The 230,686-nt window shown below is 59.9% G+C and carries 165 protein-coding genes, 52 pseudogenes and 1 riboswitch (1 of these 218 cut by a window edge); of the genes and pseudogenes, 70 read left to right on the top strand and 147 right to left on the bottom strand.

The features are described from left to right. From trbE to hemN, 8 genes are all read right to left on the bottom strand, one after another. Nucleotides 1-1,624, bottom strand: partial view of a conjugal transfer protein TrbE gene (gene trbE / locus CK224_RS05420; protein WP_095781056.1) — the 5' portion only. 827 nt of this gene lie to the left of the window's left edge; 1,624 of the gene's 2,451 nt are visible here — the first part of the coding sequence; the start codon lies at nt 1,622-1,624; its stop codon lies beyond the left edge, outside the window. Continuing rightward, nucleotides 1,618-1,890 (bottom strand): VirB3 family type IV secretion system protein, encoded by a 273-nt coding sequence (locus CK224_RS05415; protein WP_095781055.1) that lies wholly within the window; start codon nt 1,888-1,890, stop codon nt 1,618-1,620. The genes trbE and CK224_RS05415 overlap by 7 nt, the downstream gene beginning before the upstream one ends. After that, nucleotides 1,890-2,198 (bottom strand): TrbC/VirB2 family protein, encoded by a 309-nt coding sequence (locus tag CK224_RS05410; protein WP_095781054.1) that lies wholly within the window; start codon nt 2,196-2,198, stop codon nt 1,890-1,892. Before CK224_RS05410 ends, CK224_RS05415 begins: the two co-directional genes overlap by 1 nt. An 11-nt stretch (nt 2,199-2,209) precedes the next feature. After that, nucleotides 2,210-3,178: a P-type conjugative transfer ATPase TrbB gene (gene trbB / locus CK224_RS05405; RefSeq protein ID WP_095781053.1), complete on the bottom strand. Its 969-nt coding sequence runs from the start codon at nt 3,176-3,178 to the stop codon at nt 2,210-2,212. Then, complete coding sequence (locus CK224_RS05400) at nt 3,175-3,588, bottom strand: CopG family transcriptional regulator (protein ID WP_095781052.1); 414 nt, start codon at nt 3,586-3,588, stop codon at nt 3,175-3,177. The genes trbB and CK224_RS05400 overlap by 4 nt, the downstream gene beginning before the upstream one ends. Before the next feature lie 116 nt (nt 3,589-3,704). Then, nucleotides 3,705-5,735, bottom strand: coding sequence for a conjugal transfer protein TraG (locus tag CK224_RS05395; RefSeq protein WP_095781051.1), 2,031 nt, complete (start codon nt 5,733-5,735; stop codon nt 3,705-3,707). A gap of 575 nt (nt 5,736-6,310) precedes the next feature. Next, a complete protein-coding gene (locus CK224_RS05385; RefSeq protein WP_095781050.1) occupies nt 6,311-6,700 on the bottom strand; it encodes a hypothetical protein in 390 nt (129 codons plus the stop codon). A gap of 419 nt (nt 6,701-7,119) precedes the next feature. Next, nucleotides 7,120-8,445 carry an oxygen-independent coproporphyrinogen III oxidase gene (hemN, locus tag CK224_RS05380; RefSeq protein WP_095781049.1) on the bottom strand — a complete coding sequence of 442 codons (1,326 nt, stop codon included), beginning with the start codon at nt 8,443-8,445 and terminating at the stop codon, nt 7,120-7,122. Between the two features lie 571 nt (nt 8,446-9,016). On the opposite strand from hemN, the pseudogene CK224_RS31865 reads away from it, so the two are divergent. Next, nucleotides 9,017-9,290 (top strand): annotated as a pseudogene (locus CK224_RS31865) (coproporphyrinogen III oxidase); the annotation flags it as partial. A 199-nt stretch (nt 9,291-9,489) separates the two neighbouring features. On the opposite strand, the gene glmS reads toward CK224_RS31865, so the two are convergent. After that, nucleotides 9,490-11,313 (bottom strand): glutamine--fructose-6-phosphate transaminase (isomerizing), encoded by a 1,824-nt coding sequence (gene glmS / locus CK224_RS05365; RefSeq protein ID WP_095781048.1) that lies wholly within the window; start codon nt 11,311-11,313, stop codon nt 9,490-9,492. A gap of 737 nt (nt 11,314-12,050) precedes the next feature. On the opposite strand from glmS, the gene CK224_RS05360 reads away from it, so the two are divergent. Together CK224_RS05360 and CK224_RS05355 are read left to right on the top strand one after the other, a co-directional pair. Beyond that, nucleotides 12,051-12,689 (top strand): LysE family translocator, encoded by a 639-nt coding sequence (locus CK224_RS05360; protein WP_095781047.1) that lies wholly within the window; start codon nt 12,051-12,053, stop codon nt 12,687-12,689. A gap of 18 nt (nt 12,690-12,707) precedes the next feature. Beyond that, nucleotides 12,708-13,628: a dihydrodipicolinate synthase family protein gene (locus tag CK224_RS05355; RefSeq protein ID WP_095781444.1), complete on the top strand. Its 921-nt coding sequence runs from the start codon at nt 12,708-12,710 to the stop codon at nt 13,626-13,628. A gap of 113 nt (nt 13,629-13,741) precedes the next feature. Here CK224_RS05355 and fni read toward each other — a convergent pair whose 3' ends face one another. From fni to CK224_RS31860, 14 genes and pseudogenes are all read right to left on the bottom strand, one after another. After that, entirely contained in the window at nt 13,742-14,791 is a 1,050-nt protein-coding gene (gene fni / locus CK224_RS05350; protein WP_095781046.1) for a type 2 isopentenyl-diphosphate Delta-isomerase, read from the bottom strand. A gap of 88 nt (nt 14,792-14,879) precedes the next feature. Beyond that, nucleotides 14,880-15,778, bottom strand: a pseudogene (locus CK224_RS05345) (hypothetical protein); the annotation flags it as partial. Beyond that, nucleotides 15,775-17,325 carry a hypothetical protein gene (locus CK224_RS05340; RefSeq protein WP_095781045.1) on the bottom strand — a complete coding sequence of 517 codons (1,551 nt, stop codon included), beginning with the start codon at nt 17,323-17,325 and terminating at the stop codon, nt 15,775-15,777. The gene CK224_RS05340 and the pseudogene CK224_RS05345, both read right to left, overlap by 4 nt. Continuing rightward, nucleotides 17,322-17,564 carry a hypothetical protein gene (locus tag CK224_RS31185; protein ID WP_176477860.1) on the bottom strand — a complete coding sequence of 81 codons (243 nt, stop codon included), beginning with the start codon at nt 17,562-17,564 and terminating at the stop codon, nt 17,322-17,324. The genes CK224_RS05340 and CK224_RS31185 overlap by 4 nt, the downstream gene beginning before the upstream one ends. A gap of 69 nt (nt 17,565-17,633) precedes the next feature. After that, nucleotides 17,634-18,641: a polyprenyl synthetase family protein gene (locus CK224_RS05330; RefSeq protein WP_176477859.1), complete on the bottom strand. Its 1,008-nt coding sequence runs from the start codon at nt 18,639-18,641 to the stop codon at nt 17,634-17,636. A 136-nt stretch (nt 18,642-18,777) separates the two neighbouring features. After that, nucleotides 18,778-20,121 carry a cytochrome P450 gene (locus tag CK224_RS05325; protein ID WP_095781043.1) on the bottom strand — a complete coding sequence of 448 codons (1,344 nt, stop codon included), beginning with the start codon at nt 20,119-20,121 and terminating at the stop codon, nt 18,778-18,780. Next, the gene (locus CK224_RS05320) at nt 20,121-20,966 is read right to left on the bottom strand and encodes an SDR family oxidoreductase (protein WP_095781042.1); all 846 of its coding nucleotides are present in this window, start codon (nt 20,964-20,966) and stop codon (nt 20,121-20,123) included. Before CK224_RS05320 ends, CK224_RS05325 begins: the two co-directional genes overlap by 1 nt. Beyond that, entirely contained in the window at nt 20,953-21,261 is a 309-nt protein-coding gene (locus CK224_RS05315) for a ferredoxin (RefSeq protein ID WP_095781041.1), read from the bottom strand. Before CK224_RS05315 ends, CK224_RS05320 begins: the two co-directional genes overlap by 14 nt. A gap of 1 nt (nt 21,262) precedes the next feature. Then, on the bottom strand, nt 21,263-22,552 hold the full coding sequence (locus CK224_RS05310) for a cytochrome P450 (RefSeq protein ID WP_095781040.1): 1,290 nt from the start codon (nt 22,550-22,552) through the stop codon (nt 21,263-21,265). Between the two features lie 93 nt (nt 22,553-22,645). Beyond that, a complete protein-coding gene (locus CK224_RS05305) occupies nt 22,646-23,848 on the bottom strand; it encodes a cytochrome P450 (RefSeq protein ID WP_095781039.1) in 1,203 nt (400 codons plus the stop codon). Nucleotides 23,849-25,015: 1,167 nt separating this feature from the next. Then, nucleotides 25,016-27,118: a class I tRNA ligase family protein gene (locus tag CK224_RS05300; protein ID WP_141245782.1), complete on the bottom strand. Its 2,103-nt coding sequence runs from the start codon at nt 27,116-27,118 to the stop codon at nt 25,016-25,018. Nucleotides 27,119-27,288: 170 nt separating this feature from the next. Next, entirely contained in the window at nt 27,289-28,308 is a 1,020-nt protein-coding gene (locus CK224_RS05295) for a saccharopine dehydrogenase C-terminal domain-containing protein (RefSeq protein WP_280952255.1), read from the bottom strand. A gap of 227 nt (nt 28,309-28,535) precedes the next feature. Then, the gene (locus CK224_RS05290) at nt 28,536-29,774 is read right to left on the bottom strand and encodes an MFS transporter (protein WP_095781036.1); all 1,239 of its coding nucleotides are present in this window, start codon (nt 29,772-29,774) and stop codon (nt 28,536-28,538) included. A 413-nt stretch (nt 29,775-30,187) separates the two neighbouring features. Beyond that, a pseudogene (locus CK224_RS31860) lies at nt 30,188-30,456 on the bottom strand (transposase); the annotation flags it as partial. 59 nt (nt 30,457-30,515) lie between these two features. Between CK224_RS31860 and CK224_RS05280 the strand changes: the two are divergent. The 4 genes and pseudogenes from CK224_RS05280 to CK224_RS31855 form a co-directional block, all read left to right on the top strand. Next, nucleotides 30,516-30,749, top strand: a pseudogene (locus tag CK224_RS05280) (IS3 family transposase); the annotation flags it as partial. 849 nt (nt 30,750-31,598) lie between these two features. Continuing rightward, nucleotides 31,599-31,943, top strand: coding sequence for a cytochrome c family protein (locus CK224_RS05270; RefSeq protein ID WP_245425801.1), 345 nt, complete (start codon nt 31,599-31,601; stop codon nt 31,941-31,943). A gap of 47 nt (nt 31,944-31,990) precedes the next feature. Continuing rightward, nucleotides 31,991-33,268, top strand: coding sequence for a gephyrin-like molybdotransferase Glp (glp, locus tag CK224_RS05265; RefSeq protein WP_095781034.1), 1,278 nt, complete (start codon nt 31,991-31,993; stop codon nt 33,266-33,268). 703 nt (nt 33,269-33,971) lie between these two features. Beyond that, nucleotides 33,972-34,154 (top strand): annotated as a pseudogene (locus CK224_RS31855) (Tn3 family transposase); the annotation flags it as partial. On the opposite strand, the gene CK224_RS31850 reads toward CK224_RS31855, so the two are convergent. From CK224_RS31850 to trxA, 3 genes are all read right to left on the bottom strand, one after another. Then, nucleotides 34,148-34,534: a hypothetical protein gene (locus CK224_RS31850; RefSeq protein ID WP_245425746.1), complete on the bottom strand. Its 387-nt coding sequence runs from the start codon at nt 34,532-34,534 to the stop codon at nt 34,148-34,150. The pseudogene CK224_RS31855 and the gene CK224_RS31850 sit on opposite strands and share 7 nt — an antisense overlap. A gap of 320 nt (nt 34,535-34,854) precedes the next feature. Continuing rightward, nucleotides 34,855-39,900 (bottom strand): shikimate kinase, encoded by a 5,046-nt coding sequence (locus tag CK224_RS05255; protein ID WP_095781033.1) that lies wholly within the window; start codon nt 39,898-39,900, stop codon nt 34,855-34,857. Nucleotides 39,901-40,200: 300 nt separating this feature from the next. Then, nucleotides 40,201-40,521: a thioredoxin gene (gene trxA, locus CK224_RS05250; protein ID WP_095781032.1), complete on the bottom strand. Its 321-nt coding sequence runs from the start codon at nt 40,519-40,521 to the stop codon at nt 40,201-40,203. Nucleotides 40,522-40,786: 265 nt separating this feature from the next. Here trxA and CK224_RS05245 point away from each other — a divergent pair. The 3 genes and pseudogenes from CK224_RS05245 to CK224_RS05235 form a co-directional block, all read left to right on the top strand. Further along, nucleotides 40,787-40,972, top strand: a pseudogene (locus CK224_RS05245) (transposase); the annotation flags it as partial. Between the two features lie 348 nt (nt 40,973-41,320). After that, a pseudogene (locus tag CK224_RS05240) lies at nt 41,321-42,119 on the top strand (YggS family pyridoxal phosphate-dependent enzyme). Between the two features lie 524 nt (nt 42,120-42,643). After that, nucleotides 42,644-43,429, top strand: a complete 786-nt coding sequence (locus CK224_RS05235) for an amino acid racemase (RefSeq protein WP_095781031.1) — start codon at nt 42,644-42,646, stop codon at nt 43,427-43,429. Nucleotides 43,430-43,964: 535 nt separating this feature from the next. On the opposite strand, the pseudogene CK224_RS31840 reads toward CK224_RS05235, so the two are convergent. Beyond that, a pseudogene (locus tag CK224_RS31840) lies at nt 43,965-44,165 on the bottom strand (DUF2285 domain-containing protein); the annotation flags it as partial. 2,612 nt (nt 44,166-46,777) lie between these two features. Between CK224_RS31840 and CK224_RS31180 the strand changes: the two are divergent. The 3 genes from CK224_RS31180 to CK224_RS05215 all read left to right on the top strand — a co-directional run bounded on the left by CK224_RS31180 (nt 46,778) and on the right by CK224_RS05215 (nt 50,734). Continuing rightward, nucleotides 46,778-46,942, top strand: coding sequence for a hypothetical protein (locus tag CK224_RS31180; RefSeq protein ID WP_176477856.1), 165 nt, complete (start codon nt 46,778-46,780; stop codon nt 46,940-46,942). 518 nt (nt 46,943-47,460) lie between these two features. Further along, nucleotides 47,461-48,546, top strand: coding sequence for an HlyD family efflux transporter periplasmic adaptor subunit (locus tag CK224_RS05220; RefSeq protein ID WP_095781030.1), 1,086 nt, complete (start codon nt 47,461-47,463; stop codon nt 48,544-48,546). Nucleotides 48,547-48,577: 31 nt separating this feature from the next. Next, nucleotides 48,578-50,734 (top strand): peptidase domain-containing ABC transporter, encoded by a 2,157-nt coding sequence (locus CK224_RS05215; RefSeq protein WP_095781029.1) that lies wholly within the window; start codon nt 48,578-48,580, stop codon nt 50,732-50,734. A 725-nt stretch (nt 50,735-51,459) separates the two neighbouring features. Here the strand turns inward: CK224_RS05215 and CK224_RS05205 are convergent. The 8 genes and pseudogenes from CK224_RS05205 to CK224_RS31835 form a co-directional block, all read right to left on the bottom strand. Further along, nucleotides 51,460-52,221: an ATP-binding protein gene (locus CK224_RS05205; protein ID WP_141245781.1), complete on the bottom strand. Its 762-nt coding sequence runs from the start codon at nt 52,219-52,221 to the stop codon at nt 51,460-51,462. A gap of 284 nt (nt 52,222-52,505) precedes the next feature. Further along, nucleotides 52,506-55,976: an AAA family ATPase gene (locus tag CK224_RS05200; RefSeq protein WP_095781027.1), complete on the bottom strand. Its 3,471-nt coding sequence runs from the start codon at nt 55,974-55,976 to the stop codon at nt 52,506-52,508. Next, nucleotides 55,973-57,232: a DNA repair exonuclease gene (locus CK224_RS05195; RefSeq protein WP_095781441.1), complete on the bottom strand. Its 1,260-nt coding sequence runs from the start codon at nt 57,230-57,232 to the stop codon at nt 55,973-55,975. Before CK224_RS05195 ends, CK224_RS05200 begins: the two co-directional genes overlap by 4 nt. 300 nt (nt 57,233-57,532) lie before the next feature. Next, nucleotides 57,533-60,529 (bottom strand): TrlF family AAA-like ATPase, encoded by a 2,997-nt coding sequence (locus CK224_RS05190; RefSeq protein WP_141245780.1) that lies wholly within the window; start codon nt 60,527-60,529, stop codon nt 57,533-57,535. A 432-nt stretch (nt 60,530-60,961) separates the two neighbouring features. Further along, nucleotides 60,962-61,300 (bottom strand): annotated as a pseudogene (locus CK224_RS05185) (nucleotidyltransferase); the annotation flags it as partial. A 108-nt stretch (nt 61,301-61,408) separates the two neighbouring features. Next, complete coding sequence (locus CK224_RS05180; protein ID WP_095781440.1) at nt 61,409-63,667, bottom strand: DEAD/DEAH box helicase; 2,259 nt, start codon at nt 63,665-63,667, stop codon at nt 61,409-61,411. Next, a complete protein-coding gene (locus CK224_RS05175; protein WP_095781025.1) occupies nt 63,648-64,970 on the bottom strand; it encodes an ATP-binding protein in 1,323 nt (440 codons plus the stop codon). Before CK224_RS05175 ends, CK224_RS05180 begins: the two co-directional genes overlap by 20 nt. Continuing rightward, nucleotides 64,967-67,186, bottom strand: a complete 2,220-nt coding sequence (locus CK224_RS31835; RefSeq protein WP_245425743.1) for a TerB N-terminal domain-containing protein — start codon at nt 67,184-67,186, stop codon at nt 64,967-64,969. Before CK224_RS31835 ends, CK224_RS05175 begins: the two co-directional genes overlap by 4 nt. A 1,835-nt stretch (nt 67,187-69,021) precedes the next feature. On the opposite strand from CK224_RS31835, the pseudogene CK224_RS32480 reads away from it, so the two are divergent. The 8 genes and pseudogenes from CK224_RS32480 (at nt 69,022) to CK224_RS05130 (ending at nt 79,636) form a co-directional block, all read left to right on the top strand. Continuing rightward, a pseudogene (locus tag CK224_RS32480) lies at nt 69,022-69,647 on the top strand (CHAD domain-containing protein). 457 nt (nt 69,648-70,104) lie between these two features. Next, nucleotides 70,105-72,006, top strand: a complete 1,902-nt coding sequence (locus CK224_RS05160) for a hypothetical protein (RefSeq protein WP_141245779.1) — start codon at nt 70,105-70,107, stop codon at nt 72,004-72,006. A gap of 10 nt (nt 72,007-72,016) precedes the next feature. Beyond that, nucleotides 72,017-73,600: a hypothetical protein gene (locus CK224_RS05155; protein ID WP_141245778.1), complete on the top strand. Its 1,584-nt coding sequence runs from the start codon at nt 72,017-72,019 to the stop codon at nt 73,598-73,600. Nucleotides 73,601-73,687: 87 nt separating this feature from the next. Then, nucleotides 73,688-74,734 (top strand): DUF2278 family protein, encoded by a 1,047-nt coding sequence (locus tag CK224_RS05150; protein WP_095781021.1) that lies wholly within the window; start codon nt 73,688-73,690, stop codon nt 74,732-74,734. 8 nt (nt 74,735-74,742) lie between these two features. Continuing rightward, nucleotides 74,743-75,711, top strand: a complete 969-nt coding sequence (locus tag CK224_RS05145) for a DUF3616 domain-containing protein (protein WP_095781020.1) — start codon at nt 74,743-74,745, stop codon at nt 75,709-75,711. A 108-nt stretch (nt 75,712-75,819) separates the two neighbouring features. Then, nucleotides 75,820-76,476 (top strand): hypothetical protein, encoded by a 657-nt coding sequence (locus tag CK224_RS05140; protein ID WP_095781019.1) that lies wholly within the window; start codon nt 75,820-75,822, stop codon nt 76,474-76,476. Between the two features lie 14 nt (nt 76,477-76,490). Further along, nucleotides 76,491-77,210: a hypothetical protein gene (locus tag CK224_RS05135; RefSeq protein WP_095781018.1), complete on the top strand. Its 720-nt coding sequence runs from the start codon at nt 76,491-76,493 to the stop codon at nt 77,208-77,210. 17 nt (nt 77,211-77,227) lie between these two features. Beyond that, nucleotides 77,228-79,636, top strand: coding sequence for a pentapeptide repeat-containing protein (locus CK224_RS05130; RefSeq protein WP_095781017.1), 2,409 nt, complete (start codon nt 77,228-77,230; stop codon nt 79,634-79,636). 84 nt (nt 79,637-79,720) lie between these two features. On the opposite strand, the gene CK224_RS05125 is transcribed toward CK224_RS05130, so the two are convergent. Genes CK224_RS05125 through CK224_RS05115 form a run of 3 tightly spaced genes read right to left on the bottom strand, consistent with a single transcriptional unit; the run spans nt 79,721 to nt 83,327 of the window. Further along, entirely contained in the window at nt 79,721-81,055 is a 1,335-nt protein-coding gene (locus tag CK224_RS05125) for a hypothetical protein (protein WP_095781016.1), read from the bottom strand. Next, entirely contained in the window at nt 81,052-82,197 is a 1,146-nt protein-coding gene (locus CK224_RS05120) for a caspase family protein (RefSeq protein ID WP_176477854.1), read from the bottom strand. The genes CK224_RS05125 and CK224_RS05120 overlap by 4 nt, the downstream gene beginning before the upstream one ends. Beyond that, the gene (locus CK224_RS05115) at nt 82,194-83,327 is read right to left on the bottom strand and encodes a hypothetical protein (RefSeq protein WP_095781014.1); all 1,134 of its coding nucleotides are present in this window, start codon (nt 83,325-83,327) and stop codon (nt 82,194-82,196) included. The genes CK224_RS05120 and CK224_RS05115 overlap by 4 nt, the downstream gene beginning before the upstream one ends. Nucleotides 83,328-83,459: 132 nt before the next feature. Here CK224_RS05115 and CK224_RS05110 point away from each other — a divergent pair, with 132 nt between their 5' ends. After that, nucleotides 83,460-84,608 carry a nucleoside triphosphate pyrophosphohydrolase family protein gene (locus CK224_RS05110; protein WP_095781013.1) on the top strand — a complete coding sequence of 383 codons (1,149 nt, stop codon included), beginning with the start codon at nt 83,460-83,462 and terminating at the stop codon, nt 84,606-84,608. Then, nucleotides 84,605-85,273, top strand: coding sequence for a uracil-DNA glycosylase (locus CK224_RS05105; protein WP_095781012.1), 669 nt, complete (start codon nt 84,605-84,607; stop codon nt 85,271-85,273). The genes CK224_RS05110 and CK224_RS05105 overlap by 4 nt, the downstream gene beginning before the upstream one ends. Here the strand turns inward: CK224_RS05105 and CK224_RS05100 are convergent, their stop codons facing one another. From CK224_RS05100 to CK224_RS32465, 11 genes and pseudogenes are all read right to left on the bottom strand, one after another. Beyond that, nucleotides 85,274-86,050 (bottom strand): hypothetical protein, encoded by a 777-nt coding sequence (locus CK224_RS05100; RefSeq protein ID WP_095781011.1) that lies wholly within the window; start codon nt 86,048-86,050, stop codon nt 85,274-85,276. Then, nucleotides 86,022-86,699, bottom strand: coding sequence for a C1 family peptidase (locus CK224_RS05095; RefSeq protein ID WP_095781010.1), 678 nt, complete (start codon nt 86,697-86,699; stop codon nt 86,022-86,024). Before CK224_RS05095 ends, CK224_RS05100 begins: the two co-directional genes overlap by 29 nt. Beyond that, nucleotides 86,699-87,718, bottom strand: a complete 1,020-nt coding sequence (locus tag CK224_RS05090) for a protease inhibitor I42 family protein (RefSeq protein WP_095781009.1) — start codon at nt 87,716-87,718, stop codon at nt 86,699-86,701. Before CK224_RS05090 ends, CK224_RS05095 begins: the two co-directional genes overlap by 1 nt. A 1-nt stretch (nt 87,719) precedes the next feature. Then, nucleotides 87,720-88,091, bottom strand: coding sequence for a helix-turn-helix transcriptional regulator (locus tag CK224_RS05085; protein ID WP_027056351.1), 372 nt, complete (start codon nt 88,089-88,091; stop codon nt 87,720-87,722). Further along, nucleotides 88,088-88,444, bottom strand: coding sequence for a hypothetical protein (locus tag CK224_RS05080; protein WP_051355514.1), 357 nt, complete (start codon nt 88,442-88,444; stop codon nt 88,088-88,090). The genes CK224_RS05085 and CK224_RS05080 overlap by 4 nt, the downstream gene beginning before the upstream one ends. A gap of 65 nt (nt 88,445-88,509) precedes the next feature. Then, nucleotides 88,510-89,121 carry a hypothetical protein gene (locus CK224_RS05075; protein WP_095781007.1) on the bottom strand — a complete coding sequence of 204 codons (612 nt, stop codon included), beginning with the start codon at nt 89,119-89,121 and terminating at the stop codon, nt 88,510-88,512. Nucleotides 89,122-89,380: 259 nt separating this feature from the next. Next, nucleotides 89,381-89,863, bottom strand: coding sequence for a hypothetical protein (locus CK224_RS30620; RefSeq protein WP_141245777.1), 483 nt, complete (start codon nt 89,861-89,863; stop codon nt 89,381-89,383). A 314-nt stretch (nt 89,864-90,177) separates the two neighbouring features. After that, nucleotides 90,178-90,870 carry an SMC-Scp complex subunit ScpB gene (locus tag CK224_RS05065; protein WP_095781439.1) on the bottom strand — a complete coding sequence of 231 codons (693 nt, stop codon included), beginning with the start codon at nt 90,868-90,870 and terminating at the stop codon, nt 90,178-90,180. Nucleotides 90,871-90,875: 5 nt separating this feature from the next. Further along, nucleotides 90,876-91,195: pseudogene (locus CK224_RS32475) on the bottom strand (DUF1403 family protein). Further along, on the bottom strand, nt 91,174-91,665 hold the full coding sequence (locus tag CK224_RS32470) for a DUF1403 family protein (RefSeq protein WP_348628379.1): 492 nt from the start codon (nt 91,663-91,665) through the stop codon (nt 91,174-91,176). The pseudogene CK224_RS32475 and the gene CK224_RS32470 overlap by 22 nt, the downstream one beginning before the upstream one ends. Before the next feature lie 21 nt (nt 91,666-91,686). Next, nucleotides 91,687-91,824, bottom strand: coding sequence for a hypothetical protein (locus CK224_RS32465; RefSeq protein WP_348628374.1), 138 nt, complete (start codon nt 91,822-91,824; stop codon nt 91,687-91,689). 783 nt (nt 91,825-92,607) lie between these two features. Here CK224_RS32465 and CK224_RS05055 point away from each other — a divergent pair. The 4 genes from CK224_RS05055 to CK224_RS05040 all read left to right on the top strand — a co-directional run bounded on the left by CK224_RS05055 (nt 92,608) and on the right by CK224_RS05040 (nt 95,553). Beyond that, nucleotides 92,608-92,904 carry a DUF2604 domain-containing protein gene (locus CK224_RS05055; RefSeq protein ID WP_095781005.1) on the top strand — a complete coding sequence of 99 codons (297 nt, stop codon included), beginning with the start codon at nt 92,608-92,610 and terminating at the stop codon, nt 92,902-92,904. Next, complete coding sequence (locus CK224_RS05050) at nt 92,897-93,505, top strand: putative metal-binding protein (protein WP_095781004.1); 609 nt, start codon at nt 92,897-92,899, stop codon at nt 93,503-93,505. The genes CK224_RS05055 and CK224_RS05050 overlap by 8 nt, the downstream gene beginning before the upstream one ends. 98 nt (nt 93,506-93,603) lie before the next feature. After that, nucleotides 93,604-93,990 carry a Mov34/MPN/PAD-1 family protein gene (locus CK224_RS05045; RefSeq protein ID WP_245425740.1) on the top strand — a complete coding sequence of 129 codons (387 nt, stop codon included), beginning with the start codon at nt 93,604-93,606 and terminating at the stop codon, nt 93,988-93,990. Nucleotides 93,991-93,993: 3 nt separating this feature from the next. Then, nucleotides 93,994-95,553, top strand: coding sequence for an E2 ligase fold family C protein (locus CK224_RS05040; RefSeq protein WP_095781002.1), 1,560 nt, complete (start codon nt 93,994-93,996; stop codon nt 95,551-95,553). Between the two features lie 62 nt (nt 95,554-95,615). On the opposite strand, the gene rlxS is transcribed toward CK224_RS05040, so the two are convergent. The 9 genes from rlxS to CK224_RS05000 all read right to left on the bottom strand — a co-directional run bounded on the left by rlxS (nt 95,616) and on the right by CK224_RS05000 (nt 103,574). Then, nucleotides 95,616-97,586 (bottom strand): relaxase/mobilization nuclease RlxS, encoded by a 1,971-nt coding sequence (rlxS, locus tag CK224_RS05035; RefSeq protein WP_095781001.1) that lies wholly within the window; start codon nt 97,584-97,586, stop codon nt 95,616-95,618. A gap of 179 nt (nt 97,587-97,765) precedes the next feature. Next, nucleotides 97,766-98,449 carry a lytic transglycosylase domain-containing protein gene (locus tag CK224_RS05030; RefSeq protein WP_095781000.1) on the bottom strand — a complete coding sequence of 228 codons (684 nt, stop codon included), beginning with the start codon at nt 98,447-98,449 and terminating at the stop codon, nt 97,766-97,768. Then, the gene (locus CK224_RS05025) at nt 98,437-98,985 is read right to left on the bottom strand and encodes a S26 family signal peptidase (RefSeq protein WP_095780999.1); all 549 of its coding nucleotides are present in this window, start codon (nt 98,983-98,985) and stop codon (nt 98,437-98,439) included. The genes CK224_RS05030 and CK224_RS05025 overlap by 13 nt, the downstream gene beginning before the upstream one ends. Continuing rightward, nucleotides 98,982-99,242 carry a helix-turn-helix domain-containing protein gene (locus CK224_RS05020; RefSeq protein ID WP_066995517.1) on the bottom strand — a complete coding sequence of 87 codons (261 nt, stop codon included), beginning with the start codon at nt 99,240-99,242 and terminating at the stop codon, nt 98,982-98,984. The genes CK224_RS05025 and CK224_RS05020 overlap by 4 nt, the downstream gene beginning before the upstream one ends. A gap of 150 nt (nt 99,243-99,392) precedes the next feature. Further along, nucleotides 99,393-99,716 carry a DUF736 domain-containing protein gene (locus CK224_RS05015; protein ID WP_095780998.1) on the bottom strand — a complete coding sequence of 108 codons (324 nt, stop codon included), beginning with the start codon at nt 99,714-99,716 and terminating at the stop codon, nt 99,393-99,395. A gap of 529 nt (nt 99,717-100,245) precedes the next feature. Then, nucleotides 100,246-101,976 carry a ParB/RepB/Spo0J family partition protein gene (locus tag CK224_RS05010; protein ID WP_095780997.1) on the bottom strand — a complete coding sequence of 577 codons (1,731 nt, stop codon included), beginning with the start codon at nt 101,974-101,976 and terminating at the stop codon, nt 100,246-100,248. A 78-nt stretch (nt 101,977-102,054) separates the two neighbouring features. Next, a complete protein-coding gene (locus tag CK224_RS05005; RefSeq protein ID WP_095780996.1) occupies nt 102,055-102,474 on the bottom strand; it encodes a DUF2958 domain-containing protein in 420 nt (139 codons plus the stop codon). Between the two features lie 12 nt (nt 102,475-102,486). Then, the gene (locus tag CK224_RS32295; protein ID WP_280952246.1) at nt 102,487-102,615 is read right to left on the bottom strand and encodes a hypothetical protein; all 129 of its coding nucleotides are present in this window, start codon (nt 102,613-102,615) and stop codon (nt 102,487-102,489) included. Further along, the gene (locus CK224_RS05000) at nt 102,612-103,574 is read right to left on the bottom strand and encodes a zincin-like metallopeptidase domain-containing protein (RefSeq protein ID WP_095780995.1); all 963 of its coding nucleotides are present in this window, start codon (nt 103,572-103,574) and stop codon (nt 102,612-102,614) included. The genes CK224_RS32295 and CK224_RS05000 overlap by 4 nt, the downstream gene beginning before the upstream one ends. Before the next feature lie 807 nt (nt 103,575-104,381). Here CK224_RS05000 and CK224_RS04995 point away from each other — a divergent pair. From CK224_RS04995 to CK224_RS04980, 4 genes and pseudogenes are all read left to right on the top strand, one after another. Next, a pseudogene (locus tag CK224_RS04995) lies at nt 104,382-104,555 on the top strand (IS110 family transposase); the annotation flags it as partial. Nucleotides 104,556-105,204: 649 nt separating this feature from the next. After that, the gene (gene nodU / locus CK224_RS04990; protein ID WP_095780994.1) at nt 105,205-106,872 is read left to right on the top strand and encodes a nodulation protein NodU; all 1,668 of its coding nucleotides are present in this window, start codon (nt 105,205-105,207) and stop codon (nt 106,870-106,872) included. Between the two features lie 1,068 nt (nt 106,873-107,940). Continuing rightward, a complete protein-coding gene (locus CK224_RS04985; protein WP_095780993.1) occupies nt 107,941-108,417 on the top strand; it encodes a hypothetical protein in 477 nt (158 codons plus the stop codon). Continuing rightward, nucleotides 108,374-109,591: an MFS transporter gene (locus CK224_RS04980; protein WP_095780992.1), complete on the top strand. Its 1,218-nt coding sequence runs from the start codon at nt 108,374-108,376 to the stop codon at nt 109,589-109,591. Before CK224_RS04985 ends, CK224_RS04980 begins: the two co-directional genes overlap by 44 nt. Nucleotides 109,592-109,883: 292 nt before the next feature. Here the strand turns inward: CK224_RS04980 and CK224_RS04975 are convergent, their stop codons facing one another. After that, entirely contained in the window at nt 109,884-110,789 is a 906-nt protein-coding gene (locus tag CK224_RS04975) for a LysR family transcriptional regulator (protein ID WP_095780991.1), read from the bottom strand. 84 nt (nt 110,790-110,873) lie between these two features. On the opposite strand from CK224_RS04975, the pseudogene CK224_RS31830 reads away from it, so the two are divergent. After that, a pseudogene (locus CK224_RS31830) lies at nt 110,874-110,987 on the top strand (acyltransferase); the annotation flags it as partial. Between the two features lie 18 nt (nt 110,988-111,005). Here CK224_RS31830 and nolL read toward each other — a convergent pair. Genes nolL through CK224_RS32285 form a run of 3 tightly spaced genes read right to left on the bottom strand, consistent with a single transcriptional unit; the run spans nt 111,006 to nt 112,606 of the window. After that, nucleotides 111,006-112,127: a nodulation factor fucose acetyltransferase NolL gene (gene nolL, locus CK224_RS04965; protein WP_095780990.1), complete on the bottom strand. Its 1,122-nt coding sequence runs from the start codon at nt 112,125-112,127 to the stop codon at nt 111,006-111,008. Beyond that, nucleotides 112,120-112,446: a hypothetical protein gene (locus CK224_RS32290; RefSeq protein WP_280952254.1), complete on the bottom strand. Its 327-nt coding sequence runs from the start codon at nt 112,444-112,446 to the stop codon at nt 112,120-112,122. Before CK224_RS32290 ends, nolL begins: the two co-directional genes overlap by 8 nt. Before the next feature lie 31 nt (nt 112,447-112,477). Continuing rightward, nucleotides 112,478-112,606 (bottom strand): hypothetical protein, encoded by a 129-nt coding sequence (locus tag CK224_RS32285; RefSeq protein ID WP_280952253.1) that lies wholly within the window; start codon nt 112,604-112,606, stop codon nt 112,478-112,480. Nucleotides 112,607-112,697: 91 nt separating this feature from the next. Between CK224_RS32285 and CK224_RS04955 the strand changes: the two genes are divergently transcribed. Beyond that, nucleotides 112,698-113,681 (top strand): LysR family transcriptional regulator, encoded by a 984-nt coding sequence (locus CK224_RS04955; protein WP_095780989.1) that lies wholly within the window; start codon nt 112,698-112,700, stop codon nt 113,679-113,681. Here CK224_RS04955 and CK224_RS04950 read toward each other — a convergent pair. The 3 genes from CK224_RS04950 to nodB all read right to left on the bottom strand — a co-directional run bounded on the left by CK224_RS04950 (nt 113,658) and on the right by nodB (nt 116,561). Continuing rightward, the gene (locus tag CK224_RS04950) at nt 113,658-114,470 is read right to left on the bottom strand and encodes a TIM barrel protein (protein ID WP_245425737.1); all 813 of its coding nucleotides are present in this window, start codon (nt 114,468-114,470) and stop codon (nt 113,658-113,660) included. The genes CK224_RS04955 and CK224_RS04950 overlap by 24 nt on opposite strands. Before the next feature lie 197 nt (nt 114,471-114,667). After that, nucleotides 114,668-115,318, bottom strand: a complete 651-nt coding sequence (locus CK224_RS04945; RefSeq protein WP_095781437.1) for a LysE family translocator — start codon at nt 115,316-115,318, stop codon at nt 114,668-114,670. A gap of 583 nt (nt 115,319-115,901) precedes the next feature. Next, nucleotides 115,902-116,561 (bottom strand): chitooligosaccharide deacetylase NodB, encoded by a 660-nt coding sequence (gene nodB / locus CK224_RS04940; protein WP_095780987.1) that lies wholly within the window; start codon nt 116,559-116,561, stop codon nt 115,902-115,904. Between the two features lie 855 nt (nt 116,562-117,416). On the opposite strand from nodB, the pseudogene CK224_RS31820 reads away from it, so the two are divergent. Beyond that, nucleotides 117,417-117,594, top strand: a pseudogene (locus CK224_RS31820) (LysR family transcriptional regulator); the annotation flags it as partial. Between the two features lie 6 nt (nt 117,595-117,600). Here the strand turns inward: CK224_RS31820 and CK224_RS04935 are convergent. The 6 genes from CK224_RS04935 to CK224_RS04910 all read right to left on the bottom strand — a co-directional run bounded on the left by CK224_RS04935 (nt 117,601) and on the right by CK224_RS04910 (nt 126,250). Further along, entirely contained in the window at nt 117,601-119,070 is a 1,470-nt protein-coding gene (locus CK224_RS04935; RefSeq protein ID WP_095780986.1) for a PLP-dependent aminotransferase family protein, read from the bottom strand. A 1,016-nt stretch (nt 119,071-120,086) separates the two neighbouring features. Beyond that, a complete protein-coding gene (locus CK224_RS04930) occupies nt 120,087-122,102 on the bottom strand; it encodes a carbamoyltransferase (RefSeq protein WP_095781436.1) in 2,016 nt (671 codons plus the stop codon). A gap of 294 nt (nt 122,103-122,396) precedes the next feature. After that, on the bottom strand, nt 122,397-123,185 hold the full coding sequence (locus tag CK224_RS04925) for an ABC transporter permease (RefSeq protein WP_095780985.1): 789 nt from the start codon (nt 123,183-123,185) through the stop codon (nt 122,397-122,399). A gap of 3 nt (nt 123,186-123,188) precedes the next feature. Beyond that, nucleotides 123,189-124,211, bottom strand: a complete 1,023-nt coding sequence (nodI, locus tag CK224_RS04920) for a nodulation factor ABC transporter ATP-binding protein NodI (RefSeq protein ID WP_095781435.1) — start codon at nt 124,209-124,211, stop codon at nt 123,189-123,191. A gap of 43 nt (nt 124,212-124,254) precedes the next feature. Continuing rightward, nucleotides 124,255-125,529 (bottom strand): chitooligosaccharide synthase NodC, encoded by a 1,275-nt coding sequence (gene nodC / locus CK224_RS04915; protein ID WP_095780984.1) that lies wholly within the window; start codon nt 125,527-125,529, stop codon nt 124,255-124,257. A 127-nt stretch (nt 125,530-125,656) separates the two neighbouring features. Then, on the bottom strand, nt 125,657-126,250 hold the full coding sequence (locus tag CK224_RS04910) for a NodA family N-acyltransferase (RefSeq protein ID WP_095780983.1): 594 nt from the start codon (nt 126,248-126,250) through the stop codon (nt 125,657-125,659). Nucleotides 126,251-126,617: 367 nt separating this feature from the next. Between CK224_RS04910 and CK224_RS04905 the strand changes: the two are divergent. Both CK224_RS04905 and CK224_RS32460 read left to right on the top strand, forming a co-directional pair. Then, nucleotides 126,618-127,042, top strand: a pseudogene (locus CK224_RS04905) (transposase); the annotation flags it as partial. A 135-nt stretch (nt 127,043-127,177) separates the two neighbouring features. Further along, nucleotides 127,178-127,366 (top strand): annotated as a pseudogene (locus CK224_RS32460) (FAD-dependent hydroxylase); the annotation flags it as partial. Here CK224_RS32460 and CK224_RS30605 read toward each other — a convergent pair. From CK224_RS30605 to CK224_RS04885, 4 genes and pseudogenes are all read right to left on the bottom strand, one after another. After that, a pseudogene (locus CK224_RS30605) lies at nt 127,362-127,457 on the bottom strand (transposase); the annotation flags it as partial. The pseudogenes CK224_RS32460 and CK224_RS30605 overlap by 5 nt on opposite strands. A gap of 84 nt (nt 127,458-127,541) precedes the next feature. Continuing rightward, nucleotides 127,542-128,714 carry an MFS transporter gene (locus CK224_RS04895; RefSeq protein ID WP_095780982.1) on the bottom strand — a complete coding sequence of 391 codons (1,173 nt, stop codon included), beginning with the start codon at nt 128,712-128,714 and terminating at the stop codon, nt 127,542-127,544. Nucleotides 128,715-129,010: 296 nt separating this feature from the next. Then, nucleotides 129,011-129,127 carry a transposase gene (locus tag CK224_RS31815; protein WP_245425796.1) on the bottom strand — a complete coding sequence of 39 codons (117 nt, stop codon included), beginning with the start codon at nt 129,125-129,127 and terminating at the stop codon, nt 129,011-129,013. Between the two features lie 549 nt (nt 129,128-129,676). Next, nucleotides 129,677-130,459: a sulfotransferase gene (locus CK224_RS04885; RefSeq protein WP_095780981.1), complete on the bottom strand. Its 783-nt coding sequence runs from the start codon at nt 130,457-130,459 to the stop codon at nt 129,677-129,679. A 567-nt stretch (nt 130,460-131,026) separates the two neighbouring features. Here CK224_RS04885 and CK224_RS31810 point away from each other — a divergent pair. Then, nucleotides 131,027-131,305 (top strand): annotated as a pseudogene (locus tag CK224_RS31810) (LysR family transcriptional regulator); the annotation flags it as partial. A 367-nt stretch (nt 131,306-131,672) separates the two neighbouring features. On the opposite strand, the pseudogene CK224_RS04875 reads toward CK224_RS31810, so the two are convergent. From CK224_RS04875 to CK224_RS04840, 8 genes and pseudogenes are all read right to left on the bottom strand, one after another. Then, nucleotides 131,673-131,816 (bottom strand): annotated as a pseudogene (locus tag CK224_RS04875) (helix-turn-helix domain-containing protein); the annotation flags it as partial. A gap of 328 nt (nt 131,817-132,144) precedes the next feature. Further along, nucleotides 132,145-133,326, bottom strand: coding sequence for a 5-demethoxyubiquinol-8 5-hydroxylase UbiM (gene ubiM, locus CK224_RS04870; protein WP_095780979.1), 1,182 nt, complete (start codon nt 133,324-133,326; stop codon nt 132,145-132,147). A 417-nt stretch (nt 133,327-133,743) separates the two neighbouring features. After that, nucleotides 133,744-134,718: a hypothetical protein gene (locus tag CK224_RS04865; RefSeq protein ID WP_095780978.1), complete on the bottom strand. Its 975-nt coding sequence runs from the start codon at nt 134,716-134,718 to the stop codon at nt 133,744-133,746. 768 nt (nt 134,719-135,486) lie between these two features. Further along, nucleotides 135,487-136,896: pseudogene (locus tag CK224_RS04860) on the bottom strand (mannose-1-phosphate guanylyltransferase/mannose-6-phosphate isomerase). Then, the gene (locus CK224_RS04855) at nt 136,896-138,326 is read right to left on the bottom strand and encodes a phosphomannomutase (protein ID WP_095780977.1); all 1,431 of its coding nucleotides are present in this window, start codon (nt 138,324-138,326) and stop codon (nt 136,896-136,898) included. Before CK224_RS04855 ends, CK224_RS04860 begins: the two are co-directional and overlap by 1 nt. 691 nt (nt 138,327-139,017) lie before the next feature. Then, nucleotides 139,018-139,419, bottom strand: coding sequence for a DUF6527 family protein (locus CK224_RS04850; protein WP_245425734.1), 402 nt, complete (start codon nt 139,417-139,419; stop codon nt 139,018-139,020). Continuing rightward, nucleotides 139,419-140,606, bottom strand: a complete 1,188-nt coding sequence (locus CK224_RS04845; protein ID WP_095780975.1) for a ThiF family adenylyltransferase — start codon at nt 140,604-140,606, stop codon at nt 139,419-139,421. The genes CK224_RS04850 and CK224_RS04845 overlap by 1 nt, the downstream gene beginning before the upstream one ends. Then, the gene (locus CK224_RS04840) at nt 140,581-141,237 is read right to left on the bottom strand and encodes a multiubiquitin domain-containing protein (RefSeq protein ID WP_245425732.1); all 657 of its coding nucleotides are present in this window, start codon (nt 141,235-141,237) and stop codon (nt 140,581-140,583) included. The genes CK224_RS04845 and CK224_RS04840 overlap by 26 nt, the downstream gene beginning before the upstream one ends. A gap of 148 nt (nt 141,238-141,385) precedes the next feature. Between CK224_RS04840 and CK224_RS04835 the strand changes: the two genes are divergently transcribed. From CK224_RS04835 to metE, 9 genes are all read left to right on the top strand, one after another. Then, a complete protein-coding gene (locus CK224_RS04835; protein ID WP_010913797.1) occupies nt 141,386-141,592 on the top strand; it encodes a ribbon-helix-helix protein, CopG family in 207 nt (68 codons plus the stop codon). After that, nucleotides 141,589-142,236 (top strand): hypothetical protein, encoded by a 648-nt coding sequence (locus CK224_RS04830; protein WP_095776616.1) that lies wholly within the window; start codon nt 141,589-141,591, stop codon nt 142,234-142,236. The genes CK224_RS04835 and CK224_RS04830 overlap by 4 nt, the downstream gene beginning before the upstream one ends. 15 nt (nt 142,237-142,251) lie before the next feature. Continuing rightward, a complete protein-coding gene (locus CK224_RS04825; protein ID WP_095780973.1) occupies nt 142,252-142,779 on the top strand; it encodes a helix-turn-helix transcriptional regulator in 528 nt (175 codons plus the stop codon). Further along, nucleotides 142,776-143,732: an ImmA/IrrE family metallo-endopeptidase gene (locus CK224_RS04820; protein ID WP_095780972.1), complete on the top strand. Its 957-nt coding sequence runs from the start codon at nt 142,776-142,778 to the stop codon at nt 143,730-143,732. Before CK224_RS04825 ends, CK224_RS04820 begins: the two co-directional genes overlap by 4 nt. A gap of 1,392 nt (nt 143,733-145,124) precedes the next feature. Then, nucleotides 145,125-145,817, top strand: coding sequence for an OmpW family protein (locus tag CK224_RS04810; protein ID WP_095780970.1), 693 nt, complete (start codon nt 145,125-145,127; stop codon nt 145,815-145,817). 95 nt (nt 145,818-145,912) lie between these two features. Next, on the top strand, nt 145,913-147,145 hold the full coding sequence (locus CK224_RS04805; RefSeq protein WP_095780969.1) for a cytochrome P450: 1,233 nt from the start codon (nt 145,913-145,915) through the stop codon (nt 147,143-147,145). Between the two features lie 323 nt (nt 147,146-147,468). After that, nucleotides 147,469-148,926, top strand: a complete 1,458-nt coding sequence (locus CK224_RS04800) for an NAD-dependent succinate-semialdehyde dehydrogenase (protein ID WP_245425793.1) — start codon at nt 147,469-147,471, stop codon at nt 148,924-148,926. A gap of 503 nt (nt 148,927-149,429) precedes the next feature. Continuing rightward, a complete protein-coding gene (locus CK224_RS04795) occupies nt 149,430-150,203 on the top strand; it encodes an HAD-IIA family hydrolase (RefSeq protein ID WP_095780967.1) in 774 nt (257 codons plus the stop codon). Nucleotides 150,204-150,999: 796 nt separating this feature from the next. Then, a riboswitch (cobalamin riboswitch) is annotated at nt 151,000-151,200 on the top strand. 89 nt (nt 151,201-151,289) lie between these two features. Beyond that, a complete protein-coding gene (gene metE, locus CK224_RS04790; RefSeq protein ID WP_095780966.1) occupies nt 151,290-153,644 on the top strand; it encodes a 5-methyltetrahydropteroyltriglutamate--homocysteine S-methyltransferase in 2,355 nt (784 codons plus the stop codon). Between the two features lie 701 nt (nt 153,645-154,345). Here metE and CK224_RS04785 read toward each other — a convergent pair. Both CK224_RS04785 and CK224_RS04775 read right to left on the bottom strand, forming a co-directional pair. After that, nucleotides 154,346-154,594: a DUF982 domain-containing protein gene (locus CK224_RS04785; RefSeq protein WP_095780965.1), complete on the bottom strand. Its 249-nt coding sequence runs from the start codon at nt 154,592-154,594 to the stop codon at nt 154,346-154,348. Between the two features lie 271 nt (nt 154,595-154,865). Further along, on the bottom strand, nt 154,866-155,168 hold the full coding sequence (locus CK224_RS04775) for a DUF982 domain-containing protein (protein WP_095780963.1): 303 nt from the start codon (nt 155,166-155,168) through the stop codon (nt 154,866-154,868). A gap of 246 nt (nt 155,169-155,414) precedes the next feature. Between CK224_RS04775 and CK224_RS04770 the strand changes: the two genes are divergently transcribed. Beyond that, nucleotides 155,415-155,879: a MucR family transcriptional regulator gene (locus tag CK224_RS04770; protein WP_095780962.1), complete on the top strand. Its 465-nt coding sequence runs from the start codon at nt 155,415-155,417 to the stop codon at nt 155,877-155,879. 1,215 nt (nt 155,880-157,094) lie between these two features. On the opposite strand, the gene CK224_RS04760 is transcribed toward CK224_RS04770, so the two are convergent. From CK224_RS04760 to CK224_RS32270, 5 genes are all read right to left on the bottom strand, one after another. Then, complete coding sequence (locus CK224_RS04760) at nt 157,095-158,087, bottom strand: adenosine kinase (RefSeq protein WP_095780961.1); 993 nt, start codon at nt 158,085-158,087, stop codon at nt 157,095-157,097. Nucleotides 158,088-158,184: 97 nt separating this feature from the next. Then, nucleotides 158,185-159,360 (bottom strand): methionine adenosyltransferase, encoded by a 1,176-nt coding sequence (gene metK / locus CK224_RS04755; protein WP_095780960.1) that lies wholly within the window; start codon nt 159,358-159,360, stop codon nt 158,185-158,187. A gap of 53 nt (nt 159,361-159,413) precedes the next feature. Further along, the gene (gene glyA, locus CK224_RS04750; protein ID WP_095780959.1) at nt 159,414-160,751 is read right to left on the bottom strand and encodes a serine hydroxymethyltransferase; all 1,338 of its coding nucleotides are present in this window, start codon (nt 160,749-160,751) and stop codon (nt 159,414-159,416) included. Between the two features lie 1,461 nt (nt 160,752-162,212). Continuing rightward, a complete protein-coding gene (locus CK224_RS32275) occupies nt 162,213-162,914 on the bottom strand; it encodes an aminotransferase class III-fold pyridoxal phosphate-dependent enzyme (protein ID WP_280952252.1) in 702 nt (233 codons plus the stop codon). After that, entirely contained in the window at nt 162,869-163,567 is a 699-nt protein-coding gene (locus tag CK224_RS32270; protein WP_095780955.1) for an aminotransferase class III-fold pyridoxal phosphate-dependent enzyme, read from the bottom strand. The genes CK224_RS32275 and CK224_RS32270 overlap by 46 nt, the downstream gene beginning before the upstream one ends. A 769-nt stretch (nt 163,568-164,336) precedes the next feature. Between CK224_RS32270 and CK224_RS31800 the strand changes: the two are divergent. After that, nucleotides 164,337-164,632, top strand: a pseudogene (locus tag CK224_RS31800) (aldehyde dehydrogenase family protein); the annotation flags it as partial. Between the two features lie 106 nt (nt 164,633-164,738). On the opposite strand, the gene CK224_RS04720 reads toward CK224_RS31800, so the two are convergent. The 3 genes from CK224_RS04720 to CK224_RS04715 all read right to left on the bottom strand — a co-directional run bounded on the left by CK224_RS04720 (nt 164,739) and on the right by CK224_RS04715 (nt 167,425). Then, nucleotides 164,739-165,257 carry a DUF2285 domain-containing protein gene (locus tag CK224_RS04720; protein ID WP_176477853.1) on the bottom strand — a complete coding sequence of 173 codons (519 nt, stop codon included), beginning with the start codon at nt 165,255-165,257 and terminating at the stop codon, nt 164,739-164,741. Between the two features lie 52 nt (nt 165,258-165,309). Then, a complete protein-coding gene (locus CK224_RS30580; RefSeq protein WP_141245775.1) occupies nt 165,310-165,549 on the bottom strand; it encodes a DUF6499 domain-containing protein in 240 nt (79 codons plus the stop codon). A gap of 1,642 nt (nt 165,550-167,191) precedes the next feature. Continuing rightward, nucleotides 167,192-167,425: a helix-turn-helix transcriptional regulator gene (locus CK224_RS04715; RefSeq protein ID WP_095780952.1), complete on the bottom strand. Its 234-nt coding sequence runs from the start codon at nt 167,423-167,425 to the stop codon at nt 167,192-167,194. A 116-nt stretch (nt 167,426-167,541) separates the two neighbouring features. Between CK224_RS04715 and CK224_RS04710 the strand changes: the two genes are divergently transcribed. Next, the gene (locus CK224_RS04710; protein ID WP_095780951.1) at nt 167,542-167,823 is read left to right on the top strand and encodes a DUF2285 domain-containing protein; all 282 of its coding nucleotides are present in this window, start codon (nt 167,542-167,544) and stop codon (nt 167,821-167,823) included. A 302-nt stretch (nt 167,824-168,125) separates the two neighbouring features. Here the strand turns inward: CK224_RS04710 and CK224_RS04705 are convergent, their stop codons facing one another. From CK224_RS04705 to CK224_RS04690, 4 genes and pseudogenes are all read right to left on the bottom strand, one after another. Beyond that, nucleotides 168,126-168,854, bottom strand: a complete 729-nt coding sequence (locus CK224_RS04705; RefSeq protein WP_095780950.1) for a LuxR family transcriptional regulator — start codon at nt 168,852-168,854, stop codon at nt 168,126-168,128. A 1,060-nt stretch (nt 168,855-169,914) separates the two neighbouring features. Then, nucleotides 169,915-170,160: a hypothetical protein gene (locus CK224_RS32455; RefSeq protein ID WP_348628373.1), complete on the bottom strand. Its 246-nt coding sequence runs from the start codon at nt 170,158-170,160 to the stop codon at nt 169,915-169,917. Between the two features lie 308 nt (nt 170,161-170,468). Then, a pseudogene (locus tag CK224_RS04695) lies at nt 170,469-170,696 on the bottom strand (transposase); the annotation flags it as partial. Between the two features lie 188 nt (nt 170,697-170,884). After that, nucleotides 170,885-171,316, bottom strand: coding sequence for an SET domain-containing protein-lysine N-methyltransferase (locus tag CK224_RS04690; protein ID WP_095780949.1), 432 nt, complete (start codon nt 171,314-171,316; stop codon nt 170,885-170,887). Between the two features lie 576 nt (nt 171,317-171,892). Between CK224_RS04690 and CK224_RS04680 the strand changes: the two are divergent. Beyond that, a pseudogene (locus CK224_RS04680) lies at nt 171,893-172,129 on the top strand (transposase); the annotation flags it as partial. Nucleotides 172,130-172,282: 153 nt separating this feature from the next. On the opposite strand, the gene CK224_RS32265 reads toward CK224_RS04680, so the two are convergent. The 3 genes and pseudogenes from CK224_RS32265 to CK224_RS04670 all read right to left on the bottom strand — a co-directional run bounded on the left by CK224_RS32265 (nt 172,283) and on the right by CK224_RS04670 (nt 174,435). After that, complete coding sequence (locus CK224_RS32265; protein WP_280952258.1) at nt 172,283-172,414, bottom strand: hypothetical protein; 132 nt, start codon at nt 172,412-172,414, stop codon at nt 172,283-172,285. Then, nucleotides 172,409-173,118: pseudogene (locus tag CK224_RS04675) on the bottom strand (IS21 family transposase); the annotation flags it as partial. The pseudogene CK224_RS04675 and the gene CK224_RS32265, both read right to left, overlap by 6 nt. Before the next feature lie 147 nt (nt 173,119-173,265). Then, nucleotides 173,266-174,435, bottom strand: a complete 1,170-nt coding sequence (locus tag CK224_RS04670) for a Xaa-Pro peptidase family protein (RefSeq protein ID WP_095781434.1) — start codon at nt 174,433-174,435, stop codon at nt 173,266-173,268. Nucleotides 174,436-175,296: 861 nt separating this feature from the next. On the opposite strand from CK224_RS04670, the gene CK224_RS04665 reads away from it, so the two are divergent. Next, nucleotides 175,297-176,007, top strand: a complete 711-nt coding sequence (locus tag CK224_RS04665) for a hypothetical protein (RefSeq protein WP_095780947.1) — start codon at nt 175,297-175,299, stop codon at nt 176,005-176,007. A gap of 199 nt (nt 176,008-176,206) precedes the next feature. Here the strand turns inward: CK224_RS04665 and CK224_RS04660 are convergent. Beyond that, a protein-coding gene (locus tag CK224_RS04660) for an IS3 family transposase (protein WP_095780946.1) occupies nt 176,207-177,387 on the bottom strand; the annotation gives its coding sequence in 2 pieces (ribosomal slippage) (nt 176,207-177,138 and nt 177,138-177,387; 1,182 coding nt in all). 15 nt (nt 177,388-177,402) lie between these two features. Here CK224_RS04660 and CK224_RS04655 point away from each other — a divergent pair. Next, nucleotides 177,403-177,645, top strand: coding sequence for a hypothetical protein (locus tag CK224_RS04655; RefSeq protein WP_095780945.1), 243 nt, complete (start codon nt 177,403-177,405; stop codon nt 177,643-177,645). A gap of 96 nt (nt 177,646-177,741) precedes the next feature. Here CK224_RS04655 and CK224_RS04650 read toward each other — a convergent pair whose 3' ends face one another. Beyond that, on the bottom strand, nt 177,742-178,770 hold the full coding sequence (locus CK224_RS04650) for an IS110 family transposase (protein WP_095781433.1): 1,029 nt from the start codon (nt 178,768-178,770) through the stop codon (nt 177,742-177,744). Between the two features lie 97 nt (nt 178,771-178,867). Between CK224_RS04650 and CK224_RS04645 the strand changes: the two are divergent. Beyond that, nucleotides 178,868-179,586 (top strand): annotated as a pseudogene (locus CK224_RS04645) (IS5 family transposase); the annotation flags it as partial. Between the two features lie 130 nt (nt 179,587-179,716). Here CK224_RS04645 and CK224_RS04640 read toward each other — a convergent pair. The 5 genes and pseudogenes from CK224_RS04640 to CK224_RS04620 form a co-directional block, all read right to left on the bottom strand. After that, nucleotides 179,717-179,980, bottom strand: a complete 264-nt coding sequence (locus tag CK224_RS04640) for a DUF3892 domain-containing protein (RefSeq protein ID WP_095780944.1) — start codon at nt 179,978-179,980, stop codon at nt 179,717-179,719. A 551-nt stretch (nt 179,981-180,531) separates the two neighbouring features. Continuing rightward, nucleotides 180,532-180,875: pseudogene (locus tag CK224_RS04630) on the bottom strand (IS5 family transposase); the annotation flags it as partial. 28 nt (nt 180,876-180,903) lie between these two features. Then, nucleotides 180,904-181,096: pseudogene (locus CK224_RS31790) on the bottom strand (IS21 family transposase); the annotation flags it as partial. A gap of 42 nt (nt 181,097-181,138) precedes the next feature. Continuing rightward, a pseudogene (locus tag CK224_RS04625) lies at nt 181,139-181,279 on the bottom strand (transposase); the annotation flags it as partial. A 288-nt stretch (nt 181,280-181,567) separates the two neighbouring features. Continuing rightward, a pseudogene (locus CK224_RS04620) lies at nt 181,568-182,061 on the bottom strand (IS21 family transposase); the annotation flags it as partial. Here CK224_RS04620 and CK224_RS04615 point away from each other — a divergent pair. The 3 genes and pseudogenes from CK224_RS04615 to CK224_RS31785 all read left to right on the top strand — a co-directional run. Then, a pseudogene (locus CK224_RS04615) lies at nt 182,060-182,657 on the top strand (IS21 family transposase); the annotation flags it as partial. The pseudogenes CK224_RS04620 and CK224_RS04615 sit on opposite strands and share 2 nt — an antisense overlap. Further along, nucleotides 182,657-183,166 carry an ATP-binding protein gene (locus CK224_RS04610; protein ID WP_245425788.1) on the top strand — a complete coding sequence of 170 codons (510 nt, stop codon included), beginning with the start codon at nt 182,657-182,659 and terminating at the stop codon, nt 183,164-183,166. The pseudogene CK224_RS04615 and the gene CK224_RS04610, both read left to right, overlap by 1 nt. Then, complete coding sequence (locus CK224_RS31785) at nt 183,133-183,420, top strand: ATP-binding protein (protein ID WP_245425730.1); 288 nt, start codon at nt 183,133-183,135, stop codon at nt 183,418-183,420. Before CK224_RS04610 ends, CK224_RS31785 begins: the two co-directional genes overlap by 34 nt. On the opposite strand, the pseudogene CK224_RS04605 reads toward CK224_RS31785, so the two are convergent. The 8 genes and pseudogenes from CK224_RS04605 to CK224_RS31765 all read right to left on the bottom strand — a co-directional run. Continuing rightward, nucleotides 183,377-183,517: pseudogene (locus CK224_RS04605) on the bottom strand (IS5/IS1182 family transposase); the annotation flags it as partial. The gene CK224_RS31785 and the pseudogene CK224_RS04605 overlap by 44 nt on opposite strands. A 414-nt stretch (nt 183,518-183,931) precedes the next feature. Further along, a pseudogene (locus tag CK224_RS04600) lies at nt 183,932-184,946 on the bottom strand (IS91 family transposase); the annotation flags it as partial. 12 nt (nt 184,947-184,958) lie between these two features. Then, nucleotides 184,959-185,535: pseudogene (locus CK224_RS31780) on the bottom strand (tyrosine-type recombinase/integrase); the annotation flags it as partial. A gap of 516 nt (nt 185,536-186,051) precedes the next feature. Beyond that, a complete protein-coding gene (locus tag CK224_RS04580; RefSeq protein ID WP_095780941.1) occupies nt 186,052-187,215 on the bottom strand; it encodes a porin in 1,164 nt (387 codons plus the stop codon). 926 nt (nt 187,216-188,141) lie between these two features. Further along, a pseudogene (locus tag CK224_RS31775) lies at nt 188,142-188,590 on the bottom strand (transposase zinc-binding domain-containing protein); the annotation flags it as partial. Further along, nucleotides 188,541-188,750, bottom strand: a pseudogene (locus CK224_RS04565) (tyrosine-type recombinase/integrase); the annotation flags it as partial. The pseudogenes CK224_RS04565 and CK224_RS31775, both read right to left, overlap by 50 nt. Before the next feature lie 152 nt (nt 188,751-188,902). Further along, complete coding sequence (locus CK224_RS31770; RefSeq protein ID WP_280952244.1) at nt 188,903-189,163, bottom strand: tyrosine-type recombinase/integrase; 261 nt, start codon at nt 189,161-189,163, stop codon at nt 188,903-188,905. A gap of 114 nt (nt 189,164-189,277) precedes the next feature. Next, nucleotides 189,278-190,189, bottom strand: a complete 912-nt coding sequence (locus CK224_RS31765; protein ID WP_245425726.1) for a site-specific integrase — start codon at nt 190,187-190,189, stop codon at nt 189,278-189,280. Nucleotides 190,190-190,539: 350 nt separating this feature from the next. Here CK224_RS31765 and CK224_RS04550 point away from each other — a divergent pair. Beyond that, nucleotides 190,540-190,794, top strand: a pseudogene (locus CK224_RS04550) (hypothetical protein); the annotation flags it as partial. A gap of 688 nt (nt 190,795-191,482) precedes the next feature. Beyond that, the gene (locus CK224_RS04545; protein ID WP_095780939.1) at nt 191,483-191,704 is read left to right on the top strand and encodes a hypothetical protein; all 222 of its coding nucleotides are present in this window, start codon (nt 191,483-191,485) and stop codon (nt 191,702-191,704) included. Between the two features lie 321 nt (nt 191,705-192,025). Here the strand turns inward: CK224_RS04545 and CK224_RS04540 are convergent. Beyond that, a pseudogene (locus CK224_RS04540) lies at nt 192,026-192,776 on the bottom strand (IS5 family transposase); the annotation flags it as partial. 1,360 nt (nt 192,777-194,136) lie between these two features. On the opposite strand from CK224_RS04540, the gene CK224_RS04535 reads away from it, so the two are divergent. Then, entirely contained in the window at nt 194,137-194,925 is a 789-nt protein-coding gene (locus tag CK224_RS04535; RefSeq protein ID WP_095780938.1) for a hypothetical protein, read from the top strand. A gap of 66 nt (nt 194,926-194,991) precedes the next feature. On the opposite strand, the pseudogene CK224_RS04530 reads toward CK224_RS04535, so the two are convergent. After that, a pseudogene (locus tag CK224_RS04530) lies at nt 194,992-195,839 on the bottom strand (transposase); the annotation flags it as partial. Nucleotides 195,840-196,405: 566 nt separating this feature from the next. Between CK224_RS04530 and CK224_RS04520 the strand changes: the two are divergent. Next, nucleotides 196,406-197,617 carry an acetyl-CoA carboxylase biotin carboxylase subunit family protein gene (locus tag CK224_RS04520; RefSeq protein WP_095780936.1) on the top strand — a complete coding sequence of 404 codons (1,212 nt, stop codon included), beginning with the start codon at nt 196,406-196,408 and terminating at the stop codon, nt 197,615-197,617. Between the two features lie 239 nt (nt 197,618-197,856). Here the strand turns inward: CK224_RS04520 and CK224_RS04515 are convergent, their stop codons facing one another. The 3 genes from CK224_RS04515 to CK224_RS04505 all read right to left on the bottom strand — a co-directional run bounded on the left by CK224_RS04515 (nt 197,857) and on the right by CK224_RS04505 (nt 200,301). Then, entirely contained in the window at nt 197,857-199,476 is a 1,620-nt protein-coding gene (locus tag CK224_RS04515) for an IS66 family transposase (RefSeq protein ID WP_095780935.1), read from the bottom strand. A gap of 76 nt (nt 199,477-199,552) precedes the next feature. After that, nucleotides 199,553-199,897: an IS66 family insertion sequence element accessory protein TnpB gene (gene tnpB, locus CK224_RS04510; RefSeq protein ID WP_095780934.1), complete on the bottom strand. Its 345-nt coding sequence runs from the start codon at nt 199,895-199,897 to the stop codon at nt 199,553-199,555. Then, entirely contained in the window at nt 199,894-200,301 is a 408-nt protein-coding gene (locus tag CK224_RS04505) for a transposase (RefSeq protein ID WP_245425725.1), read from the bottom strand. Before CK224_RS04505 ends, tnpB begins: the two co-directional genes overlap by 4 nt. 156 nt (nt 200,302-200,457) lie before the next feature. On the opposite strand from CK224_RS04505, the pseudogene CK224_RS30575 reads away from it, so the two are divergent. After that, nucleotides 200,458-200,715 (top strand): annotated as a pseudogene (locus CK224_RS30575) (transposase); the annotation flags it as partial. 158 nt (nt 200,716-200,873) lie between these two features. Here CK224_RS30575 and CK224_RS04495 read toward each other — a convergent pair. After that, nucleotides 200,874-201,035: pseudogene (locus CK224_RS04495) on the bottom strand (ATP-binding protein); the annotation flags it as partial. A gap of 176 nt (nt 201,036-201,211) precedes the next feature. Here CK224_RS04495 and proB point away from each other — a divergent pair. Further along, nucleotides 201,212-202,075: a glutamate 5-kinase gene (gene proB, locus CK224_RS04490; protein WP_245425723.1), complete on the top strand. Its 864-nt coding sequence runs from the start codon at nt 201,212-201,214 to the stop codon at nt 202,073-202,075. Nucleotides 202,076-202,235: 160 nt separating this feature from the next. Here the strand turns inward: proB and CK224_RS04485 are convergent. Continuing rightward, a pseudogene (locus CK224_RS04485) lies at nt 202,236-202,639 on the bottom strand (helix-turn-helix domain-containing protein); the annotation flags it as partial. A 436-nt stretch (nt 202,640-203,075) separates the two neighbouring features. Here CK224_RS04485 and CK224_RS04480 point away from each other — a divergent pair. After that, nucleotides 203,076-204,224 carry a DUF418 domain-containing protein gene (locus tag CK224_RS04480; RefSeq protein WP_095780931.1) on the top strand — a complete coding sequence of 383 codons (1,149 nt, stop codon included), beginning with the start codon at nt 203,076-203,078 and terminating at the stop codon, nt 204,222-204,224. Nucleotides 204,225-204,668: 444 nt separating this feature from the next. Here CK224_RS04480 and CK224_RS04475 read toward each other — a convergent pair. The 6 genes and pseudogenes from CK224_RS04475 to CK224_RS04445 all read right to left on the bottom strand — a co-directional run. Further along, a pseudogene (locus CK224_RS04475) lies at nt 204,669-204,911 on the bottom strand (ArdC-like ssDNA-binding domain-containing protein); the annotation flags it as partial. An 18-nt stretch (nt 204,912-204,929) separates the two neighbouring features. Beyond that, the gene (locus tag CK224_RS04470; RefSeq protein ID WP_176477852.1) at nt 204,930-205,394 is read right to left on the bottom strand and encodes a transposase; all 465 of its coding nucleotides are present in this window, start codon (nt 205,392-205,394) and stop codon (nt 204,930-204,932) included. Beyond that, nucleotides 205,363-205,680: a transposase gene (locus tag CK224_RS04465; protein ID WP_141245773.1), complete on the bottom strand. Its 318-nt coding sequence runs from the start codon at nt 205,678-205,680 to the stop codon at nt 205,363-205,365. The genes CK224_RS04470 and CK224_RS04465 overlap by 32 nt, the downstream gene beginning before the upstream one ends. An 82-nt stretch (nt 205,681-205,762) precedes the next feature. Beyond that, a pseudogene (locus tag CK224_RS04460) lies at nt 205,763-206,097 on the bottom strand (porin); the annotation flags it as partial. A gap of 357 nt (nt 206,098-206,454) precedes the next feature. Beyond that, on the bottom strand, nt 206,455-207,111 hold the full coding sequence (locus CK224_RS04455; protein WP_245425721.1) for a hypothetical protein: 657 nt from the start codon (nt 207,109-207,111) through the stop codon (nt 206,455-206,457). A 1,416-nt stretch (nt 207,112-208,527) separates the two neighbouring features. Beyond that, nucleotides 208,528-208,791, bottom strand: a complete 264-nt coding sequence (locus tag CK224_RS04445; protein WP_095780928.1) for a helix-turn-helix transcriptional regulator — start codon at nt 208,789-208,791, stop codon at nt 208,528-208,530. Nucleotides 208,792-208,950: 159 nt separating this feature from the next. On the opposite strand from CK224_RS04445, the gene CK224_RS04440 reads away from it, so the two are divergent. Beyond that, nucleotides 208,951-209,217 (top strand): hypothetical protein, encoded by a 267-nt coding sequence (locus tag CK224_RS04440; RefSeq protein WP_348628372.1) that lies wholly within the window; start codon nt 208,951-208,953, stop codon nt 209,215-209,217. On the opposite strand, the gene CK224_RS31760 is transcribed toward CK224_RS04440, so the two are convergent. Together CK224_RS31760 and CK224_RS04430 are read right to left on the bottom strand one after the other, a co-directional pair. Beyond that, a complete protein-coding gene (locus CK224_RS31760) occupies nt 209,214-209,411 on the bottom strand; it encodes a DUF2285 domain-containing protein (protein ID WP_245425718.1) in 198 nt (65 codons plus the stop codon). The genes CK224_RS04440 and CK224_RS31760 overlap by 4 nt on opposite strands. Before the next feature lie 176 nt (nt 209,412-209,587). Continuing rightward, nucleotides 209,588-209,920, bottom strand: coding sequence for a hypothetical protein (locus CK224_RS04430; RefSeq protein WP_095780927.1), 333 nt, complete (start codon nt 209,918-209,920; stop codon nt 209,588-209,590). Between the two features lie 330 nt (nt 209,921-210,250). Between CK224_RS04430 and CK224_RS04425 the strand changes: the two are divergent. Both CK224_RS04425 and CK224_RS04420 read left to right on the top strand, forming a co-directional pair. Further along, nucleotides 210,251-210,485, top strand: a pseudogene (locus tag CK224_RS04425) (IS6 family transposase); the annotation flags it as partial. A gap of 2 nt (nt 210,486-210,487) precedes the next feature. Then, nucleotides 210,488-211,038, top strand: a pseudogene (locus CK224_RS04420) (ATP-binding protein); the annotation flags it as partial. Between the two features lie 52 nt (nt 211,039-211,090). Here CK224_RS04420 and CK224_RS04415 read toward each other — a convergent pair. After that, nucleotides 211,091-211,273 carry an ATP-binding protein gene (locus CK224_RS04415; protein ID WP_245425786.1) on the bottom strand — a complete coding sequence of 61 codons (183 nt, stop codon included), beginning with the start codon at nt 211,271-211,273 and terminating at the stop codon, nt 211,091-211,093. A gap of 32 nt (nt 211,274-211,305) precedes the next feature. Between CK224_RS04415 and CK224_RS04410 the strand changes: the two are divergent. Next, nucleotides 211,306-211,488 (top strand): annotated as a pseudogene (locus tag CK224_RS04410) (DDE-type integrase/transposase/recombinase); the annotation flags it as partial. A gap of 62 nt (nt 211,489-211,550) precedes the next feature. Here CK224_RS04410 and CK224_RS04405 read toward each other — a convergent pair. From CK224_RS04405 to CK224_RS31165, 12 genes and pseudogenes are all read right to left on the bottom strand, one after another. Beyond that, nucleotides 211,551-213,218, bottom strand: a complete 1,668-nt coding sequence (locus CK224_RS04405) for an ABC transporter ATP-binding protein (RefSeq protein ID WP_095781430.1) — start codon at nt 213,216-213,218, stop codon at nt 211,551-211,553. Next, nucleotides 213,218-214,042 carry an ABC transporter permease gene (locus tag CK224_RS04400; RefSeq protein ID WP_095780926.1) on the bottom strand — a complete coding sequence of 275 codons (825 nt, stop codon included), beginning with the start codon at nt 214,040-214,042 and terminating at the stop codon, nt 213,218-213,220. The genes CK224_RS04405 and CK224_RS04400 overlap by 1 nt, the downstream gene beginning before the upstream one ends. A 7-nt stretch (nt 214,043-214,049) precedes the next feature. After that, entirely contained in the window at nt 214,050-215,009 is a 960-nt protein-coding gene (locus CK224_RS04395; RefSeq protein ID WP_095780925.1) for an ABC transporter permease, read from the bottom strand. A gap of 11 nt (nt 215,010-215,020) precedes the next feature. After that, entirely contained in the window at nt 215,021-216,601 is a 1,581-nt protein-coding gene (locus CK224_RS04390) for an ABC transporter substrate-binding protein (protein ID WP_095780924.1), read from the bottom strand. 890 nt (nt 216,602-217,491) lie between these two features. Next, nucleotides 217,492-218,520: pseudogene (locus CK224_RS04385) on the bottom strand (IS110 family transposase). A gap of 115 nt (nt 218,521-218,635) precedes the next feature. Beyond that, nucleotides 218,636-218,795 (bottom strand): annotated as a pseudogene (locus CK224_RS04380) (transposase); the annotation flags it as partial. Nucleotides 218,796-218,880: 85 nt separating this feature from the next. Next, nucleotides 218,881-219,782, bottom strand: a pseudogene (locus tag CK224_RS04375) (helix-turn-helix domain-containing protein); the annotation flags it as partial. A 122-nt stretch (nt 219,783-219,904) separates the two neighbouring features. Then, nucleotides 219,905-220,336, bottom strand: a pseudogene (locus CK224_RS32450) (IS3 family transposase); the annotation flags it as partial. Then, complete coding sequence (locus tag CK224_RS04365; protein ID WP_095780922.1) at nt 220,336-220,686, bottom strand: transposase; 351 nt, start codon at nt 220,684-220,686, stop codon at nt 220,336-220,338. The gene CK224_RS04365 and the pseudogene CK224_RS32450, both read right to left, overlap by 1 nt. 59 nt (nt 220,687-220,745) lie before the next feature. After that, on the bottom strand, nt 220,746-221,366 hold the full coding sequence (locus CK224_RS04360; RefSeq protein WP_348628378.1) for a tyrosine-type recombinase/integrase: 621 nt from the start codon (nt 221,364-221,366) through the stop codon (nt 220,746-220,748). 5 nt (nt 221,367-221,371) lie between these two features. Continuing rightward, nucleotides 221,372-223,495 carry a recombinase family protein gene (locus CK224_RS04355; protein WP_095780920.1) on the bottom strand — a complete coding sequence of 708 codons (2,124 nt, stop codon included), beginning with the start codon at nt 223,493-223,495 and terminating at the stop codon, nt 221,372-221,374. After that, nucleotides 223,476-223,652 carry a hypothetical protein gene (locus tag CK224_RS31165; RefSeq protein ID WP_176477851.1) on the bottom strand — a complete coding sequence of 59 codons (177 nt, stop codon included), beginning with the start codon at nt 223,650-223,652 and terminating at the stop codon, nt 223,476-223,478. The genes CK224_RS04355 and CK224_RS31165 overlap by 20 nt, the downstream gene beginning before the upstream one ends. 306 nt (nt 223,653-223,958) lie before the next feature. Here CK224_RS31165 and CK224_RS04350 point away from each other — a divergent pair. Next, nucleotides 223,959-224,149 (top strand): annotated as a pseudogene (locus tag CK224_RS04350) (transposase domain-containing protein); the annotation flags it as partial. A 289-nt stretch (nt 224,150-224,438) separates the two neighbouring features. Here the strand turns inward: CK224_RS04350 and CK224_RS04345 are convergent. Continuing rightward, entirely contained in the window at nt 224,439-225,554 is a 1,116-nt protein-coding gene (locus CK224_RS04345) for an IS110 family transposase (protein ID WP_095780919.1), read from the bottom strand. Continuing rightward, nucleotides 225,506-225,787 (bottom strand): hypothetical protein, encoded by a 282-nt coding sequence (locus CK224_RS31750; protein WP_245425784.1) that lies wholly within the window; start codon nt 225,785-225,787, stop codon nt 225,506-225,508. The genes CK224_RS04345 and CK224_RS31750 overlap by 49 nt, the downstream gene beginning before the upstream one ends. On the opposite strand from CK224_RS31750, the gene CK224_RS32255 reads away from it, so the two are divergent. After that, a complete protein-coding gene (locus CK224_RS32255; protein WP_280952257.1) occupies nt 225,731-225,856 on the top strand; it encodes a hypothetical protein in 126 nt (41 codons plus the stop codon). The two genes, CK224_RS31750 and CK224_RS32255, sit on opposite strands and share 57 nt — an antisense overlap. Nucleotides 225,857-226,279: 423 nt before the next feature. Here the strand turns inward: CK224_RS32255 and CK224_RS04335 are convergent, their stop codons facing one another. Both CK224_RS04335 and ehuB read right to left on the bottom strand, forming a co-directional pair. Continuing rightward, nucleotides 226,280-228,085 (bottom strand): gamma-glutamyltransferase family protein, encoded by a 1,806-nt coding sequence (locus tag CK224_RS04335; protein ID WP_095780918.1) that lies wholly within the window; start codon nt 228,083-228,085, stop codon nt 226,280-226,282. Between the two features lie 446 nt (nt 228,086-228,531). Further along, complete coding sequence (gene ehuB / locus CK224_RS04330; RefSeq protein WP_095780917.1) at nt 228,532-229,389, bottom strand: ectoine/hydroxyectoine ABC transporter substrate-binding protein EhuB; 858 nt, start codon at nt 229,387-229,389, stop codon at nt 228,532-228,534. 400 nt (nt 229,390-229,789) lie between these two features. On the opposite strand from ehuB, the pseudogene CK224_RS04325 reads away from it, so the two are divergent. Continuing rightward, nucleotides 229,790-230,472: pseudogene (locus CK224_RS04325) on the top strand (IS5 family transposase). Nucleotides 230,473-230,686: the final 214 nt, after the last annotated feature.

Here is a 230,686-nt window from a genome sequence, read left to right as displayed (position 1 = left end):
TGAGAGTTACGTTCTCATGAGCAATGAGGCCGGCGATCCATTCGGCGGCCCAGCTGCGCGTGGCCTGGTCGCCGATATTGCGAAGCGGCTGGAAGGCAAGAGAACCGTCCGCCCCCAATGCGTGGTGTTCTCCACCCATGGCGAGCGTTGCGGCACGAGCGGAATTGCCTTTGTCGAAGACATAGACCTGCGCGCCGGCATAGCGTCGGAACTGCAGAGCTACCAGCGCAAGCAGCACCGACTTGCCGGCGCCGGTCGGACCAACGATCAGCATGTGACCGACATCGTCGACATGGGTGGAAAGCCGGAATGGAGTTGACCCGCTCGTCTCGGCGAAGAGAAGCGGCGGGGCGTCGGTCTGGGTGACTTTCGCGACATGCTCGTTCGTCGCCGGGCCGGCCCACACCGACGACAGCGGCATGAGGTGGGCAAGGTTCAGGGTGTGAACGAGCGGCTGGCGAATATTGGCGTAGACATGACCGGGCAACGAGCCGAGCCAGGCCTCGACCGCATTGACGCTTTCGCGGATGGTGGTGAAGCCGAGTCCGTTGACGACGCGCTCGACCGCGCGGAGTTTCTCCGCGGCGGCTTGGCGGTCCTCGTCCCACACCGTCACGGTAGTGGTCAGATAGCCGAAGCCGACGTGGTCCCCACCCAACGCCTGAAGGGCTTCGTCGGCGTCGAGCGCCTTGTTGTCGGCATCGCTGTCGACCAGCGGGACCGGCTCGTTGGTCACAACCTCGCGCAAGATGGCCGAGATTGACTTGCGCTTGGCAAACCACTGCCGCCGCAATCGTGTCAGCGTCTTCGTGGCGGCAGTCTTGTCGAGCGGAATGAACCGCGTCACCCAGCGATAGGCAAAATCCTGATTATTGAGGGCGTCGAGGATCCCGGGCCGGGTGAGGTTCGGGAAGCCGAGGACGGTGAGGGTACGCAGATGCTGATCGCCCAGCATCGGTTCCAGGCCGCCGGTAAGCGGCACATCGACCAGGAAGCCGTCTAGATACATCGGCGTTTCCGGCACTGCGACCGGATGGCGGCGGGTCGCGATTGTGCCGTGCAGGTAGGTTAGCGTCTCGGCATCCTCGAGCGCGCGCACTTCGGGCATGAAGCCGGACAGAAGGTCCAGCACACGCGCGGTTTCATCACGGAACCGCGCCATCTCCTGGCGCCAGTCTCGTTCGCCTTCGGAATGATGCGAGTCGACGAGCGCGCTTTCCGCCCGCGCCTGGCTGTCTGGCGATGGCATGAACAGCAAGGTCAGGTGATAGCGGCTTTCGAAATGCGCCACCTTGCCCTCAAAGGCCGCGCGGCGTTCTTCGTCGACCAGCCACGACGCCGCGTCGGGAAAACGCGATTGCGGATAGCCCAGCGCTTCGACGCGTTCGGCCTCGAAGAACAATGCCCAGCCGGAACCAAGTCGCCTCAGCGCATTGTTTGCCCGCGCGCAAATGCCAACGAGTTCGGCTTCCGTCGCGCTTTCGAGATCGGGGCCGCGGAACCGCAGCGTCCGCTGAAAGCTGCCGTCCTTGTTGAGCACGATGCCCGGCGCGACGAGTGCGACCCAGGGCAGATGGTCGGCAAGCCGGTCGGCCTTCCCGCGATATTCCGAAAGGTTCAGCATGCCAGCCACCCCCTCAGCCGAAGGTGGCAGACAAGCACGCTGGCAAAGTCCGGATCGCGGCGGGCGGCAAAGACCGCCAGCGTGTGGCCGGCAATCCAGAGCACCAGCCCGGCTATCCATTGCTGAAGGCCGAGCCCGATGGCTGCGGCAACTGTGCCATTGAGGATTGCCACCGCTCGCGGCGCACCACCCAGGAGGATCGGCTCGGTCAATGCCCGGTGAAGCGGCACCTCGAAGCCTTCGATATGCTGCTCTCCAGTGGCCATCAGACGAGCGCCCCACCACCGAAGGAGAAGAAGGAAAGGAAGAAGCTCGATGCCGCGAAGGCGATCGACAGGCCGAAGACGATCTGGATCAACCTGCGGAAACCGCCTGCCGTGTCGCCAAAGGCAAGTGTCAGACCGGTGGTGATGATGATGATCACCGCGACAATCTTGGCGACCGGTCCCTGGACTGACTCCAGGATCTGTTGCAGCGGCTGTTCCCAAGGCATGCCGGAGCCTGCCGCGTAAGCGGGGGCCGTGATAAGAAGCGCGAGCGCGGTGGACGAAAGAAAGCGAAGCTTCTTGCGCATGAAGTGACCTCTCAAAACTGCTGGAGTTGCGGAAGCGTGAGTTGGGTGACGGCGTAGTCGCCGCTGCCGTCGAGACCAGTGACCTCGGCGATCGCGTCGATGCGGCGGGAGGATCCGCGCCCGGCGATGAAGACGATCAGATCGATCGCATCGGAAATGAGGCGTCGGGGAACGGTGACGACGGCCTCCTGAGCGAGTTGCTCGATACGGTAGAGAGCGGAGCGCGCCGAATTGGCGTGAACCGTGGCGATGCCGCCGGGGTGGCCCGTGTTCCATGCCTTGAGCATGTCGAGCGCTTCCGCGCCCCTCACTTCGCCGACAATGATGCGGTCGGGTCTGAGCCGGAGCGTCGAGCGCACGAGATCGGCGATCGTTACCGAACCACGCCTCGTTCTCAAGGCAACGCAGTCCTTTGCTGCGCATTGCAGTTCGCGCGTATCCTCGATCAGGATGACTCGCTCGTCGCATTCGGCGACTTCCGCCAAAAGCGCATTGGCCAGCGTGGTCTTGCCCGACGACGTGCCGCCGGCGACTAAAATGTTGCGCCGCTCGCGCACCGCCTTCTTCAGAGCATCCGCCTGCGGCGGCAGCATGATGCGGTCGGCGACATAGTTGGCCAGCGTGTAGAGCTTTGCTGCCGGCTTGCGGATCGCAAAGCACGGCGCCAGCACCACGGGCGGCAAAAGACCCTCGAAGCGTTCGCCCGACGGCAACTCGGCGCTGACGATCGGATTGTCGGCATGTGCCTCTGCGCGCACATGGGAGGCAACCAGTCGGATGATGCGTTCCGCCTCGGACGGGTGCATGAGGACGCCGGTATCGATCCGACCTTCTCCTAGACGGTCGAGCCGCAGCGCGCCGTCCGGATTGACCATCACCTCGATAACCAATGAATCGGAGAGCGCTTCGGTGATCGCAGGGCCCATGGCGGTGCGCAGCATCGCGCGGCGACGATGGTCGGCCTCCGGATGAGAGCTCATCCTTCCCCTCCCCTGCCATTCTCCTTGCCGAGCGACCGTTTCCCGGAAGCGATCTGGCGACCGACCTGCTCGACGAATTTGTCGAAACGGGCCTGGGCAATGGCCTGCGTCGCCTTGTCTGGGACCGGCGTGTGGGCGTGAAGCGTGATCGAAAAGCGAATGAAGAGCGCCAGGCTCTCCAGGATCATCTCGGCATCGCGCCGGACTTGAACGAGGTCGCGTGAAAGACGATCGAACCGCACACCGTAGCGCCGGTCGAGCTCGTTCTCGCCACGCCGCTCGATGAAAGCCTCAACTGCCTTCGCCACAATGGCTGATTTGGTCGTCGAGGGATCGCGACTGAGGTTCTCCAGCCTCTCGCTCAATTCGGGTTCGAGCAGAAACTGGTGACGAATGCGGTGGGTCTTCATGCGGCTCGTTCCGACGGGCCGGCATTGCGCCGGCGACGGGAACAAGCATCGGGCAAAGCCCCGAAATCGCTTATGGCCGTTATCTACGCTGAAGTACGCCGGCCACGCGCCGGCGTTCAGAAGCCGGGGACGATATCCTTGTCATCGCCCCTTCCCTCGTTGATGCCATAGGCACGCGCGACGGTGGAGATCCGGTCCATGACGCGCTTGTCGGCCATCGCCTCGCTATCATCGTCCGCGGGTCGGGTCGGATCGTCCTGGTCCGGTTCCTGGGTGACGGCGGTATGTTCTTCGGGCAGGCCAGGATGGCGCTGCTGCTGAACGCCTCCCTCATCCGCAAGCGCGGCGCCAGCGCTTTCGTCGCCGGAGGCAAGACGACGGTCGACGCCGCGTATTTGGCCAGTCCAGTCGTCTTGGCGCGGCGCAGGGCAGTCTGCGTAAAGACAGTCATGCAGCACCGGCGCAGGCAGCACACGTTCGGTGAAATTCTGATCCTCGTAGTAGCGCAGCTTTTTGGCGCGGATGGGGGGCAGTCCCGAAACCAGCACCAGTTCGTCCGAGGGCGGCAATTGCATCACCTCGCCAGGTGTCAGCAGCGGGCGGGCGGTTTCCTGGCGGCTCACCATGACATGCGAGAGCCAGGGCGCCAGCCGGTGGCCCGCATAGTTGCGCATCGATCTCAATTCCGTGGCCGTGCCAAGCGCGTCCGAGATTCGCTTGGCCGTGCGCTCATCGTTGGAGGAAAAGGCAATTCGCACATGGCAATTGTCCAGAATGGCGTTGTTCTCGCCATACGCTTTGGAGATCTGGTTCAACGATTGCGCGATCAAGTAGGCACGAATTCCGTAACCGGCCATAAAGGCGAGCGCGGTCTCAAAGAAGTCGAGGCGACCGAGCGCCGGAAACTCATCCAGCATCATGAGCAGTTGATGCTTGCGACTCTTCTTTGGGTCACCCTCGAGGCGCTCCGTGAGCCGCCTGCCGATCTGGTTCAGGATCAGTCGCACCAAAGGCTTGGTGCGCGAAATGTCAGATGGCGGCACGACGAGATAGAGCGATGTCGGTCGCGCGGCATCCATCAGGTCGGCAATCCGCCAGTCACAAGACGAAGTGGCCGCAGCCACGGTGGGATCATGGTAGAGCCCGAGAAAAGACATGGCGGTCGAGAGGACGCCTGAACGCTCGTTCTCCGACTTGTTCAGCACCTCGCGCGCCGCAGAAGCCACAACGGGGTGTACTTGAGGCCTCTCCGCCGCGCCCAGATGGTTGGTCGTCATCATCCGCTGTAGCGTTGCAACAAATGAGCGCTGCGGGTCCGACAAGAATGTGGCGACCTGAGCAAGTGTCTTTTCCTCCTCGGCATAGAGGACGTGCAGGATGGCGCCGACCAAGAGTGAATGGCTGGTCTTCTCCCAATGATTACGCCGCTCCAGCGCGCCCTCAGGATCGACCAAGATGTCGGCGATGTTCTGAACGTCGCGGACCTCATTCGGACCTTTGCGCACTTCCAAGAGCGGGTTGTAGCGGGCCGATCGCGGATCAGTCGGATTGAACAATAGGCAATAGGAGAACTTCGATCGCCAGCCGGAGGTCAGCTGCCAGTTCTCGCCTTTGATGTCGTGAATGACGGCCGAGCCGGACCAGGAGAGTAGAGTTGGGACAACCAGGCCGACGCCCTTGCCCGAACGTGTCGGCGCAAACGCCATGACGTGCTCCGGCCCGTCATGACGCAGATACCGATCCTTCAGTTTGCCAAGGAAGACGCCTGCCGGCTGAAACAGCCCTGCTTTCTCGATCTCCCGCGTCGCCGCCCATCGAGAGGAGCCATAGGTAGTGACCAACCCACGCTGGCGCGCGCGCCAGAGGGAACCAGCGATCGCAGCGGCAAAGCCCATCAATCCACTGGTGCCCGCAAGCATGCCGGCCTTGTCGAATACCTCGGGCGCATAGGCATCGAATTGGAACCACCATTCCAACAGTTTCCACGGCTCGTAGATCGGCCAGCCAGCCGCGACAAACCATGGCGCGCCGAGTTGTTCCTGAAAGGCCAGCATATGAGCGCACCATTGCGTGGCAGCCCACACGCCGAGGAGAACGATGGCGAACACAATGGCGATCTGCCCAATCAGAAGCTTTGTGGGCGACACTGGATTGCTCCGCTGTTCTGGAGAGGTGGATCGAGCATCGCCCGGGGCGGCCGGAACAGGAATGCACCCTATGTACGACTTGGTGCGATGAGAGGCTGTTTGGCGCGCCGTTGCTCTCCTTCAAGGTGTGTATCCATTTTCGCGCATTCCCGAGCAAGTCTTGACTGCTGTGTCGGAGGGGGCCCGTATCGTTCGTGCTTTTCGTGAGCACGTCGGATATTTGGTCGGGGAGCTGGCGGTAGCGTGCGGGCAAGCCGCTGAGGAAATCCTGAACATCGAGTCCGATCTGAGGTACAACAAGACTATCGAGATCGGATCGCGAGATGGGCCTGGCCGCCATGGGAATTTCTCAGGCGAGCTGGGACATATTGGGCGCTGAGGATATCTTGGGCGGTCTTCTCGGACGCCGAATTGGCGACATTCATTGTGTGGCAAGCTTCGCCGGCGATGCTATCGGGCAGAGGCAGCTATCAATCCCCGGCCACGGCAAATCCGCGCGCTGCAGAATCTCGATGGGCCACCGGTTCAAACGCCCAGGCGGATGTAAAAAATCCACAGATGCGTTCCGCCAAGCGCTAGTTGCCAAGCATATGACCCGCATTTCGCAACGCCCCTAGGAACAGGCTAGCAAGGTGAGTGACATCGATTTTGGCCTGCATTGACACCGGCATGCTGGTCCAAATTTCCAACGGCACAATGAAGCGGGAAAAGGTACCATTTACGACGCAGTAGCGGCTAACAAGGCCTTGTCTGTCCAACGCCACCACACCCATTTTGTCGTTTCGATATCGGATGGCTGCGATCCGCTGGATGTCGGCGTCATCGTCGACCCGCACGTCGAAAAGCAGGGTTCCGCGGCTCCTCGCTGCTATTTCCGCCACTTTGTCATTGAAGCTCAAGCAGAGTGAGCGGACGCTTTCCACTGCCATTTGGAAAACAAACAAATCCAGTTCATTCACGGCCATGTGGGCAGTTGAGCCACTAGATGGATTATTGCAATGTCGCACACGGCTTGTTCACAGGTGTCGGCCAACTCCACACGACCGATCGTTTTAGTCGACCGCCGACCGACGGCTGCTCCTTGGCTGCCGCTCCTGAGGGGTGCTCGCGGGCGTTAACGAGGCCGGGCTTCTGCACCACTCTTGAGAAACTTTTGCTTCCCCGCCGCTTCGCCAATCTGCGCGTCGCCTGTGCAGCCGTCCGCTAATCGGACGCAGATCTCGAGGCTCCTTGGGCCCTCACCGTGGCCTTCTTCGAGGGCGGGAAGCCGCTGAGGCCCGCTACGCCGGCGACGGCTAAGAAACCCTGACCTACAAGAAGGCAAACCGCATGTGCGTCGACTTTCGCTTCGGCGCCTTGGCCTCCCTCACACTCGGTGGTTGACTCACGGGGCAACCCGGTCGAGAAAAGCATCGAATGCGGCAGCAACAGAGCGAATCGCAAAGCGATGTTGCCGCGATACGCGGACAAAACCCTTTTCGCAGTCCACAATTCCGTCCTTGGTAAGCATCGCCAAGCGTTCAGCTGATTCGAGAAAATGGATCGGATCAGACCCGTGGGCGGCACAGATTGCCGGCACATCGGCCTCGAGATCGCACATTAGTCGCTCGATGATTGCGGCTCGCGCGCGGTCTTCGTCGGTAAGACGGTAACCCTTTGACGTCGCCAGACGGCCAGCTGCGATGTGCCGGCTGTAGGAATCCCGTGTTACCTCGTTCTGGACGTAACCCTCGCCGACACGCCCGATAGCCGACGCCCCGAAACCGATCACGCTTTTGCAGGTGTCGGCCGAGTAACCCAGCGAGTTGCGCCGCAGGCGACCGGTTTTCTGTGCCAGGGCGAGATCGTCGTCCGGCAAGGCGAAATGGTCGAGCCCGATCTCTCGGTAGCCGGCGGCAATCAGCGTAACAGCAATGGCCGCATCCTGTTCGGCGCGGGCAGCGCTGCCTGGAAGAGATGCCTCCTCGATGAGGCGCTGATTCTTAATAAAGGACGGAATGTGCGAGTAGCCGAACGCCGCAAGCCGGTTGGGGCGCATGGCGACCGCCGCTCTCGTGGTCTCGACGCAAGATTGCACCGTTTGATGCGGAAGACCAAAGATGAGGTCGAAGTTGATGCTTCCCACTCCATGCCGACGCAGCATTTCGACGGCAGCCGCCGTTTGCGCCTCACTTCGGACCCGGTTAATCGCTTTTTGAACAATGGGATCGAAGCTCTGCACGCCGAGGCTCGCGCGGTTCACGCCTGCTGCTTCCAAGGCTTCGGCCATCTGGGCCGTGAACGTGCGTGGGTCGATCTCGACGGCGATCGTAGCCGTTTTCGCGAGCGCGAAATGGCGGCGCAGGAACTCCATCAGGGCGAGGAACTCTACTGGCCCCATGAGAGTTGGCGTTCCGCCGCCAAAATGCACATCGCTGACGGGCAGCGCCTGCGGCGCGTGCTCCGAGACCAAACGTATCTCGTCACGCAGCGCCGCCAGATAATCGAAGATCGGCGCATCATGGCGAGTGATGGCGGTGGGAAAGCCGCAAAACCAGCACTTTGATCGGCAGAACGGAACGTGCAAGTAGAGTGACGCGGGATCGTCAGCCGGTAGGTTCCTGAGCCATTCCTCATAAGCCTCGGCGCCGACCGCCCCAGAGAACTCCGAGACAGTCGGATAGATGGTGTACCAAGGCAGGCGGGCCTCGCGATCTTTTGTGGTCTGCAATAGTTACCGTCCCATGTTGATGCCTTTCATCCTTACCGCTGCGCTCTCCTGAGTCTTTGCGCTATATCAGGCCGTTCCGCTTTCGGTCTGTTTCGCAGCGCTGGACAGCGATGGAGGACGCGCTAATCAGCGACAAGCGCCATGGGTTTCCCGTCGAGAGTATCGCGCACACCGTTTGGGGCTACTATCTTATCCCCTTCCCTTTCAGCGTCCGCCTGGGCGAGGAGATGCTGCTGGAAGGCGGCATGCCGCATCCGACTAGTCGGATGCGGGCTCGGCCAGTAATCCCAGCTTCGATATCGACCGGATCGGCGGCGACTCCAATGCAACCTTGGCGTCCGGAGACCTCGACGCCTGACCGCCGCCGGCCTGACCGCGCTCGCCGCGCGGGATGCTTCGGACAAGCAGACCACGTCGGTCAAGGCGCCCTTCAAGTCGTTCGACCATCTCTCTATCTCGCCCAATCTCGTGCTGTGCGGCGGTTAATGGTCGTCCGCTCGACCGAATCTTCGAGCGGTTCCTGGAAGCGTCCGATCATCGCCCGATCCTCTTGCGACTGGCCGGGGGTACCGGCGAGCGTTACGCCCAGAACGAGGTTACACGGGATGCCTACAGCCGGCACATCGCAGCTGGCCGCCTGGCAAAGTCAAAGGGCTACCGTCTCACCGACGAAGACCACGCGCGAGCCGCAATCATCGAGCCGCTGACGTGCCGGCAATCTGTGCCGCCCACGGGTTTGATCCGATCCGTTTTCTTAGTTCAGCTAAACGCTCGGCGATCCTGGCCCGAGGACGGGATATTGGACATCGGAGGGTTTTATCCGCGTGCGGCAGGAGCATCGGTGATTAGCGCCATTGCTGCGTATTCGATGCTCCTCGACCGGGTTTGCCCGTAGGCACAGTCAAGCAGCGTGAGGGGCGGCCAAAGGGATAACCAGTCGTTGCTAACCGGCATGCTCCACCAAAGCGGTGCGCGCTTGCGCCGGTTGAAGGGCTTGGAGTTTTCCCAATGGTGCGAGCGTTGCGACGTATGAAAGCTTCCCAATCATTCGACGGTGACTGATTTCGCCAGGTTGCGTGGCTGGTCGAGATCTGTGCCCACGCAGACTGCCGTGTGATAGGCAAGAAGCTGTATCGGCAGCGAGAAGATCATCGGCGCGACAATCTCGTCGGTGGCCGGCAGCACGATCGTGTGCATCGTATCGAGTTTCGATGCGGCTGCCCCTTTGCCATCGGTGATGAGGATAATGCGCCCTCCGCGGGCTGCCACTTCCTGCATGTTGGAGAGGGTCTTGTCGAAAAAGCGATCATGTGGCGCGATGACGATCACTGGCATGTTCGAGTCTATCAATGCAATAGGACCGTGCTTCAATTCACCTGCCGCATAGCCCTCGGCGTGGATGTAGGAAATCTCCTTGAGCTTCAGCGCACCTTCCATCGCCAGTGGGAAATTTGTGCCGCGGCCGAGGTACAGGACATGATGACACTTTGACAGTTCGCGCGACAGAAGCTCAATCTCCGGCTGGATGCGGTTCAGCACCTGCCTCATGAGGCGCGGCATTTCCGTGAGGCTCCCGACGAACGCCTGCGCCTCATCTTCGGTCACGGTCCCGCGGACCTTGGCTGCGTGGATGGCGAGTGCTGCAAGTACGGCAAGCTGGCAGGTGAAGGCCTTGGTGGAGGCGACACCGATCTCCGGGCCGGCAAGGATCGGGAAGACCACATCGGCCTCCCGAGCGATGGTTGATTCGCGCGCATTCACGACGGCGCCAATTTTCAGCCCAAGCTGCTTGCAGTACCTCAGCGATGCCAGCGTATCGGCGGTTTCGCCCGACTGTGAAATGAAAAGAGCCGCAGACTGCGGCGACAGCGGGATCTCGCGATAGCGGAATTCGGATGCAACATCTATTTCGACGGGCAGGCGCGCATAGCGCTCGAACCAGTATTTTCCGATCAGTCCCGCGAGATACGCGGTGCCGCAGGCAGAGATCGCCAAGCTCGGGATCCTGGCGAAGTCGATGCCAAATACCGCATCGGCGCCATTTTCTATGAGATTGGTATACTGACCGAGCGCATCGGCGATGACCTCGGGCTGCTCGAGAATTTCCTTCTCCATGAAGTGGCGATGGTTGCCCTTGTTGGCCAGAGTGGCCGCAGCCATGGAGGTCTGGCGCGGACGCGCGACGGGGAGGCCGTCGTTATCAAAGATGTCGGCGCCCGTCCTGCTGACAACGGCCCAGTCGCCGTCGACGAGATAGGTGATTTGATTCGTGAATGGAGCAAGCGCGATCGCGTCGGAACCCAGGAACATCTCGCCGTCGCCATGACCGATCGCCAGCGGGGGTCCATTGCGCGCCGCAATGATGGTCGACGGATCATCTTCAAAGAGGATGGCAAGCGCGTAGGCACCCCTGACGCTTTTCAGCATGGCATGCACCGCCTCACCGCGCCCCATGCCCGCCCGGCGGTGTCCTGCCAAGAGATGCGCAAGGACCTCAGTGTCGGTGTCGGTTTGGAACTCGGTTCCCGTCGCCGCCAATTCGTCCTTCAGTTCGGCGAAATTCTCGATGATGCCGTTATGGACGACGGCCACACCGTCCGTGAAGTGCGGGTGTGCATTGCGTTCCGTCGGTGGCCCATGGGTTGCCCAGCGGGTGTGGGCGATGCCGATGGTGCCACTCAGTGGCTCTTCCTTCAGTCTCGTCTCGAGATTGACGAGCTTGCCCTCGGCGCGCCGGCGGTGCAAGGTGCCCTCGGTGATCGTCGCAATGCCGGCCGAATCATAGCCGCGGTATTCAAGACGCTTCAACGCGTCGACCAGGCGCTCCGACACCGGCTGTTGCCCAACGATGCCAACAATCCCGCACATTTTCTTCTCCGAATTCTTCCCGGCAGCCGACGCAGACGAGGACGAACACGCGCCCGGCGCGCTCAGTTAGAATCTTCTAATGAAATCCAGTAAGATCAGTAAAATTGATTTTTAGGATAGCTATCATCCACGCTATGGATGAATAAACCCCGGCCGCTGCGGGTGATGGCGCTGTTCAACCTGCGACCGCTCTTGCGGCTGTGCCTTCTTGAGCAGGGATTGCTAAATTCGACGCGTCGCTCCCGTACTGCGAGAATCCGCCTATACTGGACCGCTGAAAATCTCAGAAAGTGGCAGTTTAATGAACCAGTGAACTGCAATATTGGCTGCAGTCAGGGAAGCGATCGGGACCGGTCGCGCCGTTCTTGGTGATGGAGTTGCCTGGATGTTTGAGGGTCCCATCATCGACGTCGAATTGAGAATATTGCATCGGGATTTAGAGCCGTGAGCGTCCACGTCGATGCCACTTCTGACGCGAGTGGAACGCTCGACACAATGATGAACGGAGTGGCAGTCAACAATGGCGCGACGACATTTGCGTCACCTGCGTTGGAGACCGTGCGGGACGACGCATTGGCGGAGGCGACGAATGCCCTGGTCGGAAGATTGAATGCCTCGAAGCAGAATTGCGAGCCAAGAAATTGCCATAGCCCCCGGATGACCTTTCCGGTCGACGGATCAATGGCCGTGGCAATCCAGTGCGATCGATCCGATCGAGATTATCAAGGGCTGAGAGAATGAATGTCGATCTCCATCAGTTGCTCATCGTCTTTGCTGCATATGTCATTGCCGCAGGGAGCCCCGGCCCGAGCAACATGCGCATCATGGGGGTTGCCATGTCGCGCGGCAGGGGTGCCGCGCTCATACTCGCCTCTGGCGTCGTCAGCGGCTCGATCTTCTGGGGTTTTATGGCCTCGACCGGCATCTCCGCCCTCTTGGCCAGGTACGCCCAGGCACTGCTCGTCCTGCAGGTTTTCGGGGGCCTTTACTTGCTATTCCTCGCCTTCAGGGCGGGACGGTCGGCGCTTACGTCGAACGAGAAGCTGGCGGTGCGCGCGTCGACCGACGAAGTCGCTTTTTCACGGGGTGAGCTCTATGGAAGGGGCCTCTTGATGCATTTGGCGAACCCAAAATCCGTGCTCGCATGGATCGCGCTCGTCACACTGGGGATCGGCCCGAATTCGTCGTGGCAGACCATGGCGGCCATATTGGGTGGCTGCGCCGTCCTAAGTGTCACGATATTCTGCGGCTACGCCATTGTCTTCTCCACACCGCCGATGGTGGCTCTGTATCGCCGCTGTCGCCGTTGGATCGAAAGTCTGCTGGCAATGTTCTTCGTGTTCGCCGGGCTGCGCATGCTGCTTTCCCCTATGTAGTTTCGAAAGGAATGGATGATGACTTTGTTTCGCGGCTTGTCGGCGTTCCCCCTCACGCCAACCGATGCGAAAGGGCATGTCGACACCGAGGCATTGGCTCGTTTTCTCGAGCGTATTCAACGAGCGGGAGCAGACTCCATCGGCCTTTTGGGGAGCACGGGCGGTTATGCTTACCTCACGAGGGAAGAGCGCAAGCGTGCCGTTCAGGCTGCCGTGGAATGCATCGGCGGCAAAACGCCTCTTGTCGTGGGGGTGGGTGCATTGCGTACCGACGAAGCTCAGGCTCTGGCGCGCGATGCAAAATCCGCTGGCGCTGACGGCCTGCTCCTGGCACCCATGTCCTACGTTCCCCTGAATGAGGATGAAGTCTTCCAGCACTTCGTCGCGGTTGCCGAGGCGGGGGAACTGCCTTTGTGCATATACAACAATCCAAGCACCACGCGCTTCACATTCAGCGACGCATTGATCGCCCGGCTGTCAGAGGTGTCCAACATCGTCGCCGTGAAAATGCCTCTGGCAGCGAATGAGGATTACACGGGAGAACTGGCACGCTTGCGGTCGATGACACCTGACACGTTCACAATCGGATACAGCGGCGATTGGGGCGCGGCGGATGCTCTGCTCGCCGGATGTGACACCTGGTACAGCGTTGCGGCAGGTCTGCTGGCGGTCCCGGCGCTTGCGCTGACGCGTGCGGCGCAGTCCGGCGACGCGGCGGAGTCCACTCGGTTGAACCGCGCTTTCGAGCCGCTCTGGACCTTGTTCAAGCACTACGGCAGCTTCCGCGTTATGTTCGTCATCGCTGAATACCTCGGTCTGGCGCACGTCGAGCCACCGCGCCCTATTTTGCCGTTGCCGGACAACGCCGGAGATGACATTAGGCAGGCACTGGAGAAGCTAGAGAGAGCCGAGCACACAGCATGCCAGTGCAACTGCTAGATTAGGCAGCCGGCGCGCTGGCGTTCCACGCACCGTTCGAGATGGAAGCCAAGCGGCGCAGAATTGGATCGCTGCTCAACACCGCCTTTGACCACGTGCGGACTACGCCGGCATTAACCGGCGGGCAGATGCGCCGAGGGCAACAAGCGCGCCTGACGCAACGCCGCCAGATCAGCCGAGCCGGTGCAGAAGCAGGCGACTGCCAGCTGGCGGATGACGATCTCGAAATGCGCGACAACCGCCTCGGTGGACACCGCCGCCGCGGGCAGCACGCCGGCCGCCTGGCCGGCGAAGTCCGCGCCCAGGCGGATGGCCTTGGCCACGTCGCCGCCGTCTCGGATACCGCCCGACGCGATCAACTTCACCGTTGGCAGCGCCCGACGTACCGCCTGCACGCCGGCCGGGGTCGGAATCCCCCAGTCGGTGAACGCCATCGCCACTGCACGGTCCGCGGCATCGCGGGCCCGCTCGCCCTCCACCGCGGCCCAACTGGTGCCGCCGGCGCCGGCGACATCGATCACCGCCACGCCCGCCTCGACGAGCGCAGAGGCCACCGAGGCGGACAGGCCCGACCCCACTTCCTTGGCCACGATCGGCACGCCCACGCTGCGCGCGGCACGAGCGATCTGCGCCAGGACGCCGCGCCAGTCGCGGTCGCCCTCCGGCTGTACCGCTTCCTGCAGCGGATTGAGATGGACAATCAGTCCATCGGCCTCCAACGCATCTACCGCCCGGCGCGCCAAGTCTAGGCCGTCGGCTTCGCGCAGTTGCGCGGCGCCGATATTGGCCAACAGGGGGATGTCTGGGGCTAGGCGCCGCAGCGCGCGCGTCAGCCCCTGGGAGTTGCGGGATTGCAGGCTCACGCGCTGCGAACCGACGCACATCGCGATCCCCAAGGCTTGAGCTGCCTCGCTCAGATGCCGGTTGATGGCCTCGGCGCGCCGCGTGCCGCCGGTCATGGAGCTGATCAGCAGCGGCGCGCGCATGGTCTTGCTTAGCAGCGAGGCGCGCAGGTCGATCTGCGTCAGGTCCAACTCGGGCAATGCGCAGTGTTCGAAACGGATATACTCCCAGCCGGCGGCGACCGTGGCCGGCGCCGTTCGCCGATCCAGCACGATGCCAAGATGGTCGTCCTTGCGCCGGCTCAGGGCGGTGTCGTTCATGCTCGCTCCATCGGTCGCATCGGGCGACGGCGTTGCGTCGGATCGGACTGACGGCAGCGCGCGCACGTCGCCGCCTCCCGCGCCTCCAGGCCGGCCCACGCTGGCCTCCCCCGCAGTGTCCCTGCGGTAGCGGCTGGCCGAGGTCTGGTAGTACTGCGTGCGGATGGCTGCCATGGCCTCGATCAACGGTCCCCACGGCGCGGGAAAGCGTGCTTCCGCCATCACTCGGTGCAGCATGCGCGTATGGCCGGCCAGCTCGTCGTTGAGGAACTTCACCACAGGCATAGCCGGATAGCGCTGCAGCAGCAGAATCGCCGCGTTGTCGGCCTCGCCGGCAGACCTGTCCTTGTCGCGTCCATGCAGATCGTTCTGCAGGCGCCCTATCGCGGAGATGAGCCGCAGGACCTGGCGAAACGCCGGACGCGCGCGCAAAGTCGCCATGTCCAGCCCCCACAACAACGACAGGCAACACAACACGTTCCTGTAGGCGATCGAAACGACGCCGTTGTGCAGGTACTCGGCGTAGGACCAGCGCTCCGCCCCTGCTGCCTGCGCGTCTCCGGCGCGCAGCGCCGCGCAGTAGCACCGGGTATCGTCGAGAAGCTGAGCATAGTCGCGACGATCGTAGGCGAGCGCGGCCAGCGAAGCGCTTAGCACAGCGCAGCCCTCGAATCCGGGGAGCGCGCACGGTACGCCCTGCCCCAGCGCCTGCTCCACCGCGGCGAGCTGCTCCGGCGCGATCAGCCCAAGGTCATTGCAATCGTCGAGCCAAAACAGCAGCGCCAGTTCGCGATAGAACGTCACGATCAGCGTTTCATCCTGCGGATCGCGGCCAGTGCGGGCGCTGGTTTCGCGCAGGCTCTGGTCGATGCGCTGCAGGATGTACTGGCCGCCCCTGACCGCTTCCACGGCATGCTCGTCGGCGAACCCGGTCAGGGAACGCCCCCACTCCAGCACCTGCTGCAGCGCGCGTTCCGTCTGGGTCATGGCGCCGCTCCTGCTCCCTCGGCCAGCACGCGCTGCCCCCAACCAAGCGCCAGCCACAACCCGGCGAGTTCGGCCACGCGCACCACCCGGGTGGGGCAATACAGTTCTTTGCCGATCCACAGCGGCACCTGCCGCAATGCATGCGCCGTATAGCGGGCGAGCATCCACTCCAGCGCACGCGCCACGGCCTGCGCGATGCGTCGGCGCCCTATCGGCTCTTCGCTTCCGTCCATCACGTGCAACGCGAACAGCGCATAGGCGGTTTCCTCGAATGTGGACGCGCGACCGGCGCCCCAGCCGCCGTCGTCGCGCTGCGCCTGCAGCAGCGCCGCCAGCGCGCGCTCGTCCCGCCAGTGGGGGTTGCCTTGCGCCAGCGCAGCGACCGCATGCGCGGTGGGATACAGCCAAGAAACATGCCATTTTTCGTTGTCCCATAGACCGTGCGGGTTGCGATTGGCCTCGACGTAGGCGCTGGCGCCGGCGGCGGGCTTGCCCGACAGTCGCAACGCATGAAGGGCATGGATGTTGGTCGAGACCGAAGCATTGCGCTCGCCGGGGAAGGTCACGAATAGCTCGCCGATTTCGAAATGGCGCAACGTATCGACCGCCGGGTCGCGGCCTGCAAGGCGCAGGACGCACAACGCAACGGCGGTGTCGTCCGCATCGGCCGCGAACTGCAGGGCCGGGCCCAGACCGCGCACGCCCAGGCGGGCCTCGAGCTGCGCGACCATCACGCGCACCATCTCAGCGAGCGCGGGGTGCGCGAACAGCCCGGCCAGATGCAGGGTATACAGCGACCAGCATGGCTCGAACACATTGATCGGCCAGACGTTGGGAACGACACCTTCGATGCCGCTGCGCGTCGCCCGCGATGCCGTTTGCAGATACGCGTCGGCGCGCCCGACCTGCGGCGTGCTCCCTTGTCTCACGGCCTGCGCACGCCACGCGGCGGTGGCCGCCGGACTGATGCCGATGCTGCCGTCAGCATCCGGGAATGCGGTGGTCGGCGACGTCCCCCAGCCTTCCCAGGAGTGCAGCAACGGATGGCCGCTCGGCAACGTCGCCACCGCCCCCAGCTTGACCAGGCACGCTTGCCGCAACGGCAACAGCGCCTGGTGGCGCGGAAACGCCACGCCGCCCAGCAGGGATGAAGCCTCGCCGCATAACTGCGGCAGAATCAGCTCCGCGCCGATCGGCGCGTCTTCCGGCACCGCATCCGCGTAGGGATCCGGCTGGCGCTCGAGGAATCGGGTTGCAGCCTGGACTGCGTCGGCAGCGCCGGGAATAGGATCGGCACGTTGCAGTGCCAGCAACGCCGCCCACGTGGGCGCATGGCGGAACAGCGGGAAGTCCGCGTTTCCCCATCCGCCATCGGCCTGTTGCTGCGCGATGAGCCACGCGTAGGCGTCCTGCCGACCGGTGACGTTGCCGTGGAAATGCAGAGCTCGCGCCGTGTCGTATACGGACGGACCGACGGCGCCGCCGTCGCTCATCTCGCTCAGCAGGTGGCGCAGTTCGGAAAGGACCTGTTCGGACAGGGCGTTCACGCGGGATGTTCCTTCGGCAGACGGTTGACGAGAATCAGGATCGGGCAGACGCCGCGCGCCTCGCTGCAGGCCGTCGCGTCGCGGCCCGGCGCATGTGCAACGCCGGGCGGCCGGCCTGCTGCGGCGCGGCGACGCGCCCCGATGCTGGCGCCGGTCGACCGCATAGGCTTGCGCGTAGCGCGCCCGTGCGCCGCGGCCGTGCTGGGAAACCGCTTGATCGGCGCCGCGGACTCGGACACAGGCAGCATGCACCACTGCCGCCGGCCGATCGCAGCGGCACAGGGGCGACTCCATCCGGACGGGCGCGCTCATGCGCACGGCGCGTGCTTGACCAGATACGCCTTGGCCCGCTGCAGCATCTGCGCCAACCGTTCCGCACGCGGCCCCAGCGGGGCGATGGCCTCCCCAGCGTCGCGCAACAGATCCAGCGCGAACTGGCGCGCTGCCTGCAGCCCCATGATCGACGCGCAGGTCGGCTTCTGCGCCGCCGCGTCCTTGCCGGGGGTCTTGCCCAGCGTCGCGGCATCCGCTGTCGCGTCGAGAATGTCGTCGACCACCTGCAACGCGAGGCCGAAACAGGCGCTGTAGCGATCGAGCGCATAGTACAGCGCAGCGTGCGCGGTATCCTCCGCGATGGCGCATAGCGCGCCCATGCGAACGGACGCGCGTACTAGCGCTCCGCTCTTCATCCTGTGCATCGCCACGATCCTGTCCAGCTCGACGTGCTTTCCGACCAGCGACAGATCCATGGCCTGCCCGCCTGCGGCACCCTCGGCGGATACCGCCTGCGCCAGTTCGCGCACGAGCGCTATACGGTTGTTGCCCGGCGCATCCAGGCTCGCCAGGGTCAGGAAGGCGTGCGCCTGCAGCGCATCGCCGACCAGGATCGCAGTGGCTTCGCCGAACTTGACGTGCACGGTCGGAAGGCCGCGCCGAAGCACGTCGTCGTCCATCGCGGGCAGGTCGTCGTGGACCAGGGTACAGGCGTGCATCATCTCGAGGGCGGCGCCGACGTCGTCGAGCATGTGCGCCGGCGTGTCGGCCAGTGCGCCGGCAGCCTCACAGAGCAAGGCGCGGGTGCGCTTCCCGCCGTGCAAGGTGGCGTAGCGCATCGCCGCCATCAGCTCGGTCTCACTGTTATCTTCGGAGCAGAGAAGACGCGCCAGCGCCTGTTCGACCCGCTTTGCGCCATCCTGCATCCAGATTTCCGGCAGCAGCCTGCCGGATGCGCCGCGAGCCTGCGCGCCCAATCCGCCGAGCGCGGAAACGCCCGCTCGGTCGTCGTGTTGCGTGGAATCGGGCTGCATGTTGTTCATAGTCCTTGTACCTGACACGGCCACTGCGAGCGTCGAGCCGCCGCAGTGTTGCCGACGCTGAGCGCTTGCGCCGAGTGCAGCAATGCTGCGCGTCGCCGGCGCCGCTGCCTCGCCACAGGGGGCATGCGATACCAGCTCATGAGAATCGGATGCGGACTGTCATGGATGGATGTGCGGTCGGGTAATAGCGCCGGCCTTTTTCGACGCCGTTCAGCAACCGCGGCCTCACCCCGGCCGCGTGCATGGTCAGCGCCAACGCGATGCAGAACTGCACCATTTCCAGCCATACCAAGTGGTAGCCGATGCAGACGTGTGGGCCGGTACCGAACTGCAGCATGTCCACGGGCCGGATCGGCTCCGTGCGTTCAAGCCACCGCGCCAGGCGGAACTGATCAGGCGCCTCGTGCAGCAGCGCCGAGGTCGAGAAATGCAGCAGCGGGATGCACAGATGGGTGCCCACGGGAATGCGCCGTTGGCCGAGCTGCAATTCCTGCAGCGCGCGACGCGGCAGGAGCGTGGTCGCTGGATGCAGTCGCAGCGTCTCGCGGAACAGCGCCTCGGCGACCGGACACTGCGCCAGGTCCGCGTGCCGGGTCGGCACCGCGCCTACGCGTTGCGCTTCCTCGACGAGGGCGTCCCACAGCACAGGCTGCCGCGCCAGCTCGATCACCATCCATGCCATCGTCGAGGCGGTGGTGTCGTGACCGGCGAGCAGCAGCAAGCGGATGTTGGCGACCAGTACGTCATCGGAGAGCGCATCGTCGCTGCGATCGAAGGCGCTCACCATGTCGTTGATCAACCCGGTGCGCGCGGCATTCGCGCGCGCGTCGCGGACGAACTGGTGCAACTGCGCGTCGATCCAGTCGCGGGCGACTCGGCCGCGCCGCAAGGGCAGTCCGGGCAGATCGAGGGGAGGCGCGACGATCAACTGCAGCAGTTGCCGGTACTTGCGTTGCCATCTCGGCAGGTCCCGCGCGGGGATTCCCATGAGGCTGAAGATGAGCTTGAGCATCAGGTCGCCGGTTTCGCGCAAGATGGTTACGTCGCCGCGGTCGCGCCACGCCTGCACCCGCGCTCGGATGACGGGCGCGAACAGGTCGCCGATGCCGGCCTGGGTCAGCCCCTTCGGCAGGAACGCCGCCTTGATCGCATCGCGCGCCTGCCGGTGCGCGCCGCCGTCCTGGGCGACCAAGGTTCCGCCAAGCAATTCGGGCGCGATCTCTTCGATCAGCGCCGAGGACACGTCCTTGTGTCGGAGCAGCGCGAACGCATCCGGATCCACGCAGGTCATCAGGTGGCCGGCAGGGCCGAAATCCAGCCAGAAGTGGCTGCCCAGCGTCCGTTCCGCGCGCCGCAGCAGGCGCGGCAGGTCGCAGACGATGGCGGGAAGATGCCCGATCAGCGGGAAAGCGCCGGGCATGACCGGGATGTCATGCCGCAGCCGGCGCCGACGGTCCAGGGGGTTGAGCAGCATGTCCATCAGCAGTGCTGCTCCGCGGCCGCTTTGGCGATGCCGCCGGCAGGCCGCGCGGCGGGGCTGTTGCCTCCGTCGGCGTATGTCGGCACATGCGCCAGCATGCCGCCGTCGATGCACACGACCTGCCCGGTAATGAATGCAGCATCGTCGGAGAGCAGGAAAGCCACCAGCGCGGCCACGTCCTCGGGGCGGCCGACACGCGGCAGCAGCTGGTGCCGGCGCAGATGCCGTTGCATGCATTCGTCCAGCTTGGCGAGGAGACGCTCGGTCATGATGAGACCCGGCGCAACGGAGTTGCAGCGGATCTGCGCATGACCGTACTGCGTGGCGAGCGAGGCCGACAACATGTTCAGCGCCGCCTTCGACGCGGCGTAAGACGTCTGCGCGTTGTCACCGCTGAGCCCCTGGCACGACGACATGTTGACGATCGCGCCACCGCCGCGGGCGATCATCAGTGGGATGGCCTGTTGGCAGCAGAGCAGCGTGCCGCGCAGATTGGTCGCCATGGTCTGATCCCAGACCGCCAGGTCCAGGTCGAGGATCGCGCAGTCGCGCGGGGTCAGATGCATGGCGCTCGCGTTGTTCACCAGCAGGTCGACCCCACCGAAGTGCCGCTCCGCCGTCTCGAACAGCGCTACCACCGCCTGCGCATCGGCGATGTCTATGGCCAGGGCCAGCGTGTGGTCTGCTTCGGCCGCGATCTGCGTGGTGCAGGCGATGGCCGCCGAGGCATCAATGTCGGCCACCACCACTCTGCCGCCCTCGCGCGCGATGGCGAGGGCGCATGCCTTGCCGATGCCGGCCCCGGCGCCGGTCACGACCGCCACCTTGCCTTCAAACCGTCCCATCGTGTCCTCCTGGATTGCGTTGGTCTTTCGCGGCATGCCGCTCGGCCTCCACCCGAGAAGGCGCAGGGTCGGCGCTGGCGAGCTCCTCATCGCCAGCGTCGCTTTCGATGACCAGAATGGCGGCGACTGGGCACTGGCTGGCTGCGAGTCGCACAGCGGCGCGCAGCGCCTGCGGAATCGTCGCCACGCACAGTTCGGCCACTCCGTCCGGTTCGCGCTGGCGAAAGGTGCCGGGCAGCGTCAGCGCACACTGCCCGGTGGTTCCGCACAGGTCCTGGTCGACCACGACGCGCATCTCAGCCCCCCTGCGCTTGCAGCCGCACCGGCAGCGCGCGGAACGTCCTAAGGAACGCGGAGGGCTCCCGGGTCGGCTGCTCGGCCAATGCCAGCGTGGGGAAGCGCGCCTGGATCCGCGGCAAGCTCTCGGCCAACTGCACCCGGGCCAGTTGCGCACCGAGGCAGAAGTGGATGCCGTGGCCGAAGCTCAGCATGATCTTCCCGTCGCTCGACATGCCAGGACTCGTGCCGTAGAACCGCGCGGGATCGAAGCGGTCGGGATCAGCGAAGGCGTCCGGGTCGCGATTGCCGGCCGCGATCAGCACGCGCACGTCCGCGTTCTTCGGGATTACCACGCCGCGCAGTTCGATGTCGTGCTGAGCGATACGCGGAATGGAACTAAACATGGCGGGCGCATCGCAGCGCAGGACTTCTTCGACGAATGCCTTCACGTCCGCGGCGTCCCCCTGCAGCCAGTGCCGCTGTTCGGGAAACGCCAGCATCGCCAGGACCGCATGGTCGATGGTCGCGGCAGTGGTGGCGAAGCCGCCCAGCAGCATGCCCCACAGCATGCTGATCAACTCCGCATCCGACAGCGTGTCGGCATCGTCGTCGTGTGCGCCGACCAGCATCGACACGATGTCGTGGCGGGGATCGGTGCGTTTGCGCTGTGTGAGGTCGCCGAAGTAGGCCTGCACCCTGGCGCTGGCCGCGTCCGCTGCGGCCAGCTGGGGATCGCTGGCGTGCGGGCTCAGGCCCTCCAGAATGGCGCCGATGCCGGCGGCGAGCTCGAACATGTCGCCTTGGGGCATACCGAACAGTTCGGCGAAGACCAGCATGGGCAAGGCCAGCGCGAATTCCCGATGCAGGTCCACCGCCTCCCCGCGCTCCAGCGCGGGTGCCATGCCGTCCAGGCGCGCTGCGACGATGCGCGCGATGCTCGGCCGCAGGTTGTCGATCTCGCGCATGGTGAAATCGCGCGAGATCAGCCGGCGCAGACGCGTATGCGTCGGTGGTTCCTTCATCGCTAGCGTGGACGCCAGCAGACTGAGCGAAAGGCTGGTCGCCGCGCGCGGGAAATAGCGCGCCAGTTCGCCCGGAGCCGGTCCCCGAAACGCATCGCCCGTGGCCTTGAGCACCCAGTAGATGTCGGCGTGGCGGCTCAACAGAAAGAGGCCCGACGCCGCGCGATGCACCGGATCGTGCTCGCGCAACCACCGCATGAATGGAAACGGGTCGTTGATGCACGCTGGCGACGCCAGTTCGGCAAAGGCGTCCCGGCATGCTGCCATGGTTTCTTGCACGTCCATCTTGGTTACCTGTTGGCTGGAGATCTGACCTGCGCGCGCCAGGGGCGCCGGCAAGTTGCGGTAGAAGCTCGCGGTTCCGGCGGCGTCCGTGAATCACCAGAGCACCGGGAACTCCTCGAACCCGCCAGTGATGATCTCCTTGCGCAACTTCAGCGCTTCGGGCGCCACGGCCAGGCGCAGCGCGGGAAAGCGCTGGAAGATCGAACCGAAGACCACCTTGAGTTCCAGCCTGGCCAGCGCCATGCCGATGCAGTAGTGCGGCCCGTGCGAGAACGTCAGGTGCGGATTTTCGTCGCGTCCGATATCGAAGATTTCCGGGTCGTCGAAATGGCGCGGATCGAACGATGTCGCCGGCAGGCCGACGAGCACCTTGCTCTCCGCGGGGATATGCACGCCCGCGATAGTCACGTCGGTCCTCGGATAGCGCATGATGCCGTCCCAGCCCGCGCCCGGCGGGTACATGCGCAGGATTTCCTCCACCGCCTTGTCCACCAGGGATGGATCGCCGACCAGGCGTTCGCGCTGTTTCGGATGGCGGAACATGGCCAGCAGGCCGAATTCGATCTGCGCGACGGTGCTCTCGTGCCCAGCCACCAGCATGCCCGCCGCCAGGCCGATCGCCTCTTCCTCGGTCGCCTTGCCCTGGTCGACCGCCGCGAGCAGATCCGTCAGCAGGTTGTCGCCCGGATCCTGGCGCTTGTCCCACATCCTGTCGCGAATGTAGGCGCGCAGTTCTTCCCAGGCCAGCCGAGACGCGCTGCGCGGACCGCTTTCATGCTGGTGCGTCATCACCTCGTCGGACAGCCCGGCGAAAAAGGCGTGATCCTCATACAGCACGCCAATCAGCGCGCTGATGACCATGGCCGGAAGCGGAAAGGAGAAGTGGCGCCTGAGGTCGGCGGGCTGGGGCTGGACAGCTAACGTCTCGAACAACTGTGCGGCGATCGCCTCGACCTGCTGCGCGAGCAGCTTCACCCTGCGGTTGCTGAAGGCCGGCGCCACGATCGTGCGTAACCGGTCGTGCTCGCCCCCCTCGTGCGAGACCAGCCACCCCGGCGAACCGAGAATCACCGAATCCGGGGTGAATGACGCCGGCGGCATTCCCGCGGGCCGGAACGCCGCGTCGGACAGCGCCGCCTTGGCCTCGTCGTAGCCTGTCACCCACCAGCCTTCGTGCCCGGACGGGAAGCGCACGCGGTGGATCGGACCGTTGGCGCGTAGCGCCAGCATCTCGGGCGAGGGCTCGATGTGATCGACGCGCCACATCGGCAGTGTCGGCAAGGGGTGTTCGGACATGGTGGCACTTCACTCTCTAAGCGATGGAAGGGCGGAAGGCGCTGCGGGGATCGAATGACGTAGGACGGCATATAGACGTCCTCCGCGGCGTAGCCGGCTCGATTATCAAGATTGGCCAACGTATAACTTTCCAGGCATACCACGCGGGGCGAGATGCAGAACTTTATCCTGCGCCTTTGAAGTCAGGATTGAGCGAGTGTGGTGGGCCGGCCTTTGAGCCGCAGCCGGCCATCAAGATTTCCTGCGCAAGGGTCGACAAGGGCGGCGCCTGTTTGGGTACGGGGCGGTCTTGCCGCGGCGGCCTTGCCATAGAAAGCTATCTGATGCGGATTTGACATTTGTTTTTCTTTCTTCGTTCCATCGATCGCGGTGTCATCCACGAAATGAAGGTCGGTCGGCGGCTCCCGGCTCACAACGAAGGAGCTTCAAAACTCGTGCCAATTTGGCCGACCCAGCAAAATAAGAAAGTTGTGATTGCTTTTCAGCGGATTGGCGTGTGGCCAGACAAGAGCTCGGCGAAAAAGACCGGTGTCGTGGACCCAACAAAAGCGACAGAACAGTGTCGGATAGTATACGATCGTCAGACGCCAGACCGGCGACACACCCGCAAACGCGCCATCCTCCCACTTCCCCGTCATTGAAGCCTGACCGGCACATCAGGGCACCAGCGATTGCTGATGTTGGCGCTCAAATCATGTGGGGCGGCGCGGAAGAACCACCGGGATTCGATGGTCAGCGGCGCAGATTTCCGGAGCTTTTGATCCACTACCATCGCTCGGATGCGGATCTACCGTCCGCTGCCTTCGGGCGCCTGGAGGCGCGGCTGTAGCGCAAAAAGCACCCCACGTACGCACCCCGTAGGCCTCTTTCTGAGTCGCGTCAGCCTCCGTTCCTGGGCGTACTGAGCGGCATGACAGCGGCCGGTCCCGACCGACCTTCATGACACAGAAAAAACTTTGCAACACAACCAACTCTTGTCGTCGTTTAGCCGCGCTTTTGAAAGGCCATCAACACTTCAGACTTCGCCCGAGCCGGACGACATCGGCGTCGTTTCGGTGACAACGGCTGATCAAAGACGAAGCCCACGATGCACTTGGCTTGCTCGCATCCTTGGGCTGATTCTCGAAAAGTGGCTGCGGTGAACGCCCGAAGTCTTTGATCGGCTATTCAACGGCCGCCGACGTCGTGGCTTGCAGAGAGACGGACTGGCTCGGCCATCCAGTCGCGGTCGAACCAGCTGAGCTTGGGAAGGCCCAGCCCCAGACTCCTTGCGATGGAAATGGCGAAATCAGGTACGACCGGGTATGCCGCGACAGAGAGTCCGACGAGCGCGAAGGTCACAGCGCGGGCCGCAGTCCGGGCAAGCGCCTCCTTCACCTTCGGCGCAGCCGGAACTTGCAGCACTGAACATGAATAGCGGTCAATTGCGTCGACGAACGCCTCGATTGCGCGTGTCAGCTGACGTACGTCCGGGTAATCCGCTTCGAACCGCGCCCGCACTTCCGCGTTGAAGCGTCTGCAGTCCGCGAGGAACGCAATGTCGGTGGCTGACCACTGGCCAGGACACGGGAGCTCGTCTGTCGCGACCCGCCCGATGACCTCGTTAGCCTTCGCGACCGATCTCGACAGCCGTCCGTCCCAGAAGTCCCGTTTCCAGCTCTCGTAGGCCCCCATGGAGAAGTCCTCGACAGAACCGTCCGGACGACAGCGACACAAGTAGAAGCGAAGCGGCCCGGCAGTTTCTTCCGCAGCGATGTCGTTCACCCAGATTGCGTGATTTCGTGATGTTGAGAACTTCTTCCCCTCAAGCGTGAGCATCTGGTTGACGAAAATCCGTCGGGGGAGCATCTCATGGAGATCAAGCGCCGAAAGTACCCCGGGAATAACCAGCAGACGTCCGAAGGCGTTGTCCGCCCCGAAGAGAATGTCCAGCTCCGGCATCTCGTCCCGTGGGATTTGATACCAGAAGGCGGGGCATCCGATCTTTTCCCTTATCGTTTCTAAGGCGAGCAAGTGCCGAGGCACGTGTTCCATGGTGATGGTAAACCGCTGGCATTCAAATCCAGGGATTGGAATCCGAATTCCCTCCCGGTTTGGGTTTGAGATGCAGACTGCCGGAAGCCCCCGGGACAGCCAGGACTCGACATAGAGCTTGGCGTAAATGGGCAGGAAGTTCCGCGAGGCGAAGGATTCCAGTGCGTCATGCAATGGAGCGAGGTTCAGGAAAAGGCGCTTCAGGGGACGATGTTCCAGCGAGCGCCCGTCGAGATCGACCGGATCCTGGAGTTCGGCATCGAGGACCAGCGCGCCGCAATCCTCGCATTCGTGACCGGAGGAATAGCCGCCGCAATAGGGACATTTGCCGTGGACGAAGGCGTCCACCTTGAAGCGCCCACTTTGGACGTCATACGGGACCAAATGCTCTCTTTCAGCGATCAGGCCCTTGCTGCAAAGTCGCTCGAAGACCTCGAGAACGACCGCCTTGCCGCGGCGGTCAGGCTTTGTCCCAAGGAAAATATCCGAATCTGCATTGAGCCGATGCAGAGTCTCCTGGAAAGCAGCCGTGTTTTTCTCGGCCAACTGATAGTATTCCAGTCCAGCAGCGTCGGCCGCAATTGCAATATGCTCAAGGTGACCGTGCGTGCCCTGCAGCACGAAAACCTCTCGGCCGCTGGTCTCAGCAATTCGGCGCAACACATCCGCGTGGAGGAACGGACCTGAGGCATGACCTATATGCATGTTCCCATTCGGGGTAAGCATTGCGGGCACCAGCAGCAGCGGTCTGCTCTTTCCTATCGCTTCATTCGTGGAAGTCGCCTCTTCGAAGGCTGCACGGCTGTGCCACCACACCGTCTGCATGACTGCACCGCTGTCCAAAGCCTCAATCCTGTGCCTGCTCAGCGGGTCTAGCCTAATGCTCTCTCCGCCAAGCAGCAGGAACGTCTTTTCGTCTAGATGTATTCGAACGCCGCCAGAGATCACCGTCCAAAATTCGACTTCCGTATGGTTGTGACGGCAAGTGGTCGCGCCTGGACTGAACTTCAACAGTCGGACGGAAACGTCGCCCCCTTCCGGGAAGGGATCATGCATGACGATGCCCCCTTCGATCGAGATGGGGACCCGGCGTGTGTCATTTTTTAGATCTATTACTTGGGGACAGATCATTTCGTTTCCACTCTCAAATTTCGCGTTGAGCCATGCCGCTAGCAAGGTCTCCGGGCAACCTTGAGCAGATTGAAGCACGTGCCGGTCTTGCAGCGCCTTCGCCACCACCGCAGCCCGTTCGGCGAGACCCCCGAATGGGGCAACTCAGCGAAGTTCAGCGAGTAACAACGACACTTGGAGCATCGAACCCTCGAAAGCGGTGCCCGGGTGCCATTCTGCGCTGTCGCGGCGCTCAAAAAGTTCCAGCGAATCCAGAACTGAGGACCCCCCGCTCCTTAAGGCAGATCAGCAGTGCCAGGTTTGCTGGTCCGCTCCCCCCGAGTAGTGTCTTTCGTCTTCGCATGACCGGCTCCCAAAATCGTGCTTGTTTCCAACAGCCCGCTCGCGCGCTCGGCTAGGACAGCGATCCGGCTTCTCCTCAGTTGCTCGAGGGCGATCGCGGCGACATCGGCGAGCGCGGCTTTGCCGGGGTGTATGGGACCCCGCAACTGTTGACGCGTGACGCATTCCACGGCTGCGGCCACCGGAACTGCGGTGGCGATAGCCATGCTTGAGATGCCTCGCTCCTGAAGCTCGGAGCGCAGGATGCACGTCCAGCGGCCAACCCGCCCTTGGCGATCCTCAATGGCGATGACAAGGACGACCTGGTCGCCATCGTCATTTGGGCTCTGGCGACATAAAAGCGCCTCCGTGACCTCCTTGACCTGCAGGCGCACGCTCCCGATTTCGATCTCCTCGTCGGACAGCAGCCCGAGGCGATGCAACATCCGAACGCCATCGGCAAAGCCGGGCCACCGCACAGTCAATTGTCGAAGCGTTGAAATGCTAGGATGAGCCTCTGCAGCCGTCGACGAAACCATTGCGTCATCGTATGCTTCGAGAAGCCCGATACCATCCACGAACAGCTGAGATACGCTTTCAAATCGATTTCGCGTTACGGCCTGGCCATCGATTCGAGCCAACGCGAGCCTCTGCTCTATGGGCAGCCGACGCCCAAAGGCGAGAGCATAGTTCAGCGGAGGCTCCGGAATTCTGGGAATCCCTCCGCAATGAGTTACTATGCTCTCTATGTCCCTTATTTCAGCCGCAACCAGCGAGACTAAAGATTCAACCATTCCTGGTTCGAGACCCGCTCCCAAGACTACGGGCGGACCGTTAGGCGGTACCGGGAGAATGTCAGGATCCCCGGGGCTAGGCCTGCCGACGCAAATAATAGGGGTGTGTAGACCTGCCTCGTGCGTTTGATGCAAAAGCTTGCCTACCAAAACTCGGGAATCTCTCCAAGACGTCGCCATGATCAGCGATCGGGCTTGAACCAAGAGAGCGGATGGACCCAACGACACGTCGAAGCGAACGTTTTCGAGATTGCCCAGAAGTCGTTGCGCCATAGCAAGCGCAGAATGGCTCCTGTCAATCACGACAACGAAAGAGTCCGGCTGGTCCGCAAGTTGCAGCGCCACTGCCCGACCGACCGGCCCGGCTCCGACGATGACGTGTGATCTCCCGTGCATTGTGCCCTACTTCAGCCTTTAGAGCCAACTACGGTCGGGGTCCGCTTGCGCCGGATGATGCGATAGCCAAGGAGAGCGATAGCCGTTTGCAGCAGAGCCAAGCCGGCAATCAACAGCGTCAGCGTGTCGTATCCCAGCTGGACTGAGACGAGCCCGGCGGCGAAAGGGAAGAAATACAGGCCAAGAAAATAGCAAAGGCTGAAAACGATCTGCACCAAAGTCCGGGACTGCGGCGCAGTCACGCGGACGGCTTCTGCCTGCATCAGAGGATAGGATAGCCCATAAGTTATGCCGGTCGCCAGCGATGCCATTGCATAAATGACGGGGTGGCCTGGGGAGTAGTGAAAGCCGAGAAGCGAAACCACCGTCCCGCCCAGGAGTAGCGGCAAGGTGCGGTCGGCCGCACTGCGGGTTATGTGCGGACCAATTGCAAATCTGGAGCCGACTACTCCTATGGCCCAAAAACCAAAGAATATTTCGTACGGAAGACCTGCATTATTGGCAAAAAGAGCCTGGAAGTTTATCAAGCAAGTGTAAATGCTTGCGGACAACAGTACAAGAACAAAAAACAGAGCAGGTTTGCTGAAGAGCAGATTGAGAAGGTCGCGCCCAAGCGAGGTGTTATTCGGAATATCTGCTTCGCGGATGTTCGCTGCACGTTGCGCTGCCCACGATGACAATGCTGACCCTGCCGTCGCCGCGAGCATTGCCAGAACGAACATATCCAGCGTGCCCAAGCCGGCGAACCGGGTAAGGAGGCTGCTCAGCAGCGGTCCGCAGGTTAACCCTAAGGTGGAGAAAGCAGAGTAGGCCATGAAGCTCGATGGCCGGTCTGCATCGCTTGAAAGGGCGGAAATGCATATGGAGCCCATAGTGAAGTGCAGCGCCCATCCGCCTGATTGCAGCATGTAGCTGAGGAAGTAGGGGAATGTCGCGCGCACCCCCGACAATTCGTTCAAGAGTATGGTCACGCAGGCTGCTGCATAGAGAAGCCCGCCGATGGGTGCGAGCCTCCGCACGCTAAACTGGCGTGTCAGCGTAGGACTGATCAAAACTATTAATATAGCTGCCGCCATGCCTGCTGCTGAGATCGAACCAAAAAAGATCTCGTCGCGCCCAACCGACAACAGGTAGACTGGAAACAGCGCAAAAACGCCCATCGCAAAGGAAATCAGAAATCGTTCAGCAATGAACATGCGCCTGTACAACAGAAGGCGCGTATTATTTACTGAGATGCTGTGGGCGTTCATTTTTGTTATGCCGTAAAGTTGTAATTAGCGTCAGTTATGAAGAAAATAGATTATATATCCAAATACTATGACTGGTCGTTTTGGCGCGACCATTGTCATGGTCGAAGGAATACGTTGCGTTCGATCGAGAGCGTGAAGCATTGCGGTCCTGGGGCTGTTCATCGCGGCTACCCGTGACGCGAGTTATGGCCGGCAGCTGTTGCCCGCCCGCCAAAGAAGGCTCTCAAGAGTCATGCCAGCTTGCTTGATTGAGCTGAAGAAGGAACTTTATGGTTGCTTTTCAGTCGATTAACCCGAAGCAAAGCAAGAGATCGACTGACAATGGGCATATCGCGAACTCGACAAACCCGACAAAAGATGTCGGCTCGCCTTGTTGAGACTGCTCCGCTTTGGCTTCGCCGGTGCCCCGTCCGCTGCGCCATCAACGACCGGCTCACCTCGACGCGCCCCACAGATAGATGCCTCCTGTGGGTACATTGGGAGGCCATCGGCGTATTTCAAAACGGCGATATAGGCGAGCAGCCGCTCCGTCGGCAGGCCGCTTTCGATGATGTGGGCCGGCGCCAGTGCCTGGACCATGCCCTCGCGGCCCACGGAAGGCGTATTGGGACAGCGCATGACGATGACCGGGAAATTCGGCGGCACGAGGTCCAGCCGTTCAGAGCGTTTCCTCACGGATCAGACCTGTTTCCAAGTCCTCGCATTCGGCAGTGTGTTCGAGGCGGGCAGCAAAGCCCTTGCCATCTCGATTACCCCTTCGCCGGTGGCGCGGATGCTTCGGGCGCTGCTGCGGCGAGCCGGTGTCGTGTTCGGCCGCCGCCATGTCGCGACGCTGATGAAGCGCATGGGGATTTCTGCGATCTATCGGCGCCCGAACACGAGCAGGCCAACTGGGGGCCACAAGATCTACCCGTATCTGTTGTGCGGGATGACGATCGACGCCCGAACCATGTCTGGGCGCTGGACATCAGCTACAGTCGACGACGGCCGCCAGATAGACGAAGCCGGGCCGCATCGGGATGGCCAGACATCGTTTCGGCTGTGCTGCCTGCGGCGTTCCTGAACACGAGTTAAGTTGATAACGCCCAGCTGACATCAGAGCCGCAGGTCTCAACGCGTTTATATGCAGACAACGTGACATCGCCTCTGCGGGCCTTGGCCGCGACTCCTCGGGAGCGGATCCCATTCTCATTTTGTAATCGCCGGCTTTTCCGGTTGGTACGAGCGTTGCAGAGCTATTTGCGAGAACATTTCGCCTAATGTGTGGGACCGCATGAATTGCTGCAAAAAGCTGCCTGACATCGGCCGCCGTCAATTTCTAAAGGGGGGGGCGAACGTTTGCCTATGCAGGAATGGCCGTAGCTGTCGCACTGCCTGCGCAGACTCAGACAAGGTCTGCAGTGGGGCTGACACTCATCGAATCCGATCGATCAGGCTGAAGCCGAACGAACCCTCGACGTCAGTTATCAAACCGCGCGGGCCGGACCGCGACATTGTCGGATTCTCGACCACGTGCCCGCACAAGGGCTTCCCATGGAACTACAACGCCGATGAACACTCCTTTATTTATCCCGGCCATCACTCACATTTGAGAAAAGTAGCAGATGGGACCAGTCAACGGGCAATATTCCTCATACGAGCAGCGCATCGACGCCAAGGCCGAAAATCTACGCCGAGCGGGGGTCGACGAGCTTCGTTACGGCCGCCTGGGCAACGTACTTTAAGCGAGGATTGGATCATGGCTTATAAACATATCGACCGCCTGCCGTGTCCCAATCGGGGAATTCCTGCGTGAAATATCTGTTCGTCGGTGCCACAGTCGTTTTGGCGTTACTGCCTCCGGTCGCGCGGGCCCAGGATATCGAGGGAGGCAAGGCGGTCTTCAAAAGGTGCGCCGCCTGTCACAGCGCTGATACCGAAGCGAACAAAGTGGGGCCATCCTTGAAGGGCGTCGTGGGCCGGACAGCGGGGACCGTCCCTGGCTATTCTTATTCGAGGGCCATGAGGGATGTGGGCGCCGCGGGCCTCGTATGGGATGAGCCGAACCTGATGGAGTATCTGACAAATCCCAAAGCGAAAGTGCCAGCGAACAAAATGGGGTTCCCTGGCCTCGAGAATCCCGAGGACGTCAAAAACGTCATCGCCTATCTCAAGAGTATGTCAGGTTAGAAACCTTTAGCCGTTGCCTTCGAGAACATCGCAAAGGAGGAGCGATCGTGCTTCACGCCATGAAACCTGTTTTGAAAGCCGACTGTTCTGCCGGGCAGAGCGGCGAAGCTATCCCGTTCGGGACGGCGGTAGCCAAAGCCATCGCGCTCGCCAAACCTATTCTAGATAGCGAAACGGTCTCGCTCGTCGGTGCATTGGGGAGGGTTTGCGCGGCCGATATATGCTCACCTATTTCCCTGCCTCCGTTCGATAATTCGGCCATGGACGGATTCGCCGTTCGAACGGCGGATTTCGATGGGGAAGGGCCTTGGACTTTTCGTGTCGCTGAACGGGTGGCCGCCGGCGATGTACGCGTTTTTGAGAATCTCGCCCGCCGAACTGCACTCAGGATATTCACGGGAGCACCCGTTCCGTGGACCTTCGACGCCGTGGTTATGCAAGAGCGCTGCGAGCAAATTGGCGACACCGTCACGATTTACGAGCGGCCCCGTCGCGGCCATCACATCCGTTTTGCTGGCGAGGACGTCAGCGCGGACGCGGAACTGATAAGCCGGGGCAAGGGCCTATCCGACAGGGATCTAACCTTGTTGGCAGCGGTGGGGATCGTCGACGTGCAAGTGCTTCGAAAAATCCGGATAGGACTGCTCTCGACCGGAACCGAATTAAAAGAACCGGGTGAACCCCTCGAGCACGGCCAGATTTACAATTCCAATCAGATTATGCTGAGCTCGTTGCTGGCGGGTTGCCCTTGGGCGGAAATCGTCGACTTCGGCATGGTCCCTGACAGCCTGAGGCTCCTCAAAGACGTTGTCGCTCGCGCCGTCACGTCCTGTGATGCCCTCGTTACCAGAGGCGGGGTCTCGGCAGGCGAGGAAGACCATACAGTGGTGGCTGTTCAGGCTCATGGAGCCGACCTTGACGTCCTCAACGTCGCGATCCGGCCGGGCAAGCCGCTGAAGGTCGGAAGGATTAGGAAAACACTCTTTGCAGGGTTGCCGGGCAATCCCAACGCGGCGCTCATAGCGTTCCGGCAGATTGTCCTGCCTGCCTTGCGAAGGCTGGCAGGCCTCGCGGAGACCCAGCCGCAATGGTTCTCGGCGGTGGCTGGCTTCAGCTGCAAAAAGCGGCAAGGCCGAACCGAGTTTGTACCCGTTCGCATATCCGGCCGCACCGAAAGGGGCGAACCTGTGCTGGAGATGCTTGAACGTGGAACCGCGGCCAATTTGATGGCCGTTGCGTTGGCCGACGGCATCGCACTCCTGCCGCCTGAGGCCGCCGAAATCACAAACAGCATGCCGATACGCTACGAACCGTTTGCGACCTAGCATTTGGCGAGTCTGCGTAGAAAGTCAGCCTGTCCGCCACAAATCCTGATGCCGCGCCCGAGCTGCGATGACAGGCAGGGGCGTTATCAACTTAACTCGCGTTCAGGCATTTGCGGCATAGACACCATGGCATGAACACCGTGACCGTCAGCTACAAGCGCCATCGTTTCCCGCCGCAGGTCCCATGCAGGCTGGCTCTATTACAGGTTAATCGCTTGCTGGGCGAATGACGTTGTCGGTGTCTGCTGGGAACGGCAAAGCCGATCCGATGGCGATTTTACGCGCAAGTCAGTCGTTTGAGGTGCAGATAGCAGCCTAGGCGAGGAGGTTCTCTGAACGTGCCGGAGCCGCTTCACAGAAAGTGCCGTTTCGGACGGCTTTCACGCCGAATTCGATGTGCCCAGAATTATCTGTCGTTGTCCTGAATTAACCCGTGCTTAGGAAATGAAAACGAATCCGCCGAGAAGTGCGACCGGCAGTCACTCGACAAGGGTCACCAAACCTATTCAAGTGGTTACCAATCCGACCGGCGGCCGACGCATGCTGTCGGGGGGGTGCACGAAAGCGTCGGTCGCCGGCACTAGGCGAAGGCTCCGCAAGGGCGAACGGCAAGTTAGGCGCGAGGCAGCGACCTTGACACCGTCGCGGCGCACGAATTTGAAGGCCGGGACAAAGTCGCTGACCGCGGTAACCACGACCACTGCTCGAACGGCGCTGCCAAGCTGGGCTCAACAAGGGCGAAGCTGCGCATAAACTGAAGCGCGCCCGTCTTCTTCCACGAGCGCGGCGAAATCCGCGCCCGATCATTCGAAAGCCAGGCCTTCCGCGCCTCCGGCCTCAAAACCTCGTCGTTAGCGCGATCGTGCATTGGAACACGGTCTATATCAACGGGCCGTCACCGACTTTGCGTCTCACCGCTGAGCTCGCCGCCTTCGCCCCGCCCGCCGCGGCCGCATCGGGCCACAACGAGCTCGAAGTTGCGCGCGGAATTGGAATCGGCGCTTCGAACATGCGCAGTATCGATGCTGATGACGAACTCTTTGCGTCGATCGCCGGGAAGCTGCATTTCAAGTCGGCGTCATCCGTTTGCGCCCTTGCGTGCAATTCTTCCTCAGCAACCTGATCGTGGAGCCGTTCGCCAATCCTGATGGTTCGCTTGCGCACTGTGGCATGCGTCTCGGTCGGCTCAACGGGCAGGAATTCGGCAAGCACTCTCGCAGCCTGCCGGTACGGCATCATGCTCCCCAGCCGCGGCGTCAGTTCCATCAGCTCGGATGTCGCTCGATCCGGGCGGATCTCCCGCAGCTGCGCAAAGGCATCGACCTCCTGCGTAACAATCCCGACACGGCATCCAACGAGGATTGCGCAACTCCACGATGCCAAAAGTCAGTCCGGATCCGTCGCTTCGACCCGGCACCGGCGGTTTGTCTTTGTGCGGCGGAATCCTCCTGTGTCATCCAGGCCGGATCAACTCGGCCATCAGGCTTCTGACGGCTCTATACATGCGATTCCCACTTTATTAGCTCGGCGCGTACCCGCACCCTGCACCAAACCTGCGAAAGAACCCTTGATTGCGCCGCCTAAACTCATTGTCCTCGACCTGAGCGTTCTCTGCTTCTCGTGGAAGACGCTAAATCTGTTCGTGCGTTATTGCCGGCCAGCAAAGGCTGCAGGGTGTCGAGGGGCGGTGGCCGTTCACGTTCACTCATTGGTGCCGCCGGCGCCTTGATGGCTTCCACGACGCCGCCCCCGCAATCATTGTGATGATCATCGTGCATGCGCTGCGCTGTTGGGGGCATGCTGATGGCGGTGCCGAAAGCACCGGAGACGTGTGATATCTCGGCAGCAGGCAGAGCGGCTTCTCTGTCGCTGCACAGGAAAGCGTAGAGTTCCTTCACGCAAATGCGGGCGTCCTTCTTGTCTTTTTGAAAGGGGGGGACGAGGGGCAACCTGATATCGGCCTTTTGGTAGAACGGACTGCGCTCTTCGTACAACTGATCAACCTTCTGCTCGATGTCGGCGCCTTGCAGCAGCGGCCGGCTGGTGTCCCTATTGAGGCGCCTGCGGAGCTCTTTCAGCTCGGTGTCGAGCCAGATCGACCTCGCCTTATTAAGGATCACGGCTTGATTGGACTCGTTGCTAAAGCAGCCGCCGCCGGTTGCGATGACGATGGGCCCTCTCTCCAGCTGCTTGGCGAGCTCCTTGGTCTCCAGGTCCCTGAAGTGCGCCTCGCCCCGGCCAGGGTCGGCGAACATCTCCATTAGATTGCCGTGCTCGGCGACGATACGCTTATCGATGTCGACAAACTCCACCCCCAACTCCTTCGCAAGCTGGGCCCCGATGGTCGACTTGCCGCTCGCCGGCATGCCGACGAGCACGACCGGCCGCGTACCGAGGGCCGCGAGGATCTCACCGGCTTGCGGCGAGCGAGCGACCGCAATCTGTTGTCTTGCGACGGTGAGCGACCTGGAAGTCCTTGCCGCCCTCGAGCTGCTTTCTCCTGACGAGCCCCAGTGTAATATCTCCCAGGCACCATGGGGAACGGGGACCAGCTCGCATTCGCTCTGCGCGCGCTGCGCGAGCTCGGCCCGGTAACTGGCCGGCGTATGGAACTCGACCTCGAAGCGATAGTTCTGCGCGGTTCTAAACGCCGTGTGAACGCCGCGTAACCGCGGCGAGTCCATCCTGGTGAACCAGTTGGTGGTCGCGACCTCGCTGCAGTCCCGCTCCTCGAAGGCCAGTGCCGCTTTCCTGAAGGCGCGCGTAAAAGCCTCGTCCGGGATCTCGAAGACATGGCGCACGGCATTGGTGACCAGTTGGGCCTCCGGCGCCGCGCTCACGTTCTGGCCGGTCAACTCGTCGGCTATCCAGACATGCCCGCGCGACCGTTGGTCAAGATGCGGCACCTTCACCTCGATGCCGTCCTGGCGCAAAAGCTCGGCAACCGCGTGCACAGTTTCGGTAATCGCGCTTTCTTGCGCTTCGGCAGGGGCGGCTTCGAGCCTGGCGGGCTCCAGGGCTTCGCTGCTCAGCGTTATCCTGCCGGCGGGGTCGTCGGTGGAGATTGCTAAGGCGCTGGGCAGTATTCGCTCTTCGACGGCGAGTCTGATCGAGGCCTCCATGACCGAGGCCGCCAGCGTGGGGTTGTCCTTCAGATCCGCCAGGCTGCCATCGACGTCGAACCGGCCCTGGTGGAGCTTTGCCGCCTGGGCCTTGACATAGGGCGCCGACTTGAAGCCCGGCCTCCGCTCCAAGAGCCGCTGCAATTCGGTGGTTTTTTGCATGAACACCCGCGCACCGGTATCGGACTTGTAGGCGTCCGTGCCGACCTTGATGCCGACGCTCAACAGGTTGATGGCACTTTCATGCAGATCAGCCGGGTTGTAGCCGTCGGGCCGCGGATCGATGCGCGGCTGGTAGTGGTTGAGCAGGAAGTCGACGCGCTTCCTGGCGTCAGCGGTTGCCGGATAGGATTCGCTGAGTTTCGGGAAGAGCGCGGCCGCGTCGGCGCTGACGGCAGGCTTCGCGCCGGCTGAGGCCACGGATCGCGCTAACTGCTGCTTTACGTCCGACTGCTCATGAGCCGGCTCGCTGAGCTGCCGGCTCCAGTCCTGGAGCTCGGCCACTAGCAAGGCGGCCAGTTCGCAGGCCACCGGATGCTTGGCGGCCTTGCTGTCTTCCCCCGCCCTGGTGATGAGATCATGGAGGGTCTGGCCATCCGGCCGATCTTCCTGCAACAGTGCGCGGATGTCGGCCTTAAGCTCAGGATGAATGCCCTCGTAGGTGCCGAAGATGGCACGCTCGGCAAACCAGCGTTGCGCCTCCTGCGGCTGCGCCAGCACGTTGCGCTGCAGGCAGCTGTAGGTCTCCAGCACCAGCCCGGTGGCCGACAGGATCTGCTTGGACCGGCTGAACTGGTAGTCGCCTTTCTCAATGGCCGGCGTGTGCGACTTCGGCGGCTTCATCGAGGCGATTCCGCGCGCCTGCAGCTGCGCGTCGAACTGGCGCACATGCTCGTAAAGGCGAGGCCGGTTGCCGATGATGACGACGGCGTCGCCGTCAAAATCGCCGTCGAGCATTTTTTGTTCGACGCTCGGAACCGCAACCAAAGAGCCGGGCGCGAACACCTCCGTCGCTTGCAGGATGCCGACGCACTCGAGCGCGGTGTCGGCCTTGACCCGGTCCTTTTCCTCCAGCCAGCGCGAATGGCACTTTACGTCCTCGGCAGACATTACCACCCCGCGCTCGGCGAAGTCCGCCGGCCACATTTCGTCGGGCACAACGATCAAGATGCCTTTGGCAAAGAAGGTCGGATCGTCGGCGGCTAGCCCAGCCCTCGATCTGTGCGCAACGTTGAAGCTGTATTGGAAGGCCACGCACTGATCCAAGAACGCCGCGGTCCGATCGCCATCGCGCGCCGACCTGACCCGGTCGGCGGCGAACGGGCGCAGGTTGGGCTTGTCATAGGGGGAGCGTCCGACAAGCACGCCAGCGTCACGGGTCAAGGTCTTGCTCTTGCCAGTCGGCACATGCAGGCATTCGTCGCTGGACGGCACGGCGATAGCGCCCGAACCCTCGATGTGCCCGCCCGTGACCGTCCGGAACACCTCCTCGAGGGTGAGGCTTGGATGGGTTTCGAGCCAAGCCAGAGCCTTCTCGCGGGTCTCCTCTGCCACCTCGACGCTGCGCGGATAATGTTGCAGCGCCGAGGGCGGTACCGCCGATTGGCTATTATCGGGATAGGCAGGCATCCGCTCGGGAGCGTCGTGGCGAGCCCGGGCAATGGCCGGCATGCGCTCGGCCAGTGAGGCCCTGATGAAGCCGCAGCCGTCATGCGGCCGCAAGGCGATCTCGCCGTCTCGCCCCTCAAACCGGAAGGGATGCCCTGCGCCTGCGGGGCGGTCGGGCAGAAGGGACAGCTTGAAGCACCCTTCCAGCGCATAATCATGCGGGCCAATGTCGGGGATGCCCGGCGGCGCGGCAAATCCGCGGCGCTGGGTATAGTAATAGGCTTCCTTGAACGGCGCCCAGGCCCGCGACAGCTGCTCAAAGGCCGTACCCGGAGCCGTCTCGGCATAAGGGATCGCCAAAAGCTTGCCGCTCGGGGCCTCTTCGGGCGCGAAGGGCAGGTGAGAGGCAAGCTGGTTCAGGCTCTTTTGCGGCGGCTTCAGTTTGCTGCCGCCGAACAGGTCCATGCGGTAGGGCACGCCCTCCACGGGGAACGTGCGTGTCAGCATGGCGCCAGTCGGAGTTCCCTTTAGTTGCACCGCCACCACCGGCACCGCGCCCGAGGTCAAGCGGTGGAAAGTGGAATACCGCAACTCGGCTTCGCTGGCCAGCGGCCGGCCTTGCATGTCGACCACCGGTAGCCGCATCAGTCCGGCATCGCCTTGCGGCGGTCTCGGCTCGTGGTCCATGGCCTGAAGGACCCGATGGACATCGAAGCTGGCGGCTGAATGCTGGGCCTGGACCATCGATGAGTTCTGCGCCATGAAGGTGTCGAGCGCTTCGAGCGGCTCCTTCGCCTCGATCTCGGCGATCACGTTCCAGCTCATGTAGGAAAGGTCGGCGTAGATGAGGGCGCGGGCACTGTCCAGGATCTGCCTGGTCTTGCCGTGCAGCTCTTCCTGCCTGGCCTGTAGGGCGAGTTCGTCGCCGTCGACATAGGGCCGCCGGTAGAGCGTCTCCAGCACCGCCCGGGTCTTGAGCACCTGATAGATCGAAAGCGCCGGGCAGCGGCTTGCATTGGGGCCGCTGGTGCGCTCGGCCTGGCCTGCCTTGAGATGGGCATCGATCTTGTGTTCCACTACCGGCTGGATGGCGTTGAGCAGGTTCAGCGCCGGTCTGCGGTGCCAGCGCAACACCGGCTTCGGGCTGCGAGCCAGGGGCAGCAGGGAGGCGCAAAGATTGCCCATCGTCTCGAGGTTGTTGTTGTGCTCAAACCCGGGATTGGCACGTAACACCTCGAGCCTGTCCAGCCCCGGCTGTGCCAGTGCACCGAAATCGTCCGACAACTGCGCCTTGCCCAACGCCTTGAATATACTCGCGATGGCATGGACATCGGCCTGCTGCAGCCGATCCTCGGCATATTGGAGGTAGTGCGCCAGTTGATGCAGCCGGTCCTTCAGCAAGGCGGGTTCGGCGACCTCGCCGGTGGTCTCTCCCTCCTCGATACCCCGCGACAGACCGTTGGCGATCCTGACTAGCGCAGGCGTGCTGAAAGCGCTGAAGCGACGGCCCTTGGAACCGAGCTCGCCGGCGATGGCAACGATCGCCTTGCGTGCATTTTCTTCTTCCGGCCACTTGCCGAAACCGTGCACCAGATTGGCCAATTCTTGATCCGAGAATCCGTCGAGATGGCCGTCGCGGGCAACCACCGCGAGGGCGATGGCAACCGTCGCTTCACGCGTCTTCTGCTGGTCCGGCCATCTGCTGAAGCCGTTCACCAAATCCGCCAAGTCTGAATCCGAAAATCCGTCGAGATTGCCGTCGCGGGCAACCACGTCGCCGGCGATGGCAAGCGTCGCTTCGCGCGTATTCTGCTGGTCCGACATTGCGTCGGGGATGCGGTGCGGGCCTCCTTCGTTATCAGGACGCCCTGCTGGTCCGACCAACTCTCCGGTGCTGCCCATATTCCCTCTCCGATCCAGCAAAACGCATCGCCTAAGCCTGTCAACAACAGGGCATCATTGGTTTGAGGGCGGTCACGCGAGCCTGCAACGGCGTGCTTGACAGCCGCAGCATTCAGGCAACGGCAACGGCCTCGACAACGCCGCAATGAAAAGCTTCTTCGCCGCTGGATCGCACCGACATCAGGCCGAAGCTCAAAGGGCTGAGCCCTGTATAAGACGCCAATAAATCATCATGAACCCTACCGCTTTACGGACCGAATCTACGCTTTTTTCATTGCGGTACAGATCGAGCGATATCGATCATGCAGCGTTCGAAATCCAGTTCAAAAGAACTGTCTTCGGTTTGGCGCCGACCAAGAAATCGGCCACTTCGCCGCCCTTGAAAATCGCCAGCGTCGGAATGGAGCGCACGCCCAATTGGGCGGCGAGTTCCGGGTTTTCATCGATGTTGAGCTTGGCTACCTTGATCTTGCCTTCCATCTCGACGGAGATTTCCTCGAGACTCGGAGCAATCATCTTGCAGGGATCGCACCATTCGGCCCAGAAATCGACGACGACAGGTGCTGCGGATTCCAGAACTTCCGACTGGAAGTTATTAATATCGACTTTCACGCTAGCCATGGGTGCTCCTTTGACGGAAGAAGATGTTGAACCAAATATGACGGTTTCCGGCTTAGCCGAACGCTGTTTTCACTTTGACTGAGCCCCGAGTGAGATGATGTAAGTTTGCCAGCGGCAAATGGACCTTCGTTCAATATCGAATGCGCCGATTGGAGCGTGTCCTTTAATGAAGATCCAAAATTCTGAAGCGTCAACGTCGAAACGGGTTACACTCGTAATCTGGATAGATCGGACATGCTGGACCGGCTCGCAAACATCGATCTTCGAAGCGACGATCTACAATTGGAAGGCCAAATTCGGCGGCATGGACGTTTCCGAGGCGAAGCGGCTGAGGGCCTTGGCAGAGGAGAACGCGAAGCTGAAGAAGCTTCTGGCCGAGCAGATGCTCGACGCGGCCGCCCTTCGCGAGCCGCTTTCAGATACCCAGAACGTGGTCTACGCGGCGGCAAAGGCTTTCGGCGACGATCATGGAGATGCGCCTCGTGGAACGGTGCCCGATACGGTTGAATTGGTATCCGAGCATTACGGCGAGCAGCTCAGGACGTCTTCCGAGCACGACGGATGCATCGATGCGGAGCAGAGGCGCTGCCGAGCAGCCTGCTCTAAACCACTGACGTCGACGTCCAGCAGCAGATTTTTTAGCTTGCTGCGGTCACAGGGCGGGGGGCGGATGTAGGCGTGAACTCAGGCCTTTGCCGACAAACGTGCGTCCGGATTTTGGCGGTGATCTTCACGATGAGCTACAATTTCTAGCGACGGCCACGCTAGGGTCACGGGGCGGTGAAGGGGGCAGATCACAATGGGCACGAAAAATCCGCCGCTTTCGCCCGAGGACATCAAATGCTTCGGGCCTGATCCCTTACCAGCTTCCGCACCAATCTGGCGTCGGTTGAAGAGCGCATCACGCTTGCTTGCGCACGGGCCGGGCGCGACCGAGCCTCCGTGCGGTTGCTGCCAATCACCAAGACGGTGCCGGCCCAAATCCTGCGATATGCCTTCGACGTCGGCATCAGCACCTTCGGCGAGAACAAGATCCAGGAGCAATATCAAAGTGCGAGGCGCTTGACGATCTCGCCATCGACTGGAGCATCGTCGGACATCTGCAGACCAACAAGGCCAATTATCTGACCCGCTTCGCGCGTGAGTTTCATGCGCTCCACAGCCTGCGGCTCCCCGACATTCTGAACACGCGGCTGGAGCGCGAAGATCGCTTCCTCGACGTTTATGTGCAGGTCAACATGTCTGGCGAGGACAGCAAGTTCGGCCTCCATCCGAACGCACTGCTGCCCTTCGTGGAGACCGTCGATCAGGTTCCCCGTCTCCGGCCATGCGGGTTGATGACACTTGCGCTGTTTTCCTCCGACATGGCCAAGGTGCGGCCCTGCTTCATTCCGCTGCGCCGTCTGCGGGACAAAGCCGTGAAGCACAACGCCGCGCTGACCGGGCTCTCCATGGGTATGACCGGAGACTTCGAGGAAGCCATCGAGGAAGGCGCCACTGTCTTGCGCGTCGGTCAGGCCATCTTCGGCAAGCGGCCGACGCCTGACGGCCACTGCTGGCCGGGTTTCGCCCCCACCGATCGAGGAATTGAACCATGAGTTTTCGCAAACGGCCTGTCTGCTTTTTCGACGACCCCCGCCGATCGTTCCGGCCGGGTCGACGTTGACGCGCTACGGACGGCGCGGGGGGGCAGGCGTTTCCGCAAGTCACGTTGCGAGCCGGTTCGGATTGACGAGGCTTACCTGAAAATTCGGGCGACTGGCGCTCTCTTCACTCGGTCATCGAAAAGCGACACCCTGTCGGGTTTGTCGCGTCTACGGCAAATGGCGTATGGCCCGATTTCGCACCACAAGATCCCTAAAGTATTTCATGACAATATCAAAGTTTCAGCCAAGGCTCTTATTGCGCACTTGGCATGATATTTGATGCTTTCAATTGCGCGAATCTCTGCCAATCTATGTGGGTCCGCCCCATAGCTTCAGCGATACCGGGCTCGCCGACCACGGCGGCAGTGCAGCAGCTGGAGAACATGTGGCTATTGAAAATACGCAGATGGAACAACCGCGGTCGGCTGCCGCCTCACGGACAATCGGTGGCGTAAATCTTAAGAACAGGAATTTCGATGATCGACGTCATGCTGCAGCGTAATTTCCGTTCCTGCGAGCTACCTAACCAACGAAAACTACTAGGAGTGGTCGGCGGGATGGGAACCTTGGCGACGGCCAAATTCTTGGAAGCTCTGGCTCGCAAAAGCCGATTTGAAACAGACCAGGATCACATCGCATTTATATGTCTATCGGCGCCAAATATCCCCGATCGTTCGCAAGCAATTTCAATCGGCAGCGATGCCCCCTTGCGGCAAATTGTGGAGCGCGCGTCTTGGCTAGAGAAAGCGGGATGCGGAGCAATCGCTATCCCCTGCAACACGGCGCATCTCTGGGCCACAGAGATAAAACAAGCGCTTTCAGTGAAACTGATCGATATGGTTGAGATCACAAAACAAGCCATAGAGGCCTCACATGGTAGTGCAGCGCACAATCTTCGCTCAATTACCTTGGGAACGAGCGCGACTATGCAACACGGACTTTATGTTGAACGAAACGAAGACCACTTCGGCAAGGAGTGTTCTCGCAGCCTCAAGACACTTCAAAATGAGACCGCAAGAATTATAGCGGATGTCAAGTCCGGAAACACGAAAAACGCAAAGGACAACCTAACAAGGGTTGTTAGACTCGCCAGGTCTTTCGAGCCTCACATAGTTATCCTAGCTTGCAGTGAATTGTCAGCAATCTGCGGAGAAATCGCAGACGGTCATAACATTGTCGATCCGATTGATATACTTGCTGATGCTTGCATTTCTTGGTGGATGACAGAGAGCCAGCCACACCCTGTTGGCAACAGATTATGAGGTAGACGCTATGAGAGCTTGTTGGTCCCCAGCGCCATGCTTGCAGGGAATGCGGCGCATATATGTACGGGCCGGTGGAGCGGGATAACGCCTCCAAGGGCTTGTCCTTTGTTCACCCGGAGCTCTTTGACAGCGATAGGTGACCGGAGCCCGGCATTGCCGCTTTTGTGTCATCGGCGATCGAAGGCGGCATTGATCCGTCGGATGGACGGCATCCGCTCTAAAATTAGAGAACTGGGACTTGAGCCTATGATTGCATTTCCCCAGCTCTGATGGATTATCGTGCTGTTGGGCTGCGGAAAAGATCGCCCTGCTTGTAGTGAAGGGTTTTCGCATCGCTCCGCCCTTTACCGTTTGCAGCACTGCCGTCAATGCAGGACCGACAAAAATATTCGTGCTACTTGCTCAGCACCATCACCGATCCAGGAGCGATCGGCCGATGCAATCGCCGAGGCGGCACGCGACGTCAACCTCGATTAGGACTGGTTCTGGGGAATCGCCGAGCGCTATGGGTGGGTATGGCGCCATAAGCTGGTCAGTTAGCGAAAAGTTCCTTGTAGCCGGTCGTCGCCATCCAGTTCGCCCGGTCGAGATGGCTGCGCGCCGCGTTGCGGGCGCGTTCCTGTTCACGCTACGGGTCGATGCCAAGGATGAGGTCGGCCATTTCCTCGTAGCTGGCGTTGTCAGCGGCAGCATCCAGGAACCGCATGTAGATGGTGAAATGCGGTTGCCCATGGCGATCCTGTCGCCATACTCGGCGGTCTTAGCGTTGTAGCCAGCCCCGGCGATCATGGCTTCGGTGGTGACGAGCAGGCCGGCGACCGGGGCCGGGTCCTGGAGAGCGGTGCGCACGACCTTGACCGGGTCGACGGTGATGGCCAGCGAAGCACGCAGCAGCGCGACGCCGCCGCGGGGCGGAAGCCTCGATCGTTGGCACGCGCCTACCGGCATCGCCGACAGGCGCCGAATAGTGAGATGGCCATCCTGCGAACGGACGAGATCTCGCTGACCCGCCCGGTGTGCCTGCTTCGAGGTCGCGCCCTTTGTTCTCAAGGATCTTGCCGGCAGTCAGCGGCGCCAACTCCGACCAGACCTGCCTGCACGACAAGTTGCGCGGGATGGTCCACGCACCTCAACAATCTCGAGGGGCGGCAGCGATGCCGCCCTTTTCTCTGAAGTCGGATCGGCCGGAAATGTTCGGCGCGAACGCCGGCCGCATGGCCGTTGTAGCGATGGTCGCGAAAGCAGGACCAGGAGGGCGAGAGCGCGGGCCGTGGCGCGGAGAGCCGCTGGCGTCGTGGCTTATTCGAAAACCGTTCAAGAGTAGGTGGGAGCGGTGGCGAAACCGTGCGTGCGACCGGCCTAAACGCACCTCCCCCAAATCGCCGAGGGCGGTGGGCTCACGGCCACAAGTCAATCTAGGCCAGCATCGACCTGACTGCCATCCCGAACGATAGCGGTCGCAGCGGTGGCCAGAACGACCATCGGAATAGCGCCGGCCTTCGTTCATCTTGAAGAAGGGAGGACCGACCACTCCGTTTTCCGACAGCACGAATGCGGCAGCCCCCTTGCTATGGCGGCAATTCGGATCGGCACGGGGCGCGATGTGCTCCGGCACTGAGGGGCTGTCCCGGTCGGCACGAGCCCATTGCTATGCGGCGATCAAGTCATCGGGTTTCGGAATGACCGGCGACGCTTCGTCTCAACGACTATGCCGGTCGGGCTGTCGGCCGTATTCTTCGCCTTGAACACGGCGGTTCGCTTCGGTTTTGGTGTGGGAGGCGCTTGAGGCTCTTCCCTTGGATCCGGCGTTTGGTTGGTCTCTTGCTTGTCCTTGCGGGCGCGAAGCAAAGCCTTGGCGGTCGCCGCGTCCGCATCCGAGAACACGTCGGCCGGCTCGCCATCGAGATTGACCCGTGCTGCGCCGGCATCCAGTCTCGAGCATCCGAATGTCATGACGGATGCCGATCTTGAGCGGTCTGGGCGCTTTCGGATTGAACGCCGCAGGCCACTTGGCCGACAAATAGCGGAAAAGCTGTGCAGGCGATTTGCCTCGGCTACAGCTCAACATGCAATGATTATGGAAAAATGGGCATTCGCCCCACAGGACAAAGCAGCAGGGCGCCTCCTTATTCGGACAGAGAAAGTGCCTGGTGGACCGAGCAGGATCGGCACCAATGACGCCGAGCCGTCCCGATAGAGTTCACAGCCATGCATCAGGGTCGGTGGAACGCCGTTTCCCCATATCTCCGCCAGCCCATTGACCCTTGGCCGCGCATCTGAAACGCCGGCAGCGAAAAAGATTCGACGGCCCTCCGCGGAGGGCCATCGGCGAGTAGGAACGACGTCGCGGCTCCCCTCACCCGTTCGGCCGTTCGGTAACCAGGGCATCCCGTAGCGCGAAAGCTACGCAGGCGACCGTTCGTGATCTCGACCGAATCGACGCCGTCCTGGGACAGGAAAGCAGGCGAATTGCTGGCAAAACGGTTGGCCGCAGCCCTGCGTCGGGCGCGGAGCAACTCCAGGCGATGGCGATTCCGGAATAGCTGCCGCCGATGACGATGATGGAACCATCAGCCAAGGCAGCTCAATTCGAATGGTTGTGAGCGACCCGCTTCGGAGCCCATTCAATTGCCGACCGGGGCTCATGCGTTGACGGGCAGTATTCTGAGGGTGTTTGCGCACATGTTCATGGTGGCCACAATGGAGATCGCCTCAGAAGCGGCGCCCATTCGGAAGCATTAGAACCTCCGCGAAGCTTCCTGCGCCCTTGGCACGAGTCTTGATGTTCTCATTTCGCACGGCGGCGATCTGCCTTCCGGCAGTCGACCTTGACTGATCTTCATGTGTTATAAGGAGAAAACGATGAATACCGATATGTCTGTATATGGCGTGACCGAGCTAACGCGGGCAGAGGCATCCTCAACTTCTGGCGGGTGGCTTCTCTGGGCATTGTCTGGAGCTTTTAGCGTCGCAGTCATAATCGCTGGCATTCTAGAACTAACAAAGAAAAAGTCATAGGCCTACTACTGGTCACTAGCTGGGCTAGGGAACAATATCTTACCTCCCCTGACGTATCCAGCTACAATGGAGAGAGCATCCTGTCCAGACGATCAGAACGACCTTTGGTAGGCCTTTGTCGGTTTTGTCGAGTTCGTGACACTGTGCTGTTCGCCTCGATGTGCCGCAGCGCTCACAACGAAGCCGTTGAAACAAAATGGATGAGCGCTGTTGCGGCTTCCTGTACAGTTGGCACGACCTTTGATGATCTCGTTGTGCGGCGGCACACGCTGCTACGGTGCATTATTACTTCCTCCTGTGATTTCGAGCTCTAGGAAAGGAGAAAAAATGAAGACCAATACGCAAGCCTGTGGTGTGACCGAGTTAACGCGCGAAGAAGCATGTGCAACGTCCGGAGGGTGGTGGTTCTGGGCAGCGGTGGCAGGATTTGGCGCAGTTGCTGCGTTAGGACTGGCTATCGCAGCCTTGGAAAGATATCTTAAGCATCATTAAGACGATCAAACAATATTAGCAACTGCCTAGGGTTGACCTCGGTCACCTCCAGGCAGGTGTCGTCTGGTTTGTCGCATAAGAAGCGTGATGTACGGCCGACGCACTCTGAGTTGGGTTGGGAATAGCTACAGAACGCCTTTTTGGCCTCTATTCTGGTATTCGGCACTGGTATTTGCCGTCTTTAGGCGCGGGGCGAGTGCTGCCGAGCGCAGAATAACCGCCGACATTCATCATTGAACGTTTTTGAAAAGGTAAAACAATGAATACCGATCTCTCAGTATACGGCCTAACCGAGTCGGCCCGAGAAGCGGGATCATCAACTTCGGGTGGTCCTGATAGCCTCAGTTTCTGCTGTAGGCTTTCGCTGGTGTAGTACGCGCCGAAGCCATGGTGGATGATTGGCAACATCATCGGTCAATATCACTGTAACCAGCGAGATCTGCATCATTATCTCACTTATTCCTGAACTCGCCAACTGCACCGCGGAGAGCATCCTTTCTCGAGGGTCAGAGAGATCCTTGATCATCTACAAGATTATTGTGCTCTCGGTGGCTGCGGCCTTGGCGTCGCTGCCTTTCATCACCGTAACGGTATCTTTCCAAAGTGCCGGTATCATTCGACCCACCGTCGAGAAGACGCCGCTGGTCGCGCCCGTCTCCGGACGCATCTCCCGCATCCTTGCCGTTGAAAACGACCTGGTTGCTCAGGGGCAAGAGATCCTCGCCCTCGATGATGGGGTGGTTGAGGAAAAGCTCAGGGCGCTTACAGGCGATATTCGCGCAAAGAGCGATTTTGCCAGTGACCTCGAAACCCTGATCTCCTCCGGCACGCAAGCCAAGGACCCGATCCGCCTCTTGACCGAGTCCGCCACGGCCGAGCGCGCCCATTTCCTCAACCTGCTGCGGGAGAACCAATACGCCCGCGGTAATGCGGCTGCGGAACTTGAGCGTGCTAAGCGACTGCTCTCCTCTGCTGTAGCACCGGCAAAGGCCGTTGAGGAAAAGGCCTTCGCACTTCAGAACGTTGAGATCCAGGGCGAGATCCTCGCCCGGCGCAAATTCGCCGAATGGAACCAGCAGCTGTTCGACGTTAACCTGCGCCTGGAGGAACTCACTGCCGCCTTGCATCAGCTTGAGAGCGAACGGGACCTGACCCGCATTCGAGCCCCCGTATCAGGCGCTCTCGAGCAATTCTCGGGCCTCACTTCCAGCAGCTACGTCCAGGCCGGTCAAACCGTCGCTTGGGTTTCGCCGGATGGTGAACTGGTGGCGGAAATCTTCGTTTCCCCCAACGACATCGGCTTTGTGCGCCCCGGCCAGTCGGTGCGTCTCCAAGTAGATGCCTTTAACTACAATCAATGGGGTGTCATTGACGCGACGGTGCTCGAAGTAGCGCACGACTTCACGCTGCACGACGGGAGCCTGGTCTTTAAGGTCCGCTGCGCGCTCTCTCGCCGCCATCTCGCCCTCAAGCACGGGCTCATCGGTAACCTGAAGAAAGGCATGACCGTCCGGGCCCGCTTCCTCCTGGGCGACCGCACTGTCCTGGAACTCCTGTACAACGAGGTCGACGATTGGCTCAATCCGCTCCTGGCGAGCCACTGATTCTCCATTTCCAAACAGTCAGCGAGCCGCTATGTCGAGCAAGATTATCAAGTTCAAGCAGCGCGACATCACGGATTGCGGGGCCGCCAGCCTTGCTTCCGTCGCGGCCTTCTATGGCTACAAGCTGCCCTTGTCGCGAATCCGCCAGTATGCCTCGACCGGCCGCTCCGGCACTACTGTGCTGGGCCTCATGGAAGCGGCCCGGAAGCTGGGCTTCGTTGCCAAGGGGGTAAAGGGTGGTTTCGACAGCCTATACAAGATCCCCAAGCCCGCCATCGCGCACCTAATCGTCAGCGAGGTCCTGCATCACTTCGTCGTAGTCCAGGCGATCAACGCCAGGTGGGTCATCGTCATGGACCCAGCCTACGGTGAAATCCGCAAGCTGGCGCACGAGGAATTCAAAAAGCAATGGACCGGCGCCCTGGTGCTCCTTGTTCCGGCAGACACCTTCAAAGGCCGCGACGAGACCACCTCACCCCTAGGTCGCTTCGCGCGTCTGCTTGCGCCACACAAGGCGGCGATGGCGCAGGCTCTCGCGGGGGCGCTGGTGACGACGATCCTTGGCCTCTCGACTGCCATTTACGTCCAGAAGATCGTCGACCATGTGATTACAGCGGGCAACCGCAATCTACTCAACCTGATGAGCGTCGCCATGCTCTTGATCTTGGTTGTGCAGATCCTAATCAATCTCCTCAGAAACCGGCTCGTCCTGCAAACGGGGCAGAAGATCGACGTCCACCTAATCCTCGGCTACTACAATCACATCCTAAGCCTGCCTCAGAAGTTCTTCGACAGCATGCGCATGGGCGAAATCATTTCCCGCATGAATGACGCAGTGAAGATCAGGAGCTTCCTGAACGACGTCTCGATCAACATGTTCGTTGACGTGCTAACAATATTGTTCTCGTTAGGGCTGATGTTCATCTACTCGTGGAAGATCGCCTTGGTCGTGGCGGCCTCCATCCCCTTGTACCTCTCGGTCTATTGGATCATCAACCGGCTGAATAGGAATCGTCAGCGAGCCGTAATGGAGAACGCTGCCGAATTAGAGACACAACTGGTGGAATCACTCGGAGCTGTCTCCACAATCAAGATCTCCGGCGTGGCGAGCTTCGCCAACTTTAAGGTGGAGACGCGCTTCATCAAGATGCTGCACTCCGTCTACAGCTCCGGCCTGATCTCGATCTTCGGAGACAGCACCTCGACATTCCTCGCAATTGTATTCACCATCGTGCTGATGTGGTTCGGAACGACACTTGCCCTCGATCAAACCGTCACGCCTGGCGAATTACTCTCCTGCTATACCTTGCTGGGCTATATCACCCGGCCGATTGCCAGTCTGATCCAGACCAACCGGATCGTTCAGGATGCTTTTATCGCGGCGGATCGCCTGTTCGAGATCTTCGACCTAGAGCCCGAAAGCGGTGGGGGCATCGATGCCGACAAATCCGACATTGGCGACATCCACCTGGAGAAGGTCACGTTCCGCTATGGTAGCCAGCTCGAGCTTTTCGAGGATCTTAGCGTCACCTTCCGCCGGGGCGAAATGACAGCGGTGGTGGGGGAAAGCGGCTCGGGCAAGAGCACGCTTGCGGCGCTGCTGCAAAATGTCTACCCGCTTGAGGGTGGACACATCCGGATCGGCCATTATGCCCTCCAGGACCTGTCGACCGTGTCCCTGCGCAAGGTTGTCGCTGCAGTGCCGCAATCGATCGATGTGTTCTCGGGCTCGGTGATCGACAACATCGCCCTTGGCGAGTTCGAGCCGGACATCGAAAAGGTCCTCCAAATCTGCGATCAAACAGGGCTGCGGGAGGTGATCGAGCGCTGGCCCGGCGGCTTTCAGGCCTATCTAGGCGAAAACGGCGTACGGCTCTCCGGGGGCGAGAAGCAGCGCCTTTCGTTGGCTCGGGCTCTGTACCGGGATCCAGAGATCCTGATCCTCGACGAAGCGACGTCCTCGCTCGACTCCGTCGCCGAGGCGTTTGTCCTGCGAGTGGTTGAGGATCTGTGTCGGGACGGCAAGACTATCGTCGTCATCTCTCATCGACTGAGCACGATCCGTGGGGCCGACAAAATAGTGGTCTTGGACAAGGGGCGGATCGTCGGGGAGGGAAAGCATGCTGATCTGGTGACAAGTGAAGGCGCCTACGCCCGCTTGTGGCGAGCGCAAACCGTATCCAGCTAATAGCTTCAGGTGAGGGGCATCGCAGAATTTTGGGGCCGGGAGGCATAGAACAGCAGCGGCGAATGTACATCGCCGTCGTTTAATTTCAACCTGGTGGGTGTGCCGCGGTCCGATCGGTCGACGAGTTTCACGCTCTCGTCCGCTGAACCGCAGGCGAGCGCCACACCCTTCTGCAGACGTCATTAAGCCGGTGCTTGGCGCCAGGAGTTACTCAGATCCTTGCGTTTCTTCGCTAAGGCGAAGGCTTGCAGATTTCTGGACTTTGCCGATCTCCTGATCCGCGTGAAATGATCGAATAGAACGCGGCGGGAGGATGTTCTTTCTTCGCCCGCCTTCAGAAAGCTGTTCGGCGTCATGTCCGGGCTCGCACCCTCATCAATGTGCGGCTGCATGCGCAAAGCGCCACGCTCTTAGCCGTGCCGGTGTTCATTGGCTCACGGCAGCGGACAAGGAAGTACGCCAGCACCTTCTCGCCTTGCATGATGGAGAGCTTTCTCCACACTCGGTCCTTTCGACCGGGTGAACGACCGCGGCAGCTCGTACCCCCTTCGTCAACAATCGCTTCCCGAGGTGACGTCATGATGAAGTTGTTATCCGATGAACCGGCGCGATCACGCCCTGAGCTTTCCAGAGCACAAGGTTCGCAGGGTGCCCCCTCTGCGGGAAAGCGATCTGTGGACTGGAGTTCCGCTGTGCCGTCCGGAATTATCTGTCGCTGTCCGGAATTAAGCCGGGCTGCGGAGGTCGTCTGCGGCGTCGTTTCGGCGCTCGTGCAGAAGCCTGAGCACATCGCTGCCGCACGACATGCCGCGAAGCGTGGTCTCTATCCGGGGAAGACGAATGCTGCCGAAGCCGCTGGTACCGGCAGCGCAATTCTGGAGGAGATGGCAAAGCGCGCGAAGGGAGGTGTTTTGCCCGTAGGTGGCGATTGCCTCGTAGGCGTCGGCTCCCTCAACTTTGTGTTCCGCGCCGATCCTCACGCAGTCCTCCCGCGTCGGCTGCCCGATCTCGAAACGCATACCGATACGGCTTTCGATCTGATCCACAGCGTGGGTATCACGCCTCGTGCCCGCCAACCGATGAGTGTTGCCGGCGAGCAGTAAAGCGAAGCCGCACCGCTCCTGAAGATGCAGCAGCTCCCGCAAAACAGTGGGTGTGAAGTTCTGATATTCGTCCACCAGCAACGGAAGCGTCGGGCCGTATCGGGCGCCCAAAAAATTCATGCAATCCTTCGCAAGATCGTATGTGTGCTTGCTGTCCCTTTGGACGCCGTTGGCGTCATGCAGCATCAGGAACATCGGCCTGATAGCCTTGGTATGCTGCGCAACCTCACAATAGGCAGCTCCGCTTTGGGCGGCTATCCAGTTGAGCGCTACAGTCTTTCCGAGTCCGGCTTTGCCGACCGCAAGCACCGGATATCGCATCTTGACCGCCGTATCGAATGCAGCCCGTACGGTGAACGTGGCGCGGGTTTCGATAAACGTCATCCGACGATCCTCTTCGCCAAGTCCATCTGAACGGCCAAGGTGTTTAGCGGCGTCATTCACTGGCGATGTTTACCGCATGAACGTGTGGCAGCTGTTGGGAACGGTTTGATGCCGCCTGGACGGCTGCAAAGCTGAAGGGTTTCGGGTGCCGTCAGGCGTACGAAAGTCTCTCATGCTGCGCAAAGCGCACGCCAAAGCCGGCGCTTGGAATGTCGATTAGAATAGCTAAGGGGCAAACATCGAACAGCATGGTATGTCAGCAACGCATCAAGTAAAGTCCAACCTCATCCGAGCTCATGGATCGCTACGCCCGGCACAACAGTCTTGGCGATCTCGCACAGGTGCTGATGATGCGTGAGGTAGATTACCTGACCGGCACTCGCCATCTCTCCAAACAACCGGAAAACCTCCTCTGACCGGACATGGTCGAAGGTTTCCATGATATCATCGGCGATGAATGGCACCGAGGGTCGAAGCTGGGCGAACTCGTAGTATCCCGCAAGCCTGAGTGCCAGGTAGAGCTGAAAACGCGCGCCCTTCGACAACGCGTCCGCGACCTTGGACTGCCCGTCGCGCTGTAATGCGATGAGCACTTCGCCACCCTTGACCGGTTGGGTTGTCAGGCCTGAGTACTGGCCACGCGTCATAAGCGCGAAAGCGTCGGATGCCCGCGCCATCATTCCGGAGCGATGGCGCTCCCGATAGACGCGCAGAGCGTTCCCGGCGGCCATGACGCCCAGTTTCAGCTCGATGTAGCGGATGGCCTTTTCTTCGATCTCCAGAAGGACGGTGCGCCGTTCGGCATCTATGCGGGCAACAGCGCTGTCGCCGCCGATATCGTCCAGCTTGTCGGCCGCTCGCGTCTGCCGAATGAGTTGTTGCTGTATCGCTTCGTCAAGATCCCGAAGCCGTTGCTCGCCTTCAGCCTTCTCGATGGCCAGGCTATTCAGATCGAGAACATCCAATATCGAACGCGCCTGCTCGAACCCTTCCACCGCGAGCTCGGCCGACACCTGCTCCTCGAGTTCGGCGACCGCAGCGCGCAGGCGATCCCTGTCGCGCAGGAGTTCGTCTCGTTGCACGACTTCGGATAGGGTGGATACGCCAAAGACGCTCAGGACCTCGTTCTTGCTGCGCTCATGTGCCGAAATTTCAGCATCGAGGATCTCACGCGCTTCCTGCAGGCGCTGCAGGTCATTGACGAGATTTGCCTTCGCCTCGCGCGTGCGTTCGGCGCGCTCCAGGCGCTCGGCAAGCCGGATCGCTAGCTGTTCCGGTTCTTCGTTGTCGGCCACCTCGCCCGCCTCGGCTGCAACGGCATTGACCTCGACCAGGAAATTGTCTCTGTCCGCCTCCATCTTCTCGATGCGGAGCTGCATGGCGTCCAGGTCTTGAAGACTCTTGGACAGTTCAGCCATTTGATCGAGGACGCTGCCGACGCCGGCCGCCGATATGCCGCTCTCGAGCCAGGTGCCCTTGAGCGCTTCGGCAACGCCGGCCAGCCATTCGTCCTCACGTCGCTCTGCCACGTCGACGGCTCGCCGCCTGGCGGCCAGATCCTCTTGCCGTGTGCTAACCGTTTTGAGCGTCTCGGTACGCTCAGCGTCCACCTTGAATTGCCTGTCAAGGAACAACTCTGCCACGGCCATGACCGTCTCAAGGCTGTCGGCGGGATCTGAACCGACGCCGACACTCGCCAGAGCCCCACTCAGCTCCAGGCGTATTTGGTCTCTCTCATCAACCGCCCGCTCGGCTTTCTTGCGGGCAAGCTCGATCTCATCCCAGGCCGCGAGCGCTTCGATCCGGCCAGCAATGCGATTCTCGATCAGCTCAATCAGCCGTTCGGAGGAAATTTCCAGGCACCCTCCGAATAGCTCTCTTACCGCTGCGCGAATTTCCGAGAGTATGGCCTCCCGGTCCGAGCTGTTGCGTGCAAGTTGGTCGCGCGCATGCGCGATGGTGGCAGCGGTTTCAGCGAGGCTGCGGCTTGCCGTGCGAATCTCAACGAGCTCCCGCGCGTTGGCCAGACGGCCTGCTCCGACACTGTCATCTCGAGCCAGTGCTGCCGCGAACTCGTCCGCCGTGTCCCCAGTGAGATCATCGCGATGCCGTGCCCAGGCCTCGTCCCGGGCGCGACGAATGACGGCGGCGGCTTCATCGTCGGTGACATCGACCGAGGCGCGAAGGGCATCCAGCCGCACCGAAAGCAAGTCGTGATTGCCCTGGTGCTCGGCAAGACGTTCGGAAACGACGCCCCTGCTCTTCCCGAGCTCTGCTGCAAGCGCCTTCCATGCGCCAAGCTGTCCAGCATTCGGAATGGCGATCCTGGCCAATGCCTGAGCATCTCCCGACCAGGGATGCAAGCGCGCGATCGCGGCCTCCCATCGAATTGCGCCGGCATCCACGGCCTCGCGTGCCGCCTTGATTTCCCTTAGGTGGCCACTGGCCTTTGCCGTCGACAATGCCGAGGCCAGCCTTGCCCTGGCGGGCTCGGGCACGGCCCGTTCTTCGCCGACCCGCTCGCGTGCCGCCTGAAGCGCATCAGCGGCTGCCGCGGCCTCGTCGCGCGCGACGCGCACGCTGGTAACGATCCCGGATCGCTGCTCGACCATGGTGCGAACGGCACCAACGGTTGCAGCAGGCAAAAGCAGTTTGGCAGGGTCCGGCTCGGAGGACCTTCCAAGGGCGGCAAGGCAACTTGCCACTGCATTGTCGAGGATTTGCAGCTCCGTCCTGCGACTTGGCAAGTCCAAGCCGGCTGAGACGTGGCGCACCTTGCGGTCAGCCAGGCCGCGAACCCGTTCGGAAATCGCAAGGATCACCGCGTCCACATCGACCGAGCCGATTTTCGTCGTAACCCGCTCGAGCTCGTCCACGCTCGCGGACAGCCGCGTTCTCAGACTGGCGTCGGTCTCGATCATGTCGGCGACACTGCCCGTCCAGGTCCGTGACGGTGATGCGATCTCAGGCAAGTCGGCCAGTTGGGCTTCCTTACGTCGGATATCGGCAAGGATCGGGATCGCGCGAAGATACTTCGCGATGGTATCGAGCCCAGCCGACAGCACCGACCGTTCGGCGATGCTGCGGTCGTATTTTTCTGTCGCGTCGAGACGCTCGGCTTCAAGGCTCTCATAAGTCGACGCCAAGGTGTCGATCGCGTCCTTACCGGCCTTCAGTTCCGCAAGCCGCTTCTTGAGCAGCGCAAGCTCGGTTCCGTGTGCCTGCTTGCGATAGAGCGTGTCCGCTTCGGCCTCGAGTACGCTCAATGTATCACTTGCGTGCCCGAGGCCGGCGCTGGCCGTAAACAGCAGCTTGCCCAGGTCGCCGCGCGATTCCAGGATTGATTTTCCACCTGCTTCCAGCGTTTCGTCGTCCAACGAAAACATGGTCTCGTATGCGTCGCGAGACAGCCCCGCGAGATGTGCTGATATCGCCATTTCGCTGACCGGTTGGCCAGTCGTGTTCAACAATGAGTTGGTGCGCTGCTTCGTGCGTGTGAACGTGTGCTCCGCGCCGCCGAGTTCGAGCACCCCGCCGATGCGCATCGCGCTGTACTCGTGCAGGAAATTGTAGCGGCTGCGTTCCTCGATGCCAAACAGCAGGTCGAGATAGCCGGAAAGCGCGGTCGACTTGCCGGCCTCGTTCAGGCCGAACACGATATGCAGGTCGGGACCGGATTCCGGTTTCGGCCCGAAGTCGATCGTCCTGTCGGTGAACTTGCCATAGCGGATGAGATCAAGTCGCCGGAGCCTCATTGTGACCCGCCGACCTTGAGGCGGGCCGTGACCAGGTCAGCGCCGCTGGCGAGCACCCTGTCGAGGAACAACTCCAGCCCAGCCTCGTCCTTACCGGCGAAATCGCGCCCGGCGGCCGGAAGATCGGCGACCATCTTCTCGACAAACGCTCTCGCCTCAGCACGGAAGGCGTCCGAGCTGGCATCGGCGTGCATGGATTGAGCGAGTTCGAAAATCGGATCAGCGACGCCCTCGGATGTTTCGGGTGCGGATGGAGAAACGTTAAGCTCGAGCTTCTCCACCCAGGTGTCCCCCGTCTGTTCCGCGACCTGCTCAGCTTCTGCGAGCAGCAGGTCGCGGTCACGGATCAGTGCCCAGGATAAAGGTGACGCCCCGGTCACGCCGAGACGGACCACGGCATGGCGGGAGCTGACGGAGGCGCGCACATCTTCGAGCGCGGAGCGGACTCGCCCGACGACTTCGGACCATTCCACCGTTTCGGTCACGTCGACGCTCACCCGCTCGAATTGCACGATACTGGTTAGTCTTTCCTCGATCTCGACGGTGCGGTCGTCTCGTATCGTCACCAGGGTGACGGATTTCCCGCCGGCCTCGTTGATGTCCCTGCCCTGCGGAATTCCTGGCATCACCACGGTGCTCGCCCCGGCGTGGACTTGGCGGACATGGATGTGCCCAAGCGCCCAGTAGTCGAAGCCATGGCTGTGCAGGTCAGCGATGCTGCAGGGGGCATAGACGTCGTGGCCGGGCGATCCGGCCAGGCTCGTATGCATGATGCCGACATTGACCGCACCTTCACGCGGAGCTGAATACTTGGGGAGCAGACTTTCCGGCGCCTTGGGGCTAGCAAAGCTCAAGCCATGAAACATGACGTCGAGCCCGCCCGCTGTCTGCAGCACTGACTGGGGACGGCCGCCGAAGATCGTTACCGTGTCCGGGAATACCAGCTGTTTCGATATCCGCGACATTGCGTCATGATTGCCACGGATCTTCAAGACCCTGATGCCGGCCTGGTGCAGCCGTGTCATCTGCGACGCCAGGAAGCGGGCGGTTTTCATCGACGTCTGGTCGCCATCATAGAGATCGCCGGCAATGACCAGCGCATCGACACGCTCCGCCAGGCAGAGGTCAACTATGGAAATCAATGCCTGGCGGCTGGCGTCGCCGACGAGTTCGGCAAGGTCGGGGTTTCGCATCGCCAGCGAACGCAGTGGCGAGTCGAGATGGATATCAGCGGTGTGTACGAATCGAAATGCCATTGAGCAGTCTCCGATCACAAACATACGGGTGTTCGACCGCTGCTCGATAGATGAATTTCGCGATAGATGGTTTTGGCTGATTTTGCCGCCGATCCTCAACGGTTAGAAATTGCCCACGACGACATTGCGAGCTATACAGGAAGCGACGGACATACCGGCGTTCCTGGACCTTCCTCAATGTGCCCGTCAGGCTATAGCGTCAAGTAGAGTTGCGCACCTGCTCGCGCGCCAACCCAAACCGGCGACGAAATCAACTAAGAGCGGACGTTACAAAACAAGCAACGCCGCAATATCCCGCCATCAGGTGATCTGATACTTGAGCCGGCGTTGTATGAAGGCTGGCCGCGAACCTTCGAGCACCCTTACGATGTGACCATTGGTATTTGGGTTTTCGATCGCGCCGGAATCATAGCTGAACCTGTAACCGTTCACCTTGTCCAACCGGACATAGATGATTTGTTCGGCGTCGGCTCCGATCGCGAGATTTGGGTTATGCGTCACCAATATGACCTGCCGGGTTTTCTTCGCGTCGCGAATACACCTTGCGAGTACCGCGAATATGCTGTCGTTGTCGAGATTGTCTTCGGGTTGGTCGATGATGAGGGGCGAGCTGTCTGTATCCAGGTGCAGGTAGAAGACCAGCAGGAGAAGCCCCTTCTCTCCGGGGGAAAGCTGGTTCAGGTCTTTGCCTCCCAGTCTCAACTCGTACCGGGGTTCGAAGTATTCGAGGGAATAAAGGAAGTCGTAGAATTTCTTGACGTCTTTGGTTTGCCGTCTGATGCCACCCGATTTCATCGATCCGACCACATCGTCCACAAAGGCGAAGATGCTTTCGAAGGAGTTCCAGTCGACTATCGATAGCTTCTGTTGAAGGGCGCGCGCCCCTTCCGCGACTCCACGGAAGGGGCCGCTCACGTTTTGGTATAGATGGTTGAAAAATTCATCACCGAACTTGGGAGAAGGTACAAAAGACGCGTCGATCGACACCTTGAAGTCCCCGGTACTCACCGCGGTGAGCCGCGACTCAACCTTGGTTTTCAATCCCTCGTAGAACGCTCTTATCTTGTGCTTGCTTTCGAAGAGGGCCAAGCACAGCGCCTTACGGTCTTCCAACGCCTTGGACAACTCACCCGGCAGATCGTTGTCGATCCTGGCAATGCGGGCCTCCAGTTCCGAGATCGTCCCTAATTTCGGCGAGGCCTTTTGACCGACGATATCGCTGATCTTCTCGGATATCTCGCGGACGGCCTGCACATACCTTTGATAGCGCTGTTGAGGTGCCGAGAGAGCGGCGCGTGTCTCGGCGATGCGATCGGCAATATATTTCTGCGCAGCACGCAAGTCGGGTACGCTGGCGACTTTGGAAAGATCGGTCTTTGAATCGAAAACCATGGCGCTCTCGCGTTCAATCGCCGCGATTTCTTCGTGCACAGCCTCAATCTTCTTCGTGACCTCTTCGAGGTTAACGGTAAGACTGATGACCTGATCAACATCGAAGCCGAGACCGCTATACTTGGTTTTGAAAACCTCCTTGTCGCCTTGCACACGGCTTTTCAGGGCATTTACGGCGTCCTTGAATTCGCTGGCATCTTGCAAGGTAGTCTTGTGCCGACCGAGCTGCGTGACTGCGCTCTTTTCACGCGCGGCAAGGTCGTCCAGCAACCGGGTTTGTGACGCGATTTCTTCTGTCGCCGCCTCCTGTTCCGCACTCTGAGCAGCCGGGGCAGCTTCCTCTGGAGGCTTCGACGCTTCTAGTGCAGACACCTGCTTCTGAAGGACCCCTAGTTCCGCCTGCAGTTTGGTCTTGAATACAGGTTCGCTCTGGTCCTCGAGTTCGAGAATCCTGATGTTGAGTTCGCGCAGATTCGTTTTGATCTGGCTAGCTTCCTGTCGACTGTTCAACGTCTTGCGTTCTTCGAGATCGTGGAAGCTCTTGGCGTCCATCTTGTCGCTGATGTCGACGTGCGAAAATACGACGTCTTCGATTTCCCGACGCAGCGCCTGCACTTCGATTTCGTTCGTCAGGCTCTCGAAGTAGTTCTGTGGCAGGTATTTGACCGCCTCCGGCGAAAGTTCATCGACATCATCGTTTAGAGTCCGCTCTACAACGCTCCCACTCTTCCATACGAGACGACCCGAAAAATTCTCGGCGAACCCGGGCCGCTTGAATTTCCTGTTCGTCTGGCTGTCGGTTAGAAACGAGAAATATTTCGCTTGGCGAGTATTTCCGAGCAGCGCCACGATATCCGCGACAGCGCTTTTGCCGCTTCCCTTGTTCCCGATTATGGCAGTCAGCTCAGGGTTGAACGGAATTTCGACGTTCCGAAACCAAGTGCCGTTATGACCGGTATACTTGGCGAGTGGATTGATCTCCAGCCTGTCGATGAACTGCGTGGCCTCACGCTCGAGCCGGACGAGAACGGTTGGACGGTCTCCGACAAAGACGCGATGTTCCGGTTCGAAGATCGTCTGACGGAGACCTCGGAAAGTCAGATTGGCCTTGATCCAGGTCGATTGATAGCTCGGTTCGTCACCTGTCAAACGTCCAAGGTCCTCGAAGGAATGAGCGTCGCTGGCGTCATAGATGGGCTTAGGCTCCGACTTCGACCCGTCCTCGTACCGAGAGTCGCTCAGGAAGAACGCCGTGCTGTTCGACTTCCCAAAGAAGGCGCTACTGATCCTGTCGAGTTCATCGGAAATGGATTTGCTACGCTGGGAATTTTTGGCGGTTCCGCGCAGGCCATCGTTTCCGGCGGCGGTGACGATAATGTATTGCTCCGGCGCGAAGCATCCTTTTAGCGAGTCCTTAACATCATGTATGCTGACGGTGGCCGCAGCGTAATTCGCAGACGTCAGTTCGCTGCAGCGTAACCGTCTTCCAGCAACGGATATGTGCGTTTCGAGGTCGTTGAGGAACTTGCTCAAAGCTTCGGCCGTCGCGACAGCCGGGTCAACCAGAACATGTGTGTTGACGTTTTTGCCGTCGATGCTGACCGTCTCGGTCAAACGCAGCTCCAGGTTCGGGATCACTAGCTTGGTCGAGTCCGGATGCAATTGGCTATACCATTTGACGGTGTTCAGGTAGCCATCGAATGAAAAATAGTCCGTTATGCCAAAGGCGTGGACCTCGGATTGTTCGAGAATATCCACGAAGCGTTTCCACGTCGCGTCGTCAGGTTTGCCATATCCGCAAGAAAGCTTCGTACCGGGCGCGTGTAAATGCAGATCCCACTTAAGCCACTGCGACCCTCGATGAGCCTCTAGTTTGGCAGCACGCGGCGTCGAGGACACACTCATCCGAAGCACTCCAGGTGACGGGGTTTCTGATCCGGAGAAGCCATGCCTATCGTCGGCAGGATCACGAATCTGCGCCTAGATGAAAGCGCCGGCACAATCTAGTCGGATGAATGAATCAATCAAGGCGTGTTCTCATGAACTTATAGCACAAGTCGCCGCCTGTCGCCGAAAGATAAAAGACGGTTCTGGAAACAAAAGGCGGGCATGCAGCCGCCGCTGACTATTCAGGTCAACGAGGTTCCTACGCGTGTTCTTGTGCTTTCCAACTGCCGCAAAAAAAGCCGATTGACGGGGTGACATTCGGCTCCGATAGCTGAAATCCAGCTTTCGGCCCAGAACAAGACGTTTGATTGTCTGCGCCGAGCGTCGCCAGTTGACGCACAGCAGACCTGTTCCAATCGCCGACGCGTCCTCTATGCGCCAGGCGCATGCCGTGTTCACGAAGCGGCGACTGTGCACGATGAAGCTGGTCGGCGTCTTGATGGCTCGATCGCGGTCAAGCCGATCCTTCGCCTTGTACCAGTATGCGAAGTCGGAGAGCTTGTTGTTGTTGACGACGACCAGCAGATCGAAATCGCTGCGGTTGCCCTTCATCGTCAGGGGCTCGTCGACCCAGTCGCCGCAGGCATAGGACCCGAACAGGATGCGGCCGCTCTTCTTCCAGTCCGCGCTGCTTTCCGCCAGCGCGTCCTCGAATTCGGCATGCAGAATTTCGATCACGCGGGCCAGTTCCTCCTTGTGCTCTGGCAAATGATCGATGCTGGTTTTCATCCTGGTCAAGTCTGGTGAGCGCAGGTGCGAGTCGACGTGCCCGTTATAGCACGCTCGGACATGTACGAAAGGCTGCCAGAGGCGAGTGCGAGCAACCGATCCCGGCGGTCATGCGACTTCATGCGTCGTATGATTTCCCAGCGCGTTGGCGGCGATCAGGGGCAAGTCCTTGGCGCTGATTCTTTCCACCATCGTGACCAATGTCATCAAGTGATCGCTCAGGAACGTGTCGAACTTAGCCAATGCGGGCTGTGCTAGTCGTGCAGCAAGTTCTTGCCCGTCTGGTGCCGGCGAGCCAGCTATATCCTGCAGAGCTTCCATAACCTTCGCTGCCTCGCATTCCTGAAGCTCAATGGCATGCCCGAAATGCGATGCTTTGAACTCGCGGGCCAGCAATGCCAGGGTTAGGGTCTGCAGCTTCCTGGTTCCGACCCAGGGGAAAATCAGGACCCCCTCCCCATGCGCAATGATTGAACGGCGATCCAGTTGCAGGTCCAGGTGCGAACTGCGCGTTTCATCCAGCAGTAGCTTCGCGGCAGGATCGAGATAGGGGTAGGCCTCATCGGATGCGAGAACCGCGCGCATCGATGCCACCACGTGATCGTGGATGGCCGCCCCCTTGCCATTGAAATGCGGTGGCTTTCCAGCCCGTGTCGGCTTTACCATGATAGCCCGAGCGCGATCATCAATTTCGATGACTTGCCAGCGGCGCCCCGCAAAAATGATCGTTTCGCCACGTGCAAGGGGAGAGCTCAGCGGATAGGTGCCGAGCGTGCGTGCATCGTGAATGATCCGATATTCCCGTTCCGTGGCGAAAACAGCATAGAATTCGTACGATTCCGTGATCTTTTCCCCGGTCTCTCCGATCATGAGCAAGCCTTCCGGCGACTGCTCAAGCAACTGGTTTTCAGGCATGGCCATGCACCGAAGCAATTCGGCAAACAGCGTCTTGTCCACGGCCCGGAAGGGGCCGCGCTCGCACAACAGTTTCCAGGCGACCGTCGGGCTTACGCCCCCGGTCTGCACGATCAGTGCCATCACTTGATGGAGGAGCGTTGAAAGATGTAGCCCAGCTGGCAATGGCGGCTCACACCATCCCGCTCTCAGGCACTCAACCATCGCAATCGACTGAACCAGATCCAGGCGAAGCCGGTCAATTGGGTGTCGTCCCTCACCAATGGGAGGCTCGATGACGAACATACGCAGCGTTGCAGGCTTTCCGGCCCTGCGGCCGGATCGGCCGAGGCGCTGGCGAAGTGACGCGACCGAAAAGCCCGGTCCGATCTGCGCGATAGTCTCCACCTCGCCAATGTCCATTCCGAGTTCCAGGGTGGTGGTCGCGACCGCCGTAGTCGGGCGCGGATCGTCTCGAAGCCGCGCTTCGACCTCCTCGCGCATGGCCCTTGCGAGATTGCCATGATGCGGGAAGAACTCATTTGGAAAGCTCGCTTCGTCGCACATCGAACGCAGCATGTCGGCATAAACCTCGACATTGGCGCGAGATCCAGCAAACAGCAGATTGCTCTGGCCGCGCAGCAGACGAAACAAGTCGGCCGCAAGCGCCGCTGGCACTGTCGATTGTTCAAAAGGTTCGGTCGGCTTTCCCGGCGGATCGCTATCGTCTGTGGTGGCCGTGAGATCGCCTGGGGCGGTGCCGTCCAGCAGATAACCCCGGATCTGCAAACGGACCCCGTTCCCCTCGTCTTTGCCTTCCACGATCGTGACGCTGGCCCCTTTGCCGGGCCGCAGCGCCTCGGCAGCCAGGCTCATGTCACCGAGTGTTGCTGAAAGCCCAATTCGATCGATGCGGTCTCGCGCGGTCGCTACCTCGATCCTGTTGAGGATCGACTGCAACTGCATACCGCGCTCGGTGCCGATGAAGGCATGCAACTCATCGATGACCACCGCATCGAGGCGCGAAAACATCTGCGCTACCTCAGCGCCTCTGCGGACGAGCAACGCCTCAAGCGATTCCGGAGTGATCAGCACGATACCCGAAGGTCGTTTTCGTGCACGGGTTTTGGCGTCCGCCGACACGTCGCCATGCCATTTGTGCAGGAGTACGCCGCTGCCTTCGCACAGGCTTTCCAGCCGCCGGTGCTGATCGTTGATCAGCGCCTTTAGCGGACTGACATAGAGGATGGCGAACCCGTCGGCGCTCCCCGCGTGTTCGGCATGCCGGGTCAACAATGGCAGGAAGGCGGCTTCGGTCTTGCCGGCGGCAGTGCGCGCGGAAATCACGACATCGCCGCCCGCGAGGATGGCCGGAATAGCCTTTTCCTGGACATCCCGTAGCGACGGCCATTTCCGCTGCCAAATCCACCGCCTGACGGGCTCGGAAAGCTTGTCAAATGCGGAGGGCTGCAAGCTCGTCGTCCGCTCCCCCTTCGACGTCGTCGATGGGCTGGTCGCCTGCACCGCCTCGATCTTCCGCCACGTCCACTGCGCCGAGCATGTCTTTCCAATCTGTACCGGGGTTTTGCTGGAGAATCGCGAGCAGATCGACGAAGGCTATCACCGTGTTGCGCGGGGTCCGAAAATAAGCCTCGCCGATCCGGTTGGCGCAATGGTCCATGAAGGCGTGGAGTGCCTCGTCCGGAACCAGCCATTTTTCCTGATCGCCGGCCGCGAAGACGTCGCGCAGTCGCTCCAGAAGATGGTAGAGTTCCTCCGGGGTCAGGTTCGGCAGGTTGACCACCGGACCGGAATAGTCGGCCAGGCCATTGCCGGCAAAACTGTTCCCAGCAAGGCGGGACTGCAAGGCCTCGTAGGAGTAAAGGCCGCGCCGCGTGTCGAGCAGGAATTCCGGTGTGCCGCCCAGAATGAAACCGATACCCTGCGTCGTGCCCTGCAGGACATCGTTGAAGATGCGCAGGATCTGCTCGTAATTCTGTTTGCGGGCCTGGGCGCTCTGCAGCTTGTAGAGATTGACGAGTTCGTCGAGGCAGACCAACAGGCCGCCGAAACCAGCGAGCCGTGTAAAACGGGCGAGCAGTCTCAAGCCATCATAGAAGGACGCGTCGTCGATGATGGTACGCACGCCCAGATCGCCTCGCGCCTCGGTCTTGGTCGTGTATTCGCCGCGCAACCAACGCAGCGCGGCGTCCTGCAAATTGCTGTTTCCTTCCTCGTAGCCCCGCGCATAGGCAACGATGACGGTTGCGAAATCATAGCCTCCGACCATCTCGCGAAGATCGCCGAGGCGTTCCTTGATGGCGATTTCAATAGTCGTCCCGCTTGAGGAAGCGCGTTCGGATGCTTTTTGTATGTAGCTCTCCAGAATGTTTCTGAGCGCGCCTCCGTCTGGTGCCGTGCGGGTCGCAAGACTGGTGGCGAGCTCGGCATAGAGCGTACGCGCCTGCCCGCCGGTGGCGTGGATGCGGCGATCCGGAGAAAGGTCGGCCTGGCAGACGGCAAGCTTGCGCTGAAGTGCGATTTGCCTGATGAGAAACAGGAAGAAGGTCTTGCCGGCACCATAGGCGCCGATGACGAGACGGATACTCGACCCGCCGTTGCCAATCCGCTCGATGTCCTGGATCAGCGCTTCGATCTCGCGCTGGCGACCCACCTGAATATGCTGGAGACCGATGCGCGGCACGACACCGGCACGCAAGGCGCTGATAATGGTGTCTCGATCTCTTGGTTTGATAGGTGGGGCTTTTGTCGTCATGCTGACATTCCTTCGACAGAGACGGTAAGCGACGGAGACTGGGCAGTAGCCTCGGAAAACAGGCTGGCGTTGACGATGACAGGGTCCTGGCCGTCCAAGACCAGTTCGTCGAAGCGGTCGAGCGACCAATCGTTTAGTGCTTGCTTCGCCGCACCCGGCATCAGATCGGCACCGCGGACCAAACGCTCGAAATCGGAAGCTGTCCAGGTTCTCTGTTCGATCAGTTGCGACAGGAGCCAACCATAGCGTCGCTCCAGCCCGTCGAAGCGCGCATCCCCATTGGACGTCTCGATTTCCTCGGTCGCGGACTGAAGCTCGATCGGCGGCTCTGCTTCGTCCACAAAGATATCGGCAAGGACGCTGGACGTGCTCCGGGTTTCGCGTCGGATCGCTTCGAGACGCGAGATGTCGACGCGCGTCGCAGGCGCTCTAGGAGACGCCGGCGACACGGGAATGCCGGGCGGCTGAATTCCGGCGGGAATAACCAGGGGAAGATCGTCATTTCCGTCACCCCGCCTGGTCTGCGGCGCAACACTGCCATGCAGGCGAGAATAGAGGGAGGCTTCGTCGAGATCCATCAGCCTGAACAGTTTGTCGAGCTTCGACACTTCTCGTGCGTGAAGGGTTCCATCTGCCGCAGCGATTGCCACCAATTCATCGGCAAGATCTTCGCGGCGGTCCCCTGGCACGTCTCCTATACGTTTGGTCCAATCCACGACGCGGCTGGCGTCGGCGGCGCAGACTTTGATCTCGGCTTTGAGGCGTACGCGTTCGTCCCTCGACAGGCCGGGCGCTCCATCGACCTTGTCGAAGAGCCTGCGTTCCTCCAAGGGGTGGAGCAGACCATCGGCGAAGGCGATCACCATGCCGAGCATGATTGACAGTTGCATGGGCCGGTAATGCTGGCTCGGTTCGGGATCAGCGTCAGCTTCGCGTTCTAGGACAAAAACCATCGCCAGTTCGTCTGGTTTTGCGGACTTCAGGGAAAAGGAAGGTGCGGCGGTATGAGCATAGCCAAAGGCTCCCAGAATTGCGGAAAGTTCTTTCTGTTTCGCTCGCGCGGCAATTTTGTCGGGATCCATCCCAGCCAATTCAGCCAGTTTCTGAATTGATATTAGGGCGTCATTACTCGCCAGTTCCTGGAGCCGCCTCAACGGGCTGCCAGCGAGCGTTTCACAATTCTTCACGCGCAAACCCAAGGGCAGCTGAGCCACAGCCGCAAGGCTAGGCTTCAGTCCCTCCGAACGCCCGAGCATGCGGCTATAGTCGTCGAGCCGATCCGTGCAGTCGTCGAAGATGCGGCGTGCACCGCCTATCGGTTCGCTGCGGTTTGTGATGTCCGGCAGGTCTCCGCCAAAGGGGCGAATTGCAAGATCGAACGTTCCGCTGCAGGCACGGTAGTTGACCTTCAGTTTCCGCACTCCGGCGGCCGGAACGCGCACGCCATTTGGATGCTGCTTCTCCACCGCTTCCGCGAACAGCTCTCGCAAGAGAGTCTGTGCCCGTCGCGCCGGCGTTCGCACCCTCGTTTCGGGGTCGGCAAGGACGTAAGCCAACAAAAGGTCCGGCTCGATCGCCTCTCCGCTGCGCACCCTCATCCCGAGGGCGACCTTCAGCATTATCGGGATCTCGTAGCTATTTTCCTGGACCTCCAGATCAAACTTTTCCGGCAACTGAGCCGATTTTAGCTGGTAAGCCGAAAGCAACTCACCAGCATAGCGCTTGAACGAGCCATTCCCTCCATACACCTGCAATAGCCGGCAAACCTCGGCAACGACACCATCAGCGTCGGGTGGGCTTTCCTCCAACATGAGGCGGCGTTCGAGACCGTAGAAGTAGAGGAACACGTATCCGATATAGGCGTCGGGATCGGATCGCGATCCGGCAAGCCAGTCCAGATAGGATTTTCGCGCCGCGGGCGAAATGCTCGAGTAGGACGGCCAGTAGCCCATCGTCTGACCCAGCGGATCGCCGTGAGCGCCCACGGTCAATCTCGGGTCGATCAGGCAGTTCTCCGGGTCGGTTGAACTGCCCTGCCTCGGCAGGTGCTCGCCTAAATAGATCATGCCCGCGGGAATGTCATGGCTTCCCACCATTGCTGCTGTATTCGGAGGAATCCAATGTGCCGACTGGCGCGCGGCGGGGCTCGCTCGCACGGCGGGTAGCCGGTCGAACCACCGCGGCTGGTCCGACCCGGCCGTGTTGGGAACAAGCATAGGGCCGCGTTGCCGAATGAAATCCGAAACCTGAGCATTATGCGATGCGAGCGATCCTTCGGATGCTCTCACTGCCGGGGCGACCTTGGTTGCCTCTATGCCTCGCCAACCCGCTTTTGCGGGAGCGGCCGACTGCCTTGCTGAAGGGTTGGCCCCTGATTTGGACGGTTGGAGTGCACCTCTTTGTTTGATGAAATCGTGGACGGCGGCGTTATGTACCGCAAGAGAAGCCGCAATATCTGGCGGCAGGACCGGCTTTTGTTCGACGGGCTGCCTTCCAGCAGCAATGTTGGCTGGAACGATCGGACCGTTCCGAACCAAGAGGTGCCTGTTGCTTCTGGCCGATTGGTCGAGACCGCTATCAAGTTGGCTGTCCTTGCTTTCGGAACCCGACGGCTGCGTCTGATCCGTTGCGGCCGTAGGGGGAATGAGAACAGGACCGCGTTGTCGAATGGATTCCGCTATCTGAGCATTATGCGATGCGAGCGAACCCTTGTTTGTTGTCGTTACCGGGGTGACCTTGGTGGCCTCTGTGCTTTGCCAACTCGTTTTTGCGGGAGCGGCCGGCTGCCTGGCTGAAGGATTGGCCCTTGATTTGGGCCGTTGGATTGCTCCTCTCTGACGGATGAAATCGTGGACAGCTCTATTATGTGCCGTCAGAGAAGCCGCGATATCCGGTGACAGGACTGGCGTTTGTTCGACTGGCTGCCTTTCAGCGGCAATGCTGGCTGGAACGATGGGCTCGTTCCGAACCAAGAGGTGCCTGTTGGTTCTGGTCGACCGGTTGAGACTGCGATCAGGTTCGCTGCCCTTACTTTCGGATCTCGCTGGAACCAAATCCGCGGCAGGCCTTCTTCGGCGTCTTCCTAGGAAGAAGAGCGCGGCTGCCAGCCCTAGCAGGCCCAGATAGATCAAACGCGGCGTAGGGATTGGCCCAACTCCGACCTTGTCGGGCTCCAGCACCAAGCGATCGGACTTGCCTGGCGATCCCTCGGCATGCGTCGGCAAAGGCGGTGGCTGGTGGACATCGCCACCAGCCTTCCCGGCTTCCACTTTACTTGTCTGTGGAGTTGTCTTCGTTGGAACACCAGGCTGATCCAAAGTCGACGGGAGCGCATCCGTGGCTATGGGCGTCAACGGGCCATGCGTCACCTGGGGTTGCGGAAAAAGTGCCGCTGACGTCGCTTGGTCCAAAGCACCGGTTTGAGGAAGATTGCTCGCTTTCTGGAAAGCCTTGAGCGCACTGATGGACCGACGTCCCCAAATTCCGTCCGCGGTCCCGAGATCGTATCCATGTTCAGCAAGGGCCTGTTGAACCTGCCGCGCAGAGTAACGGGATTCCTGGGCAGTTGCGGTGCCTGCAACACTCAGCGCTGTCGCCAAGGCGACAGCCACCGTCCAATGAAATGGCAACCTCATCCCGTTTGCCCCGCCCTCCGGATTTGAGCATAGCTGGAATGAGTTCTTTTGAGAACTCGCGCAGAAGTATTTCCAGTTCGAGCGGGGACGGACGTTTAGTGGCGTGTTTTGACTGCCGTCTTTTACTGACCGTCAAAGCGAACCTTGCCCAAGCAATCACTTGCGATGACGGCCGCCTTGGGGGCGTAGGCAGACGGTGCGGTTCTGGAACGAACTCGCGAGAAAGGTGCCGTTCCGCTGGCGACCTCCAATTTTTGCCCACTACGGCGTCGCTTTCCGCTGATCCGCCTTTCAAAGGTATCCAGACATGAAGGCAGCCTGGATCACTGGCCATGGGATATCCGACGAGTCCCTGTACGACGATATGATGTCGCGCAGCGAGCTCTGCTTTTACGGCGGCAAGGTTTTCAGGTCCGTTGGAATGGCTCGCCTCCGAGCTTGGCGATGCACGCAATATCGACGTGATGATCGGTCGCGCTTCCAGCACGCCTCTTACAAGCCGTCTTCAAGAAGCGCGCGACGACGCCTATGCGGCGGTCGAAGCATCGTTCTCCTCAATACGCGCCCGCTCCTTGATGATCGATGTGACCGAGTGGATTTCCATCAGGGACTGGCGAACCCAATCGGATGAAATGTTGCACGAGCAGTCGTCAAGGGATTTCGCCTCGGGTGTATTTGATAAACTTTGGAAAAAGGTGACGAAAGGCGGCAGCAACTGATTGATGCCGATGACGACACCCGCCATAAAGTGCGCATCGCCGCAAAGAAACTGCGCTACGCGGCCGGGTTCTTCGAGCCGCTTTACAACGGCAAGACGGAAGCCAAACGCCATCGACGGTTCATCGAGGCGATGAAGGGTCTGCAGGATCATCTCGGCAGCCTCAACGATATCGCCACCGCCCCTGATATGCTGGCAGCGCTGGAGCTTTTGGACGTGCATGGTGCGAAGGATCTCTTCAGCGCCGACGACAAGTCCAAGCTTCTCGAGGACGCCGCGGAAGCACACGACGCCCTTGCCAACACAAGACGCTTCTGGCGTTGAAGCAGCATGCAGAGGGAGCGACGAAGCTCCAATACCCGCTTGTTGCAATCTCAGCACCAGATTGAGCGAATTCTATAATTCTATCCTGTCAGTCGATCTCGATGATTTTGTGCGTCGGCTTTCGGACGATGGATGCTCGTTTCTTGGCAACCGACCCAAGTAACGAAATTGGCGACTGCAGTTGCGAGCGCTATTCTTTCAGGCGGCGGTCATAAATTGTTTGGTTAGATGTTCGGCCTCCAACACTATTTCGGAGCCGCGGCTCCAGTCGTGTTCTGCCCTGCGTTGCGGGTGGATAGGAATCTTAAGCCGGCTTGCTATCTGACACGCAATGACAAGGGGTAAGATTACGTGGAAGTGGTATTTGGTGAATTACGAAAGTAATATTTTGTCGCTTGCAGCAAAATCCGTTTTGTGAAAGTATTATCTTCGTCGACTGGATTGACAAGGGGCATCCATGGTCAGACGTTCTCCAGAATTCCGGCGTCTGCGCGTCTACGCCATCGATCCAAGTCTTGCAGCTCGGCAGGAAACGGTTGGGCTCAATGAACTTACCCTGATGGTGCCGTGGGAGAGCAATCCGGCCATCGAGGGCGTGCTCAGCGCCATGCAGATGCTGGGACCGGTCGGCAATTATCTGGAAGTGGTGGATTACGACCCGGCGAGCGGCTGCTACTACGGCCCGGTTGATCTCAACGAGACCTTTATCCTGGCTCAGGATGGACTCAATCCCTCAGAGCTCAATCCGCAATTTCATCAGCAGATGGTCTACGCCGTGGCGATGACCACCATCGACCAGTTTGAGCGAGCGTTGGGGCGTTCGGCGCTGTGGGCGCCGCGCCAGCTGCCGGACGCTAGCTTTGAGTATGTGCCGCGGCTTCGACTTTATCCACATGCGTTGCGCGAGGCCAATGCCTACTACAACCCGGATAAGAAGGCCGTGCTGTTCGGCTATTTCCAAGTCGCTGCCGATTCCACCGACATTGCTCCAGGGACCACGGTCTTCACCTGCCTGTCGCATGACGTGATCGCCCATGAGGTGACCCACGCCCTGCTTGATGGTCTGCACCGGCGCTTTGCAGAATCCACCAATCCCGACGTGCTTGGCTTGCACGAAGGATTTGCCGATATCGTTGCGATCTTCCAGCATTTTTCAAATCCCGATGTGCTCAAGGAGCAGATCGGGCGTACGCGCGGCGACCTCGAGCAGCAGAATATGCTGGGACAGTTGGCTCAGCAGTTCGGCCGGGCCACGCGTCGCGGTGCGGCTTTGCGTGATGCGCTTGGCTACGTCGACGGCAAGGGCAATTGGCAGCGTTATAAGCCCAACCCCTCCTATCTCCGCGATGCGGACGAACCTCATGAGCGTGGCGCAATCCTAGTGGCCGCCGTGTTCGACGGCTTCCTCAAGATGTACAAGTCCCGGATCGTCGACCTGCTGCGCATCGCGTCGCAGGGCTCGGGGCTGCTGCCCGCTGGCGAACTCAATGCCGACTTGGTCAACCGCCTAGCGGATGAGGCGGCCAAGACGTCTGGGCACGTGCTGCAAATGTGTATCCGGGCGCTCGACTATTGTCCGCCTGTCAACGTCACCTTCGGGGACTACCTCAGGGCCATCATCACGGCGGACACCGACCTTTATCCAGTGGACGACCACAACTACCGCACCGCGATGATGCAATCGTTCTCGCTGTTCGGCATCCGGCCACGGGCGGTGCGCAATGTTTCGCTCGAGGGCCTTGTCCTGCAGGCGGGCAATTCCGATCTGGGCGAGGCAGTGCCACCGGGGATCGTGCCCGATCTCGACAATGAGATAGACCGCAAGGTCGCCTATGACCGGATGCACGAAAACGCCAGTAAGGTGCATGCGTGGTTGGCGCGGCCAGAAAGCGCCAAGCTTCTCGAGGCCATCGGTATCGTCGCCGGCACTGACGGCAAGGTACCGGGTACCGTTAGCCGGAAGAAGGGCCGCCCCGCCTTCGAGGTGCATTCGGTGCGCACAGCGCTGCGGCGCGGCAACAAGACCAATCTCGTGCCTGACTTCGTGATCGAGATTACGCAGCGTCGGACTGGCTATTTCGAGCCGCAGCGACAGCTGGCCGCCGACCAGGGCAAACCGACTGCCAACGTGGACAGAGGCGATTTCACTTTCCGCCGCGGCTGCACCTTGGTGGTCAACCCGCGGACGCGTGAGATCCGCTGGGTGGCGCGCACCGATAAGAATATCTGCGATGACGGCGAACTCGACACCCTGCGGCAATTCCTGCTGGGCAGCCCCATCTCCATGCAAGACGCCTTTCACGGGCCAGTCGCGCCCGGCAGGGTGAACAACCCATTCGCCGCCGTTCATCGGGATTAGGAGGTCGCCGATGCCAGCACCGCAAATGCAAGCGCCATCGAGTGGGGTGACCGTGCGTATGTACCGTCAAGGGCATGGCGACTGTTTCCTTTTGGCGACGCGAGACGACAGTGGCCAGCCGTTCTACCTGCTGATCGATTGTGGGCTGAAGCCGGGTTCGGAGATCAAGGCCACCATCGAAGAGGTCATTGCCGATATCCGGGACGCCACCGGCGGGCACATCCATGCAGTGCTGGTCACCCACGAGCATCAGGACCACACCAACATGTTCATCGCCAAGCTCGGCGGAGAAACGATGTTCGACGACATCGAATTCGGCGAGGTCCTTCTGGGCTGGACCGCCAATCCGGAAGACACCGAAGCGCAGCAACTGCGCCAGATGAAGCTCAAGGCGCTCATGCAATTGCTGGCGGCGCGACGCCGGCTGGCTGGTCTCGCCGCCGAGGGGGTCAAGGATGTCCAGAAGACCCTAAATCTCGTTGACGCCATGCTGGGTTTCGAAGGCGCCGACGCAGATTTTCTAGCGGCACTGGGGCCCGCAGACGGCAGTTTGTTCGGTGCCGCTCGCAGCGCAGCCGTGGTTGCCGGACTCAGCGTCGCGAAGTCGATGGACTATGTGACCGGGAAGGTCGACAAGCCGCGCTATTTTTCGCCGCACGAACCCCCGTTCTCCCTGAAAGGAGTAAGCGGTGTCAACGTCTATCCGCTGGGGCCGCCACGCGACGACCGGCTCAACGAGGACGTACCCGATGCCAGCGATGCGGCCGGACAGGCACGCATGTATGAACGAACCGCGCCGGGCCACGGCCTTACCTTTGGCTTCGAGGGTGGATTGGACGGACTGTTCCTGGGGGCCGATCCTGGCTTTCTGGGCGAGGATGCCGAAAGCCACGATCCATTCGCGCCGGGCTTGAAGCTGGTTCCGGGCGGTTCTGGCTGGACCGGCGAGATCGCGGCGTTCTTTGCCCATTTCGCCCCGCCTGAGGGCGAACAGTGGCGCAGCGTCAATGTCGAGTGGCTCGCAGCTGCAGGGTGGTTCGCCGACAAGATCAATACCGAACTCAACAATTCAAGCTTGGTCGTAGCCATTGAGCTGACCAACAGCCGTAAGGTGCTGCTGTTCCCCGGCGATGCCCAATATGGTTCCTGGATGTCATGGGCTAATACGCCGTTCCAGGTCCCAGCCCAAGGACAGGCCCCGACCAGAACTGTGACGGTGAAGGATCTTTTGGCCCGCACAGTGTTCTACAAGGTCGGCCACCATGGCAGTCACAATGCCACGCTCAAGGGCCGGGCCGATAGCGACTATGCCAATCTCGACTGGATGGCTCAGGGCGCGCTTGCGCAAGAGTTCGTCGCCGTAATCCCAGCCAACACCGACTGGGCGATGACCAAGAACGATCCACCCTGGGAGCATCCACTCAAGGCCATCCAAGACGCGCTCAAGGTAAAGACCCGTGGCCGGCTGTTCAAATCGGACACCGATTTCGACCTGGCGACGCCAGATGGGGCCGTCAAGGCCGATTGGCAGAAATTCATCGCCAACGTGACCGCGACCGATCTCTACTTCGAATACACAGTTCTCGACCAATAGGCCCGACGCGGGCGGCGGCCGGGAACTGTTCCCATAGGGTCGAGATGCGGTCGAATTTCCTGAAAGCCGATTCGTGAAGGATGTCCGATGCCGATACACTATGCCGTACTCAAGGGGCGCCCGACCAACAACCGTCTGGGGACGAAGAAGAACAAGCATTACCAGGTGCTGATATCCGCCAATGGCGAACAGTACCGGATCGCCGTCAATGTCGAGTCAGGCGATGGAAGCGAGGTCGCGTTCCTGGTGCGCGCGCCGTTCGAACACCCGATCATCAACGGGCTCGCCGCGCTGGAACCAGGGCTGCACAAGCTGCCATCGGCCCCGGGCGGGATGGCAATTGACTTCATCCGCGGCAACATTGGCCAGCCTTGGGAATTCCAGCCGCTGCCCTATGACGCTGCAGGGCCCGACAACGATCTGAACGAGAAGATCGACGCCTTTGTGCAACGGGCCATGTCCGACGAGAACGCCATGATCTATGCCTTCGGCGCGCCGTGGGGACCTGAGCCCACCACCGCCGACAAGTTCTTCGGCTTCAAGCCTGGTCAGGGCATTCACGACATTCATATGAACCAGGGCAACCCCCCGGGCCAGTTCCACAAGGATAATGGCGTCTACCAGGACGGCGCGCTTCTGTTCAACTTCCCCGACGAGGGGCACTGGACGGGAATCTTCATGAAGTTCCAGACGCAGGCCTGGCATACCGACGACGTGACGGGAGACGTCATCCTGGCGCCCGACCCGGAGCATCCGACGGCACCGCATACGCCAATCGAGCGAGATCAAATCCCGACATTCGAGGTGCCGGACGGTCTGGTGCGGATCATCGCTGCCTATGTCAACGACACGAAAACGCCAGAGCACGAGAACGTGACCCTGCTTAACACAGCCGATGTCTCCGTCAATCTTGAAGGGTGGGCGATCGCCGACAGGCAGAAGCAGCGCATGAAGCTGACAGGCACGATCGACGCCGGCGCTACGCGAGTCGTCGACATCGTCACGCCCGTGGCGCTGTCGAACAGGGGCGGCATCATCACCTTGCTCGACGAGCGTGGCATCAAGGTGCATGGCGTTTCCTATACCAAGGAACAGGCCCAGCAGCCCGGCCGCACCATTCCGTTTCAGAGCTGAAGGGCGCGATGACGAACAACCCTGTCCAGCGCGTACGGCTCGACTATGCGGCGGCTGCCTCGAGGGATTTGCTGAACAATCTGTCGGGGTTAGCGGCCGACGCACGCATGTTGTGGACCGTTTCGGACGAAGGACGGACCTTCGAGTGCCTGGAGGCGCACGAAGCCGGGTATGTGCTGGCCCGCCAGTATCGAATTGACGACTTTATCGCACGCTGGCCCGGCGTCGAGGAAAGCAAGGGCGGTGCCGAACTGGACCTGGAAGCGGTCGATGTCGCGCAGGGAGCACTCTGGCTTTGCGGTTCGCACTGCCATGTCCGCCTGGCCCACGACGATGACGACAAGGACCTGCTCCGGTCAAAAATCCGCGCTCGGCCGAGCCGACACCTGCTGGCGCGCATCACCCTCATGGACGATGGATCGCGCCTGGGCAAGATGAAAGTCGTCTCAAGAAAGGGAGCAGGTTCCATTCGCGGTGTGCTGGCCGGCGATGCCTATCTCAAGCCGTTCCTCGATCTGCCGAGCAAAGAGAACGGCCTTGATATTGAAGATCTGGTGGTCACCGAAGACGAGGTGCTTCTGGGTCTTCGCGGCCCACGGCTCGACAACAGTGCCGTCGTCGTTCACCTCAGACTCACCAAGGACCTGGAGGTAAAGAGCTACAGGCTGTCCTTTCTCGATCTCGGCAGCCTGGCGATCCGTGATCTTTGCCGGAATGGAAGCGCCATTTTCATTGTCGCCGGCCCGGTGGGCGACGCCATGGGACCCTTTCGCCTCTATCGCTGGCAGCCAGCAGCAACCTCAGTGATCCAGCACCCCGAAAACCTCTACGAGTGGCCGGCCGGCAGCGAAAAGCCTGAAGGCTTGTGCTTTCTCGAGCGTAACGGGAAGCCCGGCTGTCTGATCGTCTACGACCGGCCCGACAACAGCCGCATCAAGGATAGTGTCTACGAGGCAGACTGGATGGTGATCGACTAGGCTGCGTTGAGATTGATCGTGGGCCTGGCACAAGACTGGCGATGGCAGGTGCACAGAATACTGTGGAGCGCGAGAATGGGCCTTAGAGTAGTCACGGCATGCCTCTGGATGATCGTTGGGCTGTCTCCGGGATACGCCGAAAGCGTCGACCTTCCGGCTGCCGTCATTTCCAAGACCATCGAAGGGATCGAGATTAAGTTCCCAGTCGGCATCACCGCCAACAGAAATGATCCGGCTCAGCCCGTCGCCATCGCGTTGACGATTGACCTGTCTGACCTTGTGGCCAAGGTCGATCCCTTGATCGGGGCCGTTTGGACAAAGCGACACATCGACCTCGGCGGCAAGCTGACACACAAAGGCACTCTTCTCTCGATCGAAGCTCCCGTGCTTCGCGCCAAGGTGCATTTTCACGTGCGCCCGGAAATCGTGCCAAGCTCTGATGGCAGCGTTGTGGCTTATTTCGTGCCCATGGTGGCCGACAATCGCATCGCGCTCACGGGCCGTATCGCGGAGTTCAACATCTCGAACGATATCACGCGAACCGCTGCTCAGGCGTTAAATCTAGACGATTTGGTCAAGGACAAGTTGGGCGCGCTGCTGAATGAGGCACTTTCTGCCCCTGGTGCAGGCCTGGCATTGCCGCCGGCGGTGCAGGCCTTCGGCGTGACCCTGTCCACCGCTCGTTTCGTCACGATCGACGGCAAGCCAAGTCTCGTTGTCGAAGGCACCTTGCCGGCGATAGCCGGACTGTTGCTCAACCTGTGAAGAGAGATACGTCGATGAATTCGAAGCTCAACGCACCGGAGACGGACCCAAGCGATGATCATGCGAAATATGGAATTACGCTGGCGACAACGCAGAAGCTCTGGCTCTCGCTCGCAGTTGCAACGAACCTGTTCGCCATTGTCGCTTATGGCCAGACACAAGGGTCGGACATCGACCCCAAGCTGAGTGTCGTCGTCGGCTTTTCGTTCGTGCCAGGTCTGCTGGACTCCATCGTTGCAATGTGGGGCATCCTGATCCTCTCGGTCTTGCTCATCCTTAGCGCAGCGGTCATGCGCGAGCATGCCCATCGCTCGGGCCCCACCTGGTATGAGCGTTTTCCGTTCCGGCTTTGGGATGCTTCGCCTTCGATCGGTCTTGGGCGAAAGGGCCAGGTTATGGCCTATGTCTTCTTCTCGATCCTGCCTCTTTTTGCGTTGGGGCATTTCTGGTGCGTGTTCCTTGGCGAGGGCAAGCTTTGCAGCGAAATTACCAAGGACAATTGGTCGCCCTTGGCCGTCGGCGCGGATGATTTTTTCCAATTTCCAGCAGATGCCACCGTCGGGCGAATCTTTGGCGACTACTATCGGCTGGCCGGCGAAGTCGTCGGGCCAGATGCTTGCAAGGACGCGACAAGCTTCTTTCCATTCGTCCAGCCGGTTGTCATGCTGCTGCTGAGTGTGACCGCCATATTCGTCACTTTGCGCGCCCTGTACGTCGTCTGGCGAGGCAAGTAGCCGCGAGCACTCCAGCGATGACGCGCAGCTACTTCGGGGCAAACGGAATGGATGGAAAATATTTAATCGATGCGGTCAACTCGGCCGGCGACGCTATGCGGACAACCTGGGTCACGCTGGTGTCACTGGTCACATATTTGTTTGTCACCGTGGGTTCGACAACGCATCTCGATCTGTTGCTGGAAAAACCCCAGGCTCTCCCGATCCTGGGTATCGACCTCCCGTTGGCTACTTTCTATGCAGGTGCACCACTGTTGTTATTGATTATTCACGGATACTACCTGCTGCAGGTACACCTTGCAGAAAGGCGCGTTGCTGAACTGCGGGACTACGTGAGGGCCGGATCCGGCGGCCGAAACACGAAGAAGGTCCATGACGAGCGAAGAGACGAAGTTCGCTCCGGGCTGAACGCAGCTTTGGTGGTCCAGAACCTAGCCGGCGATCTGGTTCTGAACGGCTGGGCGCGGTGGATCGTTGCCTGTGCCGTTTCCGCGACTTCGGTCATCGCGCCAGTGATGTTGCTCATTGCTTTCCAGATTGCGTTTCTCCCCTACCATTCCGTGCCCATCACGTGGTGGCATCGCATCATTTTGGTGGTCGATATCGGAATGCTGCTTTTCATTTGGCCTGGCTGGCTGCGTCAAAGCGTGCGCCGCGAGGATGTGAAGGCGCCCAAACGCAAGGGCTTTTGGCGTCAAGCCGCACCCGCAAAGACACCTGAAGGGATTGCCCCTGATGTTGCTCCAAATGACAGCGCCTCTTCGTTTGCACGGTTTCCCGCATTTCACGCTGCCCTTCCGGTCGCGCTGGCACTTTGCCTGATCTATTTTTCAATCGGCATTGCGACAATACCCGATGAAACGACGGAGTTCCTCGGACTACCTGCTTGCCCTAAGGTCTATTTGTGGTGGTACGAAATTAAATTGACTGACGGACAGCCGCTACCTGCGATCGCCTCAGGACCATGTGCAACGAAACTTCTCTTCGGCGGCCCGCCTGATTTGCTGACTGGTCGATTGAAAAGCCCGTTCGCGCGCAATCTGGTAGTTCCCTACGCCCATCTCGGGGATCGGCCGAACGACGAGCTCAAAGTTCGTTCGATGGCGCGTCAATTCGACCACGATTTGGCCCGCCGCGACCTCAGCCATGCAATCCTGATCAGTGGTGATTTTCGAGGTGTGCGCTTTGACGGGGCCAACCTCACAAACGCACAACTTACCGGCGGCAAGTTCGACTACGCTTCTTTTTGTCAGAGGAGCGTCTTCGGAGAAATCGACGGCTGTGCGACGTTGGATGGTTCAGAGTTGAGCCGCACCACGTTTCGAGGTGCCGACCTGTCGTTTTCCGACCTGCGCCACACTAGGGCTACCCAGGCGAATTTTTCCGGTGCCAAGTTGTATGAGGCTCACTTCGATTACGCGCATCTCGATTTTCCCGTTTTCGACGATGCAAAAGGTGCGGCTTTTGATGGCGCCCGGCTGGAGAGTGTCAGGGCGGAGGGAGCGAATTTCTCCGGGGCAACGGCAAACGGTGCCTACATCGACGGAGATTTTCGAGGGGCCAATTTCTCCGGCCTGAAGGCGGTCGGCGCCTATTTTCAACAGAGCGAGTCTGGACTTGCTGGAGACGAAACACCGGTTATTTTGGGTGGCTACGATGCGGCCCAATTCGCAGGCGCACAACTCACCGGCGCTGAATTCCATGCCGGCTTGACGGGGGCTGACTTTAGCTGCGCGGATATGCAGGGCGTAGACTTTCAATCTGCGAAGCTGAGCGGAACAAGCTTCAGAACCGCCACAGTATGGGGAAGCAAAACCGGCTCGGTAAACAGCGCGGATACCTTGTGGTTCGGGTCTCAAGGAGTCGTGCTTGACTCGATGCGGATCACGAGCAACGAGGCGCTTTGCCAGCTGGAGCCGCTTGAGCAGCGAGACATTGACAGTGCCCGAACGACGCTCGAAAGGGTTGCGAGCGGTTTTCCGGGTACGGAGCTGCAACCGCTTCCGCCAAGTCTAAAGCGAGCCATCGACCGTATTGGCGACCTGTCGTTGACGCAGTGGGATTTGTCTTCGAAAGACTGGTGGCTGAAGCGTCAAGGTGGGGGTCCGCGGCAACCGACCGAGGCCGATGTGGCAGCACGATTGCGAACGTTTGTCGCCATAGCCTGCATACCACAGGCTGGCGACCCGAACGCCTCCCACCCAAGCATTGCGGCGGCATTGCTGCGTCAAGAAATGTGGAAGGACTATCCAGATTTCGCAACACTCTTTGCGAAGGTCGTCCTTGATCGCGATCATTGTCCGAACGCCAAGGGTATGCACTACGATGTACGAAAGCAGTACCGAGAACTCTCTGAACGCGTCGTCCCAAAGGATAATCCGCTATTTCAGCCAGAGACGTATTACATCAAGGCAAGAAAAGCTTGATGTCTGGTCTACCGGCAGGCCACGCGCCGGTCGCTCGAACATCAGGTCTCGAAACGCCATCCCGAAGCCACGATCAGCTCTCGGCTATACCAGAACCTTTTGGAGGTCCAAAGCATCACCGCGAAGGCGGCCCGAAGCCAATGTTCTGTAGTTCCCTGTCGGCAGTTTGCCAGCTTGCAGGTTTCGTTCTGGGCGCTCCCACGCATAGAATGGTCCGGCTTTGAGCTTGGTCTTTCCTCGGCGGCTCCATATTGCAGCTTCGTACTTCGCATTCGCGCGGATGGCAGAATCATTTGATGACAGTGCCAGCGCTTCCAACATTTCGGCCGCCAACTCACTTGTCGCCGAGAAATAGGGCCGCCCAAGCTTGCGGGCTTGCACCAACGTGTTAAGGCAGCGCTGATCAAGACTGAGTGAGGTTTTGTCGGCGCTTGCTGCAATCATCCATGCCCACACAACATACCCATCGCTTATCGGGTCATGTTTGTTCCAAGGCCATGGCCCTTCACCCGGCAGCCGAGGGACAACCCCCGCCCTGATATCGGCAAGAGCCCAAGAAAGATCTGTCCACGGATCGGCGTCGAGCTTTCCTCGACGATCCGACTGAAAACCAGAAATTCTTTCCAAGCCGCCTGGATACGATCCGCTCGAACCAGCAAGTACCAACGAAAGGCTGGGATCCGGTGCAACCAAGCGCAACGCGAGCTCTGGACCGAAGCCGGATTTGACTAATGCGATTTCTGCGTTAAGGCCGGTCTCGAACAGCGGCACGTTAACTTGCCAGACTTGGTCGCCTTCAATGCCGACGCTCAAACGCAGCCGCTCCTTGGGCCGAAACGCTAGAGAACCAAAATCGATGATGATCTGGTTGCCGTCCTTTCGCGGATGGAGGCCCTCGACTCGCTGAAAAGCGCGCCACCCTCCCCTTCGAGCCGAAGTAACATCGATCGAAAGACCAATTGAGAAACGCTTTTCCAAACGTGAAGTGAGCGGCGTAGTGGCGCTCGAAAATTGCTTCGCGGCATATTCAGTCAAGTTGGGGGAGACCACTGGCACAAGATCTTCGTCGATGTGGACAGGCACCGCAGAGGCCGTTCGGAACGACTCATACGCTTGAATGCGGCTTGGTCGAAAATTAGAGGGTACTGGCGTCCATCGCGGCTTCTCGCCTAGTTCGACGATAAAAGGATCCAAGTCGCCGACAATGTCGATTTTCGTCGTCGTCAAGGCCCCCGCCGTGAGATCTTCCGCGTAACACAAAAATGTCCCGGCCTGGAGTTGCGTCTCCGCAACTCCGTCTTTGTTGCTCAGAAGATCTGCCCCCCTTAATTCACGTTTCATACCGATTAAGCGGAAGTGGTACGGGACATGCGCTGGCCCTACAATGCGGACATTGTGCACGTCAGGATCGCCGATCATTCCACGAGCTCCACGATCTGGGCGGGAGGAGCGGCTGTGAAGACTTGATCTTGATAACAGGGGTTCCCGTCTGGGAATTGCGCGGAGGTTGTGTAGCGCGTGAGATCGGGATCGACACGAAACCTCCACGCCATCTCAGCGTCGTTCTTAGTAAAAATCCGCCCGTTTCCATCATTCGCCGTGACAGACACCGCGGCAATCATGTGGCTTTCAACCGCCGTTCGTACGACGACGGGTATCTGCGGGTGTGGTACCCTCAGCAACTTAACATCCCTGTTGAATTGCGTAAGAGATTCTGTTTGCAGATCGGTATTGTTGAGGGCAGCATTTGCAATACGGCCTAGTGTAAATAGGATTTGCTGTCCGGTCACTACCCAGCCGTCGGGATTGGAGAATTCGACGCTCGCTCCACTTAAGCCTTCTATCAAGGCCTGGGTGAAGAAAGGCGGAGTTCCATCGGTCGGAGCCCAGGCACTGGTGCCGAGCCTGGATCCGGCTAGCGAAACCGAGCTTGTCCGCCGTCTAGTAAGCGCGGTAATATCGGGAGTGATCAGAGCTGGGCTTTGCGCTCCATTGATCTGCCGAAATATAGCTGGGATGACTTCCTGGCAGGCGTCCAGAAAGACCCAACAGCCGTCGGCTTGCAAAGTTGGCAAGGCCGACGCCAGCTGCGTGATGTTAATCGATTGCGCCCATGGCCTGTGATTGATGGAGCGGATATCTTCCAACACGGCAACGGCCGTTGTATCGCTGTCGGTCACGCCGTGCGACGCAATATAAAAAAACATATGATCGCCTGGGCGGCATCGTCCAATCCAGCGATCTCCGGCCGTGTGATAATTGGCTTCGTTGGCTGGTTGAACGACATCGTCACCCCGAGGATCGTGATCCACGATGCCCAGGCTGAGCGTATCCTGGTCGGCAACTTGAGCCGGATCAGACAACAACACTTCGATCGAACCGAGCGGGGCGATCAAGCTGTCCGCCCGATCAAGGAGGAAGCGCACGATAGCGCGTGCACCAGCGGTCGTCGCTACCCTGTCGGCCGACCCATTGGCGCTGAGGCTCGGAAAGCGGCCACATCCGATGATGAATGCGTGGGTCTGAGGCGCGTTGCCTGGCCGAAGGTAGATTGTCGTCACGGCGCAAGCCCTATATTTTTTAGACGAGCGTTCAGCCGGGTGTAGAACATCGTACTGGAAAAATATGCGCCATGAGCGTCCAGCACGCCTGCGATCGTATCGACGGAGAAATCCTCGCTGCCCTCAAAAATCGGGGATGTGACGAAGGAAAGCACGTCCATCTTGTCAAATGCATTCCACCAGTTCTTGACCGCCTCTGGCCTCGGTACCGGTTTGGTTTGTCCCGAGAATTCGGAGGTGCTCGCTTCATAGAGTTTCATTTCTTCGAACAGCGCAACCTGTGAGCCCACGGTCAGAAGGAGATTGATCTCTAATTTCGTACCAATAGCCGCAGAAAGGCTCTCGACAGTTTCGCTCCTCGAGAGCAGGTCATAAAGGATTACGCCGCCCATGCTGTGGCCGATCAACACAAATGGTTCGGCGGGCCTTCTCTGTTTGCCTGCGGCAATGATCGCCTCGGAAATTGTTTCTCGGATCTGAGTGCGAGCGTCGTTTGCTCGAAGGTACCGAAAAACATCACCTATAAAGATCGCGAGACCCGGCGTGATCTTTTCCCGGCCCGCCCGTGCGAACGGGCTGTTGACGAGATTGGAGGCACCGCTCTTTATTTTATCGGCTGCGGCTTTCACCTTATCTAGGAATCCTAGCCCTTGAATGGCAGCCCCAGCCTCGGCCTCTTTGCGAAGCCGATCACAAAACTGTGCGTCATCAGTCACGGTCGCCAACCATGCGGGCTTTGGTTGGGCTGCAGCATATCTGGCTGCTCCCATCCAGAAGAGTTCCTGATCCTGAGCGGGCGCCTCGTTTGCGTCCGAGAGTGCCGAGACAGAAAGTGCACCGACCACGGCGGCAAAATCGATCCGGGCAGCCACTAGGATTTCAGAACCATCGCCTTGGGCCAAGGCGGCGCCAATGCCTAGTGCCTGGTACACGGCATCGAACTTCGGGACCGACGCCAACTTCCACTGAGGGTCAGCACCAAACTCGCCCCAATAAGGATTGCGGATCGTGAAATCCGCTGACGAAAACGCGAGCTCCTTAAAACGGCGATCACGAATCGCCACGTTTACGTCAAAACCGGCATCTGATTTTCTGTTGGCAACACCGTGAACAAAAACGACCTGCACCATTCCCGTACCCCCTAATATTTGCACTTAACTTGAATGCCTGTGGCTAGCAAGCCACAGCGCCTACATGTTCAAAGTCTCCGATTCCTATTTCCCGAATAGTCTGTCACCCTCGTTCATAGGGAGGATTCGGGGATGGACGCTTCTACGATTACGCTGAATGATTACCAGACCGCTGCGAAGACGACAGACAAAACGCACGGCAAGGCGACCGGTTTGGGGTTGCCCATCCTTGGATTGTTCGGAGAAACCGGCAGCCTCTTGAGCGAGGTGAAGAAAAAGCAGCGAGACGCTAACGCATACGACTCGTATGAACGCGGTGTGCTCGAGGAGTTCGGGGATGCGCTTTGGTATCTGGCGATCATCGCGGCGCAAGCGGATATTTCGCTCGAAGAGCTGGCAGCGGACTTCCGCCATTCGCCCGATGGGCCGCTTACCTTCCTGCAGCTACAGCCGCAGCCTAGCCTTCGACTCCCATTTCCAACCCCCGAGGTGTCACGAACCCTTCTGAAGCTCGCGAACGCCGTAGGAAATCTAGCCAACGAGCACGGCGAAGCTGTTTCCAAAACGGACAGACCGTTACTTCTCAGCAAGTTGTCGGTCATTTTCCGAAATCTTATTGATGCCGCAACCGAAGCTGGCGTGACATTGGGCGATGCCGCCGTTCGCAATATCCTGAAGGCACGAGACAAATGGCCGCTCGAACGGACGCCGCCAGCTTTGTTCGACACCGACTTCCTCCCGGAGGAGCAGTTGCCGCGCCATCTGGAGATTGAGATCTTCGAGCGGCTGAGCGGCGAGAAAGCGTATGTGTACCAGCGGTGCAACGGCGTTAATATTGGTGACCGGCTTACCGACAATAACATCGTCGAAGATTTCTATCGTTTCCATGATGCGTTCCACTATGCTTACGCAGCCGTCTTGGGGTGGTCGCCGGTGACACGGGCGCTTTTGAAGGTGAAACGGAAAAGCAAAACCAAAGTGGACGACGGCGAGGATGGCCTACGAGCGATCATCGTTGAGGAAGGCGTAGCAGCCTACGTTTTTTCGCGTGCGAAGGAGCACGGCTTCTTTGAAAGCCGAGATGAGGTCGATCTAAACTTGCTGAAGACGGTCAAGGGATTTGTTCATGGTTTCGAACCCGAAACTTGCCCTCTGTGGCTTTGGGAACAGGCCATCCTGACGGGCAATTCAGCCTACCGTTATCTCAAAGAACATCGTCGTGGACGGTTGGTTCTCGATCTAGACAAACGGAGCATGACCGTGCAGGAGCTTGCGCCATGAAAGCTGCAGCCTTTGTTGAAGAACTTGCCTCGTACAGGTTTGAAAACGCGTTCAATCCGTATGTTGACGCGTGCCCAGATTTCGATACCGACGAAGCACCGGCGATCCGGCGCAGGAACCTCGAAGCGGTTCTGGATGCCGCGTTAGCGCGGGGTGTTCATTCATTCTGGATCGCCCGCGATCTTGGCTATCGAGGCGGTCGTCGCACCGGACTCGCGCTAACTGATGAATTGCATCTCGATTGGCACGCAGATTTGCTCGGGACAGCGCCATTGCACAGAGCAACAAAAGGACCTCCGATTGCCGAGAGAACGGCTACGGTCATCTGGCAAATGCTGAGATCGATCGAGCAGCCGATTTTTTTATGGAACGTCTTTCCTTTCCATCCTCATGCAGCAGGGGATGCGATGACCAACCGCTGCCATACAAAAAGCGAGAGGCTTGCCTGCAAGCCCCTGCTTGAAAGTCTGATCGCCGCCCTCCGACCAAAACATCTCGTTGCAATCGGCCGCGATGCGCAGTCCGCCCTCGCCGATCTTGATCTGGCCGCAACAGCGGTACGGCATCCAAGTTACGGCGGACAGAATGAATTCATAGGTGCACTGGAGACGTTTTACAGCGTTCGGGGTAGAGCGGTCCCGCAGACACAACTGCATCTTCTCTGATCAGGCCGCTTCTCTCAGGCTTCCCGTCGCTCGAGCCTCATCAAGGAGGTCACTCAGGCTTTCCCTGTCCGACGGGCAGTCGACCACGGCATGGGTCGAAACGATCGTCAGGCTTCCCACGTCGACTTTCACCTCGTCTGCAACGAATTTCATCAAGCGGCCGAGGCCGATGAGATTTCCCAGAAGCCGTTCGATGTAGTAGTGATTGCGGTACATCGCCGTCAGAAGAAGCTTGCGTTCAGGCCCATCCGTAAGCTTGAAGCTTAGGAAGCTCAGGCACTGTCTGTTCATCAGAGGACCGGCGTCACGGATGGGATCGTAGATAGTGATCTCGTAGACGTTACGGAAACACCTGCCGGATGCAACTTGATCGCGCATTTTCGTCACCATTTCGTCCAAGGGATTGAGGTATTTTCCCTTTTTCTGCAGCGGAAAGGTGATCATACGATCGAAGTATCGTCCCCAATCGCCCTTTTTGATGCGCGGAAGAACCTTGGTTCGATAAATGTCATAGAAAGCGGGAGCCTTATGTCTCAAGAATAGAGAGCGCGGAAAGATGGTGTTGGCGACTGTCTCTACCGGATACCTGTCGTATTCCCGGAGGTACTCATCGACAAGGGAGATTACCTCTAGGTCGGCGTCGCTCATGACCGTCGGGTTGGCGACGTCCACGATGACGTTTTGTGCATCGTGGCTGCCACTGGCCGAATTGACGGCAGTGACGGCCGCGAGCCAAGCAGACGCGCAGCTAGGCTGCGTTTTGATGGGCAGATACACCGACTTCCTCCTTCAGCACCGCGATCCGGCGCAATCTCTGTGAAACGTAATCCTCGGTAACCCACGCATGGCCATTCAGACCCCAGAACGGTCCCCAGGAGTTGCGCACGAGCAGAGCCCGCCGCCCTCCAACGATCCCAGCGCCTACCGCGATAACAGCATGACGGGTGACGTCTTTCTCGCCAGGATAGCCTGCGACAATTCCTTGGCCGTCAGGGTTGTAAAACGCCTCGCCGACGTACAGCACTACTACGGTCGGAGATCCTCCCAGCAAATTCGCAAGGATCTCGTCAAAAGACCCCGGCCCGCGCTCGAAGTTTCGAAAGTACTTAGTTTCGACAACCGGCGGCCCCCAATTGCTCAGGTCCGCAGGTAAGTCTGCAAGATAGGGCCAGCTTGTCTCGGGAGGCTGTCCGTCGTCGCGGATCGCTTCAAGGATGTGCAATAGGAGCGCACCTTGGTTCGGCAGCAGGCCTGCACGCCTTTGCGCGTGGTAAAAGACAAACTCGGCCGAAAGTGGATCCCACCCGTCGCGAACCGCCGCATGGCAATCGCTCACAGCAAAAGCCAAGCATGTTGGGCGCACGCCCTGATCACGCACTTCTCCAAACATGCTGCGCAGGTCATGGGTGAGCGACGGCCTCGACATTACGCGGCCTCCAGTCGGAAACGACGTTCCGCACGTGACCAGCCCGCGACTTCAGGGCCATTAAGATCTACGTCGAGCGTATAGTCATTGATAACGCTGCCGGGCTGCCAAGGCCGCGCTTCCGTCATCCGGATGGTGCCTTGCTGCTGCCTTACAGATTGCGCGACGATCCTTCGAACGACAGGCCCCCCTGAGTTCTCCTCCCCGGTCACCTCCCGGACATCTTCCCTGACCGCGAATGCATCCGGCGTCAGCTCATCAAAACGCCATAGATAGCCGGCGCCAGCGTTCTCCTCCAGGCGCATCACAAAAAGATCGTCGGGGCCGCCGTGAAGAACTTCTCCTCTATCTGCCTCGCTCAGCTCCCAGACATCACCATAATATGCTGCCGGCTCCACCTCGCCGAGAATCCCCTTTTTAATCTTCTTCGGCTCTATGTCGGCAAGGCGTTTTGCATCTGAACGGCTGATCAAATTATAGCGGGCAAGCGTCCAGCAGGTAGCGGAGTAGCTCGTGCCGGCCCGCAGCGACAGCTGATAGACGATTCGAGGATGGGGAAGATCAGGCTTAGTCCAGCCGTGTCGCTTACAATGAAAGAGTGCCAGCCATTGAGGCAGGAGAAATGACGCGGCGAACGCATCCGCCTCTACCTCTTGAAGATTTGTATTCCTTGAAGCCGCAAAGGGACTGCGGCGCAGGATCGAATCGTCATCAAGGCTTGGCCTGTGCTTGAGATAAAAATGTCCGAGCTCGTGGGCCGCGGTGAACCGCTGCACGCTGAGCGGACGCTTGGTGGTAACAAGCACCCCGGGAACCGGCTCGCTCATGAATGCTCCGAGCAGACCTTCCAAGGGGCGAAAGATGAGCGGCAGGTTGAGATGTGCCATGACGCCAAAAACGTCGATCTGGCCATTCAGAGCACCGTTGGCGCGTTCGATCCTGTCTCGAATAGCCAGATCGTTCTGTAGCCGACCGGCGGCGGCCATCGCTTTTCGAATGGCGTTTTCGATCGCCGTCATTCTATTCTTCCTCGATCGAAGAGCGGCTCTTCAAAAAGTCTGCGAAGCGGCTCAGTTCCTCGAGGTCGTTTGATGACAGCTTGGATGCAGTGCGGGCCAAATGGCGCACCGGACCCGAAATGTCCGATGGGTCCGCGTCGTTCGTGAAGTAGCTTACCGGTCTCCGGTAAAGTGTGGCGAGTTTTCGAAGCTCGATGACATCGACCTTGCGTTGGCCGGTTTCAATGTTGGAAAGAGCGCTCCGCGGAATACTAAGGCGGCTGGCGACTTCGTCCTGGCTAAGCCCAATATATTCCCTAGATTGACGCAATTTATCGGCGATGGCCAGGCGCTCGGCCTCGTCCGGCTTTTCGTGGTTGGCGGGGCCTTTCATGCGACCGCCCCATCAAAATGCTTATTCCAGAGCTTGGCCATGCGTGATGTCACATCGTCGACAGCTTCCTGGATTGATTCATATCCCCCTGGACGTACAGCCGCCTGACCCACCTCGAACCCAACCACCTCATCAAGAACACAGAGAATTTCGACCACAGTGTGGGAATCGATATGGATCGCCTTTACGATCAGCTCTTTTTGAGATTTTGGAAGAAGAACACCTTCAAATTCCGCCAGATCCTTGACGGACTTGATGAGCTCAGCAAGTAGCGTTTCCTGGACGTGCTCGAGGGGATAGGGGGGAACTTTGACTTTGGTGCTCGGATCGGTTGGCAAGGCGCGGTCCTCCAAGGATGTCACCAACGCCTAACATAGTTCGTCTGTTTTTCCAACAGGCAATGTCTGAAATTCGGACATCATTTCTCCAGCGTCCTCTCGACAAGCGTGACGATCGCCGAAGCTGCTTCTACGGGTGTCCGCATATTTGAGACAATTTCCACTGGATAATGAGAACCTTCCTCGAGCGCGAGACTCCGGTAAGCGTCACGCAGCTTCAACCAACTGCTGATCTCGTCATCCCGGTCGATTGGCTGATCCCGATCGAGAAGAATGGCAAGTGCCGGCTGAAACTTATCCCAGACAAGTCGTTCGGCTTCCACGAGTGTTCGGAGGCCGGCCTGATGGACGCCAGCGGCCGCGCCATAGACGAGCGTCGACCACCAGAAACGGTCGAGGAAGATATGTGTCCCGGATTTCAGCGCTGGCACAATGAGCCGTTCGATAGCGTCAAGGTGAGCAGCAACATGAAGCGCCTGCTTCGAGAGCTCGCTCATTGTCGCTATTCTAAATGCCGCCGGATCGTGGTGAATACGATAAACGACTGCGCCAAGGGTGCCTTCAGCTTTCCCCGGAAAGCTCAAGAATTCAAAGCGGCCAGATCGTTGCGCTAAGGCGACCTTCAGGAGATCGATCGTCGTCGTTTTGCCAACTCCGTCCGGACCCTCGATAAAAAATAATTTTCCAGACATTTACACACCCCATGTACCGGCCAATAGATAAGCAAATGGCATCTAATTAAACCGTCAAACTCAGCAGAACGCCAGCGTCGCAGTCGAGGCTTTCATACTCAGCGGCCATTGATGCGGCAAAAGATTTATCCGCAGTTTAGGACTGGGCGAATTGTCCTGTGTCGAACACTAGAAGCCCCGTGGTTCGCATGAGTTAGGCGGTCTCAGAGTACCGGGTGATCTTCCGAAAATTCGGACCAGCTCCAGGCCAGCTCGACTATCACGCCGGTTCGGCTTCGGTCTTTTCAGACTGCTTCATTTCCGCTTGGTTCTCCCTCCGAGAAGCCTTGTTGGCCAGGTAGCCCTCTAATTCTGCGGCGTGGTTCTCGCAGCCTTTTGCCTGCTTTCGAAGAAGCGAGACATGGTTAGAAAGTTCGTGCGTTGTGCAAAGCCCTATTGGAACCAGGGAGCGTTCACCGTCGCGAAGTACAGGATACGATTTGACCAAGCGAGTGTGGCCGGGAAAGACCATCTGTGGAGACGCAGGATCGTCGCTCATCCCCACTCGCTTCAACATGCGTGTGACGACACCTACCAGTTCCTTCTTAGCAAACGCTTTATAGAAGTCAGCATGCGGGCCCGCCAGAGGTTTGCTTTTGAAAATATCTGTAACGATTTGGCTTGGTTGTGCAATCTGGCCAGCATCCATCCGTTGCCCAATAAGTTTATGAAGCTCTGACAATAGTGCAGAGTCTTTGGCCATGAACTTCGTCCCATCAACTGTTGAATGGAGAAAGCGGTGCGTCTGGTAGATATTATCGACCCCTCTCAGGGCTCACGGCATTCAACGCAAACTGGCCGAAAGCTGTGATTGGTGATCATCCACCGATTCTAAGAATTGTCAAAGCCATTGTTCTGCGTTTGTTCGATATGCGAGTGGCTGCCCAAAAAGTGGCGATAACGCCGGGCCCGACAAGTGAGACGCAAGACCTTCAGTCGGAATCGCGCTATGTCCGAAATTTGCTGCATATTCGGACAATGACTGAACAAAGTGTCGAGGTCGTCGAACGCCCGCAGCTATTCGTCCATATCGACTCCGGCATTCTGGTGGGCGCCAGCCAACTCTGGCATGGTGTCGCCCGCCAGCAGCCTCTCCTTCGACAGCAACCCGGCATCCTCGAGCGCCTGGAAATCCGGCAAGTCGCGCAGCGTATCGAGCCCGAACTCCAGCAGGAATTCTTTCGTAGTGACGTAGGTGTAGGGCGCGCCCGGCGTCGGGCTACGCGGACCGGAAGCGATCAGACCGGCACCGCGCAGATGACCAATAAAATCGCGACTGATCTCCTTGCCGAAGAAAGATGACAATTCGGCGCGGGTGATCGGCTGGAAGTAGCCGATGCACATCAGCACCAGCACCTCTGACTGCGTGAGGTCTGCCGCGCGCTCGTTGCCGCCGACTGCCCTGCGGATGGCGTCTGCATAGGCCGGCCGGGTCAAGTGCTTCCAGCCACCGGCAACGGCCACCAGATCGTAAGGGCGACCACGCAGCTCCTCGCGAATGTCATCGATCAAAAGGTCAACGCTGCAGCTTTTCCCGACGATCCGCGCCAGCGTCTCGCGGCCGACCGGCTCGCTGGCGGCGAAGATCGTCGCCTCGACGCGGTGCATCCATTCCCGCCAACGCGCTTCCGGCGGCAGATGATCGAGCTCCCGATCAAACAAATGGTCATTCGGCAGGCCGGCGCTTCTCTTACGTACACTCTCCGCCATGATCGTCACAGCCCGTAGATGCGGAATGCGGGGCGGCCGGAAAGCTCGCGCACGGCGCCGAGTTCGACCAGACGGTCGAACAGGCGGCGCAGCCCACGGTCGACATGCCGGCGATCTTTTCCGAGGCAACGATCGCATCGTCGGACAGGAGCTTGTTGACAACAGCGTCGGCCGCCTTGGCCCTGAGTTTCGGCGCAACGGCAAGCAGCCGGTCCGCGCGGCGCTCGAGCTCAGCGGAAAGATCAATCGCGCGCAGCGCGCAGCGCGCCTGCGCCGCAAGCAGGCTTTTGGCACGCTCAGGATTTATTTCAATGCTTGTCGCCACAGAGCCGGAGCCGATCGGCGCGGGCGAGCGCTTGCGCCCAAGGCCGCTTCAGCGCCCAGCAGCGGCACCGCGTGTGCCCAGCCCAGCCGCTGCGCCAGCAGGGCGTCGGCGAGCCAGCATCCGAAGGCTCGTGCGAAACCATATCTCTCGGCAGTCGCGAACGCGCCGGTCAGCATGCCGACCGTTCCGATACCTGCGGAAAGCTGCCGAAGATCGTCCGCCAGGTCGCTGACCACCTCGTCGTCGCGGCGGAGACCGAGGTCATCCAGCACCGCGCCGATGCTCGCCTCGGTCAGCAGTTTCTCGGCAGGCGTGCCGGCCAGCCTTCGCCAAGCCAGGAGCATCGATCCGGCGGGGCCGACGGACAAAAAATCGCTCGGTCGTGTGAGCAGCACGGCGTCACGCAGCGCGCTTTCATCCTCGACGCGGCCGGCCTGCTTCGCCGTTGCCGCGGCCGCCGAAAGCGCCAGCCGCTGCCGCCAGGCGCCAGCTCACCGCTCCTGCCGACGCACCATCGCATCGAGCGCGCCAATGGTGGCGCCGGCGGCGAGCGCGACCTCCTCAACCTCTTTGCCCGCAAGGGTTTCCGCATCCAGGATGGCCCGGCGCAGCCAGGCCGGCACCGCCATGATCGGCGCGACCGCCGTGGCACCGGGAAGGGCCCGTGGCGTACAGAGGGTTTGGGACGCAGAATCATCTCAGACACGATGATTCATGGCGGCGCTTTTGGCAACGGAAATAGGCAAAAAGCGCTGTACCTGTCGCACAAACACAACGAACGATAATGTTGCCTTATCAGTTGTTTAACTCCCACTCGCTCCCACTCGTAATAGGTTAGGTGGCTAACATCGCTCTTCGGGCGCACCCGGAGCACGGTTCGGTGCAACCACTCACGTCCCGTCATCTCGTCGTGACTATCGCGGTATCCGGAGTTGGTCACGGCGACTGCTTCCGAGACACCTTTCGAATAGGCCGAGCGATCACCAACTCTAAAGCTCTGCGTGGTTGCCAAACCCTGCGTCGAGATTACAGCGGCCAGAAGGCGCCCCAGCCAAATCATCACAGCGCCTGCCCAGTCGAACATGAAATCATACCGGCCGCCGGACTTGCACGGCGCCAGCCAACGTTGCACGCTGCAAGTGGAGCAGGCGAGTGAAAGAGCACATCAGCCGGCGTGTCGCCAATATTTTCGCATTGCTCTAATCGATTATAGTTGTGAAGAGCAATTTTGGCCAGTTTACTTGCCGCTCAAGTCACGCATAAAAGAGCTGGCACCGATTCGGTAGCTTATCCCCTGTCTTTCGCGTACTCGCGGTCGTGGCGCCGTGTGGACGATTGAAGACCGACGGTCTCACTGGCAGGTGGGAACAGAGCCCGGGGGGGCGGGTTGGCAAGCCACAGGAGTAGGACAAATGTCGAAGGATTCGGGTAAGAGCGATAATCACGGCGGCGGACCAGGCAAGATCGAGATCACGGTAGTGGTGAACGGCCAGCCCACGCAGGTCGAAGCCAATCCCAACCAGCCGCTTCACGTCATTCGTACCAAAGCCCTTGAGAACACGCAGAATGTTGCCCAACCGGCCGAGAATTGGGAGTGCAAGGATGAGGCCGGCAACTTGCTCGACGTCGACAAGAAGGTTAGCGATTTCGGTTTCGTGAACGCTGTGACCCTGTTCCTCAGCCTGAAGGCGGGCGTCGCAGGTGGCTGAACCCCAAACTGTGGATCCGGAGGTCTCCCGAGCGAAGTTTGATCGGGAGATCGGCTGGTTCCTTGGACAAGCGGGTGTTTATCGGGCGCAGGGATGCTTCCTGATCGAAGCAGTCTTCCCGAACGCCTTCTTCATCTTTGCGCCGCCGAAGTTAAAGCCACAGGTAATCGGTGCAGCTGCCGAGATCGACTTCTCCAACTACGACCTACGACCTCCCTCAGTAGTCTTCGTCGACCCATTTAGGCGCCAGCCGATTGCCCGCAAGGATCTACAGCTTAAGATGCTGAGACGGTCGCCTCTACCCGCACCCCCAACGGAGATTGTTCCGGTCTTGCCGCAGAATACCGTGCAGCTGACGGACTTCATCCAGGCCAATAGTATGGAACACGCGCCCTTCTTGTGCATGGCAGGCGTGCGGGAATACCACGACAATCCAGCCCATTCAGGTGATTCATGGCTTCTCCACCGGGGTTCTGGAGAAGGCTGTTTGGCCTTCATCCTGTACCAAATAATCAAATACGGACTCACTCCAGTAGAGCAGCTTCAGCTCCAAATTTCAGTGGTGGGGCTGGCAGCACCCCTGCCAGCCATCCCGGAATGACCGCTCTGGAGGACGTCAGGACAGTTGACCTCCCCCGAGACTGTGTGTCCGCTGTACAGGCGCATCTGCGCTCCGTTGGACAGCAGGGCTATGAAGGCATGGCGCTCTGGGTCGGCGTTCAGCAAGACCAGCACTTTGCCGTAACAGAAACGGTCATCCCGGCGCAACGTCACATCCGGACGAGCGACGGCGTATGCGTGATGGTTCCTGCCGAAGAACTGCACCGGCTCAATGTTTGGCTCTACAGACGTGGCCTGACGCTCCTGGCGCAGATCCATAGTCATCCGGGCCGGGCGTACCATTCGACAACGGATGACGCCTACGCGATAGCAACCACGGTGGGCTGCTTGTCGCTCGTAGTGCCGAATTTCGCCCGCGAGCCTTTTGATTTTGCTCGGGTTGCCGCCTATCGGCTTGACGGAAAGGCCAACTGGAATGCGCTCCCTTCCGCGGCACTGTCGCGAATGATCACGATAACGAGTTGAATAATGGCATTCGCTAACTTCATCGACCGTGCCGCTACGGCGGCATCTCAGGTCCTAGCCGATTTTCATCTGGGAGACTTCAAAGCCGCTCTTGAAAAGCAGGTCGTGGCCGTCGCCTTCGACGATCAGGCCGCTTCCTGCCCCGAAGGCCAGGCGACACTAGATCTTACGGTGAGATTGCTCGCCAGACTCTACCCAGTTCTGGCAATACTCCCGTTGGACAGTGCGGCCAATTCTCAAACCCAAGCGCTGGAGCGCTTGGCAAAGTCGATCAATCCAAAAGTCGGAATCCGGCGTTCTGGCAAGTTTGCCACGGTCTGCGTAGTCGCAGGGGTAACGCGCCCATCACTCCGGTGCCCGACCTTTTTCATGGGATCGGACGGTTGGTCGGCCAAGCTGTCGCGTACGGACCCGGTGGGCTCTGGCCCAAGTTTGCTGCCCTATGGAGCTGGCGCCGCCAGTTGCTTCGGCGCCGCCAATGTCTTTCGAACCATTTTCGCCGCCCAGCTGACCGGCGCCGAGTTGGACGAAACCATCGACCTCTCGTTATACAGCTACGACAATACCAAAGCCGGCGAGGCAGGCCCGATCGACTTCCCTGTCGACCTTGGCGAAACGCACCTCGTTGGGCTCGGCGCGATAGGCCATGGCTCGCTTTGGACCCTAGCGAGACAACCCGGCCTCTCGGGTCGCCTGCATGTAATCGATCACGAAACGATCGAGCTCTCAAACCTGCAGCGCTACGCACTGGCCGGCCAGGCGGAGATAGGCATGTCCAAGGCAGTCCTTGCAACCACCGCCCTTCGATCGACCGCCCTCGATGTTGAGGCGCACCCGTTGAAGTGGGCAGAATATGTTATGCGCAGGGGCAATTGGGTCTTCGACCAAGTGGGTGTGGCGCTTGACACCGCCGCCGACCGTCTCGCTGTCCAAGGTGCTCTGCCCCGATGGATCGCGAATGCCTGGACCCAGGAGCACGATCTCGGTATCTCCCGGCATGGTTTCGACGACAGCCGGGCTTGCCTTTGTTGCATGTACCTGCCGTCTGGAAAATCCAAGGACGAGCACCAGCTGATTGCCGAGGAACTCGGAATACCGGAAGCACACGAGCAGGTGAAAATGCTGCTGCAGACCAATGCCGGAGTTCCCAACGACTTTGTCATTCGGGTGGCTACTGCGATGGCTGTGCCGTTTGAACCGCTAGCGCCGTTTGTTGGCCAGCCCCTGCGCTCCTTTTATCAGCAGGCGATCTGCGGCGGTCTGGTGTTCCAGCTCAGCGATGGAAATCGCCTCGTTCGAACCGTGGTTCCGATGGCCTTTCAGTCAGCGCTTGCCGGGATTATGCTTGCCGCGGAGCTGGTCAAACATAGTGCGGGTTTTCCCATGAGCCCGACGACGAGCACTCGGGTGAATCTTCTGCGCCCCCTTGGCTCTCATTTGCATGATCCGAAGGCCAAAGATTCCAGCGGCCGCTGCATCTGCAGCGACGGCGATTTCATTGCCGCTTACAGGCGCAAATATAGCAAGAACGTTGAGCAGCTAAGCGATGTCTCCGGCTCCTAAGCAGACGCCGACGTCTCCCTTGCCGCAGAGCGGCGGCTTGTGCGCGTGAGATGTTGGCGCCACTATGACACGCTTGGCCCACTCCTTTGCCGGCCGATCGCCCAGGAAATCCCCTCCCCGCGCATGATCCCGGACACCTCCTTGCCGATGTGTCGCTCTAGCACCGGTCGCCATGGCACCAGTGTGAACTCGCGCGACTTCTCGATCACGGCATATTTGCCGCTGGCAAGCTCGACGGAGCGGCGGAGCGTACCCTCTACTCGTTCTCCGGATCGCGCTTCAGCATAGGGCAGACGAAGTTCCGCCGACAGTTGGCCGGCAACACGGTTCAACTCACGCTGCCGCAGGATCGAAAGCATGTTGGGGCGGTAGACGATCCGATCCTGCTCTTCGCGCGCGAGGCCTTGAGCGATCAGCCACTGCCGCCTGCTGGCTTGCGCCTCCCGGACCTCATGCCCGAAGCCTGAGTTGCGCAACCGCTCTGGTCCGTCGGCAACCAGTTCCCGGTCGAGCCAGGTGGCACCTTCAAAGCTGACTTGGTGCTCCAGCGGCATTGATGACAGCCTGTTGACAACGACAGGCTCGGCCCTGGCCCGCTGGCGCTCGTATTCCGCGACACGATCGAGATGGTCCGGCGCGACCAGCCAAGTGCCGTTCGGCTCTCGCTCGATGCCGCCGGTCGCGCGGCGGATCGCCTCCAGCCGCCGGACATGCGTTTGCGCAAAGCTCTCGGTGGCGGATGGCTCATGCTTCAGGTGGATATCAGCGTCGTAACGGCCGCCATGGGCGGCGGCGATCTCGGCGACAGTACGGTCGACCTGCCTCGGCTCGGTGCTCCTCGGGGTGGCACGCACGATGCAGCCTTCTGGCATCGGTTCGGTGGCCTCACCTTTGCCGATGTCGATCCAATGGCTTTTACCGTCAACGCCGTCGACGAGAAGATATTGCCGGTCATTGATTTCGTCGGCGAGCCCGCGAGCGACGACGCGGCCGACGACGGGCTGGGCCGGCTCACCGGATCGATCGTGGATCACGCAGTCGGCGGCACTGCGCGCGAGCCCCTTGCCGGCCAGCTCGCGATGCATGGTCCTGATGATGTCGCCGCGATCGCCGGCACGCCGCAGGGTCGCTTCCAGCTCGCCGTCGAGTCGCCAGGAGCCAGCGCCGACGTCCTCGGCCAGACCCATGCGCTCCAGCTTGCGAAGCCGGCCCTGATGCAGCGTCTGGCGAAAGGTGTCGCGGCCGTTTGTCGAAACAAGACCGTCATCGTCACGCATGCGCAGCAGTTGCCGGTCGATGCTGGTGAAGCGTTCCTGCTCCATTTCCTGGCGCAGGCGCTGCTCGATCTCGCGATCGGTGAGTGGACCGAGATCGAGGCTGACCAGCTCGGCAGCGCGCTCGCGGATGCCGCTCGAAATATACTCACGCGCGATGACGAGGTTCTCCCCGCGGTCGTCCTTGCCACGCACGATGATGTGGCTGTGCGGATGACCGGTGTTGAAATGGTCGACGGCGACCCAGTCGAGCTTGGTGCCGAGGTCCTCTTCCATCTGAGCCATGAGGCGCCGAGTCAGCGGCTTGAGGTCCTCATACTCGATGCCATCTTCGGCTGCGACGATGAAGCGGAACTGATGGCCGTCTCCGTCCGCGCGATCGATGAATGCCTTGCCGTCGACGCGGTCGCTGTCGGCGCCATAGAGCTCGCCAGGATCGCCTTCGCGGGTGACGCCGTCGCGCTGAAGATAGCGCAGGTGTGCGCGCGCTCCGTCCGAACCCTTGCCGGCCAGTTTGACGACCCGTGCCTTGACGACGACACGTCGCAGCCGAAAGGCAGCGTAGCGGTCGCGTGACTTGAGCAGCGCTGCGGCCGCCCCTCCCCGCCCTGCCCGGCTTCCGGTGAAGCGACCATCGCGTTGCAGCCGGCCGCCGGCCCTGTTGATCGCTGTCCGGATCTGAGTGGCGAAGCGTTTGCCTGCTTTCGATCCGCGCGACCCGATCTTGCCGAGCTTCGGCCTGAATTCATCGTCCTGCATGCCGGCCTCCGGGTAATCCAAAGCCAGATCAACCGTTTAGGCGCCGCAGCCTCCTGACGCCGCCAGCTGCCTCCTGGAAAAACGATGTGCAGACAGATACTTGGCCGCCTACGGGAGGCGGTGCCTTTATCTTGCCTTACGCGCCCTGCCCTTGTCGCGCGCGCACCGCCTCCAAACTCCTAGCCATCCGGCTCCTTCGGCGGCATGTCATCCTTGCGAAGCGGCACGAAGAGATCGCGGTTTCGCGCGCCGGCGCGAAAACCGTCGTGGAGGAAGAACAGCGAGCGCCCCGAGGTTGCCTTTTGCCTCGCCGGAGCGACAGATTTGCCCTTGAATTGTTTCATGTCAGTGGCCGAAACCCCGGCCGCCCTGAGCTGCTCGAGGTAATCGACTGTCTCTTTCGGCAATGGCTTGCCGTGCTTCAAATGCCCTTCGTAGCGCTCGGGGCCTGCGTTGTAGGCGGCGAACAGGCCGGGGAATCCGAAGCGGTCATACATGGCTCGGAGATAGGCGGTGCCGGCGAGAATATTGTCGCGCGGATCGTGCGGATTGGGGCCGAGACCATGGGCCACGCGCATCTCCGCATAGGTGGCGGGCATCACCTGCATGAGGCCAATGGCGCCGGCGCGAGAGGTGATGGGGCGGCCGTCGCGCATGGTGTTGCCGCCGCTTTCGGCATCCATGACGGCGTAGATCCAGGCCTGCGGAACACGGAAATGCCGGCTCGCTTCCGCTACGAACTGCTGCCAGTTTCGAAGCTGCGGACTTTGGGAGATGGCGACCGGCTCGGCGCCGGTCGAGGCGGAACAGGCGCATGGCGCGGTGGCGATCATGCCTAATATCAGGAGCGTCACTCGGTCCATAGCGGCACGAGCCTCCCGATGACATTGGCGGCCGGCACCGGCCCGAAATAGCGGCTGTCGAAGGAGCGACTGGTCTCGCTGCCGAGCAGGAACACCTCGGACTTCGTCAGCGCCCGGCAGCCATTCCACCATGGCAAGGGCCGGCCTTGGGCGTCGATCTTGAGCCGGCGCGCCACGATGTCGCCGCCGATGATGATGGCGTCATGGAAGGCGCAGACATGCTCGGTCGGGACCGCTGCAAGGCGCTTCACCAGCGCCACATTGCGGGGCAGATAGCCGCGTTGGGCCGCCAGATAGGCCACGTAATCAGGCGGGCGGACGAGCACCAGATCGCCACGCGCCGGCGTGCCCGCAGCGACGCGGTAGAGGCCGATCGGCGCGCTGGCCGAGGCGTTCCAGACCAGCCATGGCGTTGGTTTTGCGAGTACCGTGAAGGCCAAAAGGCTCAGGCCAATCGTGGCAATGGCGATCGTCTTGCGGGCGCGAACGCGGCGCAGGCCGGAGCCGATCATGCGCAGAAATGGACGCCGGCTCATGAGCGGCCTCCATCGTCGGCCGGCGTGGAACCGGCTTCCGGAGCGCCGTAGTGCGGATGGCCTTTCGACCATTCGTCGAGCTCGTCGATGTGATAGCGGACATAGCGGCCGTGCTTGCGGAATTTCGGGCCGCCGCCCTTGAGCCGCATCTTTTCCAGCGTGCGCTGGGAGAGGCCGATATAGAAGGCCGCTTGCGCGGTATTGAGAAACGGGCTGCCCTTCTTGGCGCGGGCGGCGCGTTCGTTTTCGTCGTCCATGATTGTCCTCGTGTCGCTTAAGGAGAAGCGACGGAGAGGATGGGCGAGCGAGGTCGCTGCGGGGACGGGCGAAGAGTCGGGGGCGAGTTTTCGCCGCTCTTGGGATGAGCCCCGCGCCGGTCGCGGCGCGGGGCCCGGAGCTCCGCCGTTTTAGTCGGCGGGGTTCCAGATGATGGCGTAGGTGTCGTCATCGTCCTGGCCGGCGGCGCGGCCGAGATTGGCGTAGAGCTTGCGCGGACCAAACTCCGGGGCGGCGATCGACAGGCTCACATAATCCTTGCCGGAAGCCTCGCCGATGCGGATCCAGCCGGCGCCGACTTCGATGCCTTGCGTCAGCACCCGGAAGTCCGGATGATTGTCGGCGGTCTTGCCCTGGTTGGGCACGATGTCGATGTCGGCGCGGACGCTGAGCGTCTTGAGCTGGCCCTTGTAGCCGCCGTTTTCCTGCTTGGTGACGTATCCGATCGCGGTCATGTTAGTCTCCTGTTTTGCTGTCGCCGGGGACCATTCCCCTGCGATGGCGGACCGTGATGGGCGCGTCCGGCCCGCCTGAACCCGAAGGGCCGCAGCGACAGCGGAGGACCCGAGCGGGCGGCTTTTTTGGAGCGAAGCGGGCGCGAGGAGCCGCCGCAGGCGGCGGGGAAAAAAGCTGCTGGCCGAGGGTTTCGGGCGGGCCGGAACCGCCCATAGGTCAACAAGCCAACCGCAGGGAAATGGTCCTGAAAGACGCTTGGGAGACTGATCGCGCGATCGGCTGACCGATCCCCAAGCAACATGGCGGGTGCCGGGCTTGGCACGGGTTCAGACACCGCAGCCAGCGACGACGTGCCTAACCCGAGTGGCGCCTCGGCGAGCGTTCCGGCGTGGCACAGGGCTGGCATCGGTTTGCGTCGGACCACCGCGTGCAGTGCGCGCTTCAAAAATCGCGAAAGTGCAACCGGTTCTGCCCGAGAGGTGCCCCAAGCGGCGGCTTTCGAAGTGCCGCCGCTTGAGGCTTGACCGGTCACTCCGACACGAACAGGTGCCGGACCTTGGCCCACTGATCGGCGGTGCGGAAGCCGCCGCGCGCTGTGTAGCTTTGGGCGGGGAATTTCATCCAGCGCGGCAGCCAGCTTTGCACCTTCTCGCGGCCGTTCTCGCCGGCAAGGAAGTCGCGGATGATCTTCTTTTGCGTCTTGACCTTCTCCGAAACATTGCCGTCGGCGACAGGCTTGCCGCCGATGTCGGCGAGCATGGCATTGGCGACTTCCTTGTCGCGCAGTAGCTCGAAGAACGCCTCGTCCGCTTGCCAGAAAGCAGCCATGTCGACGTTCAGATTATGCCCAAGCGCCTCAATGACGGCGCTGCCGGCCTCGAGCGTCTCGGCCATGACAAGGCTGAGAACGCGCAAGACATCGTCATCGGAGAGCGCCAGCAAGCGGGCAAAGACGCTGGCGAAAGCAAAGGCGTCGCCGTGGCCGCCGGCGAGCGGGCCATCGTCGTCCGCTTGCCCAATCAGCGCCAAAATTTCGCGCCGCTTCTCGGCGAAGGCGGCTTCGGCCTTGCAGGCGGCGAGGCTGGCGGCGACCGTCTCGTTCGCCGCGCGTTGCGGCTCGCGGCGCACCTGCCACAGGCTTGAACCGGAAATCGCATGCGCCACCATGAGGCGCATTGCAATGGCGGGATGGTCGAGCAAGGCGGTGCGCACGGCACCGTGGCGATGCAGATCGACATAGTTCTGCATCGGGCCGGTGAGTTCAGGCCGCGACGGCTTGACGACCTGTTCGTCCTGCTCGCCGCCCTCGTCATCGGCGCGGGCGCGGCGCGCTTCCTTGCGCGACAGCCAGCCCTCGTGACACTCGACCTCGCCGCGATGCGAGACGGTGATGACGACCTTGCCGCCCTTCTTCTTCGGGGTTTTCTCGTGATCCCATGAGTGGAAATACTGCCCCGGTTCGAGCACCGTCACTTCGCTCCATCCGGCCTCGATATAGGCGTCGCGCCTGGCCGCGATCGCCTCGTTCTGCTTCAGCCAGAACAGGTCGGCATCGGCAAAATAGCTGTCCTCGCCGAACAGGTCGGAGACGATGAGGCCGGGATAGTCCTCGATGGCGAACAGCGCCACCTTGGTGGAAATCGACTGGCCGCCGAACAGCCATTGTTTCAGCTGGTAGCCGCGCGGGGCGTATTGCTCGGGATCGGCATAAAGCGCCAGCCAGTCCTTCTGCTGCGCTTTCGAAGCCATGGTGAGATAGCGGGCCGTCTCGGCGTCGATTTCCTCGCGGCGGTAGGCTTCGCGGATTTTGGGCAGAAGCTCGCCGAGCGCCAGACTGCGTTTCACCTGAAGCTCGGTGATGCCGAAGGTGGCGGCGATGTCGGCAAGGGTGCGGCCTTCCCGGATCAGCCGGGAGAAGGTTTCCCATTGCGAGACTTCGTCGGGGTCGAGGCGCGCAATGTTTTCGATGAGCGAGGCCTCCAGCGCATCGGCGTCGTCGCCATCCTCCATGATGGCGCAGGGCAAGGCGTCGCTCTCGCCGCGCTCGTCGGCGAGCGACTTGGCGGCGAAATAGCGTCGCCGTCCGGCGACGATTTCGAAGCTTTCCGGCGTCCCGTTGGGCCGCACCAGAAGCGGCACGAGAACGCCGCGCGCGCGAACGGACGGCAGGATATCGGAGATATCCGGCGCGCGTTTGCCGTGGCGCATGTTGAGGGCGGAAATGTTAAGCCTATCAAGCGGAATATGAGCAAGCTGCATGATTTGTCTCCTTCGGTTGGTTGAGGTTTCTCCCGCCGCAAAGGCCACTAGGCCGGCGCGGCGGGACGGTTTCCGCGCCTAGCGGCGCGTCTGTTCCGCCGTGTCAGGCGGAAGCTCGGAATGGGGGGCTGCAAGCGCATCTGCTGCCTGCCGCAGCAGCCGCTCGTCCTCGGTAATGCGGCAACACAGACGAGCGGCTTCGGCGTAGACGGAGAGCGGAAACTCGGCCTTGAAATAGCGGTCGCGCTCGATGCCGAGGCCAAGCCGGCCCTTGACGCTTTGCAGTTCGGCAAGGCTGACGCTGCCGAGTTCGGGAAAGCCGAAGCCGAGATCGCAAAGGCCGAACAGCGTGTCGCCGTCCGCATCGAGTTCGCTCAAGAGCCAGGTCGCGGGACCGGTCGGATCGAACAGTTTTACGACCGGGAAATGATCGGTTTCGGTGTCGGAAGCGCCATTAGCGAGGAGACGGGAGCAAAGGTCGTCGGTGATCAGGATCATTGCGGAATTCCTTCAAAACGGTTGGGGTTGATTGAGATCGGCTTTTTTGAAACAGGCGGATGCGAGCGGCCTCTGCGCCGAGCGCGCGCGCTCGGCGCAGAGGCGCAAGGCGGTCGCGCATGGCGAATCGAGTGCGCTCATGCGGCGATCTCGTCATGCGGCTTGCCTTCGTCGTCGGCGTTGAGGCCAAGCAGCAAATCGGCGGCTTTCGAGGCTTGGCTGGCGGCGCGGAAAATGGCGCGGTTGTCCTGGCGCAGCACGGCGAGCCATGAGCCGATGTAGTCGGCATGGCGCACGGTCGGCTCGATGGCGAGAGAGCTGCAGACGAAGGCTGCGCAGATTTCGGCGACCAGTTCCTCGCGCGCATAGGCCTTCGAGCCGAAGGAGCCGGAAAGGTCGCGCGCAAGCCGGGTTGAATGGCCGGTCCAGTGGCCAAGCTCGTGGAAACAGGTGCGGTAATAGTCGATCTGGTGAAAGAAAGCGGGTTGCGGCGGCACCTGAATGAAGTCGCTGCCCGGCATGTAAAAAGCGCGATCGCCGCCAATCCTGAAATCCGCGCCGCAGTCGTGAATCAGCGCCTCGGCCTGCGGGATGATCTGACGCTCGGGCAGCGGTTCTGCGGCGGCATAGAGATGTTCCGGCAGGTTGTCGCATTGCGCGACATTGAAGACGGTGAAGCGCTTCAGAAAGGGCACGGCGTGCGGCTCATCGCCGTCGGCCCTGGCGCGTTCCATTTCGCCCTTTGGGACGAACCGGTCAGCATGCACTATTGTTGTGCCGTGTTCGCCCTTCCTGACGTTGCCGCCAAGGGCAAGCGCCTGCCGGAAGGTCAGCCAGTTCTGGCTGGCATACCCGCGCTCGAAGACAGCGCCCCAAAGGATCAGGATATTGATGCCGCAATAGCGGCGACCGGTGGCCGCGTTGCTGGGCATGCCGAGGCCGGCCTTCGCGCTGCCCCATGGCTTGACCCATGGCACGGTGCCGCGCTCCAGCTCGGCGATGATGCGATCTGTGATTTCCTGATAAAGGCTGGCGCCCGTGCGCCCGCTCTTGCCTGCGCCAGCCTCTCGGCTACTGGAACGCTTGTATTTTGCACCCATCGTCTGGTCCTCCGCTCTTCAATCCCGCGCCCTCCCCGGAAGCGGGGTGGGCGGCGAAAGCGACCGGAAAGGCCCGACGTCCAAGGCGGCCCGCATCCGAAGGACCGGAACGAAGAGGAGGACCCGAAGCGTCAAGCGAAGGGTTGCGGGACGCCGCGGCGGGCCTAGAAGGGAGTGCCGCCCACCGCGCGCCACCGGGGAAGGCCAATACAAGAAACGACGCCGGCCCATGGGCCGGCGACCGTCAGCAGCCGAGAGGCTGCCCCGCGCCAGGGGGCGAAGCCGCAGGGCCGAGACCGCCTGAGCTTGCCGAAGAAAAAGCGGGCTCGGTTCACGAGCACGCGGCGCGCGCCTTCAGGCGCGCGGGCGCTCAGCAGTGCCGATGGCGTCAAGTCGACCGCTGCGAATTCGACGCCCTTGGCGGCTTTCTGGGACTTGCGGATTGTCGGCGAGTGGCGAAGCGGGGTCGTTGAGGAGTGCGGCGCGAGTTGGCCAGCCGCTGCCGGCCGTTCACCGCGCGGGCAATGTTCATGCGTGAGCCGAGATCTGTAAGCAAGCCGTGAGCGTCACTGCAATCACTATTGCGCGCAATTGCCCACATGGCCGGTAAATGAACTGGATTTTCTGGTTTTCCAGATGGCGGTGGAAAGCGTCTGCTTGACTCCCCCTAAGCTAAAATAAGAAAGCCGCGGAGATAACCGCGAGGAGCCGCGGTGTCTGGAATCTCGAACGTCAACCGATGAAGGAGGATGCCATGCAGGTCGTTCGGAGATTTCTGGATTTGGTGAGGTATGGCCTCAAAACCACGGGAATGTCGTTGTGCGAAAGAGGCTGCGTCGCGATGCGATGGCCCGCTTCTTCGCCAATTTGCCCGCGTGTCTGGTCGGCATGGAGGCTTCGAATGGAGCGCGCTATTGGACTCGCATTCTCACTGAGCTTGGCCACCAGGTGCGGCTGATCAGCCCGACGCCATACGTCAAGTCAAACAAGAAAGACCGGAACGCGCAACAAGAATGCGAGGATCGTCTGGTCGATGCTCTCGGGTTATGCTGCCTGTCGGTGAAAGCAGCCTGACGGGACTGGAGGGCGAGAAGGAGGCCCCACCTTAAGCAATTGCGACAAAACGGCAGGGGATGGCGAAACGGGCACCCCGTCGCTTGCGGAACCTGGTGGGTGGACCGGCACGGCTTCGGCCGATGTCTGGGGGCCGCTGAGGTGGAAGCGGGCGAAACCCCTCGAGGCTCGCGGCCCTGAACATCGAGCAGCATGAAGAAGCCGGGTGCGTCAACGGCTGTGACGATCAACCGGATTCAGCCAACCTGTTGCGTTGGTAGCGAATTTCAAACCGAAGCAGGATCAAATTGCCGTCCGACTGTTCGCAGCAAGTCGTAGTCGCGCGTTTCGACGGCGGCATGCTGTCGCTCATCGTCGTGCATCAAGCGGGCTAGTCGACCGTGGACATGGCACGCCTATCCACGCCATGGATGCACTATATCCAAACAATCAAGTTTACCGATGGGTCCTCATACTGCATAGCGCATTGCCTGAAAGCCTATGTCCCGTGCTTTCCAGCTCACGTTTTCCTCGGTTGTTCTAAGTTGTTCCACAGCTAACTTGACATGGATCTATTATGCGAATTTGCGGTATCAAGCTAACGCACGACGGGGCAATCGCTGTCGTCGAGGACGGCCGATTGGTCTTTTGCATCGAGCAGGAGAAACTCGACAATAATCCACGATATCAATCCATTGATCGTCTTGAAACGATTGTTGCCGCCTTAGCGGAACATGGCCTGGATCCGCGCGATGTTGACCGGTTCGTCATCGATGGCTGGGACGGTGAGATCGAGTCGCAATTCCAGGTTGTTAGTGAGGGCACACCGGTCACTCTTAACGGGGCGCCATATGTGGAGCGGGATCCTAAAAGTCCCCTGACAGCTTGTCACGGCTCAGGCCTCGTGCTGGGCGGCGGGGTATTTTCTTATGAAAGTTATCCGCATGTCCTTGGCCACGTAGCTTCCGCGTACTGCACCAGCCCATTCGCTAAAGCCAAAGAACCTGCCCTTTGCCTGGTATGGGACGGCTTCATCTTCCCGCGGCTTTATTACGTGGAACCAAGCGGAGTGCGGTTTATCGAATGCCTATTTCCGATGATGGGTCATGCCTATGCCGCCGCGGGCCAACACTTCGGTCCTTACAGGCAGGAAACGAGGACCGGCTGGAATCTGGATATCGCCGGCAAGCTGATGGCCTATATCGCGCTCGGATCTGTCAACGAAAAGATCGTGACAGTATTTGGGGAGCTTTACGACCAACATTTCGCCGGCGACACGAAGCTTGCTATTGAATATAGAAACAACAGCCGCTCCGAAGACGCGTTACTCACGGCCGTGCATGATTTCTTCGATGAAAGCGAGTTACGGCTAGTCGCCGAAACACCCGAGGACATACTTGCTTCGTTTCATGCCTTTCTCGAGCGCCTTCTCGTTCGTGAGATGACAAACGCGCTGCGTGGGCTCTCGGTTGCCGGAACGCGAAACCTGTGCATCGCCGGCGGATGCGGGCTGAATATCAAATGGAACAGTGCACTTCGCGCGAGCGGTTTGTTCGATACAGTCTGGGTGCCTCCGTTTCCCAACGACAGCGGGTCGGCGATCGGCGCCGCTTGCTGCGCCCTGGCTGCTAACAAAGGCCTCGTTTACCTCGATTGGTCAGTCTACAGCGGGCCAAACATGAAGCATGGCCCCGTGCCGCCGGGATGGCAGGCTGCTCCATGCAGCTTGGCAGAACTTGCCAGCGTGCTCGCCGGCGGCAAGCCTGTCGTTTTCCTCGCTGGCCGTGCAGAGCTTGGACCGCGTGCGTTGGGAGGCAGAAGTATCCTGGCGGCCGCGACTTCGCCGCAAATGAAGGACCACCTCAACAAATTAAAACGTCGAGAGCACTTCCGGCCGGTGGCGCCAATATGCTTGGAGGATCGTGCACCTGAGATATTCGAACCTGGCACGCCGGATCCTTACATGCTGTTCGATCACCGAACTCGTTCGGGGTGGAAAGAGAAAATCCCGGCCGTCGTTCATCTCGACGGGACTGCACGGTTACAGACAGTTTCTAGAAAATCTGATCACCCAATTGCAGAGCTCCTGGTCGAATATGAACAACTCACTGGCATTCCGCTGCTCTGCAACACGAGTGCCAACCTTAACGGACGTGGGTTCTTTCCGGATGCTGCGGCAGCATGTGAGTGGGGATGCGTGGACCACGTTTGGTGCAATGGGTTGCTGTTGACTAAAACAGGTTAGTCGCCGCTGCGTCGTCAATAAGGCTGGCTGGGTGTACAGGGACGATCGCGCCTAGTTTGGCGCGTACATGCAGCAGCATCAGGCGGCGCAACCGGCGTCACATGCCCGTGGCGTCGAAGGATAGGGCATCAAGGCTCTCCTCACTGTATTTCGCGTCAGGATTCGATAACCACGCCGCCCAATCGTTGGCCAATCACCGGTGAGTTCCATGAAGCACTGCTGACGTCTCCACTGACAAAATTGTCGGAGCAAGTTGCGTGCCGATTGCCGCATCGTTTGCCTTCACCAATTGCCCTCGTACGGGCAGCCGGCCGTGGCGATCTTTGATCGCTCTTGCGACATTCTTGTCCGTCTTCGGACACAACAACGTTTCCGGAAAGGCGCGCAAGGGCGAGCAAATCAAGGAAACTCATCCCTGCAAACATCGTGACGCCCAGCCGAACTCGATCCTCACCACGTGCAGACCGGCGCGTGGTGCTGATGGGCTGGAGGCGTCAAAGACCGTCCTCGATAGGGGGAGCAGCAACAACGCGACGGTAGAGGTGCGACGGCCGCATCCTCCCAGATCGCCGGCCTGCGCACGCAATTGCCCGCTAGAGACAAAGCCTTACGCGGTCGATGCAGGGCCTGCCGGAGTCCGGCAATGCATCGGGCTCGGCGCGGCCGGAAAGGTTTTCGTCTTCCGAGCCGGGACGCAAGTGCCGATTATCCCGGACATACAGCACTTTTGGTCGGTTCGGGTGGCCAAGCGATTGTGCGGCGCTATCGGTGTCGGTCAAGGCACGGCGGCCCTGCTCAAGCCAACAGGGCTTCGGCAAAAGATAGTCCGGTTCGGTGCCTGCAAGTGAATGGTATGGCGCTTGCTGTCATCGGTTAGAGCCCATCAAAGCACGTAGAAAGCTACAAACAGAACCATGGCAAAACGCGAGCGCCCAAGGAGACCCGTGCACATCTGCGGCGAACGTTTCCTCCAGCGTTGCTCGGTAGCTGCTTTGCGCATCAGACTGACGGAACAAGGCGTGGCGCTAGCCCAATTGTCGTTTACCCGCCTGCGCCAGCAGGGCCGTTTTGGAACACGGCGTCGACCAACTGCGGCCTCTCAGTCTCACGACTGTCGCCGACGCGATCAAGGTACACCAGTCGACGGCAAGCCGGGTGGCGTCGAGCAAATACATGCTGATCCCGAGCGGCGTGTTCGAACTGGAGTATTTTTCGCTGTCGCGATCGCCTCCTCCCAAGGTGGCGACGCGCACTGCGCCGAAGCGTCGGCAATCGGATCAAGTCGACAATGCCGCCGGAGAATTGCCGGATGACGTGCTGTCCGACGGTGACATCGTCCGGCTCAAGCAAAGGGCCATCGACTTCGCGCGCCGCAACGCAACGATCGCGAAGCGATCCCATCCCCTCCTTGGTGCATCGCCGCAGGGGAAGGCGCTTTTGGCGTTCGTGCGGGTCAGCGCAGCCTCCCCGATGTTGCGCATCGAAACTGGAGACCCGGTTCATGACCGAATCCGCGACAGGCTTCATGGACGGAGTTCTGCATGACCCAGAACAGCCAAATCAACGGTCGGGTCCCGCCTGGGGTGCGGTCATCTCGCTTGCCTTAGGCACTTTCGGGCTTGTGACGGCAGAGTTTCTGCCTGCCAGCGTGCTGACGCCGCTCGCGCATGATCTCGGTATCACCGAGGGTGCAGCTGGACAGGCGCTGACAGCGACTGCAATCGTCGGTGCCATCGCGGCGCCGACGATGGCCATCATCACAAATCGCCTGGACCGCAGGATCGTCATGTGGGCGATGACGCTGCTGCTGATCCTGTCGAACGTTCTGTCGGCGGTCGCGGGGTCGCTGCCGGTTCTTCTGACCGCCCGCGTCGTGCTCGGAATAGCGATCGGAGGCTTCTGGTCGATTTCAGCAGCGCTGGCGATGCGGCTCGTTCCAAGTCACCTCCTGCAGCGCGCCCTGTCGATCATCCTCACCGGCGTTACCGTCGCTACCGTCTGCGCGGCTCCAATCGGCGCCTATGTCGGCGACATCTGGGGATGGCGAACCGCCTTCATGATCGCTGCGGTCGTAGCCGCCATTACACTGGTAGTGCAACTCGTGGCCCTTCCGAGGCTGCCTCCGATTGGACCGGCCAGCTTTCGCCGCCTGCTGGATGTGGCCAGGAACCCGACGATCAAAGTCGCGATTTTGGTCGTCCTGCTTGCCGCGTCCGGGCACTTCGCCGGCTTCGCCTATATCCGCGCCTTCCTCGAGGATGTTCCCGCGCTCAATATCGCGACAATCTCACTCGTGTTGCTCGTCTTTGGCATCGGCGGCTTCTTCGGCAATTTGGCCGGCGGAGTCTTGGCCGAGCACAGCCTCAAGGCAGTCGCGGCCCTGCCGCCCCTGATCATAGCGCTTGCCGCTGTCTCGCTGCTGACGCTGGGAGCATCGGCATGGGCCGCGGTGATTGCGGTCAGCGTATGGGGCTTTGCCTTCGGCGCGGTGCCGGTGGGACTGCAGACATGGATGGTGCTGCGCGCTGCTCCCGAGCATGCCGAAAACGCCGGTGGGCTGATGGCCGCAACGTTCCAAGTGGCCATCGCAGCCGGCGCGGTTTTCGGCGGACTACTCGTGGACAATGCCGGCGTGGCCAGTGTTTTTGCCTACAGCGCCGTAGCCTCGTTCCTCGCTGCCCTGACGGTGTTCTTACTCGGCCCGAAGCGCGATGCCTGAACCGCTTGAAAGAGGCCGTCAGTGAAGCGCGGGGAAAGATGCAATCACATCGGCCGCGCGGTCCGATCCTGCGCACGATCTTTGGCGGTTGCAGGCTTCGTCTCCGCGAGCGGCGGAATCTCAATCGCCGCCTGACCTTCGGGAAGCACCCGGGGTCAGCGTCGGGAAATCAGCACCACACCGTCATGGCGAAATCATCCAATTTGAGCCAGGCCCAATTTTTTGCGCGCCGTTTGCATCCGTACGAGGCGCTGAGTAAAATCCAGACCTGGACCAGGGAGCACCCGCGACTTCACATGCGGGACGCCTCCTGCAACATTATCTGCCGCATCCAGGTGCTTGCCGGATCGCTGTTGTGAAGGGTGGGCCATTGGACGGCCTCGGTGAACGTGGGTAGTGGCCGCGGAAGTTCGATGATCCGCAGGGGGAAAGTGTTTTTGAAACGCTGAACCAGCCGGAGCGGCATGGTCGCTATACGAGATGTGCCTGAGACCATCGGCGGGATCATGCTGAAGGCCTGAACGATGATCTCGACACGCCTCTTGAGACCATGCTCAAGCAAAAACCGTTCCTCGATGGATGGCATCTGCGCACGGCCGAGCCTGAACGCAATGTGCTTCATCGTCACGTATCTCTCAAATGTAAGCCGCCCTGGCAATTGCTTGTTCGTGGGGCAGCCGACGCACACGAATGTCTCGTCGAACAGCGCCCCTCTTGGATGCGCGCTCGACATGAACAATTCCGGACAAATCAGGAAATCGACGTCGCCGCGCCGGAGAAGATCGTCCGGATCGTCGTCGAGCGGCAGCAATTCGAAGCTGACGGCGGGCGCTTCGCGTGCAACACGCTCCACGACCTTTTCAAAAAACACAAGTGTGACGAAATCCGAAACCATGATCCGGAAGCGGCGATCGGATTGAGCCGGCTTAAACGGCTCCCAAGAAATAATCGAGCACTGGATGTGCAGGAGTGCGCCGCGAACTGCGGGAGCCAGTGTTTCCGCACGCGGGGTTAGAACACGTTCGCGGCCGCTCATCGTAAACAGTTCATCATTGAAATAATGGCGCAGCCGGCCGACGGCCGCGCTCATGGCTGGCTGACTCAGGTTGATGCTGTTTGCCGCCGCCGTGAGGTTGCGCTCGGTCAGCAGTGCGTCGAGCACGACGAGAAGGTTCAGATCAAGGCCTTTGAAACGCATGCCTCATCCGTCCGTAACGTGGTTGCTTGTCATCGCGACCATTGTGTGCGTTCGCGTACGGTCCAACTCAGAGGTGTTGTATCCGACCTGCCGCCCACGCGTGTGGAGGACGTGCTCGTCGTGTTTATGCCGATTGCGCGGCAGATGAGCGAATGGCCGACGTGCACAACAGTTGATCGGACAGGTCCGGAGCGATGAAACGAATTTTTCACGTGGCTAATTGACTACAGATTGAGGTTTGAGCAGACCTGGGCGTGGCGGCGCTCCGACAACGATCCGAGAGACATATCCAAGGTCGCGCGCAACCTTGCGAATTGCCATCGCTGTGACGACAATGGCCACTCCAAGAACACTTGCGAACGCGATTCTGCTCGTGAGATTCCAGACTTCTCCAAACTGTATAAAATCCGTGAGGCGAAACACGGCACCCTGAACCAGATAAAGCAGCAGCGTGCTCTGACCAAGCTCGACCGCGACAAAGCGAGCTATTCTGGTCGAATGGACAATTCTCCAGCATTGCAACATAAACTGCACTGCCACTGCAGAAGCCGCTGCCGAGCCGGCGAACATCAGCAATACTTGTTTAGCTGACCGTTCATCATTGATTAGCACGTGATTGTTGAAGGCGTAGGTCTGCTTATCCCACCATAGGAAGCATATGAAAGCGGTAACGGAGAGTAGAAACAAAAAAACTGGTTTATGCGTCCAGATGAAACTTTCCTTCCATCCACTCGACTGGGCAAAGAAGAACCCCAAACAATAAAATGGGTATGTGTATCTTAGCGACGGGATTATCGATGATGTGATGGGGGCGATTGCGACCGCAATTGCAGATGCGCTTATGATCCATATCGATAGACGATTGAAAGTTGTAAAAAGCTTAACCAGGATGAACGAAATAAACGCCGCCCATATGAACCAGTATGTTCCAATGACCTCGTTCAACAGATCCAACAGTCCGCCAGCTAAACTCTTCGTCGGAACCATCACGGTGGACTTTAGCGCCCAAATCAACGCACACCAAAAAAGCATTGGCAGCAGTAACTGGGTTGCTCGATTGCCGACCCCTTGAATGAACGGTTTTCGCAAAATTGCCCCAGAAGAGAGATAGCCGCTTATCGCCATAAAGAGAGGCATATGAAATATGTATATCGACCTGAAGTACGGCGACAGCCAGAAGGCGTCAGTGCCTCGATAAATACAATATTGTAATAAATGCCCAATTATCACCAAGGTAATGAGTATACCTTTGGCGAAATCAAAGCTTGGGTCTCGGTTGTTTGTTCCTGCTGGGCGCGAGCCGCGTGCCTTCGCTCCGACTGTTAGGTGATCAAGCATCAGATGCCGGCCTATCTATCGCAGCTGCTACTTGCCGTTTGCCGGCACGGCGAGCGCGCCAGTTTCGGCGCAAAGGATCGAAAGTGACGGGGATCGGGCATGGTATCGTGGGGCGACTGGCTGCAAGCGAGCGACAAAATCTCAGTGCCTGATCGCTACCTCGATCGCAGTGGCGGTCGCGATCATGTGCGGCGACGCGAACGCCCGGCACTATGGCCGCCAGGCCGTCTGTGCAGAACCTCTCAAGGTGGTTCCACGGCGCATGCCGAACCGCGCCGAAAGCGACTGGAATGTCAGCCTGCTGCGGTACCAGACGCATGACGCGGATAGAATGGCTCATTCCGAGTCTCTCAAGATCCGGATGCACCGTTGTACAATCCGAGTTCGCCTACCAAGAAATCAACCTCGCCGACCGTGAGGAAACGGCGCAGCAGGTCCAAGTGAGCCGCTACGCCATGCAGTGGCGTGATCGGGTGCATCTCAGGTGCGGTCATCTATGCAGCGCCCTGGAAGTTTGGTAAAATCGATTGTTTAGATCGCGAGCATCCACGCTATGGATAATTGAAAGCCATGCGCTTCAAGGGCCTTGATCTGAACCTCCTCGTCGTGCTCGATGCACTGCTGACCGAGCGCAACCTCACGGCGGCGGCAAACAGCATCAACCTGAGTCAGCCAGCCATGAGCGCGGCCGTCGCCCGGCTGCGCGATTTTTTCAACGATGAACTGTTTACGATGAGCGGACGCGAACGTGTTCTAACACAGCGTGCGGAAACACTCGCCCCCGCAGTTCGCGGCGCACTCCTGAAAATCCAGTCCTCGATCATTTCTTGGGATCCGTTTAACCCGGCTCAATCCGATCGCCGTTTCAGGATCGTTCTTTCCGATTTCGTCACACTTGTGTTTTTTGAAAAGGTCGTGGAGCGTGTTGCACGCGAAGCACCCGCCGTCAGCTTCGAATTGCTGCCGCTCGACGACGATCCGGATGAGCTTCTCCGGCGCGGCGACGTCGATTTCCTGATTTGTCCGGAATTGTTCATGTCGAGCGCGCATCCAAGAGGGGCGCTGTTCGACGAGACACTCGTGTGCGTGGGCTGCCCCACGAACAAGCAGCTGCCAGGGCAGCTTACCTTCGAGAGCTACATGTCCATGAGGCACGTTGCGGTCAAGTTCGGCCATGCGCTGACGCCATCCATGGAGGAACGGTTTTTGCTTGAGCATGGTCTCAAGAGACGTGTCGAGATCGTCGTACAGGCTTTCAGCATGATCCCGCCGATGGTCTCAGGCACAGCTCGTATAGCGAGCATGCCCTTCCGGCTGGTTAAATATTTCGAAAAAACCTTGCCCCTGCGGATCGTCGAACTTCCGCTGCCGCTTCCCGCATTCACCGAGGCCGTCCAATGGCCCGCCCTTCACAACAGCGATCCGGCAAGCATCTGGATGCGAGAGGTGTTGTTACAGGAGGCGTCTCGAATGACTTCTCCGCCGGACGCCAAAGGGCGCCGCAGGCACCCCCAAATTCACTCCCGCGTCTCACGCCGCCAGTCGCGTCAATAGCCCGTGTCGGACTAGATCGATGCTTGCGGCAAGTGCGCCTGCGAAGTCGTCGAGCGGGTGGGCTGCATCGACAAACGGTGCGAATGAGAAGGGCCCCCCATAACCGCCATCAAGCAGCGCCCGGATCTGGCTGCCATTGTCGGAACCTGCCAGGACGCGATCCGGGTAAATCCAGTGAATTGGATCGTTCACTCTTGAAATGTGCACAAGACCGGTCAGCTCGCAGGAGAAGAACGTCTCCCCGGCGAGCGTGTGGTGGAACGTGTCGTGCACGAGCCGGAAGACCGATCGGCCATCAATAGCGGCGATGGCCTTAGCCGCTTCGCTCTTCGATCGAAGCGAGCAGGTTTGGAAGCCCAGCGGCTCGATGAGACCGATCAGGCCGCGCGACTGGAGGATCGGCTTGAGCGCCTTCAAGGCGGTGCGGAGATCGCCCCGGTGCTCGCCATTGGCGGGCCAGGAGCCGTCGTTGACCGGCACCAGCATGAGCATCTGGGCTCCGCAGGCCGCCGCATAATCGGCGAGTTTGCTCGCCTCGGCCTTGCGGGCTGGTGTCCACTCATTGAAGCGCTGCAAGGCATTGACGGAAATGATCCCAACGCCTGCTTCGGCGGCGGCAGAGCGGACGTCTGCCGCCGGGATGCCGAGTGCAATCGTATTGCTGCGCGGCTGGCAGCGGATCTGGACGTCGGTCAGCCCCTGGTCGCGGGCAAAAGCGAAAAGCGCCCCAACGTCAAGTCCGGGTGTCGCCATATGATCGAGTGCAAAGCGGGGCGATGCTTGGCGCATGGGTTGGTTTTCCTTCCGTGAAACGGGTGCCATTCTCGGCTGACTTGTCTTCTACCGTGCGTTGATATGCGAGGGCCGAAATGATCTTCATGCGGGAGGCGAGTCGGTCGAGCGCACGCTTCTCTCACTGTGGTGCATCTGCTTGCGCAAGCTAACCCGCCAACCCGCAGAGACGCCCAACCGATCGGATTCAAAATTCAGGCAGCCGGGTGCTTCGCCAGAGCGAGGCCGACGCCCAGCGCGATCATCGCGCCGCCCGACGCTTCCCTTAGGCGGCGGATCAACCCGGGACGCGCTGCCGCGCCGTCTTGAATGCCGCTGGCCAGGAAGGCAACCACGATGTCGGCAAGCGTGTTGAGTGCAATCGACAAGGAGCCAAGCACCACGAATTGCAGAGCTACGAACCCTGCGCTCGGGTTCACGAACTGCGGAAGGAAGGCTAAAAAAAACGCTGCCGTCTTCGGGTTGAGAGCCTCGACCAGCACCCCTTCACGAAATGCCCGCCGAGGTCCGACTGGACTCACCCGGTCGCCGTCATTGCCGCCGGTCGCTCCCTTGCGGCGGGCGGCTTGAAAGGTGCGAAAGCCGAGCCAGACGAGGTAGACCGCGCCGAACAGCTTTAATGCAGAGAACAGTTCCGAGCTCCCGAGCACGATCGCGGAAACACCTAAGCTTGCGGCGAGGACGTGGATCATGCCCCCTACCCCGGTGCCGAGGCTGGAAGCGATACCTTCCGGACGACCGCCGGCGAGCGTGCGCGCGGCAACGTAGAAGATGCCCGGACCTGGCGTGATGGCGAGCATGAAGGCCGCGGCGAGATACAGGGCGAATGGGGTCAGTTCTGGCATCATGGTCGATTCCGACGAGGTTCACGATCATTTGGGACGAGAGCGGGCGATCTCTCGGTCAGATGCCCGCTCGCTCGCTGCAAGGCCCTCCTTGCGTTACCACTCAGCTACCGGCAATCTGACCTGCTGGAAACGGCCAGTCAGAAGCTATCGACGTGGTCCAGTGGACGAAAGACGGATCCGATCAGGGACAGATCCGCAGCGGGGTGGGCGAGTCGGGGAACAGCCTGCGTCCTTCGCAGCCGAGCGGTGGGGACATCCCGCATAACGGCAACGGCGGCTAGATTCCCAAACCTTGTGGGCCGCGATCACGGAGGAATGCGCTGTATAGGCCTCCGGCAAGCCCAATGAATTGATCTAACGCAAAATGAGCCATGTTAAAACAACCTCGAGGAGTTCGGAGATGCCAGGGAATGCCGAGAGCGTGCGCGGGTCCTCATTGTGGCAGGTGAGAACAACTGTCCACGCTTAGCCAACAGTCGGAGTTCGTCCGATTTTTGGACGGAGTGCTTACGCGCAGGGCGTAAACGGCCTGCAAGCCTTCATGGGCGAGAAGGGCGGGGAGCGGGTCCAATCCGACATTTCAGTGATGTTCTGGAAGGGAGCGAATTTCATATCCGCAGGCATGTAATGCCGGAATCAGATTGGACAGCGCCATAACGGTCTGGTGGCGCAAACTGGCTTGAGCGCTCCGTCTCGACTCGTCGGGAGGGCAACCGTCGTGCAAGAGCACGATTGCACCGGGCCGGACCGCGGCGAGCACTGCATCGACGATCGCGTCGGTGCCGGGGCGCGACCAGTCTTTTGGGTCTATCGACCAATGAAGGGCGGCCAGCCCGGCGATCTCTGAGGCAGTGAACACTTCTTCGCTCCAGGCGCCGTATGGCGCGCGAATGTAGCGGATCGAGGCCTGCGGGCATGCTGCCATAATGGCACGGTTGGCCTCAAATACCTCACGTTGCACTTCACCCAAGTCGCATTTGGACAAATCTGGATGAGACATCGTGTGGTTGCCTACCTCGTGCCCTTCTGCGATCATTCGCTGGATGAGATCCGGGTGCTCTGCGGCACAGGCACCGATGACGAAGAAAGTCGCCGGCACCCCATTTTGCGCCAGCACATCGAGTATCTGTGGCGTGAAAAATGGATCGGGACCGTCGTCAAACGTCAGATAAACGCTCCGACGGCCGGTTCCATCAGCGCATTCACTCTGCACCTCCCATCTTTCATCATGATGTTTCATAGCTCTGGATCCTTCCGGTCAATTGTTGTACCGGCCATTTGCTCATCAGCCGCGCAATCGGCATAGCCACGAGAGCACGTGCTCAACGCGCGAGACGGCAGGTCGAGGTTCGGCACTCCGGAGTGGGATCGTACGCGAACGTAGACGCAATAGCCGCCACGCCGTTTCTGCAGGACCTCTCAAATTGGTTCCGCAGCGCGTGCCCCACCGTGGCGAAAGCACTGGATATGGCACACAAAATGAATTGCTGATTCCGAGTCGATCAAGATGCGGACGCGTCGCGTCCAACCCGAATTCTCCCGCCAAGAAATCAACCTCGCCGATCCTGATGGCGGCGCAACAGGCCCAAGTGAGCCGTGACGCCCAGCGCGTCGTAGCCGTTAGGCCGAAGCCCCAGCCCAACTTCGAACGGCTGCAAATAGCTTTCCATTAAAGGATCAGTCCCTCGATAGGTTTTTTCGGAGAGTCGGAGAGTTCGACATGATCGGCCACTTGCAACTTGTTTCCGAGCACAACCTCCACCGTCCTTGGGAGCGCATGGGAACACCTCAACTTGTTGGTGATCCTTGAGGTAGACGCCTACGCTACCTGAGGGAGCCTGTGGCGAAGAGCCGACGCGATGCAGCTTGCGCCGATCACCGACGATTGGTCGAAATGCGGATCGGCTCGCTTAAAGTTCGGCGCAGACCAGGAGGCACAAACCAGAAAATGCTCCTCGGAGCCAACGCATACATCGACAATCCTTTAGGGCTGCATCCTCGAATTCTTCCTATGGGACGTCCTGTCCAATCGGCAAAATCGATTGTTTCGATGACAAGCATCCACGTTGGGGATAGATGAGACAAAGCCCTTGATCTGACCTCCTGGTCGTGCGACGCACCGACCGAGCGCAACCTCACGGGGCGGCAAGCAGATCAATCCAAGTCAGCCCGCCATGAGCGCGGCCGTTGCCCGCCTGCACAATTATTTCGATGATGAAATGTTTACGACGAGCACCCGCGAACGTGGGCCTACCCCGCGCGCGGAAACCGTAAGCGTCTCAGATTTGAGCGACGACGTCCCGCAGCATCTCGACGCCTTTTTCGATCTGCCGGATGCTCAAGGCGGAATAGCCCATGACAAGCCCGACGCGATCGGCCTCGCCTGCTCCCGACTGCCGATGGTAAAGCGGCGAAATGGGGTGCAGACCCAGACCCGCGTATTGCGCGGCTTCGACCAACGCCGTTTCGCGCGATCGCGGCAGGTCGTTGAACCATATGACGACGTGCAGTCCAGCCTCTGCCCCCTGGACTTCGATCCTATCTAGAAAACTCCGTTTCATGGTGGTCAGCAACACCTCCCGGCGCTCGCCGTTGAGGCGACGCACGCGGCGCACATGGTTTTCATAGCTGCCGCTCTCGATCAGAGAGGCCAATGACTCCTGCTCGGCCATCGGAGAATGCCGGTCGGCAAACTGCTTGGCGGTTTCGAAAACCTGCTGCAATTCCACGGGGACGACGAGATAGCCGATGCGCAGCATCGGCGAGAGCGTCTTGGAGATGGTGCCTAGGTAGATGACGGCCGCATGATCCTCCAGGCTGTGCAGCGGGGGAACGGGGCTGATATCGTAGCGATATTCGCTGTCGTAGTCGTCCTCGATGACGTAGGCGCCCTCGTCCCGCGCCCATTCCAGAAGCTGATGCCGCCGCGCGATCGGCATGACGCCGCCGAGCGGAAACTGATGCGACGGCGTCGCATAGGCCAGCCGGGCCGCGAGCCCCGCCAGTTGCTCCGTCTGCATGCCGTGCTCGTCAACCTCGACGGGAACCGGCGTGGCACCTGTACTGGCAAAGACCTGGCGTGCCATCCTGTAGCAGGGGTCCTCGATGACGAAGCTGTCCCCTGGGTCGAGCAGCAGGCGCGCGCAGAGATCGAGCCCCTGCTGCGAACCATTGACGATGACGATTTGCTCAGGGTCGCAGCGCACAGTACGGGCGCGCCAGAGATAGCCCTGAAGCGCCTGGCGCAGCCGGCGCGAACCGCACGGATGGTCGTAGGCGAGCCGTGCCGGCCGCTGCGCCATCGCCGCGTTCATCGCGCGCTTCCAAACCGGTGCCGGAAAATCTGAGGGCGCCAGGTCGCCATATCGGAAATCGATCTTCAGCGTGTTGGGCAGGTAATCCGGCCAGCGCGGAGTGCCACGCAGCCGTTCGCCATAGTTTGACAAGTGACCCGGGCCGGCCCGTTTTGGGGGATTGGCGGTTAGCTCAGGTCCGATCAGCGACGATGCGACACGATGGCGAGCGCCTTGACGGACGTCGATGAAACCTTCCGCCGCCAGCTGCTCGTAGGCAGCGGTGACGGTCGTTCGCGAGACTCCAAGTTCCTCGGCGAGGCCACGTGAGGAGGGCAGTTGGCTGCCAGTGTCGTAGACGCCTCTGAGGATCTGCTCGCGAAGCGATTCGTAGATCTGGCGCGCACCCATGCCGTACGAGCGGTTTGAGCCGCCGGGACCCGGAAACTGGACCATTTCTTTTCCTCCCAACTGGACCAGTTTGCAGCTACTCTTGCCGAAAGCCAAGAGCATGTCCGATGTCGATGCCCGAGCCCGCCCCACCGATCCAAGACTGATAAACTGGCACAGTTTGCGAACGGCCAATTCGGCTGCCCGCGCGACCTGGAGATGTTGCACAACGGGGTACTCAAGCGAATGGAGCAGACCGACCGTTCTGCTGAAAGGGTCGACGAAGCGGCGGAAATATTCGCCGAGACTGTTCGCCCTGCCGGAAGCACTCAGACGCTCGGCATGTGAGAGCCAAGCCGCCACATCGGCTTTTGCAGTAGTAGACAACGGACGGCATCACTCGTCCCAGCCATCCGGGTATTGCCCCTACCATTCGCGCTCGAGCATCGTGGCGACCAGATCGACCGAGGCGAGCGCGACCCGTCGTCGCGGCTTAGCCTTCGCGATGCCGACAGTCCGATCATCACTCGGCAGGCCCGACCCGCATCCGCCAGACTGCGCCGCCTTATCGCCTGGCTTATGCCGCCACCGATCGCTTTGACCTGGTCGCTTCAGAGCCTCACCGGCCAAATCCCTTCCTCTGGATCTCTCGACATCAACGGTTTTATCCTCGACATCCAATGCGCCTGTAGAAACCCAACAGCTCGCCTTGGCCACGCCCTCATCGCTGACCTCGACACGAGGCGATGACGCGCTCGACGCGTCTGCAACTGCCGGGTCCGTCAACGAATTTGACCTTCGGACTCGCCCTTCACCGACGCTTCGAAGCGCGCCATTGTGCGGGGCTCTAGATCCGCGACATGCCTTCGCGCAAGGTCGTGGTGAGCCCAGGCGGAGGATGAATTCGATATAGTTGGCGCGGCACCAGTCGATGGCCTGCGGGCTGCAATAAATGGCTGTGGATCAGGATCCGGGTGTTCGGCCAGTTACTCCGGATCCCCCGCGCCAAGCGGCGTGTCATATGAAGGTGCTTGGACACACCAGTGTTTCGGCAGCTGTTATCGGTCGTCCAGGTTTTGGCATCAGTTTTGGTGGACGCGAGCAGCTTGTGAGGGGTGCATCCGAACGTGGCGCTGCTCCCACAATCGTCTCAGCTCTGATGTGAGAGCCTCGCGCTGGGCTTGATCCAGCGTAATTGTGTCGAGGAGATCCGCGAGCACGGCCTCGCCTTCGATCCGCGTCAGCAGATCGAACAAGTCATGTGAAATACGCGCACAGTCACGGTTATCCGTTCGGATTTCGCAGACGGTCTCCTGGCGATCCTGCGCCCTGTATGCGCGGACTTTATGCAGGGATACATAAGGCGGCAATGAAACCGCGAGCGCAGTCCAGTCCTGCAGCGTTGCGGCCCGTTTTTTGACGAGGTACGGCCCGACCACAAGTCCATCCAGCTCTGTCGTCAGGAACGTGGCAATCGAGTCTGCAACCGAATCTACTATCGGCTCGGCATTGTTGTTAAAGGACGTATTGAGCAGCATTGGGACGCCCGTCCGCTGCTTGAAGGCATTGATGACGTCCCAATAGGCAGGACTGGCCCTGCGCGATACTGTTTGCAGCCGAGCCGTACCGTCGACGTGCGTGATGGCGCCGAGCAAACCACGTTTGGAATCGTGCACACGAACTACGAAGTTCATGAACGGAAATTCGCACGCACTACCCGGGAGGTCAAAAAATTCGCGCGCATGCTCCTCCAGCACTGATGGGGCGAACGGGCGGTACCCTTCCCGCTTCTTGACCATAGCGTTGATCCGGTCCTTGTTTGTGGCGGGCCTGGGGTCGGCAAGAATGCTGCGATTTCCGAGCGCGCGCGGCCCGAACTCCGAACGACCTTGCACCCAGCCGATCACGGCGCCACCGGCCATCCACTCGGCTGCCCTATCCGCCACTTCCTCAGTGCGTTCAAACTCCAGGTGCCCCGCCCATGCCTTTAGTTCCTCTTCGACAGCGTGATCACTCGCGAGATCCGGCCCCCAATAAACCTCCTGCAATCGCGCACGCGGCGCGGGGCGGCCCAGCTCATTAGACGCGATTAGCGCAGCGCCTAATGCGCACCCAGCGTCATGCGATGCGGGCTGCACGAAGATGTCTTCGAAAAGTCCTGAATAGAGCAGCTTGCCGTTCATGGAACAGTTGTGCGCAACTCCGCCGGCCAGGCACAACCGCGTCATCCCGGTGGCCTCACGATAATGCCGAAGAATGTGAAACACGATGCGTTCGAGCGCTTCCTGTAGCGACGCACTCACATCCTTATGCTGCTGGGTGAATGGCATTCCCTTTTGCCGAACCTGAATGCTGCGGAGCAAAGTCGGACCGATGCGGTCCAGGTGGACGCGATACTCGCCGTTTGCGGAGAGTTCATAGAACTGCTCGAAAAGCGCGCGATAGGGAACGGGATCGCCGTAGGGGGCAAGCCCCATTACCTTATATTCATCGAACAAGCCGTAGCCGAGATACCGGATCGTCTCGAGATAAAATTGCCCAAGGGAATTGTTCTCTGGGAAAGTCGCGAGTTGCGTAATTTCAGTAGCAGATCCTATCGCCATAAGGCCCGACAGGAAATCACCAGAGCCATCGATCGCGAAAATCAGACTTTGCTCGAAGCCCGACATTGCAAAAGCACTCACGGCGTGCGCCTGATGATGACCTACGAATGAGATACGCGAAGCGTCGAGTTCGGTACCGAACTCCTGCGCCAGCAGCCTCTGCATCAACAGTTTAGCATCCAACGGAATGGAAGCGTCCGGCTGGGAAACAAGCATGTTTTCTAGCATGGCATTCGAGTAGGCTTCGGTAGCGTAGAACGCCACACGATCGATTTCGCTGAGCTGAACCCCGGCTGCTGAAAGACAGTATTGAGCCGCGCTAATTGGGAGCTTGTTGGAATGTTTGATCCGATTGAGGCGCTCCTCTTCTACGGCCGCAATGACCTGTCCGTCCCGGACGAGCACCGCAGCGCCATCGTGCATGAATGTGTTTGGAATCTGAAACCTGTTTTCATAGACTTTGTCCAATCCCCCGTTCAATCCTAGACACAGCATCTCGCTCTCCATTTGTCGTAGAGGAATACTAAATTGGCCTGTCTCGAGGCCGTTCGATCAGAAGGACGGGCCGCGTTGTCGTTCGCCCCGGCGAATGCCAGTCAGACATCACTGACCTCAAAGAAATTCTCTTGGGTCCGCCGGGATCAACATAAGATCCTGTGCTCGAGACGTCGGGCTTTCCATAGCGTTGTGAGATCGAATCGACGCCAGCCAAAACCCTTCGCGGCACATGCTGGCGACGTCGTTCTTATTTGCGTCCATAGCGCATGGTTTATCTCCTTCTCTTTCGCGTCAGCGCATCAGTCGGCGGCGCAACAGCGCCATCGAGAGGAAGAATGGCAGCAGCGCGTACAGGCCGAGCACACCGATGTGCAGGGCGATGCCGGCGATCGGGCGATCAAGCATAACCGGACGAATAAGGTCGATCGAATGTGACAGCGGCATGCATCGCGCTATCTTCTGAAAGGCGTCAGGCAGCTGATTCAATGGGAAAACGGCGCCCGACAGGAACAGCATAGGTGTAAGCACAAGCGTCTGGTAAAATACAAAGTAATCGTAGCTGGGCGAAAGTGCGGTGACGATCATCGCGAGGCTCGCAAATGCGCACCCCGTCAGAGCAATAATTGGCAGCGCATAGAGGACGGACGGCCAGGCTGCATAGCCCAACATTACGGTGACAATGGTAATTGCCGTACCGGCCAGGAAGGCCTTGGTGGCTGCCCACGCCAGTTCACCCAGAACGATGTCCCCGAGAGTAACGTGCGTATACAGCATGGCTTCCCATGTGCGTTGAGAATGCATGCGAGCGAAAGCCGCGTACAATGTTTCGAGGGTAGAGGCGGTCATCGCACTTACCGCGACCATGCCGGCCGCCAAAAAGGCGATATACGACGCACCGTCGACGTGGCCGACCATTATGCCGAGGCCGGTGCCGAGGCCGAAAAGGTAGATCATCGGATCGGCGAGGTTACCGAGAATCGACACGAGTGCGACTTTCTTCCATGCCAGATAGTTGCGGCGCCACACCGCAACCCAGTTCCACGCATTGGCCGGCAACGCCGCGGCAAAACCTTCAATCATCGTTCACTCCTCCATCTCGCGCCCGGTCAGCCGCAAGAAAACATCCTCGAGATTGGCTGGACGCAGAAGAAGACGCAGACCTGCTCGCCCCTGCAGTTGCGCGCGCACCTGGTCGGGGTCTGGCGCATAGCAATAAAGGGTTTCGCCGCTGACCTCGATGCGCTGAGAATGTGGCTTGACCAGCGAATGCAACTCGTGCGGATCGCCGCCGTAGATCTCCATGACCTGGCATCCGATATGCTCATCGATCAGCGCCTGCGGCCGGCCTTCGGCGATGTAGCGACCCTTTTCGAGCACGCACAGCCGATCGCATAGTCGCTCAGCCTCTTCCATGAAATGCGTCGTCAGGATGATCGTCTTGCCGCGTGCCAATAGGGCGCGCAGCCGCTCCCAGATCAGGTGGCGCGCATGCGGATCGAGGCCGGTGGTCGGCTCGTCCATCACAATGAGCTGGGGGTCGTTGATCAACGCCCGCGCCATCGTCAGGCATCGCTTCATGCCGCCGGACAGTTCCGAGACGCGCGCATCCGCCTTGCGCTCGAGGCGAGCGAATTCGAGAAGCGACGGGATGACCGCTTCGCTCTGGCGTGTGCTCATGCCGAAGTAGCGGCCGAACACCAGCAGGTTCTCGCGTACGGTGAATTCCTGGTCAAGATTGTCGAATTGCGGGACCACGCCAATGCCCCTACGTGCCAGGCGAGCGCGCGCCGGCACCGGGACGCCGAGCACCGTGATCGTGCCCGCGTCAGGGGATGTCATGCCGAGGAGCATTCGCGCAATCGTGCTTTTGCCCGCCCCGTTTGGTCCTAGGAGGCCGAAACACTCGCCCGACGCAACGCTGAACGACAGTTCGTCGACAACGACCTTGTTCCCATACGACTTGGTTACGCCGGCGAAATCGACTGCCACGGTCGACAGAGAGTCAGGCACGGAGCTTTTCGCGCTTGTTTGCCCGTGAGACTTCCGTTCGATCGGACCAGTCTCGAGCTGCCGCAAATCTTCTGGGCCCAAATTCCCATTCAACACTTGATGTTCCTGGTCCTGGCTCAAAGTTCTTCCACCTACGTGACTATTGCTGTTCGCTGTAAGTTGCGTCGGATCCCACCAAGTTTTGCTTTGGAATGGCGCCGGCGGTGTTTGGCACATTGGCCGAAGAGCCTCGCGACAACCAATCGCTATTGCTCAATGTACACAGCGCGTATGCTTTCAATGGGAGCAAGAGAAAGATGTTGATGAGTGTGTGGAGCGAAAATCCGAGAAATCGAAGTTGGCGCGCACGAAACGCTGCCACGCTGCAGCGAATTACAGTCATGACCGCAATCGTCAGGCATGCCGTCCAAGGCACAGTACCTGTCGTTACGAATTGCGCGAGCCCCGCCAGGAGAGACAAAGAGAGCAATAGTGGGCCAAGGTTCTGCCCAATCACGTCCAATGTGAGATAAATATTAAGGCCGCGCAGCAGTTGGAGCGCCAGCAACGTGTCACGGAACGTGCTCCGGGCCCAGCGAAGCTGTTGACGCAGATAGGGACCCATGCTGTTGGGAACGACTGTTGCCGCGACGGCCTCCGGGACATATTCTGTTCTAAAGCCTGCTTTCAGCATCAGGATCGTAAGGTGGCGGTCCTCACCGAAGTCGCTCGGCTTGCCTCGAAAGCGCTGCGTCTCGTACTGATCCAGCAGCGAAGCAAGCGCGGATCTCCGATACATGGCACACGGACCGCAGCAACACATGACGGCACCGAACCGAGCCTGCGCTGCCCGCTCTTCGTTGCAGGCCAGCCAGTACTCCATGTCAATCAACCGCGTCAGCCAAGTTTCATTGCGATTGCTAGCCGCCAACTGGCCCATGGCGGCGCCGATCGCTTGATCTTGCATCTTTAGCGCAAGCCTTGTGATGACGTCCGGCGCGAGTATCGTGTCCGAATCTACATTGAGCACCAAATCTCCGCACGAGCGGCGAACCGCCGCGATCTGTGCCTTGCGCTTTCCGACATTTTTTGGGAGCGCAATGAAGTTGAACCTCGGGTCGCTCGCGTATTCCTCGTGTACACCTGAGAGAGCATCGCGGTTTCCAGAACCGTCATCAACAACATAGACCTGCAGTTCTCCTGCATAGTCCTGACTTGCAATGGAAGCCAGGCAGTCCGAGAGGGTGCGAGGTGCCTCGTTGTAGCACGGGATAATGACATCGACGCTCGGCCAAGGCTCACAGCCGGCCGGTTGGCCCGAGGTCGGGGGTACGTTTGCAGGCAGGGTATAAAGCACCTGCGCGGTCTTATAGACGGTCGACAGCAGCGCATAAGAGCAGACGGCGACAATACTGGCTGGGGCAAAGAGGTTCATGAGATGTCTGATTTTTCAGTGCATTTGAGGAAGCGAGCGGACAATAAATCCGAGGTCAATGCTGGATGCAGATCGGCCAATGCGATGAGGGGCGTGTCGCGGTGACTGATATCATTGCGGGTGTCCTTCATAGCTCTGGACCGTTCCGATCGATCAAAGTGCCGGCCGGCCACTCGCTCATTGAGCGTCCAATTGGGAGCACCATGACGAGTACGTCGTCGTCGACCCGCGTGGGAGGCAGATCGGGGTACACGTCCGGGTGGGTTGAACGCACGCGAACGCCCGACAAAATGCTCGCCAAGCCTTTGCGGCAGAACCTGCCAACATGGTTCCGGAGCGCGTGCCGAACCGTGCCGAAAGCGAATGGAACGCCAAGCTGCTGCAGCACTGGATACATCGCGCTGATCGAATGGGCGATTCCTAGCCCCTCAAGATCCGGACGCACCCCGTATAGACCGAGTTCAGCGACGAGCAGATCAACGTCGCCAACTTTGATGTATCGGCGCAGCAGGCCCAAGTGAGCTGCTACTCCGTGCACATCATAGCCGATTGCGCGGACCTCCGGCCTTGCACCGGCCCAACTTCGACCGCCTGCGAATTGCTTTCCATTAAAGGCTCCGACAGGCTCGTAGGTCTTTTGGAAGAACTCAGAGAGTTCGAGGTGATCCGAAAGCCGCAACTCATTTTCCCAGCACAACCTCCACTGCACGTCAGAGCGCATGCGAAGACTTCCTCTTTTTCGGGTTCTTTTGTGCACTACGCGGTGGTGCAGCGGCGGTGCATGTCATGTGGGCGGTCTATGAAGGACCAGCACAGATTGGTAAAATTGATTGTTTAGATCGCCAGCATCCACGCTATGGATGCTAAAACCAGCGTTTCAGAGGCCTTAATCTGACCTTCTGATCGTGCTCGATTGGGCCGATAAAGCGACGGCACCGATGGCAGCTGTCGGTGACAGAACCTGCGTCAAGACGGCCAGCGATGGCTGCGCCTCGTGCCGAAGCAGCGATCAAGTGGAGGATGGGCCCGACTGTTAGGTGTCAACAAACGCTGCGACCGTTGACCTACGCTTCGCGACGCAGCTCTGGATCGAATCGAGAGCTCAATTGATGAGCGACGAGTGGAAAGCATTCATGGCCGTTGGTGAGAGCTTTGCCAAGCACGTGACACTGAAGCTTTCCAGTGGTGAGGATGTTCGCGACGCCGTCCACGTCAATTCGGTGGAGGGCTACGCCCGTGTCCGCCGTCCCATCGCTGGCGTCTTTCATCATATCGGCCCGGAGCAGCCGACTGTCTTTTTACGAGATTGGCTTCCGATGGTCGCAGCGCGTGGTGTCTGGGAGCGCCGTTCGGAAAACCCGGCATGGTCGAGAAGTCTCGAGAACCATCGGTCGCGCGTGCCGCCGGCGCTGCAACTACTGACCGTCTTTCGCGCCGCCACGGGCCGTCGATGCGGCGAAGCTCGGATGGAGGAATCATCATCAAATCAACCGTAGTAGCTGCATTTGATTGATAAAGGTGGTTGCAACCAAGTTCGAATGTCGCGCCCTCAGCAAAGTAGAAATGTCGCCACGGCCTTTCAAAGGGCGGGGCACAACAAGTTAGAAATGCGACAGTGGCGCGCTTCCCTGGCTCCAGCATCAGCGCCCGGGTGAGGCACGAGCGCCCCCACCATCAGATCGCGATTGAATGGTTCGATCATCATCAGACGATAGCGATGTTGCCCCTCGCGAAAGGCGTGTCGTCGCTGCTTTTGACTTTGCCCTCAAACGAGGCCGAAGAACTGCTTGCCCTTGACGACGAGTTGTTCCTGATGGAGTTGACGAAGCGCTGTCGTTCTGTTCGAGCAGGATTGCGCCGACCAGGCGCACGATCGCATCGTCGTTCGGGAAATTTCCGACGACCTCGGTGCGCCGCTTGATCTCGCGCATCTCGGAATGTTGTCGCATCGCCTTACCCTTCGTATTCAGCCCAGAATTTCGGGGGTTGCCGACTTACCATGCGCAGAGCGGCTATTCCGCCGGCCGCGTCTGCAGGACAGTACGGCGGTCGACTGACTGCAGCAGCACAGCGGCGGCGACGGCTAGCAGCGCCAGCGCCGCACCTACCAGCGGCAACTGGGCGTAGGACACGCCCCAGGAGATTGCGAGGCCACCGATCCAAGCGCCGCCGGCATTGCCGACATTGAAGGCGCTCTGGATGAGCGTGGCGGCAAGGTTCGGGCCCTCGGCAGCCGCCTCGACGACGCGGATCTGCAGCGGCGGCACGACGATGAAGATCAGCATACCCCATAGGAAGACGATGGCGATAGCAGCCATCGCTATCGCACCGAATTTGGCGAAGACGACGAACACCAAGGCCATGGCGAGCAGCGTGCCGATTACCGTCGGCATCAGCCTCCTTTCGGCCAGCCTGCCGCCGATGAGGTTGCCTATCGTCATGCCGGCGCCGAACAAGAGCAGCACCCAGGTGACGGTCGCCGTCGACAGGCCGGAGACGTCGGTGAGATAAGGCTTGATGTATGTGAAAACCGCGAACAGGCTGGCCGATGCAAGCGAGGCGATCAGCATCGCCAACCACACCTGCAGCTTGCCGAGCACGCGCAATTCAGCGAGCAGGCCGCCACCGCTCGGCTCGGCGACATCCGAAGGCACCAGCCAGGCGATGGCCGCGACCGAGACCAGCCCGATGCCGACGACGGCAAGGAAGGTGGCGCGCCAGCCGAAGGCTTCGCCGAGCGCGGTGCCGGAGGGGACGCCGAGGATGTTGGAGAGCGTCAGCCCGGCGAACATCAGCGCGATCGCGCTCGCCCTTTTGTTGCGCGGCACAAGGCTCGCGGCGACGACCGAGCCGATGCCGAAGAAGGCGCCATGGCCGAAAGCGGTGAAGACGCGCGCCGCCATCAGCAGCCAGTAATTGGGCGCAAGCGCGCAGAACAGATTGCCGATGACAAAGAGCGTAGCGAGGCCCACAAGCACCGGCTTGCGCGGCAGGCGGGCCGTCGCCGCGGCGACGATCGGTGCGCCGATGACAACGCCCAGCGCGTAGCCGGTGACGAGCAGGCCGGCCGATGGAATTGAAACGCCGAGGTCGGCGGCCACCTCCGGCAGCAGTCCCATGATGACGAATTCGGTGGTGCCTATGCAGAAGGACGCAATGGCAAGCGCAAGGATCGGCAAAGGCATGGGGTGTCCAGACTCGCTCGGTGATGACTCGCGGACAACCAAGCATGTGCCGTTCCGAATAAAAGGTCATTCTGGAACAAGCAGATAGCCTAAACAGGTACGTCGCATGTCCGACATTGTCGCCCCGTCTATGTCATTTTCTGCACTGCTGCCCGGGAAGCCCATGCCGCGCGTTGAGGGAGTTTTCCGGCTACCTTCTGAGCATCGGGTGTGAATGCTCCACCGGCTAAAGCCGATGGCTTCAGGTTACGGCTTAAAGCCGGATCGGTCCGCCACCCGGCGGACAGGGCGCGAACTCACGTCACGTTGAAATTGCTGTCAGGCTCGGGCGGTGTCTGGTTCTTGATGTACCCCACCCACATTTCGTCGGTCACATTGCCGCTTGTGGCAACCCAATAACCCCTCGCCCACAGATGCTGGCCCTAGTAGCGTTTGCGCAATACCCCCGAACTCGCTCAGCAGCTTGTGTGAACTGCGTCGCTTCAGGTGCGCACCGCACGCGATACCGACAGGTTCGGCGGGACCGACACAAGCATGGCACGTCGATCCGGCGTGAATGACCATTTCGTGCGCTCGCGCCGTCTCACGCAGCAACTCCCGGCATCGCTATACCAATGCGCATGTTCGTGCTGCTTCCCGGTGTTGCCAGCACAGGAGGCCATTCGAGCCCTTATTGCCATTCCGGCGCGCTGGCTCTCGCCGGCGGAATCTTGCCTACCTGCGGTTTCTACAAGCTTTTCGTTTCGCTCGGCCTGGAATGTCTTACGCCATTGCCGTATGAACATGGACGTGCCAATTGCGGGAAGCGGTGATGGTGGTGCCGGTGCCTTGCGGGTGTGTCGGTCTCTAGGTTTGGACGCCCATGCTCGCCCTTCCTCGTCGAGCCGCTTTTTCGCCCTGAATTCAGCGCTGCGCAGTTGTCGGAAGGGCGAGCGAGCTCGTCGACATCGGTATCCCGGAGCCTAAGGAAGGGCAGGCTGTCGCTTTCCGCTGTGCCGACTATTCAGACGGTCACCAACCTCAAAGAATCGCGCGTAAGGTCCGCCTGCGAAGTGACGCCGCAAATCTCCGAAATTCTCTATCGTTTGGTCCAGGGGGCGCGCTTCCTGCCGCTTAAGGATAGTGGCACCAGAGAGCCGAACCGCTGGAATCCCTAGGAAACCCCAAATTGTTGCCAAGCACGCAGAGGGTTCGCCAAGAAGGCTCTCGTACTCGACCACATGCAAGTCGGTGGACGCGAAGGAGCGCGCGACGAGATTGTGGAATTCATCGGCGGTCTTGAAATAAGCCTCGCAGCAGGCGACTGTCAGTTTAACGCACGGATTCGCGTCGTTGCCCGAAGTGTACTTAAGCCATTGGCGGGTTTGCCTCGCCTGTGTCAGCGATCGCAGCGATTCCAATGTGTTTCTGCGTACTAGAAGGATGACCTTCAGGCATGGCCAACGAGCGAGCTCAGCAAAAAAGCCCGGACGCTCGCCAAACTGAGGTTCGTTGATCTTGCAACCAACGCGCGTAACCTTCTTGTTGGCTGCGTTGGAATAACGCAAGTAGGCAAGCTCGAGGAGCTCGCGATCGCTGCCTAGCAAGCGGTCCTTATCGAGCCAGTTAGTATCATAGGGGTTGAGCAACTCACCGTTGCTAAGTACGCTCGGATGCTCGTTCAGCAGTTCTTCCAAGTAATGCGTACCCGCCCTCGGCATCGCAAGGATCACAAATGGGCTAGGTGAAGGCATTGGATGGGTCATGCAAGTGTTTCCGTTCCAAGGTTTGTTCGGCTGGGTTGACCAAACGGCGCAGCAACTCTATGTAATCCGCCATCCTAAAAATGGCTTTTCGAAAGAAATCGGCGAATTCTACATAGTCTGCAAGTCCCCAGCTCATTTCCCAGCATAGTCTCCAGGCGTACTTTGGAAAGCGCATGGAATAACTTCCTCTTGCCATTTCTTGGGGTACGCGTCACGCGATCCGATCTCGAACAGTCTGGAAAGCGTACGGAGCTTTGCCGGTGGTATGCCTCCGAGCGGCCTTTGGGGCTTGGTTGTGTCAGCCAGATCGATGGAGCTTGCGCAACGTCGAAGAACATGGCTGGAGTGAGCATGGCCTCATTTGATGCTAGACGTATACTTCAGAAAACAGGGCAATGAACGCCCATATTTATATGTCCGAAGATGACTCTCGCGGTTCGCATTTTTCTATGCAGCACTCCATAAACGTCGTAAAATCAATTGTTCGAATACTTCACATCCACGCCGTGGATGAATCGACCGTGCGCTTCAAGGGCCTTAATGTGAATGCTCCACCGGCTAAAGCCGGTGCGCGACTTTTTCCGCGATGAGGTATTTATCATGAGAGGCCGTGAACTTGTCCCAGCACGCCGTGCGGAAGGGCTCGGCCCCGCGGTCCGCGAGGCTCTGCTGCACATCCAGCTCTCTATCATTCCCTGGGATAATTCAACCCAACCCAATCGGCGCGTCGCTTCAGGATCGGCATTTCCGATTTCATGACGGTCGTATTTTTTTCAAGCGGTGGTGGAGCGTGTCGCACGGGAGGCGCCCGCCACCAGCTTTGAATTGCTGCCTCTCGAGGACGACCTGCGTGTTGCCGGGCGATCGCCGTGGTGACGAGGTCGACCTTCCCATCCGACAGCCTTTCGGCACGCTGGCCCAGTTGCCGATTCTGAATGATGGAGGGTCGCACGGCAGCGATGAGGGTGAAGGCGACACCGCACCTCCTATGCGAACTCCACCTTGAGCTGTCTAAGCTTGCGGCGTGACCACTTACATCGCGAAGGAGACGTACAGGACGGCGCGCATCGTCGGTCCGGAGAAACGGCCGAAACACCTCCGCTACCGTGAGGATGTACGATCGTTGTTGCGGACCGTCATGTCCTCGCTCAGGCGGCGCAGCGGGCTCAACAATGGCCGGGGGCGACTTCGCGACCTGACATCATTCAGGCGTTTAGAATTTCTTCACCTCAATTCCGTACCGGCCCAGAGCATAGCCGACTTGCCGCGGCGTGAGGCCGAGGATATGAGCCGCCCTAGCCTGGACCCTGTTGGCCTCTTCCATCGCGTCGATCAGCCCGTCGCGTTCCGTCAGCCGCGAACCCATTGTCGAGCAATTGGGCTCCTTCGGATCGTCGCTCTTGAGGATTCGTTCGGTCGCTCACCTCGTGTGCCGGCTGCGCCGGATGCGGCTGACCATGGAACGACAAGCGTGCAGCCACGGCGCGGCGGGTGGAAAATCGCGGCGGTCCTCTCTCGTTCCAAGACAGAGCAATCCTGACCGATCGCTCCGTAGAGGGACGGCGGAAGAAGGCGTCATGCTCTTCACGGGGATCGACGATTCCGCGCAGCCGCAACCGCTCACATCGAACCACACTCGCCAGCCTGCTAGGCCGGCGCGCGGACAATGCCACTGTGACTGGGGTTCACCGCCTCAGCATGGCCGCAATGCCATGACGGACAAAGGGAAGATGTTGTCCGAGGCGCAGCCCCACATGCCTTGCAAGCCGTGCCGCCGGATGCTCGCTTGAGTAGAGTCCGACAAGAATATTCGTAGCATGGTAGAGCGGCGCCGCCGACAGGCGCAGTCGGCTTTCATATCTGTGGAGCATGTCGGGATCGGCAATGTCTCGACGGTCGCGCCATGCTGTCTGAATACCACGGGCGAGCTGCTTCTGGCCGCCGAGGCCGATGTTGAAGCCATGAGCGGTTACCGGGTGCATGCCGATGGCAGCGTCGCCGATCAATGCGGCGCTCGGCGCCCGGAACCTGTGCGCCCAGGTCGTGACCAACGGATAGATATGGCGTTGGCTTGCCAGGCTCATCTTGCCGAGGCGCCCTCGACAGCGCTTCGTCAACTCCATCAGGAACAACTCGTCATCAAGGGCAAGCAGTCCTTCGGCCTCGTTTGAGGGCAAAGTCAAAAGCAGCGACGACACGCCTTTCGCGAGGGGCAACATCGCTATCGTCTGATGATGATCGAACCATTCAATCGCGATCTGATGGTGGGGGCGCTCGTGCCTCACCCGGCAAATCAGCATTGAGTTGCCAAGCCGATTGATATCGGCGCCGATGCCGAGGAGATTGCGGGTGGCGGACAAACGCGAATCGGCGGCAACGAGAAGCCGAGCGGTCAGCTGCCTGCCATTGGAGAGCGTTATAACTGCTCCCTGGCGGCTGTTTGTTGCACGCACGACCGAGTGGCCGCACAGCAGGCGGACATGGCCCTGCAAGCGGACGATCTTGAAAAGGGCATCGCGGATCCGGCAATTCGGGACCAGAACGCCCAGTGGTTCCGCGGATCCGTCGGGGGAATCGAAACACAGCGCAAAAGGGCTCGATCCGTTGAGGACGCGTGCGCCCTGAAGCGGTGACTTGTCCGAAGCGCGGATAACATCCCAGGCGCGGAGCTCGCGAAGGATGCCAATCGAGGCGTGGGTGAGCGCGATCTCGCGACCGTCGAAAGCCGGACTTGCCAGTCTTTCCAGGGACTGCCCTTCGACAACCGCCAGTTTGAGCTCGCTGTGGGCAAGCGATGCGGCGAAGGAAAGTCCGACCGGCCCGGCGCCAACGACAATGATGTCGAAGCTGTCGTCACAGCCGGCCATCAACGGGCAGCCAGCGCGTCGGCTCTCTTCGTGAGACGCTGCTGGCGTCGAGCCGCACGTCGTGCGTCGAGCGCGCTACGATCCATGGCCCGCCGCGTCGCCTCAAGCGCGTTTCTCACGTCGGTTCCTGGCTGGTGAAGCGTCATTTGCCTGCCGTATGGTCCGGATTTTCAAGATGATGGGAGCGACGACCAGGCTGCCGGTCAGCACATGCGTTTTTTCCCTGAAGAACTGGCCGATCAAACCACGCCGATAGGGACATGGCCTTGATCTGGGTCAGTCGAGGCCCAACCGGCGTCGGATGACCTCGATCCAGTGATGTGCCAGCTGACCCCATGACGACGCCATGGCACCAGCTAGCCCAGGGGAGAACCAGGCGTGTGACCTGGGAAGGCTGTTTTCAGGACTTTTGCGAGATCAGCGAATAACAGGCTCGCCATGGAAGCGCCGGCGCGAGGGCGGCGACACGCCGAAGCCGACTTCCATCATCAGCCGTGGCGTGCGCGAAGGCACGGTGCCCATATGGAAGCCAAACGGATCCTCGACAAAGCCGAGGCCGGCTTCGCCGGTCAGCGTGACGGGGCTGTCATCGCCATAGACGTTGAGAACCTCATGCGCCGGATGGCCGACGAGCAGTGTAAGTTGATGCTTGAGGATGCGCCGCTTGTGGCTGCCCCGGACATAGACATGCGGGCCGGTGCCCTCGTCGACAGGCGTCAGATAGAAGAAGAATTTCAGCATCCGCCAGTCATCGAGATCGAAATGATACTTCCCCAGCGAGGCACGGTTCTTGTCGGCGTCGGAAGCCTGGCCGGTGGGAAAGCTCCACCACACGCGTGTGGTGATCAGTTTCGCCTGAGCGCCCAGATAATGCGCGGCGATGTCGAGCAGCAGCGGCTCGTTCTGGATGGCGACCGCTGCCTTGCAGTCGAGGATGCGCTCGAAATAGTGGCCGCTGAGCAAGGAGCGGCCGAAACGCTTCTCGGCCTCGGCATGGTCCTCAGGCATGAATTCGAGACGGCGATCGAAATTGCCGAAACAAGGCGTGCACCGGGCGAAGGCGGCGATCTCGTCATGGATGAAAGTCGGAAGGACGAGCCCGCAAAACAGCCCGTCCGACCGCAGCGCCTCGACAACGTCCTGGCGATTGACGCCGGCAAGCATCGTGTCGTGGGCCTTTTGCGACACGCGAACCGGCTTTGCCCCACGCCAGTGCATCCTGCGGGCCGGCATGGTGCGGGCCAGCACGAACATCGGCAGCCATGCCGGGTTCTCGCGAATGTCCGACAGATAGGTGGGAATGCGCACGGCGATGCGGCGCAGCACGCCGCCGTTTCGGGCGATAGCCTCGAGACTGGCGGCGCCGGATTTGTCAGGGCTCGAAAGGGTCATGAAGGTCCTCAGCTATGAATGCGATATCGACGAAGCATCGGTTCTCGCTGCCTCGCCGCTGGGATCCAAGCCCGATTCCCGCAGCGGGAGGACGTTTAGCCGCGGGTCGGTTTTTGTGCAATGCACAATAGCCCTTGCGCGTGGCAAATGCTGTTCGGATCAATGTCCGAAGTTCGTCCTCACTTGTATTGAGCAGACCGGCCGAGCCCTTCGATCGAGAACAGCCGTATGTTGAGATCGCGACCTTAACGACCCCCTGAATGGCAACTCTGTTTCTGGGGAAGCTGGGGTGGCGCCCGCCGAGTGCACCAACTCGCCATTGATGATCGCGGTAGCATCGCTTTGAACGCCAATCTGTGCGGTGACGTTTTTTGTCCTCGCCGTAAATTTGGGAACCCAAAACCGCCGATCCGGTGATTTCGCAGATATACTCGCATCGACCGGCTGCGCCCACGACCGGCTCCAATGCAGTGTCTGGTCGATTGGACGCTCAGCTATCTTCGCGAGGCACACGCATGAAGGGCATAGAGGCGCGATGCGACGAAGGAGCTGAGTTCCGAATTGTCCTTATTGAAGGGGGACGTGCGACGGCTTATGTAATGGACCGAAAAGCTCTTTTGACCAACATTTCGGCCAAATGGGAGCATCTTCACCGTTGATGCCAGTAATCAACGCAATCTTCTCGCTTAAGCTCGGCACGCCATTAGCTTAACGAGGAAAGGGAAACCTCAACGAAGTTCCCTTCTGATCACGACCTGTAGACGTTGGTCAGGTGCGACCGTATACGTCCTCAAACCGCACAATGTCATCTTCGCCCAGATATTCGCCGCTTTGGACCTCAATCATAACCAGGACGATATTGCCGGGGTTCTCGAGCCGGTGTTTGTGGCCGCACGGGATATGGGTGGATTGATTGGTGGTCAGGAGTAGCTCCTGGTCGCCGTTGACTATTTTCGCAGTGCCGCTGACCACGACCAGTGCTCGGAGCGGTGATGGTGCATCTGCAGGCTCAAGCGCCCGCCCGGGTTAACCTGCGCTTGATCTTGAAGCGCTCGCTTTCCTCCAGAACCGTGTATGTGCCCCAGGGCCGGTGCACGGTACCATGAAGCAAGTGCGCTTCGTGTCCCGCAGCCTTGAGCCCCTCGAACAGTTTCTTGACGTCCTGGACGCGATCGCGGGATGCAACGAGCAGCGCATCGTGGGAATCGACAATCACCAGGTCGCTGACGCCCACCGTCCCTATGACTCGTTTGTCCGAGCTTATGTAGGTGTCTACCGTGTCCACTACATGGACATCGCCGCGGATCCTGTTGCCGCTCTCGTCGGGAGGGATCAGTTCGGCCATTGCGTTCCAGGAACCGATGTCGTTCCACCCCATCTCGCAAGGGACAACGGCGAGATTGTGCGCCTTTTCCATCACCGCCCGGTCGAGCGAGATGCGCGGAGCCACGGCGAGATGCTTGGCCGAGAGCTCGATGCTGGCGAAGCGCTCGCCGTCAATGATTGCGGCGTTCTCGTAGCTGCCGAGAACGGCATCGACCACCTCCTTGCAATGCAGGGCCATCTCATCGAGCATTACTTGCGCTTTGAAGCAGAAGATGCCGGCGTTCCAGAAGAAACGTTTGGAGGCGACATAGGATTTGGCGGTCTCGACGTCCGGCTTCTCGACGAAACGGACGACTTTTTCGCCATCGGCCTCGATGTAGCCGAATGCCGTGTCCGGCCTGTCTGGATTAATGCCCAAGGTTGCAATACGCCCCTGCCCCGCATGCTCGATCGCTCGACTGATGGCGCTTGCAAAGGCCGCCAGGTCGCCGATCATCTGGTCCGCGGGAAAAATGCACAGGATTGCATCCGGCCCCTGTGTCGCCTTGGCGTGGATGGTCGCCGCGGCGATAGCGGCGGCCGTGTCCCGGCCCTCCGGCTCGAGCAGGAAGGTGCGCGGGAGCAGGCGGAATCCAGCTCGTCAAAATGGTCTTTCGTGAGGAAGAGATGGTCCTTGGAGGTCACGGTGACGAGCTCGGCCGCCCCCACAATCGAAGCCGCGCGCAAGACGCTGTGCTGAATGAGCGAACGCCCGTCCGCCATCTTGAGGAAAGGCTTGGGGTGCGACTGCCTGGAGGCGGGCCACAGCCGCGAGCCGGCTCCGCCGCTGATGATGACAGGAACCACTTTCATCAAATGCCCTCTACCGTCTGCGACGCGAATGCCTGTGCTCTTTTCAGCACCGAGGCGACGATCGTCGTGGCTCTGCTCTCGCTCGAAGCTTCCGAATAGCAGCGCAGTTCCGGTGCATTGCCGGAGGGCCGCAGGTGTATGATCTCGCCTGTGCGCATACGCACCCTGAAGCCGTCGGTTTTGTCGACTTCGGCTACGGTCCCGAACGGGGCGAGAAATTGCTGCAGCGCGTCGAGGTTTGCGAGGCGATCCATCAATCTGCTTGAACTTTCGGCGGAGAAATCCTGCAGCCGGTCGCTCGCGCATACCGGAAGCTTCCAGAGCTCGCGCAGTTGCGACAGGTTCTTCTTTGTCGATGCCATGGTACCGAGAACAGCCAGGATTGGGAGAAGCGAGTCCCGCGTCGGCAGTGCGGTCAAAGTCTTCCCGTTCGCCGTGTAATCCGACCCCAGGAGAACGCCACCATTGGCCTCAAAGCCGACAACGATGCTGCCAGCACGATGTGACGCCTCCATGGCTTCGATGACAAATGGTGACCCGACCTTTGTCCTCAGGACGTCGAAGCCGAAAGCTTTCGAAATGCCCGAATTGGAGGTCACAGGCGTCACGACGGTATCCGCCTTCAGGAAGAGAGCCGTGGCGAGCCCAACCAGATCGCCGCGAAACAGATCGCCATTTTCATCGGCAATGAGTGGCCGATCAGCGTCCGCATCCGTCGACACGATGGCATCGAGATTGAATTCGCGGACCCATTCTTTCAATTTTGCAATCGTGGCTGCATCCACGGCTTCGGTATCGACAGGCACGAAAGTTTCGGTTTTCCCGACGGCGACCACGCCGGCGCCGAGCGATTGAAGAACTTCCACCAAAAGTATTGCTGCTACCGAACTGTGCCGGTAGACTCCAAGTCTCAGGCCGGAAAGGGAGCCCGGCTCCAGCATGTCATTGGCGCGCTCTCGATAAGAGGCCATCGCCTCTTCATGGCGGATAGGCCACGTCGTTCCCAGAGGAGCGGGTGGCAAGCAATATGCATTTGATCTTTCGGCGACAAAGCGCGTAATCGCGGCCTCATCCGCCTTGCTGATCTCACCATTCGGGCCGTAGAATTTAATGCCGTTGCGATCGGCTGGAATGTGCGACCCGGTGACCATAAGAGCCGCCGCGCCGTGTCTGCGTGCATATAGTGCCAGGGCAGGCGTCGGTATGGCGCCGCAATCGATCGGCTGGAAACCATTTGCGGCCAACGCCGCCATGCAATTGTTGACTATCGCTTGACTGCTTTCACGCAGGTCGCGGCCTACGAAGACCGAACTATTCGGCTGAACCTGGCTCGAACTCAAACGCCAGGCGAAAGCTTCGGTATAAAGCCCGCTGGCCTTGCCGAGTAATTCTGAATCCAAACCTCGAACGCCGCTTGACCCGAATTTCATGACTTCGCTTTGCTGGGGGGACAGGTAAGGTGGGATAATATTGCAGTGGGCTAGTGCTTCTATTGAAAGCGCCATCGTTCTCAGCCACCTGCTATTCAGATGTGCGCTCTCTTCAACACGGTAACGGCCGATCAAATTTGCAGAACGACCCAAACAGGAGCTCAGAACGGAAGTTAGGGCCTCCACTGGCAGTCAGGGGCATCCATAGCTCTCCTTCTATTGGAATCTCTTGGCGCGCTCATCTAATGATCAAGGCAGTGGAATGATCGATCGGTGCCCGCCGGTACTTTGCTATGCAGCATCATGACGTATCGGTAAACTTGGTTGTTTGGATGGGATGCATCCATGGCACGGATAGGGAAGCCTTCTTGATCAGCGCAGTAGAACCCTGCGATTTTAGCTAATGGATTAAGGTCGGCTCGATGTGGAGCTTCAACAGGTTGTGACTTGAGGCTGCCATGCGGTCGATGAATTGTATCGGTGAGGCCAGGCTGGAAACTCGGCTGCGTGGAAAGCTGCGTTCAACAACGGCGCGGGCCATCTCCTCTCGACGCCGCGGCGTCACCCTCAAACCTGCCGAACAGCCGCTTGTTGCAGGCGCAATAGTTGCGCTCGCGGGGAGGCCGGCTTTCCGAAGGCGTCGCCAACCTGATCTGTGGCTGCAAACGCTATGCCGTCGGCCGCACGCTGATTAGCCGATCAACTTGATCCACAGTCGCTTGAACCATGCGAGGATGGCCCTGAGCCCCTTTGGCTGGGCGCCGCGTTTGAGAAGGCGGTCATAGGCGCGGCCGGCTTCGATCTGCTGGCGAGCCATCTTGCCGGCCCAATGGATTCGGCCACGTTTGATGATGTAGTGCGAGCCACAAGGGAAGTCGTGGTTGCCGATCGACGGCCAGATCGAGGCGCCCTCGTCCTCCATGACAAGGTCATATTCGGTTGGAACGAGCGGTGTCGAAACCTCCTCGCCACAGCCACAGGCGCAATTGTGGAGGGCAACGTGGCATTGGCGCGACACGTAAAGAACCCCGTCTTCCAGCTGTTCGGGAATATCTTCGACAAAGACCGTTGTAAGACAATCCACCCGAGCCATCATGCCTCCCGGTTCGTGATGTTGTTGCCCTCGATCATGTATGTCGCGTTCCTTTCTTTGCGCTCATCACGATAGAAGGTCAGCCAGCGCTTCCAGCGCATGATCGCCATGATCGCGTTCAACGAATTGAGCTCGGCGGTTTGGATCTCGGTTCCGTACACATTGGCCTCTTCATCGTCGTCACCGAACGACAGATGGGTCGCCACCGCCGCCCACGGCGTGCCGGGGGCAATGAAAGTCGCCCGTGCGCAACCGTCTAGCGTGTTGTCGTCGAGCCCAAGACCAATGCCAGTGTCGACGAATGGGATGCCCAGGCGAACCAGCCCTTCGGCAATCACGCGCCGCGACGATCCCTTGTCAACACAGACGAAGACGAAGTCATAACCTGCAAATTCGTCAATGTTGTCAGCCTTGACCCTGGTGGCGTGCGGCTTCACGCCCTTGTGCATGCGCGCGTAAAGCGTTGCGTAATAATCTACCTTGCGAGGAAAATTCTTCGCCAGCGCCAGTTCGGGAGCACCAGGCGAGCGGAAAAGATTGTGGTTGAGAAGTTGGTCGTCATCGTAGATGTGGATTTCGGCAACGCGGGTCTTGGCGGCGAGATCGAGCAGATAGGCACCTGTGCCGCCGAGGCCGATGATCGCGATGCGGCCTCTGAGCTTGCGATTGGCGACGACGATTCCGTAGCGGGCTGACGCAGAATCGGGGATTGCGAACGGGCTATCGTCCTCCGCACTGGCTAACGTGACGCCTGTGCGCGCGTTCGCGGTCTTGTCGTGCGACCGCGCAGCGGCGCCGAGGTGAGATTCGTAGGTGACAACCTTGTCGTAAATGCTGGCATACTGGCCAGTACCTTCTGGCTTCGATGAGAGATAGTGGTGGACCTTGATGTCGGATCCGACAGTCGCCTCGTTGCTGTTGTGGATGATATTGGTCATCGGCGTGCCATCGCGATGGCAGGGCGTCTCTCCGGTGAACCACATGGTGTGGTCTGTCTGTGGAGTCGAGGTCAGGCCTTGGGTATCCAGCGAGAGCGTGCAGACAAGCGTGCCGCGGCCAAGCGACATGTCGCGCTTCACGTAGGGGACGCTGTGAACGAGAAGGACGAGCTCGCGCATCTCGAGCTCAAACCCCTCGTCCCGCAGCCGCTTCAGATGCGGATCACGACTTATCAGATCGGCGGACATTGAAGACCATCCCGTTCTTGACTTCGATTTTCTCGCCCTCCACCAGATCACCTTCCGCGCCATGGACACCTTTGAGGTACGTGATCGTGTACTTGAACTTCTCAAAGTTGGCGTCGGGGTAGGCCAGCAGTGCAATCTCGCGATAGCTGTGCTTTCTCCTTGGTACCGTGCGCGATCGACCGTTGACCTTGATAACCACCGTTTTCGCCTCGTGGCTGCGGATGCGCTCGACGCCCTGTCCGCCAAGAGTCACCGCGCCGTCAGCGGGAATGACCGTATCGCCGGCGCTGTCCAGAATCAGCTCGAGATCCTCATCGATGCTGGCGTAGCGGTAGATGTCAGCCGCGGAGATTGTCGCCGATCCCCACTCCCAGCCACGCTCGTTGACGGTGAAAGAAAAGGTCCTGTCGCCTTCGAATGAAAGGAACTCAGAGTGGGGCATCTCCCGCAGGTCGATCGCTTCCTCAAGGCCGATCGAACGCGATGTCCTGTCCGCTATCTGGATGAGAATATAGTCGCTGGCCGGGTCAAGCCCACCGAGGGCGCGGACCTCGCGACCAGAAATAATGGCGTCATTGGTAGCCACCACACGACCGTCCAGCTTGTATGTAAAGTTCGTCACGTCAGGCATCGAAGCCTCCTTGTCTCTCATTCTGCACAAAACATATATGCAATTTTTAGCCAATGTCTAGCTATCGAGTAGCTATTTTATCATCATTTTTTGGTTGACAATTATGGACTTTATAGCTACATAAACAATGCCGGTTAGGGAGGCGCCTATGAAGCGCACGATGACGCTCAACTTGTCGGACGCGGAAATGAGCGTCCTTGAAACCATGTGTGAAGAAAAAGGGCTGTCCAAAACCGCGCTCGTTCGCCAGGCGCTGCGGCTCTACAAATCAGTTGACGATCGACTGGCGCGTGGCGAAAAGGTATTTGTCGAAAGCGCGGATAAGTCAGAAAAAGTAGAGCTGATGGTTCTATGAAAGAGCTGATCGATCGCGTCTTTCTCTTAAATCGCGCAACAGGCCGGTTCGAAGATGCAGATCTGTATCATGGCCTGGACAGCACGAATCTCGCGCATATCGAGGGACGCTGGCGGCCGCTTTTTGAGTTGCGTCGCAGGGAAGCCAAGGCCTCTCTTCAGACTTTAGCGGAGGTCAATGCCGAAGATGCCCATTGGGAATGGGGCAAGAAGGCGCTGGTTGCGCTGGACGATCCATTCCTGTTCGATTTCTTCGTGCTCGAATGTGGTGGCAGCACACAAGCCATCATGATGACGCGCAAAGGGGGCCAAGACTGCTTCAGTCGCCACCCCGAGCATCAGCGAGTGCCGCTGATCTACGTGGAGTTTCTGGCGACGGCTCCATGGAATCGACCAAAGCTGGTTGCTGAGCCGATTTACAAGGGTGCGGGGCGTGTGCTCGTTGGCACGGCCGTCAGCTTGAGCCTGGAAGAAGAGTTTGGTGGCCGTATCGGTCTGCATTCACTTCCTGGCGCAGAAGTTTTCTACCGAGATGCGATCGGAATGACGGATCTTGGAGCGGATAGCGAAGGAGTGCATAAAGGTCTGAGATACTTCGAGCTTTCCAGCAGGGATGCTGCGACTTTCCTATCCGTGCAACACTAGCAAGAGGAGTCGACCATGAAATTACATTTCACTGCCGATTGGCTGCGCAGCCATATCGAACATGATCCAGATGTCGATTGCGACGCGGGACTCCCGCTGCGCGATGCAGCTCCGCTTGGACGTCTTATGCAGGAGAAGTCTCGTCATCAAGCAACTGCGGGGCAGCCTTCGGCTGCCTCCGAACAGAAATCTGTTGTGCTTTTTAAGTTGGTGCATCAGCTTCGACGCAAGCACGGATTGAGCATTGCGCAGTTGGCTGCCAAAATTCGTGTTGATGCGGCGGAATTGGAGAAGGTGGAGAAGGATCCCTGCTATGTTCCAGGCCCGCGTACCGTTCATCAGCTAGCCGAGTTCATTGGGGTTTCAGCACGTGCTGTAGAACAGCTGACCGCGGCATCGTCTGCGCAGAACGACAATCTCACCGAAGCGGCGCATCGTTTTGCCGCGAGTTCGGACGACCTATCGAAGCTAAGCCAGGCTGAAAGGCGCGACCTCAACGATTTCGTCAAGGTACTGGCGTCAATCGATAAGAAGAATGGATGACCATGTCCGCGATTGAGCCGATAATCGGGGACTTTGAGCGCCGAGATATCCATGAGCACATATCACGTCTGCTCCGTGATCTCGGCAATCCAGAGCCCCCATTACGGCTCGAGCAGGTGCGCGCGCTGCAAAAGCTTGACCTTACCTATTATAGCAAAGCGAACCTGAGCTTACTGGATGAGATCGCCCACCGGGCGCGACTCGCTGGCAACGAGATCACCAGCACGGCCAAGCGCATGGTCGATGTGGTCCAGCAGTATGGCCTTCGTGGTATCCTGATGCTGAAGGAAGGCGACAAGCGAATCTTCATCGATGATGACGTAGCCGAGCTGAAGCGACGCTTCCTCATCGCACATGAGATTACACATGACCTTCTTCCTTGGCATCGCTCCCTGCTTCTGGGCGACAATGAGTCCACGCTGAACCCGACATTCCATCAGGCAATGGAGGCGGAAGCCAATTACGGGGGGCGCCATCTCTTGTTCCTCGGAGGAAGATTTCGTCCCGAAGCGCTGGACTGCTCGTTTGAATGGAAGAGCATCGAGCAGCTTCGCAAGCGCTACGGGAACACCCTTACGACAACGCTTTGGCAAATGGTTTGCGAACGCAATCCGGAATTTCCTGCCTTCGGCGTTGTCAGCCGGCATCCCTATCACAGAGATATCTGCGAGAAGGCGGGGAACGACAATGTGGCCTATTTCCCGAGATCGAAAGCGCTAGCTGAGCACTTTCCGGGTATCACGACCGAAGTCGCCTATTCCGCGATCTGCGATCACGCAACGAACCGCAAGCGGGGTCCGGTAGGCGAAGGCGAAAGCATCTTTTATGATGCGAACGGCGAACCTCACATATTCTGGTTGCACAGCTTCTCAAATACTTATGATTTGCTCACTTACTGCATCTACAAGAAGAAGCACCAACGCATTTCCCCCGTCGGCTACAGGGTAGCCTGATTACAGGTTACCAACAGACGGTTATTTCAAGTGCCCGATGACAGCACAAAGGCGGCCGCTTGCGGCCCGCGGCTGCCGGACAGCAATGCCCCGCATTCCAGCCGCTCAGTCGATCGTCGCGCTCTTTTGAAGCGGACGAACTGTCGAGAGGTATTCTCCGTCTCGGCGAGGCGGTTCTGCGACGTTCCGCCAGTCCGCCAGCTTCTCCTCGGATGGGTGACTTCGCGCGTGGCAATGGGCTGCTTCGGAAAATTGCGCCGATGCAGCTGCAGCGCACGAGCCTGGTTTCACGATGCACAGACCTCCACAAGACGCAGCGAAGGTCTTGGCGCAAAGTCTACGCTCTCGCCGGCGATGGATGCCGCCGGCTGAAGAACATAGGCGTTCAAATCCCGCCTTCCGTTGGCTCGGTGATCGCCTTTGGCTTCTTGCTCGCCCCGCTCGGCTGGCGCGCCCTGTGGGACTGAGGTGCTTCAAAGCTCTGACAGGCCGGTGGCGATGTCGGTAGCAGATATTTTGCTTGTCGGAAGGCCTGAACGCGCTGCAGCTAGCGGCCCATCAGCGGCCACACGGTCGAGTCGATCAGGACAAACCGCGAGGACCTACCCTGCCGTGCCTTTGAAAACGGCGGATCCTGGCAAATGTCCGTAAAACATCGCTGCCTTCGATGCAAAGCGGGTTTTCCTCGCTTGGGGAGAAGCGCCTCGCCGCCGGAGCAGACCAGCTGCGCGATGCGGTCCGACGGATTAAAACGCTGTCAGGCGACCAGACGAAACCCTGGCAGATCGGCTTAAAAAAACGAGCGGCCGATGCGAAATATCTGGGTCTGTCCGTCCCACCGATGCGTCTCTCGACTCCGGACATGGGTGCCGCCAGCTCTTGTCCGCGATCGCTTCTTCTGTGCCACGGCGGTCTCGTCAGCGACGCTGCAATCGAAACAGCGCATCTTCACCAAGGTGGGACAGGTTCTCCGCCCGAAGTGCAGAGCCGTCATGCGGCGAATTGCCAGTCAGGGTAGGTACGCGGGCAAGCCACTCCCCGTTGTGTCCACGGTCCCGGTCTGCGACGGCATCGTGAACATAGGCTGACGCCGTGCGAAATCTCCGAGGGTTTGAAACGTACAGCCCGTTCCCGTCCCAGAACCGGGGCGACTCGGGATTGCATTTGCCAACCCGACGGTGGCTGCGTCTGCACTCGTTGTCGGATCTTCGACGAAGTCGGACATGAGACACAGCGCTTTCAGAGCGATCGCATTGTTTCGCAATGATTTTCTCATTTGGCACGACATATGCGAAGGCTATCCCGCATGAGCGCTCCGTCAATCTCGATTGATGCGAGCAGGATTCAATCAAGGCGCAGTGCGTCGCTTCTGAAGATCAAGGAGAGAAGAGTATGGCGAGAGCGCGAATTGGCGTGGCGCGGGCAGTAACAGCGGCTGTCGTCCTCATCGTTGCGGGACCGGCCGGCGCGGCAGATATTCATCAAGCCGCGAGCGTTCCGAAGGTAGGAGCCCCGGTCGCGGAAGCGCCAAGCCCCTGGCAGATCCGCATGCGCGCGTTGGGGGTGATCACCGAGGATTCGGGCTACGTCAACGCAGTGCCCGGCTCCGGTCTTTCCTATTCGAACAGCGTGACGCCGGAACTCGATATATCGTATTTCTTCACCGACAACATCGCCGCCGAACTCATACTCGGCACCACCTATGCCAACATCGATGGCCAAGGTTCGATCGGCGGGCTGGGCAAGATCGGCAAGGTTTGGCTGCTGCCGCCAACGCTCACATTGCAGTATCATTTTACCGATTTCGGCGCCTTCAAGCCCTATGTCGGCGCCGGTGTGAACTTCACGATCTTCTATCATCAGCAAGCCGGCAGCGCCGATGATCTCAAGGTCAAGAACACATTCGGCGCCGCGCTGCAGGTCGGATTCGACTACATGGTGGACCAGCACTGGGGCGTCAACTTCGACGTGAAGAAGCTTTTCCTTAAGCCCGACTTCGACGTCACTGTCGCCGGCGCTAAGCTCACAGGCAAGGCTAGGCTCGATCCCTGGCTGGTAGGTGCAGGTCTCACCTACCGCTTCTAAGGGCGAAGCACCCTGAAGAGGCATTTTCCAAGTCCGCGGCCGGATCATCCGTGCCGAGAAGTGGGACCGCGATGGGTCTTAAGGGAGTTGTTGGCATGCGCGTAGAAAACGATCATTGCGACGTGATCGGTGTGCCGGCCGCTCCCACGCAACTTGATGATCTGTCTTCTGCGATTCTGCAGCAGAGGGGGGTGGCGCGGGTGTCGCTGCCTGGCGGTGTGGTGACCTGGGCGGCAGGCCGTCACCAGACGCTCAGGCGGATGCTTTCCGACCAGCGTTTCAACAAGGACTGGCGACAGTGGCGGGCGCTGCAGGACGGCGAGATTCCCGAGGATCATCCGCTGATCGGGATGTGCAAAGTGGACAACATGGCCACGGCGCACGGCGCCGATCACCGGCGCTTGCGCGGCCTGCTGTCCAGCAGCTTCGCGCCCAGTCGTATCGCCTTGCTGGCGCCACGGATCGAACAACGCGTCGATCACCTCCTGGCCGAGATGGCGCAGCGCGGCGGCAGTGCCGATCTGATGTGGGAGTTCGCCGTTCCGCTGCCCACCAACGTGATCGCCGAACTGTTCGGTTTGCCGGACGAACAGCGTGAAGAGATCGTCGCGCTCACCTACAGCCTGGCCAACACCTCCGCCACAGCCGAAGAGGTGCGACAGACGCGGCAGCGCATCCCGGAGTTCTTTCGTCGTCTGATCGCGCTCAAGCGGCGCCAGCTCGGCGACGATCTGGCTTCGGCGCTGATCGTCGCTCGCGACAATGGTGAGCTCGTTTCCGACACCGAGCTCATCGACATGCTGTTCATGGTGCTCTCTGCAGGCTTCGTGACTGTCACCGGCGTCATCGGCAATGGCATGCTGGCATTGCTGACGCATCCGCAGCAACTGCACCTGGTGCGCAGCGGCCAAGTTCCGTGGTCACAGGCGATCGAGGAGATTCTGCGCTGGGGCAGCTCAGCGGCCAATCTGCCGTTCCGCTATGCCACCCAGGACGTGGAGATCGACGGATGCATGGTGCGCCGCGGCGACGCCGTGCTGATGGCGTTACATGCGGCGAACCGGGACGAAAAGGCCTTCGGTCCCGGCGCCGACAGGTTCGATGTCACCCGGCGGCACAACCCGCACCTGTCGTTCGGCGAGGGGCCGCATTCGTGCCTGGGCGCTGCGCTGGCGCGCCTGGAATTGGGCTGCGCCTTCCCCGCGCTGTTTGGGCGGCTGGAGGATCTGGCGCTGACAATCGCCGCGGAGGACGTTGTGTACATGCCGTCTTACGTCATTCGCTGCCCGCAGAGCCTGCCGGTCACCTTCCGCCCTTCCATGCCCTAGAGAGTGCTGCATTCACCCCGGATTGACTGATTCTGAGTGGAAGGCTCGACCAGTTGTTCCGCGACTTGCCTGAGAAGCAGGCGCTCGGCGCGGCACCTGATGTCATCCCGAAACTCGGGTGGTAAACGTTGTCGCACACGCCCTGCCCCAAACTTCGCTCCAGCTGGCTTTTCCCGGTATCGGACGCAGCGACCCGAATTCTCTACCAGCCGTATGGTCGAGGCCCTATAAGGAACCCGCAGGTGCGGAGTACAAACCGGGGCCTGCCGACCTACAACTCCGCTGCTTTTGAGAGGAATCCGGTATTGCCCCTGTGCCTGCCGATGATCCGTCACTTGAAATCCCCTGACCTGTTTGAGGCCATAGATCGCCTGCCAGCGCTCGGCACGCCGGTTAGCGATCAGGTATTCGAGGTCCGCAACCCATCGAGCGGCGAAGTGCTGGCAGAACTACCCAATATGGGCGTGGAGGAGGCACGCGCTGCGATCGACAAGGCCTACACGGCGCAGCCTAGATGGGCTGCGCTGACCGCCCGAGAACGCAGCGACGTTTTGTGGCGATGGCATGAACTGATCATTGACCAGGCCGATGATCTTGCCGCGATACTCACTGCAGAGATGGGCAAGCCGTTTGCCGAAGCCAAGTCGGAGGTTTCGCATGCGGCCGCGTATCTGCAATGGTACGCCGAAGAAGCCAATCGCATCTATGGCGAGACGATCCCCGCACCATCGATTGACCGTCGCATGATGGTGATCAAGCAGCCGATCGGTGTCGTCGGCACGATTACGCCGTGGAATTTCCCGGCGTCGATGGTGGCGCGCAAGATCTCGCCGGCCTTGGCGGCGGGCTGCGCGATCGTGCTGAAACCCGCTGAACAGACGCCGCTCGTGGCAGGTGCAATGTTTGCCCTTGCGCATCAAGCCGGCTTTCCCGAGGGCGTCATCAACCTGGTCTATGCGTCCGAAGGTGACGCCGTAGGACGCGAACTCTGCTCCAATCCCAAGGTGCGAAAGATCAGCTTTACGGGCTCGACCGAGGTTGGCCGGCTGCTCATGCGCCAGTGCTCCGACCAGATCAAGAAGGTCAGCCTCGAGCTCGGCGGCAATGCCCCTTTCATTGTGTTCGACGACGCTGACATTGACGCTGCGGTTGACGGCGCAATCCAGGCGAAGTTCCGCAACGCCGGCCATACTTGCGTTTCAGCGAACCGTCTTTACGTCCAATCGACAGTTCACGACGAGTTCGTCGAGAAGTTCGTGGAGAAAGTCCGGCACTTGTCGGTTGGCGACGGCTTCGCTGCCGGAGTGGATATCGGACCTCTCATCGACAGGCATGCTTTGGCCAAGATCGAGTCGCACATCGCAGATGCCGTTGCCAAGGGTGGGATTATTCGATGCGGGGCCGAACGTATCGGCAGGGTTGGCACCTTCTTCAGACCCACAGTCCTCACCGAAATTTCCAGCATCATGGCTGTTGCGCAAGAGGAGACTTTCGGGCCGCTGGCGCCGATCATTCGCTTCGAAGGTGCGGATCAGGTTGTGCGTGAGGCCAACGACACGATCTACGGCCTCGCCGCCTATTTCTATGCCTCGAACCTCAAGCGTGTCTGGCGCGTTGCCGAGGCATTGGAATACGGCATGGTTGGCATCAACACGGGGCGTATGTCTTCGGAAGCGGCGCCCTTTGGCGGCATCAAGCAGTCGGGCATCGGGCGGGAGGGTTCCCGCCACGGGCTCGAAGACTACCTCGAAATGAAATACCTCTGCATGGGCGGCATCTGATCTCTATCTGGATGGACACCTCGGGCGGCGCAGACTCAACCCAAGGGATGATTCGGGCGCTTGGCAACCCTGTTGCGGATGGTCGGGCCGTTTCCGTACCCCCCCGGCGCGCGCGCCTTAAGTATGCATCTAGACGCCCAGCTACGTTGAACCCCCTCTAAAGCGACGAGGCAAGGTGCCACCAGCGGACGGTAGGTTGCTCACCTATCCAAGCGCGGCACGTGTCGCCAGGCCAGTGTCTGCTGGAACTAAGAACGCGATTGTCCATCAGGTGCGCTGAGACAGCGAATATAGTCAACCCGACGGTGCAGGGCGTCCGCACGGCGAATTGGCGCCACCGAAACGTTTACGCCGCAACCTCCTTATTGCCGCACGGCCAACTGAGCGCCCTTCGCGCATCGCTCTGAATCGGTACATTCGCCGGCATTCTCGCCTGGAGAAGATTCAGTGACACAAGACGTGCCCAGGCCGTGCATCCACGAAAGACATTGAGGGTTGATCCAATGATTACAGCGCATCTGCTCGACATGGACGGGGTCCTGGTCCGGGGCGGCCAGCCGATTTCTGGCTCGGTCGGCTATGTCGCCGGGCTAGTCGCCAGAGGTGAGCCGTTTCAGATCTTCACCAATAACTCGCGGTTCACGCCCGAAGATCATGCCGAGCGTCTAAGAGCGGTTGGCTTCGCCGTGCAGCCAGAGCACATCTACACATCAGCGCTCGCCACCGCGCGGTTCATGGCACTGCAAAAGCACGGATCAACTGCCTATGTCATCGGCGACCACGGTCTGGTCGAGGCCCTGCGGCAGGCAGGCTGCCGAATAACGGAGTTTGCCCCCGAATTCGTGGTCCTGGGAGATACCATTTCGTACCATTACGAGCAGATCGCAACTGGCGCCGAGCTTGTGGCGAAGGGCGCGCGTTTTCTCGCCACCAATCCGGATGCGACTGGCCCGACCGAGCGGGGCTCCCATCCGGCGTGCGGGGCTGTCGCAGCACTAATCGAGAAGGCCACCGGCCGTCAGCCTTATTTCGTCGGGAAGCCGAACCCGTTCATGATGCGCGGCGCGCTCGACCGGCTGGGAGTACGAGCTGTCGATACCATCATGGTCGGGGACCGCATGGATACCGACGTGCTCGCAGGGCTGGAATCGGGCCTGAGAACTGCCCTTGTGCTTACTGGGGTGACCAAACTGGCTGACATAGAGCGGTATCCATTCAGACCGGACTACGTGGTCGAGTGCCTTGCCGATCTGGGCCAGATCATAGTGAACCAATAGGCGATGTCGGCAAGGGTGCGGCCTTCCCGGCCCGAACGCACCCGTACACGAAGACCGAACGCTCCTCTACGTTCCGCATGCCGCCGTCAACCTGGGCAATGATCGGGAGGAACAGCCGGCCCGCATCCAGAAAAGAAGTGATAAGCGTGACAACTTAGTCGAAGTACACCCATGTGGGGCAAGAGCAAGTTCATTCGTGAGCTTCACTGCTTTAGTTCTGCGCGTTCCAGCGATCGCACCGGAGTTGATCCGGTGATTACCGTGTGCGCCCGTTGTCGGATCCTCGACGATGTCCGCGATGTAACACAACGCTTCCAGAGCGATTGCATTGTTCCGAAACGATTTTCCCAGTTGGCACGACAGATACAGTCCTGTGCGCAAGAGCACTGCGACGCCGCCGACCCGAGAAGACCCCACCTGATGATCACGCTGTTCCAACATGCGGGCACCGCCTCCAATACTGAGCGCCGATCAGACGGAAGCCATCGCGCTTTCATTTCTCTGGTGGTCCGGACATGACCGAATTCGATTTCGGGCCAACTGTGAATGCACCCGACGATGACCCCCATCTTTGGCAGGCGAATGGGCACTTGCGTTGACGGCCGGCCAGTCGGAAAACACCCTGAAGCACTTCGGTGGACGCAGTTCGAGCGCGACGGGGCCCGCTGACAGCGATTTTCGACCGACCCGACCGTCGTATGCGGCTTTGGACGAAAGAGACCGATCAAAGCAACGCGTATTCGCATAATCACATAAACATCTCGTTATATGGTATTGACAAGGAGCGAGGCGGCTGTGATTGTGCGCATGTCATGGTTCTCCGCGCGGCACTGCCGTAGCGGAGCTAAGAGGGAAGCCGGTGCGATGCCGGCGCTGCCCCCGCAACTGTTAGCGGCGAGCCAAGCCCATTGATGTCACTGAGGCGAACGGCCTCGGGAAGACGGGCAGAGGCTTTGACCCGCGAGCCAGGAGACCTGCCACGACGAACAACGTCCACGGGCGGGGTGTCTGGTGGTCGCGGTAGCTCGGCTTCGTGCCGCCTACTCGCGCGTTCCTTGTTCCCCGCCCCAACCATCGGGGTATGGCATGACTGTCTCTCAACGAATTCCTGTAGCAACGCTCGGCGTGCCGCGTATCGGTCGACGGCGGGAACTGAAATTCGCGCTTGAAAACTACTGGTCCGGAAAATCTCCCGCTGCCGACTTGCTCGCGACGGCGAAGACGCTGCGTGCCGCTAGCTGGAGGGAGCAGCACGATCGCGGCGTGTCGAAAATCCCGTCCAACGATTTCTCACTTTATGACCATGTGCTCGACACCGTCGCCATGGTCGGCGCCGTGCCGCCACGATACGCCTGGACTGGCGGCGAGGTCCCACTCGATATCTATTTCGCTATGGCGCGCGGCAACCAAGGTCAGGCCGCGGATTGTGGACATGCCGGTGACGAGCATGCGGCCAATGGGCATGGCCTTGCCGCGATGGAAATGACCAAATGGTTCGACACCAACTACCACTACATTGTGCCGGAACTCACGGACGATCAGAGCTTTGCCCTCTCGTCGGCGAAACCGGTCGATCATTTCCTCGAGGCCAAGGCGCTCGGCATCCACACTCGCCCGGTCCTGCTTGGACCGGTTACCTTTCTCAAGTTGGCGAAGTCACCTGAGGAAGGTTTCAACCCTATCGCGCTCCTGCCACGGCTGCTGCCCGTCTACGAGGAGCTCCTGCAGAGGCTAAAGCTCGCGGGAGCCGATTGGGTGCAGATCGATGAGCCGGCGCTCGTGCTCGATCTGATTCCCAACGAACGGGATGCGCTCCAATTCGCCTACTCCCGGCTGTCGAAAGCAGCACCCGAGTTGAAGATCATGGTCGCTACCTATTTCGGATCGCTGGGAGACAATCCAGAGACCGCAATTTCTCTGCCCGTGGCGGGACTGCACGTGGATCTCGTGCGCGCTCCAGAGCAGTTGGAGGCCGTCGGCCGGCTCGCGCAGAAGGAGCTTGTGCTCTCGCTCGGGCTGATCGACGGCCGCAACGTCTGGCGCGCGAACCTGCCTGCCATATTTGACGGTATCAAGCCGATTGTCGCCGGTTGGCCGCTGCAGCGGGTGGAGATTGCCCCGTCCTGCTCGATGCTGCATGTGCCGATCGACCTCGACATGGAGACGGCACTCGATGCGGATGTGAGGTCGTGGCTCGCCTTCGCAGCGCAAAAGACCGACGAGCTGGTCGTGCTCGCCCGTGCCCTGACCGAAGGCCGGGACGCAGTCGCCGCCGAACTGGAGGCGTCGGCTGAGGCTGCCGCCGTTCGCGCGACATCCGCGAAGGTGCATGATCCGCTCGTCGAAGGCAGGCTCGCCAGCATCAAGGTCGGCATGACGCGCCGGAAGAGCGCATTTGCCGTCCGCTCCAAGCTTCAGGCCGACGCGTTTGGCTTGCCCTCCTTCCCCACCACGACGATCGGCTCCTTCCCGCAAACAGCCGAGATTCGCAAGGCGCGGGCAGCTCATGCCAAAGGCCAGCTGAGTTACATCGACTATGAAGCGTTCCTGAAGAAAGAGATAAAAGCCGCCGTTCGCTGGCAAGAAGAGATCGGACTCGACGTGCTGGTCCACGGCGAATTCGAGCGCAACGATATGGTGCAGTATTTCGCCGAGCAGCTCTGCGGCTTCGCCTTCACGCAACACGGGTGGGTGCAGAGCTATGGCTCGCGCTTTGTGCGACCCCCGATCATAATTGGAGATGTGTCGCGACAAAATCCGATGACACTACATTGGTGGCGATACGCCCAGTCGCTAACGCTGAAGTCGGTGAAGGGCATGCTTACCGGCCCGGTGACGATCCTCAACTGGTCCTTCGTCCGAGACGACCTTCCGCGCTCAGCCGTCTGCCGCCAGGTCGCGCTCGCCATTCGCGATGAAGTGAGCGACCTTGAAAAGGCCGGCGCCAAGATGATCCAGATCGACGAAGCCGCACTGCGCGAGGGCTTGCCGCTGCGCCAGGCCGACTGGGAGGCCTATCTCGACTGGGCCGTCGAATGCTTCCGGCTGGCTTCAACGGCCGTCGAGGATGCGACCCAGATCCACACCCATATGTGCTACTCTGAGTTCGGCGACATCGTGGACGCGATTGCCGCAATGGATGCCGATGTGATCTCCATTGAAACGTCTCGCTCGCAGATGGAACTGCTCGATACGCTTCGAACCTTCAAGTATCCGAACGATATCGGTCCTGGCGTCTATGACATTCACTCGCCGCGGGTCCCGGAAGTGGGCGAAATTTCCAACCTCATTATGCTTGCGCGCGATCGATTGTTGGACCGCCAACTGTGGGTGAATCCCGACTGCGGCCTCAAAACGCGCAGATGGGAGGAGGTCCGCCCTGCCCTGGTGAACATGGTGGCTGCGGCACGCGCAATTCGGGAAAAAGCGCAGACGGCGTAGGGCTCGGTGACACTCGCCGGGGATGAGCGGCGACGCTGCACCCCGTGCGAAGTAGGTTGAGTCTATCCGGCTCACCCAAAGAAATCGAGCTGCCGGTGACGAAGCGCCTCGGCAACCTTGGCCTGGCCGAGGCCTTTGTTATGGAGCGTCGAAGTCAGCTGTTCCAAAGGTCGGCGTTGGTGGCGATCGAAGGAGGCGGGCCCTCAAATGAGCCGGCCAGAAACGAGACGGCTGACCGCAAGCCAGTTTCGGATTATTCCGGATTGGGATCATCCAGTATCACTATCATCTTTCCGATGTTGATCGCCGAAACCTCCACTCCCGATCATCGGCGACCATCGGGAGAGGCGTCGCGGAGCGTGTTCCGGGAAACCGGATGCAGCGCTAAGCTGGGGAACGTTCAAACAGCACTTCTGGAGACTATTGAGGCGGCATCGCGCTCTGCCATCTGCAGCGGGCCAACTCCCGCGCAATGGCCCGTCTGCCTCTGTCTCCAACCACGACCGCCGCAGCCGAGCCGAGCGGCCGGTGCTGGCTGGCGGACCCCCTGTGTTTTGATGGTGAAGGTCCGGCGCCGGACCAGGAAAGCCATCGCGGAAAGCGCCGGGTTGGCTTGCTCCTGGCGATGCCGGCAGCGGTGTTCGAACCGTGCCAAGCAGCGATGCGCAAATGGGCGAAATTCATGAGCGGGGTCATAAATCTCAATCGTTGCGTAGAATGCGTGCTTCGAGCGCGGCTGCGACGAAAGCTCGTCGAGCGGCTGGCGCATGGGTCTTACCGCGTAACACCTGCAGACAGATGTCCATCGCTATTCTGCGTTTATCGGTCTCATGATGCAGATCCCGCAGCAAGATAGCGGCCGCGTCGTTGACGTCGAACACGATACGCTCTGAGCTGCGGCGGCTGACCTGAACAACGACTGGCCTCTCAAATCTGATCAACCCGGTCATCCCCCTCCTCCACAGCCACTTGCGGCAAACTGCCCGGGTCGTATTTGTTTACTCAGTCGAACGCGACCGCTGCACCTGCGCCGCCGAACCTGGCCATCGGCGGGCAAGCGATCGCCATGGGGCGCGTCTGGCCATGGTCAGCTTGCGTGCGATCTGCGGTTTTGCAGTCGGTGGTGAGGAGCTGCTTCTCATTCGCGTGGTCTAGCCATGAAACCTGGACAATAGTGCACTGTTTGACGCGCCTTGCCAGTCCCAAACATATCGTCGAAGTCTACACCTGCACTTTTCCACTGCCCGATCTGCAGGCGGCAATCCACTGCATCGCCGAGGTTGGATCTTCCAATATGGCGACCCGCTTCGCAAAGCCGAAAAAGGCATTGCGCGCCGTGCTTACCGGCTTGCGCCCATCGTATGCATCGTAGCATGCCCTCAGGGCGGCTTCGTGGATCACGTCTCTGCGTTCTTCCGGCCATTCATTGAGAAAATCGATCGCATCCGCAAGGCCGGCAATCTCTTGGACGATGTGCGTTGCGCGCTTCACGAAAAGGGGGTTGCTGAAAGCCTTAGCGTGCATTCGTTTCTCCCAACTATCCGAATAACCAATTTGCGTGAAGAGGCGCCGCATCGACGCGGCCCAACCATGGCACAGCGGTGTTGTCAGGACGATGACGGTTGAAGAGGAATGTCCTGCGACTGCGGCCGGGTCTGTAGCGATCCGCCAACAGATCGTGCAATGGCTTGGTTGCCATCAAACGCCATCGTCACTATTAAGCTATGAATTGATTCTCCACCGCCTAGTCTAAGCCCGCAGGAGCTTTTCATGACCGAAGAAACTGAGACGAAAGCTGACAACCTCATCGAACTCACCGCCCATGTCGTCTCAGCCTATGTTTCGAACAATCCGGTTCCCGTCGGTGAACTGCCTGGGCTTATCGGCCAGATCCACATCGCATTGAAAGGCAGTGCCGGTGGTGCCGCACCAGAAAAGTCGGAACCTCTCAACCCTGCCGTACCGATCAGAAAATCGGTTACACCCGACTACATTGTCAGCCTTGAGGACGGTAAGAAGTTCAAGTCGCTCAAACGTCACCTGGCTACACACTATGGCCTTACCCCCGCCGAATATCGCGCCAAATGGGGGCTGCCGGCGGACTATCCCATGGTGGCACCGAACTACGCTGCCGCGCGCTCGGCATTGGCCAAGACCATGGGCCTGGGCCGCAAACCGAAGGAACCAGGTGCGCCGGCCCCTGCCAAGCGCGCCCGTAAGAAAGCCGCAGCCTGACCGCACTTTTCAAGGATCGACTAAGCGGATGCGGCATGATTTCGCACTTGCGAGATACAATTTGTGCATTGCAATATCCGCGGCTATCGATATGATCATGTTGTCGGCCATCTACTCCTCCCAGATGTGGTGCCGATGCTGAATGGGGCGCACCTCCTCCCGTGTCTCATTCGAAATCGAGCCCGCTGCCACCTCCTCCCGGCAGCGGGCTTTTTCTTTGTCTGAGCCGCGATTTCGGTCTTGGACCAACGCATTGGCGCTAAGCGAGGCGGATGCTCCGAACCTCCGGGCCGCCTTTCTTGCCCTGCCCATTGGACAAACAGCTTCTGCCCTTCATCAGCATGCTTAGCCCTGATCGGGTTGGCACGTGGCAGGAACGAAGATGTCCTTCTCACCGTTTCAGGAGCAAGGAAGCCGAAGCCCTTTTTGCGGATTGTACCACTTGACCGTGCCCTCGCTCTCCAATTGGGCACTCGTCCGGCGGCGGGCTCTCTAGCGCTACGCGTATGTAGCTGAGTTTCGCGGTCTGATTACAGACCTCCAGCACCTGCGAGACCTGGTGACCTCTTGGACTTTCTTCCGCCGTGAACTTGAGACGCCTTCCCTCGGAAACACCGCGGCTCCCGGCCGCCCGCAGCACCCGGATGTGCCTCGATGCCCTCCGGCAATTTGACAAAGCCAAAACCCTTGCTGGTCTTGAACAAGATCACGTCGGCGTCGACAGCGGGTGCGGTTACGGTCGACGAACGCAGAAAGTAGCTTGGCTCGGAAGACCGTTCCGCAAAAGAAACCGTGTCATCGTCATGGCGATGCTGGCGTGGCTCACGATGGTCCTATGATTGCCCATCATCGTCCAACTGTCTTAAACAGCGCACTGCGCTCCCGGCAGGATGATCTCAATCGGGCGGGCGATGCGTTCATGTCAATTCAGGAGTCGGCCTCTTCCCCGCTGTATCGCACGGCCGACCTGTTGGCTCACGAGGTCGACCACGGCGGGTGAGCAAGATATGCGATAGGTCGAGCTGCTGATCGGAACGCTTCCCCATATCGCATGGCAGAAGGTTCGCACTGGAGGGCGACACCATCACCCTTTCCGATCGTGGCATGCCGGAGCTGCTTCTCACGCGGATGCGCATCCGACATTTCGATTTACGCGCATCGCCCCGCACGGTCCGCAGGAGGGGAGACGGGGCCGCCCGTCGTTGAATAGCCCGGCTAGATCGACCCCGCCTGCTCGGCCTCACGGCGCAGATTCTGGCGCGGGCGTGGGCCGATCTGCTGGATCACCAGCCCCGCGGCCAGCGAGCCGAGGTCGCCGCAATCCTTGAGGCTGCGTCCGCTCGTGTAGCCGAAAAGGAAGCCGGCGGCATAGAGATCGCCGGCTCCGGTCGTGTCGACCAGTTCCTTGATCTTCGTCGCCTCGATGGTGACGGTCTCGTCGCCGCGCACGATGACCGAGCCTTTTTCGGAACGGGTGACGGCGGCTATTCTGCAATCCTTGCGGATGGCGGCGAGCGCTTCCTCGAAGGAAGCGGTCTGGTAGAGCGACTTGATCTCGTGGCTGTTGGCAAAGACGATGTCGACGGTGCCCGAACGCATCAGCTCGAGGAATTCGTCGCGATAGCGGTCGACGCAGAAGGAATCCGACAGCGTCATCGACACTTCGCGGCCCGCCGCGTGCGCCAGCTTGGCCGTCTGGCGGATCGCTTCCTTGGCGCGCGGCGGATCCCACAGATAACCCTCGAAATAGGTCACCTTGGCTGCGGCAGCCTTGTCGGCCTCGACATCCTCCGGGCCAAGCTCGACGCAGGCGCCGAGATAGGTGTTCATCGAGCGCTCGCCGTCGGGCGTGACGAAGATCATCGAGCGCGCCGTCGGCGGTTCGCCCTCGAGTGGCCCGGTATCGAAGGCCACGCCCTGGGCCTGGATGTCGTGCGTGTAGATTTCGCCCAGCGCGTCGTTCGACACTTTGCCGAAGAAAGCGGCCCGTCCGCCGAGGCTGGCGACGCCGGCGGCGGTGTTGCCGGCGCTTCCGCCGGAAGCCTCGATCGCGGGTCCCATGCGGCTGTAAAGCAGTTCGGCACGCTTGGCGTCGATGAGGTTCATCGCGCCCTTAATGATGCCGTTGGTCTCGAGGAAAGCCTCGTCGCATTGCGCGATGATGTCGACAATGGCATTGCCGATGCAAAGCACGTCATATTCCGGCATCAAAATCTCCGCCAAGAACCCACCCGGCTATCTGGCATGCCGGCCGCGCGCGGGTATAGCGAGTTGGAATGGATTGCCGCATTCGCTTGACCGGCCCTCACGCAGCTGCCGGTCCTGCTTCACGCAGCAAGTCGTCGGCTCTGTCCGTCTTTTCCCAGGTGAACTCAGGCTCTTCACGGCCGAAGTGCCCGTATGTCGCGGTCTTGCGGTATATCGGGCGTAAGAGATCAAGCATCTTGATGATGCCTTTCGGTCGGAGATCGAAAAGCTCAAGAATAAGGCGCTCGATCTTTTTTTCCTCAATCCTTGCGGTTCCGAATGTGTTGACCATGACAGAAACCGGACTGGCCACGCCGATCGCGTAAGCAAGCTGAACCTCGCAGACCTCGGCAAGGCCGCTGGCAACGATATTCTTTGCGACGTACCGCGCCGCATAGGCGGCCGAGCGGTCAACCTTGGATGGGTCTTTGCCCGAAAAGGCGCCGCCGCCGTGACGCCCCGTTCCACCGTAGGAATCGACGATGATTTTGCGTCCAGTGAGGCCGCAGTCGCCTGCAGGCCCACCGACCACGAATCGCCCTGTTGGGTTGACCAGAAATCTGATCCCCGTCGTATCCAAGTCGGGCGGCAAGAGCGGCTTAATGATCTCCTCAATGACGCCTTCGCGGACTGTTTCTTGGGAGACTGCCTCGTCATGCTGCGTCGACAGGACTATGGTATCCAGCGCCACCGGGCGGAGACCCTCGTAGCGTACCGACACTTGAGATTTAACGTCCGGACGCAGCCAGCCAAGCTTCCCCGTTTTCCGGACCTCTGCCTGTCTTTTGGTCAAACGGTGAGCGAGTTGGATCGGCAAGGGCATCAATGTATCCGTCTCATTGCACGCGAATCCAAACATGAGGCCCTGATCTCCCGCCCCCTGCTCCAGATCCTGTCCTCGTCCTTCGTCAACGCCCTGGCTGATGTCGGGCGACTGCTCCGTGAGAGCCAGAACGACGGCGCAACGTCGACCATCAAAGCCGATGGCATCGTCGTCGTAGCCAATATCGAGGATCGTATCGCGGGCGACTTGGCTGTAATCGATCTGGGCATGGGTGGTGATCTCGCCTGCCAGAACGACCATCCCTGTCTTCACCAACGTTTCACAGGCGACGCGCGCCTTCGGATCGGTCCGGAGAATGGCATCGAGGACGGCATCCGAGATATTATCTGCCATCTTATCGGGGTGTCCCGCGCCGACGGATTCGGAAGAGAACACGAACTGCCTGGTCATGGTTGCCCTCGCTTCAGGTGTTGGAGTTAGGTGGGGAGTGGATTGGGGCGGCTTTATCGGTCGGTGATGCCGGGAACGTCGAACGCAGTGCAGAAGTCGGCAACCTCTCTTCGTACGCTCGCATGAACAGCCTGGTCATCGGGCTGGCGGCAGACCGAGTCGATGAAATCGGCGATCTGCACCATCTCCGTCTCGCGCATGCCCATGGACGTCACCGCTGGCGTCCCTAAGCGGATGCCGCTTGTGAGCGCCGGATGCCGCCGGTCACCCGGCACCATATTAAAGTTCGTAATGATGCCTGCCCTTGCCAGGCGATCGGCATAGGCTTTGCCTGACAGCGGCCGGTTCCGAAGGTCAAGGATCAGCATGTGATTGTCAGTCCCGCCGGTGACCAGGTCATAACCCCGGTCCAGAAGCGCCTCTGCTAGAGCCTTGGCGTTCTTGACGATCTGGTGACCGTAGGTGCGGAAAGAGGGGGTCGCGGCTTCCTGCAAAGCGACAGCTAGCGCGGCGATGATATTCATATGCGGTCCGCCTTGCAGGAAAGGGAACACGGCGCGGTCTATGCGTTTGGCCAGATTGTGTTGGCTGTTCGGATGATAAAGCGCCTGATAGCGATCTTCATTCTTCGACAGAATAAAGCCTCCACGGGGCCCGCGGATCGACTTATGAGACGTGCTGGTGACGACGTCGCAATGGGCCACGGGATTCGGATGCGCTCCGGCGACAATAAGGCCGCTGATGTGGGCGATGTCGGCCACGAGATAGGCGTTCGCCTCCGCAGCGATTTCGGCCATTGCCGAGTAGTCAAAAATACGTGGATAAGCGGTTCCGCCGACCCAAATTAGCTTCGGGCGTTCCCGCCTAGCTGTCTCGCGCAATTGGTCATAGTCAATTTGCTGCGTCTTTTCGTGCAGCCTGTATGGGACTCGCTGATAATCGGTGCCGGAGAAGTTGACTGCCCAACCGTGCGTCAGATGGCCGCCTTCGGGTAAAGGCAAGCCCATTACTTTGTCTCCCTGATTCAAGAGCGCGCGGTAGACAGCCTGATTGGCCGGGGAGCCGGAATATGGCTGGACGTTGGCGTGTTCACAGCCGAATAGCGCCTTCAGGCGCTCGATAGCGACGTTTTCAAGCTCATCGACGATCTCGTTTCCGGCGTAGTAGCGCGCGCCGGGGTATCCCTCGGCATACTTGTTGGTGAAAATCGACCCGGTCGCTTCCAACACCGCCGAAGAGGCAAAGTTCTCGGAGGCGATAAGTTTGAGAGTTGTCCGCTCCTGGCGCTCCTGTCTTAGAAGCAGTTCATGAACGCGGTAATCGACGTGGACCAAGGAAGACCGTCCGAAAGTGTCGGGCTGCGCGATGGCACCCTCGGTGCAGTTGCTCATGGCAATTCGCGCTCCAATTGGATGGATCTATTCCCGAGCAAGCAGGCGGTCCCCTTGGACCGCCCGTCTTGTACCGCCTCGAGCCGCTCCAGGTCCCGCTTATGATGCCCATCGTCGTGAGGGAGGAGATCGACCAAGAATTGAACCAACCCCCCATCCTTGCCCCCTGCATTGAGATGATATGAGGACCAAGGATGTTGTCCGTTGCCGCAAAGAAAGTCGGCTCTGGTGAGCCTCCGGACGTGTCGTGCAACGCGCTCGCGACGAAGATCGAGAATCGCCGCTAGCTCGCACACAGTCAGGTCGGCATGCGCGCAAAGGCCCAGGATCCGAAGGCGATCAAGATGTGCTGCTGTCATTAGGCGATCGACAAGCTTCAACATTGGTAAGAACAACGCCTAAAACAATCGAACCCTGGTCCTGCTGGCTTTGTCATTTCGCGCTCTTCGCAAATGCTGTTCGGCGGCGGACAATAAAAAACGACACTAGGTTCTGCCGCCACTGAACTCTAAATTTGTGGTGACACTACCACTGACATGGATTTGCGGCCGCAAAGATTCCATGAATTTCTTTGAAGGATCTGTTGCAACGCCTAAACAAGAACGCAACGAGATTGGCGCGGTGCTTGTAAGTCGTCTAGCTGGCGAAACGCTTGGCCAAGAGGGAGGCGATCGGCGCCACCTTTCCCCCGGGGGCGGCGCCGCTAAGCTGCATGGTGCACGAGACTCGCCCCAGAGATATTCGACGCTGAAGCGATCTCACCGCGCTGACTACCTCCCGGACTTGCGCCGTGGCGGCACTGTTTGCGTCGGGCGGCGGGGCCAATGCCGAAACAGGTCTGACAGGCGCGTGAGAAATGGGCTGCGGTTGGCATGCCGCGGCAAGCGCCACTCCGACCTCTCCAGCCGCAGAGATCCATAGAACTGCGTCCGCGCTATGTCCTAAAGGTTCCGTTGCCAGCCGTATTCCCATCGATGTGTTGCCGGTGAATTGTGAACCGGCGTGCAGCCATCACACCGGCGGCAGCCAAGAGGGCCGCTTCGCCTGAGATCCCGGCTCCTGAACGCGCGAGACGGCATAACCCACCATCGACGAGCCGAAAGCCGCGGCGTCGCCGCAATGATATCGCTAGCCAACATGCCCCTGACCTGCAATGGAAGCCCGTGCGCGGTTCGGCACGTTCCTATGAGCCCATTCGTGAGCAAGCGCGGTGCAGGTGGTGGCAAGGAAAAGTAGCTCGGTTTCGAACTCCTTCCTGTCGAGCCATGCTCGGAAATCCCGTTGCTGAGCTTCAGCACTGACCTCCTGGTATTTCGGCCTTCAACGGAGCCACGCTTGAGCTTGCAGCTGCGCATTGTCGCGCCCCGGTGGTTCGGAACTTGCTCACGCTGCGGTGACGGAGCAGACGGCGAAGCCGCCGACGCAAGCGCTGCCGCGACTGAGCTTTCCGCCGTTGCTCGATCAGTCCCAAGGAGATTGTTTCCAAGTTTCATGAGTGGCATCCACGAGCGCCGCGGCTAAATCTCGGACATCGGTCTCGCTCATCGGGGTCGAGAGGGCGCCAGAGCAATTCGTCGTCATTAGAAAACTCCGTTCCAGCATTGCCAGGTGCACCTTTGCGAGCGCCGCCTTCTGCAACGCACTCGGGAACGAGGCCCGGTAGTTTCGGATCACTTCAGTCTTCAGGTGGAGCCGAAAGAGGGAGCTCGCGCCGGTAACCTGCGCGGGGACTTCGCGCCTTCTGAGTTGCTCGATGATTTCTCTGCGAAGCGTTTCGCCCATCTGGTTAAGACGGGCCACGGCATCCTTTGTGTATGATTGCAATGCCGCCAGCCCAGCTGTCATGCTGAGCGGGTTTGCGCTGAACGTGCCGCCATGGGACACGGCTGGCTTGCCCCTGGTGTGATCGAAGACCGCCATGTACGACGCAGGCCCTGCTACGGCTCCAACGGGTAAACCTCCGCCGATGATCTTGCCCAAAGCGACCAGATCCGGCTCCAAGCCGAAGATGTCATGTGCGCCACGGAAACCGACGCGGTAAGAAACGACCTCATCAACCACAAGCAGGATGCCGTAACGGTTGCAGCAATCCTGGATGACCTCCCGCAAATCCGCCTCTATCGGAACCATGCCCACGCGGGAAGCAACTGGATCGAGAAGGATCGCGGCGAGGCGCTCATGGTGTGCACGGATGAGCTCTCTGCACGACTTGGGCTCGTTGTAAGGAAGGACAATGACATCCGCGGCGGTGGAGGCGGGAGTTCCACTGGCATAGAGCACACTGTTAGGCGACGAATCGCCCCGTTGTTTGGCGCAGAATCAAGGCTCACTTCCACATAGTCATAGGCGCCATGATATGCGCCCTCGAACTTGGCAATCATCGGGCGCCCTGTAATAGCGCGAGCGGCCTTGATAGCGAACATGACAGCCTCGGTGCCCGAGTTCGTAAAGCGGACCTGCTCAAGCTGCGGCGAACGCGTCGTGATTGCTTCCGCAAGCCTGGTCTCGCTTGTGGTCGGAAGCCCGTATGCGGTACCGTCGTCCAGAACCTTGCGCAGCGCCTCGATCACCGGCGGAAAGGCATGGCCGTGAACGAGCGAGAAGGAGTTGTTTGCGCAGTCGAAAACCTTGCTGCCGTCCGCGTCGGTGATCCAGCAGCCCGCTCCTGACACAGCATAGGGCGGGTGGGGAGCGAAGAACTGTGCAGCACGCATGCTGCCGCCCGGCGTGATCTTTAGCGCTCGTTCAAATTCCTCGCGAGATTTTGGCCCAACGACCTCTCCCCGGTTGTGGCCTAGCCCTAAAATGCGCTGCATGTCGAACTCCTTGACTTACCTTTGTCGAGATGGCGATGCGCTGCGAAACTTCGATGCCGTTTTGGCGCGGACAGCGAGTTCTGATAGCAGGCTTACACCATCATTTCGCTTCGGAATCGCTGCTCGCGGGCACTCTCCGTCCGCGACGATCAAGCGAACTTTGGCGTGGACACGCGGCGCCGCGGCTAGCCTCTTGGCAATGACCTTGTCGAGTGCCACCCATGCCGGGGCGCCCTGAACATTGGCGGGAACGTGGGTGAGACCGCTTCTCGCCCTGACTACCGTACGCATGTTGAAGGCGATTCCCGAGGGGCCGGGCACACGGATGGGCGGTATAAACCACAGGAGCGAAGCGAGCAGCTCTTGATCGGTGTCGCACCGTGGGGTCTGGTGGCCGCCCTCTCGCAGTACTGTCGTCATGCTTTCGACCTCGCCGCGGTGGTCGACCTCCGGGGGCGGCTGTCCGAACGATTGAACCATGCCGGTGTGCTCATGGATCTATACGATGACTACTCGCATCAGCTACTCCCTGAGTTTGCATACCGTCACGTTCCGCGCGCAGCTAGTTGATGGAGAGGAACAACTCGTCTGGGCCCGGCCGTTAACTGTCACCATGCAATTGAAGTGCCACCGAGGAGCGCGATCAAAGGGAAAAAACCACGCATTCGTGCCACCCGGGCGGAATGCCAGCGAGTCAGTTGTGTCGGGTTTGGAACCTAAGGCGTCGTCAGTCGGACACGGCCGGATACAAGAACATGGAAGTCGTCTCCTGGTCTTCAAGCCGAGCTTTTGGAAATTCCGCCACCCGAAGTCCCCTGACCTGTTTGGCGCCATCGATCGCCTGCCAGCACCCGGCACGCCGGCTAGCGAGCGGACATTCGAGGTCCTCAATCCGTCGAGCGGTGAAGTCTTGGCGGTGCTTCCCGACATGGTGTGGAGGAGACACGCGCTGCGATCGACAAGGCCTACACGGCGCAGCCTAGATGGGCTGCGCTGATCGCCCGAGAACGCAGCGACGTTTTGTGGATCATTGACCACGCCGATGATCTTGCCGCGATACTCACCCGCCCCCGCGAAGGCCGTTGGCCGCCATGTGGACCAGGCCAATCGGTGGTGACAGGTTTTAGCTCCGAACGATTCGCCGGCTGATGCACAGGGCCGACTGTCACTTTTAAAGAAGGAAATCTCTGTACCCTCCATTCATGAGTCCGCGACCGCGAGTGACTGCGCGGCGAATGCGGTCGCGCAGATGATTGCGAGGATCCCTCCAGTCGGCATGGACGCGCCGTTGACCAACCAGCGCTTCGGCGAGCTCGCGATGTGACGCTCCAGCAAGTGAACCGTCGAGCGCACGAAGAACGAATGTCAAACGGGGACCGCGTTTTTCCGGCGGAAACAAGCGGGCGGGCAGGTGTTGACCCAGACAAAGAGCATTGAGGCACTCGAGGGCCCTCAGGCGGGGCTTCGAAAGCATTGCCGGCCAGATCGCCTCGGTACGGAGGCAAACAGGGTGCAATATGTCCGCGCCAGAGACGGCGAGCTGGAGCGTATGCTCCTCCGTATGGCGAAGAAGAACATGCTGGCTTTTGTCGGGCGACAGCAGCACCGTCGCACGACATGGCAATGCCGAGAGATCGAACGGCAATGTCGTCCACGATGCTGACAGCTGTTCTGCGATGACCGGCAGCACATGGACGCACCAGATCGGAGACCAGAATACGAGCGAATTTCGCCCATAAGCGTCAGCGAAACAGGACACCCCAGCGTGACAGGTCACCGGCCGACGCGACCACGTCACGAAAGGTGCGGTAGGCCAAAATACTGGCTTGCTGGCTTGCAGCGGTCACATCATGCTGGAATGCTGGATTGCGGCGTAAGAACTCCCATGCCCATTCGCGCGGCGTCAGACCAGTGGTGTAGTCATATGACCTTTCATGGCGCCAATCAGCCTCGTCCGCGCCTGTCACGAGAACTGTACGCACGGCCGTGCTCCCCTGCCCGCGCCCACGGATGGACTGGCAAGGCAACGGCGAAGGCACCAGAGGTCGTTGGCGGCATTTCGTCGAAGCGTGTCACATTGGCACTGCCGAGGGCATGAGGCGTGCACATTAGCGACCAGGCCGTCGAACCCGCGCAGCGACAGCCAGCAAGGGCGGAGCACGCCAAGCGAATCGATTTGACTGCGGTGAGCCGCTCCTGCGCCGGTGACGTGGCCTAAAGGCGCAGTAGCGCAGCGGTGGATTGCATGCTCCTTGTGGGAAAGTTGTCGTAGCACCGGCGATGTTAGCTCAGCCATTGGCACGTCTCCTCGGGAAATTTCCACCATTGGAGGCCAAGTTTCACGCTATGGCAGCCTGTATAGTTGTACAGGTAAACCGAGGTTTCAGTGGGGCCGCAAAAGCGGCAGCGGGGCGCGCAACCGCTTGTTTGGGTGGTGCTCGCGCCGGGGTATCTTGGCGGGCGGGTTCGTGATTGAGCACGGTCGGGCTCGCTTGCCCCTCGATGGAGCCGATTTCCCAGGCAGACCTGCCGACGCACTGCCCTTGTTCCGGGTATACCAATGTGCCGCGTCAGCGAGACATCGTCGATCATTTGCTGCCTCGCCGAGAGCACGCCGGGGCGGAGCCTCCCCTCCCTCCTTGACGCTCGTACGTTGCATATTGAACGACGGTCGCCAGCAGCTGAACTTGCCCTGGCGACCAAGCCCATATGTTCATGCCAACGCAACTTGCTGACGCGATCGGCAGACTCCGAGAATGCAATCAAGGGAACGGTGCAGGCCAAGACTGCTGGCCGCTTTCACAATCATCTAGTCCGCCAAGCGATGCCCATCTTTTCCCAAAATCTTCGATTTTTACCGCCGGCGGTGTCTAGACCCACAGGCGCAGCCGGCTCGGTCACCTTCTGTCAATCTATCCGGCTGCGTGAAGCGTTTCGGAGTGAAGATGTTGGGAGCCAACCAGTTCACTGCGCTTCACTGCTCGAGTTCCTGTACGTCACCGACCGCCGGAGGTTGATTCGGCGGTTGCGGGGGCACTCGTTTTGGATTCTCGACGATGTCGGACATGTTACACAACGCTGGTAAGGCGATGGCGGCTTGCAGATAGCTGATCTGAAATGAAGGGCGCCTTGTGCGCTCTTTTTACGATCGCCCTTGCAGGGGAAGGAGCCGTTGTCGAGGGCGGCTGCCCTCCATGGCACCCGCGGCGGGGTGCCGGGCTTCAGCTCGGCAAGATGCGGGTGGGACCTCCTGATAGAACCTGACGCCGAGCCCGCCCCTGTCTGCCTCTGCGATGGGCGGTCCGCTTCAGTCTTGCATGCATCGTTTGTCTACGCTCGCCGATCCGGCTCCCCCGGAGCGGCGAGTGCGACCGTAAGGGCCGCCGTCCAGGCTTCCGAAGGACCTGGAACGAAGAGAAGGACCCGAAGCGAGATTGAAGGGTTGCGGGATGCCGCGGCGGGCCTAGAAGGGAGTGCCGCCTGCGCCGCCGGGAAACGCCCAACATAGAAGAGCTGCGCGGGTGTGACGACCCGCGCCAGGCGGGAGCCGCATGGTTGAGACGCCTGAGCTTTGCCTTAGAACAGCGGTCCAGCAGCCGTTGCGCGGCGAGGCGCCGACGCTAGCTATGACCGCAGGCTCATCAGAATCTCGCAAGGATCAGCGTCAAGCGCCGCAGTTACGTCGAGAAACTCAATGATATCGAGACGCCGCTCTCCACCCTCATACTTGGCCACAAAGGATTGCGGCCGGCCAAGCTTCTCGGCCACCTGGGCCTGGGTCATGCCTTTGGCCTTGCGCAGCGATATCAACTTGGCCAGAAACCGCTGGTGGCGGGCAGATCGAAGTGATTTGGGCATGTAGCCGAACCGGTCAGATAAAGACCGGCTCAGCCACTAATCCCGGTTCCGGATAATCCCATTTTGGGATATGCTGTCTTGAATCCACCTATCAACAGGCGAGGTTCGCGGCAGAGATGAATCGATCGACGAGAACGAATAGGACTGAAAGCTTGACACTGCTCGATGACGTCCCCTGGTCAGACAGCATCACGAGTTACGACAGGCAGCATTCCACCATTTACCTGCGCATCCTCGACGCCTGCGCCGACAATGCCAGCGTAGAGGAAATGGCTGAACTCATTCTCGGCATCGACCCGGTCCTTGAACCGGTGCGCGCCCGCAAGGCTGTTCGCAGCCATATAGATCGGGCGAACTGGATGGTAACCACTGGCTACAAGGAACTGTTCGCCGGCTGACGCACGGCTGCAACTGTCACGTTTTCATGCAGGGAACTCACGACAGTCCCCATTCCTGAACGCAGGGCCCGAGACGCGCACCGGATGCGGCCGTTCAGTCGGCTTGAATGCGCCTTCCGATCAGCACTTCAACGATCTCGCGATGTGAAGGTCTGGCGAGCGATCCCTCGATACCCCCAAGAACGACATTCAATCGGGGCCGCGGTTTCGGCGGAAACAACCGGGCAGGCAATTCGCAGTAAGCAAAAGACGCACTCGAGCGCCGCAGGGTACGCTTCAACGCCGCTGCGCACGTGAAGCTACTAACCTGTCCGTGAACCGAAAAAAGCCGAACGGGCCAGGCGCCCAATAGCCTGTTTGGTGGTCGTCACCCCAAGCTTCCGGCGAGCGTTGCCCAGATGAAAGGCGGCCGTTCGCTGCGTGATCCCCAGGATGCAGCCGATCTCCCAATCAGACTTGCCTTGTTCTGCCCACTGCAGGCACTCGTATTCGCGCGGCGTCAGCAGGACACCATCGATCATTCGATCGCCGGACAGTCTGTGCCGAACGAACATATGAAAACAGGTCGCGAAATACGGAAGACCTTCTATGTGGCGTTCTGCGGCGCGGAAAAATGCAGTGTCGGGCTTGTCTGCGGCAAAGGTGATCGCAGCAAAATTTCCTCGGTGGTCGATAATCGGGATCGTCATGCCGCAGCAGATACCAAACTGCGCCGCTTCTTCAAAAACCTGAGCCCCTGCAGCCCCCTCGCCGCTCAGATCGGATCCCCATCGAAACGGGCATCCGCCCCTGCGTGCGCGCATAATGACCGGGTCAACACTCTGATACCGGTTCTCAAGATAACGTGCTGTCCAGGGCGCCGGATAATTCGAGATCAGCGTGGTTTTGCCATCAGGCCGCGGGGAAAAGGAGAGATAGGCAAAAGTAAGCAGATCGAGTCCAGAGGCGACATCGGCCAGGGCACCGTGGAGATCAGCCTCATCGACGCTTTCTGAAAGCCGTTCCAAGAATGTCTCGAACACAGTCTGCATCTCTGCCCTTTTTAGCTCCTTCCCTTGGCTCTCCGGCAACGTGTCATTTGAAAGGTGACGGTGCGGAAGAGGTCCATGACGCTCTTGCGAGAGCATTGCCGCAAACCGCGCCAGCTGGCGCCAGTGGCCTCAGGCATTGGCACAAGCCAAGTGCTTTCATATAAGGTCCAGCCGTGCTGAACCGGGATGCCTCAAACCGGATCTGAAATTCCCTGCCTCGGTGTAGACGCTGCGATGCCAAAGGAAGCTCGCGCGGTCCGGCCTACACAGGGCTCCATTCGGTCGAAGCTCAAATACAGATTTGACCTTTTTTGGACAAATGCGCAGTGGTCCGCCGGTTCGACTGGACGGTCACGTTTTTGACAATTACGTCAGAAAATGAAAGCTGGCGTGAACGCGTTTCGTGAAGGAGTCCGTCCATGCAAAAGCGAGGTTCTCGCGAACTAAACCGCATTGGTCGACGTCACCGTTCACAGGCTGCACCTGCCAGTTCCTCGCTGGTCGCAGTATCCATGCGGGGCGAGTGTTTCCGGCTTCGGCAGCCAAGCGCCGTTCCCACGATCGTTGCGGAAGGTCCGGCGGTTTGAGCCCCTGTGGTGCAGTGGTTGTCGCGCCTATCATCCGTGATTCCGAGTGGTGGAGTGATGCCATTAAGTTTAATTTGCAAGTGCGGCAATGGACGGCGCAATCGCGCCCTATAAGGCAGCATTCCTGCGAAAACAGCCATAGCTTCGCAGGCTTCCCCTATCACAGACCTCGACATCCGTAGACAGACCCTTTCTTGAGCCGCTAAAAAAGCAACCGCCTGCCTTGTCTGGTGATCGTGACTATGGACGGCTGCCCGCCAGGCCAGGTCGCCCACTCGCAGAAAACAGCACGCCGGCTGTGACCACTGGAGGCCAACCGAACGGGCCGCCCGGCAACCGCCCCGTTTTTCCATCTCGGACCATGTATGTGCGGCGACACAATGCGCAGTTTCCTTGCGGTCGAAGCCGACGATTACATCATCGGCATAGCGCACGATGATCATGTCGCTGGTAGCCTCGCGCTGTCGCCACCGCTAGCCCCATAGATCGAAGACAAGTGCAGGTAGATATTGGCCAGCAGCGGCGATCACCGACCCCTTGACTCGTTCCCCTGCAAGCGCGGGAACCGCTACCTTCGCAAGCTGCTCGTTCATGGCGCGCGAGCATGCTTTCGTCACCCGGATCGAACCCGGGATCGCCTCGGAAGCTGGCTTGATGTGTTGCAGGCGTATGCACCCGAACAAAGCTGTTGTCGCACTTGCCGCCGAGATGGCGCTCATTGCCTGGGTTGTCCTGACCAAGCTGGGAGCGCTTTATGAACGCAGGGACCCTTCTTTCGCCTGAAGCTCCGGCTCGATTGCAAGGCTCCAGAATAGATGACGAAACAGTGGATCGGCATCCGGTCAAGCCCTATGCAAAAAAAAGCGGGCTTCGTGCCCGAACCGTTTTTTGGGAACGGCGTGCGCGGATCTCATCATGGCTTGGCTGCAACAGCAACTCACTCGCGATAGGCCGGATACATTTATGCAACTGGAATCGTCCTCGGCCATGTCGCGAACCCTTGCACGGACGGGGCGAACCATACATTCTTTCCCACAAGATCCTTCAACGCGGCATTATCGAGCATGGCGTCGGCCAGACGCCTCTTCAGCCGCGTGTTCTCGTCCTCCAGTGCCTTTAGTCGCCGAGCCTCGGAGACATCCATCCCGCCGAAGCGGGCCTTCCAGTTGTAGATCGAGGCGTCACTGACCCCGTGCTTGCGGCACAGATCGGCAACCGATATAGGCACCGCCACGCCCCCATTGACAATCCCCAGCTCAAGAGCATCCCCTCCTTTGGAAATTCGCTGACGAAAAGTGGCAATTTCGTCTGCCTCCACAACTTTCCGTAATGAGCTGGCATATTTTTATGTTGACGCCAAAATATCGTCCCACAAAATAAGACATTCGAATCTCTGATCGCAGCATTACCAGTTGTCTACGTATACACCTGTGCATCCATGAATTATCGTGCATCTTCAACGAAATTAATGCTCTGTGGGTAATCTGAGATATTATTGTATTTTTGCGTTATTTCGTCGTCGACATTTATGTCCCTGACCGCTAGGATGTTGACCCATGCGCCTGATTCTTCATCAGCCCAAACCGTTTCTGCATTGGGGCTTGAAGAATGATTCACCAACGAAGCAAGTCCAAAAACAACGTACCGCGCTGTAGGATTACCGTTCTGTTTTTTTGGTCCGCGCACGAAATAATATTCCAGTATTCCTGTCAGATCTATAAGATTTGCTTGTCTGTCATCAAATTCCCATGTGGGCGCGCGCTCGATTAAATCTCCAGCCTTGAACGGAACATTGGCGAACAACCCACGGCCTTTTCGGGGAACTTTCTTCACATACAGAGCGTTGCTACGATCAAAAACTTTATCAACCATCATGTATACCTTCTTAATGCTGAGCTTGGTGGCGTCCCGTTATGGGCTGTCGGTGAGCTTGCGGATGAGACTCACCAGCAATGCTGACTTCAAAAAGTCGGCGGGCTTGTTGATGAGCGGCGGCTACGTGGTTCACTCCAGCATCTACTTCCAGCTGCCATTGAGGCCTTCGGCCAAACCCAAGGATACATTCGCTGGCCGATCGTCGTCAGTACGATACCAGCGGGAATTCTGGGCATCCTGTTCTAGCATCGGCTTAAGGATCTGTTCTCCGCCGCCGACGTCATCGCGGCGGCCCTCATTCTCAACGGTGTGGCGCTTTACGGGAAACAACGGGGGCGTCCCTTCCGCTAAGGAACACATCCGTGGAACCAGCACCGCGCTTCCAAGGGACGAGTTCATTCCTCCGCTTGTCTCCTGGGCGAACATAGCTTGTTCTCAACCTCGTCATACCTACCAATATGCGTGGGTAATGTTAGCTGCAGACCTCGGCTCGTACCTTTCGTTCCATCCAACCGGTTGGCCCGCTGCCGGTTTCGTGGACCCCGAGGTAAGTGTTTGACGGAACTGGAGAGTGGGATGCAAAGAAGAAAGTTCAGCCCGAGAGTTCAAGCTTGAGGCGGTGAGATTGATCAAGGATGGGGGCGCCCCGATGTCTACGAGAATGTGCTGCGCAAATGGGTGCGCGAGCTATCGGCAGATCCGCAGCATGCGTTTCCCGGCCATAGGCGATGAAGCCGGAGCAGGAGATTGACCGGCTGCGCAAGGAGTGGTCAAAAGTTGAAGGCGGAGTGCGACATCCTAAAAACGGGCCGTTGCCCGCCTGCGCGCGGTACAAACAGCCCATGCTATCCTCGTAGCTCGGAGGGCAGCGGAGGTCAGCCTATTGGAGGCACAGTCCCCATTAAAATGCGAGCGGCGCCGGGGTCCGGCCGGTCGCAATCTTCGAGGAGATGCTGCGGCGGTCGGTCAAGAGCGCGGCGAGGTCAGAAGCTCAAGCGAGTGCAGTATGTTGTAGGCGATCACCGGTTCCGTCACGTTCAACTGCAACTGCCCCGCTTCGGAGCCAAGCGTGATCATGAGATCGCAACCGATGATCATAAAGCCGCTCGATGACGTGACGCGCAGGTGACTTCCTCGTAGTCGGATGTCCTCCGGACGGGCAGTTCCTGGAGTTCGGCGCGCTCGATGTCGATGCGCTTGGAATTGCGGGCATTGCAGTGGCTGACGATCTCGTCGACGAAATGGCGGTAGGCGGCCAGATCGTCGAAATCGCTCGATCCCCTCATCAGCAATGCGTCGTTGATCGCCCGCTTGAGATGGCCGTGACAACCTTCGATGGAGCCGTTCTTGTGCGCGATGCCGGCATTGTTAGGGTCGCCATCATGCCGTAATGGCCGCACAGCTCCTCGTAGTGGCGCGTCAGGTCCGCGCGGGCATCCTTGTCCAGGTTGCGGAACGCCGCCGACAGGCTGTCGCTGCGGTGCTCTCGCGGCACCCGCGGAGCAACCAGAGTGCGTTCTGCAGGCTTCAGCGAGCGCAACGAAACTCTCGCCGCCGAGCACGACATGGGCATGTTCGAATCCGGAATAGGCGAGCCGGAAGTGGTAGAGACGGTGATCGAGCGGCTGGCCGGCGATGGTGACGCCGGCGCTGCCCATATCAGTAAAATCCGACAGGCCAACGCGGCCGGGTTCGTGAGCCTGCCGACAGATGACTTCCTGCTTCGCGCCATGGACAGCGCGCCAGGATCGAACGCGACGCTCGATCGTGCGACGAATGGCGCTGCCTAACTCGGGACGACGCGCCGAAAACGAAGGCCGACCACATCCAGCTGTCTGCGGTCAGTAAAAAACTGCTGTCTGCGATTTAGCGGACTGACCGTCCCGTTTGGCAAGATACGCACGCACACAAGCTCGCTATCAGCATCTGCCAGAAACTTATCCGCGGACTCAGCCTAACGTGAAAAGTTGCCGCGGCGCCTTTGTGAGCACCTCGACACCCGATTCGGTTACGCGAATGCTTTCGCTAAGCACGTACCCGAAGTCTTCCTCAACCCAAGAACCGAGATGCAGGTGGAAGGTCATGTTCGGCTCGAGAACCCTCGTATCGCCCAACTGGAGGCCAATCGACTTTTCCATCCAGTTGATACCGATGGAGTATCCAGCGCGGGACCGCTTCTTGAACCCGTGCTTCTCAGTTGTGCTGTGGATCACTTCGGCCACTGTGCCGCTGACGGCGCCGGCGCGGATTACATTGAGCCCCGCCTCCAGGCCGGCAAGTTGGGCCTCATGAATACGCAGCAAGCGATCAGACGGTTTGCCGAGGACATACGTCCGGCAGATCGGAACGTGGTAGTCATGCCGGACGCCAGCGATTTCGAGATTGACCTGTGATCCTTCCCGGAATGTGTCTTCGCTCCAGGTCGTATGAGGATTTCCAATTCGGGACGTGGCGCAAAGGTAGGGTGTCGCGATCCATGTTCCGGGTTTGCCGTTCGTTCCGCGGGCGAGCGTGCCAACAATTTCGGCGATGGCATCTGCCTCCCGCATGCCGGGACGCATAACCTCCGCGGCCCTGAGCACACCAGCGTCTGAAATTGCTGCAGCTTCGCGCATGACGGCAATCTCGAGATCCGACTTGACAGTGCGGATGCGGGTTACCACATTCGAGAAGTCATCGATGCGCGCCTGCGGCAGACGAGACTTGAACTTTTCAGCCGAGCAGACCGTCAAGTTGCACAGCTCGAAACCAATGCCGCTCTCTCCCAGTCCATGGCCTAACAGGAAGTCAATCACGGCGTCGTAGCCGTTCTTGCCTGCATCGCCCATCAACTCTTCCGAGTAGCCGATCATGCTGTCCCGTTCCAAGAAAGTCTCCTGCACGGCCGCGGCTACGTCCATCCAGCGTAGGATGAAGACCGGCTGTTCGCGCGAGGGCAGGACGACTACACCGCGCGTGTCATAAGAGTGAGCGACAGATCCGGTTAGGTAGGTGATATGCGCATTGTCAGTGATGACAAGCGCAGCGATGTCGCGCTCAGCCATCCTCGCTTTTACTGCTGTGAGCCTGCGCATATATTCTGATCGTGGGAATACCTGCGGACCTTTAGCTACTGACACAAGAAGCCCCCTCGTCTGCGTATCGGAGTGGCCGGGCATGGCTCCTGCGCGCTTGCCACGATTCTAAAATTTGCAATGCCGATTACCGGCGCGTTCGAAGATTACAGCGAGAGAGTCCCGGGCCGGGGGCGCTGAATGACTGCGACGCGAAGTTGCCCTCTGGAAACCGCTCTGCAGCTCGTCATCCTTAAAGATCACCGTCTCAAGGTCCGCTGAGCGCGGTCCGAACTTCGCCATAGACGAGATCCAATGCCTTCCTGCTCTCGGCGCAGTCAACGGGGCGATCTCGTCTGGTCGGCAAGGCGAAACAGCATCGTCCACGAACAACAGCACGCATGTCTATCAGACTGCGGTCACAAAAACCGCGGTGAGCGGCAGAAACGGCCAGGATGTAATTCTTGATCATCCTCTGTGATAGCCTTCCAGTCCTGTTTCTAAATCTCACCGCGGGGCGGCTTCGATCCGCGCGGCGGCTTCGATTAACAAGGGCCTCGGCTTAACCGTGAGCCGCGTCGTTACCGATCGTGGCGCTCACGCAGGCGCCCTTTAGCCAAGTCCTGCAAGCAGTTGCGCCTGAAGCTCGTCAGCACGTCTCCTATCTCTCATGGCGAAGATAGTATGTATTCCATCTGGTGATCACTACCAGTACAGGTAGGCGACTCTAACCTCGAAATGTATTATCAGGCGTATTGGTTACAGGGCGTAGCTGGTTTCTGACGCGTTTCTCCGGATGGACCCGCGATTCTTCCGCGACCTCGCGGTGATTCACTGTGCCGGGAATATCCGGGGGACGGTGGCGGATGCAGGACAGGCTGGCTCTGGGATTGGATCCATCGGTATAATTATGAACGAGGCCCCATTATGATTGAGCCCTCCATTCTGGATACATCCAGATACATATATTTGATGGATACCAGGGCGCGCAAATCTGGCTTAAAATTCAAAATGGGTGGAAACTTCGAAGACTATGCCGAGATTACTACAAACATTGCTGGTAAATCGCCAACGGATCCGAGCTTCCGGCCCGATTGTTCGCGGCTTGACGCTGGTCGTGCGTTTTGGATTGTCGGAGAAGATCAATCTGGCAAAGTAGCGCATGTTCAGGCGCTTCGGATGGACAATTTGATGGCCACCAACCTGGTCAGACACCTCGAGTCACTGAAAGGCTTCTACGCCAATCCAAAGAGCCGCGCTGGCTCAGGCTCTTCATGTATTTGCCGTGCACCGACCGCGCAAAAGATAACTGGGCGGGTAGTTTATCACGGCGACATATGGCTGCGAGAGGATTTTAGGGGGCAAGGATTACCTAGAACGTTTGCGAGTATTGCTTTTGGGCTAGCGTGGGTGAAATGGTCGCCCGATTTCATTTATGCCCTGGTCCATACTTGGTCAATCGAAAAAGGAGTTGCCGATCAGTATGGTTATCTCCACAGAGAAGCACACGGGGCCATTTTGAGTTTACCTGACAGACGCATTGAGGAGGATGATTGGCTGATTTGGCTGACGAGACGCGAACTGTCCCGGAACATTAAATTCACAGTAGCGAAGGCGCAGGCGTTGGACCTGTCGTGATTCCTTTCGGTCGAAGACAACCGTGATCTGCGCCCGGCAAGACCCCGAAGCCCGACGGACGATGAGATTCGCGGCCATCTTGACGTGCCACTGAACATTCATCCAGCGGCGATAAGAGCCTCGACCGTTTCTGTTACGCCGTGGGGAGCGGGTTGAGCAACCGGCCAAGACGCGGAGCCTTTGACGTTGCCCCCAGTTTCTATCCAGTTTTGAGTTCGTTTCCGGCGGGGGTTGTGCCCTGCTTGGCGGGTGAAGCGACGGTCGCTGGCGTGGAGCCTTTGGCATAGCGCAGCGCGAGCGACCGTCGCGGATTGAAGGTGGCGGCGAACTCAGCCGGTGTCTGCCAGGCGATTTGGGAGTGCGGCCGCGCGGTGTTGTAGTCGGCGCGCCACAGGGCGATGGCTACGCGCGCCTGAGCCTGCGAGGTAAACAGCGTCTCGTTGAGAAGTTCATCGCGCAGTCGGCCATTGAAGCTCTCGATGAAGCCGTTCTGCTTGCCGGGCGCAATGTAATGCCATTCGACGCGGTTCTGATCCGCCCAGGCGAGGATGGCGTTCGAGGTGACGCTGCCATTGTCGCTGACGATCATCCTCGGCCGGCCGCGCTCGGTGATGAGCGGGTCCAGTTCGCGGGCAACCCGCATGCCCGAGAGAGATGTATCAACGATGAGAGCCAGGCACTCTCTCGTGCAATCGTCGACGACGGCCAGGATGCGCAAGCGACGGCCGTTGGTGAGCTGGTCCGATACGAAGTCGAGCGACCAGCGCTCGTCGGGCCTCAGCGGCACAAGCATCGGCGCCCTGGTCCCGATCGCCCGCTTGCGGCCGCCACGTCGGCGAACGGCGAGCTTCTCCTCCCGATAGAGGCGAAACAGCTTCTTGTGGTTCACGACCAGGCCCTCCCGCCTCAGCATCACGAGCAGGCGCCGGTAGCCGAACCGGCGACGCTCCTGCGCGATCGCCTTCATCCGTGCGCGAAGCTCGCGGTCGTCTGGCCTGCTGGTCTGGTAGCGAACCGTCATGCGGCAACAGCCGATGGCTTTACACGCCCGCCGCTCGCTCATCCCGAAGCCTTCCTTCAGGCGAGCGACAGCTTTCCGCTTGGCCGCGGGCGTCACCATTTCTTTCCCACGAGATCCTTCAACGCGGCATTGTCGAGCATGGCGTCGGCCAGAAGCCGCTTCAACCGCGTGTTCTCGTCCTCCAGCGCCTTAAGTCGCCGAGCCTCGGAAACATCCATCCCGCCGAAGCGGGCCTTCCAGTTGTAGATCGAAGCATCACTGACGCCGTGCTTCCGACACAGATCGGCGACCGAGACCCCGGCCTCATGCTCCTTCAGAATTCCGATGATCTGCTCTTCAGAAAAGCGGCTGCGCTTCATGTCCTGGTCCTCTCGATGGGCCAGAAAGAACTTCAAACCGGATTAAGGCTTGTTGATATTCAGGATTCCCTGTTTGGCTTGTTTGTGATTCATGTGTGGACGGCCCCCGTTGAGCAAGAAGATTCTGACAATGGCAATATTGAAGCGGTCAGGTTCATTCATGTGTTCGGCCTGTTTTTGTGCGGCCTCTGGCCGCTGGCCATGATGGTGTCGGTGGATCGGGCCCTCATCAAGCTGCCGCGCTGCGATGCGCGTTGAATCACTCAGGTTCTCCCGATCCCCGGCTTGACCGGATCGGCATCACTGATGTCGTTCTCTCCTGCCCAAACTGGATGTCATTTCGCGCGACCGTCGTTACCCTCGAGCCATTGACGGCGTCGCGCGGTAGTTTTCCTCACGCGCCATCACCGCCCAGGCGATCCGCGCTACCTTGTTGGCGACAGCGACTGTGACCAGCCGTGCCGGCTTACGCTCGAGCAACTGGTTCGCCCAGGTGCTGACGGTCGTCGCTTTTCGCCGCGTGTATCGGATGACAGCCGTGGCGCCGACGACGAGGAGATGCCGCAAATAGCGATCTCCCATCTTCGAGATTCCTCCCATTCTGTCTTTGCCACCGGAGGAATGTTGTTTTGGAACAAGGCCGAGCCAAGCAGCGAATTGACGACCGGAGCGGAAGACCTTTGCGTCGACGACGGTGGCAGCGAGGGCGGTCGCCGTGATGAAGCCGATTCCGGGAATGGTTGAAAGCCGCCGGCAGACCTGGTTCGTGCGATACCACGCCAGAAGCTCGATCTCGATCTTCCGGATTTGCGCGCCAAGCCCCTCGATCGTTCGGGCGAGGAGGATAAGAACCTGTCGCGCCATCGCGGGGAGCGGCCCATCGCCCTTGTTCAGAGCTTCGATTAGACCACGGACATGGGCCCGGCCCTTCGGTGCGACGACGCCATACTCGGCCAGATGCGCCCGCATCGCGCTGATTTGCGCTGTGCGCTGCCGAACCAAGAGGTGGCGAGCCCGATGAAGCATCAGAATGCTCTGGGCATCCGCCGATTTGACAGCCACGAACCGCATTGTCGGTCGCGTCACCGCCTCGCAGATCGCTTCCGCGTCGGCCGCATCGTTCTTGTTGCGCTTGACGTAGGCCTTTACGCAAGCCTGCGGCATCAACTTGACCACATGTCCGAGTGCAATCAGCTCCCGCGCCCAATGGTGCGCCGTCGCGCAGGCCTCCATGCCGATGAGGCACGGCTGCATATCGCGAAGCAACGGGATAAGCTGATCGCGCCGAACTTTTCGACGGAGCACCGCGTTTCCAGCATTATCGACGCCGTGAACTTGAAAGACGTTCTTGGCGATATCCAATCCAATCGTGATAACTTGCATGCGGACGGTTCCTTCCCTCTGATGGTCCTTTGACAACGCCATCTTGGCACATTGCGATGCCGCTGGGTCGGGGGCCGTCCACCCCATCAAGCTTTGGATGGAACGCTTTGTGCTGACGGGCGCCCAGTGGGCGAAGATGGAACCACATTGTCTGGGTAAGCCGATGGACCCTGGGCGAAGCGGTGGCGACAATCGGCGCTTCATTGAGGCAGTTCTGTGGATCACGCGGACGGGGAGCCCTTGGCGTGATCTTCCGGCTCTCTTCGGCAACTGGAACAGCGTCTTCACGCGATATCGCAACTGGGTAAAGGCCGATGTTTTCATTCGACTTTTCGAAGCTTGCTCAGACGAACCAGACATGGAGTACGCCATGGTCGACGCCACCCATCGTCAAGGTCCATCGCCACGGCCAGGGCGCAAAAGGGGGACTCAGAGCCAGGCCATCGGCCGCTCCAAGGGAGGCATGACAACCAAAATCCTGGCACTTACCGAGCCCTCGGTAATCTCGTGCGCTTTGTCCTGCTGCCGGGCCAGCGTTTCGATACGATCGGCGTCGAACCGCTCATCGACGGCCTCTCCTTCGGCGCTCTGATCGCCGACAAGGCCTTCGACAGCAATAGCATCATTGCCGATCTCAACCAGCGCGGCGCCAAGATTGTCATCTCCCAGCATCCGCGCCGAACCAAGCCTATTCCGCTCGATGCCGAAATGTACAAATGGCGTCATCTGATCGAGAACTTCTTCTGTAAACTCAAGGAATTCAAACGCATCGCCATGCGAGCCGACAAAACCGACCAGAGCTTCAACGCCATCATGACTACAGGGGCAAGGTCATTGCCTTTATCGCTGGGCTTTGGGACGTTCAGTATCTTCTTTTCCATCACCTTCCCTCAAAAGGAGATGATGACAAAACGGTGGGCCGTAGCCCGCCGCCTATCAATAATTACTAGCACTCAGGCAGCGCCAGCAGATTGTCGTTGTAGGTACCGTCAGCATGGGTACGGAGGTACTTACCATTCGGCCCGTTGACCACACCGACGTTTGCCCGCGTCCCGCCGACCAACGTATAGAAGGTGTTGGTCCCGGCCTCAATCCATTGGATCACCTGAGATTTAGTCCATTTCCCCGTGGAGTTGCCGAGGTGGGTGAGACCCTCGTGCTTATTTTCACGAGCGACTTTGTTGATGCAAGTGACCTGCACGTCTGCCATTGCAATTGCTCCTTTCGAGCGCTTTGCGGAGCAATTGGGAATGGCAGGGCTTGGGAGGATGTCTGACCATTTCGTAGCTCCTGTGGCTTGCCAAATAAGCCTCAAGACGCTAGCGCCGACCTGCTAGGGAGCGGACTCGCGGTCTTTGTTCGTCCACTCGGCGCCACATAACCGCGGGTACGCAAAAGACAGAGGCAGACGACGAATCACTAGCCGTCTGCCTCTTTTTTACGCAGAAATTGGTTTTTAGTAAACTGCCAGTAACGTTCTGTTAACAATATTGGCTTCGACCAAATTAGCCGGCAAAGCTGACCCATTTGCTTTGCCGTGCGCCAAAGCAAGGTCATATCAGTATTAGCTTTCACTAATATTAGTAGAACCTTCGCGGGCCTCGAAGCCTCCACAACAAAATTCAACAACGCCCTTAACAAAGCCAATCAGACGGCCAGAAAACAGCTTGGCGAGAAGCAGTTCAGGGAGATTAACAAGAAGCTCAGCGAGGGTTTGACCCTCGGTGGCTTCTCGGTTGGAAGCTTAGGCGGTGTGGACACTTAGCGCAACCATAGGACGACGGCTGCGAGAGTAACGACGGCGTGGTAGTTGCGTGCGGTTTTCTCGAAGCGGGTGGCAACCCGGCGGAATTGCTTGAGCTTGGAGAAGCAGCATTCGACGAGATGACCCTGGGCATAGAGATGCTTGTCGAGCGGATATTTGAGGGAGCGCGATGGGTTGTTGGGTATGACCGCGATCGCATCCTTGGCAGCGATGGCTGGCGTAAATGGTCGGCGTCATAGGCGGTATCAGCCATGACCACTTCGGCGGGCAGCTCTTCGATCAAGGCAGCCGCTTGCGGTGCATCGCCCTTTTGACCCGCCGTAAGGGCGAACCGCACAGGGTGTCGGGCGAAATGAGAATTGCCCCCCGAACGCAACCACGCCACCTTCACGAAGATATCGGCGAACGGTGTTGGCGCGCACCCAAACTCCTGCGCAATTCTTTCGCTCCCCGGCCTTGTTCATGAAGGCCTACCATGGCCAAAACTTCTTCCCCCGATCGCATTTCCTCAACCCGCACCGTTCCAGACAATGCAGGTTGCGATGAAAACTCTCTCGTCATCGATTCTTCCTCTCAAGAGAGGGTCAGTTCTGCGTTACCGCTGTTCCAATCGCCGAATACATCGGGAAGATCGCGCCAGTGAGAGCCCGAGCGCACAATCCATAGCACCGCCGCGACGAACATCCGGTTATCGCGGCCCGTCGATCCCTTCTGATCAGGCCGACCTATGATGAGCGGCGCCATCCGCTCCCACGCCGTTCGATGGCATCCGAAAACGCTGGCTTGGCCGTGCGGCAAAGCCGGAGGTGATGTATTCGGAAGCCTTGGCGCCGAGCGAATTGCCGAACAGGCCGACAATCAACATAGATCTCGATCGTCTGCGCCCGCCCGTCCATGTAAATAGAGCTGGGCTTCCGAAATATTCGCCATGAATTTCTTTCCTTCCTGACCACATCCAGTGGAAGTTCCGCGACGATGCGGCGCGCTAATCGCGCGCCCAGCGTTCGCACGCCGCAGTCGAGCAGCGTCAACGTGCAGCCGGGCGTTGAACCTCACCTCGCGCATCACTGCGTCGTGATGCTCCACCAGCGCCTTTGCATTATCGATCAGAACTTCCGCCGGCACGCCCCCAAACCGCAGGAAAGCGCCTTCCATCCCTTCGAACCAGTCCGTGTGGCGCTGCCTCGGCGAGGCCCGGATGTGCATCCGACACGAATAGCGAACCGTCCCGACAAACACATGGATCCGCACCCGCTCGCCGCCGATCCATACCCGCTTGTCGCCGAAGTCGATCTGCATCTGACGACCAGGCGCCGTCTCGAAGCGCACCGTCGCCGGCTTCTGTGCTTTCAACTCGCGCCGCCATTGGCGAACCGAAGTTCTACCGAGCGCAGCCCGATGACGATGCCATGCTCGCTCTCCAACTCCTGGCGAATGACGTCCGCGTTCCCGTCGTGGCGAAAGAAGCGCTCTCGAAGCCAATCCTCCAGACCATCAAATGCTGTCCGACGCACGGGCAGGCGATACGCCTTTGCCCGATATTGGGGCTTCACACGCGGGCCTGTGCCCCTTATCGGGCCAGGACGAAGGGGAAAGACGAACGCGGAGTCGGCTACGTCAAGAAGAACGCGACCGCCGGCCGGCCGTTCGAGAGCTGGGCGGCGTTCGAGGCGCATCTGGATCGGTGGACGCGTGAGGTTGCCGACCAGCGAGAACACGGCCACCGGCGTTGCGCGCGTGGACGTTTTGCCGCTGAAGCTCGAGCGCTCCGCCCGCTTTCCGGCAGGGCGCCGCTCGGGCAACTGCGGGACCTGATTCGCAAGGTCCAGGCCGACTGTGCGATTGATCTCGACACGAACAGCTACTCGGTGCCCTGGCCCCTGGTCAGCGAGAGCGTCCAGGTCGTGGTGTTGGCTGGCCGTGTCATTATCCGCCATGCGGGCCGGTGGTAGGCGATCATGCCCTATGCCGGGGGCGACGACGACGGATCGTGGACCGGGCGCATTTTGTCGGCGTCGCCGGCTTTGAAGGGCCGGTGCGTGCCGACCCTATCGAGATCGCTCCGCCCACCTTGCTGCGGCCGCTTGCGGAATACGAGGCGGCTGTCGGAGGGGGCTGGTGATGACGAACACGGCGATCAGCGACCAGCTCGACACGTTGCTGGACGAAGCTGCCCGCTCGAAGATGACGTTACGCGAGGCCCTGGGCTTCCTGGTGTCGCGCGAGATCGCCCAGTTCCCCTTCGTGCGCGAGCTGGACGGCTTCGACTTTAACGCCCAGCCATCGCTCGATCAGGGCAGATCAGGGAACTCGCCACCTGCCGCTGGATTGCGCACGGCGACACGCTTTTGTTCCTCAGCCCACCCGACACGGGAAAGACCCATCTGGGCCGTGGCGCTCGGCCGCGAGGCGATCCGCCAGAATTACAACGTGCAGTTCATCACGGCTGCTACGTTGGTGGCGACGCTGGCCAACGCCCACAGCGACGGCTCGCTCGACAAGCAGTTGGCGATCCTGTCGCGGCCGAAATTGTTGATCATCGACGAGCTGGGCTATCTGCCTTCGAGGCCAATGCCACCTACCTGTTCTTCCAACTCGTGTCACGGCGCTACGAGAAGGGATCGATCCTGATCACCTCCAACCGCTCCGTGGGCGAATGGGGAAGTGCTTTTGGCGAGCCCGTTGTGGCCACGGCGATCTTGGACCGCCTGCTTCACCACTGCACGGTGATCACCGTCCGCGGCGACAGCTACCGTCTCCGCGAAAGGCGTCGGTCCGGCCTTCTGCAGAAGACCGGACCGACGCTTGAACCCAACGAAACTGCAAACCACCGGTCCTCACTTTGGCCCCGGGCGCATGTTGGTGGGCCCTCGTGGAATCGATAATCAGATAGTTGAAGTCTGGATCATCCGACATCGCCTCGAAGATGCGCCACCACACACCCTTGCTGCTCCATCGGCTGAAGCGGCGAAAGACGGCGCTATGGGGATTGTAGGCCTGCGGAGCGATGGGGATTGTCTTTGCCAGGCGGATGAACGGCGTTCGCGGTTCGACCACAGGGATAGACGGCATGGCGGAAGGCAAAACCGTGATGGCGTGAATCGTCAGACAGGCCGCAGTGGCCTCTATCGCCGGGCTGGCTGCTTGTGGCTTTGTGCGGTGGACAAAGGCCTGGGTGCCGGCGCACATGGCGACGGGTGCCGAACCAGATGATGTGAACGCACCCGGCGTGATCATGAGGTGTCATTCCAGAAGGGGTTTGGCGGCGCGTGCCCGCATCGCCAGGTGGCGAGCGGGATATCCGCCCTCTACAGCATGGGAGCGGTGCGTTGCCGCAAGAGGAGCGGCAGCGGCGCTTTCGGCACCCAGTTCGCGATCATCCAGTTGTGGTTTGGTCAGCAGCCTGCGGCACTGGTCGAGCCTGGCGGCGCGATGGCCGTTGGCGAGGAAGCCGTAGTGGCGGATGCGATGGAAGCCGTCCGGCAGCGTGTGAAGCAGGAACCGGCGGATGAACTCGTGCGCCTCGAGCGTCATCACCTTTGTCCTTCCGCCATGACGATAATCCTTCCAGCGGAATCCGACACGATCGTTCTCCATGCTGATCAGCCGGAAATTGGCGATGGCGACGCGATGGGTGTAGCGACCGAGGTAGGCTAGCAGCTGCCCTGGACCGCCGGACGGCGGTTTGGCGTAAACCACCCAGTCGGGGCGGCGCGCCCTGTCCAACAGGCGGATGAAGGCGGCTGGCTCGGTCAGGCCGGCAATGTCGCCGAAGAACTTGAGGCTGTGCGCGTCGAAGGCGGCTCGTAGGTCCTCCAGGAAGCGGCGGCGAAACAGGCGCGACAGGACGCGCACCGGAAGGAAGAACCCTGGCCGACAGGAGACCCAGCGCGAGCCGTCGGGCGAGACGCCACCGCCCGGCACGATGCAATGGATGTGCGGATGGTAGTGCAGGTTCTGCCCCCAGCTGTAGCACCGCGATGAGGCCGATCTCGGCGCCGAGATGTTTGGAATCGGCGGCGATCGTGCGCAGCGTCTCGGCCGCAGTCCTGAACAGGATGGCGTCAACCGCCGCCTTGTTCTGGAACGCGATCGCGGCGACCTCGGCCGGCAACCTGAACACGACGTGGAAGTAGGGAACCGGCAGGAGTTCGGCCTCGCGTGCGGCGAGCCAGTGGCGGCAAGCCTGTCCCTGGCATATTGGGCAATGCCGTTTGCGAGAGGAATTGTAGGCCACGCGGATCGCCCCGCAGGATCGGCAGCCCTCGACATGGCCGCCGAGCTCGGCCGGCCGGCAGAGCTCGATCGCGCTCATCACACGCTGCTCGACGCGTCCGAGATGGCCGTATGAACCTGCCGATACGCCTCGCCGTGGCGGCCGAAGATCCGCCACCTCCAGTCTCGCCGACATGAGCGGAACCGGTCAGCCCGGCGACACCACTTCAATGTTCAGCTTGTCGACCGGGCTCATCGTGCGCGGATGAGGCCGTTCGAGACCTTGGTGTAGCGTGCCGTGGGGGAAAGATCGTTGTGGCCAAGCAGCACCTGGATGATGCGGATATCGGTGCCGTTCTCGAGCAGATGCGTGGCGAGTGCCTGAGCGTGTGCACGTCACCCGCTTGTCGATGCCGGCGGCAGCGCGCGCCGAGCGGCAGGCCGAATACAGCACCTGCACGTCGATGGGGCGATTGGGGTCGCGGTCGGGAAACAGCCACCCGCAGGATCCGAAGAAGCTGCGCCGACAGCATCACGGTGCGGTCCTTACCGCCCTTGCCGTGACGAACGGGTATGACGCCGCGGCCGCTGTCATCGCCGACCTTCAGCCCGACGGTCTCCGAGGCGCGAAGACCCGCTGCGTAGGCCGTCGTCAGCGCCGTGCGCGTCTTCAGGCTCGGCACTGCTTCCAGGAAGTGGACGATCTCGTCCGCGCTGAGAACCACCGGCAGCGTGCATGGCGAGCGGGCATAAACGATCCGTTCCGGGATCTCGGCATGGCCCAAGCGCGGCTGCTGCGTTCTCGGTGATGTAGCCGGCGTCGCGCGCGCGGCCTCGGAGCAGACAGAGAGTGGAAACCGCCCGTGAAAAAAGAGGTCGCGCTCGATTCCGAGGCCAAGCCGACCCGTGACGCTTTTCAGTTCCGCAAGGCTGACGCTGTCGAGTTCGGAAAGCCGAGGCCGAGCCAAAGGTCGAACAGCGTGTCGCCGTCCGGATCAAGGTTATTCCATAACCCAGGTCCCCGGCCCGGTCGGATCGAACAATGTCAGCACCGGAACATGGTCGGTTTCGGTGTCGGCCGCGCCGTCTGCCCGGGCCGTTTTGCAGATCCTGGCGCAAAGAGAGCGACCGCACACAGCAGCCCGCGATCCATCTCACCTGCGCGAGTCCGACGTCAATTCATTAAAAAGGGCGCCCGGGAACAGGGCGCCCCTTCTCATCGACGAAATGCTCGGACTGGAGGTCCGTGATCAAGGCTCGCAGCTACCCGCTGCGAACGCGGGGTATGAGCCGTCCAATCCTTAGAATGAGCGTTGGAATCGAACAAAACCGCCTACGCTGTTCTTCTTGTCAGCACCGGTCCAGTTCAAGGCCGGAGCAGGAGAACCAGCACCGAATTCGTCGAAGCGGCCTGCATGCAGGTAGTCGACTTCGGTCGTGATCGCGAAGCCGGGAACGATGTCGTAAACGATATTCGCCGCAACACCGAGGTTCTTCCACTCATCATAGGAAACCTGGGCATTGAACGAGGTCTTCTCATTGAACTTGTAGGTGCCGCCACCCCACACCGCCCAGTTGCCGCCCCACTGCTTGTAGATGCCGCGACCGCGGCCCGGGATCGCCCAGGTCGGATCCGACAGATTGTCGTCCGTGCCATAGCCGGCCATCGCGAACAGCGAAACCGCCTCACTAACATTGACATCGAGACGGATCTTGCCTGCCACTTCCTCGTAGTTGCTGTCGTAGGCGATGACGCCGGTGATGGCGCCCCAGCCCTGCGTGTACTTCACGCCGCCGACGACGTGTGGCACGTAGCTGTCGATTGTGCCCTTGACGCCCGAGCCTTCTTCAAGCGAGACCACAGCCGAGAAGCCGTTGCCCGCGTCGAAGTAGTACTGGATGACATTGGTGTTGTGGTCGCCATATGGCACGAGAGTGTCATTGAGAACGTTACCGGCATATCCAATAAAGCTTTCGAAAGCCGTGTCGGTCTTGCCAATGCGGAGACCGCCGAGCTGAATCCAGGCGTGCTTTAGATTGACGGCCTTGTTCGCCGCGGGATTGGGAGCGGTACCAAAGTCGCCAAAGCCAATGCCAAAGTCGAAGCGAGTCTCGGTGTAGGTCTTCAACGTGCCCACTTCGGTGTCCTGGCCGGTCCAGGTCCTCAGCGCGAAGCGGGCGTTCTTGTACCAGGTCTGATTGCGGCTACCATCCTTATGATCTGCGTTGGTCGTACCGTCGTACGAGCCGACGTCGCCGAAGCCTATGTCGTAGCGGATATAACCGCCGATGCGCAGGCAGGTTTCGGTGCCCGGGATGTAGAAGTAGCCGGCGCCGTAGACGTCGCAGATCTTGACGTACTCGGCCGGTTCCGGCTCGGCGATTGTCACAGCGTCGGCGGCGCGTGCGCCCGAAACTGCGATCAGGGCGGCAGCGGAGCCGAGAAGAAGGCTCTTGATGTTCATACTTGATCTCCTTGAATGATTTGAAAAAGGGCGAGGACGTCGATGACGGTCCTGCTCCCTGTCCCCACGATCGAAAAAGATGCGCATCGCGAAGCATCCTTCCCGGTTCGGACGCTATTCACCGGCCGGAATAGCGCAAGTTCAAATTCCTACTACAGTCTATAAGCATCAGTACTAGTTGTATTTTTATCACTAAAATGGCATTATTACTTGTACAAATTGAACAAATATACATTTGCACAAACTGCACAATTGGTACATTGACTGACTTCGTAGGCAACAAATGTGCGCGAACAGTCGCCGACGCCGTCGAATCGTCAGATAGATCCGATCAGAGAAACGGCTTGGGCGGCCGATGCAACAGCTTCGGTGTTCATACCTTCCCTGAGCACTTCGACAGGGAGGCGGCCCTTGAGAAGAGCCAAGGGAAATACATGCTTGCGGGAGCCTCTGCGAAAGGCGACCACATCATTGTGCCGCTGCCACCAATGCAGTGTTGATCGCGGTATTCCAAAACGTCTCTCGAGATGGGTTGAGCCTGCAACTGGCCCGGCCCACTCAGCAATGCGGGCGCCTTCTCTCGGAAGATCTTTCAGAACCGGATGCCCGAGCAGGTGATCGGCAGGCCGAGGTCGCGAAGCGATCTCACAGGGCCTGAGCGTCTAGCCGTCGCGTTGCTTCGGCCTCGAGCCTGCCAAGTAGTTCGGCCACGGCGGTCAATTCGTGGGGAACCCGAAGGCGCGCTGGCATTACTGTCACTTCGCTTGGCCTCATCGCATTGAGCAAGAATGCGTTGCACACCTGAATCAATGAACACGTCGGTCGAAACGGCCGCTCATGATCGCGCGAAATACCTGCTCACGATCAAATGAAACGAGCGCTCACCATCGCCTGAAACGGCTGCTCACAATCAGCGAAATGCGCACCCAGGTATGAAGCACGGCGACCATGCCGATCTCGGTGCCCAGATGCCTGGTATCGGCCGCCACCCTCAAGGCTTCGGATGCGGCCTTGAACAGGATAGCATAGACCGCCGCCTTGTTCTGGAAGGCGATCTCAGCGATCTGGGCCGGGACGGTGAAGACCACGTGGAAGTATGGGACAGGCAGCAGCTCAGCCTGCCGCTCGGCCAGCCACTGGGCGCGGGCTAGGCCTTGGCATTTAGGCAGTGGCGGTTGCGGCAGGAGTTATAGGCTTGCCGCACGAGGCCGCAGTCTGTGCAGTGTTCGGCGTGACCGCCCAAGGCCGCGGTCCGGCACGCCTCCGCCGTGGCCATGACCCGCCGCTCGACACGCCCGAGATGGCCGGCATGGTCGCGGCGATAATCAGCCCCGTGACGGTGGAATACATCCGCCACTTCCAGATCCGGGCTCAGGCGGCGTGATCTCCATGTGGGGTTGGTCAAAAGGACCGGCGGTCCGGCCGATCACAGCCGTTGAGACCTGGGCGTATAGTGTCGTCGTCGCCAAGCTGCGATGGGCCAGCAGGACCTGGATGATCCTTATGTCCGTGCCGGCTTCCAAAAGGTGGGTGGCGAAGCTGTGGCGCCTATGTCTTCATCGACATAGGCGGCAGTATCTACCCCGCCCGACTATGTCGAGTAGCTCTAACTGTCATGGTAAATGTCTGAGGAATAATGAGATTTCCCGCAGAAATCACCCGAGCCACCCGACATAATCAGCGCGATCTACAGGCTGTTCAAGAACTCCAGCAGATTGTCGTCGGGCCGGAATCGGGGTGACTTACCGGAATATGGGGATATCTTTGCCAACGCCGCCTCCTTCATCGCCAATGTCGCCTCGAGATAGATCTGTGTGGTCTCGACCGATTCATTGCCGAGCCACAGGGAGATGACGGCGCGATCGACGCCCGCCTGCAGGAGGTCCATGGCCATCGTGTGCCTCAGACGATGAACGGTGACGCGCTTTCCATTCAGCGACGGGCACATGGCAGAAGCGGTCTGGCGGTGTTTTTTTCAGCATATACTGAACGCCATGAACGCTCAGCCGCTCACCTCTGGCGCTGGGAAACAGGATACTCTCTTCTCCGCGCTGAGGCTCTTTCAGCCAGCTTCTCGAGACTGCGGTCGTGGACTTGGCGAACGGAGTGCAGCGTTCCTTGCGCGCAGGTGGGCGCCCGTGCCAAAGAACAGATCGTCCCGCTTGAGACCAGTGATCTCCGATAGCCGCAATCCGGTCTGCACGGCGACCAAAAGGAGCGCGTGATCGCGCCGCCCAGACCAGGTCGATCGATCCGGTGCGGCCAGCAAGGCATCGACCTCGGGGCGGGTCAGGAAATTGACGAGGGTTCGAGTGAAGCGCTTGCTGGGGATTGCCAGCACGCGTTGGATTTGGGCGGAATGCTCGGGTGCCTCGAAGGCCGCGTAGCGAAAGAAGGTTGGCGAACGGAGTGCAGCGTTCCTTGCGCGCAGGTGGGCGCCCGTGCCAAAGAACAGATCGTCCCGCTTGAGACCAGTGATCTCCGATAGCCGCAATCCGGTCTGCACGGCGACCAAAAGGAGCGCGTGATCGCGCCGCCCAGACCAGGTCGATCGATCCGGTGCGGCCAGCAAGGCATCGACCTCGGGGCGGGTCAGGAAATTGACGAGGGTTCGAGTGAAGCGCTTGCTGGGGATTGCCAGCACGCGTTGGATTTGGGCGGAATGCTCGGGTGCCTCGAAGGCCGCGTAGCGAAAGAAGGAATGAATCGCCGTGAGGCGCAGGTTGCGGCTGCGTACGCCGATACCCTGATGGTTCTCCAGGTCATCAAGGAAGGCAACGATCAACGGCGCGTCGACCTCCCCGAAGTTCAAGCGAGACGGCGGCTTATGCAATGTTCGTTCCGCGAACTTCAGCAACTGCCGAAATGTGTCGCGATAGGAACCGATCGTATGGGGGCTTGCCTGCCGCTGTTGCATCAGGCGTTGGATGAAAAAGCGCTCCAAAAGTGGCGCCAGGCTGGCATGCTTGGTCATGTCCGATCCTCCCAGCGGCGCTCAAGGCGGGCGACAGGTCGCAGGCTGAAGCGCGGACATCGAAAAAGGCTTCGCGAGACACGATTGTGGGATGCGACGCGCGCCACGTAAATCATGCTGGAATGCAGGATTGCGGCGTAAGAACTCCCATGCCCACTCCGGTGGCGTCAGATGTGCGGTGTAATCGTACGAACTTTCGTCGCGCCAATCAGGCCGACCAGCCTCCGTCAAGAGCATTGTAGACATGCTATGGCTCCCCTGCCCGCGCCAATGCCGTCGCAACATTCGGCCATTCGTTGGAGCACAGAGCCCAACGCGCCAGACATCGGTGGCGCCCTTTTCTGGAAAGGATTGGGACTGTCGAGGAGAGAAAGAGAAGATGCAGCGCTTGGTCTGACGGCCTCACAGCTTACGACAAGGCGCACTTTACAGTTTATATGAGGCTCCTCGACGCCTCAGCCCATGAGGCATCCGAGGACGGAATGGCCCATCTGATCCTCGGCATTGATCCGGCACTTGAACCGGAGCGCGCCAGGAAGGCGCTTCGGAGTCATCTCGACCGTGCGAACTGGATGGTGCCGAGCGGCTATAAGGAATTGTTCGCCAGCCGACAAATTGCGCGGTGCTCAGTTGTTACGAGCACGCAATTCCTGGGCGCCTTTGGTGAGCCTACCGCCGCCTTCAACAGCGGTTGATCGGGACCCGCGTTCAGACGACGAGTGCCTGCAGAATGGTCCCGGTGGCCACGACACTTCGGTTCCACAGCAAATCGGGTTCTGGCATTTTGTCCCTGGGCCCCACGTGTCCGCGAAAGATTCCGCTCTGTCTGGCTTCGTGATCTTCGGAGAAGTACTTCATCGAATTCCGTTGCCCCCGTTATCGACACTCGATTACAGAGGTGGCCGGATTTCGTCGATAATGAGCGAACGAAACCGCCATCCTTCACGATGGCTGGAATGACCGGCCGGGATGTTGGGGAAGCGCCATTGTCTGGACTTTACTCGCGACAGCGAACACGCGTGCTCCCCCGATGAGGCACCGCTTGAGGCCGTCGCGCTCGACAGAGCCGAGGAGAAGAGGGATTGAGGAACAGCACCCCGTCAACTCATGTAGAGAATCTCCCATTGATGATGATGTAAAGGAAAAGATGTCTTCGGCGTTGCTGGTCGCTATCAGCATTGGAAAAGGCAATCGTGCGCGCTGCAAATGGTGTAAAAGGCGAGTCCTAAGCTCAATCTGCATCCGAATGTGCAGATCACCTTTACCAAACCCTCGATTTCGGGACGCCCCATAATGATCTTGATGCAGCGGGTCAAAAAGGGCGCCCTGCCGGCGGGGAGGTACATCGGCAGGGCGCGCCGCACAAAGGCCCTGGTTATTGGCCAGAGAACAGCGGCGGCAGAACTTATTCAGTTACAGCTTGCGGCCGAAGTAATCCTCAGGATCAGATCTCTTGAATCAGCAGTTTCGGTCAGCTCGGCGCAGCAGGGCGCAGTCAAACCCAGCGTCACCTAAGGACGGTCGCCCTGACACGGCCAGACTCGACGGTGGGCATCATTACATTGGTTACTGGGACAGGGCCGAATTCGCGGCTCACTTGCGTCGCGAGCGGCTGCAGCACAAAGCGTGTGCCCCGAATAACACGATCGCCGATGAGTGGCCCGGAGATGGGAAGGTAGGCGGAACTTAAACCCTGGCGGAGGCACTCGGCCGGCCAGCAGGGCAATGGGAGCGCAGGCCGGCGAGCTGTTGCGGCACAGCCAGAATTATCGACTCCCTACGGCAAATCCCGGCCATCGGACCGATCAACCATTGACTATCATTGCCGGACGGCAATCTTCGCGTGGCGAAGGTGGTCTCCACCGCCGCTCGGCGTCTGGCGATCAGGCGGTTATAGTATTTGAGCCGTGGCGGCAGCTTTGGATGGTGCTTTGTTGGGGGCCGTGCAATACGCACCTTCTTGCCTCGGCCTTAAGCCGAGCGCGGCGGGTCTGGGTGTCGAAAGCAGCATCCGCCCACACCGTCTTCTCATCGCCGCAGATCAAATCATCGGCCATCACCGTGTCCTTGACGTTGGCTGTGTGGTGATCACCGTGCGGATCAGGCCAGAGCCCTCATCCACCCCGACATGAGCCTTGTAGCCGAAGGTGAAGCCGCCCCTACCCTGCCGCACGGTGACAGGGGTATCCGCATCCTTTGGGGCCTGCTCGTCGGTAGGCGGCAATGAGACCGCATTGATCACCCAGCATCGTACCACGCTTCAGGATAGCGCCAGCCTTTTCCTGCTGCCGGTCCAGTTCGCCAAACAGCTTCTCAAGCAGACCATTCGCCGATAGATTGCGAAACTGAGAGAGCACCGTGTGCTCGGGAATGCTCTCTTCCAGCCCGAGCCCGACAAAGAGCCGGAACGACAGCCGGTCGCCAAGCGAATCTTCCAACTCACGGTCCGAAAGTCCGTAGAGCGATTGCAACAAAGCGCCTTGAACAACACCAGCGGTGGGCAGGCCGCCCGACCCGGACCGCAATCACGCAGCAGTATGAGCAGTTTCTCAAACGGATACCACTTTACCAGACCCGACAAGCGATCAAACGGCGAAGCGCCCCCCAGCTTGTTGCCCAGAAAAGCCTCCGCTAAGCTCAGCTGGCCCGGTTTGCTTCAATGCCATCCGGTCGAAAGCCGAACGGCTGAGCTACGCGACCGGGATCATCTGCAGCCCACCGTCGCATCTTGGCTTTCAAACGAACTCCGAGAAGACTCGGTCCGCTGCGGTTAGAATTTCAAGCTCTGCGCTTCAGTTCCCAATTGCCAGAAGTCGCACAAAGTCGTGCCGTTTCCGACATATCGATTAGAGCGGACCTCGCCAAAACAACTACTTCTGTTTGGTATAGCGTTTGCACACTGTAGTGCGAGGCTTACGCCGTTTGTCAGGGATCAACAGCCTACACTCGCCGCCGGCGCAGGCTGGCTGAGCTTTGGCATCCGATGTCAAATTTAAGAGAAGAACAGGGAATACTCCTGCGGAGTTCAGCAGGTTCGTAGTACTCCGGCCACACCACGTCCGGGGTCCGCTGGCGGGGTCAAGTCAGAATCCGCCGGCCTCACGTTATACTTCGGAGTTTTGCACTTGTAGATACAACGGCGCCTCAACCTTAGTCACTCGCCGCCAAAAGCCGCCTCTGGTGACTATAGCAGCAAGGCGGCCGCCGATCCGTCCCACAGGGCGGGATACTATGCCTGCGACATCCTGGGAGACTGCCATGGCAGAAGTGAAGTACTTTTGACCCCTTGACTCCGATCAGACGTTTAACGACCGCAGGACGTCTGTAAATGAGTTTATTAACGCGCAAAAGAACTCGGCGTTTTCATGTGGCGTTACCTCTTTTCGAGATACTGACTTCGATTGGATCCTTTGGTACGACGAGATGCTCTTTTGCATTGATGCAGGAGAACTTTCGAGGTCTCCGATGATGGTCATGCCTACTCGCTCGCAAAGGGTAATTGCATTTGGCTCCGAATGGTACCTCCGCGAGATATCGGTCGATCGGTCTTGCGTTAGTGTATTTCGTACTTTCCCCGGTCAACTGGAGAAAGGAAGCCCGATAATCCAATATCGCAAAGACCGAGAATAGCGAGTTTTATGACGAGCGACGCACCGAGCTCGTTCGAGAGATCGTCCGGGGTAAATCATCGTCGGCCGACAGTCCGGTGGCGCCGCTCCTCCGGATCGCCAGAACGGGTAACGTTTTGGTAGCCTGATGCTCGATGAAGCGCGAGAGGTAACTATTATCAAGGAACATCTTGCTCAAATCTGTACTACTTGAAATGTAGCAGCAAATCTCGGCAGCTAGCTGGAGTTTCCCGGAGGCCATTTACGTCGAAAATGCACCGCCACTTACAGTAAAGAGATGCAGCTCCGCTGCCCTTTTTTATCCAAGGAGAACGGCCAATGCCTTCACAAAACAGACTCTCAACCATTCATGTCGAGCCGTCCTATCCCGCTGTGCAGGCTGAGCCCGTCGTAGGGTTGATTGTTTGCTCCAACGACTACATCACTGAGTTAGAAATGCGCAGAATGTTGAAGGATGAAAGAATTGCCCTCTCGGCTACAAGAATCAAGCACGAGGAGCCGAGTTCGCCCGAGATGGCGATCGAGAGCCTGCATCGTCATATTTATGAGATAGCCAAAGCTGGCGAGATGTTTGATCCTCCTGACGCTATCAGCGTATTTGCCTACGCCTGCACGTCTGGATCGGCCGTCATTTCGCAGCAAAAGTTGGAGTCGGAATTGCACCAAGCTCGCCCCGGGGCCTCGCTAACGTCTCCTATGGCGGGAGCCTTACGCGCCTTTGACAAGCTTGGTGTCAAACGCGTTGCCATGCTCACCCCTTACATTGAGGAGGAAGGTGCTGTTGTCGCCGATTGCATCGAAAACTCCGGTTTCAGAGTTTGTGCGTCCGCTTCATTTAACCGAATAAGCGAAGTCGGCATTGCCGCAGTCTCCCCGGAAAGCATCTTCGAAGCGGCCTGTACAATGGATTCCTGGGAGGCGGAGGCGTTGTTTATCCCGTGCACCCTCCTTCGGACGTCTAGCATTATTGACCGTCTAGAGGAACGCACTGGCAAGCCTGTAATCACTGCTCATCAGGCCATGCTGTGGGATTCGTTGAGGCTTGCGGGATATGAGAAGCCAGTAAGTGGGTACGGCCGACTCCTGAAGAAACCCGCCCTGCGATAAGCGCGAGCCTTTCTCGATACGGTCATTGACCGTGTCCGTCGTCAGGGAATTGAGACAATTGGCGCTCTAGCAGGCTGTTGAAAAAGGCACTCGCTCAGCGTTGCTGGCAATAGCCAGGCTGCGACTTTGACTAGCGGCGCGCAAAGGCCCGGCGGCGACTGTAGCAGACGCTGGGAGGGACGGTGCGAGCGTGTCGGCAGGCAGCGTGTCATGAGGTGTCTGGCCAAGTGGGGCCTTGCGCGGGATCGGGCCGAGCGAGGCCATGGCGGCGCCGCAGCCCGGACAGATGTCCAGGGAGCGTCCTGTGAGACAGCGGTAACGGTGGCGATAGTCGGCGGTCGGGTCCGGCGTCAGCGGCGTGGGCGCCGCCAGAAGAAGACGGCACTGGGCGAGCTTGGCGACGCGGTGGCCGTTGGCGAGGAGGCCGTAATGGCGGATGCGATGGAATCCGTCTGAAAGGGCGAGCAGCAGGAAGCGCCGGATGAACTCGTCGGCGCTTATGGTCATGAGCTCGTGCTTGGACTTGTCGTGGTGGCGATAGTCTTTCCAGCGGAAGCTGACCTTTCCCTGGTTCCGGACGGCGACCAGGCGCAATCCGTCCGGAGGGGTATCCCTCGCGCGCCTGGCGGCGCGCCCCGGGGTATCCTCGAAATCGGGTTTCGGTCAGCAAGCGGCTCACGAGGCGGCTGTTGGCGAGGGCGACGCGATGAGTGTAGCGGCCCAGATAGGCGAGGACCTGTTCGGGACCGCCGAACGGGGGCTTGGCGTAGACGACCCATTCGATCCGCTTCTATCCAGCCAGTTGGGTGAGAAAGTGGCAGGGTCGGCCAGGCTGGCGAGATCGCTGAAGAAGCGAAGCTGACCGGCGTCGAAGGCGTCCTGCAGGCGCTCCAGGATAGCCGCCTGAACAGGCGACAGAAATCGCAAACTGGAATTGCAAGAAAACTATCCACAAACTGGCTGTTACCTGCAATTCGGAAGCCTGAAAAGTAGACTATCCTAAGCAATATCAAAGGCGTCGCATTCTTCACGGCCGACGATTTACCGGAGGCTCTGGCCATCTCGGTTGTGATTTCAAGCGGCGTCTCTGCGATGTCGCAAGCCGTTTTTCGATGGTCTTTCGCTTGATCCTTTCTCGTTGCAACAAAATTGCCGCGCCCGCAGCAGACGTCGGCCGGGGTGAGATTGTCGAGGTACTCAGGGCCGATCTCTCTGGCAGAAAGATCCTAGCCAAAAGCGGGATCACTGGTCAAACTGCGTTCCTTGAATATCGAAACCCTCCGAAATTCGTCGAGCGCTCCGAACCCCGATGATTAAAGCGATTGCAACATACCCGTCAAAGTAACTTCACAGAATCTTTGCGACCGAAGATCACTGACGATGGTACATTCATCCGCAAGTCTGAAGTCCGGCACTACCAAGAACCTGTGCCGATCTGCGCCGGGACCGCCGCAAGCATGCAACGTGGGAACTAACAACAATGGCAAGAAGAGCACTCGTCATGATTGAAGGCACAAGGACTAGCCGGCACTACGCTCAAGAGGCCGAACGTCTCGGCCTTCATCCAATTATCCTGTCGGCTGACCCGTCCTGGTTCGACGATCTCGCAGGTGAGGCTATCCGAGTCGACACAGGTAACGTCAATGCGCTGATCCACCAATGTTCCCGGCTGCTTGCCACCCACGATCTTGCGGGGATTACCTCCCCCAGCGAGACCGCCTGTGCGACAGTTGGAAAGCTCTGCCGGCACTTCGATCTACCGGGACCGAATCCCGCATCAATTGAACGATGCTGCGACAAATTCACTCAACGTCAGCTTCTTGCGGAGGCTGGCGTTCCAGTCCCTGCTTATCGCGTGGCAGCGAACGCGACGGGGGTTGAACGTTTTGCCGCGGAGATCGGTCTACCGGTCATTGTAAAGCCAGCAGTCGGCATCGGGAGCAGCGGTGTCCGTTTGTGCCGCGACGTCGATGAGTTGGCCGAACATACGACCTATCTTTTGGGCGGGAAACACAAATGGCAGTCTTCGCCAAGAATCCTGGTCGAAGAATTCGCGCAAGGGCCCCAATACCTAGTTGAGACAATGGGACATGAAGTCATTGGGATTGGCACGATGGACTTCGGCCCTCCCCCGCACTTCGTCTATCGTGAGTGGACCCTTCCGGCCCCGCTGACCGATGACGAGTACGAGCGTATCGCCGAGGTTTCGCTGAGCTGCTTGCGAGGTCTCGGCCTTGGTTGGGGACCAACGGACATTGAACTCCGATGGACGAAGCGTGGCCCCGTCGTCATTGAAGTCAATCCGCGACTCGGGGGTTGGGCCGTTCCGCAACTGGTTCGCCTTGCTTACGGGATCGATCTCGTTACCGAGCACATCAGGCTTGTGATCGGGGAGGAATTGGATATGCGCAGACGGCAGTTACAAACTGCGGCCGTACGGTTCCTGGTTCCTGAACGCGATGGCACCCTGGACTGCATCACTGGCGAGAGTCAGGCCGCTGCTGTATCAGGCGTCGCCGAGGTCAAATTCTATGTTGACCCTAAAACGCCGATCGGTAGGAAAGGCGACTATCGAGACTGCATCGGACATGTCATAGCCGCTTCGCCCAGCCGTGCTCACACCGAGGCGATACTTCAGCGTGCCGTCGACTTAATCGATTGGTCGATCACACCATTTCCGACCCTTTGCTAATAGGAATAGACGGCCGCCTCCGACAAAGTGTAGGCGGCGCCAGCTAAGCTGAATAATTCATGAGGGTTGGCGGATGTGGTGAGCCGCTGAAGTGACGTAGGATTTGATTGCTTACGCCGATCCGCGCCATTTCCCGGAGACCACACCTGCCATGAACGATCCCAGGCTGGCGACTGGTTTGTCATCTGTTCGGGCAGGTCGGTCGTCACGTGCTTTCGACGGCGGTCGTCCGTAAGCGGTTAGCTGATGGCGTCTGGCTTGAAGTTCCAGGGCATGAGCATTTCGATTTCGGCTACGGGCCAGCGCTGAGCGATGCGAGTCAAGGTCTGGGAGAGCCAGGCGAGAGGATCGACGCCATTCATTTTGGCCGTTTGCAGAAGTGTGGCCACGGTCGCCCAAGTTCGTCCACCGCCCTCGCTGCCGGCAAATAGGCTGTTTTTGCGCGTAATTGTCTGGGGCCTGATGGCGCGCTCGACGATGTTGGAATCGATCTCGATGCGACCGTCTGTCAGAAAGCGTTCTAGCGCCTCCCGTCGGGTGAGCGCATAGCGGATTGCCTCGGCGATTTTGGATTTTCCGGAGACCTTGCGCAGTTCCGTTTCCCACAGCTCGAACAGGCTCGCGACAATGCCCGTAGATTTTTCCTGGCGGAGCGCAGCGCGGCTATCGGCATTCTTGCCGCGGACCTCATCCTCGATCTTCCACAGCTCAGTCATGGCGGTGAGCGAATCCGTCGCGACCTGCGAGACCTTGCTGATATGCAGGTCGTAAAGCTTGCGACGCAGATGGGCCCAGCAGCCCGCCAGTCTGACGGTTTCATTGCAGCTGGTTTTGGCCCGCGTCTTGGCTAGATTGGTGTAGGCCGAGTAGCCATCCACCTGCAGAATGCCGTCGAATCCGGCGAGATGGCGCGCGACGCAATCCGCACCCCTGCTGTCCTCAAAACGATAGGCAACCATGGGCGGACTAGTTCCACCGTATGGTCTATCATCGCGCGCATAGGCCCATAACCAGGCTTTCATGGTCTTGCCGGCGCCTGGGACAAGGGTAGGCAAACTCGTTTCGTCAGCGAAAATCCTTTCGCCCTCCTTGATGCGCTCAAGGATATAATCAGCCAGCATCTGCAGCTCGAAGCCCAGAAGCCCCATCCACTGCACCATCAATGATCGGCTGACCTCGACGCCATCGCGCAGATAGATCGCCTCCTGCCGGTAAAGCGGAAGGCCGTCGGCGTATTTCGACACGGCGATATAGGCAAGCAGCCGCTCTGTCGGCAGGCCGCTTTCGACGATGTGTGCCGGCGCCAGCGCCTGGACCACACCGTCACGATCCCTGAAGGCATATTTGGGACGGCGCGTCACGATGACCCGGAACTTCGGCGGCACGACGTCCAGCCGTTCGGATCGATCCTCGCCGATCAGAACCTTTTCCAGCCCTGCGCAATCGGCCGGGATTTCCGGCTCGAGGACTTCCTCAATGCGTTCGAGATGCGCGGCAAAGCCCTTGCGCGGGCGCGCAGCACGCTTCGGCTTGTCCTTGACCGCGTGATCGAGTTCGCTCTGGATCGCGGAAAGACCAGTCTCGACCTCTTCGAAGGCAAAGGAAGCCTGCTCGTCGTTGATTGACAGGCGCAGCCGTTCGGAACGCTTGCCGTATTGAGCGCGCTCCAGCACCTTCACGATCGATGTGAGGTTGGCGATCCGCTCGTTGGCGCTTCTCTCGACCGCCGTCAGCCGGGCGACCTCCGCCGTCGCTGCTGCAAGCTGGGCTTCGTTTGCAGCCCGCTCGCTGGCCATCGCGAGGACCATCGCCTTCAGCGTATCGACGTCGTCCGGCAGGTCAGGAGAGGACAGAACCATGGAGGGAGATAGAGCACAAAAACAGCCGCTTTCCCAACAATTACAACACCATGATTCATCTTGCCGCAGGCCGTTTTCAGCCCAGCGACAACGGCCGCCTAACCTTGGCCGGGCGGATCTTTTTCCAATCCAGACCAGCCAGGAGCGCCATCAATTGAGAATGGTCCAGGCGCATCCGCGCCGCCGATATCGCCGGCCAGCAGAAGCTGTGCTCCTCCAGGGTTTTCGAGTAAAGGCAGACCCCGCTGCCGTCCCACCACACGATGCGAACCCGGTCAGCTCGCTTCGAGCGGAACACGTGAAGCGCTCCTGAGAACGGGTCGAGGCCGCCATCCCTGACCAGAGCCATCAACGATGCGGCTCCCTTGCGGAAGTCGACCGGCTGACACGACACGTAAACCACAACCCCGGAGCCGATCATGCCTTGCGCACCGCGCGCATGATCTTGACCAGGCGATCGGGATCAACATCGCCGCCGACGCGCACCACAACATCGCCGACGACGATTTCCACCATCTCACTGCCCACCGCTTCAAAGCGCGTGAAGCTGACCGGCTTGACCTGCCCCCCTGTCAGCGGCGAAACCGCTCCAGACGCCAGCGCCTTGCGACGCCACGCATAGACCTGCGATGGGTCCAGTCCGTGAGAGCGGGCAATCGCCGAAACATTGCTCCCCGGCGCCAATGCCTCCGCAACAAGCCGCGCCTTGTCCTCGTCCGACCAATGACGCGGCTTGCGCCGAGACCGCACCGGCTCCGCCGTCAAAACCTCAAATGTCCGATTCTGATTCATACTTTCGCTCATAGGACTCTCCGCATGACTCATGCAGAAAATGAGCGTTCAGAATCCCGCACGCCACGTGGGGTGGCCTACGGGCTTACGGTCGTCCAACGGGGGCCCTTGCTCTGGCCGAGGCGGGAAAGCGGCTCCGGGTGGCTGACCGTCTGACGGCTGTCCGCACTGCCGAACCAGGTCATCGATAGCGTGCACAATATGATCGGCTTGCGTATGAAAATGAGTGCCACCAGTTATGAGAATGGGAACGACGCCAACCGGGCTGCGCTCCGATCCGATCTTCAAGATGGGCCCAGATGCGCTGCCTTCTGGTCGGGATCTGGTGTCGCAATCGACGATGTGCCGGCTGGAGGACCTGCCCGGTGTGCGGGAGCTGGTCGCGATGGGGCAGGCGATGGTCGTCCTCTATTGCGCTCCTTCCGCCAGGTTTTGAAGCGGATCGTGCGACATTGACGGCAATTGACGCCGTGCATGGCGGCCAGCATGCGGATTCCGAGGATGGCGCGCATGTATTCCGATCTGATGCCGCGCAGCGTTCCGATCTGATCGCGCAGGTGGAGCACCTGATCGTCGGGGAAGATGTCACCGCATTTGCGGTTCGGTCAAGCGGCAGCGGAGATGATGGATCTGCGTATGGATTCGCCGCTGAGTTCGAGCCGGTGAGCGTTGTGAACGAGGCGGTCCAGGATGGCATCGGCGTAGGTGGGATCCCCGATCAGACCGAACCAGCGGGCCACCGGGAGTTGCCTGATCGTGAACCGTTGGTCACAACAAATTTAAGATTTTTCACGTCGGAAAAACCTGACAAGTGGTACGTTCCTCAGAGTATCTGACGGCGTGAACGCTAGGTCGGAGGTTAGTTAAAAACACTGACGTCTCGATACCCCGCAGCGCGCAGAGCTCAATCAGGTGTTCTTATTGCTACAGAGGTTGGAAGAACATGTCTTACCTGTCAGGGCGGCAACAATCAATCCCAGCAATGACAAGCGCGGTCCGACTGCTCTTGGCTCGCCGGCTCATCGTGAAGATTGGCTCCGCACTGCTGGTCGATGCGCAGACCGGCGAGATATGCGGCCCTTGGCTTGAGTCGCTAATAGCCGATATCGTCCGATTTTTCTCACGCGGGCAGCAAGTAATCATCGTCACATCCGGTGCAGTCGCGCTTGGCTCAAGCCAATTCAATAGCTTGGGAAGATCGCTTCGGATTGAGCAAAAGCAAACGGCAGCCGCGATTGGTCAGGTTCGACTTATGCTCGCCTACGAACAGAGTTTAAAGCGTCATGGTTTTGCCTTGGGACAAATGTTATTGACCAACGAAGATATAGAGGACGATCATCGCCGTTTCAATGCTTGGTCGACCGTTCAAGAACTTCTCAAATTGGGCGCCGTGCCCGTGATCAACGAGAACGACACAACGGCAACGGCCGAGACCTGCATTGGCGATAATGACCAGCTGGCGGCACGAGTCGCAGAAATGGCAAACGCCGACGTTCTCGTTCTGCTTTCTGACGTCGATGGCCTGTTCACGGAAGACCCACACGACAATCCCTTAGCTCGTCTAGTGACCGAGGTGCGATGCATTACCCCCAAGATAGAGGCCATGGCTAGCCATTCCCACGCCTGCCACAGTTCGGGTGGCATGGTGACCAAGTTGATGGCAGCAAGGATAGCCATGGACGCGGGATGCGGCATGGTGATCGCGAGAGGAACCGAGCCTTACCCCCTCGCTGCGATCGAGCACGGTGCTCCATCAACGTCGTTTGTTCCGCAGGCCAAAAGAAAGATCTACACGCGGGAGACGTGATTGCGTCCTCGCCACCCGAATAACTCCTGTAACCATTGATCAGTTGTGGTGCGTCAAGTTCTTGTTTGGATGCCAGCCGTTTTGCAAGGAAGGACCTGAAGCATTGAACATGTGATCGAGTGCGGTCATGTGTCAGGCCTTGATTTGCGGCCGTTCCATATGCCGCCAATTGGCTATCGGTGAGCACGATACCGTCCTGGGCGACCTTGGCCTCCAGCGCCTTCAGCCGCTTCTTCATCGTCTCCAGATCGTGATGCTGCCACACCCCGCGGACGCCCGACGGCACTTAGTGGCGAGCTTGCGCATTTCGTTGGCGATGCGGGTCTGCCCATAGGCGGGATATTCCAGCGTCAGCTCGAGGATGATCGCCTCAACCTCGGGCGGCGTGCGGTTGGCCAATCGCGGCTTCCGGCGCGTCAGTTCCTGCAGCGCCAGTTCGCCGCCGGTCTCGTAAAGCTCCTTGAAGCGGTAGAAGCTGGCGCGCGAATAGCCCATCATCTTGTAGGCCTGGCTGACATCCAGCAGCCCCACCTTGGCGCGGATGATCTTTTGGTCCTTGGTCATGTCAGTGTCCTTTCTAACGTCGAGGCCGGGCACTGCGAACCCTGACCACTCCGCGCCCTGCCTCGGCTCAAGCTTCAGCCTAGGACACCGTGTGTCAGATAAAGTTTGAACTTTTACAGATGTCCAATGCTTCTTCCTTACACACAAATCGCGGCGGCTGATCGGATCATCCGCTGTCGCTGATCCTCTCGCCGCCGGTTCAACGGATCTCCGGGTCCGCCATCCCTGCAAGAATGGCGGCCCCGCGACACCTTTTGTCGGGTTTGTCGGGTCCGCGTCACAGGTTGGTGAGCCGATGCCGCAGACTCAAAAGCTGAGCAGCAAGCATAAAATTCTGTCGCCGGCTCGATCCGCCAGATTGGCACGATCTTTGAACCCTTCAGGGTGAGACGACGGCAGCAGCCGACCGGCGACACAACCAAGGAAAGAACCCGCCATGGCGAAAAGCGCGACGATTGCGGCCGCGAGCGATGGGTCGGCCGTAGATCGGCTGGTCGGCATCGACCTTGCTCGAGGGCTGGCTGTCTTCGGCATGTATGCCGCCCATGTCGGTCCCGACCCGCTCGAAGGAGGATTAATCGGGAATCTGATGGAATTAACCCATGGCCGGTCGTCCGCCCTGTTTGCCGTATTGGCCGGTTTTTCGATCCTCCTGATTACCGGTCGCAAGGCGCCGAAGTCGGGGTTAGCCGGTCGACAGGCCGTTGCCAAAGTCGCAATTCGTGCCCTTGTTTTACTCGCGCTTGGTCCAATCCTGACCTACCTCGATACGACCATCCACGTCATCCTGGCCTACTACGGAGTCTGTTTCTTATTGGTCCTGCCGCTCTATCGGCTCAGCGCACAGCAGCTCGGCTTGGTCGCTTCGGCGACCGCTTTAGTTCTCCCGCAAGTGCGCTTCCACCATGAGTCCATCTTTGCCTTCGAGAGCTCGTACTTCGAGCCGGTGTTAAAGTTCATGGTCAGCGGCAATTATCCCGCGATAACCTGGGTTCCTTTCGTGATCGCAGGCATGGCCATTGCGCGCCTCGATCTGAGTACACCAGCAATGCGCTGGCGCCTTGGTCTAGGTGGGGTCGGGATTGCCGTATTAAGCCATGGGGCATCCTTGGTCGCGCTGCGTTTGCTGCCTGGTGTACCCGCCGCCTTGCAGGCATCCGCCTTCTGGTGGTCCGACGTAGGCTACCCCTCATCCTGGCGCGGCACAGCGAGTTGGGTGTGGGTTGCCTCCCCTCATAGCGGGACGGCGCTCTCGATCCTAGGCAGCACCGGTTGCGCTATGTTTGTCTTGGCGACTTGCTTGCTCGCTATGGATGCGCTCCCGCATCTGCGAAAGCTGGTCTGGCCAATAATCGCTGTCGGCTCGATGCCTTTGACGGCCTATGTGCTGCACATTGTGGCAATGTCCTATCTCCTGCACATTGTGGGAATAGATTTGTTTGGAGGAGGCTCGCGCCTGTCCGTGCTCTTCGGCTTCATCGTGCTTGTAAGCACTTTTGCCGTGCTTTGGCTGCGCGTCTTCCAGCGGGGACCGATGGAAGCGCTGATTGGTAGGACCGCAGATCTCGCGCGTCACATGCCCTGAGGACCACGTCGCCCCGACCTCCGGATCGACACTACTCAAAAGCTGGGTTAGAGTTAATCGCGGTGGTAGAGCCAAGCGTCTTTGTAAGAGACGATAGACAGACGTATTCCCGGTGCAGGGTCGGCTTCGCGGTCGACATCAGTCGCCGCATGATGGAGCGTCGCGGGAGGAGCCTTCAAATGTGGTCGACGCACTCTACAGCGGTGCATGCAACAAGCGGAATGGCTGTGCTCACGTCCCGGCAGTGGTGTCTCAGCGCGCTCGAAGCCTAACGCTATTATCAAGCTATGATCCTGTGGCTCCAGCAGTCCGATCGAGAACTCGCGGGACCGTCGGAAGTGAGGCCGGTTGTCGTCGTTGGCTGACGGACCTTTCGCCGAAGACGACGGCGTGTCCTGGCCTCGAGCCACTGGCGCGGGGCGCGTTTCCATTCCTCGGGCGGCGTGCTTTGAGAATCAGAGCGCCCCAAAGGATCAGGATGTTGATGCCGGAATAGGCGCGACCGGTGGCCGCGTTGCTGGGCAGGCCAAGGTCTACCTTGGCGCTGCCCCATGGCTTGACCCATGGCACGGTGCCGCGCTCCAGCTCGGCGATGATGCGGTCGGTGATTTCCTGATAAAGGCTGGCGGTCGTGCGCCCGCTCCTGCCAGCCTCTCGGCTACCGGAACGCTTGTGTTTTGCACCCATCGTTTGGTCCTCCGCTCTTCAATCCCGCGCCTTTTCCCGGAAGCGGGGTGGGCGGCGAAAGCGACCGGAAAAGCCCACCGCCGAAGGCGGAGCGCATCCGAAGGACCGCAACGAAGAGGAGGGCCCGGAGCGTCGAGCGAAGGGTTGCGGGACGCCGCGGCGGGGCCCAGAAGGGGGTGCCGCCACCGCGCGCCGCCGGGAAAGGCCACCAAGAAAGGCGGCGAATTCACGGCCAGATTTGAAGGCTGTCGGGTCTGCGACTGTCGCTGCCATCGCTGTTGATGTCATGACACCAAAACCGGGAATCGTTTCCAATCGGCGACTGGTCTCGTTGCCGCGATGCTCGCGCGCAATTTCGATTTCCAGTGCTTTAATGCGCTGACCCAGTTCGATGAGGCTTGCAGTCATGGGGGTGAGTGCAATCCGGACGAGATCGGGAAGGTTGTTCACTTCATTTTTCGGCACATTCAGGGCCGTCAGCAAAATACGAATCCCTTGCGGCATCGTGAATGCCGAATTCTGCCAGATGCGCGCGAATTGCATTGGCCAGCATAGTTCGTTGTCGGACCAGAAGAGCTCGGCAGCGATGCAGCATCAAAACCGATTGTTGAGCCGCTGTCTTCACGGCAACGAAGCGCATGTTCGGCCTCGTCACCGCTTCGCAAATGGCTTCGGCATCGGCCATGTCATCTTTGTTGCGTTTGACGTAGGGTTTTACAAAGGCAGGCGGCATCAGACGACACTTTTCATACGGCGCTGCGAGGATCAATATATCCGGAAAAGCAGCCGCTTTACACTCGATATTACCGTGTGCCCAAATCGACCGATCTCGCGAGCCCAGTGATGCGCTTGTTGCGGAAGTTGAAGCGGGTCTCGGTGTACGTCTTCAACGTGCCGAGCTCGGTTTCCTGGCCGGTCCAGGTCTTCAGCGCGAAGCGAGCACGCTTCCAGTAGGTATCCTGCTCGTCGCCGTCCTCGACGTCGACCGTCCCCGCACCTGTGTATGTGCCGATGTCGCCTACGCCGATGTCGTAGCGGACAAGCCGCCGATGCGCAGGCAGGCCTCGGTGCCGGGGATGTAGAAGTAGCCAGTGCCGTGGACGTCACAGATGCGGACGTATTCAGCGGGTTCCGGCTCGGCAACGATGACGGCGTCGGCGGCGCGCGCACCGGAAACTGCGACCAGCGCCGCAGCGGAGCCGAGAAGAAGGCTCTCTGAAGTCCATTTTGATCTCCTTGACTGATTTGAAAAAGGGCGAGGACGTCGATCGACGAACCGCTCCCTGTCCCCACGATTGAAAAAGATGCCATCACGAAGCATCCTTTCCGGCTCGGACGCTATTCACCGGGCGGAATAGTGCAAGTTAAAACGCCGCCTTTCAACCATCTCTTGTCCGTATCAATTGTATTTTTATCCCGTAATCTCAGTATTACTTGCAACAAATTGAACAGATATATCTGTATACAAAATGCACAATTGGTACATTGACTATTTCCGTACGCATCAAATGTGCATGAGCAACCACCGACGCCTTGACCAACGTCAGACAGATCCAATCAGAGAAATAGCCTGGGCGGCCGATACAACGACTTCTGTGTTCGTACCTTCCCTGAGCAATTCGATAGGAACGCGGCCCTTGAGAAGAGGCGAGGGACTGATCAGCCACAGCCAAGCCAATCTGGGATCGGAGATCGAGGAGAGCACCTGCCGGATTCCGGGCAAGGGCCTGCCGTCGATGAACTGAGCCAGGGGAAATACATGATTGCGGGAGCCGCTTCGAAAGGCAACCACATCATTGTGCTGCTGCCACCAATGCAGCGTTGACCGCGGTATCCCAAAACGCCTCTCGAGATGCGTCGACCCCGCAACTGGACCGGCCCACTCTGCAATGCGTGCGCCTTCTGTCGGATAATCTTTCAGTACCGAATGCCCGAGTGGATGGTCGGCTGGCCGGGGTCGCGAAGCGAGCTCACACGCCTGAGCGTTCAGCCGTCGCGCTGCTTCGGCCTCAAGCCTGCCAAGCAATTCAGCGGCCACGGCGGTCAAATCGGCGGAAGCAGAACCCGAAGCCGCAACAGCGGCCCTGTCAACCTGCCTCGCCTCATCACATTGGGCGAGAATGCGCTGCACCTCCCTCAGGACAAAGCTTGAAAGCTCGCTCTGGCGCTTTTCATCCGCAAGATCACTCGACCCGGACATATGTGGCTTTCCCATAGCATTCCCTCAGCAAGCCGCTGAAATAGCGTTGAAGACCTAAGACTTGGTGGACGGCGATGTGTTGCGTTTTCGCATGCCCGCGATCTAGCGGCCGCCTCGCAGCTTCAACTTGCGCCTCTCAACAAAAGGGGAACGTCGATGAATGACGAGCCATGTCCCCACGATCGAAACAGATGCACATGGCAGTGCATCCTTCGCATAGTGATGCTCATTTGTGCAAGTTCAAAGTTTACCTTTGCAGAAATAATATAATTTATACGTTGCTTTTATGCAACTATGCTCTCTCAGATTTACTTGTCCACACTGAACATTTTGCACATTTAAGCGAAGCTCGTAACTTAGATGCTACGCATTTTCTGCCGAATACATGCTTAACTGTTGTCGCGTAGCGTCAATCAAGTGCTTGGCACCTCCCTCATGACTAAGGTGAAAGCCCGCCCTGGGGTCTCATTTGCGTGTCACTCGATCCCCTCATGCGGGCTTCCCGGCAGGGAGAGCAGGTTTTAGCCGGCACCTCAGCCGACTATCTGCAGCCGAAGGATCAGGCGCCGCGTCCTTATCACCCGCGACAAGCAGGCCCCGTACTCATGCTACATATTAGAAGGCGCTTCCTGCTGAAGTCTGCAATGTGGGAGGGTTCGCTGCAGCTTTCCTGCGTTTTTCTCACTGGCTCTGAGGAGCGCCGCCTTGCCGAGGAGGCGGAGAGTAGCTGCCCGTCGGTATGATATCGGGACTGACTGTCGCCGAGTCACTCGTTTCGAGATATTTGATGCTGCCGCCGGCGCCGCTGGTCGGAGCAGGAGAAGCTGCTGATCGTCGAGGGGAGCTATGGACTGCGCGGCAGGCATCGGCGATGTCGCGGCGCCGCGGCGTTCCAACCCACTGCTGTTTGCTTGGCGCAGGGGGCATGGCGAGGGTCGGCTTGACGAAGCTGGCGTCTGCGGTTCTCGTGCCGGCGATGATTGTATCGGATCAGCGGAAGAAGCCAGAACCGGCTGGCAGGCGCATTGAGGTGGTTAGCGTGAATGCCCGCAGGGTGACCGTCGAGCCCAAGGTGGACGTGAAGGCACCGTTTCGGATCATGCGAGGCCCGGAAACGCTGCGATGATCCCGATTGCGACGGGGTGCGGGTGCGGTTGGCGACCGGACACACCGAAATACGCTACGGTTTCCCCACATGTGATCGCGACGATATTCCAGTCGGACTGGACGCGCCGGTCGCCGAAGAGCGCCTCAGCGACGGTGGGATGCAGCGTGACCCGTGGAGCGCACGAAGGACGAAGGTCCTGTCGTTCAGCAGCCGAGAGGCTGCCTCACGCCGGGGCGAAGCCGCATGGCCGAGACCGGCTTAGCTTGCCCAAGAAAAGCGGGCTTGGTTCACGAGCACCCGGCGTGCCCTCAGGCGCGGGCGCCCTTAGGAGCCTTCCTGCCGAAGCTGATCGCAAATGCCGAGCCTTGCGGCGGTTTTATAAGCTCGCACGGATCAACGCTGAATGCTTGCGCCAGTCGTCCGAGCACGCTGACGCTTGAAACGCGGGCACGCTCGATCGAGCCCACATAACGCGCGCTAAGATCCGCGCGTGCAGCCAACTCTTCCTGCGTCAGATCCTGTTCATGGCGCAAGCGACGCATGTTGATCGCCATGACCTCTTTGAGATCCACGGCGAAATAGGCGCTGAAAAGGAATTATCGTTCTACGAATGATCGTTCCTATTCTTTATGGTTGGCAGCTGTCGACGGCGCTCGTTCGGTCCGCAACCGGGCGATCGCCACAATCTGCTCGAACCCAACAGTCAAAGCGCGCACATGAAGCCAAGCATCATGGACGAAGTCCCCTGGTCGGACAGCATCACAAGCTACGACAGGCAACATCGCACCATTTACCTGCGCATCCTCGACGCCTGCGCCGACAACGCCAGCGTGGAGGAGATGGCCGATCTCATACTCGGCAACGACCCGATCCTTGAACCGGTCCGCGCCCGCAAGGCTGTCCGCAGCCATATCGACCGCGCGAATTGGATGGGTGACGATCGGTTGCAAGCAACTGTCCGCCAGTTGAATTACAGGGCGGGTTGCGGTGCTTTTTAGACGAGAAAGTCCCGGTACCCGCCATCCATCAGTGCGCGGCCGCGCGAAACGGCGCGGCGGATGCGATCGCGCAGGTGATCGCGAGGATCGTTCCAGTCGGAGTGGACGCGCCCTTCTCCCATCAGCGCCTCAGCAATCTCGCGGTGGGATGCACCAGCGAGCGACTCGTCAAGGGCGCGAAGAACGAAGGTCAATCGGGCTCCGCGTCTTTCGGGCGGAAACAGGCGGGCGGCAGTTGTCCATCGAAACAAAGGGCATTGAGGCACTCGAGCCCCCACAAGCGATGTTTCAAAAGTGCTGGGGGCCAAATCGCCTCTGCACGCAGGCAAACGGGTCGCAGGATAGGCGCGCAGGTTCATCATGTCGTCGGTCATCGGTGATCCTTCCAGTCAGGTGTTGGTGTCGACAACCAGACCCTACCGAGCCAGGCGCGGCGGGCGGACAGCATGTCGGGCTCGATCGACAACGGCGCGCCGCGGGTGTCGGCAAGGCCCTGTTGGAAATATCGCCCCTCAAGGAACAGCGCGGCCGCCTCACGCAGAACGACCGCCTCGCCTGTCGATCCGCGGAAGCCAGTTGGCCAGCGCAGCCGCCGCTCAGCCGGGGGCGCGAACTCGCTCAGGAAGTCATCGGTCGACGGGATGACGAGCCCGGCAAGCGCGCTGCCCGGAAGCCAGTCCTGGATGTCGCGAACGTGGTCCACACCCGCAGCGACGCCGGCTCAGATAGTCCAGGTCTTGCGACAAATTAGATGCTCCTCATTAAGACGTGTTATGTGTTCGCTTGGGGCCGACCAGGGCTGCTGAGTAATCAGTACCGCACCCATGTGCGCGGCGTTGCTGAATTTCCTCTGCTAGTGCAGGAAATCGGCGTTTTGGCCATCGTTACGCCGATTTCTGATTGCTGTCGGCAAGTATGTGACCTCTTCAAGCCCGACGAATGCTGGAATTACTGAGCTTGTCGCAAATTGTGGCTTAACGGTATGTTGATTGGAGAAGGGAAATTCGCGCTCCGGATGTTGTGGAGCGTACCGATGATTCTGAATCGAAACCCAAAAGCTGAAGCGCCAGTCGAAGGACGATTGCAAAGGCAGGCATTTCGAGGCGTGGCTGATCGGACAGGCGGTCACCTGGTATCTGAGATATCTGCTTGGCTGCTGGGATCTTGAGGAAATGTTCCGGAACCGCGGCTTCGAGGTCGATCACAGCACGATCAACCGGTGGGTATTGGCTTACGCCCCGATGATCGAAAAGGGCCTACGTCAGTTTCGCTCCGTCACCAGGCGGCGCCCGAGGATATCGACTATCGCAGCGAGCGCGGCCTCGACTGCGCGTTGTTCCTCAACTCGTTACCGGCGACTCGATCGACGCCCATGACAATCTGGCCATCTGCGGGCCGGCCGGCGTCGGCAAGAGTTGGCTCGCCTGCGCCTTGGGTCGCAAAGCCTACCGGGATGACCGCTTTATTAGCGCGTTCCAAGGCTGTTCGCCAAGCTGGTGCTGGCCCGGGGCGACGGACGCTATGCGCGTCTGCAACGCAGGCCCGGCAACGTCCAGTTGCCGATCCTCGGCGATTGGGGACTTGGGCCGCTCGACGATCAGGCCGGCCACGAGCTCCTCGAAATACTCGAAAACCGGTACGGCCCGCCGGTCAACCGTCATCACCATCCAGTTGCCCGTGTTCGGCATGGCATGACGTGACCGGAAATCGACCTACGCCGACGCCATCCTCGACAGGCTCGTGCACAATGCCGATCGCATCGACCTGACGGGGCGAAAGCATGCGCCGAAACCAGCAGCGGAACGCTTGACAAGGAGGTGACCGAAACGACAACAATCATAGCCAGCAATACCCCGGCCCAAGGGGGGCGACATCATGTCGGAGGGGCGCAATCATATCGGAACGAAGGGGCGGCTTCGTCGCAATCGGCATTGTGGCCGAGCGCGCAGGCCAGCCAGCTCTTCCCGACGCCGGCTGGTCCGATCAGGAGCAGGCTATGGCTGATCCAGTCCCAGGTCGCCAGCCTCATGACGAGATTGCGATCAAGACCGCGGATTGCCCGGAAATCGGCGTTTTCGATCTGGGCGTCATGACGTAATCTAACAGGACCATCGGCGCATCAAGCGCCGCATCCGGTCAATGCTCGGCTTCAAATCACCAGCATCAGCAGCGATCGTCCTAAACGGCATCGAAATGGTTCACGATGCGTAAGCAACAGGCGAGGTTCGCCTTCAATCCGAACCATCGCTGGTCGAGCAGTTCCAAATCCTTGGCCTCGTGTCAGACTACTCTGCGCTCCCATTCAGCCCTTGCAACAAAACCCTTCGTGAAGCTCAATTCCCCGCGCTCTCCATGCGGCGCCCGTGAATTGCGTGCTCCAACCACCCTACTTCCATTTCAGGCACGGAAGACAGCAAGAGATCGGTATATGCGTCGAACGGTGGTGTGAGCACTTGTGTCTTCGAGCCGTAGCGGACCACCTCTCCGCGATAAATCACCGCGATGGAGTCGGCTATAGCTTTCACAGTCGCGAGGTCGTGCGAGATGAAAAGGTACGCCACGTCCTCAATCTTCTGCAGGCGAAGCAACAGCTTGAGGATGCCGTCAGCCACCAGCGGGTCGAGAGCGCTCGTCACCTCGTCGCAGATGATGAGCTTCGGCTTTGCCGCGAGCGCGCGGGCGATGCAGACCCGCTGCTTCTGGCCGCCCGAAAGCTCCGCCGGATAGCGGTCGATGAAGCCCTTGCTCATCTCGATCTCGTCGAGCAGTTCGGTAACTCGGGCATCGCGCTCCTTTCCTCGCATACCGAAATAGAATTCGAGCGGCCGGCCGATGATGGTGCGAACCGTCTGGCGTGGGTTCAACGCGACGTCGGCCATCTGATAGATCATCTGCAATTGGCGAAGATCGTCCTTGGAGCGGTCGGCAAGCTTGGGCGTGAGTGTGCGGTCGGCGAAGGTGATGCTGCCGGCGACGGGCGGCAGCAAGCCCGTGATGGCGCGGGCGAGTGTGGATTTTCCGGAGCCCGATTCGCCAACGACAGCGAGCGTTTGGCCGGGCTGGACATTAACCGAGACGTCCTGGAGAACCTTCACCGCACCGCCGCCATAGGCAGCCGTGACGTGCTCGACAGAAAGCAGCGGCTTCGGCGTAGGCCCCTTCTCCTCATGCTCGATCGAGCGCACCGACACTAATGCTTTGGTGTAGTCCATGCGCGGCGCCTTGATGATCTGCTGCGTTTCGCCGTGCTCAACCATCTTGCCATCCCGCAACACCATGATCTCGTCCGAGACCTGGGCCACCACGGCAAGATCGTGGGTGATGTAGAGGGCCGCGACGCCGGTGTCGCGGATAGCATCCTTGATGGCTGCCAGCACGTCGATTTGCGTCGTCACGTCGAGTGCCGTGGTCGGCTCGTCGAACACGATCAGGTCGGGTTCGGAGCAAAGCGCCATCGCAGTCATCACGCGTTGCAATTGGCCGCCAGAGACCTGATGTGGATAGCGGCAGCCGATGCTTTTAGGGTCGGGCAAGCGGAGTTTAGTGAACAGCGCCACCGCGCGCTTCTCTGCCTCGGCTTTCGCACCAACTCCATGCAGAAGTGCTGCTTCCACGACCTGGTCCATGAGTCGAAGGGCAGGGTTGAAAGCGGCAGCAGCCGACTGCGCGACATAGCACACCTCACTGCCGCGTACCCTACGCAAATCCCGGACGCCGCCCTTGAGGATATCGCGGCCGTTCAGGAATACCTCGCCGCCGGTGATACGGACTCCGCCGCGGCCATAGCCCATTGAGGAAAGGCCGATGGTCGACTTTCCGGCGCCGGATTCACCGATCAGCCCCAGCACCTTGCCGCGCTTCAATAGCAGCGACACTCCGTCCACGATGGTGACGTCGCGCGGCTTCTCGCCCGGCGAATAGACGGTCGCCTCGACCTTGAGGTTCCTGATATCGAGCAGAATGTCCGGTTCGCGCCGCGGTTTTGTCCGAACCTTAACCATCATTCCCGTCCTCCCTTGAGACTGGCGGTGCTGGTAAGCACCCAGTCGGCTACCAGGTTAACGGAGATTGACAGCGTCGCGATCGCAGAAGCCGGGATGAGAGCGGCAGGTATCCCGAAGACAATTCCGTCTTTATTCTCCTTCACCATGCCACCCCAATCGGCCTCCGGCGGTTGCACACCGAGCCCGAGGAACGAGAGCGTCGAGAGGAACAGCACCGAAAAGATGAAGCGCAGGCCAAGTTCCGCCACCAGCGGCGACAGTGCGTTGGGTAGGATCTCGCGGAATATGATCCAGCCGAGCCCCTCACCACGCACCTTAGCTGCTTCCACGAAATCCATTGCGTTGATGTCGACGGCAACCGCACGCGAAAGGCGGTAAACGCGCGTCGAGCTCAAAACCCCCATGACGAGAATGAGCGTCACGTTGTTCGAGGGCAGCACTGCGAGGACGACAAGGCCGAATATCAGCGTCGGTATCGCCATCAAGAGGTCGACAAAGCGCGACATCAGCGTGTCGACCAGACCGCCTACCACCGCCGCCATGAGGCCGAGGATCGCGCCGAGCGAGAAAGACAAGGCGGTGGCCATGGCGGCAATGAAAATGGTGGTTCGGGCGCCATAGACCATGCGCGACAGCAGGTCTCGCCCGAGATTGTCGGTACCCAGCCAGTGCGTCGACGACAGCGGCCCCCATACATCGCCCGCGATCTGGCTCATCGGAAAAGGTGCAATCAGCGGGGCGAAAAGTGCGCATAGGAGGAACAGCGCGAAGAGAATGAGGCCGATGCCGGCACTGACGGTGAGATTCTTCAAATCGAACATAGCCGTTCTACTTCGGATGTCGCAGGCGCGGGTTGGCGAGGATCGCGGCGACATCGGCGACGATGTTCAGGCCGATATAGATTGCGGCGAAGACCAAGCCGACCGCCTGCACCACCGGCACGTCGCGCTTGACGACATGGTCTACCAGATATTGCCCCATGCCCGGATATACGAAGATCACCTCGACCACGACGACGCCAACAATGAGGAAGGCGAGGTTGAGCATGACGACGTTGATGATGGGCGCGACCGCGTTCGGGAGGGCGTGCTTGCGGATGACGGCGGATGCCGAAAGCCCCTTGAGCTCAGCCGTCTCGATGTAGGCTGATTGCATCACATTGAGGATGGCGGCACGCGTCATGCGCATCATGTGGGCGAGGACCACCAGTACTAGCGCTGTCGCCGGCAGCACGATAGCCTTGAGTTTGTCGAAGAATGGCATGCCGTCATAAACAGTCGAGATCGCCGGCAGCCATTGCTGCGTCACGGCGAAGGATAAGATCAGCAGATAGCCGATGAAGAACTCTGGCAGCGAGGTCGAGGCGAGCGCCAGTCCAGAGATCAGCTTGTCGACCCAGCCATTGCGGTAGCGCACCGCCAGCAGCCCAAGGACGATGGCGAGCGGCACGGCCACGATTGCCGCCCAGAAGGCGAGGAACAGCGTGTTCCACAGCCGTGGCATCAGTGTTTTGGCGATCTCCTGTCGCGTAGTCAGCGTGGAACCCAGATCGCCGGTCAAAACCCCTCCCAGCCAATGGAAGTAGCGCGCATAGGCTGGGTCGTTCAGCCCAAGCTCCTGACGCAGATTGGCGACTGCCTCAGGCGTGGCATCCTGACCGAGGATGGACTGCGCTACGTCGCCTGGAAGAATCTGGGTGCCCGCGAAGATCAGCACGGAGACGGCGAAGAGGAGAAGAATGCCCAGCGCGACGCGCTGGGCAATCAGCGTCAGAACGGGCGAGCCCACAAGCACTCCGTTCACGCTTCGAGCCAGCATTGCACCAAAGCGTAGCCACTCATTAAATTGAAAGCCTTGGGGCCACCGCCATAGCCGCCGACCTGGGCGGAGGTGGCGTCGATGAACTGGTTGAACATCGGCGCGATTACGCCGCCCTCGTCCCGAACGATGATGGCCATCTCGCGATAGAGGTTCTTGCGCTTGTCCTCGTCAGGTTCGGTGCGCGCCTCGATGAGAAGCTTGTCAAACTTCTCGTTGAAGAAGTGCGTGTCGTTCCAGGGCGCCGTGGACAGATAGGCGGTCGAGTACATTAGGTCCTGCGTCGGGCGCCCGACCCAGAAGGCGTTGTGGAAGGGCTGCTTTATCCAGACTTCCGACCAGTAGCCGTCGCCCGGCTCGCGCTTGACCTCGATGGCCATGCCGGCCTTTGCGCAGCTCTGCTGGTAGAGCTGGGCGGCTTCGATGGCGCCGGGGAACGCAACCTCGGAAGTCCTGAGCAGGATCGGCCCGCTGTGGCCCGACTTCTTATAGTGGAACTTGGCTTTGTCCGGATCAAAGGAGCGCTGCTCGATGTCGGCGGAAAATAGCGCGTAGGTTTCGTTGATTGGGAAGTCGTTACCTATTGACCCATAGCCGCGAAGGATCTTGTCGACCATCTCCTGCCGGTCGATGGCGAGCTTGAGCGCCAATCTGAGATCGTTGTTGTCGAACGGAGGCGTGTCGCAGAGCATGTTGAAGGTATAGAAGCCGCGCCCCGTCACATTCTGGATGGTGACGCCGGGTATCCGCTTCACCAAGTCAACGACCTTCGGATCGACCTTGCTGACCATGTGCACCTGGCCGGCGCGCAGCGCGGAGATGCGGGCCGTATTGTCGTTGATGATGATGATCTCGACCTGATCGGCATGGCCGACCTTGTCGCCCTGCCAGTGGTTCTTAAACTTTTCGCCGCCATGCCGCACGCCCGGCTCGTTGACTGTGACTTTGTAGGGGCCGGCGCCAATGCCGGCGGCTGGATCATCCTTGCCGCCGTTCGGCTGTATGACCAGATGGAAATCCGTCATCAGATAAGGGAATTCGAAATTGGCCTCCTTCAGAGTCACGACAACCTCGTTGCCATTCGCCTTGATGGTGTCGATGTTCTTCAGCACGCCCAGCGCACCCGACTTTGACTTGGCGTCGGAATGACGCCCGATCGTCGCCACCACGTCTTCCGCTGTCACAGTTTTGCCGTTGTGGAATTCGACCCCCTTGCGGATTTTCATCGTCCAAGTCTTGGCGTCCTTCGACGAGCCGACTTTCTCGGCGATGCGGTATTCGATGCCACCGTCGGAGGTCACCTCCATCAATATTTCGCCCCAGCATCTGGTGAAATGGGACGAAGTAGCCGCTGGGTCGAGACTGTCGGTCGTCGCACCGCCCTGCACGCCGGCCTTCAGAATGCCGCCCTTTTTTGGCGTCTGCGCCTTCGCGGCGCCGGCAAGAAGCGAGTTGGCGAAAGTGGCACTGACGCCGAGCGCTGTCGCACGCCCGAGAAATTCACGTCGGCTCATAAGGCCCGCAGCGACGCGGCGGCTCAGATAGTCGAGTTCCTGTGGCAAGGGATGGTCCTCGTCATGTTGGTGTTGACAATTCAGCCTTCTGTTTTGGTGACGGTATCATTGTCAACGAGGCGCTCTAGTGCGAACTGTCGGCTGCAAACGCAGGAAATCGGTGTTTTTCGCCGATTGCGCGCATTCCGACGATGTTAGTGAAAGGTGAAAGATTGCTCGCAGGGGATCTGTCGGACACGGGGATGTCTGGGGCGCAGGATTGATTACGGCCCCAGCAGGTGGTGCCCTTGCCCGCCGATCCGACTGGAACCCAGAAGAAAAAGTCGCCGACAGCAACCGGCCCGACGCTTTCAAACGCGACGGCGCATTATGTTCCGGGTCCTCCACCCGCTTCGCTACCTTTTCCAACAGATGGTCAGTGCCGAACAGTGTCGAAGTACCTTCGCAGATCGAGGTCCGTATCTGCTCGAGCAGAGCGTCTGCCCCTTGCGCTTGAATGACCGTAAGCGCCTCGCCGATCGCCTTTGGATTTGGGCTTGACGTTTTTCGGAATCGCCAGCGCATGAGTTCGTCGATCTGGCTCTGCTATGGCCGTTGATGATGGCGTCGAGAGTTTCGGCGAGGTAGGCAACGGGATTGACATCGTTGAGCCTGCACGGTGGCCGCGACGAATGATAGCAGTGCCTTCTGTAATGGGCCCTTACTCGTCAAGTCCTTCGAGTGATCACCACGCCGCTGGGATCATGCTTCTGTCCGTGGTCAGCACGAAGACTGCCACATCATGCCATCAGATCCTTGAGCCGGCAGTCAATCTAGGACGCGTGATTTGCCGAAGCTTTCACAGCACTACTCCCGACCTTGCCAAGCCCTCGTCCCAGCGACGGAACCTCGAAGAAGCAGCGCCTATGGCGGCCCGCCTCGCCGCCTTGTTCCTCCTTTTACGCGGTTACGGTGTCCTTGCCCCAATGGGACTGACTGACATCAGCCCGCATGCGATGGAGGGCGGTGGCGAGCTTGCGGCCAGCGCCACCTTTGCCCGTTTCATGCCGCGCCGCTTCGCCACGCCCATCGCCCAGCGCTTCAGGGCGGAGAACCGCGTGGCGCGCGTCAGCATGATGTGCGCCGCTTCATAGAGCGCGGTTCGCACCATTCCATCGCCGACCTTGCTGATGCGCCGTCGATGTCGGTCTCGCCGGATTGATATTTCTTGGGCGTCAGTCCGAAGTACGCACCGACGGTTCGGGATTTTGCAAACCGCCCCGGATGTCGACCGCCGAACGATAGGTGAGCGCCACCAGAGGCCCGACACCGGGCGCGCTCATCAGCCGCTGGCAGACAGGATCGACACGAGCGATCTTCAGCGTCGCGCGGTGCAGCCGGGTAAACTCGTTCCACAATACGGCCCGGGCCTGCAGCATCGCGCCGATCACCGTCGCAAGCATGTCATGGCCTTCGATGAGTTCGCGAATGCGCGCCTCGAAACGCCCCCGGCTCACCTCGCCAACCTTGAGCCCGTAACCGCGTAGGATTCCGCGGATGCTAAGCTCGACGTCGAGCAGCTTGGCCTGCAACAGCTTGCGGCCAACCAGCAGTGCCCGCACCTCCTGGGCATCTGCAGACTTGGCGTGTACAGGACGGTACCAGCCCATGCGCAGCAGCTGCCAGATCCCGCGGGCATCCTTGCGATCCGTCTTCACCGGCATCGCCGACAGTGCCGCCTTCACATGCCGTGTCTCCAGCAACACCACCTCAAAGCCGGCGTCGACCAGACCCTCGCGCAACCACTGCGACAGTTGGCCCGCCTCAAAGCCGACGCGGATGACCGGCAATCCCAGATCGGCGAAATGCTGCAACAGTGCCTCTGGCTCGCTCGCCACCTTCGTCTCTCGCACTATCTTGCCCGACGAATCCACCACGCAAACGCTGCTCAGTTCCAGCGACACATCAATTCCTGCATAATAGTCCATGGTTGTCCCTCGCTTGATGCTTGGGGCCGACACAATCGGACCCCCGTTCAACATCATCACTCTGAGGGACAGCCGCCTTCCTGGCTATGAGAGGAGCGCCGGCCCATTACGGCATCTAGTTTTCGGCCCCGACTTCATGGCCAGCAAACAGAGCATTTTTTCTGGTCAAGCATACTGGACGGATGGCGTTTTTCGACTGGGTTGGTGTCCAACTCGAGCCGTCCGTCGCCGAGGAAGCGAGTGAGCCCTTCCCAATGGGCAAGATCATAGCGGACGCGCGGCCACGGCGGCGATCTCGTCGGCGCTGTGGACGCTCAGGTCGTGCAAGGCTCTGCTCTTGGCAGCTCGGCGATCGGCACGCTGGTTAAGGATGAGGTCTCGTTCCCAGTGACCCGGCACCGCGCGATCGGCCGCTTCGGCGGGGCGTTGACTGATCATGATTTCCGGCAAGACAAAGCTCTTACCTTGACTGCGTACGCGGGCCCTGGGGACCCGCAGCACGCGCCCCGTTCGCAAGCAGGCCGACAGTTCGCGGCGTAGCGCTCCCCGACCCTGAACGAAGAGAGCTTGATAGATGGCTTCGTGGCTGATGCGCATCGTCTTGTCGTCCGGGAAGTCGATCGGCAAGCGTCGGGCGATCTGTTCCGGGCTCCAGGCCCTGGCCCATCGCCGATCCTTTCGCGGACCGTGCCGGCGGCCCTTCCACCGAACGGCCGGACCAGGAACGGCGGCGCCACTTTGGGACCTGACGACGCCGGCCAGTCGCTGCTCCACATAAGTGCGCAAGGTAGTGTTGAGCGCAAGCTTGGTCGGTTTGGGCCGACGGGCCGATCGGTCGGCGTGCCATTGGGCTGTCGATGCACGATATTCCAGCCCGCCGCTGCGCGTCGCGGCATTGCGTCGTAGCTCACGGGAGATGGTCGAGGCGGATCGGCCAAGTCGGCGTCCGATCTCGCGTCTCAAAAGGCCCTGAACGCGAAGAAGTGCGATCTCCTCACGTTCCGCAAACGCAAGGTATCGCTCTGACGGCGGCTTGGTGGAAGATCTGAACATCGCTGGTGCCATGCCGCCCGCCTGTCGGAACAATCTGGTTCCAACAGGCTGCGACATACCAGCCGCCAGCGCAGCATCTTCGCTGGTCAGCCCCTGCGCTATCCCCAACCAGAATCGCGGAGTTCAGATCGCCCCGCCACTGGCGGACGTCCCGGTGACGGCAACGGCGCCCGTCCAGAACGGTGTGATCGTCGCTTTCCAATCCCCATCGCAACCTCCTTCGTTCAGGTGTTGCGACGACCGCTTGAATCCGCCTTGCGATCCGCGGTCCGAGTGGTGAATGCAGCCAGGCGGCGGCTGCCTGCGGGCAATAGCGGCTTGCAAGGCCGCGGGTAGTTAGGCGTGCGTCGATGGACCGACCGATGGCGTAGCCGACGACGAGGCGTGACCAGGCATCGAGGATGATGGCGGCGTAGATGAAGCGCGTCGGCAGCGCCACATAGGTGATGTCGCTGACCCAAAGCTGGTTCGGACCCATCGGCAGAAAGTCTCGGGCCAGGTTAGGATAGATCGGCCAGCCGTGACCGCTGTCGGTCGTGGCGATGAACCGACGCCTGATTTTCGGCTGCAGATCGTGCTCGCGCATCAAGCGCCGGATCTTCTTGTGATTGACGACAAGGCCCCGCTGCCGCAAGGCGGTGTCAACGCGACGGTAGCCATAGCTTTCGAATACATCGCAGACTTCGAACATGGCTTCGACAATTGCCGTGTCGTCGGTCGGCCGCTCCGGGCGATCATAATAGGTCGAACGCGCAATGCCCATCAGCCGGCATCCCTGCGCGACGGAGACGCCACGGGGCCGGTGACAACGGACGTTGTCCCGCTTCTCGGCAACGGTGCGCTTTTCAGAGCCCCCTTTAGGAACTCCAGCTCCAGAGCCTGTTTGCCGACGAGCCGTTCAAGCGCAGCGATGCGAGCTTCATATTCCTGGATGAGATCGGCCGCCTGCGCATCCTCATCAAGAGCGCCTTCCTCATACTTGCGGACCCAGACGCGGATCAATTGGCGCTGGATATCGTGGCGCTTTGCCAATCCATGCAGCGTCTCGCCCGATAGATATTCCTGCGCGACCTGACGCTTAAACTCGTCGCTGTGTGTGCGATATCTTGCCATGGTTCTCTCTTCGAAAATCCGACAAGACTGGTCAATCCCTCAAGCCGATCTGTCCACCCTCAGGGGGCGCACTCCACACCCTTGTCCTCTTTCCACGGTCTTTCTTGCCGCGAGGTCGTGGCCTCGCACAGCGCCATCGCTTTTGCATTCATCTCGATATCGATTTCGGCGTAGATGTTGGTGGTCTCAAGGCTGACATGTCCGAGCCAGGCGCGGATGGTGTTAAGGTCGACACCTGCCTGCAACAGATGACAGGCGCTTGTGTGACGGATCATGTGCGGGCGTGATCGCCCTTGCGGCAAGCGTTGGTACGTGTGCCGCACATCGCTTGACGAGCCGGTAAACCCCGAACCGCGTATAGCGCTTGCGATGACGACTGAGGAAGACCGGTTCGCTGCTTGCGCGTCCCGGAATGAGTTCGCCAAGTGCATCCTCTGTGCGCGGCCATAGCGACACTGGCGGATTTTGTCGCCCTTGCAGCAAAGGGTGACGAGCGCATGATTGTCGCCGTATCGGCCGATTTGGAGATCGCTGACCTGCAATCTTGTTGCCTCCGAGACCCGTGCCCCGGTGTTGTAGAGGAAGAGCAACAAGGCATGTTCGGCCCGACCGTGCAGCGTCCGGCGGTCAGGAACCGCCAGCAGAGCCTCCATCTCATTCGAGCGCTCGATCCGCCCGATCGCGCTCAACCGAAAGAACGCACTCTTCGCAGGCTCTGACGATGGTGCTTCATACTGCTCATCCCGTCATGCTGTTGAAAGATCGAGTAGATTGGCTGGCGCTCGTCGGGTGGCGGGCGTCGTGAGCGGCGTAGGTCGGCCTGCCGGCGTATCTCCTCTCGCTCAAGGTCGGCGTGTCGAATGATCCAGGGTGCGCCTTTGCAATGTTGTTCTGCCGGGAGAGCGCCCTCGGTGATGAGACGGCGGATGGTCGATTGGCTGAGGGTCAGGGCTGCGGCCGCCTCATCGAGCGTAACCTCTCCGCGTTCGGCGCGCTCGCCGTCACGATAGACGGCGATGTAATGTTGATGGCGCAGGAAGCAGATACGCCCCCGTGTCCAGCTCTTGCCATGCCCGGTCGTCTTACCGGATCGGTTGAGTACCGCGGCGATCGTTTCGTCAGAAATCTGGCGAGCCAGGGCGCGAACCAAGTCGACCACTTCCGCGTCGGTAGTCCACCGCGTCTGGCCGGCGCGGTTCCGCTTCACCATCAGACGGGTATGGTCACCGCCCTGCCAGTGGATGATCAGCTCCAGGTTATCGCCGACGACATCGACGATGATCTCGGCGATGACCGTGCGGATGATCTTCTTGCGCGTCTCTGGCGTGGTGCCGGGGCTCTCCCAAGCACGAACCAGGTCCTGACCGAGCGCCATGAGCCGCTCGCGGTCGGCCTCGGTCAGCGCCGGCGCCTTGTCGGAATCGAGCTGATGCATCTCGAGTTCAAGATCACGAACTGCAGCCAACCGTTCGTTCCATCGCCGCTCCAGTTCTCCAGCTACAAGGCGGTTCTCCGGATCGGCGGCGTCGTACTGACGCTGCGCCCTGGCAGCCTCGTAACGCGCTTGCTGCAGCGCTAGGTCGAGTTGGCTCTTCTTCTCCGAGCGCTGCTGACTGAGCGTTTCGACGGCCGCCAGTGCCGCTTCCACGCCCAGAGGCTGGAGCCTGTCCAGCACTTCCTTGGCAAGCACATGGTCGACGCGCATTCCGCCAAAGGTGACGCATCGCGCCGCCGCGAGTTGGTTGAAGGCGCCCACGCACTCGTAACGATAAGTCTGGCCGTAGCGGACGTGAAGCTTCTTGCCGCACCGGGCGCAGCGGAGCAGGCCGGGCAGCAGAGCTTCGCCGGTGCGGACCGCGCCTCGGCTCATGAACCGCTTGCCGTTGGTGTTATCGGCGATCAGCTGTTGATTCCTTTCGTACTCGGCCCAGGCAATATAGCCCTCGTGGTGGTCGCGGATCAAAACCTCCCAGCTGCGCCAGTCGCGCTGCATGCTCCGGACCACCCGCTTGCGCCCGTTCTCGATCGTCACGCGCGCGGTTCGGCGGCCGAAGGCGTAGGCGCCGGCATAGACGGGGTTGGTCAGCATGTGATGAACTGTCGGATAAACAGGCAAGCGCCAGATAACCCGGCCGGCCGCACTGTTGCCCAGGGCAGGCAACAGAACCTTTTCCTGCCTGCACCACACCAGCACTTGGCGGATCGTCTGAAGCTCGGCGAACTTGCGGAACACCAACGCGATGGCCTCCTGGACACGTCGATTTGCATCCTTCTCGATACGGTCTCCGCCAGCCTTCACATAGCCGATCGCCACGGTGAGGAAGAGTTCGCCCAGGCGCGCCTTCTGCTTCATCGCTTCGGTCGAGCGTTGCCGAAAGACCGAGAGTTCCATCTCGCTCATCGTGCCCTTCATGCCGAGCAGGAGCCGGTCGTTGGGCGAGGCCGAGTCGTAGACGCCGTCCTCGTCGACAATCAGCGTGCCGACCAGACCGCAGAACTCCAGGAGCGTATGCCAGTCGCGCCCATTGCGCGCCAGCCGGGAAGCCTCCAGCGAGAGCAAGGCACCGACGCGGCCCTCGCAGATTGCCGCCAGAAGCTTTTCGAAGCCGGGCCGGCGTGCGCCCCCGCCCGATCGGCCAAGATCGTCATCGATCACCTCGACGTCGGGCCACCCCAACTGGCGGGCCCGATCGGCCAGGCCATATTGCCGCCGCTGGCTTTCCAGGTTCTGGGCAACCTGGAAAGCCGTCGATTGCCGGACATAGACGATGGCGTTCCGTACCAGATGATCAGCCGTGATCTTCGTCATCGCCCGCCTCCAACTGATCTGCCACGGCCACCATCGCCTCCATCAGGAGTGCCTGCAGCTGCTCCACCGCTTTCGTCCGCTCCGCCGGCGCGAGCCTCATGGCTGGCGGCGGCTCCTCGAACAGATCCTGTTGCGCATGCGTCCACTGCTTCGCCATCAGCGCCTCCTTCGGGAATCTCTTCCCCAAGGTTGCAGGCTAGGCCTGAGTCCAGGAACGCCCTAAGATCGAAAAGTCGGGCAACCGAAATGCGCGGAAAGTCAGTGGTCTTGACCGATGCGACCGCTGGATCGATCATCCATGCGGGAATCAGGAAGGATGGGCACTCGCCTGAGCGCAGGGTCAAATGACGACTGCCGTTGTGGAACTGATCGGCAATCACGATCGCGGGCCGCCGGAACCGCGGGTGGAACGGATAGGCGACCTCTACCTCATGCCCTAGAATCCGGGCATCATGAGGTCCCGTCGGACGGCGGCGCCGAGCATTGGCCGTCATCGCGACGCTGATCGAAACCTGCAAACTCAACGGCATCGAGCCGCTCGGCTATCTCGCCGACGTGCTCACCAAGATCGTCAACGGCTTCCCCAACAGCCAGATCGACGATCTCCTGCCCTGGGCCTACACCGCCGCTCCCGAAATCCAGGCCGTGGCCTGATAACACCGCTCTGATGTCCGCTGTCAAGGTTTGGAACGCAGGAGGTCGCCCGATCCGAGGAACGGCTGCTCATTCTGATGATCGCGTATGGGTGGAGGCGGAACTGAAGGACGTCGGTGATCAAGCTCTGATGCGCGGGTTGGCTACCGCATTCCCGATTGTGCGTCCGGGGCTGTTCCTATCTTACTGCGGGCGTCGGTCGATTTGCCGGCCACAAAGCGTCTGACGGGCATTCCCCTGCCGTGGTCCCGCCTCCGCCCATGCGCGAGATGAAAGCCATCGCAGCGGTCTACGACCTGATCGCCTGCACCTCCCTTGCAACGGCCCACATGAAGCCGGCCAGTTCACGGGCAATCGCTGTGCAAACCACCGTTGTTCTCTTGCCGCGTCCGCTCAACATTCGATAGCGGGCCGTCAGCCTGGTCTGCGCCTTCCAGGCGATCTCCCGCACCTTTGGTGGTGCCTGCTCCAGACGGTACAGCTTCTTCGCACCGACCCTGGGCGGATGCCTATAGGTCCATGCGCTCTCGACCAGCATATGGCGAACGCGGCCGTTCCCCGCCTTGGTGATGCCGCCCCGTCTGACGCTCTCGCCGGTCGATCGCTCTCCAGGGACGAGGCCGAGATACCCCATGAGTTGGCGCGGGCTCTCGAACCGCTGCACGTCGCCAACCTCGGTGGCGAATGTCACCGCAACAATCAGGTCTACGCCCCGCAGGGTCTGGAGCGCCCGCACGATCGGCGCCAGCGACCAAGCCGGAACGAACTCCTCGATCACGCCCTCAAGCCGATCGACCCGTTCTTTCGAGACACGCACCGCTTCGACCATTTCCTGAAGCGCGATCTGATGCGCCGAGTGATCGAACGGTTGCTCCTGGAGCCAGCGCAAATAGCGCATCGTCCAGCCCTTCTTGCGGGGATAGATACGCCCGTGCTTGAGCATGAAGGCGCTCACATGCTGCCGATGGACGCGAAGCGTCTCGACCGCGGCCGCCCGGGCGCGGACGAGATCCCGCATGGCTTCGTGACCTTCATCAGGAACCCAAACCGCGGTCAGTTCGCCGGCGCGCAGCAGCCGAGCCAACGCAAGAGCATCCCGGCGGTTTGTCTTCACTCGATCGCCGGGCTTCCTTGGAATCAACGATGGCGCGACCACAGTGCATTCATGGCCCAACGATCGGATCAGCCGATAGAGACCATAGCCGGTCGGGCCAGCCTCGTAGCAGAAATACACCCGATCGAACTTGGTGGCGATCCGCCAGATAACTCGGCGCATGCTCTCTTCCGACGCGTCGACCTCGCCGAAGAAGCGAACCTCTCCCTCCCGGCCAGCGTCCGCAACCGCGATGGCGTTCCTCAGCTTCGCGACATCGATTCCGACAAATGCTTCCCTATAATCTGCCACGGCTCGTCCTCCTGTGATGAGGATCGGCTCGGCCCGCCCGAGCAACCCTCGGACGCGCAGTGTAGGGCGAGCCACCTCACCGACAGAGGCGGACATACGGTCTTACGCTCCACCCGCGGCAGATGGGCCGGCAACTGGCCGCGGTTGCGCCGGCGCGTACCGGAGATGTCGTCCGAATGTCCGAATGGCCCTTGGATGACTTGCTGCGCCTTTTCGTGCGCGGCGTCGAGCACACCCTGCGCGATCTCCGCGGCTTCGAGCGGCAGGTGGTATTGATCCGGATGCACGCCGCCAATCGTTAGATCTGCCAGCGGGTCGCGCCATGCTTGGGGCGACCGCCGCCACCTGCACCCCCGGCATCAGGCTCTCGGCCGCAATCCGGGCTGTCCGCCTCCGAGCGAACCCGCCGTCCCATTGACCTTCCAGAACCTCGAGCCGGCCTGCGTAGCCAGCTGTTGGGACGTCCAAATGGACGTCGATTTTGCCGTCTGCTCCGATGTAGGCCCTCCGTCTCTTGCGGTCGGGGATTCTTGGCACATTCACCTCATGCGACGCACGAGGGGAGCGTCGTGGCGCTTACCAATGGCCTCAATTCACGGGGCGCCCGCGTTCTTTTGCCATCCTATACGCCTTGCTGGGTCCCCATATAGCAGACGTGAACATAAAGTTAGGTGCTGGGACAGGATCGACCCGGACAGGAGAAAACAGGAACGTCTTGATGCGCCTCAGCGACCTATCGCATAGCACTGCATACGGCGCGGGCTCGCACCCGCGCGCAGGATGCCGCCGTCACGCGCAGCCATACTGACCGAGTTGTAATGCCCCCATACGCCGGATATCTCAAGGTGATGACCGCGGCGATCGAGTTCGGCAAGCGTCTTGCCCGGGAACCCAGCTTCCACTGCCAAGTGGCCTGGCACCCATTCGCGTGGGTAAAACGACCCAAGCAGATGGGCTGTATGAAAGCTGGGCGCGTCGATCGCTTCCTGCAGGTTCATGCCGTGATCGACGTGCCGGAGGAAAGCATGAAGTGCCCATTGGTCTTGTTGGTCGCCGCCGGGCGTGCCGAAGACGAGATAGGGTTCGCCATCTCGCAAGGCCAACGACGGCGTAAGTGTCGTGCGGGGTCGTTTACCAGGCACCAGTGCGTTGGGGTGACGTTCGTCAAGCAGGAACATCTGACCGCGCGCGGATATGCTGAACCCAAGTCCAGGCACCACTGGCGATCCTGTCATCCATCCGCCGCTTGGTGTCGCCGAAACCATATTTCCCCACCGATCGATGATATCTAGGTGGCAGGTATCGCCATGACTCTTTGCTAGGAAGGAAGCCCAGCTCTGCCTTATCAATCCGTCGCGATTCATAGCAACGATCATCTCACTATGCGCCATGTCGGTGGAACCCGAGGCGCGCAGCGAAATATTTCCACCATAGCCATCAATTCGACCAGGGCGTATGTATTGAGACGCTTCGCCTGCGACCAGCCGCCGGCGCTCTTCGTTGTATTCGCTTGAGAGAAGGCGATCGATGGGCACGTCAGCAAATGCCGGGTCTCCGTAAAATGCGTCGCGGTCGGCGAAGGCTAGTTTGGCACATTCCTGTACGGTATGGACGAACGCCGCCCCCAGCGGTTCCATTGCGGCGATGTCGAAGCCCTTTAGCAGAGCTAGCTGCTGCAGCATCACCGGGCTCTGCGCCCACGGCCCGGGTTTGCAGACGCGATATTTTCCATAATCGATGGTTAGTGGTGTTTCGACGCCTGCCTTCCAACGTGCCAGGTCGTCACCGGTGAGGAATCCCGCATGTGCTTGGCCCGATGTATCCGTGACGGGTTGACGGAAGAAGTGGTCGATCGCCTCTGCAACGAAGCCCTCGTACCAGGCGCGCCGGGCTGCCTCGATCTGCGCGTCGCGGTCTGAACCGACGCACTCTGATTCGCACACAATCCGCTCATAAGTCTCAGCTTGTGCGGGCAGACAAAGGAGTGTTCCCGCCCGGGGAGCACTGCCGCCGAGCAAGAAGACTTCTGCCGAACTGGGCCAATGCTGCTTGAAAAAGCCCTCGACATCGCCTAGCATGCGAGCAACCGTAGGTGTGGTTATGAAGCCATGCCGCGCGATTGAAATGGCCGGTGCAAGCACATCGCGCGGCCGCATGGTACCGTAGTCGCGCAGGAGCAGCATCCATGCGCCAAAGGAGCCAGGCACGACAGCCGGCAGATGTCCGGCACCCGGCATGATATCGAAACCCATGTCTCGCAGCTTGCTGATGCTGGCCCCAGCAGGCGCAACCCCTTGTCCGCAGACAACGTCTACGCGTTTTTTTGCGACACTCCACAGCACGATTGGCACGTCCCCGCCAGGACCGTTCATATCCGGCTCGACGATGTGCAGGACACAACCGACCGCGACCGCAGCATCGAAGGCGTTCCCCCCCCGTTCCAGAATCGAAATGCCGACTGTGGTGGCAAGCCAATGCGTCGAGGTGACGACCCCGAATGTGCCGACAATTTCCGGACGCGACGTTACCATGCGAACCTCATGCGATCATCAAGGGGTTGAATGCCTGTCTCCGTACTCACGCCCTAGGAAGCCTCAAAGAACTTTTTCCGTTAAATTCCCTTATTGAGCTCACTAAGAGGCGTTCTGTGTGGAGTTTTCCACAATTTCTAACAAACTTAAGGAACTGAATTGCTGGCCGATAGCGATTCGCAAGAGCAAATGCTTGAACAATCGGCTTGAGCTGGATCACGGAAGAGTCCAGCGCGCTCGCGCGCGCTATGCCAAAACTTCCGCGCCAGCGTCCGCCGCTTCACCCGCTCAGCATGGCACAACCCATGCCGGAACGAACTCAAAACTGATAGAAACGGGACAACGTCGACTCCAACCGGAGTGGATCTGCTGGGATGGGCGACAGGATCGGCCGAAGGCACGAAGCCGCAAAGGTAGAGACTTCCTGTCCGACCCACCGGTCCGACCTATCTGCTACAGAGAAGTTGCGTATTCACTGTGTCAAGACCGGTCGCAGCTTCCTCCATCTTGAATTTCTTGAGGATTTCCATGTATTTCCCGCTCTTGCGGATTGCGCCGATACCTTTGTTATAGGCGTCCCTCAACTCAACGTCTTCTTTGTTAAAAGCGGCGCCCTGGCAGGAAAATGGGAAATCAACGACGCCAGCGTACTTAAACTTCACTTGGTCTGCGAGCCGATCGTAAAGATCGGCACCGCCTATCGATGAATAAGCGAATACATCAATTCTGCCATCCGCCAGAAGCTTCATCCCGCTTGTGCCGTCCGGATAAACCACGACCTTTTCAGCTGAGTTGCCGGCTTCCAATGCAAGTTTCTGCTCGACGCATCCTCCACACACCCCGACTTTCAATCCGGCAGCCGCGATGTCTTTGAAATTTTTAATCTTGCTCGCTAGCGCGTTAGGCAGGATGAATGCAAGGCCGTCACAGATAAGAGGTTCCGAAAAGATAACAGCCTGACACCGCTCGGGAGTTATCAGTAGACTCCCTACCGATGCGAACGTCGCACGTTTGGACTGCACTGCGGGTATCATTGCTCCGTATTCCATCACTGCTCCCGAAAAGAGCGTGATGCCTGCTTCCCGCAATATCTCCTTGTCAAGTTCCGGACCTGCCCCTGTTGGTGAACCATCGGCTCCCATAAATGCGTAGGGCGGCTCATTCGCGATGGCGATTGTGACACCATCTGACTTAGCCTGTTCCAAGGTCTGGCTACCTGCAAAACATGATCCTGCAGTACCGACCCAAAAAGCCGTCAGCAGACCAGCAAAGCGTGTAAAGCTCGGAGTTTGTGAGTTGAACATGATGACCGGTCCCCATTTGTTTCCAGTGCGCGATCCCACTTGGTCTCGTAACAGCTAACCATACGGCGATGGGGCCAGCGAAGAGCGGTCGATTTGACCGAAGGTCCCGCGGGAAAAGTGCGTATTTGCGGCCAATTCGCAGTAAAGCACCAAGTGCGCGTGAACTCGTTCATGGGCTGGCGCCTTGGTGAGCGGAAAGCGGTGCGTTTCAGTTGGTCAAATTTTCTAGTTTAGCCCATTGCTACAGTCTCAGGCCGTTCGCTTCGCCGGTGCATGCAGCCTACCCGGCGTCCTTGATGGACTCGCAGAGGACAGCCATCTCAGTGTCCGTTCCAAAAAGAGTTGAGTGATTCAGCAGGCTGTGATTCCGTCGGATTTGCGAGATTCGATGGAGATCACGATGGCCTGGACTGAAATCACCCGTGCGCATTATGAGCGGCGTTGCGCCCGCTACGCAAGCGATCTGCCCGATGCGGAATGGGCGCTGAACGGTGCAGAAGTATTTCTATCGCTGGCGCGAGGAGGGCCTGTTGCGGACCATCAGAAACAGCCTCGTCATGACCGCGCGCGAGGCTGAGGGTCGGGAAGCGAGCCCGACGGCGGGCGTGATCGACAGCCAATCGGTCAAAACCACGGAAAGCGGCGGAATTCGTGGCTTCGACGCGGGAAAGAAGATCAACGGGCGCAAGCGTCACATCGTTGTCGACACCATCGGCCTGATGGTCGGTCTCGTCGTCCATGCCGCCGACATCCAGGACCGGGACGGCGCACCGGCTGCCCTCAAGACCATCCTCGAACGCTGGCCGTGGCTGCACACGTCTTCGCCGACGGCGGCTATGCCGGGCCGAAGCTTAAGGGCGCGATGCAAACGATCGGCACGTTCACCATGGAGATCGTCAAGCGGACGGACAAAGCCAAAGGCTTCGAGTTCTGCCGCGCCGCTGGGTCGTGGAGCGTACATTCGCATGGCTGGGGCGACGCCGCAGGCTGGCCAAGGACTGGGAGAAATCCATCGCTTCCGCAGAAGCCTGGATACACGTCGCCCACATTCGCCTGCTCACACGCAGGCTCGCAAGAGCTTGATATCAAAACATCCTTTTTGGATTCAGATGGGGTGATTGGGGTCTCGACCGAGCCAGATGATGGCGGCTGCTCCTGTCGAAATGTGAAAACGTGGTCGATGTGAGTCGCCACAAACATTTGGAAGGAGCAGCCATGAAGACCGGCTTGCCGCTTGAGCGGATCGGCCTGGAAGCGTGCTCGCTGACGGCCTGGCTTCACGACGGATTGCGCGCCG

The organism is Mesorhizobium sp. WSM3862 (assembly GCF_002294985.1).
In the GTDB taxonomy this organism is placed as follows: domain Bacteria; phylum Pseudomonadota; class Alphaproteobacteria; order Rhizobiales; family Rhizobiaceae; genus Mesorhizobium.
Note: the sequence above shows the minus strand (reverse complement) of the source record. Positions and strands in the feature narration are given on the sequence as shown.

What these genes read in the sequence shown, in the direction of transcription:
- CK224_RS04810 (WP_095780970.1), top strand. Translation starts at nt 145,125, where the DNA reads ATGGCGAGAGCGCGAATTGGCGTGGCGCGGGCAGTAACAGCGGCTGTC.
- CK224_RS04650 (WP_095781433.1), bottom strand. Translation starts at nt 178,770, where the DNA reads ATGCAAGTTATCACGATTGGATTGGATATCGCCAAGAACGTCTTTCAA.
- CK224_RS04980 (WP_095780992.1), top strand. Translation starts at nt 108,374, where the DNA reads ATGACCGAATCCGCGACAGGCTTCATGGACGGAGTTCTGCATGACCCA.
- CK224_RS04805 (WP_095780969.1), top strand. Translation starts at nt 145,913, where the DNA reads ATGCGCGTAGAAAACGATCATTGCGACGTGATCGGTGTGCCGGCCGCT.
- CK224_RS05040 (WP_095781002.1), top strand. Translation starts at nt 93,994, where the DNA reads ATGGCATTCGCTAACTTCATCGACCGTGCCGCTACGGCGGCATCTCAG.
- CK224_RS05045 (WP_245425740.1), top strand. Translation starts at nt 93,604, where the DNA reads ATGGCGCTCTGGGTCGGCGTTCAGCAAGACCAGCACTTTGCCGTAACA.
- CK224_RS04715 (WP_095780952.1), bottom strand. Translation starts at nt 167,425, where the DNA reads ATGCCCAAATCACTTCGATCTGCCCGCCACCAGCGGTTTCTGGCCAAG.
- CK224_RS05030 (WP_095781000.1), bottom strand. Translation starts at nt 98,449, where the DNA reads ATGGACCGAGTGACGCTCCTGATATTAGGCATGATCGCCACCGCGCCA.
- CK224_RS31765 (WP_245425726.1), bottom strand. Translation starts at nt 190,189, where the DNA reads ATGACCAAGCATGCCAGCCTGGCGCCACTTTTGGAGCGCTTTTTCATC.
- rlxS (WP_095781001.1), bottom strand. Translation starts at nt 97,586, where the DNA reads ATGCAGGACGATGAATTCAGGCCGAAGCTCGGCAAGATCGGGTCGCGC.
- CK224_RS30620 (WP_141245777.1), bottom strand. Translation starts at nt 89,863, where the DNA reads ATGGCCAAAGACTCTGCACTATTGTCAGAGCTTCATAAACTTATTGGG.
- CK224_RS04785 (WP_095780965.1), bottom strand. Translation starts at nt 154,594, where the DNA reads ATGACCGGGTTGATCAGATTTGAGAGGCCAGTCGTTGTTCAGGTCAGC.
- trbB (WP_095781053.1), bottom strand. Translation starts at nt 3,178, where the DNA reads ATGAGCTCTCATCCGGAGGCCGACCATCGTCGCCGCGCGATGCTGCGC.
- CK224_RS05205 (WP_141245781.1), bottom strand. Translation starts at nt 52,221, where the DNA reads ATGACGTTTATCGAAACCCGCGCCACGTTCACCGTACGGGCTGCATTC.
- CK224_RS04935 (WP_095780986.1), bottom strand. Translation starts at nt 119,070, where the DNA reads ATGGTCCAGTTTCCGGGTCCCGGCGGCTCAAACCGCTCGTACGGCATG.
- CK224_RS05000 (WP_095780995.1), bottom strand. Translation starts at nt 103,574, where the DNA reads ATGGGTGCAAAATACAAGCGTTCCAGTAGCCGAGAGGCTGGCGCAGGC.
- CK224_RS05095 (WP_095781010.1), bottom strand. Translation starts at nt 86,699, where the DNA reads ATGTCGAGGCCGTCGCTCACCCATGACCTGCGCAGCATGTTTGGAGAA.
- CK224_RS04405 (WP_095781430.1), bottom strand. Translation starts at nt 213,218, where the DNA reads ATGGTTAAGGTTCGGACAAAACCGCGGCGCGAACCGGACATTCTGCTC.
- CK224_RS04835 (WP_010913797.1), top strand. Translation starts at nt 141,386, where the DNA reads ATGAAGCGCACGATGACGCTCAACTTGTCGGACGCGGAAATGAGCGTC.
- CK224_RS32265 (WP_280952258.1), bottom strand. Translation starts at nt 172,414, where the DNA reads ATGATCATCGGTTGCGATCTCATGATCACGCTTGGCTCCGAAGCGGGG.
- CK224_RS05325 (WP_095781043.1), bottom strand. Translation starts at nt 20,121, where the DNA reads ATGGACATGCTGCTCAACCCCCTGGACCGTCGGCGCCGGCTGCGGCAT.
- CK224_RS04355 (WP_095780920.1), bottom strand. Translation starts at nt 223,495, where the DNA reads ATGACGAAGATCACGGCTGATCATCTGGTACGGAACGCCATCGTCTAT.
- CK224_RS05295 (WP_280952255.1), bottom strand. Translation starts at nt 28,308, where the DNA reads ATGGCGACGTCTTGGAGAGATTCCCGAGTTTTGGTAGGCAAGCTTTTG.
- nodU (WP_095780994.1), top strand. Translation starts at nt 105,205, where the DNA reads ATGCGAATTTGCGGTATCAAGCTAACGCACGACGGGGCAATCGCTGTC.
- CK224_RS05235 (WP_095781031.1), top strand. Translation starts at nt 42,644, where the DNA reads ATGATCGACGTCATGCTGCAGCGTAATTTCCGTTCCTGCGAGCTACCT.
- CK224_RS04945 (WP_095781437.1), bottom strand. Translation starts at nt 115,318, where the DNA reads ATGCCAGAACTGACCCCATTCGCCCTGTATCTCGCCGCGGCCTTCATG.
- CK224_RS05355 (WP_095781444.1), top strand. Translation starts at nt 12,708, where the DNA reads ATGACTTTGTTTCGCGGCTTGTCGGCGTTCCCCCTCACGCCAACCGAT.
- glyA (WP_095780959.1), bottom strand. Translation starts at nt 160,751, where the DNA reads ATGAGCAACTGCACCGAGGGTGCCATCGCGCAGCCCGACACTTTCGGA.
- CK224_RS05055 (WP_095781005.1), top strand. Translation starts at nt 92,608, where the DNA reads ATGTCGAAGGATTCGGGTAAGAGCGATAATCACGGCGGCGGACCAGGC.
- CK224_RS05115 (WP_095781014.1), bottom strand. Translation starts at nt 83,327, where the DNA reads ATGGTGCAGGTCGTTTTTGTTCACGGTGTTGCCAACAGAAAATCAGAT.
- CK224_RS05150 (WP_095781021.1), top strand. Translation starts at nt 73,688, where the DNA reads ATGCCGATACACTATGCCGTACTCAAGGGGCGCCCGACCAACAACCGT.
- CK224_RS04955 (WP_095780989.1), top strand. Translation starts at nt 112,698, where the DNA reads ATGCGCTTCAAGGGCCTTGATCTGAACCTCCTCGTCGTGCTCGATGCA.
- metE (WP_095780966.1), top strand. Translation starts at nt 151,290, where the DNA reads ATGACTGTCTCTCAACGAATTCCTGTAGCAACGCTCGGCGTGCCGCGT.
- CK224_RS32295 (WP_280952246.1), bottom strand. Translation starts at nt 102,615, where the DNA reads ATGAGCGCACTCGATTCGCCATGCGCGACCGCCTTGCGCCTCTGCGCC.
- CK224_RS04910 (WP_095780983.1), bottom strand. Translation starts at nt 126,250, where the DNA reads ATGCGCTCTGACGTGCAGTGGAGGTTGTGCTGGGAAAATGAGTTGCGG.
- CK224_RS05175 (WP_095781025.1), bottom strand. Translation starts at nt 64,970, where the DNA reads ATGACGACAAAAGCCCCACCTATCAAACCAAGAGATCGAGACACCATT.
- proB (WP_245425723.1), top strand. Translation starts at nt 201,212, where the DNA reads ATGTCTTACCTGTCAGGGCGGCAACAATCAATCCCAGCAATGACAAGC.
- CK224_RS04830 (WP_095776616.1), top strand. Translation starts at nt 141,589, where the DNA reads ATGAAAGAGCTGATCGATCGCGTCTTTCTCTTAAATCGCGCAACAGGC.
- CK224_RS05130 (WP_095781017.1), top strand. Translation starts at nt 77,228, where the DNA reads ATGACGCGCAGCTACTTCGGGGCAAACGGAATGGATGGAAAATATTTA.
- CK224_RS04505 (WP_245425725.1), bottom strand. Translation starts at nt 200,301, where the DNA reads ATGAGTCATGCGGAGAGTCCTATGAGCGAAAGTATGAATCAGAATCGG.
- CK224_RS04610 (WP_245425788.1), top strand. Translation starts at nt 182,657, where the DNA reads ATGACGAACACGGCGATCAGCGACCAGCTCGACACGTTGCTGGACGAA.
- CK224_RS04925 (WP_095780985.1), bottom strand. Translation starts at nt 123,185, where the DNA reads ATGATTGAAGGTTTTGCCGCGGCGTTGCCGGCCAATGCGTGGAACTGG.
- CK224_RS04335 (WP_095780918.1), bottom strand. Translation starts at nt 228,085, where the DNA reads ATGGTAACGTCGCGTCCGGAAATTGTCGGCACATTCGGGGTCGTCACC.
- CK224_RS05135 (WP_095781018.1), top strand. Translation starts at nt 76,491, where the DNA reads ATGAATTCGAAGCTCAACGCACCGGAGACGGACCCAAGCGATGATCAT.
- CK224_RS04545 (WP_095780939.1), top strand. Translation starts at nt 191,483, where the DNA reads ATGATCTTGATGCAGCGGGTCAAAAAGGGCGCCCTGCCGGCGGGGAGG.
- CK224_RS05155 (WP_141245778.1), top strand. Translation starts at nt 72,017, where the DNA reads ATGCCAGCACCGCAAATGCAAGCGCCATCGAGTGGGGTGACCGTGCGT.
- nolL (WP_095780990.1), bottom strand. Translation starts at nt 112,127, where the DNA reads ATGCTTGATCACCTAACAGTCGGAGCGAAGGCACGCGGCTCGCGCCCA.
- CK224_RS04535 (WP_095780938.1), top strand. Translation starts at nt 194,137, where the DNA reads ATGCCTTCACAAAACAGACTCTCAACCATTCATGTCGAGCCGTCCTAT.
- CK224_RS04855 (WP_095780977.1), bottom strand. Translation starts at nt 138,326, where the DNA reads ATGAAATTCGGGTCAAGCGGCGTTCGAGGTTTGGATTCAGAATTACTC.
- CK224_RS05065 (WP_095781439.1), bottom strand. Translation starts at nt 90,870, where the DNA reads ATGGCGGAGAGTGTACGTAAGAGAAGCGCCGGCCTGCCGAATGACCAT.
- CK224_RS04850 (WP_245425734.1), bottom strand. Translation starts at nt 139,419, where the DNA reads ATGGCTCGGGTGGATTGTCTTACAACGGTCTTTGTCGAAGATATTCCC.
- CK224_RS04950 (WP_245425737.1), bottom strand. Translation starts at nt 114,470, where the DNA reads ATGCGCCAAGCATCGCCCCGCTTTGCACTCGATCATATGGCGACACCC.
- CK224_RS05125 (WP_095781016.1), bottom strand. Translation starts at nt 81,055, where the DNA reads ATGATCGGCGATCCTGACGTGCACAATGTCCGCATTGTAGGGCCAGCG.
- CK224_RS05085 (WP_027056351.1), bottom strand. Translation starts at nt 88,091, where the DNA reads ATGAAAGGCCCCGCCAACCACGAAAAGCCGGACGAGGCCGAGCGCCTG.
- CK224_RS05400 (WP_095781052.1), bottom strand. Translation starts at nt 3,588, where the DNA reads ATGAAGACCCACCGCATTCGTCACCAGTTTCTGCTCGAACCCGAATTG.
- CK224_RS04895 (WP_095780982.1), bottom strand. Translation starts at nt 128,714, where the DNA reads ATGCCTTTGCCGATCCTTGCGCTTGCCATTGCGTCCTTCTGCATAGGC.
- CK224_RS04515 (WP_095780935.1), bottom strand. Translation starts at nt 199,476, where the DNA reads ATGGTTCTGTCCTCTCCTGACCTGCCGGACGACGTCGATACGCTGAAG.
- CK224_RS05315 (WP_095781041.1), bottom strand. Translation starts at nt 21,261, where the DNA reads ATGCGCGTCGTGGTCGACCAGGACCTGTGCGGAACCACCGGGCAGTGT.
- CK224_RS04440 (WP_348628372.1), top strand. Translation starts at nt 208,951, where the DNA reads ATGGACGAAGTCCCCTGGTCGGACAGCATCACAAGCTACGACAGGCAA.
- glmS (WP_095781048.1), bottom strand. Translation starts at nt 11,313, where the DNA reads ATGTGCGGGATTGTTGGCATCGTTGGGCAACAGCCGGTGTCGGAGCGC.
- CK224_RS04775 (WP_095780963.1), bottom strand. Translation starts at nt 155,168, where the DNA reads ATGCACGCTAAGGCTTTCAGCAACCCCCTTTTCGTGAAGCGCGCAACG.
- CK224_RS31165 (WP_176477851.1), bottom strand. Translation starts at nt 223,652, where the DNA reads ATGGCGAAGCAGTGGACGCATGCGCAACAGGATCTGTTCGAGGAGCCG.
- CK224_RS31850 (WP_245425746.1), bottom strand. Translation starts at nt 34,534, where the DNA reads ATGGAACTGACGCCGCGGCTGGGGAGCATGATGCCGTACCGGCAGGCT.
- CK224_RS05320 (WP_095781042.1), bottom strand. Translation starts at nt 20,966, where the DNA reads ATGGGACGGTTTGAAGGCAAGGTGGCGGTCGTGACCGGCGCCGGGGCC.
- CK224_RS31180 (WP_176477856.1), top strand. Translation starts at nt 46,778, where the DNA reads ATGAAGACCAATACGCAAGCCTGTGGTGTGACCGAGTTAACGCGCGAA.
- CK224_RS04845 (WP_095780975.1), bottom strand. Translation starts at nt 140,606, where the DNA reads ATGTCCGCCGATCTGATAAGTCGTGATCCGCATCTGAAGCGGCTGCGG.
- nodC (WP_095780984.1), bottom strand. Translation starts at nt 125,529, where the DNA reads ATGAACCTCTTTGCCCCAGCCAGTATTGTCGCCGTCTGCTCTTATGCG.
- CK224_RS05140 (WP_095781019.1), top strand. Translation starts at nt 75,820, where the DNA reads ATGATCGTTGGGCTGTCTCCGGGATACGCCGAAAGCGTCGACCTTCCG.
- CK224_RS04930 (WP_095781436.1), bottom strand. Translation starts at nt 122,102, where the DNA reads ATGCTGTGTCTAGGATTGAACGGGGGATTGGACAAAGTCTATGAAAAC.
- CK224_RS32465 (WP_348628374.1), bottom strand. Translation starts at nt 91,824, where the DNA reads ATGGCGGTGCCGGCCTGGCTGCGCCGGGCCATCCTGGATGCGGAAACC.
- CK224_RS05290 (WP_095781036.1), bottom strand. Translation starts at nt 29,774, where the DNA reads ATGAACGCCCACAGCATCTCAGTAAATAATACGCGCCTTCTGTTGTAC.
- CK224_RS05305 (WP_095781039.1), bottom strand. Translation starts at nt 23,848, where the DNA reads ATGTCCGAACACCCCTTGCCGACACTGCCGATGTGGCGCGTCGATCAC.
- CK224_RS32290 (WP_280952254.1), bottom strand. Translation starts at nt 112,446, where the DNA reads ATGCGTCTGGTACCGCAGCAGGCTGACATTCCAGTCGCTTTCGGCGCG.
- CK224_RS05090 (WP_095781009.1), bottom strand. Translation starts at nt 87,718, where the DNA reads ATGACGGCGATCGAAAACGCCATTCGAAAAGCGATGGCCGCCGCCGGT.
- CK224_RS04655 (WP_095780945.1), top strand. Translation starts at nt 177,403, where the DNA reads ATGGGCCAGAAAGAACTTCAAACCGGATTAAGGCTTGTTGATATTCAG.
- CK224_RS04520 (WP_095780936.1), top strand. Translation starts at nt 196,406, where the DNA reads ATGGCAAGAAGAGCACTCGTCATGATTGAAGGCACAAGGACTAGCCGG.
- CK224_RS05105 (WP_095781012.1), top strand. Translation starts at nt 84,605, where the DNA reads ATGAAAGCTGCAGCCTTTGTTGAAGAACTTGCCTCGTACAGGTTTGAA.
- CK224_RS05010 (WP_095780997.1), bottom strand. Translation starts at nt 101,976, where the DNA reads ATGCAGCTTGCTCATATTCCGCTTGATAGGCTTAACATTTCCGCCCTC.
- ehuB (WP_095780917.1), bottom strand. Translation starts at nt 229,389, where the DNA reads ATGTTCAACTCACAAACTCCGAGCTTTACACGCTTTGCTGGTCTGCTG.
- CK224_RS32255 (WP_280952257.1), top strand. Translation starts at nt 225,731, where the DNA reads ATGTCCGAATGGCCCTTGGATGACTTGCTGCGCCTTTTCGTGCGCGGC.
- CK224_RS32270 (WP_095780955.1), bottom strand. Translation starts at nt 163,567, where the DNA reads ATGCAGCGCATTTTAGGGCTAGGCCACAACCGGGGAGAGGTCGTTGGG.
- CK224_RS05110 (WP_095781013.1), top strand. Translation starts at nt 83,460, where the DNA reads ATGGACGCTTCTACGATTACGCTGAATGATTACCAGACCGCTGCGAAG.
- CK224_RS05020 (WP_066995517.1), bottom strand. Translation starts at nt 99,242, where the DNA reads ATGGACGACGAAAACGAACGCGCCGCCCGCGCCAAGAAGGGCAGCCCG.
- ubiM (WP_095780979.1), bottom strand. Translation starts at nt 133,326, where the DNA reads ATGGCCGGCTGTGACGACAGCTTCGACATCATTGTCGTTGGCGCCGGG.
- fni (WP_095781046.1), bottom strand. Translation starts at nt 14,791, where the DNA reads ATGAACGACACCGCCCTGAGCCGGCGCAAGGACGACCATCTTGGCATC.
- CK224_RS04580 (WP_095780941.1), bottom strand. Translation starts at nt 187,215, where the DNA reads ATGAACATCAAGAGCCTTCTTCTCGGCTCCGCTGCCGCCCTGATCGCA.
- CK224_RS05025 (WP_095780999.1), bottom strand. Translation starts at nt 98,985, where the DNA reads ATGAGCCGGCGTCCATTTCTGCGCATGATCGGCTCCGGCCTGCGCCGC.
- CK224_RS31770 (WP_280952244.1), bottom strand. Translation starts at nt 189,163, where the DNA reads ATGTGCCCGTCGCTGAATGGAAAGCGCGTCACCGTTCATCGTCTGAGG.
- CK224_RS04885 (WP_095780981.1), bottom strand. Translation starts at nt 130,459, where the DNA reads ATGACCCATCCAATGCCTTCACCTAGCCCATTTGTGATCCTTGCGATG.
- CK224_RS04825 (WP_095780973.1), top strand. Translation starts at nt 142,252, where the DNA reads ATGAAATTACATTTCACTGCCGATTGGCTGCGCAGCCATATCGAACAT.
- CK224_RS05005 (WP_095780996.1), bottom strand. Translation starts at nt 102,474, where the DNA reads ATGATCCTGATCACCGACGACCTTTGCTCCCGTCTCCTCGCTAATGGC.
- CK224_RS05015 (WP_095780998.1), bottom strand. Translation starts at nt 99,716, where the DNA reads ATGACCGCGATCGGATACGTCACCAAGCAGGAAAACGGCGGCTACAAG.
- CK224_RS04795 (WP_095780967.1), top strand. Translation starts at nt 149,430, where the DNA reads ATGATTACAGCGCATCTGCTCGACATGGACGGGGTCCTGGTCCGGGGC.
- CK224_RS32285 (WP_280952253.1), bottom strand. Translation starts at nt 112,606, where the DNA reads ATGCACCCGATCACGCCACTGCATGGCGTAGCGGCTCACTTGGACCTG.
- CK224_RS05410 (WP_095781054.1), bottom strand. Translation starts at nt 2,198, where the DNA reads ATGCGCAAGAAGCTTCGCTTTCTTTCGTCCACCGCGCTCGCGCTTCTT.
- CK224_RS04365 (WP_095780922.1), bottom strand. Translation starts at nt 220,686, where the DNA reads ATGGCAAGATATCGCACACACAGCGACGAGTTTAAGCGTCAGGTCGCG.
- trxA (WP_095781032.1), bottom strand. Translation starts at nt 40,521, where the DNA reads ATGGCTAGCGTGAAAGTCGATATTAATAACTTCCAGTCGGAAGTTCTG.
- CK224_RS04640 (WP_095780944.1), bottom strand. Translation starts at nt 179,980, where the DNA reads ATGGCAGACGTGCAGGTCACTTGCATCAACAAAGTCGCTCGTGAAAAT.
- CK224_RS04840 (WP_245425732.1), bottom strand. Translation starts at nt 141,237, where the DNA reads ATGCCTGACGTGACGAACTTTACATACAAGCTGGACGGTCGTGTGGTG.
- CK224_RS05310 (WP_095781040.1), bottom strand. Translation starts at nt 22,552, where the DNA reads ATGGACGTGCAAGAAACCATGGCAGCATGCCGGGACGCCTTTGCCGAA.
- CK224_RS04770 (WP_095780962.1), top strand. Translation starts at nt 155,415, where the DNA reads ATGACCGAAGAAACTGAGACGAAAGCTGACAACCTCATCGAACTCACC.
- CK224_RS05160 (WP_141245779.1), top strand. Translation starts at nt 70,105, where the DNA reads ATGGTCAGACGTTCTCCAGAATTCCGGCGTCTGCGCGTCTACGCCATC.
- CK224_RS04710 (WP_095780951.1), top strand. Translation starts at nt 167,542, where the DNA reads ATGAATCGATCGACGAGAACGAATAGGACTGAAAGCTTGACACTGCTC.
- CK224_RS04455 (WP_245425721.1), bottom strand. Translation starts at nt 207,111, where the DNA reads ATGTCCGGGTCGAGTGATCTTGCGGATGAAAAGCGCCAGAGCGAGCTT.
- CK224_RS05415 (WP_095781055.1), bottom strand. Translation starts at nt 1,890, where the DNA reads ATGGCCACTGGAGAGCAGCATATCGAAGGCTTCGAGGTGCCGCTTCAC.
- CK224_RS04400 (WP_095780926.1), bottom strand. Translation starts at nt 214,042, where the DNA reads ATGTTCGATTTGAAGAATCTCACCGTCAGTGCCGGCATCGGCCTCATT.
- CK224_RS04690 (WP_095780949.1), bottom strand. Translation starts at nt 171,316, where the DNA reads ATGATGGTTGATAAAGTTTTTGATCGTAGCAACGCTCTGTATGTGAAG.
- CK224_RS04820 (WP_095780972.1), top strand. Translation starts at nt 142,776, where the DNA reads ATGACCATGTCCGCGATTGAGCCGATAATCGGGGACTTTGAGCGCCGA.
- CK224_RS05190 (WP_141245780.1), bottom strand. Translation starts at nt 60,529, where the DNA reads ATGAGTGTGTCCTCGACGCCGCGTGCTGCCAAACTAGAGGCTCATCGA.
- CK224_RS04480 (WP_095780931.1), top strand. Translation starts at nt 203,076, where the DNA reads ATGGCGAAAAGCGCGACGATTGCGGCCGCGAGCGATGGGTCGGCCGTA.
- CK224_RS04800 (WP_245425793.1), top strand. Translation starts at nt 147,469, where the DNA reads ATGATCCGTCACTTGAAATCCCCTGACCTGTTTGAGGCCATAGATCGC.
- CK224_RS05075 (WP_095781007.1), bottom strand. Translation starts at nt 89,121, where the DNA reads ATGTCTGGAAAATTATTTTTTATCGAGGGTCCGGACGGAGTTGGCAAA.
- CK224_RS05385 (WP_095781050.1), bottom strand. Translation starts at nt 6,700, where the DNA reads ATGGCCGTGAATGAACTGGATTTGTTTGTTTTCCAAATGGCAGTGGAA.
- metK (WP_095780960.1), bottom strand. Translation starts at nt 159,360, where the DNA reads ATGACCAGGCAGTTCGTGTTCTCTTCCGAATCCGTCGGCGCGGGACAC.
- CK224_RS05255 (WP_095781033.1), bottom strand. Translation starts at nt 39,900, where the DNA reads ATGGGCAGCACCGGAGAGTTGGTCGGACCAGCAGGGCGTCCTGATAAC.
- nodB (WP_095780987.1), bottom strand. Translation starts at nt 116,561, where the DNA reads ATGAAACATCATGATGAAAGATGGGAGGTGCAGAGTGAATGCGCTGAT.
- CK224_RS31835 (WP_245425743.1), bottom strand. Translation starts at nt 67,186, where the DNA reads ATGCTTGTTCCCAACACGGCCGGGTCGGACCAGCCGCGGTGGTTCGAC.
- CK224_RS04865 (WP_095780978.1), bottom strand. Translation starts at nt 134,718, where the DNA reads ATGACCCTTTCGAGCCCTGACAAATCCGGCGCCGCCAGTCTCGAGGCT.
- CK224_RS05215 (WP_095781029.1), top strand. Translation starts at nt 48,578, where the DNA reads ATGTCGAGCAAGATTATCAAGTTCAAGCAGCGCGACATCACGGATTGC.
- CK224_RS05200 (WP_095781027.1), bottom strand. Translation starts at nt 55,976, where the DNA reads ATGAGGCTCCGGCGACTTGATCTCATCCGCTATGGCAAGTTCACCGAC.
- tnpB (WP_095780934.1), bottom strand. Translation starts at nt 199,897, where the DNA reads ATGATCGGCTCCGGGGTTGTGGTTTACGTGTCGTGTCAGCCGGTCGAC.
- CK224_RS05145 (WP_095781020.1), top strand. Translation starts at nt 74,743, where the DNA reads ATGACGAACAACCCTGTCCAGCGCGTACGGCTCGACTATGCGGCGGCT.
- CK224_RS04665 (WP_095780947.1), top strand. Translation starts at nt 175,297, where the DNA reads ATGATTGAGCCCTCCATTCTGGATACATCCAGATACATATATTTGATG.
- CK224_RS04760 (WP_095780961.1), bottom strand. Translation starts at nt 158,087, where the DNA reads ATGCCGGAATATGACGTGCTTTGCATCGGCAATGCCATTGTCGACATC.
- CK224_RS04705 (WP_095780950.1), bottom strand. Translation starts at nt 168,854, where the DNA reads ATGCAGACTGTGTTCGAGACATTCTTGGAACGGCTTTCAGAAAGCGTC.
- CK224_RS04975 (WP_095780991.1), bottom strand. Translation starts at nt 110,789, where the DNA reads ATGCGTTTCAAAGGCCTTGATCTGAACCTTCTCGTCGTGCTCGACGCA.
- CK224_RS05360 (WP_095781047.1), top strand. Translation starts at nt 12,051, where the DNA reads ATGAATGTCGATCTCCATCAGTTGCTCATCGTCTTTGCTGCATATGTC.
- CK224_RS05330 (WP_176477859.1), bottom strand. Translation starts at nt 18,641, where the DNA reads ATGAACAACATGCAGCCCGATTCCACGCAACACGACGACCGAGCGGGC.
- CK224_RS32455 (WP_348628373.1), bottom strand. Translation starts at nt 170,160, where the DNA reads ATGAGCGCCATCTCGGCGGCAAGTGCGACAACAGCTTTGTTCGGGTGC.
- CK224_RS05195 (WP_095781441.1), bottom strand. Translation starts at nt 57,232, where the DNA reads ATGGCATTTCGATTCGTACACACCGCTGATATCCATCTCGACTCGCCA.